The organism is Actinoplanes sp. SE50/110 (assembly GCF_900119315.1).
Lineage (GTDB): Bacteria > Actinomycetota > Actinomycetes > Mycobacteriales > Micromonosporaceae > Actinoplanes.
This window is the reverse complement of record NZ_LT827010.1, coordinates 3,148,571-3,375,946: the sequence shown is the minus strand read 5'-3', so window position 1 is coordinate 3,375,946 and position 227,376 is coordinate 3,148,571. Positions and strand designations below refer to the sequence as shown.

At 72.4% G+C, this 227,376-nt stretch carries 216 protein-coding genes and 3 pseudogenes (1 of these 219 running past the window's edge); 110 read left to right on the top strand and 109 right to left on the bottom strand.

Features of this window, described 5'->3' with window-relative positions; translation table 11 throughout:
- From ACSP50_RS15040 to rfbA, 6 genes are all read right to left on the bottom strand, one after another.
- On the bottom strand, positions 1-476 hold the 5' portion of the coding sequence (locus ACSP50_RS15040; protein WP_014690069.1) for a glycosyltransferase. The gene continues 448 nt to the left of window position 1, outside the view; 476 of the gene's 924 nt are visible here — the first part of the coding sequence; it begins with the start codon at positions 474-476; its stop codon lies off the left edge, out of view.
- Entirely contained in the window at positions 473-1,540 is a 1,068-nt protein-coding gene (locus ACSP50_RS15035) for a GNAT family N-acetyltransferase (protein ID WP_014690068.1), read from the bottom strand. Before ACSP50_RS15035 ends, ACSP50_RS15040 begins: the two co-directional genes overlap by 4 nt.
- A complete protein-coding gene (locus ACSP50_RS15030; protein WP_014690067.1) occupies positions 1,537-2,886 on the bottom strand; it encodes a UDP-glucose/GDP-mannose dehydrogenase family protein in 1,350 nt (449 codons plus the stop codon). Before ACSP50_RS15030 ends, ACSP50_RS15035 begins: the two co-directional genes overlap by 4 nt.
- Entirely contained in the window at positions 2,886-4,382 is a 1,497-nt protein-coding gene (locus tag ACSP50_RS15025; RefSeq protein WP_014690066.1) for a sugar transferase, read from the bottom strand. Before ACSP50_RS15025 ends, ACSP50_RS15030 begins: the two co-directional genes overlap by 1 nt.
- Positions 4,383-4,671: 289 nt before the next feature.
- Positions 4,672-5,283, bottom strand: a complete 612-nt coding sequence (locus ACSP50_RS15020) for a dTDP-4-dehydrorhamnose 3,5-epimerase family protein (RefSeq protein WP_014690065.1) — start codon at positions 5,281-5,283, stop codon at positions 4,672-4,674.
- Positions 5,280-6,152, bottom strand: a complete 873-nt coding sequence (gene rfbA, locus ACSP50_RS15015; RefSeq protein WP_014690064.1) for a glucose-1-phosphate thymidylyltransferase RfbA — start codon at positions 6,150-6,152, stop codon at positions 5,280-5,282. Before rfbA ends, ACSP50_RS15020 begins: the two co-directional genes overlap by 4 nt.
- 45 nt (positions 6,153-6,197) lie before the next feature.
- Here rfbA and rfbB point away from each other — a divergent pair, with 45 nt between their 5' ends.
- A complete protein-coding gene (rfbB, locus tag ACSP50_RS15010) occupies positions 6,198-7,175 on the top strand; it encodes a dTDP-glucose 4,6-dehydratase (RefSeq protein WP_014690063.1) in 978 nt (325 codons plus the stop codon).
- Entirely contained in the window at positions 7,175-8,005 is an 831-nt protein-coding gene (gene rfbD / locus ACSP50_RS15005) for a dTDP-4-dehydrorhamnose reductase (protein WP_014690062.1), read from the top strand. Before rfbB ends, rfbD begins: the two co-directional genes overlap by 1 nt.
- Positions 8,006-8,268: 263 nt before the next feature.
- Here the strand turns inward: rfbD and ACSP50_RS15000 are convergent, their stop codons facing one another.
- Both ACSP50_RS15000 and ACSP50_RS14990 read right to left on the bottom strand, forming a co-directional pair.
- On the bottom strand, positions 8,269-8,832 hold the full coding sequence (locus tag ACSP50_RS15000) for a hypothetical protein (protein WP_014690061.1): 564 nt from the start codon (positions 8,830-8,832) through the stop codon (positions 8,269-8,271).
- A 255-nt stretch (positions 8,833-9,087) separates the two neighbouring features.
- On the bottom strand, positions 9,088-9,831 hold the full coding sequence (locus tag ACSP50_RS14990; protein ID WP_014690060.1) for an SDR family oxidoreductase: 744 nt from the start codon (positions 9,829-9,831) through the stop codon (positions 9,088-9,090).
- Between the two features lie 604 nt (positions 9,832-10,435).
- On the opposite strand from ACSP50_RS14990, the gene ACSP50_RS14985 reads away from it, so the two are divergent.
- The 6 genes from ACSP50_RS14985 (at position 10,436) to ACSP50_RS14960 (ending at position 19,481) form a co-directional block, all read left to right on the top strand.
- A complete protein-coding gene (locus tag ACSP50_RS14985) occupies positions 10,436-10,993 on the top strand; it encodes a GNAT family N-acetyltransferase (RefSeq protein WP_014690059.1) in 558 nt (185 codons plus the stop codon).
- Between the two features lie 36 nt (positions 10,994-11,029).
- Positions 11,030-15,844, top strand: coding sequence for an AAA family ATPase (locus tag ACSP50_RS14980; RefSeq protein WP_043511464.1), 4,815 nt, complete (start codon positions 11,030-11,032; stop codon positions 15,842-15,844).
- Between the two features lie 351 nt (positions 15,845-16,195).
- Positions 16,196-16,528 carry a hypothetical protein gene (locus ACSP50_RS14975; RefSeq protein ID WP_014690057.1) on the top strand — a complete coding sequence of 111 codons (333 nt, stop codon included), beginning with the start codon at positions 16,196-16,198 and terminating at the stop codon, positions 16,526-16,528.
- A 52-nt stretch (positions 16,529-16,580) separates the two neighbouring features.
- A complete protein-coding gene (locus ACSP50_RS14970) occupies positions 16,581-16,778 on the top strand; it encodes a hypothetical protein (RefSeq protein WP_155123504.1) in 198 nt (65 codons plus the stop codon).
- Between the two features lie 61 nt (positions 16,779-16,839).
- Complete coding sequence (chvE, locus tag ACSP50_RS14965; protein ID WP_014690055.1) at positions 16,840-17,904, top strand: multiple monosaccharide ABC transporter substrate-binding protein; 1,065 nt, start codon at positions 16,840-16,842, stop codon at positions 17,902-17,904.
- 5 nt (positions 17,905-17,909) lie between these two features.
- The gene (locus tag ACSP50_RS14960; protein ID WP_014690054.1) at positions 17,910-19,481 is read left to right on the top strand and encodes a methyl-accepting chemotaxis protein; all 1,572 of its coding nucleotides are present in this window, start codon (positions 17,910-17,912) and stop codon (positions 19,479-19,481) included.
- A 4-nt stretch (positions 19,482-19,485) separates the two neighbouring features.
- Here the strand turns inward: ACSP50_RS14960 and ACSP50_RS14955 are convergent, their stop codons facing one another.
- From ACSP50_RS14955 to ACSP50_RS14940, 4 genes are all read right to left on the bottom strand, one after another.
- Positions 19,486-19,962 carry an HAD domain-containing protein gene (locus ACSP50_RS14955; protein ID WP_014690053.1) on the bottom strand — a complete coding sequence of 159 codons (477 nt, stop codon included), beginning with the start codon at positions 19,960-19,962 and terminating at the stop codon, positions 19,486-19,488.
- 116 nt (positions 19,963-20,078) lie between these two features.
- A complete protein-coding gene (locus ACSP50_RS14950; RefSeq protein ID WP_080127829.1) occupies positions 20,079-22,292 on the bottom strand; it encodes an Hsp70 family protein in 2,214 nt (737 codons plus the stop codon).
- A 44-nt stretch (positions 22,293-22,336) separates the two neighbouring features.
- Positions 22,337-22,666, bottom strand: coding sequence for a hypothetical protein (locus tag ACSP50_RS14945; RefSeq protein WP_014689557.1), 330 nt, complete (start codon positions 22,664-22,666; stop codon positions 22,337-22,339).
- A gap of 131 nt (positions 22,667-22,797) precedes the next feature.
- On the bottom strand, positions 22,798-23,679 hold the full coding sequence (locus ACSP50_RS14940; RefSeq protein ID WP_014689558.1) for a serine hydrolase: 882 nt from the start codon (positions 23,677-23,679) through the stop codon (positions 22,798-22,800).
- 167 nt (positions 23,680-23,846) lie between these two features.
- Here ACSP50_RS14940 and ACSP50_RS14935 point away from each other — a divergent pair, with 167 nt between their 5' ends.
- The 3 genes from ACSP50_RS14935 (at position 23,847) to ACSP50_RS14925 (ending at position 26,409) form a co-directional block, all read left to right on the top strand.
- Positions 23,847-24,641 carry an SAM-dependent methyltransferase gene (locus tag ACSP50_RS14935; RefSeq protein WP_014689559.1) on the top strand — a complete coding sequence of 265 codons (795 nt, stop codon included), beginning with the start codon at positions 23,847-23,849 and terminating at the stop codon, positions 24,639-24,641.
- Positions 24,642-24,943: 302 nt separating this feature from the next.
- Positions 24,944-25,150 (top strand): TM2 domain-containing protein, encoded by a 207-nt coding sequence (locus ACSP50_RS14930; protein WP_231956937.1) that lies wholly within the window; start codon positions 24,944-24,946, stop codon positions 25,148-25,150.
- Positions 25,151-25,533: 383 nt separating this feature from the next.
- Positions 25,534-26,409, top strand: a complete 876-nt coding sequence (locus ACSP50_RS14925) for a hypothetical protein (RefSeq protein ID WP_014689562.1) — start codon at positions 25,534-25,536, stop codon at positions 26,407-26,409.
- Here ACSP50_RS14925 and ACSP50_RS14920 read toward each other — a convergent pair.
- Positions 26,384-27,271: a LysR family transcriptional regulator gene (locus ACSP50_RS14920; protein ID WP_014689563.1), complete on the bottom strand. Its 888-nt coding sequence runs from the start codon at positions 27,269-27,271 to the stop codon at positions 26,384-26,386. The two genes, ACSP50_RS14925 and ACSP50_RS14920, sit on opposite strands and share 26 nt — an antisense overlap.
- An 87-nt stretch (positions 27,272-27,358) precedes the next feature.
- On the opposite strand from ACSP50_RS14920, the gene ACSP50_RS14915 reads away from it, so the two are divergent.
- Positions 27,359-28,321 carry a DMT family transporter gene (locus tag ACSP50_RS14915; protein ID WP_014689564.1) on the top strand — a complete coding sequence of 321 codons (963 nt, stop codon included), beginning with the start codon at positions 27,359-27,361 and terminating at the stop codon, positions 28,319-28,321.
- Here the strand turns inward: ACSP50_RS14915 and ACSP50_RS14910 are convergent.
- Positions 28,299-28,838: a hypothetical protein gene (locus ACSP50_RS14910; RefSeq protein ID WP_014689565.1), complete on the bottom strand. Its 540-nt coding sequence runs from the start codon at positions 28,836-28,838 to the stop codon at positions 28,299-28,301. The genes ACSP50_RS14915 and ACSP50_RS14910 overlap by 23 nt on opposite strands.
- Before the next feature lie 43 nt (positions 28,839-28,881).
- Complete coding sequence (gene fliQ / locus ACSP50_RS14905; RefSeq protein WP_014689566.1) at positions 28,882-29,151, bottom strand: flagellar biosynthesis protein FliQ; 270 nt, start codon at positions 29,149-29,151, stop codon at positions 28,882-28,884.
- A gap of 107 nt (positions 29,152-29,258) precedes the next feature.
- Between fliQ and ACSP50_RS14900 the strand changes: the two genes are divergently transcribed.
- The gene (locus ACSP50_RS14900; RefSeq protein WP_014689567.1) at positions 29,259-29,678 is read left to right on the top strand and encodes a nitroreductase family deazaflavin-dependent oxidoreductase; all 420 of its coding nucleotides are present in this window, start codon (positions 29,259-29,261) and stop codon (positions 29,676-29,678) included.
- A 40-nt stretch (positions 29,679-29,718) separates the two neighbouring features.
- On the top strand, positions 29,719-30,666 hold the full coding sequence (locus ACSP50_RS14895; protein ID WP_014689568.1) for a TIGR03557 family F420-dependent LLM class oxidoreductase: 948 nt from the start codon (positions 29,719-29,721) through the stop codon (positions 30,664-30,666).
- Here ACSP50_RS14895 and ACSP50_RS14890 read toward each other — a convergent pair.
- Positions 30,650-31,840 carry a cytochrome P450 gene (locus ACSP50_RS14890; protein WP_043511320.1) on the bottom strand — a complete coding sequence of 397 codons (1,191 nt, stop codon included), beginning with the start codon at positions 31,838-31,840 and terminating at the stop codon, positions 30,650-30,652. The two genes, ACSP50_RS14895 and ACSP50_RS14890, sit on opposite strands and share 17 nt — an antisense overlap.
- A 103-nt stretch (positions 31,841-31,943) precedes the next feature.
- Here ACSP50_RS14890 and ACSP50_RS14885 point away from each other — a divergent pair, with 103 nt between their 5' ends.
- Positions 31,944-33,110 carry an FIST signal transduction protein gene (locus ACSP50_RS14885; RefSeq protein ID WP_014689570.1) on the top strand — a complete coding sequence of 389 codons (1,167 nt, stop codon included), beginning with the start codon at positions 31,944-31,946 and terminating at the stop codon, positions 33,108-33,110.
- Positions 33,111-33,120: 10 nt separating this feature from the next.
- Positions 33,121-34,512: a GGDEF domain-containing protein gene (locus ACSP50_RS14880; RefSeq protein WP_014689571.1), complete on the top strand. Its 1,392-nt coding sequence runs from the start codon at positions 33,121-33,123 to the stop codon at positions 34,510-34,512.
- Between the two features lie 5 nt (positions 34,513-34,517).
- Here the strand turns inward: ACSP50_RS14880 and ACSP50_RS14875 are convergent, their stop codons facing one another.
- A complete protein-coding gene (locus ACSP50_RS14875; protein WP_014689572.1) occupies positions 34,518-34,784 on the bottom strand; it encodes a helix-turn-helix domain-containing protein in 267 nt (88 codons plus the stop codon).
- A gap of 43 nt (positions 34,785-34,827) precedes the next feature.
- On the opposite strand from ACSP50_RS14875, the gene map reads away from it, so the two are divergent.
- On the top strand, positions 34,828-35,598 hold the full coding sequence (map, locus tag ACSP50_RS14870; protein ID WP_014689573.1) for a type I methionyl aminopeptidase: 771 nt from the start codon (positions 34,828-34,830) through the stop codon (positions 35,596-35,598).
- 165 nt (positions 35,599-35,763) lie between these two features.
- Here the strand turns inward: map and ACSP50_RS14865 are convergent, their stop codons facing one another.
- A complete protein-coding gene (locus ACSP50_RS14865; protein ID WP_231956936.1) occupies positions 35,764-36,510 on the bottom strand; it encodes a class I SAM-dependent methyltransferase in 747 nt (248 codons plus the stop codon).
- Positions 36,511-36,598: 88 nt separating this feature from the next.
- On the opposite strand from ACSP50_RS14865, the gene ACSP50_RS14860 reads away from it, so the two are divergent.
- Complete coding sequence (locus ACSP50_RS14860) at positions 36,599-37,105, top strand: phospholipase (protein WP_014689575.1); 507 nt, start codon at positions 36,599-36,601, stop codon at positions 37,103-37,105.
- 189 nt (positions 37,106-37,294) lie between these two features.
- Entirely contained in the window at positions 37,295-37,726 is a 432-nt protein-coding gene (locus ACSP50_RS14855) for a hypothetical protein (RefSeq protein ID WP_014689576.1), read from the top strand.
- Here ACSP50_RS14855 and ACSP50_RS14850 read toward each other — a convergent pair whose 3' ends face one another.
- From ACSP50_RS14850 to ACSP50_RS14830, 5 genes are all read right to left on the bottom strand, one after another.
- Positions 37,727-39,625: a discoidin domain-containing protein gene (locus ACSP50_RS14850; protein ID WP_231956935.1), complete on the bottom strand. Its 1,899-nt coding sequence runs from the start codon at positions 39,623-39,625 to the stop codon at positions 37,727-37,729.
- A 118-nt stretch (positions 39,626-39,743) separates the two neighbouring features.
- Entirely contained in the window at positions 39,744-40,730 is a 987-nt protein-coding gene (locus tag ACSP50_RS14845; RefSeq protein WP_014689578.1) for an alpha/beta hydrolase family protein, read from the bottom strand.
- Complete coding sequence (locus ACSP50_RS14840) at positions 40,727-41,395, bottom strand: hypothetical protein (RefSeq protein ID WP_080127827.1); 669 nt, start codon at positions 41,393-41,395, stop codon at positions 40,727-40,729. Before ACSP50_RS14840 ends, ACSP50_RS14845 begins: the two co-directional genes overlap by 4 nt.
- Positions 41,392-43,356, bottom strand: a complete 1,965-nt coding sequence (locus ACSP50_RS14835; RefSeq protein WP_231956934.1) for a phosphatidylglycerol lysyltransferase domain-containing protein — start codon at positions 43,354-43,356, stop codon at positions 41,392-41,394. The genes ACSP50_RS14840 and ACSP50_RS14835 overlap by 4 nt, the downstream gene beginning before the upstream one ends.
- A gap of 90 nt (positions 43,357-43,446) precedes the next feature.
- Complete coding sequence (locus ACSP50_RS14830; protein ID WP_014689580.1) at positions 43,447-44,139, bottom strand: NUDIX domain-containing protein; 693 nt, start codon at positions 44,137-44,139, stop codon at positions 43,447-43,449.
- Between the two features lie 62 nt (positions 44,140-44,201).
- Between ACSP50_RS14830 and ACSP50_RS14825 the strand changes: the two genes are divergently transcribed.
- From ACSP50_RS14825 to ACSP50_RS14810, 4 genes are all read left to right on the top strand, one after another.
- Entirely contained in the window at positions 44,202-45,227 is a 1,026-nt protein-coding gene (locus tag ACSP50_RS14825; protein ID WP_014689581.1) for an SPFH domain-containing protein, read from the top strand.
- A 185-nt stretch (positions 45,228-45,412) separates the two neighbouring features.
- Positions 45,413-46,294, top strand: a complete 882-nt coding sequence (locus ACSP50_RS14820) for an inorganic polyphosphate/ATP-NAD kinase (RefSeq protein WP_014689582.1) — start codon at positions 45,413-45,415, stop codon at positions 46,292-46,294.
- Positions 46,295-46,932: 638 nt separating this feature from the next.
- Positions 46,933-47,310 (top strand): hypothetical protein, encoded by a 378-nt coding sequence (locus ACSP50_RS14815; protein ID WP_014689583.1) that lies wholly within the window; start codon positions 46,933-46,935, stop codon positions 47,308-47,310.
- Between the two features lie 637 nt (positions 47,311-47,947).
- Complete coding sequence (locus tag ACSP50_RS14810) at positions 47,948-49,426, top strand: D-alanyl-D-alanine carboxypeptidase family protein (RefSeq protein WP_052311565.1); 1,479 nt, start codon at positions 47,948-47,950, stop codon at positions 49,424-49,426.
- Between the two features lie 485 nt (positions 49,427-49,911).
- Here the strand turns inward: ACSP50_RS14810 and ACSP50_RS14805 are convergent, their stop codons facing one another.
- The gene (locus tag ACSP50_RS14805) at positions 49,912-50,370 is read right to left on the bottom strand and encodes a GNAT family N-acetyltransferase (protein ID WP_014689585.1); all 459 of its coding nucleotides are present in this window, start codon (positions 50,368-50,370) and stop codon (positions 49,912-49,914) included.
- A gap of 601 nt (positions 50,371-50,971) precedes the next feature.
- Between ACSP50_RS14805 and ACSP50_RS14800 the strand changes: the two genes are divergently transcribed.
- Positions 50,972-52,222, top strand: a complete 1,251-nt coding sequence (locus ACSP50_RS14800; protein WP_014689586.1) for a spermidine/putrescine ABC transporter substrate-binding protein — start codon at positions 50,972-50,974, stop codon at positions 52,220-52,222.
- A gap of 9 nt (positions 52,223-52,231) precedes the next feature.
- Here ACSP50_RS14800 and ACSP50_RS14795 read toward each other — a convergent pair whose 3' ends face one another.
- Positions 52,232-52,561, bottom strand: coding sequence for a YnfA family protein (locus ACSP50_RS14795; protein ID WP_014689587.1), 330 nt, complete (start codon positions 52,559-52,561; stop codon positions 52,232-52,234).
- Positions 52,562-52,678: 117 nt separating this feature from the next.
- Here ACSP50_RS14795 and ACSP50_RS14790 point away from each other — a divergent pair, with 117 nt between their 5' ends.
- The 3 genes from ACSP50_RS14790 to ACSP50_RS14785 all read left to right on the top strand — a co-directional run bounded on the left by ACSP50_RS14790 (position 52,679) and on the right by ACSP50_RS14785 (position 54,118).
- Positions 52,679-53,161: a phospholipase gene (locus ACSP50_RS14790; RefSeq protein ID WP_014689588.1), complete on the top strand. Its 483-nt coding sequence runs from the start codon at positions 52,679-52,681 to the stop codon at positions 53,159-53,161.
- Positions 53,162-53,516: 355 nt separating this feature from the next.
- The gene (locus ACSP50_RS41865; protein ID WP_014689589.1) at positions 53,517-53,675 is read left to right on the top strand and encodes a hypothetical protein; all 159 of its coding nucleotides are present in this window, start codon (positions 53,517-53,519) and stop codon (positions 53,673-53,675) included.
- A complete protein-coding gene (locus ACSP50_RS14785) occupies positions 53,672-54,118 on the top strand; it encodes a DUF6346 domain-containing protein (protein ID WP_014689590.1) in 447 nt (148 codons plus the stop codon). The genes ACSP50_RS41865 and ACSP50_RS14785 overlap by 4 nt, the downstream gene beginning before the upstream one ends.
- A 79-nt stretch (positions 54,119-54,197) precedes the next feature.
- Here the strand turns inward: ACSP50_RS14785 and ACSP50_RS14780 are convergent, their stop codons facing one another.
- Positions 54,198-54,446: a hypothetical protein gene (locus ACSP50_RS14780; protein ID WP_014689591.1), complete on the bottom strand. Its 249-nt coding sequence runs from the start codon at positions 54,444-54,446 to the stop codon at positions 54,198-54,200.
- A gap of 299 nt (positions 54,447-54,745) precedes the next feature.
- Positions 54,746-55,345, bottom strand: a complete 600-nt coding sequence (locus ACSP50_RS14775; RefSeq protein ID WP_014689593.1) for a hypothetical protein — start codon at positions 55,343-55,345, stop codon at positions 54,746-54,748.
- Positions 55,346-55,431: 86 nt separating this feature from the next.
- On the opposite strand from ACSP50_RS14775, the gene ACSP50_RS14770 reads away from it, so the two are divergent.
- Complete coding sequence (locus tag ACSP50_RS14770) at positions 55,432-59,436, top strand: tetratricopeptide repeat protein (RefSeq protein WP_043511332.1); 4,005 nt, start codon at positions 55,432-55,434, stop codon at positions 59,434-59,436.
- A 208-nt stretch (positions 59,437-59,644) separates the two neighbouring features.
- Here the strand turns inward: ACSP50_RS14770 and ACSP50_RS14765 are convergent, their stop codons facing one another.
- Complete coding sequence (locus ACSP50_RS14765; protein ID WP_014689595.1) at positions 59,645-61,066, bottom strand: Dyp-type peroxidase; 1,422 nt, start codon at positions 61,064-61,066, stop codon at positions 59,645-59,647.
- A 167-nt stretch (positions 61,067-61,233) separates the two neighbouring features.
- Here ACSP50_RS14765 and ACSP50_RS14760 point away from each other — a divergent pair, with 167 nt between their 5' ends.
- Both ACSP50_RS14760 and ACSP50_RS14755 read left to right on the top strand, forming a co-directional pair.
- Positions 61,234-61,875, top strand: coding sequence for a hypothetical protein (locus tag ACSP50_RS14760; RefSeq protein ID WP_014689596.1), 642 nt, complete (start codon positions 61,234-61,236; stop codon positions 61,873-61,875).
- A gap of 12 nt (positions 61,876-61,887) precedes the next feature.
- On the top strand, positions 61,888-62,148 hold the full coding sequence (locus ACSP50_RS14755; protein ID WP_014689597.1) for a hypothetical protein: 261 nt from the start codon (positions 61,888-61,890) through the stop codon (positions 62,146-62,148).
- A gap of 28 nt (positions 62,149-62,176) precedes the next feature.
- Here ACSP50_RS14755 and ACSP50_RS14750 read toward each other — a convergent pair whose 3' ends face one another.
- Positions 62,177-62,767 carry a TetR/AcrR family transcriptional regulator gene (locus ACSP50_RS14750; RefSeq protein ID WP_014689598.1) on the bottom strand — a complete coding sequence of 197 codons (591 nt, stop codon included), beginning with the start codon at positions 62,765-62,767 and terminating at the stop codon, positions 62,177-62,179.
- Between the two features lie 236 nt (positions 62,768-63,003).
- Here ACSP50_RS14750 and ACSP50_RS14745 point away from each other — a divergent pair, with 236 nt between their 5' ends.
- The 4 genes from ACSP50_RS14745 to ACSP50_RS14730 all read left to right on the top strand — a co-directional run bounded on the left by ACSP50_RS14745 (position 63,004) and on the right by ACSP50_RS14730 (position 66,577).
- On the top strand, positions 63,004-63,942 hold the full coding sequence (locus tag ACSP50_RS14745) for an LLM class F420-dependent oxidoreductase (protein WP_014689599.1): 939 nt from the start codon (positions 63,004-63,006) through the stop codon (positions 63,940-63,942).
- Positions 63,943-64,031: 89 nt separating this feature from the next.
- Entirely contained in the window at positions 64,032-64,700 is a 669-nt protein-coding gene (locus ACSP50_RS14740; protein WP_043511335.1) for an NAD(P)H-binding protein, read from the top strand.
- A gap of 57 nt (positions 64,701-64,757) precedes the next feature.
- Positions 64,758-64,955: a hypothetical protein gene (locus ACSP50_RS14735; RefSeq protein ID WP_014689601.1), complete on the top strand. Its 198-nt coding sequence runs from the start codon at positions 64,758-64,760 to the stop codon at positions 64,953-64,955.
- 365 nt (positions 64,956-65,320) lie between these two features.
- Positions 65,321-66,577, top strand: coding sequence for an MFS transporter (locus tag ACSP50_RS14730; protein ID WP_014689602.1), 1,257 nt, complete (start codon positions 65,321-65,323; stop codon positions 66,575-66,577).
- 27 nt (positions 66,578-66,604) lie between these two features.
- Here the strand turns inward: ACSP50_RS14730 and ACSP50_RS14725 are convergent, their stop codons facing one another.
- The gene (locus ACSP50_RS14725) at positions 66,605-67,087 is read right to left on the bottom strand and encodes a hypothetical protein (RefSeq protein ID WP_080127824.1); all 483 of its coding nucleotides are present in this window, start codon (positions 67,085-67,087) and stop codon (positions 66,605-66,607) included.
- 81 nt (positions 67,088-67,168) lie between these two features.
- On the opposite strand from ACSP50_RS14725, the gene ACSP50_RS14720 reads away from it, so the two are divergent.
- The gene (locus tag ACSP50_RS14720) at positions 67,169-67,822 is read left to right on the top strand and encodes a TetR/AcrR family transcriptional regulator C-terminal domain-containing protein (protein ID WP_014689604.1); all 654 of its coding nucleotides are present in this window, start codon (positions 67,169-67,171) and stop codon (positions 67,820-67,822) included.
- Between the two features lie 46 nt (positions 67,823-67,868).
- Positions 67,869-69,092 (top strand): AI-2E family transporter, encoded by a 1,224-nt coding sequence (locus tag ACSP50_RS14715; RefSeq protein ID WP_014689605.1) that lies wholly within the window; start codon positions 67,869-67,871, stop codon positions 69,090-69,092.
- Here the strand turns inward: ACSP50_RS14715 and ACSP50_RS14710 are convergent.
- The 3 genes from ACSP50_RS14710 to ACSP50_RS14700 all read right to left on the bottom strand — a co-directional run bounded on the left by ACSP50_RS14710 (position 69,042) and on the right by ACSP50_RS14700 (position 70,910).
- Positions 69,042-69,341, bottom strand: coding sequence for a protealysin inhibitor emfourin (locus tag ACSP50_RS14710; protein WP_014689606.1), 300 nt, complete (start codon positions 69,339-69,341; stop codon positions 69,042-69,044). The two genes, ACSP50_RS14715 and ACSP50_RS14710, sit on opposite strands and share 51 nt — an antisense overlap.
- Positions 69,342-70,415 carry a M4 family metallopeptidase gene (locus ACSP50_RS14705; RefSeq protein WP_014689607.1) on the bottom strand — a complete coding sequence of 358 codons (1,074 nt, stop codon included), beginning with the start codon at positions 70,413-70,415 and terminating at the stop codon, positions 69,342-69,344. It lies immediately after the preceding gene.
- Positions 70,416-70,484: 69 nt separating this feature from the next.
- Positions 70,485-70,910, bottom strand: a complete 426-nt coding sequence (locus ACSP50_RS14700) for a phosphoglycerate mutase family protein (RefSeq protein ID WP_014689608.1) — start codon at positions 70,908-70,910, stop codon at positions 70,485-70,487.
- A 147-nt stretch (positions 70,911-71,057) separates the two neighbouring features.
- Between ACSP50_RS14700 and ACSP50_RS14695 the strand changes: the two genes are divergently transcribed.
- Together ACSP50_RS14695 and ACSP50_RS14690 are read left to right on the top strand one after the other, a co-directional pair.
- Entirely contained in the window at positions 71,058-71,978 is a 921-nt protein-coding gene (locus ACSP50_RS14695; protein ID WP_014689609.1) for an STM4015 family protein, read from the top strand.
- Between the two features lie 64 nt (positions 71,979-72,042).
- Positions 72,043-73,356, top strand: a complete 1,314-nt coding sequence (locus tag ACSP50_RS14690) for an STM4014 family protein (protein WP_014689610.1) — start codon at positions 72,043-72,045, stop codon at positions 73,354-73,356.
- 128 nt (positions 73,357-73,484) lie between these two features.
- Here the strand turns inward: ACSP50_RS14690 and ACSP50_RS14685 are convergent, their stop codons facing one another.
- The 12 genes and pseudogenes from ACSP50_RS14685 to ACSP50_RS14635 all read right to left on the bottom strand — a co-directional run bounded on the left by ACSP50_RS14685 (position 73,485) and on the right by ACSP50_RS14635 (position 87,168).
- Positions 73,485-74,612, bottom strand: a complete 1,128-nt coding sequence (locus ACSP50_RS14685) for a DUF6745 domain-containing protein (protein WP_014689611.1) — start codon at positions 74,610-74,612, stop codon at positions 73,485-73,487.
- A 16-nt stretch (positions 74,613-74,628) separates the two neighbouring features.
- Positions 74,629-74,946, bottom strand: coding sequence for a hypothetical protein (locus ACSP50_RS14680; RefSeq protein WP_014689612.1), 318 nt, complete (start codon positions 74,944-74,946; stop codon positions 74,629-74,631).
- A gap of 34 nt (positions 74,947-74,980) precedes the next feature.
- Positions 74,981-76,783 (bottom strand): NAD-binding protein, encoded by a 1,803-nt coding sequence (locus tag ACSP50_RS14675; RefSeq protein WP_014689613.1) that lies wholly within the window; start codon positions 76,781-76,783, stop codon positions 74,981-74,983.
- Between the two features lie 151 nt (positions 76,784-76,934).
- Complete coding sequence (locus tag ACSP50_RS14670; RefSeq protein ID WP_014689614.1) at positions 76,935-77,864, bottom strand: glycosyltransferase family 9 protein; 930 nt, start codon at positions 77,862-77,864, stop codon at positions 76,935-76,937.
- Positions 77,861-78,544, bottom strand: coding sequence for an SDR family oxidoreductase (locus ACSP50_RS14665; protein WP_014689615.1), 684 nt, complete (start codon positions 78,542-78,544; stop codon positions 77,861-77,863). Before ACSP50_RS14665 ends, ACSP50_RS14670 begins: the two co-directional genes overlap by 4 nt.
- A gap of 7 nt (positions 78,545-78,551) precedes the next feature.
- Positions 78,552-79,964, bottom strand: a complete 1,413-nt coding sequence (locus tag ACSP50_RS14660; protein ID WP_043514043.1) for a PfkB family carbohydrate kinase — start codon at positions 79,962-79,964, stop codon at positions 78,552-78,554.
- A gap of 216 nt (positions 79,965-80,180) precedes the next feature.
- A pseudogene (locus ACSP50_RS43930) lies at positions 80,181-80,546 on the bottom strand (SIS domain-containing protein); the annotation flags it as partial.
- Positions 80,546-81,745: a glycosyltransferase gene (locus ACSP50_RS14655; RefSeq protein ID WP_014689617.1), complete on the bottom strand. Its 1,200-nt coding sequence runs from the start codon at positions 81,743-81,745 to the stop codon at positions 80,546-80,548. The gene ACSP50_RS14655 and the pseudogene ACSP50_RS43930, both read right to left, overlap by 1 nt.
- Positions 81,730-82,656 carry a glycosyltransferase gene (locus tag ACSP50_RS14650; protein ID WP_014689618.1) on the bottom strand — a complete coding sequence of 309 codons (927 nt, stop codon included), beginning with the start codon at positions 82,654-82,656 and terminating at the stop codon, positions 81,730-81,732. Before ACSP50_RS14650 ends, ACSP50_RS14655 begins: the two co-directional genes overlap by 16 nt.
- Positions 82,653-84,407, bottom strand: coding sequence for an HAD-IIIA family hydrolase (locus ACSP50_RS14645; protein ID WP_014689619.1), 1,755 nt, complete (start codon positions 84,405-84,407; stop codon positions 82,653-82,655). Before ACSP50_RS14645 ends, ACSP50_RS14650 begins: the two co-directional genes overlap by 4 nt.
- Positions 84,407-85,543, bottom strand: coding sequence for a glycosyltransferase family 2 protein (locus ACSP50_RS14640; protein ID WP_014689620.1), 1,137 nt, complete (start codon positions 85,541-85,543; stop codon positions 84,407-84,409). The genes ACSP50_RS14645 and ACSP50_RS14640 overlap by 1 nt, the downstream gene beginning before the upstream one ends.
- Positions 85,540-87,168 (bottom strand): carbamoyltransferase C-terminal domain-containing protein, encoded by a 1,629-nt coding sequence (locus ACSP50_RS14635; RefSeq protein WP_014689621.1) that lies wholly within the window; start codon positions 87,166-87,168, stop codon positions 85,540-85,542. The genes ACSP50_RS14640 and ACSP50_RS14635 overlap by 4 nt, the downstream gene beginning before the upstream one ends.
- 142 nt (positions 87,169-87,310) lie before the next feature.
- Here ACSP50_RS14635 and ACSP50_RS14630 point away from each other — a divergent pair, with 142 nt between their 5' ends.
- The gene (locus tag ACSP50_RS14630; protein WP_014689622.1) at positions 87,311-88,717 is read left to right on the top strand and encodes an aldehyde dehydrogenase; all 1,407 of its coding nucleotides are present in this window, start codon (positions 87,311-87,313) and stop codon (positions 88,715-88,717) included.
- A 63-nt stretch (positions 88,718-88,780) separates the two neighbouring features.
- Here the strand turns inward: ACSP50_RS14630 and ACSP50_RS14625 are convergent, their stop codons facing one another.
- Complete coding sequence (locus tag ACSP50_RS14625; RefSeq protein WP_014689623.1) at positions 88,781-89,611, bottom strand: glycosyltransferase family 2 protein; 831 nt, start codon at positions 89,609-89,611, stop codon at positions 88,781-88,783.
- Between the two features lie 70 nt (positions 89,612-89,681).
- The gene (locus ACSP50_RS14620) at positions 89,682-90,902 is read right to left on the bottom strand and encodes an MFS transporter (RefSeq protein WP_014689624.1); all 1,221 of its coding nucleotides are present in this window, start codon (positions 90,900-90,902) and stop codon (positions 89,682-89,684) included.
- Between the two features lie 207 nt (positions 90,903-91,109).
- On the opposite strand from ACSP50_RS14620, the gene ACSP50_RS14615 reads away from it, so the two are divergent.
- Positions 91,110-92,219, top strand: coding sequence for a sigma-70 family RNA polymerase sigma factor (locus tag ACSP50_RS14615; RefSeq protein WP_014689625.1), 1,110 nt, complete (start codon positions 91,110-91,112; stop codon positions 92,217-92,219).
- Between the two features lie 21 nt (positions 92,220-92,240).
- On the opposite strand, the gene ACSP50_RS14610 is transcribed toward ACSP50_RS14615, so the two are convergent.
- Together ACSP50_RS14610 and ACSP50_RS14605 are read right to left on the bottom strand one after the other, a co-directional pair.
- A complete protein-coding gene (locus ACSP50_RS14610; protein WP_014689626.1) occupies positions 92,241-92,636 on the bottom strand; it encodes a ChaB family protein in 396 nt (131 codons plus the stop codon).
- Between the two features lie 26 nt (positions 92,637-92,662).
- Positions 92,663-93,535, bottom strand: coding sequence for a Rieske 2Fe-2S domain-containing protein (locus ACSP50_RS14605; RefSeq protein WP_014689627.1), 873 nt, complete (start codon positions 93,533-93,535; stop codon positions 92,663-92,665).
- A gap of 120 nt (positions 93,536-93,655) precedes the next feature.
- Between ACSP50_RS14605 and ACSP50_RS14600 the strand changes: the two genes are divergently transcribed.
- From ACSP50_RS14600 to ACSP50_RS14575, 7 genes and pseudogenes are all read left to right on the top strand, one after another.
- Positions 93,656-94,000, top strand: a complete 345-nt coding sequence (locus tag ACSP50_RS14600) for an STAS domain-containing protein (RefSeq protein ID WP_014689628.1) — start codon at positions 93,656-93,658, stop codon at positions 93,998-94,000.
- A gap of 33 nt (positions 94,001-94,033) precedes the next feature.
- Positions 94,034-94,804, top strand: a complete 771-nt coding sequence (locus tag ACSP50_RS14595; RefSeq protein ID WP_014689629.1) for an alpha/beta fold hydrolase — start codon at positions 94,034-94,036, stop codon at positions 94,802-94,804.
- Positions 94,776-95,714, top strand: coding sequence for a TIGR03557 family F420-dependent LLM class oxidoreductase (locus tag ACSP50_RS14590; RefSeq protein ID WP_014689630.1), 939 nt, complete (start codon positions 94,776-94,778; stop codon positions 95,712-95,714). The genes ACSP50_RS14595 and ACSP50_RS14590 overlap by 29 nt, the downstream gene beginning before the upstream one ends.
- A gap of 55 nt (positions 95,715-95,769) precedes the next feature.
- Positions 95,770-95,940 carry a hypothetical protein gene (locus ACSP50_RS43385; protein ID WP_014689631.1) on the top strand — a complete coding sequence of 57 codons (171 nt, stop codon included), beginning with the start codon at positions 95,770-95,772 and terminating at the stop codon, positions 95,938-95,940.
- 72 nt (positions 95,941-96,012) lie between these two features.
- On the top strand, positions 96,013-96,522 hold the full coding sequence (locus ACSP50_RS14585; protein ID WP_043511340.1) for a hemerythrin domain-containing protein: 510 nt from the start codon (positions 96,013-96,015) through the stop codon (positions 96,520-96,522).
- A 70-nt stretch (positions 96,523-96,592) separates the two neighbouring features.
- Entirely contained in the window at positions 96,593-97,345 is a 753-nt protein-coding gene (locus ACSP50_RS14580) for a hypothetical protein (RefSeq protein ID WP_014689633.1), read from the top strand.
- 119 nt (positions 97,346-97,464) lie between these two features.
- A pseudogene (locus ACSP50_RS14575) lies at positions 97,465-98,099 on the top strand (IS5 family transposase); the annotation flags it as partial.
- Here ACSP50_RS14575 and ACSP50_RS14570 read toward each other — a convergent pair.
- Complete coding sequence (locus ACSP50_RS14570; RefSeq protein ID WP_014689635.1) at positions 98,095-99,093, bottom strand: IS481 family transposase; 999 nt, start codon at positions 99,091-99,093, stop codon at positions 98,095-98,097. The pseudogene ACSP50_RS14575 and the gene ACSP50_RS14570 overlap by 5 nt on opposite strands.
- A 98-nt stretch (positions 99,094-99,191) precedes the next feature.
- On the opposite strand from ACSP50_RS14570, the pseudogene ACSP50_RS14565 reads away from it, so the two are divergent.
- A pseudogene (locus tag ACSP50_RS14565) lies at positions 99,192-99,458 on the top strand (transposase); the annotation flags it as partial.
- A 146-nt stretch (positions 99,459-99,604) separates the two neighbouring features.
- On the opposite strand, the gene ACSP50_RS14560 reads toward ACSP50_RS14565, so the two are convergent.
- Together ACSP50_RS14560 and ACSP50_RS14550 are read right to left on the bottom strand one after the other, a co-directional pair.
- Complete coding sequence (locus tag ACSP50_RS14560; protein WP_014689637.1) at positions 99,605-100,405, bottom strand: hypothetical protein; 801 nt, start codon at positions 100,403-100,405, stop codon at positions 99,605-99,607.
- A gap of 80 nt (positions 100,406-100,485) precedes the next feature.
- Entirely contained in the window at positions 100,486-101,520 is a 1,035-nt protein-coding gene (locus ACSP50_RS14550; RefSeq protein ID WP_014689638.1) for an alpha/beta hydrolase fold domain-containing protein, read from the bottom strand.
- Between the two features lie 117 nt (positions 101,521-101,637).
- Here ACSP50_RS14550 and ACSP50_RS14545 point away from each other — a divergent pair, with 117 nt between their 5' ends.
- From ACSP50_RS14545 to ACSP50_RS14515, 7 genes are all read left to right on the top strand, one after another.
- The gene (locus tag ACSP50_RS14545; RefSeq protein WP_197688136.1) at positions 101,638-103,170 is read left to right on the top strand and encodes a YdiU family protein; all 1,533 of its coding nucleotides are present in this window, start codon (positions 101,638-101,640) and stop codon (positions 103,168-103,170) included.
- Between the two features lie 21 nt (positions 103,171-103,191).
- On the top strand, positions 103,192-103,557 hold the full coding sequence (locus tag ACSP50_RS14540; protein ID WP_014689640.1) for a DUF1304 domain-containing protein: 366 nt from the start codon (positions 103,192-103,194) through the stop codon (positions 103,555-103,557).
- Between the two features lie 397 nt (positions 103,558-103,954).
- Complete coding sequence (helR, locus tag ACSP50_RS14535; protein WP_014689641.1) at positions 103,955-106,021, top strand: RNA polymerase recycling motor ATPase HelR; 2,067 nt, start codon at positions 103,955-103,957, stop codon at positions 106,019-106,021.
- A 308-nt stretch (positions 106,022-106,329) separates the two neighbouring features.
- Positions 106,330-107,292, top strand: coding sequence for an arabinan endo-1,5-alpha-L-arabinosidase (locus tag ACSP50_RS14530; protein WP_014689642.1), 963 nt, complete (start codon positions 106,330-106,332; stop codon positions 107,290-107,292).
- A 134-nt stretch (positions 107,293-107,426) separates the two neighbouring features.
- The gene (locus ACSP50_RS14525; RefSeq protein ID WP_014689643.1) at positions 107,427-107,888 is read left to right on the top strand and encodes a carboxymuconolactone decarboxylase family protein; all 462 of its coding nucleotides are present in this window, start codon (positions 107,427-107,429) and stop codon (positions 107,886-107,888) included.
- 48 nt (positions 107,889-107,936) lie between these two features.
- On the top strand, positions 107,937-108,242 hold the full coding sequence (locus ACSP50_RS14520; protein ID WP_014689644.1) for a GlsB/YeaQ/YmgE family stress response membrane protein: 306 nt from the start codon (positions 107,937-107,939) through the stop codon (positions 108,240-108,242).
- A gap of 13 nt (positions 108,243-108,255) precedes the next feature.
- Entirely contained in the window at positions 108,256-108,717 is a 462-nt protein-coding gene (locus ACSP50_RS14515; RefSeq protein WP_014689645.1) for a YdeI/OmpD-associated family protein, read from the top strand.
- A gap of 12 nt (positions 108,718-108,729) precedes the next feature.
- Here the strand turns inward: ACSP50_RS14515 and ACSP50_RS14510 are convergent, their stop codons facing one another.
- From ACSP50_RS14510 to ACSP50_RS14485, 6 genes are all read right to left on the bottom strand, one after another.
- Positions 108,730-109,410 carry a GPP34 family phosphoprotein gene (locus tag ACSP50_RS14510; protein WP_014689646.1) on the bottom strand — a complete coding sequence of 227 codons (681 nt, stop codon included), beginning with the start codon at positions 109,408-109,410 and terminating at the stop codon, positions 108,730-108,732.
- A gap of 11 nt (positions 109,411-109,421) precedes the next feature.
- Positions 109,422-110,411, bottom strand: coding sequence for an acetamidase/formamidase family protein (locus ACSP50_RS14505; protein WP_014689647.1), 990 nt, complete (start codon positions 110,409-110,411; stop codon positions 109,422-109,424).
- Positions 110,404-111,810, bottom strand: a complete 1,407-nt coding sequence (locus ACSP50_RS14500) for an APC family permease (protein WP_014689648.1) — start codon at positions 111,808-111,810, stop codon at positions 110,404-110,406. Before ACSP50_RS14500 ends, ACSP50_RS14505 begins: the two co-directional genes overlap by 8 nt.
- A 237-nt stretch (positions 111,811-112,047) precedes the next feature.
- On the bottom strand, positions 112,048-112,386 hold the full coding sequence (locus ACSP50_RS14495) for a hypothetical protein (protein ID WP_043511343.1): 339 nt from the start codon (positions 112,384-112,386) through the stop codon (positions 112,048-112,050).
- Positions 112,387-112,393: 7 nt separating this feature from the next.
- The gene (locus ACSP50_RS14490) at positions 112,394-112,597 is read right to left on the bottom strand and encodes a hypothetical protein (RefSeq protein ID WP_043511345.1); all 204 of its coding nucleotides are present in this window, start codon (positions 112,595-112,597) and stop codon (positions 112,394-112,396) included.
- Positions 112,598-112,756: 159 nt separating this feature from the next.
- A complete protein-coding gene (locus ACSP50_RS14485; protein ID WP_014689651.1) occupies positions 112,757-114,979 on the bottom strand; it encodes a bifunctional diguanylate cyclase/phosphodiesterase in 2,223 nt (740 codons plus the stop codon).
- Between the two features lie 212 nt (positions 114,980-115,191).
- On the opposite strand from ACSP50_RS14485, the gene ACSP50_RS14480 reads away from it, so the two are divergent.
- A complete protein-coding gene (locus tag ACSP50_RS14480) occupies positions 115,192-115,530 on the top strand; it encodes a hypothetical protein (RefSeq protein WP_014689652.1) in 339 nt (112 codons plus the stop codon).
- Positions 115,502-118,012: a CHAT domain-containing protein gene (locus ACSP50_RS14475; protein WP_155123503.1), complete on the top strand. Its 2,511-nt coding sequence runs from the start codon at positions 115,502-115,504 to the stop codon at positions 118,010-118,012. Before ACSP50_RS14480 ends, ACSP50_RS14475 begins: the two co-directional genes overlap by 29 nt.
- 16 nt (positions 118,013-118,028) lie before the next feature.
- Here ACSP50_RS14475 and ACSP50_RS14470 read toward each other — a convergent pair whose 3' ends face one another.
- Both ACSP50_RS14470 and ACSP50_RS14465 read right to left on the bottom strand, forming a co-directional pair.
- Positions 118,029-118,568: a hypothetical protein gene (locus ACSP50_RS14470; RefSeq protein ID WP_014689654.1), complete on the bottom strand. Its 540-nt coding sequence runs from the start codon at positions 118,566-118,568 to the stop codon at positions 118,029-118,031.
- 19 nt (positions 118,569-118,587) lie between these two features.
- Complete coding sequence (locus ACSP50_RS14465; RefSeq protein ID WP_014689655.1) at positions 118,588-120,240, bottom strand: hypothetical protein; 1,653 nt, start codon at positions 120,238-120,240, stop codon at positions 118,588-118,590.
- A 208-nt stretch (positions 120,241-120,448) separates the two neighbouring features.
- On the opposite strand from ACSP50_RS14465, the gene ACSP50_RS14460 reads away from it, so the two are divergent.
- The 3 genes from ACSP50_RS14460 to ACSP50_RS14450 are packed head-to-tail and all read left to right on the top strand — an operon-like array spanning position 120,449 to position 124,487.
- Positions 120,449-121,480: a MoxR family ATPase gene (locus tag ACSP50_RS14460; RefSeq protein ID WP_014689656.1), complete on the top strand. Its 1,032-nt coding sequence runs from the start codon at positions 120,449-120,451 to the stop codon at positions 121,478-121,480.
- On the top strand, positions 121,477-122,472 hold the full coding sequence (locus tag ACSP50_RS14455; RefSeq protein ID WP_014689657.1) for a DUF58 domain-containing protein: 996 nt from the start codon (positions 121,477-121,479) through the stop codon (positions 122,470-122,472). The genes ACSP50_RS14460 and ACSP50_RS14455 overlap by 4 nt, the downstream gene beginning before the upstream one ends.
- Entirely contained in the window at positions 122,469-124,487 is a 2,019-nt protein-coding gene (locus ACSP50_RS14450; protein ID WP_014689658.1) for a transglutaminase domain-containing protein, read from the top strand. The genes ACSP50_RS14455 and ACSP50_RS14450 overlap by 4 nt, the downstream gene beginning before the upstream one ends.
- Positions 124,488-124,503: 16 nt before the next feature.
- Here ACSP50_RS14450 and ACSP50_RS14445 read toward each other — a convergent pair whose 3' ends face one another.
- A complete protein-coding gene (locus tag ACSP50_RS14445) occupies positions 124,504-126,258 on the bottom strand; it encodes a hypothetical protein (protein ID WP_014689659.1) in 1,755 nt (584 codons plus the stop codon).
- A gap of 106 nt (positions 126,259-126,364) precedes the next feature.
- Here ACSP50_RS14445 and ACSP50_RS14440 point away from each other — a divergent pair, with 106 nt between their 5' ends.
- Both ACSP50_RS14440 and ACSP50_RS14435 read left to right on the top strand, forming a co-directional pair.
- A complete protein-coding gene (locus tag ACSP50_RS14440; protein WP_014689660.1) occupies positions 126,365-128,125 on the top strand; it encodes a hypothetical protein in 1,761 nt (586 codons plus the stop codon).
- Positions 128,126-128,153: 28 nt separating this feature from the next.
- A complete protein-coding gene (locus tag ACSP50_RS14435; RefSeq protein WP_014689661.1) occupies positions 128,154-129,917 on the top strand; it encodes a thiamine pyrophosphate-dependent enzyme in 1,764 nt (587 codons plus the stop codon).
- An 80-nt stretch (positions 129,918-129,997) separates the two neighbouring features.
- Here the strand turns inward: ACSP50_RS14435 and ACSP50_RS14430 are convergent, their stop codons facing one another.
- Together ACSP50_RS14430 and ACSP50_RS14425 are read right to left on the bottom strand one after the other, a co-directional pair.
- Positions 129,998-130,456, bottom strand: coding sequence for a hypothetical protein (locus tag ACSP50_RS14430; protein WP_052311568.1), 459 nt, complete (start codon positions 130,454-130,456; stop codon positions 129,998-130,000).
- Positions 130,457-130,518: 62 nt separating this feature from the next.
- Complete coding sequence (locus ACSP50_RS14425) at positions 130,519-131,793, bottom strand: MFS transporter (protein WP_014689663.1); 1,275 nt, start codon at positions 131,791-131,793, stop codon at positions 130,519-130,521.
- Positions 131,794-131,866: 73 nt separating this feature from the next.
- Here ACSP50_RS14425 and ACSP50_RS14420 point away from each other — a divergent pair, with 73 nt between their 5' ends.
- From ACSP50_RS14420 to ACSP50_RS14410, 3 genes are all read left to right on the top strand, one after another.
- Positions 131,867-132,709: a LysR family transcriptional regulator gene (locus ACSP50_RS14420; RefSeq protein ID WP_014689664.1), complete on the top strand. Its 843-nt coding sequence runs from the start codon at positions 131,867-131,869 to the stop codon at positions 132,707-132,709.
- 64 nt (positions 132,710-132,773) lie between these two features.
- Positions 132,774-132,989, top strand: a complete 216-nt coding sequence (locus ACSP50_RS14415; protein ID WP_014689665.1) for a hypothetical protein — start codon at positions 132,774-132,776, stop codon at positions 132,987-132,989.
- 113 nt (positions 132,990-133,102) lie between these two features.
- Positions 133,103-133,678 carry a Dps family protein gene (locus ACSP50_RS14410; protein ID WP_014689666.1) on the top strand — a complete coding sequence of 192 codons (576 nt, stop codon included), beginning with the start codon at positions 133,103-133,105 and terminating at the stop codon, positions 133,676-133,678.
- A gap of 54 nt (positions 133,679-133,732) precedes the next feature.
- Here the strand turns inward: ACSP50_RS14410 and ACSP50_RS14405 are convergent, their stop codons facing one another.
- Positions 133,733-134,596 (bottom strand): SDR family oxidoreductase, encoded by an 864-nt coding sequence (locus ACSP50_RS14405; protein WP_014689667.1) that lies wholly within the window; start codon positions 134,594-134,596, stop codon positions 133,733-133,735.
- Between the two features lie 757 nt (positions 134,597-135,353).
- Between ACSP50_RS14405 and ACSP50_RS14400 the strand changes: the two genes are divergently transcribed.
- The gene (locus ACSP50_RS14400) at positions 135,354-136,862 is read left to right on the top strand and encodes a polysaccharide lyase family 1 protein (protein WP_014689668.1); all 1,509 of its coding nucleotides are present in this window, start codon (positions 135,354-135,356) and stop codon (positions 136,860-136,862) included.
- 3 nt (positions 136,863-136,865) lie between these two features.
- On the opposite strand, the gene ACSP50_RS14395 is transcribed toward ACSP50_RS14400, so the two are convergent.
- Positions 136,866-137,783 (bottom strand): cation diffusion facilitator family transporter, encoded by a 918-nt coding sequence (locus ACSP50_RS14395; protein WP_014689669.1) that lies wholly within the window; start codon positions 137,781-137,783, stop codon positions 136,866-136,868.
- 207 nt (positions 137,784-137,990) lie between these two features.
- Here ACSP50_RS14395 and def point away from each other — a divergent pair, with 207 nt between their 5' ends.
- The 6 genes from def (at position 137,991) to ACSP50_RS14365 (ending at position 141,923) form a co-directional block, all read left to right on the top strand.
- Entirely contained in the window at positions 137,991-138,536 is a 546-nt protein-coding gene (def, locus tag ACSP50_RS14390; protein ID WP_043511352.1) for a peptide deformylase, read from the top strand.
- Positions 138,537-138,659: 123 nt separating this feature from the next.
- A complete protein-coding gene (locus ACSP50_RS14385) occupies positions 138,660-139,031 on the top strand; it encodes a hypothetical protein (protein ID WP_014689671.1) in 372 nt (123 codons plus the stop codon).
- Between the two features lie 119 nt (positions 139,032-139,150).
- The gene (locus ACSP50_RS14380; RefSeq protein WP_014689672.1) at positions 139,151-139,672 is read left to right on the top strand and encodes a DUF3558 family protein; all 522 of its coding nucleotides are present in this window, start codon (positions 139,151-139,153) and stop codon (positions 139,670-139,672) included.
- Between the two features lie 39 nt (positions 139,673-139,711).
- On the top strand, positions 139,712-140,227 hold the full coding sequence (locus ACSP50_RS14375) for a flavin reductase family protein (protein WP_014689673.1): 516 nt from the start codon (positions 139,712-139,714) through the stop codon (positions 140,225-140,227).
- A gap of 19 nt (positions 140,228-140,246) precedes the next feature.
- Positions 140,247-141,470, top strand: coding sequence for a low temperature requirement protein A (locus ACSP50_RS14370; RefSeq protein WP_014689674.1), 1,224 nt, complete (start codon positions 140,247-140,249; stop codon positions 141,468-141,470).
- A 27-nt stretch (positions 141,471-141,497) separates the two neighbouring features.
- Positions 141,498-141,923 carry a hypothetical protein gene (locus tag ACSP50_RS14365; protein ID WP_155123502.1) on the top strand — a complete coding sequence of 142 codons (426 nt, stop codon included), beginning with the start codon at positions 141,498-141,500 and terminating at the stop codon, positions 141,921-141,923.
- A 127-nt stretch (positions 141,924-142,050) separates the two neighbouring features.
- Here the strand turns inward: ACSP50_RS14365 and ACSP50_RS14360 are convergent, their stop codons facing one another.
- Complete coding sequence (locus ACSP50_RS14360; protein ID WP_157432776.1) at positions 142,051-142,299, bottom strand: DUF3040 domain-containing protein; 249 nt, start codon at positions 142,297-142,299, stop codon at positions 142,051-142,053.
- Between the two features lie 90 nt (positions 142,300-142,389).
- Between ACSP50_RS14360 and ctaD the strand changes: the two genes are divergently transcribed.
- The gene (ctaD, locus tag ACSP50_RS14355) at positions 142,390-144,159 is read left to right on the top strand and encodes a cytochrome c oxidase subunit I (RefSeq protein ID WP_014689677.1); all 1,770 of its coding nucleotides are present in this window, start codon (positions 142,390-142,392) and stop codon (positions 144,157-144,159) included.
- A gap of 184 nt (positions 144,160-144,343) precedes the next feature.
- On the opposite strand, the gene ACSP50_RS14345 is transcribed toward ctaD, so the two are convergent.
- Together ACSP50_RS14345 and ACSP50_RS14340 are read right to left on the bottom strand one after the other, a co-directional pair.
- Positions 144,344-145,555, bottom strand: coding sequence for a peptidase C39 family protein (locus ACSP50_RS14345; RefSeq protein ID WP_231956933.1), 1,212 nt, complete (start codon positions 145,553-145,555; stop codon positions 144,344-144,346).
- A gap of 65 nt (positions 145,556-145,620) precedes the next feature.
- Positions 145,621-146,796 (bottom strand): pyridoxal phosphate-dependent aminotransferase, encoded by a 1,176-nt coding sequence (locus tag ACSP50_RS14340; RefSeq protein ID WP_014689680.1) that lies wholly within the window; start codon positions 146,794-146,796, stop codon positions 145,621-145,623.
- A gap of 100 nt (positions 146,797-146,896) precedes the next feature.
- Between ACSP50_RS14340 and ACSP50_RS14335 the strand changes: the two genes are divergently transcribed.
- The 3 genes from ACSP50_RS14335 to ACSP50_RS14325 all read left to right on the top strand — a co-directional run bounded on the left by ACSP50_RS14335 (position 146,897) and on the right by ACSP50_RS14325 (position 149,092).
- Positions 146,897-147,805, top strand: a complete 909-nt coding sequence (locus ACSP50_RS14335) for an MBL fold metallo-hydrolase (protein ID WP_014689681.1) — start codon at positions 146,897-146,899, stop codon at positions 147,803-147,805.
- Positions 147,802-148,155, top strand: coding sequence for a hypothetical protein (locus ACSP50_RS14330; protein WP_014689682.1), 354 nt, complete (start codon positions 147,802-147,804; stop codon positions 148,153-148,155). The genes ACSP50_RS14335 and ACSP50_RS14330 overlap by 4 nt, the downstream gene beginning before the upstream one ends.
- A gap of 112 nt (positions 148,156-148,267) precedes the next feature.
- Positions 148,268-149,092, top strand: coding sequence for a hypothetical protein (locus ACSP50_RS14325; RefSeq protein WP_014689683.1), 825 nt, complete (start codon positions 148,268-148,270; stop codon positions 149,090-149,092).
- Between the two features lie 53 nt (positions 149,093-149,145).
- Here ACSP50_RS14325 and ACSP50_RS14320 read toward each other — a convergent pair whose 3' ends face one another.
- The 4 genes from ACSP50_RS14320 to ACSP50_RS14305 form a co-directional block, all read right to left on the bottom strand.
- Complete coding sequence (locus tag ACSP50_RS14320) at positions 149,146-150,120, bottom strand: DNA topoisomerase IB (protein WP_043514065.1); 975 nt, start codon at positions 150,118-150,120, stop codon at positions 149,146-149,148.
- Positions 150,121-150,186: 66 nt separating this feature from the next.
- Positions 150,187-151,371 (bottom strand): zinc-dependent alcohol dehydrogenase, encoded by a 1,185-nt coding sequence (locus ACSP50_RS14315; RefSeq protein WP_014689685.1) that lies wholly within the window; start codon positions 151,369-151,371, stop codon positions 150,187-150,189.
- Positions 151,328-152,647, bottom strand: a complete 1,320-nt coding sequence (locus ACSP50_RS14310; RefSeq protein WP_014689686.1) for an EAL domain-containing protein — start codon at positions 152,645-152,647, stop codon at positions 151,328-151,330. Before ACSP50_RS14310 ends, ACSP50_RS14315 begins: the two co-directional genes overlap by 44 nt.
- Positions 152,648-152,673: 26 nt before the next feature.
- Positions 152,674-153,429: a SigB/SigF/SigG family RNA polymerase sigma factor gene (locus ACSP50_RS14305; protein ID WP_014689687.1), complete on the bottom strand. Its 756-nt coding sequence runs from the start codon at positions 153,427-153,429 to the stop codon at positions 152,674-152,676.
- Positions 153,430-153,690: 261 nt separating this feature from the next.
- On the opposite strand from ACSP50_RS14305, the gene ACSP50_RS14300 reads away from it, so the two are divergent.
- The 3 genes from ACSP50_RS14300 (at position 153,691) to ACSP50_RS14290 (ending at position 156,315) form a co-directional block, all read left to right on the top strand.
- The gene (locus tag ACSP50_RS14300; RefSeq protein WP_014689688.1) at positions 153,691-154,002 is read left to right on the top strand and encodes an STAS domain-containing protein; all 312 of its coding nucleotides are present in this window, start codon (positions 153,691-153,693) and stop codon (positions 154,000-154,002) included.
- 64 nt (positions 154,003-154,066) lie between these two features.
- Positions 154,067-155,227 (top strand): RtcB family protein, encoded by a 1,161-nt coding sequence (locus ACSP50_RS14295; protein WP_014689689.1) that lies wholly within the window; start codon positions 154,067-154,069, stop codon positions 155,225-155,227.
- Positions 155,228-155,253: 26 nt separating this feature from the next.
- Entirely contained in the window at positions 155,254-156,315 is a 1,062-nt protein-coding gene (locus ACSP50_RS14290) for a hypothetical protein (protein WP_014689690.1), read from the top strand.
- Here the strand turns inward: ACSP50_RS14290 and ACSP50_RS14285 are convergent.
- The 4 genes from ACSP50_RS14285 to ACSP50_RS14270 all read right to left on the bottom strand — a co-directional run bounded on the left by ACSP50_RS14285 (position 156,312) and on the right by ACSP50_RS14270 (position 161,037).
- Positions 156,312-157,034 carry a TIGR03943 family protein gene (locus tag ACSP50_RS14285; protein ID WP_043511363.1) on the bottom strand — a complete coding sequence of 241 codons (723 nt, stop codon included), beginning with the start codon at positions 157,032-157,034 and terminating at the stop codon, positions 156,312-156,314. The genes ACSP50_RS14290 and ACSP50_RS14285 overlap by 4 nt on opposite strands.
- Positions 157,031-158,038 (bottom strand): permease, encoded by a 1,008-nt coding sequence (locus ACSP50_RS14280; protein ID WP_014689692.1) that lies wholly within the window; start codon positions 158,036-158,038, stop codon positions 157,031-157,033. The genes ACSP50_RS14285 and ACSP50_RS14280 overlap by 4 nt, the downstream gene beginning before the upstream one ends.
- 79 nt (positions 158,039-158,117) lie before the next feature.
- Entirely contained in the window at positions 158,118-159,968 is a 1,851-nt protein-coding gene (locus ACSP50_RS14275) for a CheR family methyltransferase (RefSeq protein ID WP_014689693.1), read from the bottom strand.
- A gap of 76 nt (positions 159,969-160,044) precedes the next feature.
- Positions 160,045-161,037 carry a chemotaxis protein CheB gene (locus ACSP50_RS14270; RefSeq protein ID WP_014689694.1) on the bottom strand — a complete coding sequence of 331 codons (993 nt, stop codon included), beginning with the start codon at positions 161,035-161,037 and terminating at the stop codon, positions 160,045-160,047.
- Between the two features lie 93 nt (positions 161,038-161,130).
- Here ACSP50_RS14270 and ACSP50_RS14265 point away from each other — a divergent pair, with 93 nt between their 5' ends.
- Complete coding sequence (locus tag ACSP50_RS14265) at positions 161,131-161,865, top strand: STAS domain-containing protein (RefSeq protein ID WP_014689695.1); 735 nt, start codon at positions 161,131-161,133, stop codon at positions 161,863-161,865.
- Here the strand turns inward: ACSP50_RS14265 and ACSP50_RS14260 are convergent.
- The 3 genes from ACSP50_RS14260 to ACSP50_RS14250 form a co-directional block, all read right to left on the bottom strand.
- A complete protein-coding gene (locus tag ACSP50_RS14260; protein ID WP_014689696.1) occupies positions 161,799-162,212 on the bottom strand; it encodes an anti-sigma factor antagonist in 414 nt (137 codons plus the stop codon). The genes ACSP50_RS14265 and ACSP50_RS14260 overlap by 67 nt on opposite strands.
- Positions 162,213-162,274: 62 nt before the next feature.
- Positions 162,275-163,261 carry a chemotaxis protein CheB gene (locus tag ACSP50_RS14255; protein WP_014689697.1) on the bottom strand — a complete coding sequence of 329 codons (987 nt, stop codon included), beginning with the start codon at positions 163,259-163,261 and terminating at the stop codon, positions 162,275-162,277.
- 218 nt (positions 163,262-163,479) lie between these two features.
- Positions 163,480-164,049, bottom strand: a complete 570-nt coding sequence (locus tag ACSP50_RS14250) for a nitroreductase family protein (protein ID WP_014689698.1) — start codon at positions 164,047-164,049, stop codon at positions 163,480-163,482.
- A gap of 126 nt (positions 164,050-164,175) precedes the next feature.
- On the opposite strand from ACSP50_RS14250, the gene ACSP50_RS14245 reads away from it, so the two are divergent.
- Positions 164,176-167,739, top strand: a complete 3,564-nt coding sequence (locus ACSP50_RS14245; protein ID WP_014689699.1) for a family 78 glycoside hydrolase catalytic domain — start codon at positions 164,176-164,178, stop codon at positions 167,737-167,739.
- Here the strand turns inward: ACSP50_RS14245 and ACSP50_RS14240 are convergent.
- Positions 167,723-168,169, bottom strand: a complete 447-nt coding sequence (locus ACSP50_RS14240; protein WP_231957031.1) for a TetR-like C-terminal domain-containing protein — start codon at positions 168,167-168,169, stop codon at positions 167,723-167,725. The genes ACSP50_RS14245 and ACSP50_RS14240 overlap by 17 nt on opposite strands.
- A 169-nt stretch (positions 168,170-168,338) precedes the next feature.
- On the opposite strand from ACSP50_RS14240, the gene ACSP50_RS14235 reads away from it, so the two are divergent.
- Positions 168,339-169,217: a hydrolase gene (locus ACSP50_RS14235; RefSeq protein WP_014689701.1), complete on the top strand. Its 879-nt coding sequence runs from the start codon at positions 168,339-168,341 to the stop codon at positions 169,215-169,217.
- Here the strand turns inward: ACSP50_RS14235 and ACSP50_RS14230 are convergent.
- Positions 169,109-170,404, bottom strand: coding sequence for an MFS transporter (locus ACSP50_RS14230; RefSeq protein WP_014689702.1), 1,296 nt, complete (start codon positions 170,402-170,404; stop codon positions 169,109-169,111). The two genes, ACSP50_RS14235 and ACSP50_RS14230, sit on opposite strands and share 109 nt — an antisense overlap.
- Positions 170,405-170,488: 84 nt before the next feature.
- Between ACSP50_RS14230 and ACSP50_RS14225 the strand changes: the two genes are divergently transcribed.
- Together ACSP50_RS14225 and ACSP50_RS14220 are read left to right on the top strand one after the other, a co-directional pair.
- Positions 170,489-171,103, top strand: a complete 615-nt coding sequence (locus ACSP50_RS14225) for an allophanate hydrolase subunit 1 (protein ID WP_014689703.1) — start codon at positions 170,489-170,491, stop codon at positions 171,101-171,103.
- Positions 171,104-171,132: 29 nt separating this feature from the next.
- Complete coding sequence (locus tag ACSP50_RS14220) at positions 171,133-171,957, top strand: biotin-dependent carboxyltransferase family protein (RefSeq protein WP_099344072.1); 825 nt, start codon at positions 171,133-171,135, stop codon at positions 171,955-171,957.
- Between the two features lie 19 nt (positions 171,958-171,976).
- On the opposite strand, the gene ACSP50_RS14215 is transcribed toward ACSP50_RS14220, so the two are convergent.
- Complete coding sequence (locus tag ACSP50_RS14215) at positions 171,977-172,666, bottom strand: GntR family transcriptional regulator (protein WP_014689705.1); 690 nt, start codon at positions 172,664-172,666, stop codon at positions 171,977-171,979.
- 190 nt (positions 172,667-172,856) lie between these two features.
- Between ACSP50_RS14215 and ACSP50_RS14210 the strand changes: the two genes are divergently transcribed.
- Both ACSP50_RS14210 and ACSP50_RS14205 read left to right on the top strand, forming a co-directional pair.
- The gene (locus tag ACSP50_RS14210) at positions 172,857-174,686 is read left to right on the top strand and encodes an arabinofuranosidase catalytic domain-containing protein (RefSeq protein WP_014689706.1); all 1,830 of its coding nucleotides are present in this window, start codon (positions 172,857-172,859) and stop codon (positions 174,684-174,686) included.
- A 73-nt stretch (positions 174,687-174,759) separates the two neighbouring features.
- Complete coding sequence (locus ACSP50_RS14205) at positions 174,760-175,380, top strand: SGNH/GDSL hydrolase family protein (protein ID WP_014689707.1); 621 nt, start codon at positions 174,760-174,762, stop codon at positions 175,378-175,380.
- A 29-nt stretch (positions 175,381-175,409) separates the two neighbouring features.
- Here ACSP50_RS14205 and ACSP50_RS14200 read toward each other — a convergent pair whose 3' ends face one another.
- From ACSP50_RS14200 to ACSP50_RS14190, 3 genes are all read right to left on the bottom strand, one after another.
- Positions 175,410-176,042, bottom strand: a complete 633-nt coding sequence (locus ACSP50_RS14200) for an alpha/beta hydrolase (RefSeq protein ID WP_014689708.1) — start codon at positions 176,040-176,042, stop codon at positions 175,410-175,412.
- A complete protein-coding gene (locus ACSP50_RS14195) occupies positions 176,039-176,413 on the bottom strand; it encodes a DUF2306 domain-containing protein (RefSeq protein ID WP_014689709.1) in 375 nt (124 codons plus the stop codon). Before ACSP50_RS14195 ends, ACSP50_RS14200 begins: the two co-directional genes overlap by 4 nt.
- A gap of 78 nt (positions 176,414-176,491) precedes the next feature.
- Complete coding sequence (locus ACSP50_RS14190; RefSeq protein WP_043511372.1) at positions 176,492-177,439, bottom strand: GlxA family transcriptional regulator; 948 nt, start codon at positions 177,437-177,439, stop codon at positions 176,492-176,494.
- An 84-nt stretch (positions 177,440-177,523) separates the two neighbouring features.
- On the opposite strand from ACSP50_RS14190, the gene ACSP50_RS14185 reads away from it, so the two are divergent.
- Complete coding sequence (locus ACSP50_RS14185) at positions 177,524-178,738, top strand: MFS transporter (RefSeq protein ID WP_231956932.1); 1,215 nt, start codon at positions 177,524-177,526, stop codon at positions 178,736-178,738.
- Here ACSP50_RS14185 and ACSP50_RS14180 read toward each other — a convergent pair.
- Together ACSP50_RS14180 and ACSP50_RS14175 are read right to left on the bottom strand one after the other, a co-directional pair.
- Entirely contained in the window at positions 178,715-179,515 is an 801-nt protein-coding gene (locus ACSP50_RS14180; RefSeq protein WP_014689712.1) for an alpha/beta fold hydrolase, read from the bottom strand. The two genes, ACSP50_RS14185 and ACSP50_RS14180, sit on opposite strands and share 24 nt — an antisense overlap.
- Before the next feature lie 12 nt (positions 179,516-179,527).
- The gene (locus ACSP50_RS14175; RefSeq protein ID WP_014689713.1) at positions 179,528-180,295 is read right to left on the bottom strand and encodes a 3-hydroxybutyrate dehydrogenase; all 768 of its coding nucleotides are present in this window, start codon (positions 180,293-180,295) and stop codon (positions 179,528-179,530) included.
- Positions 180,296-180,454: 159 nt separating this feature from the next.
- Between ACSP50_RS14175 and ACSP50_RS14170 the strand changes: the two genes are divergently transcribed.
- From ACSP50_RS14170 to ACSP50_RS14150, 5 genes are read left to right on the top strand one after another with little or no spacing between them, the layout of a single operon-like run.
- Positions 180,455-181,645: a substrate-binding domain-containing protein gene (locus ACSP50_RS14170; RefSeq protein WP_014689714.1), complete on the top strand. Its 1,191-nt coding sequence runs from the start codon at positions 180,455-180,457 to the stop codon at positions 181,643-181,645.
- 8 nt (positions 181,646-181,653) lie between these two features.
- Positions 181,654-182,400, top strand: coding sequence for an ABC transporter ATP-binding protein (locus tag ACSP50_RS14165; protein WP_014689715.1), 747 nt, complete (start codon positions 181,654-181,656; stop codon positions 182,398-182,400).
- Complete coding sequence (locus ACSP50_RS14160; protein ID WP_014689716.1) at positions 182,397-183,110, top strand: ABC transporter ATP-binding protein; 714 nt, start codon at positions 182,397-182,399, stop codon at positions 183,108-183,110. The genes ACSP50_RS14165 and ACSP50_RS14160 overlap by 4 nt, the downstream gene beginning before the upstream one ends.
- A gap of 1 nt (position 183,111) precedes the next feature.
- On the top strand, positions 183,112-183,978 hold the full coding sequence (locus tag ACSP50_RS14155) for a branched-chain amino acid ABC transporter permease (protein ID WP_014689717.1): 867 nt from the start codon (positions 183,112-183,114) through the stop codon (positions 183,976-183,978).
- A complete protein-coding gene (locus tag ACSP50_RS14150) occupies positions 183,975-184,994 on the top strand; it encodes a branched-chain amino acid ABC transporter permease (RefSeq protein ID WP_014689718.1) in 1,020 nt (339 codons plus the stop codon). Before ACSP50_RS14155 ends, ACSP50_RS14150 begins: the two co-directional genes overlap by 4 nt.
- 304 nt (positions 184,995-185,298) lie before the next feature.
- On the opposite strand, the gene ACSP50_RS14145 is transcribed toward ACSP50_RS14150, so the two are convergent.
- The 4 genes from ACSP50_RS14145 to ACSP50_RS14130 are packed head-to-tail and all read right to left on the bottom strand — an operon-like array spanning position 185,299 to position 188,722.
- The gene (locus tag ACSP50_RS14145; protein WP_014689719.1) at positions 185,299-186,228 is read right to left on the bottom strand and encodes a TIGR03619 family F420-dependent LLM class oxidoreductase; all 930 of its coding nucleotides are present in this window, start codon (positions 186,226-186,228) and stop codon (positions 185,299-185,301) included.
- 21 nt (positions 186,229-186,249) lie between these two features.
- On the bottom strand, positions 186,250-186,894 hold the full coding sequence (locus tag ACSP50_RS14140) for a 3-oxoacid CoA-transferase subunit B (protein ID WP_014689720.1): 645 nt from the start codon (positions 186,892-186,894) through the stop codon (positions 186,250-186,252).
- Positions 186,891-187,550 carry a 3-oxoacid CoA-transferase subunit A gene (locus tag ACSP50_RS14135; protein WP_014689721.1) on the bottom strand — a complete coding sequence of 220 codons (660 nt, stop codon included), beginning with the start codon at positions 187,548-187,550 and terminating at the stop codon, positions 186,891-186,893. The genes ACSP50_RS14140 and ACSP50_RS14135 overlap by 4 nt, the downstream gene beginning before the upstream one ends.
- Positions 187,547-188,722, bottom strand: coding sequence for a thiolase family protein (locus ACSP50_RS14130; RefSeq protein WP_014689722.1), 1,176 nt, complete (start codon positions 188,720-188,722; stop codon positions 187,547-187,549). The genes ACSP50_RS14135 and ACSP50_RS14130 overlap by 4 nt, the downstream gene beginning before the upstream one ends.
- Positions 188,723-188,793: 71 nt before the next feature.
- On the opposite strand from ACSP50_RS14130, the gene ACSP50_RS14125 reads away from it, so the two are divergent.
- From ACSP50_RS14125 to ACSP50_RS14115, 3 genes are all read left to right on the top strand, one after another.
- Positions 188,794-189,741, top strand: coding sequence for a LysR substrate-binding domain-containing protein (locus ACSP50_RS14125; protein WP_014689723.1), 948 nt, complete (start codon positions 188,794-188,796; stop codon positions 189,739-189,741).
- Positions 189,742-189,751: 10 nt separating this feature from the next.
- Positions 189,752-190,015: a dioxygenase gene (locus tag ACSP50_RS14120; protein WP_014689724.1), complete on the top strand. Its 264-nt coding sequence runs from the start codon at positions 189,752-189,754 to the stop codon at positions 190,013-190,015.
- Positions 190,016-190,220: 205 nt separating this feature from the next.
- Positions 190,221-191,831, top strand: coding sequence for an ABC-F family ATP-binding cassette domain-containing protein (locus ACSP50_RS14115; RefSeq protein ID WP_014689725.1), 1,611 nt, complete (start codon positions 190,221-190,223; stop codon positions 191,829-191,831).
- On the opposite strand, the gene ACSP50_RS14110 is transcribed toward ACSP50_RS14115, so the two are convergent.
- A complete protein-coding gene (locus tag ACSP50_RS14110) occupies positions 191,826-192,248 on the bottom strand; it encodes an Hsp20/alpha crystallin family protein (RefSeq protein WP_231956931.1) in 423 nt (140 codons plus the stop codon). The genes ACSP50_RS14115 and ACSP50_RS14110 overlap by 6 nt on opposite strands.
- A gap of 163 nt (positions 192,249-192,411) precedes the next feature.
- On the opposite strand from ACSP50_RS14110, the gene ACSP50_RS14105 reads away from it, so the two are divergent.
- Together ACSP50_RS14105 and ACSP50_RS14100 are read left to right on the top strand one after the other, a co-directional pair.
- Positions 192,412-193,461, top strand: coding sequence for an alanine racemase (locus tag ACSP50_RS14105; protein ID WP_014689727.1), 1,050 nt, complete (start codon positions 192,412-192,414; stop codon positions 193,459-193,461).
- Positions 193,462-194,282: 821 nt separating this feature from the next.
- The gene (locus ACSP50_RS14100) at positions 194,283-195,788 is read left to right on the top strand and encodes a cellulase family glycosylhydrolase (protein ID WP_014689728.1); all 1,506 of its coding nucleotides are present in this window, start codon (positions 194,283-194,285) and stop codon (positions 195,786-195,788) included.
- On the opposite strand, the gene ACSP50_RS14095 is transcribed toward ACSP50_RS14100, so the two are convergent.
- Positions 195,769-196,263: a TspO/MBR family protein gene (locus tag ACSP50_RS14095; RefSeq protein ID WP_014689729.1), complete on the bottom strand. Its 495-nt coding sequence runs from the start codon at positions 196,261-196,263 to the stop codon at positions 195,769-195,771. The two genes, ACSP50_RS14100 and ACSP50_RS14095, sit on opposite strands and share 20 nt — an antisense overlap.
- Positions 196,264-196,305: 42 nt before the next feature.
- Between ACSP50_RS14095 and ACSP50_RS14090 the strand changes: the two genes are divergently transcribed.
- Complete coding sequence (locus ACSP50_RS14090) at positions 196,306-196,848, top strand: type 1 glutamine amidotransferase domain-containing protein (protein ID WP_014689730.1); 543 nt, start codon at positions 196,306-196,308, stop codon at positions 196,846-196,848.
- Here the strand turns inward: ACSP50_RS14090 and ACSP50_RS14085 are convergent.
- Positions 196,831-198,534: a methyl-accepting chemotaxis protein gene (locus tag ACSP50_RS14085; protein ID WP_014689731.1), complete on the bottom strand. Its 1,704-nt coding sequence runs from the start codon at positions 198,532-198,534 to the stop codon at positions 196,831-196,833. The two genes, ACSP50_RS14090 and ACSP50_RS14085, sit on opposite strands and share 18 nt — an antisense overlap.
- Positions 198,535-198,849: 315 nt before the next feature.
- Between ACSP50_RS14085 and ACSP50_RS14080 the strand changes: the two genes are divergently transcribed.
- Complete coding sequence (locus ACSP50_RS14080) at positions 198,850-199,560, top strand: (2Fe-2S)-binding protein (RefSeq protein WP_231956930.1); 711 nt, start codon at positions 198,850-198,852, stop codon at positions 199,558-199,560.
- Positions 199,561-199,771: 211 nt separating this feature from the next.
- On the opposite strand, the gene ACSP50_RS14075 is transcribed toward ACSP50_RS14080, so the two are convergent.
- From ACSP50_RS14075 to ACSP50_RS14065, 3 genes are all read right to left on the bottom strand, one after another.
- Positions 199,772-200,755: a Replicase polyprotein 1ab gene (locus tag ACSP50_RS14075; RefSeq protein WP_014689733.1), complete on the bottom strand. Its 984-nt coding sequence runs from the start codon at positions 200,753-200,755 to the stop codon at positions 199,772-199,774.
- Positions 200,756-201,041: 286 nt separating this feature from the next.
- Positions 201,042-201,623, bottom strand: coding sequence for a hypothetical protein (locus ACSP50_RS14070; RefSeq protein ID WP_014689734.1), 582 nt, complete (start codon positions 201,621-201,623; stop codon positions 201,042-201,044).
- Between the two features lie 133 nt (positions 201,624-201,756).
- Positions 201,757-202,446, bottom strand: a complete 690-nt coding sequence (locus tag ACSP50_RS14065) for a TetR/AcrR family transcriptional regulator (protein ID WP_014689735.1) — start codon at positions 202,444-202,446, stop codon at positions 201,757-201,759.
- 93 nt (positions 202,447-202,539) lie between these two features.
- On the opposite strand from ACSP50_RS14065, the gene ACSP50_RS14060 reads away from it, so the two are divergent.
- Positions 202,540-203,274, top strand: a complete 735-nt coding sequence (locus ACSP50_RS14060; RefSeq protein WP_014689736.1) for an SDR family oxidoreductase — start codon at positions 202,540-202,542, stop codon at positions 203,272-203,274.
- A 70-nt stretch (positions 203,275-203,344) separates the two neighbouring features.
- On the opposite strand, the gene ACSP50_RS14055 is transcribed toward ACSP50_RS14060, so the two are convergent.
- Together ACSP50_RS14055 and ACSP50_RS41850 are read right to left on the bottom strand one after the other, a co-directional pair.
- Positions 203,345-204,499, bottom strand: a complete 1,155-nt coding sequence (locus ACSP50_RS14055; protein WP_014689737.1) for an oxygenase MpaB family protein — start codon at positions 204,497-204,499, stop codon at positions 203,345-203,347.
- A 9-nt stretch (positions 204,500-204,508) separates the two neighbouring features.
- Positions 204,509-204,679: a hypothetical protein gene (locus ACSP50_RS41850; protein ID WP_155123501.1), complete on the bottom strand. Its 171-nt coding sequence runs from the start codon at positions 204,677-204,679 to the stop codon at positions 204,509-204,511.
- A gap of 345 nt (positions 204,680-205,024) precedes the next feature.
- On the opposite strand from ACSP50_RS41850, the gene ACSP50_RS14050 reads away from it, so the two are divergent.
- Complete coding sequence (locus ACSP50_RS14050; RefSeq protein WP_231956929.1) at positions 205,025-207,259, top strand: bifunctional diguanylate cyclase/phosphodiesterase; 2,235 nt, start codon at positions 205,025-205,027, stop codon at positions 207,257-207,259.
- Here the strand turns inward: ACSP50_RS14050 and ACSP50_RS14045 are convergent.
- From ACSP50_RS14045 to ACSP50_RS41845, 3 genes are all read right to left on the bottom strand, one after another.
- Complete coding sequence (locus ACSP50_RS14045) at positions 207,202-207,798, bottom strand: DivIVA domain-containing protein (RefSeq protein ID WP_014689739.1); 597 nt, start codon at positions 207,796-207,798, stop codon at positions 207,202-207,204. The two genes, ACSP50_RS14050 and ACSP50_RS14045, sit on opposite strands and share 58 nt — an antisense overlap.
- A 111-nt stretch (positions 207,799-207,909) precedes the next feature.
- Positions 207,910-209,730 (bottom strand): PAS domain-containing sensor histidine kinase, encoded by a 1,821-nt coding sequence (locus ACSP50_RS14040; protein ID WP_014689740.1) that lies wholly within the window; start codon positions 209,728-209,730, stop codon positions 207,910-207,912.
- Positions 209,731-210,466: 736 nt separating this feature from the next.
- Entirely contained in the window at positions 210,467-210,628 is a 162-nt protein-coding gene (locus ACSP50_RS41845; protein ID WP_155123500.1) for a hypothetical protein, read from the bottom strand.
- 77 nt (positions 210,629-210,705) lie between these two features.
- Between ACSP50_RS41845 and ACSP50_RS14035 the strand changes: the two genes are divergently transcribed.
- From ACSP50_RS14035 to ACSP50_RS14020, 4 genes are read left to right on the top strand one after another with little or no spacing between them, the layout of a single operon-like run.
- Positions 210,706-211,266: a 2Fe-2S iron-sulfur cluster-binding protein gene (locus ACSP50_RS14035; RefSeq protein WP_014689742.1), complete on the top strand. Its 561-nt coding sequence runs from the start codon at positions 210,706-210,708 to the stop codon at positions 211,264-211,266.
- Positions 211,263-212,237: a xanthine dehydrogenase family protein subunit M gene (locus ACSP50_RS14030; RefSeq protein ID WP_014689743.1), complete on the top strand. Its 975-nt coding sequence runs from the start codon at positions 211,263-211,265 to the stop codon at positions 212,235-212,237. The genes ACSP50_RS14035 and ACSP50_RS14030 overlap by 4 nt, the downstream gene beginning before the upstream one ends.
- Positions 212,234-214,015, top strand: a complete 1,782-nt coding sequence (locus ACSP50_RS14025; protein ID WP_014689744.1) for a xanthine dehydrogenase family protein molybdopterin-binding subunit — start codon at positions 212,234-212,236, stop codon at positions 214,013-214,015. The genes ACSP50_RS14030 and ACSP50_RS14025 overlap by 4 nt, the downstream gene beginning before the upstream one ends.
- Before the next feature lie 34 nt (positions 214,016-214,049).
- A complete protein-coding gene (locus ACSP50_RS14020) occupies positions 214,050-214,763 on the top strand; it encodes a SprT-like domain-containing protein (protein WP_014689745.1) in 714 nt (237 codons plus the stop codon).
- A 3-nt stretch (positions 214,764-214,766) separates the two neighbouring features.
- Here ACSP50_RS14020 and ACSP50_RS14015 read toward each other — a convergent pair whose 3' ends face one another.
- From ACSP50_RS14015 to mmsA, 3 genes are read right to left on the bottom strand one after another with little or no spacing between them, the layout of a single operon-like run.
- Complete coding sequence (locus tag ACSP50_RS14015; protein ID WP_014689746.1) at positions 214,767-215,870, bottom strand: sugar-binding protein; 1,104 nt, start codon at positions 215,868-215,870, stop codon at positions 214,767-214,769.
- Positions 215,871-215,885: 15 nt separating this feature from the next.
- On the bottom strand, positions 215,886-217,184 hold the full coding sequence (gene mmsB / locus ACSP50_RS14010; RefSeq protein WP_014689747.1) for a multiple monosaccharide ABC transporter permease: 1,299 nt from the start codon (positions 217,182-217,184) through the stop codon (positions 215,886-215,888).
- Positions 217,181-218,728 (bottom strand): multiple monosaccharide ABC transporter ATP-binding protein, encoded by a 1,548-nt coding sequence (mmsA, locus tag ACSP50_RS14005; RefSeq protein WP_014689748.1) that lies wholly within the window; start codon positions 218,726-218,728, stop codon positions 217,181-217,183. Before mmsA ends, mmsB begins: the two co-directional genes overlap by 4 nt.
- A gap of 191 nt (positions 218,729-218,919) precedes the next feature.
- Here mmsA and ACSP50_RS14000 point away from each other — a divergent pair, with 191 nt between their 5' ends.
- Positions 218,920-220,095: an ROK family transcriptional regulator gene (locus ACSP50_RS14000; RefSeq protein ID WP_014689749.1), complete on the top strand. Its 1,176-nt coding sequence runs from the start codon at positions 218,920-218,922 to the stop codon at positions 220,093-220,095.
- Between the two features lie 225 nt (positions 220,096-220,320).
- On the opposite strand, the gene ACSP50_RS13995 is transcribed toward ACSP50_RS14000, so the two are convergent.
- Positions 220,321-221,046, bottom strand: coding sequence for an ABC transporter ATP-binding protein (locus ACSP50_RS13995; RefSeq protein ID WP_014689750.1), 726 nt, complete (start codon positions 221,044-221,046; stop codon positions 220,321-220,323).
- Between the two features lie 136 nt (positions 221,047-221,182).
- Between ACSP50_RS13995 and ACSP50_RS13990 the strand changes: the two genes are divergently transcribed.
- Positions 221,183-222,796: a methyl-accepting chemotaxis protein gene (locus ACSP50_RS13990; protein WP_014689751.1), complete on the top strand. Its 1,614-nt coding sequence runs from the start codon at positions 221,183-221,185 to the stop codon at positions 222,794-222,796.
- Here the strand turns inward: ACSP50_RS13990 and ACSP50_RS13985 are convergent.
- Positions 222,786-223,850 (bottom strand): LLM class flavin-dependent oxidoreductase, encoded by a 1,065-nt coding sequence (locus tag ACSP50_RS13985; RefSeq protein WP_014689752.1) that lies wholly within the window; start codon positions 223,848-223,850, stop codon positions 222,786-222,788. The two genes, ACSP50_RS13990 and ACSP50_RS13985, sit on opposite strands and share 11 nt — an antisense overlap.
- Positions 223,851-223,904: 54 nt before the next feature.
- Here ACSP50_RS13985 and ACSP50_RS13980 point away from each other — a divergent pair, with 54 nt between their 5' ends.
- From ACSP50_RS13980 to ACSP50_RS13970, 3 genes are all read left to right on the top strand, one after another.
- Complete coding sequence (locus ACSP50_RS13980) at positions 223,905-224,708, top strand: NADPH-dependent oxidoreductase (RefSeq protein ID WP_231956928.1); 804 nt, start codon at positions 223,905-223,907, stop codon at positions 224,706-224,708.
- Between the two features lie 49 nt (positions 224,709-224,757).
- Positions 224,758-225,396, top strand: a complete 639-nt coding sequence (locus ACSP50_RS13975) for a DUF2461 domain-containing protein (protein ID WP_099344068.1) — start codon at positions 224,758-224,760, stop codon at positions 225,394-225,396.
- 211 nt (positions 225,397-225,607) lie between these two features.
- A complete protein-coding gene (locus ACSP50_RS13970) occupies positions 225,608-226,054 on the top strand; it encodes a VOC family protein (protein WP_014689755.1) in 447 nt (148 codons plus the stop codon).
- Between the two features lie 79 nt (positions 226,055-226,133).
- Here ACSP50_RS13970 and ACSP50_RS13965 read toward each other — a convergent pair whose 3' ends face one another.
- Together ACSP50_RS13965 and ACSP50_RS13960 are read right to left on the bottom strand one after the other, a co-directional pair.
- Positions 226,134-226,412: an ArsR/SmtB family transcription factor gene (locus ACSP50_RS13965; protein WP_369793952.1), complete on the bottom strand. Its 279-nt coding sequence runs from the start codon at positions 226,410-226,412 to the stop codon at positions 226,134-226,136.
- A gap of 56 nt (positions 226,413-226,468) precedes the next feature.
- Entirely contained in the window at positions 226,469-226,930 is a 462-nt protein-coding gene (locus ACSP50_RS13960; RefSeq protein ID WP_014689757.1) for an SRPBCC family protein, read from the bottom strand.
- Positions 226,931-227,376 lie beyond the last annotated feature (446 nt).

Below are 227,376 nucleotides of genomic sequence, written 5' to 3'. Positions count from 1 at the left end.
GTGATCACCTCACCCAGCAACCGGAAGCGGCCCGCCCGCCGTGCCCCGAGGACGGCGTCCCCGAGCGTGCGCAGCACGCTGGGCTCCCGGCGCAGGGTGTGGATCAGCGCGCCGGAGCCGTCGACAAGGTGCGGCACGGCGATCCCGGTACCGGGCACGCGCAGCGCTGCGAGCAGGCGCGGCACGCAGCCGGGGGTGAGCCGGACGTCGGGGTTGAGGACCAGGATCGCGTCGTACGCCGGCGAGGCGGCGACCGCCGCGTTGATCCCGGCCGCGTATCCGGCGTTGCGCCCCATCTCGACGACGGTCGCCTCGGGGGCCAGCTCGCGGAGCACCGCGACGCTGTCGTCCCGCGACGCGTTGTCGGCGACCGTGAGGTGCCATTTCATCCCGTCCAGGCCGGTGCGCAGCCCGGCGATCAGGTCCGGGAGCAGCCGGGCGCTGTTGTAGGAGACGACCGCCACCAGAATCGTCATCGCGACGCCAGCCTCGCCTTCAGTCCGCGCAGCACCCTGCCGGTGCGGCCGCTCTTGAGCTTCTCCCCCAGCGCGCCCTGCTTGACCGTGCGGGTCAGCGCCGTCTGCGCGCGCCGCGCGGTCGCGACCGCACCGCGACCGGCCCGGCCGGCGGCGACCGGGGTCTCGTCGTTCTTCAGCCGGGTCTTGTACAGCGCCTCGGACTTGCCGAGATCGATCAGCCGGATGCCGTCGGCCGCGCCGGCCTCGGCCATCCGCAGGCAGAGCAGAATGCCGGCCGAGTACTTCGACAGCTCCTGGTCGTAGGAGGGGAACCAGTAGGCGAGCACGTTCTCGCTGCGCAGGCCGAGGTGCGCGGCGACCGGGCGGTCCCCGGCGTACACCGTGGAGACCACCGCGCGGCAGCCGTCCGCGTCCGACGCCCGCAACTCGTCGAGGACGCCCTCGATCCAGGGGGTGGCGAAGCGGTCGTACTGCTGGGTGCGCCGGTACTGCGCCGACTTCCACTCGCGCAGCGCGGCCAGCGCCACCGGGTCGCGGTCGTCCCAGACGAACCGCTCGTCGCCGACCTCGCGGGCCATCTTCCGCTGCTTGCGCAGGGTCTGCTTGACCACGTCACCGGCCCGGTTGCGATCCTCCACATACGCCGCGTAGCCGTCGGTGAGGTTCATCAGCGGCGACCCGGCGACCGCCGTGTGGAACCGCCCGAACTGCCCGGCCATCAGGTGGTCATACTCCCAGACCGGCAGCTTGCACGCCCTGAGCAGGGCAGTCGGATCGAAGTCCCACCCCTGCCGGTGTACGACGCCCTGACAGTCCGTGATGCCGAACCCGACCGGGACGCCGATCACGCGGTTGCGTACCTCGTACGCGAAGAAGCCGGCGATCCCGTCGGAGTCCTCCAGCACCGCGACCCGGGCGGTGGGCCGCTGCCGTGCGACCGCGAGGGTGAACTCCGGGGCCAGGAAGGGGCTCTGCAGTCCGGGCTGGTCCTTCTGGAACTGGCGCCACGCGGCCAGCTCGCCGGGTCCGAGTTCATCCGGGCGTACCACGGAGACTTTCACGCGTTGCTCGTTCCTGCGAAGGTGGGGCGGCCGAGGGCACGGTATTCCCAGCCGGCGGCGGTCCAGTGGGCCGGGACCAGGGCGTGTCGGCCGTCGACGATGCGGCGGCCGCGGACCACGGCGGCCATCGCGGACGGTTCGATGTCGCGGAACTCGTTCCACTCGGTGAGCAGCACCACGACGTCGGCGTCGCGCGCGGCGTCCAGCGCGTTCGTGGCGTACGTCAGCTCCGGGTGCACCCGTTTCGCGTTGTCCATCGCAGCCGGGTCGTAGACGACCACGCCGGCGCCCATCCGGTGCAGGGTGGCCGCCACGTCGAGGGCCGGCGCGTCCCGGATGTCGTCGGAGTTGGGCTTGAAGGCGGCGCCGAGCGCGGCGACCCGCTTACCGGCGACGTGCCCGCCGCAGAGTTCCACGACCAGATCGACGGTACGGGCGCGGCGTCGGCGGTTGATCCCGTCGATCTCGCGCAGGAAGCCGACGGCCTGGCCGACGCCGAGCTCCTCGGCCCGGTGCGCGAACGCCCGGATGTCCTTGGGCAGGCAGCCGCCGCCGAAACCGAGGCCGGGGCGCAGGAACCGGCCGCCGATCCGCTCGTCGTAGGCGAGGGCCTCGGCGAGGTCGTGCACGTCGGCGCCGGTCGCCTCACACACCTCGGCCATCGCGTTGATGTAGGAGATCTTGGTGGCCAGAAACGAGTTCGCCGCAACCTTGACCAGCTCGGCGGTCTGCAGGTCGGTGACCTTGACCGGCACGTCCTGGGCGAGCACCGGCTGGAACGCCTCGCGCAGCCGGTCCTCGGCCCACGCGCTGGTGACACCGAAGACCAGCCGGTCGGGTCTCATCGTGTCGTCGACCGCGAAGCCCTCGCGGAGGAACTCCGGGTTCCAGGCGAGCTCCACCTGATCGCCGGCCGGGGCCAGCTCGCGCAGCGGACCGGCCAGCCGGGCGGCGGTGCCGACCGGGACGGTGGACTTGCCGACCACCAGGGTACGGCGGGTCAGGTGCGCGGCGAGCGCGGTCACCGCGGCGTCGACATGGGTCAGGTCGGCCGCCTCGGAACCCGCCTGCTGCGGGGTGCCGACGCAGACGAAGTGCACGTCACCGAAGGCGCCGGCCTCGGCGAAGTCGGTGGTGAACCGCAGCCGGCCGGACTCGAGGGCCTTGGTGAGCAGCTCCGGCAGACCGGGCTCGAAGAACGGGACCTCGCCGGCCGCCAGCCGCTCGATCTTGCGGGAGTCGACGTCGACGCCGAGCACCTCGAAGCCCATCACCGCCATGCAGATCGCGTGGGTGGCGCCGAGGTACCCGGTCCCGATGACGGTGAGACGGGGACGTGCGGTCATCAGTAGGCTCCCGAGCTGCGCACGACGGCGCTGACGGTGCGGAACAGAATGGCCAGGTCCATGGCGAGCGACCAGTTCTCCACATAGCTGAGGTCGAGCCGGATCGACTCCTCCCAGGACAGGTCGGAGCGGCCGGAGACCTGCCACAGGCCGGTCAGGCCGGGTTTGACGACGAGCCGGCGCAGCATGTCCGCCGGGTAGCCGGCCACCTCGGCGGCCAGCGGCGGGCGCGGTCCGACCAGCGACATGTCACCCTTCACCACGTTCAGCAGCTGGGGCAGTTCGTCCACCGAGAAGCGGCGCAGCCACTGGCCGATCGGGGTGACCCGCGGATCGTTGCGGATCTTGAAGAGTTCGCCGTCGTGCTCGTTGAGCTCCTTGAGCTCGGCCAGCCGCGCCTCGGCGTCGACCACCATGGTGCGGAACTTGTACAGCATGAAGGTGCGGCCGTCCTTGCCGACCCGCTCCTGTTTGAAGATCACCGGCCCGCGGCCGCCCCGGCCCCACCGGACCAGCGCGGAGACCACCAGGAGGATCGGCGAGAGCAGGCCGAGCAGCGCGATCGCGCCGACCCGGTCGAAGGTGGCCTTGAGGAACCGGGCGCTGCCCTTGAGCTTGGGGTGCTCGACGTGCAGCATCGGCAGGCCGTCCACCGGGCGGATGGTGGTCCGGTCGCCGGCCACGTCGACCAGGGTGCTGGCCACGATCAGGTCGATCTCGTCGCGTTCCAGCTGCCAGGCGAGCCGGCGCAGGGCCGGGCCGTCGATCTCCGGGCAGGCCAGCACGATGACGGTGTCCGCGTCGGCCCGGGTGACCGCCGAGTCGACCGCGTCGAAGGTGCCGTAGACCGGCGGCATGCCCTTGGCGAACGTCTTCGGGGTCGGGGTGGCCGGCAGCACCGCGCCGATCACGCCGAGCCCGTGGTACCGCTCGCGGCGCAACCGGCGGGTCATGTCGGAGACCGCCTTCTCGTGGCCGACCAGCAGCACCCGGTGCAGCCGGTTGCCGCGGCCCCAGGAGCGGTGCAGGCGCTGCCGGTACAGGTAGCGGGCGCCCAGGTCGACGACGATCGCCAGCGGCAGCGCGATGCTCACGTAGCCGCGGGCCAGCCGCAGGTCGAAGGCGAACGAGACGATGGCCAGCGCGGCGGTCAGGGCCAGCCCGGCCCGGAACACCCGGGCGTACTCGTCGGTGCCGACGAACAGGTGGCGCGGCTCGTACGCCCGGTTCGCCGACAGGCAGACGATCCAGGCGATCGGCAGCAGGGCCGTCAGCAGGACGTAGCCCTTCATGTTCGGCTCCGACCCGTCCGGGCCGAAGCGCAGGACGAGCGCCCAGCACGCGGCGCCCAGCCCGACGACATAGTCGATGAGGTACAGCATCCGGGCGTACCGGTTCTGCCAGCCCGCCCGCGTCTCGCCGGCCCGTTTACCCCGCCGGACCTGCGAAGCGCGTTCGCTCAGGTCGACGGTGGCCAGCGATTCGATTGTCTGCACGCCTCTGCCCCCATTGGCTGCGGTCAATCCATTATCGAAAGTTAAGTGGCAAACCGGACAATCCGGATGCTTCAGGCGCCGGAGCGTGGACCACGCTCAGCAGTGACCGGCGGGTCACACGTTGCAAACCCACCGGACACATGAGACAGACTTCCGAACCGTACCCGGTCCGCGCTACACCCTTCCGTCCGACGCGAATGGCGTTTCGGCTGAGGGCCAATGCGGACCTGTCCGGATTCCCGGATGCGGTTACTACGAGTATCGAAAAAGGTCAATCACACACGCCGGACTATTCACTGTCGTCATCGCGACGCATTGTTTCGACGTAGTCACGGCATGTGTCATACCGTGGCAGCAGCCCGGCCGCAAGGGCCTCGGACAGCGACGGCGCGGCCGCGTCCTTCGGCGACAGCAGCGGCGTCCCGGCCGGCCAGGCGATGCCCAGCTCGGGATCGAGCGGGTGGACGCCGTGCTCGTGCCCCGGCCGGTAGGTGGCCGAGCAGAGGTAGGCGACCACGGCGCCCTCGGTCAGCGCGCAGAACGCGTGCCCGAGACCCTCGGCCAGATAGACCGCGCGCCGGTCGGTGTCGTCCAGGGTCACCGCCTCCCACCGCCCGAAGGTCGGCGAGCCGGCCCGGACGTCCACCACCACATCGAGGACCGCGCCGGACACACACGTCACATACTTCGCCTGGCCCGGTGGCACGTCGGCGAAATGCACCCCGCGCACCACCCCCCGGGCCGAGGTGGACAGGTTCGCCTGGGCCAGGTCCAGCCGATGCCCGACCGCCGCGCTCAGATGGTCGAAGCGGTACCACTCCAGGAAGGTGCCGCGATCGTCGCCGAACCGGGCCGGCGTGACCTCCCAGGCACCCTCGATGCTCAACGGCCGGACCTTCACCGGACCACCCCTTCCAGCAGCCGCTCCAGGTAGACGCCGTACCCGCTCTTGAGCAGCGGCCGGGCCAGCTCCCGCAGCTCGTCGTCGGAGATGAACCCGAGGTGCCAGGCGGCCTCCTCGACACAGCCGATCTTCAGGCCCTGACGCTCCTCGATCACCCGCACGTACTCCGAGGCCTGCACCATCGACTGGAAGGTGCCGGTGTCCAGCCACACGGTGCCGCGGTCGAGCACGGTCACGTCGAGCCGGCCGCGGCGCCGGTACTCCTCGTTGACCGCGGTGATCTCCAGCTCGCCCCGGTCGCTGGGCTCCAGCCGGGCGGCGATCTCCACCACGTCGCTGTCGTAGAAGTAGAGGCCCGGAACGACGTACGTCGACTTCGGCTTCTCCGGCTTCTCCTCGATCGACAGCACCCGGCCGTCCTCGTCGAACTCGACGACGCCGTAGCGGTGCGGGTCGGCGACCGGGTAGGCGAAGATCCGCCCACCCGCCGGCCGGCCGAACCGGGCGAGCTGCCGGCCCAGGCCGACACCGTGGAAGATGTTGTCGCCGAGGATCAGCGCGACCGGCTCGTCGCCGATGAAGTCAGCGCCGATCCGGAACGCCTGGGCGATCCCGTCCGGTTTCGGTTGTTCCGCATAAGAAAGGGACAGACCGAAGCGATTACCGTCACCGAGGAGACGCTCGAAATGGGGCCGGTCCTCGGGTGTGGTGATGACCAGGATCTCCCGAATTCCGGCGGAGACCAGTGTGGTCAACGGGTAGTACACCATCGGTTTGTCAAAAATTGGCATCAGCTGTTTCGACATGGCCATGGTGATGGGCCACAACCGGGAGCCGGTGCCACCGGCCAGCAGGATTCCGCGCACCGACGAAGACTAAACACAGTGGAGGCGGTAGTACACTCGGCCGCTGTGCAGATTCTTGTGACCGGAGGCGCCGGTTTCATCGGTTCGGCCTATGTGCGAGCGGTACTAAAGGATGAATTCGCAGGTGCGGTCGGCGCCCGGGTGACCGTCCTGGACCTGTTGTCCTATTCGGGCAACCGCGCGAATCTACCGGTGACGGATTCCCGACTGACCTTCGTGCAGGGCGACATCACCGACGCCGATCTGCTGCGTGACCTGCTTCCCGGGCACGACGCGGTGGTCCACTTCGCCGCCGAGTCGCACGTGGACCGGTCGATCAGCGGCGCCGTGCCCTTCGTCACCACCAACGTCCTCGGGACCCAGATCCTGCTCGACGCCGCCCGATCGGCCGGGGTGGGACGGTTCCTGCACGTCTCGACGGACGAGGTGTACGGGTCGATCGACGACGGATCGTGGACCGAGACGTGGCCGCTGGCGCCGAACTCGCCGTACGCCGCCTCCAAGGCCTCCTCGGACCTGCTGGCCCTCGCCGCGCACCGGACCCACGGGATGGACGTGGTCGTCACCCGGTGCTCCAACAACTACGGAACACACCAGTTCCCGGAGAAGGTCATCCCGCTCTTCGTGACCAACCTGCTGGACGGCAAGCCGGTGCCGCTCTACGGCGACGGCGGGAACATCCGGGACTGGCTGCACGTCACCGATCATGTGCGGGGGATCCAGCTGGCCCTGGAGAAGGGGCGGGCCGGCGAGGTCTACAACATCGGCGGCGGGACCGAGCTGAGCAACCGGGAGCTGACCGGGATGCTGCTGGAGGCCTGCGGGGCCGGCTGGGAGCGGGTGACCCGGGTGGCGGACCGCAAGGGGCACGACCGTCGCTACTCGCTGGACATCACCAAGATCAAAGATGAACTGGGGTACGAACCGCAGGTCACCCTGCACGACGGACTCGCCGCGACGGTCGCCTGGTATCGGGAGAACCGTGCCTGGTGGGAGCCGCTGAAGGCGAAGGCCGGGCTCTGATGCGGTGGTTGATCACCGGGGCCGGGGGGATGCTCGGCCGGGACCTGCAGGCCGTGCTCGACGGCGCGGACGTCATCGCGGCCACCCGGGCCGACCTCGACATCACCTCGCCCGACCAGGTGCGCGACGCGGTGGCCGGGGTCGACGTGGTGATCAACGCGGCGGCCTGGACCGACGTGGACGGTGCGGAGACCGCTACCGAAGCGGCCACCGCGATCAACGGCCACGGCGCGGCCCACCTCGCCGCCGCTGCCGGCAGACGCCTCATCCACGTGTCGACCGACTACGTCTTCGACGGAACCGCCACCACGCCGATCCCGGAAGACGCGCCGCGATCCCCGATCAACGCCTACGGCCACGGCAAAGCCATCGGCGAGCAGGCGGTCCTCGCCGCCGGCGGATCCGTGGTCCGCACCGCCTGGCTGTACGGCCGGCACGGCCCCAACTTCGTCCGCACCATGCTGCGGCTCGCCGAGACCCGGGACACCGTGGACGTGGTCGACGATCAGGAAGGACCACCGACCTGGTCGTACGCCTTGGCCACCCAACTGGTCGCGCTGGCCCGCTCCGGCGCCACCCCCGGCATCTACCACGGCACGGCGGCCGGCTCGACAACGTGGTTCGGCCTGGCCCGGGCGGCCTTCACCGCAGCCGGGCTGGACCCGGCCCGGGTCCGCCCCACCACCAGCGCCCGGTTCGTCCGACCGGCCCGCCGCCCGGCCTACAGCGTGCTGGGCCACGCGGGCTGGTCCGGCACCGGCGTCGACCCGCTGCCGGACTGGCGCGACATGCTCACCACCGCCATGCCGGCCCTCCTCACCAGCCGCTGACCCGCCGCCCGGTCACCCCCTCGCTCCCTGAGTGCGTCGGGTAGCCGCGCGGCGCACCAGGTGGGGCGTCCCGTCCGGGAGCGGGATGTGACGCGCGACTCTGCGGTGTCCCGGGGCCTCTGCCGGAGCCGTTTCTGTCATACCTACCGCCGAAGATGGCGGCATGACACTCCTGTGCTGTTCGGTGTTCCTGGCCATCGTGGTCACCCGGCTGTCCGGCCTCCTGGTGACCACTCTTCTCGACAACGCGCGGCCACCCCGGGTCAGGTGTCCCGGGGTCCGGCTGAGACGCCGCGTTCCGGTCGCAGCAGCAGGGCGGACAGGGCCAGTGGGACCGACAGCGCCACCATGCTCGTCACCTGGTGCACCCGGGAGAAGGCGTCCAGGTGCAAGGCATGCCAGAGCAGGTGTTCGGCGCTGAAGACCAGCCACGCCCCACCCGCCACCCGCCGCAGCGTCGGCCGCCGCACCACGCCGACCGAAACGACGAGCAGCGCAAGGTAGAGCCCACCGACGTCCCTGACCAGGTGCTCGTTGTACGGCCCGAGCGCAGAGACCCAGTGCGCCCCCGCCCACGGAAAGTCCCGGTAGAAGGAGACCGGAAAACCGGCGGCCCAGACACCGACGAACGCCGCACTCATCGCCAGCATCCCCGCCACACCCCGATCCACCACCGCACCCCGTCCCGCCGCAGCACCCTGCTCCGCCACCGCCACACCCCGTCCCGCCGCCGCACCCTGCTCCGCCACCACCACACCCCGTCCCGCCGCCGCACCCTGCTCCGCCACCACCACACCCCGTCCCGCCGCCGCACCCTGCTCCGCCACCACCACACTCCGTCCCGCCGCCGCACCGCTGTTCACCGTTGAAGCCCGACGCTCCTGTCGCTGCTGACGCTCCGGCAGGCCATCGATCGCGGGCCGATGCTCGAATGCGGGACACCGCCGTCCCTCCGCGAACCCCCAACTTCAGGCCCACGGCCGGAGTCGGACGCTGCAGGCTGGCCGACACGCCCTCGGTCGCGGGCTGCCGGCCGGCCCCGGGGGTGTGCTGGGGACACGGACCGGGGCGAGGGTGGGTGATCAGGCACGGGATTCGGTGAGCCACTGGTCGAAGGTCTGGGTGCCGCGCAGGCCGGGGGTGGCCGGGAGGTTGCCGCCGGTGGCCATGGCCCTACCGGCCTTGCCGGGCATGGTGGCGGTCAGAACCCATTTGCGCGGGCCCCGGGTACGGGCGACCCTGCGGACCAGGTCGGCCATCTGCAGGGGTTCCGGGCCGGCGATCTCCGGGGCCAGGCCGGCCGGTTCGCCTTCGGCTAGGCGGACCAGTTCGACGGCGACCTCGCGGGCCGCGACCGGCTGGCTCAGCATGGCCGGCACCACCGCTACGGGCCCGCCGAAGCGGGTCAATGATTGCTCGGCGAACTCGTGGAACTGCGCCGCCCGCAACACCGTGGCGGGCACCGGGCCGTTCAGGGCGATCTGCTCCTGATGGAGTTTCGCCTGGTAGTAACCCCACTCGACCCGGTCCACCCCGATGATCGACACGAGGACGTGGTGCCGCACCCCGGCCCGCCGCTCGGCATTCAGCAGGTTCCGGGTCACCGTCTCGAAGAACTCGGTGGCCTTCCTGCCGCTGAGCGTCTGCACATTCGACACGTCGACCACCACGTCGACCCCGCGCAGCGCGTCCGTCAGCCCGTTTCCGCTGACCAGGTCCACCCCGCGCGATCGTGCGATGACCACGACCTCGTGCCCGGCCCGTTCCGCCTCCGCGACCACCAGTTTGCCCAGCCAGCCGGTCCCACCGGCCACCGCGATCCGCATCACGTCCACCTCTCTCCGCTGCGTTCACCAGGAGGACAGATCCGGGCGCCGAAACGTGACAGCTTCTGCTGTTACTCAGCTCACCACCCCGGAAAGCGGCAGCGGCGTACGTCGAAATCCCTACATGGCCGGCCGTCGCGGTGGTGCTGCGGCCGCGACCCACCCGGTGAGCCCGCCCAGCGTCGTTGCCGACACGCGGCGGCAGCCAGCTGATCAGGAACGCTCGCTGGATGCGGCTCGCAGAACCGGTCCACCCGAGACCCTCGCTCGGCGAAGCCGAAGCGAACGCGGCCCACCTGCGGCCATCAGGATCGACCGGCGGAGGCGCTGGTGGCTGACGGACCGGGGGCCGAAGGCGAGTCCGTACTGCCGGCGGCGAGGCCGGGAGCGGGGCCGTACTGCCGGGGGCGAGGCCGGGAGCGGGGCCGTACTGCCGGGGGCGAGGCCGGGAGCGGGGCCGTACTGCCGGGGGCGGGAGGTCCGGTGGGATGGAGGGCGGCGAGGGCGGCGACGGAGAGCAGGCCGGCCGCGCGGCGTGCCCATGTCGGGACGATCACGCCGGTCGCCGGGACGTGGAGGCCGGACCGGGTGCTTCGATAGCCGGGTGGAGATCACAACCTGGTACCTGGAGCAGACCGCACCCGGGCCGGCGACGGCGGCCGCGCCGGCCGTCCCGGTGCGGGTCGAGCGGGCCGAGATCCCGTCGCCGGAGCTGAGCCGGTTCCTGTACACCGCGGTCGGCGGTGACTGGAACTGGACCGACCGGCTGGCCTGGACCTGGCAGCAGTGGCACGACCATCTGGCGCGGCCGGGCGTGCAGACCTGGGTGGCGTCGGTGCGCGGCACCCCGTGCGGCTATTTCGAGCTGGACGGCACCCGGCCCGGCAGCGTGGAGATCGTCTATTTCGGGTTGCTGCCGAGCTTCACCGGGCAGCGGATCGGCGGTTTCCTGCTCGATGCGGCGCTGGCGCGGGCGTGGGCGCTGAATCCGTCGGTGGCCCGGGTATGGGTGCACACCTGCAGCCTGGACGGCCCGGCCGCGCTGCCGAACTATCAGGCGCGCGGGATGAGCCTCTACCGCACCGAGACGACGACCGTGCCGGTGCCGGCGGAGCCGCCCGGGCCGTGGCCGGGCGCCCACCGCGAAACCGCAGCGAAATAGCAGAAAAATCCCTGTACGCGGAGCAGTATCCGTTATGTGAGTGAGGAGGTGGTGTACCGGAGTGACCGGACCAGGGTCGTCCGGCGGCACTCCCCCGCGCTGATCGCCAAGCAGGCCACCGGCCCGGGCGCGCACCGCCGCACCGAACACGAGCGCGCCGTGCTGACCCGACTCGCCGGCCTGCCCGGGGTCCCCCGGCTCGCCGCCGGGCAGCAGCGCCAGACCCTGATGCTGATCGACGACGGCGGCGCCCCGCCCCCGCCCGGCCCGATGCCGGTCCCCGAGCTGGTCGACATCGCGATCGCGCTGGCCGGCACGCTCGCCGCGGTGCACCGGGCCGGCGTCCTGCACCGTGACATCACCCCGGCCAACGTGATGCTGACCCGCGGCCGGCCGGTGCTGATCGACTACGACCTGGCGCTGACCGGCCCGCCGGAGCCGGACGAGGCCCCGGTCGGCACACTCGGCTTCCTGCCTCCGGAGCAGACCGGCCGGACCGCGCTGCCGATCGACCGACGGGCCGATCTCTACGGTCTGGGCGCCACCCTGTACACCCTGGCGACCGGCGCCCCGCCGTTCCCGACCGGCGATCCGCTCGCCCTGATCCACGACACCCTGATCCGGATCCCGGGGCCGCCCGGGCTCCCCGGCCGGCTGGACGCGATCCTGCTGCGGCTGCTGGCCAAGGACCCGGACGACCGGTACCAGAGCGCCGAGGGGCTGGCCCACGACCTGGCCCGGTTCCGCGACGACCCAAACGGTCGGTGGGTGCTCGGCGACCGCGACTTCCCGGCGGTGCTGTGCGCCCCGGAGGCGCCGCTGGGCCGGGCCGCGGAGATCGGCGAGCTGGCCGCCGCGCTGGACCGGTCGAGCGCCGAACCGACACCGGCGGTGCTGATCAGCGGCCCCGCCGGGATCGGCAAGAGCGCGCTGATCCACACCCTGCGCCCGCTGATCACCGCGCGCGGCGGCTGGTTCGTGTCGGGTCGCTACGAGCAGTCGCGGACCGGCACGGACACCGGCGGCATCGCCCGGATGGTGCGCAGTCTGGGCCGGATGCTGCTGGCCGAGCCGGAGTGGGAGCTGACCGAGGACCGCCGGCGGATCCTGGCCGCGCTCGGCCCGAACGCCTCCGCGCTGGCCGCGGTGGTCCCGGAGATGGCGGCGTTGCTGCGCGTCGATGGGCTGCCGTACCAGGGTGATCCGCTCACCACGGCGGCCCGGCTGGCCACCACGATCGCCGGCCTGCTGCGTGCGGTCGCGGTCCGCCGCCGGCTGGTGGTGCTGATCGACGATCTGCAGTGGGCGTCTGCCTCGTCGCTGCGGATCCTGGACGGGGTCCTCGCCGACGGGCCGGTCGCCGGGCTGCTGATGGTCGCCGCCTACCGCGACGAGCAGGCGGGCGATGACGATCCGCTGGGCGTGATGGTGACGCGCTGGCAGCGGGACGGGCTGGCCGGGGCGCCGCTGCGGCTGGACGGGCTGGACCGGGCCGGTCGGGCGGCGCTGACCGGGACGTTGCTGCGGCTGCCGCCGGACGACGCGACCGAGCTGGCGGAGCTGCTGGCCGGGGCGGGGGGCGGCAACCCGTACGCGATCGTCGAATTGCTCAACGCGCTGCGCGCGGAGAATCTGCTGACGCCGGCCGCGGCCGGCTGGCACTACGACCCGGCCGAGGTCCGCTCGTTCGTCGCGCGCCATCGGCTGCCGCAATTGTTGGCGGTACGCCTGCGTCAGCAGCCCGAGTCCACCCGCCTGCTGCTGACCGCGCTCACCTGCCTGGGCGCCGACGTCACCGCGGACCTGCTGGCCACGGCCACCGGCATCCCGCCGGAGAGTCTGCCGGCCCGCCTCGCCCCGGCCGCGGCGGACGGGCTGATCGACGCCGATGACCCGATCCGGTTCCGCCACGACCTGCTCCTGCAGACCGCCCGGGAGCTGCTGCCGCCGGCCGCGCGGGAGCAGCTGCAGCTGGCCATGGCGCGCCGGCTGGCCGGCCGGGCGGAGTTCACCCGGCAGGCCGCCGAGCAGTATCTGGCGGTGGCCGGCGCGATCACCGGTGACGACGAGCGCCGGTCGGCGGCCGCACTGCTGCACCGGGCCGGGCGGCGCACCGCCCGGATCGCCAACCACCTGGTGGCCGAGGAGCTGTTCGCGGCCGCGGACCGGCTGCTCGCACCGCTGTCCGGGCGGGGCGACCGGGCGGCCCGGGACGCGCTCGCGATCGACCGGCACGCGGCGCTGTACTACCTGGGGCGGCACGCCGAGGCGGACGTGTTCTACCGGGAGCTGACCGTCCGCTGCCGGGATCCGCTGCCGCTGGCCGGGGCGACCGCCGTGCAGATCAACGCGCTGACCCAGCGCGGCGAGTGCCGGGCCGCCCTCGCCCTCGGCCTGGACGCACTGCGGCGCTTCGGCCTGGTGCCGCCCGCCGACCTGGTCGCCGACAACCGGCGCGCGATCACCGAGCTGCGCGACCGGATCGCGGCGCACGGCCCGGACTACCCGGACACCGAGGTGACCGACCCGCGGACCGTGGCGATCGCCGGGATCGTGGAGCGGATGCTCCTCCCGGCGTTCCTGATCGACCCGGACCGGCACGCGTGGCTGGTGCTGCAGGTGCACACCCTGTGGCAGGAGAACGGGGTGTGCGCCGCACTGGCCGGGGCGGCCGGCTCGGTGAGCTGCCTGACGATCGCCATGCTCGACGACTACCGGACCGGCTTCGTGCTGACCGAGCACGCCCTCAACGTCGCCCGGAAACACCAGTATCAGCAGGAAAGCGCGATCGCGGCGCATCTGCACCTGATGATCTCGGCGCACTGGTTCCTGCCGCTGGAGGAGCTGGTCGCGCCGGCCCGGCAGACCCGCCTGGATCTGCTGGCGGCCGGCGACGTGCAGATGGCCGGCGTGCAATGGGCGCGGTTGCTCAGCCTGCTGTTCGAGACCGAGGAGTCACTGGACGCCTCGGGCGACGAGGCGGAGGCGGTGCTGGCCTTCGCCGACCGCACCGGCAACCGGTTCGCCCGGCTGATCGCGATCGGTCACCGGCAGATGGTCCGGGATCTGCGCGGCGACCCGCCGGGGGACGACGCGGACTACCTCGCGGAGATCGCCGCGTTCCCGACCGCGATGGCCACCCACCACCAGCGGCGGGCGCTCACCGCTCTGCTCAACGGCGATCCGGCGGCCGTGGACGAGCACTCGGCGGTGGCACTGGCGGGAGCCGACACGATCCGCGGTCTGTACTCCTGCGCCCTGATCCGGCTGTGCCGCTGTCTGAGTGACCCGGCGGCCACCTCGGACCGGGACTGGCTGGCCCGGCGGGCCGCCGACGCGCCGTTCAACTTCCGGCCGCTGCTGCTGCTCGCCGACGCGGAACGGGCCCGGGCCGCGGGCGATCCGGGCACCGCGATCCGGCTGTTCGACGAGGCGCTGCTCAGCGTCGGCGGCCGGCCGTGGCAGCACGCGCTGCTCGCCGAGCGGTCCGCCCGGATCCACCTGGAGCAGGGCCTGACGCACACCGGGCGCCGGCTGCTCGCCGAGGCGTGCGACGCCTACCGGACGTGGGGCGCCGGCGGGCCGGTCGCCCGCCTGGAGGCCGAACACCCGTTCCTACGCGGGACCCGTTCCGACGGTTCCAGCAGCGGTACCGGCGCCGACCGGATCGATCTGATGGCGATCCTGCGCGCCTCCCGGGCGCTGAGCTCGCAGACCACGGTGACCGGGCTGGCCGCCGAGGTCGCCGGGGTGCTCAGCGCGATGACCGGGGCCACCGACGTGCGCCTGTCGCTGCGCGACCGGACCCTGTCCGGGACGGCCGACACCGATCTGCCGCTGTCCGCGGTCCGCTACGTGCGGCGCACCCGGCAGCCGCTGCTGGTCGCCGACGCCACCCGCGACGACCGGTTCGCCGGCGACGCATACCTGACCGGCTTGACCGCGTGCAGCCTGCTGGTGCTGCCGGTCAGCTGCCACCGCGCCGAGGACGCGGTGCTGGTGCTGGCCAACCGACGCCAGCGCGGGGTGTTCGCCACCGGCCGCCTGGAGACGGTCGAGCTGATCGCCGGGCAGCTCGCCGTCTCGCTGGACAACGCACTGGTGCACGACTCGCTGGAGAGCGAGGTGCGGGCGCGAACCGCCGAGCTCGCCGACCGCAACCGTGACCTGGAAGCGGCCAACCAGCTCAAGGCCGACCTGATCGGGATGCTCGGCCACGAGATCAACAATCCGCTCGCCACCATCCTCGGCTATCTCGATCTGGTGCTCACCGGGGACGACCCGCTGCCCGACCCGGTGGTCGGCCTGCTCACCCGCACGCACGCCACCACCCGGCGGCTGACCGGCATCGTCGAGGAGGTGCTGGCGCTGGTCAGCATCGACGCCGGGCGGCTCACCGCGGTACCCCGCCCGGTCCGGGTGGCGCCGCACATCCAGGCCGCGCTCGGCGTCGCGCCGGCGAGCGTGGACTGCCCGGCGGATCTGACGGCGGCGGCCCAGCCCGGGCACCTCGACCAGATCCTCACCAATCTGGTCAGCAACGCGACCAAGTACGGCGGCGGGGTGACCGGGATCGTCGCCCGGGGCGGCCGCGACGAGGTCACCATCGAGGTCCGCGACCAGGGTCCGGGTGTCCCGCCGGAGTTCCGGGACCGGCTGTTCGCCCGGTTCGCCCGCGCCGACCGGACCGCGGGCCAGGTCGCCGGGACCGGGTTGGGCCTCTACATCGTCCGCGAGCTGGCCCGCGCCAACGGCGGCGACGTCCGCTACCGCCCCGGCAGGGTCGGCGGCTCGCGCTTCATCGTCACCCTCCCGCCGGCCACGCGGGAGGCGCAGCCGGACATGAGGTGACCGTCACCCGCGGCGGGCAGTTCCGTCAGCGGTTCGCGGTCGCCTTCCGCGGCGTTCCGGCCAGGCCGGGCAGCAGATCGAAACAGCCGGCGGCGCGCCGAAACCGACCGGTGGAGGGTCGGAACCGACGGTGAGCGGGCCGAGAACCGACCGCTGGACGGGTCGAAACCGGCCGGTGACGCCGACCGCGACTCCGCCGATCCCGAAGTCCCGACGACAGACTCTTCCCGCCACCGCGGGCCTCGTTCGACGCCGCCTTCAGCAGCAAGGGCATTGCCGGCGAGGGGGGTGGTCGTTGAGGAGGGCAACACCGCGTTTACCTGGTGGCTATATGCCCGCTAGTATCCCGTTATGTCAGGGTACATCCTTCGCGGCGTCGCGTTTCCGTTCCCGGGTGGGCGCTTTCCCGAGCGGCTCGGCGCCGTCGTTCAGCGCACCGTTCTCACCGGTGAGGAGCCGGCCCGCGTCGTGATCCACGACGAGGAGAACGACTGGCTGGTCGGCGACGGGGTCAACGATCCGGATCTGCCCGGCGCCAGCGTGATCGCCTGCATCGCCACCATCGCCGACACCGATCCGGGCCTCGCCGAGCTGGCCACCCTGCCGGTGGGCCGGATCGCCCGCCGGGACGAGGCCGGCAAGCCGTGGACCGTCGATCCGCACACCTGGCCCGACGATCTCTGAGAACCGGTTCGCCCCCGGGCGGCTCCTCATCCGGCCGACCGGGGTGCCGACCGTGCTGGGCGTGGAACTCGCCGCGTACACCTCCGCCTGGTACGTCCGCCATCCGGACGGCGCCCTGAGCGCGAAGCGATCGGACGCCCCCGCCCCCGCACCGGCCGAGCCGGCGGAATCCGTCGCGGGCAGGGCCGCCGCGGCTGCGGCCCCCGAGCGGGCCGGCGGCAGGAAGGTGCTGGTCGCAGGGCCGGAATAGTCTTCGCATTCCTCCCCGGATTCCGCTCCAGGGACCGATCATGGGGTGGAGGGGGTGCGCCATGCGCTGGTACGTCGTCGCGGTGATGGTGCTCGCCACGGCCTCCGGCTGCAGCAGTGCGGACGAGACGACCGTCGAGCAGAAGGATCGGGGCACCATCGGGATCGCCATGCCGACCACCAAGTCGATCCGCTGGGTCGGGGACGGCAAGAACATCGCCCAGCAGTTCCAGGTGCTCGGCTACAAGACCGACCTGCAGTACGCCGAGGATGACATCGACAAACAGATCAGCCAGATCAAGGCGATGCTCGCCGCCGGGGAGAAGGCCCTGGTGGTCGGTGCGATCGACGGCACCGCGCTGAAGGACGTGCTGGCCGCCGCGGCGACCGCGAAGGTTCCGGTGATCTCCTACGACCGGCTGATCCGGGACACCCCGAACATCACCTACTACGCCACCTTCGACAACTTCCGGGTCGGCATCCTGCAGGGGACGACGATCGTGAAGGCACTCCACCTGGCGGGTTCGGGCGGCAGCCACACCATCGAGCTGTTCGCCGGGTCGGCGGACGACAACAACGCCACGTTCTTCTTCAACGGGGCGATGAGCGTGCTCCAGCCGTACCTAAAGTCCGGCCGGCTGCGGGTGGTCTCCGGTGAGACCTCGTTCCAGCAGGTCGCGACCCAGCGCTGGGACAACGCGGTGGCCAAGAAGCGGATGCAGCGGCTGCTCGCCGGCCCGCTGCGCGGCACCCGGGTGGACGCGGTGCTCGCCCCGAACGACGGCCTGGCCCGGGGCATCCTCGAAGCCGTCCAGGAGGCCGGGTACGCCAAACCACCGGTGGTCACGGGGCAGGACGCGGAACTCGACTCGGTCAAACTGATCGCCGCCGGCAAACAGACCGAGACCGTCTACAAGGACACCCGGGAGTTGGCCAAGGTGGCCGTGCAGATGACCAACTCGCTGCTGCTGGGCGGAGTGCCCGTGGTCAACGACGAGAAACAGTACGACAACGGTGTCAAGGTGGTCCCGACGTTCCTGCTGCAGCCGGTGAACGTGGACCGCTCCAACTACAAGCGGGTGCTGGTCGACGGCGGGTACTACACCGCCGACCAGCTGGCGGGGTGAGCTCGATGATCCAGCGCTTCCTCGACCTGTCGGTCCGGACCAAATTGACCATCCTGGTCGCCGCCAGCATCCTGGCCCTGGCCGTCTGCCTGGTGGTGACCACGATCAACGGTCGTACCGCCGACAGCACCGCCCGCGACCTGGAGAACCTGAACACGGCCAGCGCGATGGTGCTGCAGCTCGACCGGGAGGCCAGCGAGCTGCGCGCCAACGGCATCCAGTCGATCGTCCGCAGCGACCCGGCCAAGCAGAGCGAGCTGCTGAAGGCCCGGATCTCCGAGGTCGACGACCTGCTGACCAGGCTGCAGGCGATCGACCTGCCCAGCGGGCTGGACGCGGCGGTCGGCCGGATCAAGGCGGTCACCGACGACTACACCATCACGCTGAAGCGCTTCGTCGACGCGGCCGCCGTCGACCAGGCCGGCGCCCGGCTCGCCTGGGAGCAGGTCGACGTCGACAACTACCTGATCAGCGCGGTGCTGGCGAACGAGCGGGCGCTGTTCCTGGACACCGTGGCCCGGGCCAACCAGAACGCCGCGCAGAGCCGGGCCACCGCCAACCACATCCTGTGGCTGGCCGTCGCGATCGCCGCGATCCTGGTCTGCGTGCTGGCCCGGCTGGTCGTCCTGTCGATCACCCGGCCGCTGCAGCGGGTCCGCGGCGCGCTGCAGGCGATGGCCGACGGCGACCTGACCGTCGCCGCCGAGGTCCGCGGCCAGGACGAGGTCGGCCAGATGGCCCGCGCCCTGGACGAGGCGCAGGCCAACACCCGGCGGGTGGTGTCCTCGGTGGCCGGCTCGGCGCAGGCCGTCGCGGCCGCCGCCGAGCAGCTCACCGCGACCGCGAGCACCATGTCCCGGTCCGCCGACCAGGCCGCCTCGCAGGCACAGACCGCGTCGCAGGCCGCCGAGGGCGTCAACGACAACGTCAGCAGCGTCGCGCAGGGCACCCACCAGATGGGCGACTCGATCCGGGACATCGCGCACAACGCGACCGAGGCCGCCCGGGTGGCCGAGCAGGCGGTGGCGGTCGCCGACGCGACCACCACCCAGGTCGGCAAGCTGGGCGAGTCGTCCCGCGAGATCGCCGAGGTGATCAAAGTGATCACCAGCATCGCCGAGCAGACCAACCTGCTCGCGCTGAACGCCACCATCGAGGCGGCCCGGGCCGGCGAACTCGGCAAGGGTTTCGCCGTGGTCGCCGGCGAGGTGAAGGAACTCGCCCAGGAGACCGCCCGGGCCACCGACGACATCTCCCGCCGGGTCCAGGCCATCCAGGCCGACACGGCCGGAGCGGTCACCGCGATCGGCGAGATCACCTCGGTCATCGCCAGCATCAACGACTACCAGGCCACGATCGCCGCGGCGGTCGCCCAGCAGACCGCCACCACCGAGCAGATGAGCCACAACGTGGCCCTGGCCGCTTCCGGTGCCGGCGACATCGCCGCCAACATCACCGGCCTGGCGACCGCCACCCAGGTCAGCACCGAGGGCATCGCGCAGTCCCAGCAGGCGGTGACCGAGCTCAGCCAGATGGCCAACAACCTGCAGACCCTGGTCAGCCACTTCCGCTACTGACGCCTCACCCGTGGATCATCAGCCAGGCGCCGACGGTGAAGAAGTCGGCGTCGGTGAGGCCGCGGTTGCCGTCCACCCGGTGCAGCAGGGCCCGGCCCGGATGGTGCGCGGCCACCCAGCGGCGATCGTTGTCGGTCAGCTCGTCGTCGATCCAGACGAAGCTGCGGCCGGCCGCCCAGGTCACCAGGAACGCCGTCTTCCAGTGCAGGCCGGGCAGCGGCGCCTCGTCCGGCCAGTCGACGACCGGGAGCGGGGGCAGGCCGAGCCGCGGGGCGACCACCTCGTTCGCCTCGTCCATCCAGGTGGTGGCCCAGACCAGGTCGGCCGGGAGTTTCCGCAGCCGCCGCCCGTCCTCCGGGTCGATCCGGTGCAGCAGCGGATTGCCGCCGTCCGGAGCCGGTGGGGCGGCGCCGACGGTCCGGGCGCGGAACGGGATCAGCGGCCCGTCCACGTCGAGAAACACCAGCGGTCGGCCCAGCACCGCCGCACCCTACCTGGCCGCTGCGGTTCGCGGTCAATGATCGGCGGTACGCCGGTGCCGGACCCGTCTCGTCCCGTCGCCGCGCCGCGCGCCGGGTCCGGCGCCCGCCGGTGCGGTCAGGGGCGGACCAGGGTGAGCAGGCGCTGGCCCCACCAGACGGCGACCGCGATGCCGATGCCGACGCCGAAGACGCCGACCGCGCGGGGATCCGCGATGAAGAAGCCGAAGACGCCGAGGACGACCGCGGTGATGCCGCGCAGCACCGTGATCCGGAACAGCAGCAGCGCGACGCCGACGCCGATCAGCGCGCCGCCGGTGCGGGTGGCGGCCGTACCCCACAGTGCGGCCGCGGGCGGGAAGCCGGCCCGGACCGTCAGCGCGTACAGCAGGCTGCCGATGCTCAGGATGATGGTCGCGACCAGCGGGGATTCGACGATCACCGGCGGGATCAACCGCCGCCGGACGATCACTGCGACGGCCGCGGCCAGCAGGGCGGCGGGCAGCACCGGCAGCAAAGACCACTGCAGCGGCTCGCCGAACGGCGCCACCAGGTAGAGGCCGGCCGCCACCGCGTACAGTGCGGCGACGGTCACCCCGAACGCGTCCGCGGTGAGCAGCCCGGCGGAGATCTGCCCGGCGGCGTCCCAGCGCCCGCGCAGTCCGGCGTCGCGGGCCAGCGCCGCGCCGATCCACGGGCCGGCGGCCAGGCACAGCATCAGCGCGAGCACCCCGGCGATGGCCAGCTCACCCCAGCTCGAGGCGGTCCGCCCCCGGGCGGTGAACACGAAATGGCTGAACAGCGCCACCGAAGCCGCCCCGGGCAGGATCAGGCCCAGCACCCGGAGCACGGTCAGCCGGGGGACCTCGGGGGCCGGTTCGCCGGCCGGCGCCGCGGCGCCCTCGGCTTCGGCGACACCGAGCACCACCGCCGCCCCGGGCAGGGCGGCGACCCGGACCGGCCGGCCCAGCTCGCGTTCCAGCACCCGCGGCAGGGCGGGCATCGCGGCGGCGGCACCCACCGCGTACACCTCCGCGATGTCGTTCCTGCCCAGCTCGGCGGCGCGCAACGCCTCCGCGGCCAGCTCGGGGAGACGCCGCAGGACCGGTTCGGCGGCCCGTTCCACCAGGGTCGTGCTGAGCACGACGGCCGCTCCGGGCGCGGGCAGCGGCACGGTCACGGCCGGCTGCTGCGAGACAGCCTCCTTGCCGGTACGCAACACCGCCACCGTGGCGGCCGCCCCGTCCCGCAACACCGCTGCCACATCCACCGCACTCCCCCAGCCCGCACCGGCCGGCGGCTCGGCGCCGGGCGGGCCCGCGCCCGCCGCGCCTTCGCGGTCGGCGGCGGGTGAGCCGGCACCGGCCGCGGGCCGGGCTTCCGCAGCGACGGCGGGCCCGGTGGCGACGGTGGCCGCATCGGCGGCTCGGCCGGTGGTGTCCGGGTCGGGGACCCGGCGGGTCGTGTCCAGGTCGGGGACCCGGCGGGTCGTGTCCAGGTCGGGGACCCGGCGGGTCGTGTCCAGGTCGGGGACCCGGCGGGTCGTGGTGGATCCGACCGGGGTCGTGGCGGGCGACGGGCGGGTGGGTGCGGCGGTGGCTTCGCGGTGCAGGAGCATGCTGACGAGGCGGTCGTCGATGGCGCGGCCACCGGCGTCGACGCCGGTCACCGTGGACATCACCTCGGCGCCGGACAGGTCGGCGCGCAGCACGCTGACCTCGGCGGTCGCGCCGACATCGCAGACCAGCACGAACCGGCTGGGGGCGGTCGTGGCGGCATACGTCGTACCGCCGCCGGACGGCCGGGACGACGGCGGTCCGGCGGCGGACGGCGGATCCAGAACGGGGATCGGCCGTGCGGTGCAGCGGGTGGCGACCAGCGCCGCGACCGGCGCCTCGACGAGCTGCGGACGGTTGAGCCCGGCCTGGTGGGCGGCCTGCCGCAGCCAGGTGCGGCGGGCCGGGTCCCAGCCGGCGGGAACGCTCATCCGGACGTCGGCGGGCAGCACGCCGGCCATCCGCACCGCCTCGGCCGCGATCAGGCGCAGGGTGGCGGCGACGAGGCCGGCGATCTCCACGTTGCGGCCGCGGACCCGGACCGTCCCGACCCCGGCGGCCAGCGGCGACTCCACGAAACCGGCCGGGTCGTCGGCGGCGAGCCGCCAGGCCGCGGCGCCCGCGGTGAGGGCGCCGTCCGCACCGACGTGGACCGCGCTGGACGGCTCCGCGGTGCCCTCGACGAGCAGCGGCTGCCAGGGGCGGTCGGGCCAGGCCAGCACCGCGCGGGTGCACGCGGAACCGTAGTCGATCGCCAGTCGCGGCGCGCTCTGCATGCGACCCAGTCAAACAGAAGATCACCAATGCGTCACTGTCCGGTTCAGACGGTGCGACGAGGGGCCGGCCCGGGGAAGCCCGGCTGGAAGCCGGGCGCGGGCTCGCCGGGCTCCGCCCACCACCGGCCGCCGCTGATCTCGACGCCGGGCACGCCGGCGAGCAGCGCCGCCGGGTCCACCAGCGAGGAGAGGGCCTGCGGCAGGTCGGTGCGCATCTCCGCCTCCGCCTCGGCGAGGGTGTCGGCCTCGGCGGACCAGTCGATGTCGGCCTCGCGCAGCCGGCGGACGGCCACCTCGGTCATCGCGGCCGGGTCGTCGACGACGACCTTCACCCGGCAGTACACCTGCATCACGATCGGCTCGCGTTCGGTCACGCCGGCAGCCTGACACGCCCGGTGCGCACCCGGCCATCGGTTTCCGGACTCGACCCGTCCCGCGGGCCACCGGCAGCGGCGGGGCACCGGCCACGACGGGGCGACGACGGAGCGGCCCGGCCGCCGGCTGATCAGTACTTCAGATACTGCCGGGTCAGCTTGGCGACCTTCTCCACCAGGGCCTGACCGGCCGGCTGGGACCGGTTGTTGTGCGAGAGGACGGCCACCGACACGTCCACCCGGCCCCCGGTGACCCGGCCGATCGTGTTGATCGCCCACAGGCCGCCGTCGGCCGAGCGGGTGTCCCAGCCGTTCTTGACGGTGGTCGTCTCGCCGCTGCGCGCGATCGACGGCACTCCCCAGGTCTGCCCCTTGCTGACGGTGTTCATCAGCTTGAACGCGGTCTTGCGGGAATCCGCGTCCAGCGGACCCTTCACGTCGACGAACTTGGCGAGCAGCTTGACCTGGTCGTTGGCGGTGGTCCGGGTGAAACCCCAGGACGAGGCGACCTCGGTCGCGGTCAGGCCGAGACGCTTGTTGCATCTGCCGACCGCCGCCTTGCCGCCGATCCGGCCGAACAGCGAGGTGGTCGCATTGTTGTCGCTGAACTGGATCATCGGCTTGGCCAGGGCCATCTCGGCCGAACTCGGATCGCGCCCGGCGTCCTGGTCCTTGAGCAGCATGCAGGCGAGAATCTGCGCCTTGACGATGCTGGCCGTGTCATAGTGCTCGTCGCCCCGGAAGGCGAAGGACTCACCGGTCGTCTTGTCCAGCACGGCGACCGAGAACTCCGGCGAGGCCGCGGAAAGCTTCGTCAGCGCGGCGGTCAGCGCCTTGGCCTGCTGCGCCCGCGCGGCCCGGGCCAGCTCCTCGGGGCTCGGGCCGGTCGGCGACGGGGATGCGCCCTTGGTCGAGGTGTCCGACCCGTCCAGGCTCAGGGCGCTGGACACGACTCCACCGCCGGACCCGCCGTCGAGGCCCGCGTAGATCAGGCCGCCACCGCCGAGGACCACGACCGTCGCGACAGCCAGGATGCCAACTCGGTAACGCTGCACCCGTGCATACTGCCCCGTCCGGAGCCTCGCGACAAATCGCCACACTCTAGGCGGTCAACTGAACACGGTGAGTGATCATCATCCGCCTCTACCAGGGCATACGTCATCCTATTAGGATCCGTCCGGTGACGATCGACAAGCTCGACACCGGGGTGCCGCACCCGGCCCGCCGCTACAACTACTGGCTGGGCGGCAAGGACAACTTCGCCGCCGACCGGGAGTCCGGCGACCTGCTGGCCCGGTCCTACCCCGCGGCCCGGATCGCCGCCCGCGCCAACCGCGCCTTCCTGCGCCGCGCCGTCGGCCACCTGGCCGGCGAGGCCGGCATCCGCCAGTTCCTGGACATCGGCACCGGCCTGCCCACCGCCGACAACACCCACCAGGTCGCCCAGCGGGTCGCCCCGGACAGCCGGATCGTCTACGTCGACAACGACCCGATGGTCATGGTCCACGCCCGAGCCCTGCTCACCAGCACCCCCGAAGGCCGCACCCGCTACCTGGAGCAGGACCTGCGCCGGCCCGAGGAGATCCTGGCCGCCCTCGACATCCTCGACCTGACCCGGCCGGTCGCGCTGATCCTGGTCGCCGTCATCCACTTCCTCCCCGACCACGCCCGCGCCACCGAGATCGTCCACACCCTCGTCGACGCCCTCCCGGCCGGCAGCTACCTGACGATGACCAGCGCCACCACCGACTTCCTCACCCCGGAACTGAAGGCGAACTGGGACGAGTCGCTGCGCACCGGCCGCTCCGACGTCCACCCGCGCACCCGCGCCGCGTTCGAGGACTATTTCGCCGGCCTCGACCCGATCGCGCCCGGCATCACGGCGATCGGCGACTGGCGCCCCGACCCCGCCGACCCGGAACACCCCACCCCGGTCGACGCCTCCCTCTTCGGCGCCGTCGCCCGGAAGCCCTGACCGTGCCCGCGCCCCACTCCGAACCCACGGAGCCTCCCCCGGGCAGAGCCCCGGGCACCGGTTTCCCGCCTGCCGCGCATCCGGTTCCGGACAGCCGACCGCCGCGGCCGACTCACGGCTCATCCCTCCCGGAGATCCGCCCACCCGGCGCGCGGCCCGCTCCGGGCTCATCCTTGCCGGAGACCCACCCACCCGGCCCGCGGCCCACCTCCGGGGTGCCCCTTCCGGAGTGGGAGCGCTTGCGGCTTCTCCGCGCCGAGGCGGAATATGCATCAGTCCGGAAAAATCCGCTTATCGCGTACGTGCTGTGGTGCGTCTGTGGCATCTTCGGCGGTCACCGCTTCTACCTCGGAGACACCGCCCGCTCGATCGTCATGCTGTTCACCCTCGGCGGCGTGGGCGTGTGGACACTGCTCGACGTCTTCTTCATCGCCCGCCGGGTCCGCACCGTCAACCAGGAACGCCGCGCCGCCATCCTCGCCCGTTACGGCATCCTCGACGCCCCCTGACCGCCGCTCCGCTCGCCGCAGGGCCGCACCGCCGCGCCCTACCGCTCCCGTCTCACCTCGCCGCGCGGGTGGGAACGGCACCTGTCCGTGAGACTTTCTCGGTAAAGGGCGGAGCCCCGCCATGCGGGCCCGGCACGCTCAACGGGAGCGGGTCAGGTGGCGCAGGGAACGGCACCGGTCACGCCCGGGACGACCGTCGCCAGGCCGCCGATCATGGCGAGAACGGACATGAAGGTCAGGAGCGAAGGACCGGTCGAGCCCGCCTCCGCCGCCAGAACATGGGTGAGCCCCATTGCGCGGGAACCCACCAAGTCGACAACCGGCGGCCACAGCGGACCCGGCGGTGTGCGAGCATCTTCTGGCCTGGGGTTTTGGGAGGGGACATGCGGACCGTGACGCGACGGGTGACGCTGTGGCGAGCGGACCTGGAGGGGTTGGTCTGCCCGGTCGCGGAGGAGATCGCCGAGGCGCTGATCGGCCGGGATCCGGTGATGGTGGTGCTGGAGCACCGGGTCAAGGGGATCACCGCGGTCCGTGAGGTGTTCGAGACCGCCGTGGAGCGCGAGCCCACCTGGCGGTTCAGCGGCATCGGATGGCCGGCCGACGTCCAGACCGGGACGGTCGTGACCGTCACCTGGCAGGCCGGGCGGGACGCGGTGGTGGTGCGGACCCGGGTGCTCGACGACCCGATGCGGATCGACGGCGTCAACTACTACCACGAATACGACCCGCTGGTGGTGACCCGGGATTTCGATCCCCGGCCGTCGAACCGCGGGCAGGTGCTCAAGGTGATCCGCGGGCTGGGCCGGGTGTTCGAGGACGGCAGCGCGGTGTTCCCGGAGGACTCGCTGGCCGGGCAGGCCGGGCTGGGCCGCGGGCAGAAGGGCACGTTCCTGCTGAAAAACGCGGTGGACCAGCTGATCCGGGAGGGTTACGTGACCCGGGTGACCGGCAGCACCGACGCGGACGGGCTGGCCTGCTACCCCGCGGTCGACGGACAGGACCCGGTGGACCTGCTGTTCTACGCCCCGCTGGTGGAGCCCGCGCCGCATCCGCACGAGGACGACGACGAGGACGACGAGCACCACGACCGGCGCGAGCACTGGGTGAAGGGGTTCATCCGGAAACTTCCGCCCGGGGCGCAGCCGTCCGAGAGGCAGATGGCCGCCTACCAGTGGGCGGTGGAGAACGAACTGATCGACGAGGACGCGATGGGGCCCGGTTACACGTACGTCAAGAAGCACCACCGGAACGGCTGATCTCGCGCAGCGCGCCGAGCACGGCCCGGACCGATGCCCGGTGCAGCGTCTCCGGGCGGGTCAGCACGTCGATGTGCCGCCCGGCGGGCAGGTCGGCGAGCGGCCGCAGCACCACCCGCGGATCCGGCACGGTGGTGAGCGCCGGCATGATCGCCAGCCCGGCACCGGCCGCGACCATCGCCGCCGTGACGGTGAACTCGTTGACCCGGTGCACGATGTCGAGGGGTCGCCCGGCCGCCGCGGCGATCGCGGTGAGCACCCCGCCGACCGGGAACCCCTCGTGCACGCTGATCCACGGCTGGCCGGCGACGTCGGCCGCGGTCAGCCGCTGCCTGTCGGCCAGTGGGGAGCCGACCGGCATCGCCACATGGATCGGCTCGTAGATCAGCGGCAGCACGGTCACCCGGTCGGCCGGCCACGGCGGGCTGTGCGCCACCCGGTGCGCGATCACCAGGTCGTAGTCGCCGGCCAGACCGGGGAAGTCGGCGCGGGCCACGTCCTCGTCGGCGCAGCGGACCTGCGGGGCCCGCCGGATCAGCTCCGGGAACCAGGTCAGCGCGGCGCTGTGGAAGGCCGCGACGGTGACCGGGGACAGCGGGTCGTCGAGGTGGGCGCCGACCGCCCGGTCGGCCCGGTCCAGCGCGGTCAGCACGTCGACCGCGGCCGCGGCCAGGGCCCGCCCGGCCGCGGTGAGCACCAGCCGCCGCCCGGCCCGCTCGGTCAGCGGCACCCGCGCCGAGCGCTGCAGCGTGTTCAGCTGCTGGGACACCGCGGACGGCGTGATGTGCAGCGCACGGGCCACGGCGGCGACACTGCCCCGGTCCCTGAGCTCACGCAACAGTCGCAGGTGGTGCGGATCCACAAGGCTCCACTACATCGTCGATTCAGAGGTTGCCCTCTTGTCTACCGGATCGCCGCCGCCGACGCTCACCGTGTGTCGACTTCTCGCGTGGGCGATCTTCTCCTGCTGGCCGTCGCCGTGGTCTGGGGCAGCAGCTACCTGACGGCGAAGACCCTGGTCGCGGCGGGCGGCGTGCTGGTGCTGCTGGCGCTGCGCTTCCTGATCTCGGCGGTGGCGCTGCTGCCGGCCCTGGCGGTGCGCCGGTCCCGCGGCCGTTTCGACCGCCGGGAGCTCCTGGTCGGCGTCGGGCTCGGCGTCACCCAGACGTCGGTGCTGATCCTGGAAACCTTCGGGTTGTCGATGACCAGCGCCACCAACGCCGGCGTGTTGATCAGCCTGACCATCCTGATGACCCCGATCCTGGAGGGCTTCACCCGGCGGCGATGGCTGCCGCCGGCATTCTTCGGGGGCGCGGCCGCTGCCACGCTCGGCGTGGTCTTCCTGGTCGCCGGACCAGGCCTGCGTACGCCGTCAGCAGGCGACGCCCTGATGCTGGCCGCCGCCGTGGTCCGCGCCGCGCACGTGACCCTGTCGGCCCACCTGACCCGGGGCCGGTCGCACGACACCGCGACGCTGGCCGCCCTGCAGACCCTGACCGGGGCGGTCGTGTGCTCGACCGTGGCCGCCCGGGCCCTGCCCGCGGCGGTCGCCGCCTACGGCCCGGCGCAGTGGGCGGCGGTCACCTACCTGGCGCTGGGCTGCAGCGTCTTCGCTTTCGTCGTGCAGCTGTGGGCGATCCGGCGCACCTCCGCCTCCCGCGCCAGTCTGCTGCTCGGCACCGAGCCGGTCTGGGCGGTGCTGTTCGGCGTCGCCCTGGCCGGCGACCGTCTCACGCCGGCCGCCCTGCTCGGCATCGCACTGGTGCTCGCCGGCACCTACTACGGCCAGCGGCTGGAGGGTCGCTCCCGCGCCGAACGCTCGCCCACGTACGCCCGGGGGAACGACATCGTCCGCCGAACGCCGCGACCCCGCGTCGGCGCCCGGTCGGTCAGGCGAAGTCGCGGTATTTGAGTTTGGCGCGACGGCCGTCCGGGTGATGCCAGACCAGGCCCTCGTACCGGGGATGGGCCAGAATCCACTCGCGGAGGCCGGCCAGGTCGCGGGGAACGTCGAAGCGTTCGGCGTCGGCGTGGGCGACGAGTTCGTGGCCGGGCACCCGCTCCGGGTTGCCGTTGATCTTCGGGCCGATCAGTTCGTACGTGCCGGGCCGCCAGGACGTGCCGCGGGCGACCGCCTCGAGGTGGCAGGCGGCGTAGGAGGACTGGGCGATCGGCTCCCAGCCGACGGTCCGGCCGGTGTTCTCGTCGGTCATCACCGGGCGGTAGCCGGGCGGCCGGGTGCGGGCCGGGCGGACCTCGCGCCGGGCCCACCAGGTGCCGTCCTCGTCGAGGAGCACGCAGGTCCCGTCGTATTTCCTGGTGGCGACGCCCTCGCCGGCCAGCACCCAGGCGCAGTCGGGGTGGGCTTCGGGCAGCACCCGTCTGCGGTCCTCGGGATCACGCTGGAACACCGTCGGAATCTTGCGCATGCCCGCATCCTCGCACCGCGGTCCAGCGATTAACGCCGGCGGTTCAGCGGAGCAGCTCGGGAACCTTGTCGAAGAGCTGGGTGGTGTACGTCATCATCTGGTGCAGCATCCAGTTGCCGGTGAACAGCAGCACCGCGCCGATCGCGACCGCCTTCGGGACGAACGACAGGGTGGCCTCCTGGATCTGGGTCACCGACTGGAACAGCGAGATGGCGAACCCGATCGCGAGCGCGGTCAGCAGGATCGGCGCGGACAACTTCGCCGCGATCGTCATGGCCTGCAGGCCCAGCTCCACCACCATCGTGTCGGTCATGTCCTTCCGTTCGGGCGGACGGTGCCCGGTTGGAGTGCAGACCGGTTGCGATTCGGTTGACCGGCACAGAATCCTTAAGTGATCGCCGCGTGGGTACGGTGGGGCGCATGACCTCTGCGATGGAGTTGCACGGTGATCCGCATGTGGCGCGTTATCTGGAGACCGACGGCGAGGACGGTTTCCACTGGCGTAACGGCACCGAGATCCTGATCCTGTTCACCAAGGGCCGTAAGTCGGGTGAGCAGCGCTCGCACGCCCTGATCTTCCGCGAGCACCGGGGCGCCTACCTGGTGGTGGCCTCCAAGGGGGGCGCCGCGGCCCCGCCGGCCTGGTTCGTGAACCTCGAGGCCGAGCCGCGGGTCGAGGTGCAGATCCGCGGTGACCGGTTCCCGGCACGGGCCCGGGTCGCCACGGCGCAGGAGAAGCCGGAGATGTGGGCGAAGATGGCCGAGGTCTGGCCGGATTACGACGAGTATCAGAAGAAGACCGACCGGGAGATTCCGGTGGTGGTGCTGGAACGCGTCTGAGAAAACGTTTACCCGGCATGCCCCAGGGAAGCCCGAGGGCATGCGTATCGGATACAAGCTGATGGCCGAGGGCTTCGGCCCCCAGGAGCTGATCCGTCAGGCGATCCGCGCCGAGCAGGCCGGTTTCGACTTCGTCGAGATGAGCGACCACTACCACCCGTGGCTGGAGGAGCAGGGCCATTCGCCGTTCGCCTGGAATGTGCTGAGCGCGATCGCGGCCCGCACCGACCGGCTCGGCCTGGCCACCGGCGTGACCTGTCCGACGGTGCGGTATCACCCGGCGATCATCGCGCAGGCGGCCGCGACGCTGGCGCTGATCTCGGACGGCCGGTTCACGCTGGGCATCGGCTCCGGGGAACGGCTCAACGAGCACGTGGTGGGCCGGGGTTTCCCCGGGGTCGCGGTCCGGCAGGAGATGCTGGCCGAGGCCCTCGACATCATCAACCTGCTCTGGCAGGGCGGCTACCGGTCGTATCAGGGCAGGCATCTGCAGCTGGAGGACGCCCGGGTGTTCGACCTGCCGGACGAGCTGCCGGTGATCGCGGTGGCGGCGGGCGGGAAGCAGGCCGCCGAGCTGGCCGCCACGCACGGCTCCGGCCTGTTCGCCACCGAACCCCGGGCCGACCTCGTCACGACATTTCAGGAAAAAGGCGGAACGGGGCCTAGGTACGCGGAGATCGCGACGGCCTGGGCGCCCACCGTGGACGCCGCGGTCGCCGAGGCGCACCGCACCTCCCGCTGGTCGGTCACCGGCTGGAAGGTGATGTCGGAGCTGCCGAACCCGGTCAACTTCGACGCCGCGTCCCAGACGGTGCGCCCCGAAGACGTACAGCGGCAATTCGTCTGCGGCCCGGACCCGCAGGCCTACCGGGACGCGGTGAAGACCTACAGCGAGGCCGGTTTCGATCATCTGGTGCTGATGAACGCCGGCCCCGACCCGGACGGGTTCCTGGACTTCTTCGAGAGTGAGCTCAGCGGCCGGTGGTGACCGGCAGGGCGGCGTATCCGCGCAGCACGAGACGGTCGCGGCGGACCGGCGCGCCGGCCGCCGCGAGCCCGGGCAGGCGGCTGAGCAGCAGCGGGAAGGCCACCTGCGCCTCCAGTCGGGCCAGCGGCGCGCCCAGACAGTAGTGTGCACCGCCGCCGAACGACACCGGCTGGATGTTCGGCCGGTCCGGGTCGAAGCGGTGCGGGTCGGGGTAGCGCTGCGGATCACGGTTCGCCGAGCCCAGCAGCATGGTCAGCATCGGGCCGGCGGGCACCCGCACCCCGTCGAGGTCGAGTGGCTCGGTCGGGAAGCGGGAGGTCAGCTGGACCGGCGAGTCGTACCGCAGGATCTCCTCGACGAAAGCGGGCGCGAGCCCCGCGTCGGACCGCAACCGATCAGCCTGATCGGGATGCTCGAGCAGGATCTTCAGCCCGGTGCCGAGCAGGTTGGTGGTGGTCTCGAAGCCGGCGACCAGCAGCAGAATCAGGTTGGCCAGCAGTTCCTCGCCGGTCAGGTCGGTCTCCGCGGCGGCGACCAGCGCGCTGGTCAGATCCTCGCGCGGGGTGTGCCGGCGGTCGGCGATCAGCCCGGTGAAGTACGCCTCGATCTCCCGGCCGGCCTTGTCGGCGCGGGCCATCTCCTCCGGTGTGCTGATCGGCTCCAGGACCACGGTCAGGTCGGCGGCCCGCTGCCGGAACCAGCGGCGCTCGCCGTCCGGGATGCCGAGCAGCGCGCAGATCACCGCGATCGGCAGCGGATAGGCGAAGGCGCCGATGAAGTCGGCCTCGGCCGGCATCTCGTCGATCAGGTCGCCGACCTGCCGGGTGATCACGTCGCGCAGGCCGGCGACGCGGCGCGCGGTGAAGGTGGCCGCGGCGGCCCGGCGCACCCGGGAGTGGTCCGGCGGATTGGTCTGCAGCATGGACAGCACCACCGAGGCGACGCCGCGGTTGTCCCGCCAGTCCGGCCAGTGCCGGTCGTAGTCGCTGCGGTCGGCCACCCGCAGCCCGGGATCCCGCAGCAGCCGGCTGACCAGCGCGTGCGAGGTCACGAACCATTGGTCGTCGCCGACCGGGAAGATCGGCGCGTGGGCGCGGATCACGTCGTACGCCGGGTAGGGATCTTCTCGCCCCTCGGCCTGGAACAGCGAGCCCACCGCGGTTTCGTAATCCATGCGCCCCATCATGCCCGGTTCCGCTCAGATCGACGGGGCGGCCGCCGATGCAGGAATCCCGGGAGGCCTGCCACCGCGGGCCCCGGCGGCGAGGGAGCGGGACATGGACGCAGAGCGTTGGTTCGGGGTCGGGCGCAGCCTGCTGGCCGACCCGGCCGAGGCCGGAAGCCAGGCCTGCCGCGAGGCGCTCGGCGGCCGGCGCGCCAGCCTGGTGATCGTCTTCGCCTCGCTGACCCACGCCACACCGGAGATGGCCGCCGCGGTGCACGCCGCGGCCGGCGGTGACGTGCTGATGATCGGCTGCTCGACGTCCGGGGAGTACACGTCGGACGGTGGCGGCGCCGGCGTGGTGGTCAACGCGCTCGGCGGCTACACCGCGGCGGTGCGCGCGGTGCCGCACGACAGCGTCGACCTGTACACCGCCGGCGAGACGGTGGCCTCGGCGCTCGACGACGTGGACGCCGAGCACCGGGTGCTGCTGATGCTCGGCGACGGGCGCAGCGGCGACCAGCAGGAGGTGGTCCGCGGTGCCTACGCGGTCAGCGGCGCCCAGGTGCCGCTGATCGGTGGCTGCGCGGGCGACAACGTGACGCAGACCGGCACGTTCGCGTTCTTCAGCGACGGCGGTCCGGTGCAGGTGCTGCCGAACGCGGTGCTCGGCGCGGCGCTCGGCGCGCCGTCGCCGTTCGGGATCGGGATGGCGCACGGCTGGCACCGGCTCGACGAGCCGATGGTGGTGACCCGCAGCGAGGGCGGCAAGATCTACGAGCTGGACGGGGAGCCGGCGCTCGACGTCTACCTGCGCCGCACCGGGGCGCCGGAGGGGCTGTCCGCCGACCCGTCGGCGTTCCTGCAGTTCGCCACGATCCGGCCGCTCGGGCTGGCCCGGCGCACCGGCGAGGACATCCGGATCATCTTCGCGTGCGACGCCGCGGAGCGCTCCATCTCCGGCCTGGCCGACACGCCCGAGGGCGCGATGGTCTGGTTCATGGCCGGCGAGACCGACGAGGTGGTCGGCGCGGCGGCGGCCGCGGGCCGCGCCGCGATGGAGTCGCTGTCCGGCGCGGCACCGCTCGGGGTCCTGGTCTTCGATTGCTGTGTACGTCCGATCGCGCTGGGCGAGGACAGCACCGAGCTGGCCACCGAGCGCCTGCGGGACGCCCTGAAGCCGGTGCCGTTCGGCGGGTTCTACTCCAACGGCGAGATCATCCGGCAGGCCGGGGCGAAGGGGATGCATCACCTGACCGTGGCCGCCCTCGCGCTGAGCTGATCGGGTCGCCATGACCACCTGGTCGATGCTGCAGATCAGCGAATACTTCACCGCCGTCACCCGGGCCGGCGACGAGGCCAGCGTCGCCCGGGTCGCGGTGCAGCGGGCCACCGAGGCCACCGACGCGGAACTGGGCGCGGTGGTCTGCGGCGACACCCTGACCGCGTCGGTCGGGCTGGGCCGCTCCCCCGACCCGGCGCTGTTCCTCGGGTTGCGCTCGGAGACCGCGGCCTTCCCGGGCGTCGGCGAGGCGTACGTGAGCATGCACGCGCTGGCCGGCGACAACACCGAACGGCTGGTGGTGGCCCGGACCGACGAGCCGTTCACCGCCGAGGAACGCCAGATGCTGCAGGGCATGGCGAAGGTGCTCGGGCTGGCCCTGCGCAGCCTGCGCACCCTCGCCGCCGAGCAGCAGCTGCGCCGGGAACGCGAGCGGGAGGCCGAGGACCGGCTGGTCCTGGTGCGGGCGCTGGAACGCCGGGAACGGCTGCTGGAGACGCTGCTGCGGATCCAGCGGGCGGCCGGCCAGGGCACCCCGCTGCACGAGCAGCTCGACACGATCACCGGGGAGGCCCGGCGGCTGCTACCGGACGCGGCGGTCGTCCTGGTGCTCTCCGACGCCGACGACCCGGCGTCGGCCGCCGGACCCTACGACCGGTCGTCGGTGCTGCTGCTCGCCGAGCGGACGATGGCCGCCGGCGAGCCGGTCGTCGACGGCGACCTGACCGGGGCGCCGGTCTACCGGGGTGACCGGCTCGCCGGCGCACTGGTGTTCGCCGGGCACGGCGGTGACGTGCGCGAGTCGGAGCGGCGTGACGTGCTGGCCGCCTTCAGCGAGCAGGCCAGCCTGGCCCTGACCGGCGCGCACACCGCGGCCGCGGTGCACGAGGCGCACCACGACCCGCTGACCCGGCTGCCGAATCGTGCGCTGTTCCTGCGCCGGCTGGAGAAGTCCCTGGCGGAGAACGCCTCGGCCGCCCTGCTCTACCTCGACCTGGACCTGTTCAAACAGGTCAACGACACGCTCGGGCACGCCGCCGGCGACGAGCTGCTGCGCGGGGTGGCGGACCGGCTGGTCGGCGCGGTTCGGGACACCGACATGGCGGCCCGCTTCGGCGGTGACGAGTTCGCGGTGCTGCTCGAACCGATCACCGGCGAGGCGCAGGCGTGGGAGATCGCGCAGCGGGTGGTCGACGCGATCGCGCGGCCGTTCGACATCGCCGGGCGGGCGGTGCTGACCCGGGCCAGCGTGGGGATCGCCTACACCGGGCCGGGGCGCAGCGCGGCGCACGTCCTGGAGGACGCGGACCTGGCGATGTACCGGGCGAAGAAGACGATGCCGGGCACCTGCCGGGCCTTCGACCCGCGGATGCGCTCGGAGGAGCTGCGCCCGGCCTGCTGAGTGGGTCAGGACGCGCGGCTGACCGCGGTGTCGGCGAGCCAGACGTCGGCCAGGTCACCCAGCGGGACGTCGAGGGCCCGGCTCAGGCAGACCACCGTGCCGAACGCGGGCGCCGGCAGCCGGCCCGCCTCGATCTTGCGCAGCGTCTCCGGTGAGATGCCGGCCGCCAGTGCCACCTCGACGAGGCCGCGACCGGCCCGGGCGGCCCGCAGCGCGGCCCCGAGACGCCGGCCCGCGGCGATCTGCTCGGGGGTCAGTGGTTGGCGCACCATGCCAGCAGGATAACCCCTGCCGGACGCGTGGTATAAAAATACCGTGATAGAACTCAAGTCCACCGGCGAGATCGCCCGGATGGCGGTGACCGGCCAGTTCGTCGGCGAGTTGCTCGCCGAGCTGAGCGGGACCGCCGCCGTCGGCGTCAACCTGATGGATCTCGAACACCACGCCCGCCGCCGGATCGAGCAGCGCGGCGCCGAGTCCTGCTACTGGGACTACGCCCCGTCGTTCGGCCGCGGCCCGTTCCGCAACGTGCTCTGCCTGTCGGTCAACGACGCGGTCCTGCACGGCCTACCGCACGACTACGTCCTGCGCGACGGCGACCTGCTCAGCATCGACATGGCGGTCGGCATCGACGGCTGGGTCGCCGACTCGGCGGTCTCGGTGATCGTCGGCGAGCCCGACCCCGACGACCTGGCACTGATCGAGTCCACCGAGGTCGCCCTGGAAGCCGGCATCGCCGCGGCCCAGCCCGGCGGTCGCCTCGGCGACATCTCCGCGGCGATCGGCGAGGTCGCCCACGCGTACGGCCTCGCGGTGAATCTGGAATTCGGCGGGCACGGGCTCGGCCGCACCATGCACGAGGCCCCGCACATCCCGAACAACGGCCGCGCCCGCCGCGGCATGCGCCTCGACCCGGGCCTGACCATCGCCATCGAGCCCTGGTTCTGCCGCGGCACCGACAAGATCAAGTTCGATGCGGACGGCTGGACCATCCGGTCTGCCGACGGCTCGCGCACCGCCCACTCGGAACACACCGTCGCCATCACCGAATCGGGACCACAGGTCCTGACCCGGCGCCCGGCCTGACTCCCGGCTCCCCTTCTCCGTACTCCCGGCTCTCCTCCTCCGTACTCCGGGCTCTCCTTCTCTGTACTCCCGGCTCTCCTCCTCCGCGCTCCAGGGTCCCCTTCTCCGTACTCCCGGCTCTCCTCCTCCGCGCTCCCGGGTCTCCTTCTCCGCGCGCCGGCGGGATCAGCGGGTCGCGCGGGTGCAGCGGGTGACGTAGGGCAGCACGATGTCGTCGTGGTCGGCGAGATCGGGGTGCGAGGCGAGGAGTTCGGTGACGTTGCCGAGCAGTTCGGCGCGTTCCGGCTCGGGCAGCACGATCACGTAGCTGCGGGAGGCGATCATGTCCAGCACCGCGTCCCGGGTCAGGGTGTGCCGCCAGGAGAACTCGGCGCGTTCGGCGGCGGCGAACGGGGCGGGCAGTTCCGGCGCGGTGTCGAGGTCCTGACGGCTGTGGTGGTGCAGCAGGTCGTCGAGCTCGGCGACCCACGGCTCGCGGCTGTCCCGGATGTTCCAGACCAGACCGAGGGTGCCGCCGGGGCGCAGCACCCGGGCGATCTCCGGGACCGCGAGTTCGGGGTCGACCCAGTGCCAGGCCTGGGCCATCAGCACCGCGTCGGCGGACGCGTCCGGTAGCGGGATCCGTTCGGCGGTGCCACCGTGCACGGTGGCGGCGGGCACCGCGTCGGCCAGCTGCTCGCGCATCCCGGCGGACGGCTCGACGGCGATCACCTCACGGCCGGGGGCGACCAGCAGCTCGGTGAACTTGCCGGTGCCGGCGCCCAGATCCACGACGGTGGCGGCGCCGGTCGGGAGCAGCCAGTCGACGGCCTCCCGCGGGTAGGGCGGCCGGCCGCGCCGGTACTCGCGGGCGGCGGCTCCGAACGACGTGGCGTGCTGCCGGCGTTGTCTGTCGTTGATCGATGCGCTCACGATGATCAACCCTACCTCCGGTAGATATAGATGATCGCAAGAGCATTTCGGTTCCCTCAGTGGCAGCCCGACCGACTGAGGAGCCTGGATGCCCACCGCCGTTCGTTCCCTGTTCGCCGCCGCCGTGACCGCCACCGCCGTGGTCGCCGTCGCCACCCCGGCCGCCGCGGCCCCCGCCGACAAGCTCAGCGTCCTGTCCGGCTTCACCCAGACCAGCGCGGGCAGTTACACCAGCTGGCTCGCCGCCCGCAACAACCAGGGCGCCTGGTCGGACTACGGGTTCGACTGGAGCACCGACTACTGCACGACCAGCCCGGACAACCCGCTCGGCTTCGACTTCAAGCTGTCCTGCGCGCGGCACGACTTCGGGTACCGCAACTACAAGGCGGTCGGCACGTTCGACGCCAACAAGGACCGTCTGGACTCGATGCTCTACGCCGACCTCAAGCGCAAGTGCGCCACCTATTCGACGCTGTCACAGGCGGCCTGCAACTCGGTGGCCTGGACGTATTACCAGGCGGTGCACAACTTCGGTTCGCTGGCGGCGGTCGATCAGGCCGACATCCGCTCCGCCGCGGCGCTCGAGAAGTCCTGATCCGGTGATCCGGGAGGTGGCCCGCCTGCGGCCACCTTCCGTCCGGTTCCCCTCAGCCGGTTCACCGCAGCCGATTCACCCCACCGGTTCACTTCAGCCGGTTCACCGCAGCCGATTCACCCCACCGGTTCACTTCAGCCGGTTCACCTCAGGTGGGAACCGGACGTCCGCTGGGCATGTCATACCGGTATGACGCGACTCCTCGCCCCCGTGCTCCTGCTGACCCTCGTCGCCGCCTGCGCCGCCGCCCCCGCCGGCGGCTCGACGCCGCAGGTCAGCGGCGCGCCCGACCGGGTCTTCCCGCTGGACTTCAGCCGCAGCGGCGGATTCGCCGGCCGCAGCGACCGCCTGCACATCGACGCCGACGGCCGGATGACGGTCACCCGGCAGGGTGCCGGCAGCAGCGGCCCGGTCGCCGTCGACCGGACCGTCCTCGACGCACTCCGGCAGGTCCTCGCCACCGCCGACCCGATCCCGTCCGCATCGTCCGGAATCTGCGCCGACGGCTACCGCTACCGGATCAGCACGCCGTCCTGGTCGGTGAGCACCGACGACTGCGCCGAGCACCACGAGAGCCTGGACCGGGCGCTCGAACTGCTGGTGCCGCTGCTGCGGCCCTGATCAGCGGTACAGGCGCAGGTCGGCCACGCTCCACCAACTGCCGCTGCCGCCGGTCGAGGTGATGCGCAGGTAGCGGGCCCGGGTCGGCCGCAGCGCCACCTCGGTCAGCTGACCGGTCCCGGCGCCGGCGGCCACCGTGGTCCAGGTGGCCCCGTCCCGGCTGACCGACAGCTGCCAGCCGCGGGCGTAATCGCCGAGGTTGTCCCCACTGTCGACGGCCACCCGGCGGAACACCCGGTCGGCGCCGAGATCGACCTGCAGATACTGCCCGGGCGCCTGGGCCGCCCCGCTGGACCACCGGGTCGACGCGTCGCCGTCGACGGCCAGCGGCGCGCCCTCGCCCGGCGGGACGGCGACCGCGGTCGCCCCGGTCAGCGGGATCTCGCCGGGGCGGGCGCCTACCGAGCGCGGCCAGACGAAAGTGGCCAGCGCCCCGCCGGGCAGCGTGTACTCGAAGGTGCGGGCGCCGACCGCGACCGCGAAACTGCGCGGCTCGTCGTTCTCGTTGTGCACCACCAACGCGGTGGAGCCGTCCGGATTGCGGAACGCGACGTCCATGATCTGGCCGTTCCAGCCGGTGGTGCCGAACGAGGTGCTGGCGATCCGCACCGCGCCGGGCCGGACGAACTTCGACAGGTGCCCGATGGTGAAGAACTCCGCGTCCCGGCGCACCGTCCCGTCCGGCAGCAGGGTCAGCAGCCCGGTGCAGGTGCCGCAGCCACCCAGGTGCGGGCCGCCGCCGCTGTCCAGCGCGATGTTCCAGTTGACCACCGACTTCGCCCAGTTCCGCGGCACCCCGATGGCCAGCGTGCGGGCGTGCCAGGTGAGGGTGCCGCGGAAGATCTGCTCGTCGGTGTCGCCGGCGCCGTGCGAACCGGAACACTCGGTGAACCAGATGCCCTTGTCCGGGTGCGCCTCGTGCAGGGCGGTCTGCGCACCCGGATCGCCGGAATAGCAGTGGTAGGCCGTTCCGGCCAGCCACTTCCCGGCCGGGGAGTCCAGCAGCCGGTACGGGTAGTCGGTCTCCGGGTCCTCGCCGGGCGGGGTGGACCCGACATCACCCGGGTGGGTCTGCCAGTTGTGGTCGTATCCCAGGATCCGGGTGCGCGGGCTGACCTGACGCAGCAGCGGGCCGAGCCGCTCGATCACCGCCGCCTCCTGGCGCACCGGCATGTCGGTGCCCGGATAGCCGCCGGGCAGCCGGTTCTGCGGCTCGTTCTGCACGGTCAGGTAGTCGACCGGGACACCCGCGGCGGCATAGGCCTGGACGAATCTCACCAGATACCGCGCGTACGCGTCGTAGATCCGCGGGTCGTCCCTGAGTCGCCCACCGATCAGCGAGCCGCCGGTCTTCATCCAGGCCGGCGGGCTCCACGGCGTGGCGAGCACGGTCAGCCGCGGATTCAGCCGGCGCGCCGCGCGCAGCAGCGGCAGGATCTGCGCCCGATCGTGCTCCACGCTGAAATGCCGCAACCCGAAATCGGTTTGCCCGGCCGGCACGTCGTCATAGGTGTAATGCGCGGCCGCGGCGGTGAAGTCGGACGAGCCGATCGGCTGCCGCAGGAAGCTGACCCCGATCCCCTTTTCAGGATCGAACAATTGTTGTACGGCGTCGGCACGGTCCGCCGCGCTCAGCCGGTAGAGCACGCTCGCCGCGGCATCGGTGAGCGCCGCCCCGAAGCCGTCCATCCGCTGGAAGGTCCGCTCCGGGTTCACCGTGATCGTGGTCAGTGCGCTGCTCCCCCGGCGGAAGCCGACCGGTGACCGCTCGTGCAGCAACTCCGAGCGGTCCACCGTGGTGACCCACACCCGCGCCCGGGGTTCCCCGCCACCGGGCCGCCCCACGGCCGCCACCGCCGGGCCCGGAATGAGCAGGATCGCTGGAACAAGTGCCGCCACACCGCGCCGCATCATGCGCCCAGAATTGTTTCCGCTTTACACCCGCGTCAATACATTCCGGTTCCGGAACCGTCATGGCATCGACATGGTCGAGGGCCGTACTCGATCAGTCTGGCCCCTATTCGGCGCGGGCCAGATGGGCGGAGAGCCAGTCGAAAGCCGGGCCCTCCATCTGCTGCCAGGCCGCATGGCTGTGGCCGCCGTGCGGCACCACCGCGGTGACCACGGTGACCGGCGCCTTCGCGGCCTGCACCACCTCCCGGGAGCCGCTGCGCGCCAGGTGGTCGTCGGCGGCCCAGCCGATCCACATCGCCACCCGCGGCCGGGGCAGGTGTTCCAGGCGCCACGCGACGTTGTTCGTGGTCGCCTCGCTGTGGTCGCCCACCTTGATCCCCGGATCGGCGAAACCGGACAGGCTGGCCGCCGCCGCGTACCGGTCCGGGTGCCGCAGCAGCAGGTTCATCGCGCAGAAGCCGCCCGCCGAATACCCGGTCAGGCCCCACGCCGCCCGGTCCGCCCGGACCCGCAGGTGCGCCATCGTCCACTCGGGCACGTCACGGGTCAGATAGGTCTCCGTCTGCGGGCCGCCGACCAGGTTGGTGCACTCGGTGTCCAACAGCCGCCGCGGCGTCAGATAGGGCAGCAGCACCACGGCCGGCGCCATCCGACCCGACGCGATCTCCTGATCCAGATGCCGCACGATGTCGAGCCGGCGTACCCAGGTCGACGGCGTGCCGGGAAACCCGTGCAGCGCCTCGATCACCGGGAACCGGCGCCGCGGATCCGCCCGGTAGGCGGCCGGGAAATACACGGTCATGGTCATGTCGAGGCCGCTGGCCGGGCCCCGCACCGGATAGCTGACCAGCCGTTCGCCGATGTGCATCTCCGGACTCGGCAGACCGGCGAGGGTGCCCCAGGTCGGATAGGTCTCGGTCATCCGGTTGAGCTGCAGCCCGGCCGACCCGGTCACCAGCACGAGCACCAGAGCGGCCAGCCCGATCCGGGTGAGCAGCCGGGCCCGCCTCCAGAGCAGGCCCAGCGACACCGTCGCGAGCAGGGTGAAGGCCACGGTGACCAGGACCGTGGCGGGCGCGTCGATCCTCACGGCCGCACCTCGTGCGCCAGCCGCGGCGGCGGCAGGTACAGCGGCGCCGCCAGCGGCTCCGGAAGGTCACGCACGGCCGCGTCCAGATCGGCCGGATCCGGGTCGTGCAGGGTGATCACGTCGGTTCCGGCACGGGCGTCGCGGCGCAGGCTGCTGGGCAGGCTCGCCAGCGCGCTGCCGGAGGTCGCGCGGGTCGGCACCAGGATGACGGTCAGCACCCGGTCCGCCCGGCTGGCCCACTGTTGCACCCGCGGTACGCCGGCGGCCCCGCACAGCACCACGACGACCGGGAACAGGCGGTCGGGGGCCCGGGTGTACTCCGGGGAGGCCACCAGGACCGGCGCGGCGGCCAGGTGCCAGCCGGCCGCCTCGGGCGGTGACCAGGCGATCGGGCCGCCGGCGGCCAGCCGCGCGTCGAGCCGGCCGGCGCCGGTGCTGGCCGCCACCGCCACCGGCGGGACGTGGCCGGCGAGCGCCTGCCAGGTCGGATAGAAGTTCTGGCTGCGGTTGGCGATCAGGCCCGCACCGGCCACCACCAGCACCTCGGCCAGGATCAGGCCGGTGATCCGGACCGCCGCCGAGCGCCACCAGCGCGCGGTGGCGGCGGCGACGACGATCAGCAGGAGGGCGGTGAGCAGCAGCAGCGGCAGGCCGGTCAGTCTCACGAGCCGTCCCCGGCGGGGCCGCCGGGGACAGGTCCGGGTGCGGGCCCGGGTGGGGTGGCCGCTCCCCCCGCGGGGTCGGCGGGCGGTGTGGCCGATCCGTCGACCGAGCCCTCAGCGACCTGCACCTTCTGCGTCGCCGAGCCCTCAGCGACCTGCACCTTCTGCGTCGCCGAGCCCTCAGCGACCTGCGCCTTCTGCGTCGCCGAGCCCTCGGCGACCTGGGCCGGCGGTGTGGCGGGGCAGGCTGCGATCGAGGAGGGGCCGCCGGTGGGGAGGAACGACTCGGCACGCAGGGCGGCGATCGCGATCCGGGGCAGGTCGCGGGCCGAGGGGAAGCAGAGGAAGCGGGGCTGCCAGTCCGGCTGATACTTGGCGTTGGCCCGGTACAGCGACTCGATCTGCCACAGCCGCGACGCCGCCCTGAGCACCCGGCTCCACAGCCGGATCACCGGCCCGGCGCCCAGCTCCTCGGCCCGGGCGAACACCGAGCGCAGCACCGCGAAATTCAGCGAGATGCGGGCCACCCCGAACCCGGGCGCCGCCTCGATCGCCGAGACGATCATCAGTTCGGTCAGCCCGTTCGGCGCCGTCCGGTCACCGCGCATCAGGTCCAGCGACAGCCCCCGCCGTCCCCACGGCACCAGCTGCAGCAGCCCGCGCAGCGTGCCCTCCTCGTCGCGGCAGAGGACCAGCACGCAGTCGCCGTCGCCCGGATCGCCGAGCCGGGACAGGGCCATCGAGAAGCCGCGCTCCACCTTGCCGTCGCGCAGCGCGTTGGCGCACGCCACCGCCTCGGCCAGCGTCTCCGCCGGCAGATCGCGCTGGCGCAGCACGGCGCAGGTGTAGCCGGCCCGGCGGATCCGGGCGACCGCCTGCCGCACCCCCCGCATCGGCCGCCCGTCCAGCGAGAACCCGGCCACGTCGACGATCGCCTCGTCACCCAGCTCGATGACGTCGAGCCCGGTCTTCTGATACGCCCGGCCACCGGCGGTGCCGCAGGCCAGCACGGCCGGGGTCCAGCCGTGCCGGGCGCAGTCGGCCAGCCACTGCCCGATCGCCTGCGGCCACTCCGACGGCAGCCCGAGCGGGTCACCGGAGGCCAGGCTCACCCCGTTGACCACCCGGTAGGCCACCGCGGCCCGGCCGGACGGCGCCCAGACCAGCTGCTTGTCGCTGCGCAGCGCGAAATAGCCGAGCGAGTCGCCGTCGCCGTGCCGGTCGAGCACGGCGCGCAGCCGCGCCGGGTCGTCACCGGGCGACGCGGCCGCCCCGGTGCTGGGCCGCAGCAGCAGGAGCGCGGCCGAGGCGAACGCCAGCAGCCCGAACGCCCCGGTGGTCACCGTCACCGTGAGATCGGCCAGCGGCGAGACGAAGTGGACCGGGCCGGTGATCCCGACCAGTCCGAGCAGCGCGTGGGCCGCCCAGCTGAGCACGCCGGGGCGGCCGGTGAGGTGATCGACGCGTACGGCGATCTCGGCGAAACCGAGGGCGAAGCCCGCGGAGAGGAACGTGGCACAGGCGCGCGCCGCCCGCCACCGATTGCGCGGATCGCCCTCGGCGGTGAACTCGTGGCGGCGCGACAGCAGCAGTGCCACGATCCCGCCGGCCACCGCCATCGGGATCAGCCCGCCCTTGACCAGGTGCAGGCCGATCGCGATCAGCGACAGGGTGAGCGCGACCTGCCAGGCCCGGCGCTTGCCGCGGCGCAGCCCGGAACCGAGATAGACCAGCAGCACGCCGACCACCCCGGAGGCCACCCGCGCGGTGAGCAGCCCGGTCGTCGGGATCATGCCGGCCAGCAGCGCCACCTGGTGGTGCCGTGGGGGCAGCACCGAGGACACCGCGCTGACCGCGCCGACGAACTGCACGACCCGTGCCACCACACGACGCGACGACGGCGGGCGCACCCACCGCTGCGGCAGCGGCCGCACCTCAGCCGTCCGTTCCATCACCATCGTCATCCATGCCTCCCCCGAGCCGTGCACATCGCAGCATGCCGTGCCTGTGCAACAGCTGTGCATCTGCCGGATGGTGAGGAGGCGGCATCACCCCTACGACTTTTGGCCGAGACTGCCCGGGCGCAGCAGCGGCGGGTGCAGCAGCGGCGCGTGGCCGCGGCGGAACAGCTGGGCCGGGCGACCGCGCTCGCGGGTCACGCTGTGGCCGGTCGGCTCGATGAAATCCTCCGCGGTGGTCACCTTGCGATGGAAGTTGCGTGGGTCGAACTGCACCTGCCAGACCGACTCGTAAACCACCCGCAGATCGGCCACGGTGAACTCGGGCGGGCAGAACGCCGTGGCGAGCGGTGTGTACTCCAGCTTGGCACGGGCCCGCTCGACGCCGTCGGCCAGGATCCGGTCGTGGTCGAAGGCGAGGTCGCCGGCCTCGTCGACCGGCCGCCAGGCGGCCCCGGCGGCGTCGCTGCCGGCGACCGGGGCCGGCAGGTCGGGGAGCATCGCGAGATAGGCCACCGTCACCACCCGCCCGCGCGGGTCGCGGCCGGGCCGCCCATAGGTCCCGAGCTGCTCCAGGTGACCGGCGACCGCGTCGACCCCGGTCTCCTCGCGCAGCTCGCGGCGGGCGGCGTCGTCGAGGTCCTCGTCGTCGAGGACGAACCCGCCGGGCAGCGCCCAGCCGCCCCGGAAGGGCTCGATACCGCGGCGGACCAGCAGCACCTGCAGCCGCTGCTGCCGGATGGTGAGCAGGACCAGGTCGACCGTGACCGCCATCGCATTAAGGGTCATGTTGACGATAATAGCTCGCAGGCTTTATCGTCATCGTGACGAAAACGAGGAAGGACCCCCCGATGGCCGACATCAAGCGCCGCCTGCACCTGCGCCACCTGCGCTCCGCCCCGACCAGCTGGGTCAGCTACACCGTGCGGGGCCGGGCCAAGCGCGCCGGCACCGGGCTCGCCTTCTGGTATCGGCCGCTCACCGCGGTCCTCTCCGAGGTGCCGGTCGACGACCGCGAGCTGCCCCTGCTGTTCCACGCCCGCACCGAGGACTTCGCCGACGTGACCGTGCAGGCCACGGTGACCTACCGGTTCAGCGACCCGGCCGCCGCAGCGTCCCGGCTCGACTTCTCCATCGACCCCTACCGGGGACAGTGGCACGGTCAGCCCCTCGACCAGGTCGCCACACTGCTCGCCGAGCTGGCCCAGCAGCCCGCGCTCGACCTGATCGCCCGGCTGCCGCTCGCCGAGACGCTGACCACCGGCATCGCCCCGGTCCGCCAGGGCGTCGCCGACGCGCTGGCCACCGACCCGCGGCTGGCCGAGACCGGGGTGACCGTGGTCAGCGCCCGGGTGGTGGCGATCCGTCCCGAGCCCGACCTGGAGCGCGCGCTGCAGACCCCCACCCGGGAAAAGGTGCAGCAGGACGCCGACCGGGCCACCTACGCCCGGCGGGCGCACGCCGTCCAGCAGGAACGCTCCATCGCGGAGAACGAGCTGCAGAGCAAGATCGAGCTCGCCCGGCAGGAGCAGCACCTGGTCGAGCAGCACGGCGCCAACGCCCGCCGTGGCGCCGAGCTGGACGCCGAGTCGCAGCTGGTGGCAGCCCAGGGCGAGGCCGAGCGGGCGCGGCTCGCGGCGAGCGCCGAGGCCGACGCCGAGCGGCTGCGCGACGAGGCCCGGGCGGCCGGCGCCCGGGTCGTCGGCCTCGCCGAGGCGGAGGCCGAGGCGGCCCGCCTCGCGGCCTACCGGGACCTGCCGCCCGAGGTGCTGCAGGCGCTGGCCCTGCGCGAGCTGGCCCAGCACCTCCCGGCGATCGGCGAGCTCACCGTCACCCCGGACATGCTCACCAGGCTCCTCGGCCGCATCGGCTCCTGACCACCCTCAGCGGGCTGATCAAATGGACCACCGCGCAGGCAACCCCGGCACGCTGATCAGCCTGCGCGGGCGGCCTGCCGCCTGAGCAGTCCCGGCGCGCCGGCCGGACTGCTCGGGCCCGATCCGCGGCCGGCGGCCGGCTCGCCGCGGGCCCATGGTGACGAGCGGTATTGGAGGATCTTCTGGTGAGCACCTTGACCCCCCGCGTGGTGATCGTGTCGCGGCGCAGCGAGCTCGATGAGCTGCTCGCCCGGCACGGCACCCGCGGCGCCGCGGCCTACTTCCTGAAACAGCGCGGCCGAGACCTCGACGAGGTGTCCACCCGGCACGAGGCGCTGCGGGAGGCACTGACCCAGGTCGGGGCCGCCATCCCGGCCGACTGGCGGCGCGGCCACGTCGAGCGCGCCGACCTGCCGCGCTTCCTGTTCGCCCCGGAGGACGTGGTCATCGCCGTCGGGCAGGACGGTCTGGTCGCCAACGTCGCGAAATATCTCGACGGCCAGCCGGTGATCGGCGTCGACCCGGAGCCCGGCCGCAACCCCGGTGTCCTGGTCCGCCACCCCGCGACGGCGGTCGGCCGGCTGCTCCGCGGCAGCCTGCCCCGCCAGCAGCGCACCATGGTGGTCGCCCGGCTCGACGACGGACAGGAGCTGGCCGGCCTCAACGAGATCTACATCGGTCACGCCGGCCATCAGTCCGCCCGATACGTGATCACCACCCCGGACGGCACCCGCGAGCGCCAGTCCTCCTCCGGCCTGATCGTCGGCACCGGCACCGGCGCCACCGGCTGGTGCGCCTCGATCGCCCGCGACCGCGCCACCGCCCCTCCCCTGCCAGCCCCGGCCGACCCGGCCCTGTGCTGGTTCGTCCGCGAGGCGTGGCCCTCCCCGGTCACCGGCGTCAGTTGCGTCTCCGGCCTTCTCACCACCGGTCAGGAGCTGGAGCTGACCAGCGAAAGCGAACGCCTGGTCGTCTTCGCCGACGGCCTGGAGTCCGACGCCCTGGAGCTCTCCTGGGGCCAGCGCGTCCGAGTCAGCCTCGCCCCGCGCCACCTCTCGCTGGTCTGACAAACCATCGTGCCCACGGCCAACGCCCCGCACCCCGCGGCTCCCTGGCCCGACAGAGCGCCCCGCCCACGCCCCACGCCTCACCGACCTCCGCTGCCTGACCCGCCAAACCAGCGCGCCCACGGCCAACGCCCACACGACCTACCTGACACCACCGCTCCCACGCCCAACGCCCACACGACCCACCGATCCCTGACCCGACACACCACCGCGATCACGCCTAACGCTCATCAGCCCCACCCCTCCCTCACCCGCCAAACCACCGCGCCCCTCCGAACGCGCCGCCACCCCACCCCACCCCACCCGATAGACCACCATGTGCACGCCCAGAGCCCCACCCACCGGGCGATTCCCGCCCCTGCTGCGCAGGGGCGGCTTGGCCTCGTCGACGCCACGAGGGCTCCGGCCTACTTACGCCCTTGCCTCTTCACCCTTGCCGCTCCATCGCGGCTTCCGGAGACCAACGCCGTCGCCTTGAAGCCGGCCGATTCCACCGGCCCGCGGGCACTGACGGCCTCCTCTCTCGATCCCCGGGGCGCGGACGGAAAGCTCGGCGTTTGACCAGCTCGGCCACCGAAGTCCGTAAGTGATCAGCGCTCGAGTAGCGGGCTGGGATCGCTCCCATTACGCTCTCCGCCATGGCGTTCCTGCTCGATCTCTGCAACATCCTCGGCGGCCTGCTGCTGGCGATCCCCCTGTTGCGCCGCCTGCCGAACGTGGGCGACAACTTGGAGCGCTTCACCGACCGGGTCGCCCGCTGGGCCTGGCTGATCGGCATCGTGGCGCTGATCGCGGCGGGCTACTTCCTGATCGTGCACCTCTTCGAGGGGCACATCTGGCACTTCGAGGTGGTCGGAATCGCCGTGGGGCTGCTACTGACCTGGGAAAAGTTCACCGGGCGCCGAATTCTGGAGGCTCCGGGACCGGCCGAACCCGCAGGCCGGGCACTGGTCATCGCGATCTTCGGCGTGATCGCCATCATCGTCGGCATCGAAGGCCTCTTCACCCCCAACTAAAACGCGTCTGCCGGCGCCGCTCGGCCCGCTCGGCTCGCAGGGCCCACTCCGCTCGCACGGCCGACTCGGCCTACACGGCCCGCACGGCCCACTCGGCCTGCACGGCCCACTCGGCCTGCACGGCCCACTCGGCCTGCACGGCCCACTCGGCCGCTCGGCGAGCCTCATAGAACACCAGTCGGCAAACCGCACCGGAGCGCAAGCCGGCTGCCAACGCAAGGCGCACCGGGCGGCGCAGCCCGGGACGGGCCCGGGCACGGCGCGGGCCGGACTGCACCGCTCGGCGCCGCTGGGATGGGACGGAGTCGACTGGCGCGACATACTCGGCCGGCGGGGCGAAGCCGGCAAGCGGGATAAAGCCGGCAAGCGGACACCTGGCTGGCGGAACGAAGCCGGCCGGCGTGACCAAGCCGGCAAGCGGGTCACACCCGGCTGGCGGGTCACACCCGGCTGGCGGGTCACACTCGGCGGGCGGGACGAAGGCGGCAGGCGGGGACGGAGCCGGCCGGCGGATGGTAGTCGGCCGGCGGGACGGCGGGTGGTGGTCGGGTCGGGCTGCAAGGGGTGCGGATTCTTGCAACCTTTTCGGTCCTGATCGGGACCGGAGGTCGAACCCGGCGGCTTTCACAGTCTTCGGGTGACGACACGACAGCGAACTCTCCGGAAGTCCGCCGCCGCGGCGATCATCGCGCTGACGGCCGCCGGTTCGGCGATCGGCATGCCGGCACCGGCTCAGGCCGCGGTGCCGAAGGTGGCGGCCAGCTGGTCGAGCCTGATGTACCGCAGCCTCACCCACGACACGCAGCTTGCGGCGATGCGCACCTCGCTGGCCGGCCAGCAGGCCGCGGTCCGCACCTGGAACGCCGAGGCAGCGGCCGCGAACCGGGCGGACCGGACGGCACTGGCCACGGTGGCGACCGCCACCACCGCGGACACCAGGGCCCGCGCCGATCTCAGCGCCGCCCGCACCGCCCTGACCGGCGCCCAGCAGAACCTGGTGACCGCCAGGCAGACCCTGACCACCGCGAAGCAGACCCTGGCCGCCGCCGGCATCACCGTGACCGCCGCGAAGCGCGGCCTCACCACCGCCGACCGGAACCTGACCGCCGCCCGGCAGCGCCTGGTCGCCGCCAAGCGGAATCTGACCACCGCCAAGCAGAACCTGGCTTCCGCCAAGCAGAACCTGACCCTCGCCAAGCGGAACCTGGCCGCGGCCGACCGGCGGAATCCGCGCAACGCCGTCGCGGTGAAGCGGGCGACCACCGCGGTCACCCGGGCGGCCACCGCGCTGAACCACGCGACCGCCACCGTTCCGCGGGCGACCACCGCGGTCACCTCGGCGACCACCGCGGTCGCCCAGGCCGGCACCGCGGTCACCCAGGCCGGCGCCGGTGTCACCCAGGCCACGGCCGGGGCGGACCGGGCCATCACCCGCGTCACCCGCGCCACCACCGGGGTCATCCGTGCGACCACCGCGGTCACCGCGGCCACCAAGACGGTCGGCGTTCGCAAGGCGCAGACCCAGACGACCGCCGCCGACCTGGCCGCCGCCGCCAAGGCCGAGCGTGCCGCTCGCGCCCGGATCGCCGAGGCCACCGCCGGCGCGGCGACCGGGGCGACCGCTGTCACCCGCACCCAGCAGGCGATCACCGCGCTGCCCACCGCCGCGTCGCTGGCCGGTCAGGCCGCCGCCCTCAGTAGGGACGTGGTCACCCAGGTCCGGGCCAACTTCAAGATCGAGGACACCACCCAGGTGTACGGCGTGACCGTGCACCGCAGTGTCGCCTTCGCCTTCCAGCACATGATCGACGCGGCGAAGGCGGACGGCGTCCAGCTTTCCGGGGGCGGTTTCCGCACCACCCAGCGCCAGATCGAGCTGCGCACCATCAACGGCTGCCCCGACGTCTGGACGGCGCCGTCGTCGTCGTGCCGGGTGCCGACCGCGATCCCGGGGCGCTCCCTGCACGAGCTGGGCCTGGCCGTCGACATCACGTCGGGAGGCAGGACCATCTCGTCGAAGACGGCCGCGTTCAAGTGGCTGACGGCACACGCCAAGACGTACGGCTTCGTCAACTTCCCGGTCGAGGCCTGGCACTGGTCCATTTCCGGCAACTGACCCGGCACCGATCAGCCGCGGGGCGCTCTCGACAGTCCGAGGGCGTCCCGCGGCTGCTTTCGTGCCCCACCCGCCGCATGCTGTCGCCGGTGAGGCAGCGCCCGGAAGCAGGCCGTCGCACCGCCCGGGCCGGACCGGTGCGACGGGCCAGACGCCGTGCCCTCCGCACCGGGGGCCGACTCAGCGATCGGGTGCCATGAATACCGATGACCCGCTCAGCGGTCAGGCCTCCACGTTTCCCACACGGGGCCGGCCCGGCGGTCAGGCGTCCGCGGCTCCCGCACGGGGCCGGCCCTGCGGTCAGGGGGTCTACCGATCGCGCGGGATCGGCTCGGCGGTCAAGGGTCCACCGACCGCGCGGAATCGGCTCGGCGGTCAAGGGTCCACCGACCGCGCGGAATCGGCTCGGCGGTCAAGGGTCCACCGACCGCGCGAGATCGGCTCGGCGGTCAGACGTCCCTCCCCGCGCCGAGGCGGCTGGGCGGTCAGGCGCCGATGCGGCGAAGGTAGTGGCGGACCGGGAAGCCGGTGCGGTAGCCCTCGGACTCGTACAGCGCCTGGGCCGTGCTGTTCGATTCGTCGGTGGACAGTTCGATGCGGACGACGCCGTTCTGTTCGGCGAGGTCGGCGGCGGTGCGCAGCAGGGTGCGGCCGACGCCTCTGCCGCGGAACGCCGGGTCGACGAACAGGTCGTTGAGCACCCAGATCGGCGCCCGGCGGACCGAGCTGAATGACGGGTAGAGCTGCGTGAAACCGGCCGCCTGGGCACCGATCCGGGCGAGCAGGACGGTGGATTCGCCGCGGGTCATGCGGTCGCTGAGGAATTGACGCGCCTCGGCCCGGTCCGCGGGCGCCTCGTAGAAATCGAGATAGCCCAGGAACAGCGTGGTCACGGTGTCCAGGTCGACTGGGCCGGCCTGCGCCACGCGTACGTCCGGATGCATGGGATCTGCCTTTCCGCGAGCGTCGTCGACGCGCATGGAAACGAAAGCTAGCACGCCTACGCGACCCCATTGTGCGGGCCGCCGCGAATGGTGCGCCGCGGGAACGGCCCCTCGGGCCGCGTGCAAAGGAACCGACCCGGACGGCAGCTCGACGCGAAACGGAACAGGCCCGGACGGCGCAAGGACCGACGCGAAACAGGACCGGTACGGACGACAGGGACCAGCCCGAAACGGAGCCGGCCCGGACGATCGGAGCAGGAACCCAGAGCCGGCCCGGACGACCGGAGCGGAGGAACCCGGAGCCGGCGCGGACGGAAGGGACGGCGCGGACGGAAGGGACGGCGCGGCGGAACGCCGGCGGGGCGAGGCGGGCGGTGGCACGGCGTACACCGCAATCGGGATCTTGATCTTGGCGGAGCGGACGAGGGCGGACGGCCGTCCCGGAGGAGGCCGGGCCGCAAACGGACGACGGCTCGCGACCGAAAAGATGATCTTGACAGGCCGTCGGGATCGTTACGGTTTGCCGACGATCGGACCAGTGTGTCGCCGTGCGGCGGCCCGCGACAGAGCCGCCGAAATCCCCGCCCGTGATCGGAGTCTGATGTTTCCGCGCAGCACCCCCGCCCCGTCCCTCCTGCGCGGCGCGACCGGGCGACGACTCGGCCGGCGTGACGCGCTGCGGCTCGGCGGGCTGTCCGCGCTCGGCGCTGCGCTGGCCGCGTGCGGGGTGCCGGGCCGAGGCACGCCCGCGGCCGTTGTGGACGCCGACGCCCTGGCCACATTCTGGCAGGGTAAAGCGAAGAACGGCAGACTCGATTTCGCGAATTGGCCGCTCTACATGGACCCGAAGCACCCCGAGCTGACCCGTTTCACCGCGGAGACCGGCATCAAGGTGAACTATCAGGAGGTCATCCAGGAGATGGGCCCCTGGTTCGCCAAGGTGCAGCCGCAGCTCTCGGCGAAACAGTCGATCGGTTACGACCTGATGGTGATCACCAACGGCATCCAGTTCGGCCAGTTCCGGGCGGCCGGTTTCCTGGCGCCGTTGGACCATTCCCGGCTGCCGAACTTCACCGCGAACGCCGGCCCGAAATACGCCACCGAGACGTTCGACCCGGGCAATGTCTTCAGTGTGCCGTGGGCCTCCGGGATCACCGGCATCGCGTACGACCCGAAGAAGACCGGCCGGGAGATCACCAGCTTGGCCGATCTGTGGGATCCGAAGTTCAAGGGCAAGGTCGGCATGATGTCCGACAGCACCGAACTGGCCAATTTCGGCCTGCTCGCCGCCGGTGTCAAGCCGGGCGAGTCGAACGAGGCGGATTGGAGGAAGGCGGCGGCGAAACTCAAGCAGCAGCGCGACGCCGGCATCGTCCGGAAGTATTACGAGCAGGATTACGTCGACGCGCTCGGCAAAGGCGAGGTGTGGCTGACCCAGGCCTGGTCCGGCGACGTCTTCCAGAAGAACCTGTCCGACGGCACGAACCTCAAGTTCGTGATCCCGCAGGAGGGCGGCACGATCTGGACGGACAATTTCGCCATTCCGGTGACCGCCGCCAACCCGGTCGACGCCCTCATGATGATTAACTTCTTTTACCGGGTGGAGAACGCGGCGTCGCTGGCGGAATACATCAACTACGCCTGCCCGGTGCCGGCGGCGCAGGCGCAGATCCTCAAGGACGCGGCCAAGCTGTCCGGAACCGATCGCAGCGACATGGAGCTGGTCGCGAAGAGCGACCTGGTCTTCCCGAGCGAGACCGACTACGCGAAGCTGCACTATTACGTGAACTTCGGCACCGCCGAGGAGCAGCAGCGATTCTCCTCGATCTTCGAGCCGATCGTGCTGGGCTGACCCCGCCGGTCACCGCGGCGCATACATGATCACGGTGACGCCGATCAGGCAGATGACGGCGCCGGCCAGATCCCAGCGGTCCGGCCGGAAGCCGTCGACCAGCACACCCCAGGCGAGCGAGCCGGCCACGAAGACGCCGCCGTACGCGGCGAGAATCCGGCCGAAGCCGGCGTCGGGCTGCAGGGTCGCGACGAAACCGTACGCCCCGAGCGCGAGCACCCCGGCCACCACCCACCACGGGCCGCGGTGCTCCCGCCGGCCCTGCCAGATCAGCCACGCCCCGCCGATCTCGGTGAGAGCCGCGAGCAGGAACAACAGCAGCGAGCGAACGACGATCATGCTGGCAAAGTACCGGAAGTGCCGCTTTGCACACCGATCAGAAACAACGACGACAACCGATTGACGCGTACGGCGTGCGGACCAGACTGAGCGACCCGTCCCCCTCTGGAGGCCCGGATGTCGCCCACCCTGACCGCCCTGATCACCGCCGCGGTAGCCACCATGGGCATGACCGTTCCCGATCGTGAGGCCGTGCTGGCGTCCTACACCCAGCCGGACGCGTCCAGTTTCGCGGCCTGGAACACCGCCCGGCAGGCGCCCGACGAATACCATTTCGACTGGGGCACCGACTACTGTTCGGCCAGCCCCGACCGGCCACTCGGATTCGACTTCCGCCTCCCCTGCTGGCGACACGACTTCGGCTATCGCAACTACAAGAAGGCCGGCGAATTGAGCGCCAACAAGAATCGTCTGGATGCCGCTTTCCATGCCGACCTCCGACGCACCTGCGCCACATACCGCCGGCCGGTCCGGCCGGCCTGCTACACGCTGGCGTGGGTGTATTACCAGGGTGCCGCGATCTTCGGCTCGCTGACCCGGATCGACCCGGCGAAGGTGGTGGGTGAACCGGCCGACGACTCCCGGCGTTCCCTCGCATGAAGGGGACCCGCGGGGAGGGCAGCCATGGAGCACCACGACCACACCGTCGCGCTGAACGTCCACACAGAACGCGGCGAGCCCGATCTTCGAGCTGCCGGGCGACCCGCGTCCGGAATTCGCCGGGGCGAAGACGGCCAGTGACTCCCTGACCCTGTGGAGCGGCCGGGCCGCCCGAGAGTTCAAGACCAGACACCTGGACCGTCCCGCTGACCACGGTCGCGGCGATCGCCACCATCGCGGCGTTTCCGGTCGGCACGGCCGCGCTGCCGCTGGCCTTCGTGGACGCGAGCGACGCTCCGCCCCGGTCACGGGAGGCACCTCACCCGATGGCCGGATCACGATCACCGTTCAGGGCATGTCCACGTGGCGGATCACCATCGCCGAAGGCACATTGCGTACCCTCGATGAGGCGTCGTTCTGCCATGCGGCCGGCATCGCCGCCGGCCGGATGATCGAGGATCAGGCCATGCGGATCCTCCAACTCAAAGCCCAGGTGTACGGAGAGCCGAAGTGAAACAGTTTCTGGTATCACTCGCGCTGGTGGTGGCGAGTGTCGTGCTCGGGCTTATGGTGCCGACCGTCGCCCGGCACAGCCAGGCCGATTTCGACGATGCGCAGCGGGTCGGCACCGGGACCGTGTACCTGTGTACCGAATACGGACCTCTGACGTTCGCCGGATTCGGCTACACGAGCAAGTGCCGGGTGGACGTGGTCTGGCGGGACGGCAGCAAGGAGATGGTGAACCCGAACCGGTACGGTTTCGCCGACGCGTCCGAGCTGGGCCGGACGATCACCATCGGGGATCTGGGCAACGGCAAGTACGCCCGCCCCGACCGCCCGTTCCGCCCGCTGATCGTGGTCACCGCCTGGCTGATCGCCCTGGTCGCGGTCGCCGCCCTGCTCCTCGGTCTGGCCGGCCTGCGCCGGGCGCTCCGGGAACGGGTCTCGTTCCGCTGACGTCGACGGCCCAGATCCGGGCGGCCTGCGCCGTCCGGGCAGGGATCCTGCTCGGGGCGCGGCGGGCCCCCGACCCCGTTCAGGCTTCCTCCCCCGGCACGGACATCGGATGCCGCTGCTCGTCGCGCGCCGCGATCCCCTCGACGGCCCGCCGATACTGCGCCGCGCTGATCTCCGCCCGCACGAGCTGCGCCACCAGTACCCCTTCGAGACTGCCGGGCTCGGGCCGGGGCGGCGCGACGGCCGCAACCTTCTTCTCCTTGGCCGGCCACACCGCCCAGACCCCGGTGGCGAGCGCGGCCAGCCACAACATCACCACGATGATCATCGCCACCTCCTCGGGCCTCAATGTCATCCTGAACCCACAACCCCACCCCTGTACATATCTGCGCGCGGCGTCCTGCGCACGTCCAGGCCGCTTTTTCCGCACGGTCCGATGGCGGCGTACGGGGTGATCACCGCGTACGCCGCAATGATCGGCACCCGGAGGGGCCTGTCGGTCCGGTGCCGGGACAGTGATGGGGTGCGATCACCGTCGGCGCGGGGCGACGCCGGGGCCGACGCCGACCGCAGAGACAGAGCGGCCGCCCGGCTGGTGCCGAGCGGCCGCTCCCCCGTTCTGTCTTGTCAGGTCGGGCAGTTGTCGTCACACTCGCCCAGCGGAATCAGCAGGTCGGCGCTGTCCCGCTCGGGCGGCCAGAAGCCCTCGAAGCTCACCGCGATCCAGTCCCCGGCCGGCGGCCGCTCGAACTCGAACCGGTACGTCCCGTGGTAGGCGACGTCCCTGGTCACCGCCGGCTCCCCCGGCGGGACAGGGTTCCAGTACTGAACGGACAGGAGATACTGCCCGAAATCTCGGCCCGGGAAAGCAATCGTGCTGCTGCGACGCGGAACGCTGAACCATCGATCCAGTACGATGCTGGACGGATCCGGCAGATCGAGCGAAGGAATGCCATCCTCAAGTCGCACCTCACCCAGCCGGTCGGTGGGCAGGTCAGCCTGGAACGGCTTGTCGTCCAGAGTGAGGCCGGTGTGCCACGGCTCGGCACCACGGTCCGGCGGCGGCGACGCCACCTGCACCCGCCGGAACAACGCCGGCGGCGGAGTGGTCGTCGAGATGCCGGCCGCGGCATACGGATAGTCGAGAGGAGCGGCGAGGGCAAACCGAAGCGCATGAGCGCACGCGCCGACCAGTTCGAAGGCAGCGTCGCTTACTGCAATAGGCATGTCCCGGTTACCCCCTGGCCAACACAACGCACTGAGCGATGACTATGCAACGTACCGATAAGATCCGGAAGGCGGATACACCAGGAGTGACTGACGACTCCAGTCCCACGTCACAGATCGCGGCTGAACTCGCCGCTACCTGGCGCTCCTACCTGCCTGATCATGCCATCGGTCTACTCAGGACCGGCGAAAGTGTCGGCAATCTGCCCCTTTCCGAGCGGACCGACGCGGTCATCCTCTTCGCCGACGTGGCCGGCTTCACCGCCATGGCCGAAAGCCTGGCCGGCTCGGGCAGCTATGGCACCGAGCGCCTCACCTCCGTGATCAATCGCTGGTTCGCGGTGACCGCGGAGGCCATCGTCACCGCGGGCGGCAGCGTGGTCGACTTCGCCGGGGACGCGCTGATCGGGTTGTTCCGCTACACCCCGGACACCGCGTTGACGGTGGCGCGTCGAGCGGTGCGATGTGCCGAGATCATCCGCATGGCCACCGCGTCCGTCGACCCGGTGCCGACCCCCGAAGGTCAACGCTCCCTGGCGATCCGGGTCGGGATGGCTTCGGGCCCGGTACTGGTCATGGTCCTCGGCGACCCCGGCATCCGCCTGCAACACCTGGTCGCCGGCCCGGCGCTGGATCAGGCGGTCAGCGCGCTGCACCGTGCGGAGCGGGGGGAGATCGTCGTGGACCCCGGTCTGCTGGACACGGCCGGACCCGAACTGGACGTACCCGTCCCGCCGGCAACCGCCGTCTCGCCGATCGCCGATCTCGAAGGTCTTCTGACCCCCTTTCTGCACCCCGCCATCCGCGACCGGCTCCGGTCGGGCCGACACGAACTCGTGAACGAGCACCGGAAGGTGACCACCGCGTTCGTCCGGTTGCCGGACCTGTCGGTGGACGATCCGCAGACCGTCCGGACGTTGCAGCGATTCCTGCGAGCCGGCGTCGCCATCATCGATCAGTACGGTGGCCATCTGCGCCATCTGATGGCGGATGACAAGGGCACCGTGCTGGTCGCGGTGTTCGGCACCCCGGTCAGCTACGAGGACGACGAGGAGCGCGCCCTGCGCTGTTGTCTCGAATTGCTGGCACTCCCGGGCGGTCCCTACCGCGGAGGCGTCACCACCGGGCGGGTCTACTGCGGTGAGGTCGGCTCAGACATCCGCCGGGAGTACGCCGTGGTGGGCGACGCCGTCAACCTGGCCGCCCGGCTGATGCAGGCGGCACCCGCCGGCCACCTGCTCATCGATCAGGTCACGCACGACCGCGTCGGCGACATCGCGCTCAATGCGCGGCAGGCCGCGGTGTCCGCGAAGGGCAAAGCCGAGCCTGTTCCGGTCTGGATCGTCCGCGAAGCACAGGAAGCGGGGCCGCCGGCCGCCAGATCGAAGGCGGCGCCCGGCTCACTGGTGGGCCGAGCCTCGGAACTGGGCCTTCTGGACGCCTTCGCCAAGCAGGTGGAGAAGGGCCACGGGCACCTGGTCTGGCTGCACGGCGAAGCCGGCATCGGCAAGACCCGGGTCGCTGATGAAGCCCTCCGGGCGGCCCGAGCGCTCGGCTTCGCCGAATACGCGGGGGGAAGCCGATCGCACGGAAAGCGGACCAGCTACCTGGTCTGGCGCTCCATTTTCCGCAAGCTCCTCGACATAGATCCCGCACTGTCCATCTCGATGCAGCAGACGGTGCTGACCGAACGGGTCTCCCGCTACGACACGTCCGGTCTGCGCGCACCGCTGCTGGCCACGGTGATCAACCTGCCGATGGAGGACACCGACCTCACCACGCAGCTGGAACCGGCCGGACGCGACGAGTTGCTGCGGGCGACCCTGCTGGCCTGCATCCGGGACCGGGCCGAGGAGGGCCCGATCGTTCTGCTGCTGGAGGACTGTCACTGGATCGATCCGGCGTCCCTGGCCCTTCTCGAATATCTGGTCCCGCACATCGCCGACCTGCCGGTCCTCATGATCGCGACCTCGCGCGAGGCGATACCGGAACGGCTGATCGGTCCGGCCCACGTCGCTGACCTGCACCTGGGACAGATGACCAGGGGTGACGCCGAACAACTGGCCACCCTTCGACTTCGTGAACGCCACGGAGTGGTGGCCGACATCGCCCCTGAGGTACTCCGGCAGATCTCCGAGCAGGCGGGCGGCAACGCCTTCTACATCGAGGAGATGGTCAGCTACCTGCACGGCCGCGGTGTCGACACGGGGAATCCCCGCGCTCTCGCCGGCGTGCCCGTACCGGAGAATCTGCAGCGCCTCGTGATGGCCCGCATCGATCAACTCAGTGACGACGAGAAGGCGACCATCAAGGTGGCCAGCGTGATCGGCCGACGCTTCCAGCCGCCCTGGATAGCGTCGATCTACCCGGCCGCCGGCAGCGCACCCGAGGTGGCGGATCACTTGAATCGCCTGCACGCCCTGGACCTCACGCCGCGCATCGCGCCGGGACCCGAACCGGAATACGAATTCAAGCATCCGGTCACGCAGGAGGCGGCCTACCAGAGCATCACCTACGACACCCGAGCGGCGCTGCACGAACGGATCGGCCGGTTCATCGAGGAGGAGTACGCCGATCGGCTCTCCCAGTACGTGGATGTGCTGGCTCATCACTACGCCCGCACCGAACGGGTCGACAAGCAACGCGCATGGTTCCGCAAGGCCGGGGATCGGGCCAGGGAGATCTTCGCGAACGAGACCGCGACCTACTACTACGGCCTCCTGCTGCCCCTGCTCGCCGATCCGGACCGCGCCCAACTGCACGTCGAGATCGGCAGCGTCCATCAGCACACCGGCCAGTGGGCGGAGGCCGAGGACCATTATCTGCAGGCGATGCGGCTGGCCCGGGTGACCGGACGACGTGACGTCCTCGCCGCCGCCCAGCGCCAGCTCGGCGATCTGCTGACCTACACCCGAACCGACGACGAGCCGGTCACCTGGCTGTCACGCGCTCTCGCGGAGTTCGAGCACCTGGGCGATGCCACCGGGCAGTGCCGGACGTTGGACAGGATCACCTTCGCCCTCTACCGCGTAGGCGCCTACAACGAGGCCCTCAGCATGGCCCAACGACACCTGGAACTGGCCACCGAGATCGGCGACCTGGCCGCGGTGAGCGCCGCGCTCGAGCACACCGGATTGGTCTACCTGCACACCGGGCGACCGGAGGCCGCCTTCGATCATCTGCAGCGGTCCCTCACCACCGCCGAGCAGTCCGGCGACCGGCAGCGCATGCTCAACGCCGCCTGCAACCTCGGCTTCGCGTCGGTCCTGGGATCCAACCACGTCCAGGCCATCGCCTCCTTCATGAACGCGCTTCAGGTGGCACAGGACATCGGAGCAGGCCAGACCGCCAACATAGTGGTCGGGAACATCGGCGAGATCTACCGGGACGAAGGCGAGTACCGGCATGCCCGGATCTGCGCCATGCGCTCGCTGCGCGTCGCACTCGAACTCGGCGATTCGTTGGCGGTGGCCGTGCAGGTGGCCAACCTGGGCGCCGTCGCCGCCGCCGAAGGCGACACCGACGTGGCACAGGACCTGCTGGAGCGGGCCATCGAGCTGATCCGGCCGCACAGTGCGCCGTTCTATCTCTGCGACTGGCTGCACCGGCTGGCCCGGCTGCATCTCGCGGCGGAACGGCTGGCGGAAGCGGAGCAGCTCAATGCCGAGGCGCTGCGGATCGCCGAGGAGCACGACGAGCGGGACGCCCGGGTGAGTGCCTACATCCTGTCGATCCGGCTGCGGGTGCGGGCCGGCCGCCTGGAGTCCGGGGATGCCACCGACATGCTGCGGAAGGCGACCGACGAGTGGAACGAGCCGCACGAGGTGGCCGCGCTGCTCGACGCGGTGCGTCAGCTCGATCCGCATGACGAACAGGCCCGGACGACGGCCGCCGACATCTACCGCACCTTGTACGAGCGGGCGCCGAGCGTCGAATACCGGCGCGCCTACCGCCGGCTCACCGGCGTGCTGCTGCCGCCCGGCCCGCCGCTGCCGGAACTGCCGGGCTGGATCGCCGCCGAGGACGGCGCCGACCTGGATGAGCTGCTGCAACGCATCGACCGCTCAGCCCGCGAGCCCCGGCCCGCCTGACCCACCATCGGCCGGCCGCCGATCCCCGCCCGAACCCGCGCGCCGCCACCGGAGGCGACCGCCCGCCCGGCACCGCCGCCGGTCGGTGCGGCGGCCGCTGTCGGTCGGTGCGGCGGCCGCTGTCGGTCGGTGCGGCGGCCGCTGTCGGCTCGGGCCGGCTGCGGTCGCCGAGCAACAGCGCTCGGCGACCGGGCGCGGACGCCGGTGGTCAGGCGGTGGCCAGGGCGTCCAGTGGGGCGTCGCCGGCCAGCTGGCGCAGGGCGCGCAGGGACGGGGTGAAGGCGTACACCGCGCCGCTGGTGGTGACGAAGCCGCCGAAGGCGGCGGCCGGGATGCCGCGGACCACCTCCGGGGCGAGGGTCTCGCCGGCCTGCCGGGCGTTGCCGCCGAGGACCGGGTCGAGACCGTCGACGGCCGGGCCGTCGGTGGCGCCCGCGCGGCCGTAGCGGGCCAGGGTCGAGGACGGGAAGCCGGGGTCGGTGGCCCACCGGCGCTGCACGTACTCGAACTGGTCGTCGATGCTGGCCATGTACGCGTTGAAGAGCATGCCGCGCTCCTCACCGTTGTCCGGCTGGTGGCGGTGCAGCCGCGGGCCGAACGGGATGCCGCGGCGCAGCATCTTGTGGCCACGGTCGCGGAAGACGGCGTCCTCGCGCGGGTTGACCTTGCGGATGTGCGCGTAGCGCGGTGTCCGGGCGCCGTCGTCGTCACCGTGGTAGGTGAAGTCGTTGACCCGGTCGGGCGCGGCGAGCGGCCGGCCGTCGAGGTGCCGGCCGAGCGCCCGTGCGGCGGCGTCCTCCGGGGATCCGCCGTCGGCGGCGCTGAGCGCGTTCATGTGCTCCCACCAGCCGGCCACGTCCTGCCGCAGGCGGCGGAACACCTGGAAGGACCCGTTCCGCATCCACGCTGCCGGGGTCGGCCGCGGCGTCCAGGACGGCGGGCGACGTTCGCCGGGGTGGCCGAGGAGGAACTCGCCGGCGGCGATGACCGGCGCGCCGGACTTCTGGGTGTCGGCGAAGCCGCGGACGCCGGGCTGGGAGATGCCGTCGGCGAAACCGAAGTGCTCGATGCGCTTGCCGTGCTCGTTGCGGAGCACACCGCCCCACTGCACGGACAGGATGGCCAGCGCGTGCCGTTCCGCCTCGAGGAGTTCCCGCTCGACGGCGACGGCGAGGTCGTCGTACTCGTCGGCGGCGACGGTCAGCAGTGCGTCGACCGGCCGGCCCGGTCCGCCGACCACCCACTGCGAGGGGTCGCCGGGGCCGAGGTCGCCGAGCAGGGCCGGCGCGGTGGTGAGCAGACCGGCGTCGTCGAGGCGGGTGCCGAGCGGCCCCTGCCAGAAGGCGGTGTGACCGGCCAGGTCGCCGGCGGTCTCCGGGTGCAGCAGGGTGAGCCCGGTGCCGGTGAGGCCCACGTTCAGCAGGGCCCGCGCCGGGGTGCCGTCCGGCGCGGGTCGGCTCTGCGGAACTTCGTCGTTGCCGGTGGTGCGGCCGGCCGCACCGGTCAGCCAGGCCCGCGCGCCGGGCCGGTCGCTGCGGAAGGACAGGAAGACAAAGGCCTGGTGGTCGCCGCGGAACGGCCGCAGGATGTTGCCCTGGATCTGCGATGAGTCGGACAGCGGGGAAGCCATCGTCGGAACGTCTCCTGCTTCGGTTCGGTGGGATAGGCATTGGACGATTCCGAACGCGGGACGATCCGGCACCCCTCCTGTCAGGAATCCGATCAAGACAGTCACCGGGTCGGGACACGACCCGGGCGCCGACACGACCCGAGCAGGGGACTGCCTAGGCTGTGCGCGTGGGATACACGGGCGTCATCGTGGTGGGTCGTTCGGCGCGGCTGTTGGTTCACGAGGAGGGCATGGACGACTTCGGGTACCAGCATCGTTATGTACGGCCGCTCGGCGATGGGTGGCAGTTGGTGGAGACCGGCGGCCACCTCGAGACGCTGGAGCTTCGGGAACCGTGCCGTCGACTGGCGATGTCGACGGGGCGGCCGGTGCTGGCCGCCCAGGTGTTCGACAGTGATCGGGCGCTGCTGTGTACCGCTGTCGGGCACACCACCGGGCTGGTGACGTGTCGGTACGACGTCCTGGCGGCATGCGGTGACGAGGACGGGGCCCGGACGCCGCCCGGTGCGACCGGTCGCCCGGTGGGGGACGTGGTGAGCGGGCTGCTGGCCTGGAGCGCGGCGGCCGGCCTGCCCGCCGACCCGGCGGCGGTGCGCACGGTGGTGACCGGGGATCAGCTGGCCGACGATGCCGTCTTCGCTCTCGTGGGTGCCCTCGGCGTGGCCGGGATCGGCCGGACGCTACCGCGCGCTTTTCCGGTGGAGAGCTGGCCTTTCTCGCCGCTCTCCACGTTGGCGTACCTGGCACGGATGTCGGCTCTCGGCCGGGCGAGGGCCGGCGAGGCCGAGCCGATGGCGTCCTGGGAGTAGGCAGCGGTCACGGTGGACAGGGAACTGTGGGCTGCGGCCTACCGGCCGCCGGTCGACGTCGCGTCGTTCGCCCGGCGGGCGATCGACGTGTTCGCTGCCCGCGATGTGGCGCTCGGCAGGACCGGCGAGAGGCAGAAGGACCTCGAACTGTTGACCGCCCTGCTGGCCGAGGGACGCCTGAACCCCGAGGCGGAGATCGCGAACGATCATGACCGGCGATGGGCCGACCGTCGGGCTACCGACTCTCCGAACCCGCGCGCCCCATCCGCCTGACCCGGGGCGCCCGGAGCGGCGGTGGCGATCAGGCGTGGATCAGGGCGCGGGCGGCGTCGGTGGCCCGGGTGGCGGTGGTGTCGACGGAGCGGGCGCCTCGGGTGAAGAATCCGTCGGCGTACAGCGACGTGTAGCCGTGGGCGACCGCGATGACCGCTTCCACCAGGCTCACCGCCTGCTGGTAGGTGGGGACGTCGGTGGCGGCGGCCAGGTCGATCAGCGTGTCCATCAGGGCGCGGGTGTGGTCGCGGCGGGGGGTGTCCGGGATCGCGTACAGCTCGGGGGCGTAGATGACGTGGAAACCGGCGCCGGTGCGGACCACGTACCGGAAATAGGCCCCCGCGACCGCGGCCAACCGGGCGGACGGGTCGGCGCCGGCTTCGTCGGCGGCCGTGAGGATCGCGGACCGCAGGTCGTGGGCGGCGGCCGCGGAGACCGCGGAGAGCAGGTGGTCACGGTCGGGGAAATGACGGTACGGCGCGGCGGAGCTGACGCCGAGCCGCCGGGCGACCGCGGCGACCGAGAACCGGCGCAGACCGGCCTCGGCGAGCTGTTCGAAGCTGGCGGTGATCAGGGCAGCCCGCAGGTCACCGTGGTGGTAGGCCCGCTCCCGTGACACCGCGACACCGCCTCTCCTGGAAATCCCGGTCGACCGAACCGGCCAGCCGGTCGGACCCGCCCCGCCGAACCACCCTCCCCTACGACACCCGCGAACGGCGGACCGGACCACCACCGGCCGGGAGGCGGCTGCGCGAACGGGAGGCGACGGAGAGAGGGACAGTACGCCGAACCGGGCGGAGATGGCGCCGGGGCGGGTGTAAGTTAGCTCTTACATTATCAAGTCGTGGAGGCATCGTGAGCATCCGGCTCGGTTATCAGATTCCGAATTTCACCTACCCCGGAGTCCCCGACGAGAACCTGTTCGACACGGTCGTGGCGCAGGCCAGGGAGGCTGAGGCGGTCGGGTTCGACACCGTTCTGGTGATGGACCACTTCTACCAGCTGCCGGGTATCGGCGCGCCCGAGGCGAACATGCTCGAGGCCTACACGACGCTGGGCGCGCTCGCCACGGCGACGTCGACGGTGCAGCTGTCCACGCTGGTCACCGGGAACACGTACCGTAATCCCACCCTGCTGGCGAAAACGGTCACCACCCTGGACGTGGTGTCGAAGGGGCGGGCCATCCTCGGGATCGGCGCCGGCTGGTTCGAGCGGGAGCATCACGATCTGGGCTTCGAGTTCGGCACCTTCACCCAGCGTTTCGAGCGGCTGGAGGAGGCGCTGACCATCATCGCCCCGATGCTCAAGGGTGAGCCGGCGACTTTTGAGGGCAAATGGTATGTGGCGCGCGGGGCGATGAACAACCCGCGGGTCCGGCCGCACATCCCGATCATGCTGGGCGGCTCCGGTGAGCAGAAGACGTTCCGGCTGGCGGCCCGGTTCGCCGACCACATGAACATCATCTGCGATGTCGACGACGTGGGCCGCAAGGTGTCCGTGCTGCGGGAGCGGTGCGAGGAGATCGGGCGGGACCCGGCCACGCTGGCCACCAGCTACCTGGCCATGGGCCTGGTCGGGGAGAACGAGCAGGAGGTCAAGGAGTTCAGCGCGCTGGTCCCGGAGGACCGCCGGAACCGGGCGTTCCTGGGCACCGCCGAGCAGGTCGCCGAGCAGCTGCACGAGAAGGTGCTCGGCGCGGGGATCGGCGGGATCACCATCAACCTCATCAAGAACGGCCACCGACCCGGTGTCGTGACCGCCGTCGGTGAGGCCTTGAAGCCGCTGGTCAAGTGACGGGTGGTGCGCCCGGGCCCGGAGCGGCCCGGGCGTACCGTTCGGGTACGCCGCCGCCACCCGCGCACAATCCGGGTAGCGTGACCGGAATGGACAATGCACGCGTTCTTGTCGTCGGTGGGCACGGGAAGGTGGCGCGGCTGCTGCTGCCGCTGCTGGTCGGGGCCGGGCACGAGGTGACCGCGGCGTTCCGGGATCCCGGGCACGAGGGCGACGTGGCCGCGACCGGTGCCCGGCCGGTGGTCGCCGACGTGGAGACGCTGGACGCCGACGGGTTCGCCGAGCTGATCGCCGGGCACGACGCGGTGGTCTGGTCGGCCGGTGCCGGCGGCGGCGATCCGGGGCGCACGTACGCGGTCGACCGGGACGCGGCGATCCGGTCGATGGACGCGGCGCTGCACATCGGCGTACGCCGCTATCTGATGGTGTCGTACTTCGGTGCGCGGATCGACCACGGCGTGCCCTCCGACAGCGGTTTCTTCCCGTATGCGGAGGCGAAGGCGGCGGCGGACGCGCACCTCGCGTCGAGTGATCTGGACTGGACGATCCTGGCCCCGAGCCGGCTGACCGACGACGCGGCGACCGGCCGGATCGAGACGGCCAGCCAGGGTGCGACGGCCGGGTCGGTCAGCCGCGCCGATGTGGCCGCGGTCGTCGCGCACGCCCTGGGTGAGCCGGCGACCATCCACCGGATCGTCCGGTTCAACGCCGGCGCCACCCCGATCGCCGACGCCCTGAGCGAGGACGACCTCGTTTGACCTCGTCACGCGTCGGGTAAGCGGATCTTGACAGGCCCCGAGCGAGGGAGGGACCCGATGCCGATCCACCATCAGCAGTCCGATCCGGACCGCTACCCGCCGCTGGACCCGGGCGCACCGATTCCCGACGATCCGGGCGAACTGGATCCGACCAATCCGGACCTGCCGCCGGCGCCCGCGGAACCGATGCCGCCGATCTCGCCGGTCCCGGCCCGGCCCGAGCCGGCCACCCAGCCGGAACCCGAGCCCGCCTGAGAAAAGGCGGCCGGAGCCGGTTCGACCGGGCCGCGAAGGGCAAGCAGAAATCGTACGACGGACTCACTGTGCGACTTCGGGAACATCATTTCGGACCGGGCAGTATCCGGAAAGCGCGACCCTGAGTAGTTGACCTTTCCGGTCCTGACCTGCGGTAAGCGGTCGCCGGCCGGCACCGGCGACCGCACCCGGACCGCTGATACCGGCTATCGTGTCATCGACGCGCGACTACCTGCCGTGGCCGTCGGCATCTACGGTGCGAGGAATACCGCCCCCGCCTTTTGCCGAAGGATGTCGATGGCGCCCTTGTTCAACCGTGTGGCCGGCCCGGTGATGCCCGGGTGAGATGGCGTGGATTGACCGGTGTGCTGAGTTCGCAGGCCTGCACGCTGTCGGCGAACCGGCTGCTCACCGTCGCGGTGCCGTGGCTGGTGCTGGAGCGCACCGGCAGCGCCGCGCAGACCGGCCTGGTGGTGGCCTGTCAGGTGTTGCCGTACGCGTTCACCCAGTGGCTGGCCGGGCCGCTGCTGGACCGGATCGACCCGCGGCGGATCAGCGCGGCCGGGGACGTCGTCTCGGCCGGCGTGCTGATCGTCCCGGCCCTGTCCGGCGCTCCGCCGATCTGGCTGCTCACCGTGATGCTGCTGCTGGTGGGGTGCGCGGACGGGCCGGCGAGCGCCGCGAAGCGGCTGCTGGTGCCGTTCGCCGCGGCGGATGCCGGCCAGTCGACGGTGCGCGGCGTGGGTCTGGCCACCGCGGTCGAGCGCACCGCCACCGCGGTCGGGACCGCGCTGGCCGGTTGGCTGGTCGCCACGATCGGCGGGGACCGGGCGCTGTTCGCGGCGGCCGCGATGCTGGGCGTGGCCACGCTCATCGTGACGCTGACGGTGACCGATCCGGTGCGTGACCGCGGCCGGGACGACGAGACCTATCTGGATCGGCTGCGCACCGGCACCGCGTTCCTGCGCGGGAGTGCGCCGCTGCGCGCGGTGACCGCGATGTTCGTGGTGACCAATCTGCTGGATCAGGCGCTGATGGCGGTGCTGCTGCCGGTGTGGGCGCGGGCCGGCGGGCACGACGCGACGGTGGTCGGGCTGGCGCTGAGCACGGTGGGGCTCGCGTCGATCGCCTCGGCGCTCGCGTCGGCCGGTTTCGGCGCGCGGCTGCCGCGGCGGGCGACGTACCTGATCGGGGTGTTGACCAGCGGGCCGACCCGCATCGTCGTCCTCGCGCTGGGCCTGCCGCCGGAGGCGGTCATCGCCGTCTATGCACTGGCCGGGATCGGCTCGGGCCTGTTCAATCCGCTGCTGGAGACGCTGCAGGTGGAGCTGATCCCGGCGGCGCTGCGCGGGCGGGTGCAGACGCTGATCAACGCGTGGGCGTGGGCCGGCATCCCGGTCGGCGGCCTGTTCGGCGCGGTGCTGCTGAGCACCGGCGGCCTGCGCACCGCGCTGTGGATCTGCGGCACCGGCTATCTCGCGGCGGTGCTCTGGCCGGTCTGGCGGGTCGACTGGTCGCTTACGGTCAGCACGTCGGAGCGGCACCGGAATCCGCTCACCGTGCGCATTCCGGTGCCGCGGCGCCGGGTCGCGGCACCGGTCCCGGTCCGCGAACATTCATGACCGACGATTGCGGCGTACGCCGTCAGCTCACCCGTGCCGGCCCGAAGCCGCCGCCAGGGTGGTGATCGCGGCGCTCAACATCAGCGAGTGCAGCAGGATGTGCTCCAGATTGGGGCGGGGCCGCCCACCGATCCGGGGCAGCACCATGATGGTGCGGGCGTAGGTGCGGGCGTGCAGGTCGGCCCAGCTGACGCCGGTGCCGGCGGTGGCCCACGGCATGGTCACCCCGGCCAGGTAGGGCGACCACCACAGCAGCAGCCCGCCGAGCACCGCGAGCAGCTCGACGACGCCGCCGAGACAGCCGAGGATCGGCAGGCCGGATGCCGAGCCGAGGGCGAGCAGCACCGCGGGCAGCGCCATCACCGGTGCGTTCGTCGCGACCTCCCGGACCCGCTCGGCGCGTTTCGCGTCGCGGACGTTGTTGAACGGGAACAGATCGACCAGCGTCATCACCGCGTGATAGCCGACGGCGAGCAGGATCAGGGTCAACGCCAGGGCGGTCATCGCCACCTCCCAAAGATGTTTACGGCGTAAGCATCGCCGTCTCCGGTAGCATGGCTTACGCCGTAAGCGTCGTCAAGAGGAGTTTCGATGCCAGACCGCCGATCGGGCGAGAAAGCCGGCCTGAGCAGGGCCAAGGTGCTGGACGCCGCGCTCGACTACATCGACGCGCACGGGCTGCCGGCGCTGTCCATGCGCAAACTCGGCGCCCGGCTCGGGGTCGAGGCGATGTCGCTGTACCGGCACGTGCCGAACAAGGACGCCCTGCTCGACGGCCTGGTCGACCGGGTGCTGGAGACCGCGTTCGGCAGCCTCGGCGAACCCACCTCCGGCGACTGGCCGGACTGGCTGCGGGAGTTCGCGCACGCCCTGCGGAAGACCCTGATCGCCCACCCCGGCGTGCTGCCGCTGGCCGCCACCCGCCCGGTCAACTCGCCCGACGCGCTGCGCTGGTCGGAGTCGTGGCTGGCGGCGATGCGGGCGGCCGGGGTGCCGCTGGGCCGGGCGATGGACATGGTGAACGTGCTGGCCACGTTCACCATCGGGCACACCCTGGCCGAGGTCGGGCAGACGCCGGGGCACGAGGGCGCCGGACCCGACCTGGACCAGCGCTCGGACGAACTGGACCCGGCCGAGTTCCCGAACCTGGTGGAGGTGATCCGGACCCGGGCCGGGCTGGACTTCGACTCCCGCTTCACCGAGGCGGTCGACATCCTGATCGCCGGGTACGCCGCCGCGCAATGACCACCGCTACTTGTTTGCAGTGGTCAACGGCGGGTAGCTGTCCGTCATGGAAGAAACGGGCTATGGCGTGCTGGCACGCCGCACGCTGGTCGTGCTGGGCGTGACGCTGTCCACGCTGGCGGTGCTGTATCTGGCCCATGAGGTGCGCCGGGTCCTGACCTGGATCCTGATCGCGGCCTTCTTCGCGGTGGCACTGCATCCGGCGGTGAACTGGATGACCCGCCGGGTGACATTCTGCAGGCGTTGGCTCGCGACCCTGCTGGTCTTCGTCGCGGCGCTGGCGCTGCTGGCCGGTCTGGTCACGGTGTTCGTGGCGCCGCTGGCCCGGGAGGGCAGCCAGGTCATGGCGAACCTGCCCGGCCTGCTCGACGACGCCCGGCACGGCCGGGGCCCGGCCGGACCGCTGCTCGAACGCTTCCACGTGGTCGAGTACGCCCGGGCCAACGCCGGGCGGTTCCGCGAGTACGCCAGCGGGCTGGGCGCCCCGACCCTGGCGTTCCTGCGCTCGGTCGCCACCGGCATCGCCGGCACCGTGACCATCTTCGTGCTGTCCTACCTGATGGTGCTGGAGGCCCCGAAGATCGTGGACGGGTTCCTGGCCCTGTTCGCGCCGCGCCGGGCCGAACGGATCCGCCGGGTCGGCCACGACTGCGCCAAGACGATCACCGGGTACATCACCGGCAACCTGCTGATCAGCGCGATCTGCGGCGCGCTGACCTTCGCCGTCCTCACGGTCCTGCACGTCCCGTACGCCGGATTGATCGCTCTGTTCGTCGGTATCGCCGACCTCGTGCCGCTGGTCGGCGCCACGCTCGGCGCCGTGGCCGCCACCATCGCGGCATTCGTCCAGTCGACCACCGCCGGAATCGTGGTGATCGTCTTCTTCGTCCTCTACCAGCAGTTGGAGAACCACCTGCTGCAACCGCTGATCTTCGCCCGGACGGTGCAGCTCAACCCGCTCACCGTGCTCGTCGCGATCCTGATCGCGGTCGAGCTGGCCGGCATCCTCGGCGCACTGCTGGCCATCCCGGTCGCCGGCATCGTGCAGATCATCCTGCGCGACGTGTGGGACAGCCGGCACGGTCGCCCCAAAGCCGAGCCGACCGTCGGCGAGAATCGCGTCCCGGTCTCGGCCGTGCACGACGAGGCACGGGGCCGCGACGCCGGGACCGCTGACGTGCACGGCGCGTACGCCGGACAGCTCACCGACCGGGCCGCGTCAACCGATCCGCTGGTCGAGCCACGCGACCAGCTCGCCGAAGGCCGCTGACATCGTCGTGTCGGAGGCGGTCAGCGTGGTCGAACGCGGGCCGTCGTCGATCGTGACCGTGTACGTCATGGCGTCGCGGGCGCGCGGGGACGGAGCTGCGCCACCCGGATCCGCGGTGGCGGCCGCGACCAGGCGGCGCAGCTCCTGGGCCGCGTCCCGCGGCAGGCGATCGGCGTCCAGCACCCGGGGTGGCAGCCGCGAGGTGATCGCGGCCGCCATCCCGCCGTGCGACGCCAGGGACACCCGCATCTAGCGCGCGAGCGTCGGTGTCGTGGTCACCTGGATACCCACCCCGTCCCAGGCCGCCTTGACGGCCTGCTGCTCCCTGCTGTCCGTTCCGTAGAGCTGCTCCGCCTTGCGATACGTGGTGTCGGCGAAGTCCTGGAACTGGGCCTTGGACGTCGACGCCTTGAGCGACTCGTACCAGATGTGCCCCGGGGCCTCCCAGCTCTTCCCCCCGATCCCGATGGCGACCAGGTAGAACGCCTTGTTCGGGATGCCCGAGTTGGTGTGCACACCACCCCAGTCACCCTCGTCGGTGTCCGGCGCGTCGACGTAGCGCGACATGTGGTCGGGCTGCGGGTCCTTGCCGAACAGCTTGTTGTCGAACGCGGTGCCGGGCGCCTTCATCGAGCGCAGCGCGTCGGCGTCGATGTGCGGGGTGAACACCTCCGGGCCGATCAGCCAGTCCGCCTGGTCCGCGGTCTGGCCCAGCGACCACTGCTTGACCATCGAACCGAACGCATCGGAGATCGACTCGTTCAGCGCGCCGGACTGGCCGTGGTACTCCAGGCCCGCGGTGTGCTCGGTGACCCCGTGCGTGAGCTCGTGGGCGATCACGTCCAGCGACCCGGTGAAGTCGGTGAAGACCTGGCCGTCCCCGTCGCCGAAGACCATCTCCTGGCCGTCCCAGAACGCGTTGTTGTACCGGCGACCCCGGTGCACGTATCCCTCGAGCCGCATGCCGCGGTCGTCGATAGAGTTGCGCTGGAACACCTCGGCGTAGAACGAGCGGGTCGCGCCGAAACCGTCGAAGGCCCGGTTCGCCGAGGCGTCCGAGACGGCGGCGTCGTCCTCCGAGCGGACCAGCGTGGCGAACGGCAGGAACGTGCTGTGCCGGCAGTCGTAGACACTGCGCCGGCCGTCCGACGGCGAGGCCAGCGCGCCGGCGATCAGGCCGCGGACGCTGCGCTCGCCGCGCAGGTGCGCGGTCGACACCAGAGTGGACAGGGCCGCCTGGCGGATGTCGACGTTGTCGCTGTCCAGGAGCCTGGTCAGAATGAAGGGTGGGGTGATGCAGCTGATCCGGTGGGCGTACGTCATGGTCAACCTCGAATCCGATCGTGGCGCTTCTGGTGGAACAGATGCGAGCCGGGCGGCGCCAGATACAACTCAGGAGAGGGAAATCCCGTATTTCAGCCTCAGCAGGCCGGGCTCGGCATCGTCCGCGGTCGTCACCACGAAGAGGTTGTCGAAATCGGTCTCGCCGATGGCCGGGGGCGGGGCGCCGAGGGCGGCAATCACCTCGGGCACCGTGTTGCTGTGGCCGGCGATCAACACGACGGCGCCGTATCTGCCGGCGCGCGCCTCATGAGCCACGGTAGCCGCGCTCGGCATCTCCCGCGACGCCATTTTGAGCGGTTCGACGGTCTCCCGCGTACGCCGGAACGCCGACGTGAACACCGTGCTGACGCCGGCCGCGCCGAGCAGGTGCGCCAGGGCCTCGGCGCGGCGGCGGCCCGCCTCGTTCAACGGTGGATCGGCCGAGACCGGCGGCAGGTCGATGTCCGCGTGCCGCACCAGCAGGATGGTGATCACGAGCCCTCCTCGTCATCACGGGAAGTCGGCTCGCACATACTGACAGTGATCAACTCGCTGGTCGAGGGACGAGTCCCTGATCAGACAGTGTCGGCGGGGGTTGGTAGCTTTCCGGCACTGATCCGGTACGACGGACGAGGGAGTCCCGTGACCATCAACGAACACCTGACCACCTTCGCGGGTCTGCCGATCGTCGATGTGGCGGACGAGCAGGGCCCCGTCGACCCGGCGGCCGTGGCGTGGCGGATCGACCTGGAGGACTACGAGGCCGAGCTGTCCGAGTTCGAGGCCGCCCTCGACCGGGTGCTGGAGCGGGCCGGGCCGGGCGGTCCCACCGCTCTGGTCGTCGGCAACTGGGGGTCCGCCTTCGACACCGCGTTCCCGGCCGAGCTGCTGATCGGCCGCGTGGCCCGGCTCAGCCGGCTGCGGGCGCTGTTCCTCGGCGAGATGACCTACGAGCAGTGCGAGATCTCCTGGATCAACCAGGGCGACGTGACACCGCTGCTGGAGGCGTTCCCGGCGCTGGAGGTGCTGTGGGTGCGCGGCTCGGAGGGTCTCGGCCTCGAACCCGGCCGGTATCCGGCGCTGCGCGAGCTGGTGATCCAGTCCGGCGGCCTGCCCGCCCCGGTCATCCGCACGGTCGGCGCGTGCGAGCTGCCCGCCCTCACCCACCTCGAACTGTGGCTGGGCGTGGCGAACTACGGCGGCGACGCCCGCGCCGAGGACCTCGCGCCGATCCTGGCCGGTCGCTCCCTGCCCGCGCTCACCCACCTGGGCCTGTGCAACGCCGAGATCGCCGACGAGTTGGCCGCCGCGGTCGCCGCGGCGCCGGTGGTGGCCCGCCTGACCCGGCTCGACCTGTCCCTGGGCACCCTCGGCGACACCGGCGCCGAGTCGCTGCTGACCGGGCAGCCGCTGACCCACCTGACCACCCTCGACCTGCACCACCACTTCATGTCGCCGGAGACCGCGCAGCGGGTCGCCGACGAGCTGCCCGGCGTCACCGTCGACGTGTCCGAGCGCCAGGAGGAGGAGCGCTGGGGCCGCTACACGGTCTGCGCCGAGTGAGCCGCTTCGCCGTCGTCGGCAACCCGGAGAACCGCCGGGTCGCCCGATTCGTCACGGCCGCCGAGTGAGCCGCCTCGCCGTCGTCGGCAACCCGGAGAACCGCCGGGTCGGCCGATTCGTCACGGCCGCCGACCGCGCCGGCCTGCCCACGCCGGAGATCTTCCCGTGGCGCGAGGTCCTGCTCACCGGCCGGGTCCCCGGCCCCGACACCCTGACCCGGATCGATTCGCCGGGCGAGAACGCCGAGGTCGACGCCCTGCTCCGCGCCCTGGGCACCACCGCACCGCCGCCGCTGGACCCCGGACACCGGCCGCGCCACCACTCGGGCCGGGACGGCGGACACCGCCCGGACCCGCCCTTGGAGCACGACGGGGCGGCGACCTTCGCCGGGCCGACAGCGGAGCACGGCGAGGCCACTGTCTCCGCCGGACCGACAGCGGAGCACGGCGAGGCCGCTGTCTCCGCCGGACCGACAGCGGAGCACGACCAGGCCGCTGTCTCCGCCGGACCGACAGCGGAGCACGGCGAGATCGTCGGTGGGGCGGCGGCCTTCGCCGGGTTGGCAGTGGCCCTGCACCGGATCGAGGCCGGTGGCGGCATCCTGCTGAACCGGCCGGCGGACATTCTGACGATGACCGCCAAGCCCCGCTGCCACGCCGTCCTGTCCGCCGCCGGAGTCCCCGTGCCGCCCGCGCTGGAGATCGCGGTCACCGGGTATGCCGCGCTGCGATCCGCGCTGGACACGGCGGGATGGAGCCGGGTCTTCGTCAAGGCGGCCTACGGCTCGTCGGCGTCCGGCGTCCTGGCCCTCGCGCTCGGCGGCCGGCGACCGGGCGGCCACCGCCCGATCATGGCGGTCACCTCGGTGGAGCTGGCCGACGGAAAGATCTTCAACAACCTGCGGGTACGCCGTTACGACGACGAGGCCTCGATCGCCGCGATCATCGACCGGCTGGCACCGGACGGCCTGCACGTCGAACGCTGGTTCCCCAAGGCGGCCCTCGCCGGCAGAGTCCTGGATCTGCGGGTGGTCGTGATCGCCGGTCGGGCGCGGCACGTCGTCGCCCGCACGAGCCGTTCCCCGATGACGAATCTCCACCTGGGCAACGCCCGCGGTGACGTCGCCGCCGTCCGCGCGGCGGCCGGCGGCGCGGCGTGGGCCGCGGCGATGCGGACCTGCGAGCGGGCCGCCGCCTGTTTCCCCGGCACGCTGCACGCCGGCGTGGACCTGATGTTCCACGCGAACTGGCGCTCGCACGCCGTCGCCGAGGTGAACGCCTTCGGCGATCTGCTGCCCGGCATCCTGTCCGACGACGGCCTCGACACCTACGAAGCCCAGATCGCCGCCCTCCAGAACGGCTGGCTCCCCACCCCCTGACGATCCACCCCGGCTGCCGGCCCGCGCAAGGCCGCGGGACAGCGCAAAACCGCGAGACAGCGCAAAACCGCGAGACAGCGCAAGACCGCGGGACAGCAACGGACCGGCCCGAAACCGCGGGACCGCGGTCAGGTCTGGATCAACGGCTGATATTCGTCCGCGGTCAGCCCGAACGTCCAGGCCACCCCCTCCCGAGCGGTCCGGGTCTGCGGCGGCACCCGCAACCAGTACACCCGGCTGCTCCCGTCCGGCTCGGGCGTCGCGTTGACCACCTCGACCATCGCCAGCGGCTCGTCCCCCGGCAGGTCCAGCCACCACAGCACCCCGGTCTCGTCCGCATCCCGCTTACGGGCGCCGGCCTCCCGCAGATACCGCTCGTAGCCGAAGTGTTCCAGCATCACCCGCCGGATCTCGGCATTGGACTCGCCCCGGATCCGGTCCACGCTGAGCCGGGGCAGCTCAGCGGCGAGCCCGGCCGGGATCGGCATACCGCGCCAGGCCCACAATCCGTAGCCGTCGGCGAACTCCAGGGCGGGCCCGTCGCCCCGGTGCAGCCGCCCCACGTTGTCGCGGGTCAGCGCCACCGGACGCTCGGTGAGCACGGCGACCCGCTCGTGCGCCCACCACCAGCCGGCGTTCCCCGCGACCTGCGCGAGCCCGGCCAGCCCGCCCATCAGCCCGGCCCCGGGCAGCAGCCGGTCCCCCGCGTCGAAGGTGCTCAGCCACGCGCCGTCGTGCTGCCCGTAGATCGCGTCGAGCACCGGCCGCTGGAACTCCCGCCCGAGGGCGGCCACATCCTCGCCGAGCCGCTGCCGCAGCCGCCCGGCCACCATGTCCATCACGAGCGCCCACGACCGCCGCCCGGCCGCCCCGCTCAGCTGCGCCCAGCCCTGCGCCCCGAACGCCGCCAGGGCGGCCTTGCGCGCCGCCGCCCACGGCTCGGTGCGCACCCGCCGTCGCACGGACGCCCCGGCCGGCTCCCCCGGTGACCAGCCCTGTCGCCGCAGGCCGGCCGCCGCCTCCGCCAGCCAGGCCGGCCCCTCGGCGCCGGGGTCGGCCCCGCCGAGCAGCAGAGCCGCCCGCGGCGACCCCACCCAGTAGATCCGCTCCGGTGGGGCCAGCCCGGCCGACCGATACGCCGCCCGCACCCCGGCCTCGGCCGCGGCCCGGTCCCCCGGCCCGGTCGCCACCGCGGCGGCCAGCCACCGGTCCTCGACGGCGGCCGCCAGCGCCTCCTGCTCATGCGTGAGTCGCACGATCCGCTCCCCCGTCTCAGTCCGCGACCGGACGGAACGCGCCCGGAACATATTCCCGCTGCCGGATCACCCGGTAGACCCCGGAGGGCAGCGCGATCGGCCCGTGCTCCTCGTGGGACACCCGCCCGTGCGCCGGCACCTCGACGAACATCCGCTCCGGGTCGTCGAGGTCGGCGACCAGCCGCACCCCGGGCCCGCCGACCACGTGGGCGTGCCCGGTGGCCTCACCGCGCGCCAGCACCATCCGCCCGCGCGGGTCCCGGGGCACCGGCGCGCACGCCGGCACCCCGGCCGGCGGAACCGGAACGATCAGCACATCACCCTGCCGGTACATCGGGACCCTCCCCACCAACGACGAGGCCCACAACCTAACGACCGGGTACGACATTTTCCGACGGCGTGAGTTCCGAGGTCGACAGCGCGTCCCGGCGCAGCACCTGGAGCAGCTCCTCGTACGGCCCGATCAGGTGCGCCTGGTCGCCGGCCGCGAACCGGGTGTCGCGCCGCGGCGGGTGTTCCAGCTCGCCGTGCCCGCTGGCCCGGCGGATCGCCACCACCCGGGTGCGCGCCGACAGGTCCTGCATGGCCAGCCCGTCGAGCCCGCCGCCGGCGGCCACGGTGAGCCGCCCGACCAGCATGAGCTGCGACCCGACGTAGAACGTGGCGAGCACGTCCAGCCCCAGCGCCGCCCCGACGAACCACGGCGCGGCCAGGGCCGCCGTGGAGCGGGCCAGACCCAGCCCGAAGGTGTGCTCGACGGTCGCGGCCAGCGTCCGGTCGAAGAGCCGCAGCACCACCGGCACCGATCCCCAGCGCTCGCCGAGCCGGTCCCGGACCGCCAGCCCGGTCTCCAGGTTGACCAGGTCGTCGCTGGTCAGCACGGCGACCGCGCGGGCCGACCCGAGCTGCACCCGGTCCAGGGTGCGGGGCAGCGTGGCGTCGCCGATCAGCACCGGCACGCCGCTGTCGCGGACCTGGTCGATGTACCGGTTGTCCTCGTCCGACTCGATCACCACCACCCGGGTGCCGCTGGCCCGCAGGCCCTCGACGACCCGGGTGCCGACCGAGCCGATCCCGATCACCACGACGTGGTCGGTGAGCCGGTCGAGCAGCCGGTTCCCGAGCGCTTCCTGGATCTTGATGGAGACCAGCACGTTGGTGAGCAGCGCGATGAACGTCGCGGCGAAGCACGCGCCGAGGATCATCAGGCCGATCGCGAAGCAGCGCAGCCAGGGTTGCTGGTGGCGGAAGTTGTAGTCGCCGTAGCCGACGGTGGCGATCGACTCGACCGAGAAGTAGACCGCGTCGAGCAGCGTCATCCGGGTGCCGTCCGGCTCCCGGTAGCCCAGTTGCAGCACCACGATGGAGAGGTTGAGCAGCAGCATCAGGGCGATCGACGCGTACGCTATCCGCCTGTCCAGCGCCCGCAGCACGGACCCGGCCAGGTGCAGCGACCGCGCCCACCGTCCGGGTCCGGCGTGCGCCGGACCGCGCGCCTTGTCCAGCAGCCGCGCCGCCGCCAGTTCCTCCGGCGTGCCCAGCAGGGTCACCAGGTCCCCGGGCCGCACCGGATGGTCCCGACCGGGACAGATCACCACGTCGTCGTCCGAGGCGGCCGCCGCCGGCATCACCGCGAGCGGCGCCAACGACCCGTACCGCGTCCGCAATGTCCCGGACTGCTCGGCGACCACCTGCGCCGCCACGAACGGCTGCCCGTCCAGATCCAGCTCGTGCGTCCCGCTGCGCAGGCAGGCCTCGACCATCGACGGCGCCGACAGCCCGGCCACGTCCAGCACGCTGACCTGCATCGCCGACAGCGCCCGCCCGACCGCCGGATTCCGCAGCTGCACCACCACCCGCACGTCCGGGCGCAGCTCGCGCATCAACAGCGCGGCCTCCAGGGTGTGCAGGTCGTCGGCGAGCACACAGATCACCGCGACCGCGCCGGGCAGCCCGGCCTCGTCCAGCGTCTCCTGCAGCCGCGGGCTGCCGACCACGACCGGAACGCCCCAGCCACGCACCACCCGGACCAGCCGCGGATCCGCGATGTCCTCCACCACGACGACCCGGACGCCGGCGTGATAGAGCTGCTCCACGGTCCGCAGCCCGACGTCGTCCAGCCCGCACACGATGATGTGCCCACGCCACCGGGCGCAACCGTCAGGGGGCATGCCGCTACGTTAACCAGGCGTCCGCGCGGACATCCGGCGGTTACGGCGAAAAAGGGCACCCGGGGAAGGATCCAAGGCGGCGAACACCAAGATCACATTCGTCCCGTCGGGCGCCGCGGCCGACAACTGATCGTCGCTCCTCGATGGAGCGTCACGGTGCCGCGAGCGCGTGGTCCGCCGCGGCCAGGGCTTCGTCGACGGTGACGGCGAGCAGCGCCGGGTGCACGTCCGGGCCGGGCCGGTCGCCGCGCTCGCTGCTCGTGCCGTGCCAGATCACCCGGTGCCGCGCCCGTCCCGGCGGCGGCCCCCAGTAGGCCGGCGACATCGGCCCGAACAATGTCACCGACGGCGTCCCGAACCCGGTGGCCAGGTGCGACACCCCGGTGTCCCCGCTGATCAGCAGCCGGGCGCCGGCGATCAGCGCGGCCAGCGACCCGATGTCGGTGTCCGGCAGCGCCTCCGGCCCGAGGCCCGCGTCCGCCGCCACTTTCGCGGTCAGGTCCCGTTCCGCCCCGCTCCCGGTGATCACCACGCGGTGTCCCCGCCCGGCCAGCTCGCGCGCCACCGCCGCGTACCGCTCGGGCGGCCACCGCCGGGACGCCGACTTGGCCCCCGGGTGCACCACGGTGACCGAAGCCGACCCCACCAACGGCTTCATCAGCGACAAATCCGATTCGTCCGCGGCGACGCCGTAGTACCGCAGCATCCGGCACCAGCGATGCACCTCATGCTCGTCCCGCACCCACTCCGGCCCGTCGAGATGCTCCGCCGCGGCACACCGGAACCCCCACAACCGCCCGGCTCCGCGCAGCATCCGATGCGACTCCGGCCCGCTGCCGTGCAGGTTCACCGCGAGCTCCGCCCCGGAAACCGCCTCCGGGAGACCGGGTGCGCCCACCCCGTCGAGTCCGTCGACCGGCAGCACCCGGTCCACTCCGCCGATCAGGTCCACCAGCGGCGTCAACCACCTCGGCGCCGCCAGCACGAGTTCCCGCCCCGGGAAGGCGGACCGGAGCGCCCGCAGCGCGGGCACCCCGGTCGCCAGGTCGCCCACTCCGAGGGCGCGCAACACCAGGATCACGGGTAGGACGTCTCCGTCTCCGCCGCGATCACCAGTTCCCGCACCGCGCATCCGGCCGGCTGCTGCAGCGCGAACAGGATCGCGTCCGCCACGTTGCACGGATCGTTGAGCAGCGCGTCCGGCCCGGGCTTGTACCTGTCGTCACGCTCGTCGAAGAATCTGGTCCGCATCCCGCCGGGGATCACCAGGGTCACCCCGACCTCGCCGGCCAGTTCCGCCGCGAGCGCCCGGGTGAATCCCACCACCCCGAACTTCGCCGCGCAGTACGCCGTGGCGTCCGACACCGCCTTGATCCCCAGGGTCGACGCCACCGTCACGACGGTCCCGTGGGATTCCTTGAGCGCGGGCAGCGCCGCGCGGACCACCGCCGCGGTGGCCAGCAGGTCCACCGCCACGATCCGGTCCCAGGTCTCCCCCGGCACGTCGAGCAGCGTTCCCGGCACGTCGAAGCCGGCGGCGGTGACCACCCCGCTGACCGTCGCGTCGACGGCGGCGATCGCCTCCCGGGTCGCCCGTTCCGCGGCCCGCGTGTCGGCGAGATCGCACTCGATCCACGGGACGCCCTCCCGGGCGGGCGCCTGCCGGTCGATCACCACCGGCTGTCCGCCGGCCTTGATCACGGCGTCGACGACGGCGGCGCCGAGCCCGCTCGATCCGCCGGTCACGATCACTGCGTCCATGCTGCTGTTACCTCCTGCTGTCGGCGGCCGCGGTCAGGGACCGGGCCGCGTCGATGGTCCGGGTGGTCGAGCGCCCGTCGAGGTAGGGCACGATCACGGTCTGGCCGTCCCAGCGTTTGACCAGGTCCGCTTCGGGCAGGCTGGCGTAGTCGCCGCCCTTGACCCAGACGTCGGGCCGCAGCCAGCTGAGCACCGCCTCGGGCGTCGGCTCGTCGAAGATGACCACGGCGTCCACGCAGTCCAGGGCGGCGAGCAGCCGGGCCCGGTCGGCCTGCGCGTTGATCGGCCGGTCCGGTCCTTTCAGCCCGCGCACCGACTCGTCGCTGTTGAGGCAGACGATCAGGCAGTCGCCGAGCCCGCGGGCGGCGCGCAGGGTGGCCAGGTGCCCGGTGTGCAGCAGGTCGAAGCAGCCGCCGGTGGCGACCACGACCCCGCCCCGGTCGCGGACCTCGGCGGCGAGCCGCCCGGCCGCGTCGGCGCCGATGCGTTCCGGGGCGGGAACGGCCGGGGTGGCGGCGGCCGGGGACAGGGCCGCGGTCACCCCACCGTTCAGCACATAGGTGGTGGCCGCCGCCACCGCGTCCTGCACCGCCTCGGAGACCAGTGCCCCGCCGGCCAGCGCGAGAGCGGCGGCCGCCGCGAACCGGTCGCCGGCCCCGCAGGTGTCGCGGTCCCCGGCGTCCGCCCCGGCCGGGATGACCAGCGGGGTCGGGCCGGCCTGGCTGAGCACCGCCCCGCCGGCCCCGCAGGTCACCGCCACGGCCCGGGCCCGCCAGTGGTCGAGGAGGTGGTGCCCGGTCCGCTGCGCGGTGGTCAGCATGGTGCCCTTCCCGGCGTCGCCGGAGAACCCTTTCGCTTCGGCCAGGTTCGGGGTGGCCAGCGCGACTCCCGGCACCGGGGTGGCGCCGTTGGGGTGCGGATCCCAGACGATCGGCGCGCTCGCCGCCGCCAGCGCGGCCCGCACCGCCGGGTGCCCGGCCACCCCGCGCCCGTAGTCGCTGACCAGGATCGCGGATGCCTCGTTCAGCACGTCGAGAAGCCCGTCCGGCGCCTCACCGGGCATCCGCGCGTCCCCGCCCCGGTCCAGGCGCAGCAGCACCTGACCCGCGGCGCGCATCCGGATCTTCTGCGGGGTCGACCCGGGCAGCGGCAAGGCGTACACCGCAATCCCGGCGGCGGTGAGAAGCTCGCTCAACCGTGCGCCGGCGGCGTCGCCCGCCAGGGCGGTGACCAGCGCGACGTCGTAGTCCTCGCGGCCGGCCGCGAGCAGCGCGGCCAAGCCAGCGCCGCCCGGACGCTCGCTGACCTCCGTTTCGTCGAGGACCGGCGCCGGGGCGTCCGGCGCGATCCGGCGCACCGTGCCCTCGACGTCCCGGTCCAGCAGGGTGTCCCCGACCACGACCAGCAGTGGCTTCTTCACGCGGGTGCCTCCAGCCGTCGGCTGCGAAAGATTGAGGTCGATGTGTTCGCACATGATGTGCACCGCGACCAGGTGCAGTTCCTGGACCACCTGTGAGTCGGGGGACGGGCAGTGCAGCACCTCGTCGCAGGCGTCGCCGACCGGGCTGGACCCGGCGCCGACCATCGCCCAGGTGCGCATCCCGCAGTCCCGGGCGGCCCGCACCGCGGCGACCAGGTTGGGGCTGCGGCCGCTGGTGGAGAGCACCAGCAGCACGTCACCGGGCCGCCCGTGGGCCCGCACCTGCCGGGCGAAGACCTCGTCGAAGCCGTAGTCGTTGCCGATCGCGGTGACCGCCGAGGAGTCCGGGGTGAGCGCGATCGCGGACAGCGGCATGCGGTCCTCGCGGAGTTTGCCGACCAGCTCGGCGGCCAGGTGCTGTGCCTCGGCGGCGCTGCCGCCGTTGCCGGCGACCAGCAGCCGGCCGCCGCCGCCGAGGTGTGCGGCCAGGTCGGCACCCCAGTCGGCGAGGCGGGCCCCGACGGTCCGGAACGGGGCGAGCGACGCGGCCAGGGCGGCGAGGTGCTTGTCCAGGGGGTCCATCAGGCGACCGCCGCCGACAGCGAGGCGACCCGGGCGTAGACCGCGCTCATCCGGGCGGCGATGTGCGGCCAGGCGTAGGCGTGCACGGCCCGGTCGACCGCGGCGGCCGCGTAGCTGAGCCGCCGGCTCTGGTCGGTGACCAGCCGGCGCAGCGCCAGCCCGAGCCCGTGCGGGTCGTGGGCGGGCACCAGGTCGCCGGTGACCCCGTCGACGACGGTGTCGGTGAGGCCGCCGACGGCGGTCGCGACTACCGGGACACCGCAGGCCATGGCTTCGAGCGGAGTCAGGCCGAACGGCTCGTACCAGGGGGTGGCCGCGACCACGTCGGCCGAGCGGTACCAGGCCGGCATCCGGGCGGCCGGCACCGCGCCGAGCAGCTCCACCCGGTCCTCGACGTGGCACTCCTTGGCCAGGTGCAGCAGCCGCTGGGCGTACGGGTCCTGGCCGAGCGCCGCGGCCGGCGGCCCACCGGCGATCACCAACTCCGCGCCGGGCACCTCGGGCAGCGCCCGGATCAGGTCCTCGAAACCCTTGCGGGGGACGAGCCGGCCGACCGACAGGATCCGCGGCCGGCTGTCGCGCGGGGCGACCGGCCCGTCCTTGCGGAACCGTTCGACGTTGACCCCGGAGGGCACCAGCGTGGTGCGGGCCCGGGGCACCCCGAGCAGCAGCAGTTCGTCGAGCTCGTCCTGACACTGCACGATCACCCGGTCGACGACCCGGCCGAGCTGCCGCTCGTAGGCGACGCGGTGCGCCGGGCTGGTGTCGTCGGTCCCCTGGTGGCGGCGTTTCACCGAGCCGAGGGCGTGGAAGGTCTGCACCACCGGCACGTCGCAGCGGCGGGCCGCGGTGACCGCGGCCAGGCCGCTCATCCAGAAGTGCGCGTGCGCGACGTCCGGCGGCCAGGCCAGCCAGTCCCGCGCCATCCAGGTGGCGAAGTCGCCCATGAACGGCAGCAGGTCGTCCTTGGGCAGCGTCCGCTCCGGCCCGGCCGGGACGTGCACCACCTCGAAGCCGGCCTCGACCGGCACCGTCGCGGGCAGGTCGGGGCTGTCGCGCCGGGTGTACACGCGCACCTCGTGGCCGTCCGCGACCAGCGCCGAGGCCAGGTCGGCCACGTGCGTGTTCTGCCCGCCGGCGTCCACCCCGCCGAGCGCCGCGAGCGGGCTGGCGTGTTCCGAGATCATCGCGATCCGCATGTGTGTCCCTCCAGAAGGTGGTCCCAGTCGGCGAGGAAGCGGTCCAGCCCGTACCGGGCGAGCGCCGCGCGGCGCGCCCGTTCGCCCATCCGGCGGGCCTCGTCGGGTTCCTCGATGAGCCAGTGGGCGGCCTCGACGAGCGTGTCGACCCGGGTGGAGAGCACTCCGGCGCCGTCCGGCACGGCGGCGATCGCCTCGGTGGTGGCCAGCGCGATCACCGGCATGCCGATCTGCATGGCCTCGATCAGGCTGAGGCCGAGCGAGGTCCATCGGCACAGATGCAGGTAGGCACGGCGCTGGGCGAGCAGGTCGTGCATGGCGTGCTGCGGCGGGTCCTCGTGCGGGGTGATCCGGTCGCCGGGCAGATCGGCGACGCCCATCCCGAACACGTCGATCGGGGCCGCCGCGGTGAACCGCTCGAACAGGTCGGTTCCGGTCACCCGGCCGCGGCGTACCGGCTCGTTGGTGACGATCGCGAGACGGTCGAGCTCGCCGGTCCAGCGGGCCTTCGGCTCCACGATGCCGTGCTCGATCACCGTGGTCCGGGTGCCGCCGCAGTCCCAGAACAGGTCGTTGAAGTGGGTGACGTGGGCGATGATCAGGTCGTCCCGGTCGGCCATCGGGTGCCGGGTGTTCGGCACGTCGCCCTTCGGGGTGTTGTGCTCCACGTAGATCACCGGCAGGCTGGGTGGCACCAGGTCGATCTCCTCGGGCCGCTGGACGATCGCCACGTCCGCGTCGCGGATCTGGTCCAGCGGCAGCTCCTCGACGCTGTCCGGCCAGTCGAAGGTGCGGGCCCGGCCGCGGCCCCACGCGTCGCGGGCGTCGTTGACCGGGATCAGGTAGCGATGCTTGCCCTGGACGAACGACGTGGTCCAGGAGCCGTGCACGTGCCAGAGCAGGATGTTCACGCGACGTCCTCAAGGCTGGCGGCGCCGAGCCGCTCGACGGCGTCGAGCACCTGGGCCGGTTCGACGGTGGACAGGCAGGGATGGCCGGGCACCGGGCAGCGGGTGGCCCGGGTGTCACGGCAGGCGGCGCCGGCCCGGCCGAGCCGGACCGCCGGCACCCGGTAGGGACCCCACTGGGCGTACGGGACGGTCGGCGCGTACAGGCTGATCACCGGGGTGCCGACGGCGGCGGCCAGATGCGCCGGGCCGGTGTTGCCGACCACCAGGCAGGAGGCGGCCGCCACCAGGTGGGCGAGATCGGTCAGGGTGGGCGGCGCCACCAGGTCCGCCACGGCATCGGCGACGTACGCCGCCAGGTTCTCCTCGCCCGGCCCCGCGGTGACCGTGACGCGGTGCCCGGCCGCGGTGAGTTCGCGCACGATGCGCCGCAGGTTGTCCGGCGGGCAGGAGCGCGCCTCGACGCTGGCCCCGGGGTGCACCACCACGTGCCCGCCACCCGCGACCTGTCGCGGGACACCCGCCCGCGGGCCGCCGCTCTCCCGCACCCGCGGATCCTCGCCGTCACGTAGTCGCGGGTCCTCGCCGTCACGTACTCGCGGGTCCTCGCCGTCACGTACTCGCGGGTCCTCGCCGTCACGCAGTCGTGGGCCCTTACCGTCACGTACTCGCGGGCCGCCGCCGGCGCGGGCCGGGAAGCCGTCGTCGCCGCGTACCCGCAGGCCGCCGTCGTCGCCCGGGGGCAGTCCGAACCCGGCCGCCGCGGCCACGCTGCGGGCCCGTTCCGGCTCCGGCACCCCGGGCGGTACCCGGTGCCGCACGTCCAGCAGGGAGCCCGGATAGTCCTCGCTGATCGCGGTGATCCGCTGCACCCCGGCGGTGCGCAGCAGCAGCGCGAGCGGCAGCGCCGACTGGTGGTACGAGGTGAACACCACCGCCTCGTCCACCCCGGCCGCCCGGATCCGCTCGGTCAGCCCGCCGAGATCGGCCGCCGCCACCGGATCGGGTTCCGGGTCGATCCACGGCAGCTTCCACGAGATCAGTTCGTCGACGCCGGGCAGCAGCTCGGCCGCCGCCCGGCCGCGGGGCCCGCAGAGCAGCACCACCCGCTCACTGCCGTGCGCGACCGCCCGGATCGCCGGCCCGGTGACCAGCACGTCGCCGGCCGAGTCGGAGCGCACCACCAGCACCGTGCCGGCCGGGTGGGGCCGCGGCGCCGGGGTGACCAGGGCTTCGCGGTGCAGGATCAGCTCGGCGGCCGCGGTCAGGTCGGGCACCACGGCCGGGGCGGCGTCGACCTCGTCGGGCAGCGTGACCGGGGTCGGCACCAGGATGCCGGCGGCCCCGGCGGCCAGGGCCGCGGCCATGTCCCGCCCGATGTCGCCGACCACCACGCAGCGCTGCGGGGTGGTGCCCAGCGCCCGCGCGGCCTCGACGATCATTCCCGGTCGCGGTTTGCGGCAGTCGCAGCCGGCGGTGTCGTCGTGCGGGCAGATCTGCCAGGTGTCGAACGGGCCGAGCAGCTCCTCGACCCGGTGGTGGACGGAGGCGAGCTGCCCGGGGGTGAAGTTGCCGCGGGCCAGCCCGGACTGGTTGGTGACGACGCCGAGGCGCAGGCCGGCGGCGCGCAGGCGGTCGAGGGCGGCCCGGGCGCCGGGCATCGGCCGGACCCGGTCCGGGTCACCGTTGTAGGGGACGTCGGCGATCAGCGTGCCGTCCCGGTCGAACAGGACGGCGTCGTAGAGCCGCGACATCACCCGGCCGCCGGTCTCGGTGCCGCCGCCGCTGCCTCCGGGGCCGTTACGTGCCGCCCTGCCGCCTCGGGTGCCGCCGCTGCGTTGGATGCCGCTGCTGTCAACGCCGCCGCTGCTTCGGGGGCCGCTGCTGTCAATGCCGCCGCTGCTTCGGGGGCCGCTGCTGTCAATGCCGCCGCTGCTTTGGGTGCCGCTGATCGCCAGCGCCACCAGCCGCGCAGCCAGTGGGCGACCGCCACCGGCGGAATGGCGACGCTGGTGACGACCATCGTCGCGACCTCCCGCCGGTCGCGCGGCCCGGGCGCGATCCGGGCGGTGGCGAACTCGGCGGTGCCGGCCACCCAGCCGGTGGCCGCGGCCGCCGCGGCGACCGTCCAGCCGCGGCGCCGGGTGACCGCCGCGGCCGCCCCGGCGATCAGCGCGGCGGCGAGCAGCCCGGTGATCCCCGCGTGCCGGGACCGGCGGCCGGGCGGGATCTCCAGGCGCCGCCGCCAGTCCGGACCGTGGATCCGGCGCAGCAGGGCGTCGTCGGCGTTGCCCCGCTGGGTGCGCAGGCTGACCCAGGGGCTCTCCGGGCGGACCGGGTGCAGTGTCGTGCGCTCCCCCGTCGTCAGCCGCCAGCCGGCCGCGCGCACCCGGTAGGCCAGGTCCGCGTCCTCGCGGAAGGCGCGCGGCAGCCGCTCGTCGAAGCCGTCGACCGCTTCGAGGGCCGCCCGGCGGTAGGCCATGTCGGCGGTCAGCCAGGACCCGTCGGCCAGGCCGGCGGTGACCCGCTCCCAGTCGGTCGGCCGGCGGTGCCCGGGCAGCGGCACCCGCAGCCGGCCCTGCACGCCGCCGACGTCCGGTTTCGCGTCGGCCAGATCGTCGGCGAGCCGCCCCGCCCAGTCCGGGCCAGGCAGCACGTCGTCGTCGAGGAAGACCACCCACTCGGCGCGGGTGGCCCGCCAGCCGGCGTTGCGCGCCGCGGCCGGCCCGCAGGCCGGCCCCGGGATCACCGTGACGTGGTCCGGAACGGTCAGCGGATCGGGCGGGAACGGGCGGTCGTCGACCACCAGGATGTCCAGGTCGCGGGGTAGCGCGGCGAGCAGCGCGCCCAGGCTGGGACGGCCGAGGGTCGGCACCACGACGGTGATCACGCGCGGAACGCCCCGGCCCGGTGGACCGCGAACGGGCCGATCGCGAGCAGATCGACCGGCGCCGATCCGAACAGTTCCATCGCCTCGCGGGGCGTGTCGACCATCGGGCGCCCGGCGGTGTTCAGCGAGGTGTTGACCACCACCGGCAGGCCGGTCCGCTTCTCGAACTCGGCGAGCATCTCGGCGACCACCGGCTCGGTGTCGGCGTGCACGGTCTGCACCCGGGCGGTGCCGTCGACGTGCACGACGGCCGGGATCCGATCCCGCCAGTCCGGCTTGACCCGGTGCACGAACAGCATGTGCTCGCTCGGGTAGACGCCTTCGAAGATGTCGTGGAACCGTTCGGCGCGGACCATCGGGGCGATCGGGCGGAACTGCTCGCGGCCCTTCACGTCGTTCATCCGGCGCTGGGTGTCCTTGTCGCCGGGGTGGGCGAGCAGCGAGCGGTGCCCGAGCGCGCGCGGGCCGTACTCGCTGCGCCCCTGGTACCAGGCGACGATGCCGTTGCGGGCGAGCACCTCGGCGGCTTCGGCGGCGATCGACGCGGGCCGGGTGTAGGGCAGTGCGGCCCGCTTCAGGTCGGCTTCCAGCTCCTCGTCGGACCAGCCGCGGCCGAGCGCGGCGGTGGTGAACGGGATGCTCTGCCCGTGTACCGCGAGGGCCGCGCCGAGCGCGGTGCCGGAGTCGCCGGCCGCCGGCTGCACCCAGACCCGGTCGAACGGGCCCTCGGCGGCCAGCCGGCCGTTGGCCACGCAGTTGAGCGCGGTGCCGCCGGCCATGGTGAGAGTGGGCAGGCCACCGGACGCCTCGTAGGTCCACCGGGCCAGGTCGAGGATCACCTCTTCCAGGCGTTTCTGCACGCTGGCGGCGAGGTCGGCGTGCACGTCCGAGAGTTCCGCGCCGGGCGCGCACGGCTTGGCCAGCGCGCCCCAGTCGATGCGCTCGACGGTGAACCCGCCGTCGCCGGTGCTGCGGACCAGCTCCCGGAGAAGATCGAGGAACTTCGGCTTGCCGTACGACGCGAGCGCCATCACCTTGTACTCGTCGCTGGAGTGCAGGAAGCCGAGGTGGCGGGTCAGGTCCTCGTAGAGCAGCCCGAGCGAGTGCGGCAGTTCCTGGGTGCGCAGCACGCTCAGCTCGCCGTCGCGGTAGGCGCCGGCCAGGTGCCCGGCGACCTCGCCGCGCCCGTCGAGGACCAGCACCGCGTTGTCGTCCGGCACGGACAGCCCGGCCGAGGCCGCGTGCGCGACGTGGTGCGGCACGAAGCGGACCTGTTCCGGGTCGAGGCCGGGCAGCGCGGCGGCGAGGAACTGCGGGGCCCGCCGGGCATAGTCGACGCGCAGGTGGTCCCAGGGGTCGTCGAGGCCCAGGTCGGCGGCGTCCCGGGTGATCCCGGGGTCGAACGAGTAGGCGACCGCGTCCAGGTCACCGGGGGTCAGCCCGGCCTCCTGCAGACACCACGCGGCGGAGAGTTCGGGCAGCTCCCAGGCGGCGAACGGGACCGGGCGCTTGCCGTGCTTGCGGCGGCTGAACCGCTCCTCCTCGGCGGCGGCCACCACCTGACCGTCCACGATCAGAGCAGCCGCCGGATCGTGGAAGATCGCGTTGATTCCCAGGACTCGCATGCTGCGGCGGATACCCCGGCGCCGCCGACTTACGCCCAAGATCACCGACTTCTCGAAAAAAACTTGTCGGCCTTCCTGAACAGCGGAAACATTCGCTCGCAGGGCTGGTTTGCCGTCATTTCCACGGGGCATCCGCTCGGGTATGCGTGAGGTCACCCAGCTCATCGGCGGCGCGTGGCGCCCGGGCGGCTCCGGCCGCGAACTGACCGTTTCGAACCCGGCCGACGACAGTCTCGTCACCCGGACCGTGGCCTCCGACGAGGGGGACGTGGTGGCCGCGGTGGGCGCGGCCCGCGACGCCGCGCCGGGCTGGGCCGCGACCGCTCCGGCGGCCCGCGGGGCGGCGCTGCACGCGGTGGCGAACGCGGTGGAGGCGGACGCCGACGAGCTCGCCGCCCTGATGTCGGCGGAGATGGGCAAGCCGGTCGCCGACGCCCGCGACTCGGTGCTGGCCGGGGTCGGCACGCTGCGGCAGTACGCCGAACTCGGCCCGGTGCACCGCGGGCGGACGCTGGCCGGCAACGACGACGCGATCGACCTGATGGCGTACGGGCCGCGCGGGGTGGTCGCGGTGATCACGCCGTGGAACGACCCGGTGGCGGTGGCCTGCGGGCTGCTCGGGGCGGCGCTGGTGACCGGCAACACGGTGGTGCACAAGCCGAGCGAGCGGACGCCGGGGACCGGGCACCGGCTGATCGAGCTGTTCGCCCTGCACTTCCCGGCCGGCGTGCTGAACATGGTCGCCGGGGACGGCGCGGTGGGTGCGGTGCTGGCGGCGGCCCGGGTCGACGTGGTGGCGCACGTGGGGTCGACGGCGACCGGGCGGTCGATCGCCGCGGCGTGCGCGCGGACCGGGGCGAAGGCGCTGCTGGAGAACGGCGGCAAGGATCCGCTGCTGGTCGATGCCGGGGTGGATCCGGGATGGGCGGCCGGGCAGGCGGCGCTGGGCGCGTTCGCCAACTCGGGGCAGATCTGCGTCGCGGTGGAACGCATCTACGTGCACCGGGCGGTGGCCGGGGAGTTCCTGGCGGCGCTGGAGTCCGAGGCGGAGGCCTGGGGGTCGCGGATCGGGCCACTGGTGGACCGGCGGTTGCGGGCGGCGGTGGACGACCAGGTGCAGCGGGCCGTGAAGGACGGTGCGGTGGCGCTGCGCGGCGGGGCGGTACCGGCCGGGCCGGGGGCGTTCTATCCGCCCACCGTGCTCTCCGACTGCACCGACGACATGGCGGTGATGCGCGACGAGACGTTCGGCCCGGTGGCGCCGGTGATGGTGGTGGACTCGTTCGCCGACGGCCTGCGCCGGTCCGGTGCCTCCGACTACGGTCTCGCGGCCACCGTCCTGACGCCGTCGATGAGCAACGCCCAGGCGGCATGGCGTGCCCTGCCGGCCGGGACCGTGAAGATCAACGCGGTGTTCGGCGGGGCGCCGGGGGGCGCGGCTCAGCCCCGGGGGTTCTCCGGGAGCGGGTTCGGCTACGGGCCGGAGTTGCTCGACGAGATGACCTGCACGAAGGTGGTGCACCTGGCCGCGCCGGCCGGCGGATGGTAGCGGTCGCTCCGGAGTGGGCGGGGGCACCCTGCGCCAGGGTCCTCCCCGCCCGGAACCGGGCGGTCAGCTTTCCAGGCGGCGCAGGGCCGCCTCCACCTCGCCGGGGAGCGGACGCCGATGGGTGAGCGCCCACGGCAGGTCCCGGGTGACGTCCAGCAGGGCTGCCGGCTCGGTGCGGGCGACCTCGGCCAGGGTCGTCGCGACCACTCGTGGCGGGCGGCGCAGCAGCGCGGTCAGGGCCCGGTTGCGGGCTTCGCGGCGCAGGCGGGCCCGGGGGTCACGGCCGGCCGGCTCCGGGAAGTGGCGGACGGTCAGCGCCTGCACGTAGGCGAGATGATGGCCCGCGGCGGCGAGGTCCATCGCGAGCAGGGCTTCCTCGCCGTACACGAAGAGCCTGGGGTGAAAGCCGTTGACCCCAAGGAACGCGTCGCGTCGGACGATCGTGGCGCAGGACAGGAAGCCGAGGACCGCGGGGCCGGGGGCGTCCGGCGCGGTGCCGAGCGGAGCCCGGGCCATCTCGTCCGAGATCGGGTCGACGCGGGCTTCGGGACCGATCAGCACCCGGGCCGTCAGCAGGGCCGTCCGGGGGTGGGCACGGAAGATCTTGGCGGCCTGGGCCAGGGAGTCCGGCTGCCAGTACGAGTCGTCGTCGGCGAACGCGACGTACGGGGTGGTGGCCAGCTCGACGCCGATGTTGCGGGCGGCGGCCCCGAGATTCTCCGGAAGCCGGACCACGCCGGGGAAGTCCAGGGGCTGGTCCGAGGCGTTGTCGACGATGATCGTCGGCGCTCGGTGATGCGGGACGGTGTCGCGGAGCCGGTCGGCGCGGTTGCGGGTGGCGACCACCACGGTGACCTCGTCGGTTTCGACGTCCTGGGCGTTGATCACGGACATGGGGCGGGGCATACCCGGGTCGCGACGAAACAGTCCCCGCTCACCCGAGCGGGGACTGTCACCGTGCGGATCAGGCCATCTGCTCCGCCGGGGTGAAGGGCTCCGGCAGGTGCAGCCCACGGCCGGTGGCGCGGGCGACGGCCGCCGCGCCGGCCAGCGCGGCGGCGGTGGTGATCGCGCCACCGAGCAGCAGCGCGCCGCGGGGGCCGGCGGTGTCGCAGAGCCAGCCGACCGCCGGGGCGCCGAACATCCCGGACAGGGAGGAGACGATGCCGACCGCGGCCAGCACCCGGCCGCGCATGTCCTCGCGGGTGTCCAGCTGGATCCGGGTGGAGACGACGGTGTCGAAGACGACCGCGCCGGCGGCGATCGGGAGGATCAGGGCGGCGAACGAGGTGAGATTCGGGGCCAGGCCGGCGCCGAGCTGCAGCAGGCTGATGGTGAGGCCGGTGCCGAGCAGCACCCGCAGGGTGGAGCGGCCGGAGCCGGCCAGCAGCAGGCCGCCGAGGACCGCGCCGACCGCGAAGACGGTGGACAGCAGGCCGTAGGCGCCGGAACCGGCGTGCAGCGGACCGGCCGTCATGGCGGCCATGCTGACCTGGTAGTTGCGGCCCAGCGAGCCGAGGACGAAGGACAGCGCCAGCACGATCAGGACGATCGGCTGACCGGCGATGTAGCGCAGGCCGGAGCGGATGCCGCGCTCGCCGGGAGCGGCGGTGGGCAGGTCGCGCAGCTCGCCGGTGCGCATCGCGGACAGGGCGCCGATCACCGCCAGGTACGAGACCGCGTTGATCACGAACAGGGCGGCCGGGCCGGTGACGCCGACCAGGATGCCGCCCAGGGCCATGCCCCCGATCCGGCCGGCCGAACTGAGCACCGAGCCGAGGGCCAGCGCCGAGCCGAGCGCGGACGGCGGGACCAGGGCGGAGCCGAACCGGCCCAGGGCCGGGCCCTCGAACGAGCTGATCACCCCGGAGGCGAGCGCCACCGCGTAGATCAGCGGGTGGCCGCCGTGCGCGACCAGGGCCAGGGCGAGCAGCGCGCGGACCGCCTGCGAGGCGATCAGCAGCGGGCGGGCCGGCAGCCGGTCGGCGAGCGCCCCGCCCCAGGTGCCCAGGATCAGGACCGGCAGGGCCTGCAGCATGACGACCAGGCCCATGGTGGCGGCCGAGCCGGTGTCCGAGAGGATCAGCCAGTTCAGGCCGAGGACCTGCATCCACGTGCCGGCGGTGGACACCAGGTCGGCGGTGGCCCAGAGGCGGTAGTTGCGCTCCCGGAGCGGTGCGAACATCGGTGCCAAAGCGGCGATACCCCCTGAAAGGTGACGACGCCGGACCTCGGCGCCGTCAGACTCTTCGGGCATCGGGCCGGGATCGCTTCGGCCCTGAACGCACGCACTACCAGAAGGCAACCCGGACGGTTGCCGGGTTTCGGGGCATCCTCCTGGGGCACAGTGGGTAGGTCGGACCCGTGCGGGGTCTCAACGAAGGGTTGTCCCATGCGGGACCTGGACCGGCTGGAACCACTTGAAGACCTGGACCTGATGGCCGACAGGTACGCCCACGCATGCGAACGCGCCGACTGCCGGGAACAGCGGCGACTGAGAGAACGCTTCGTCCGGGAGGCGCTGCCGTTCGCCGGACGGCTGGCCCGCCGCTACCGCGGACGCGGCGAGCCCACCGACGACCTGGTGCAGGTGGCGCGGCTGGGGCTGATCAAGACGGTGGACCGGTTCGACCCACAGCGGGGATCGTTCACCGCGTACGCGATCCTGACCATCACCGGGGAGATCAAACGGCACTTCCGGGACCACACCTGGGGGGTGCACGTGCCGCGCGGACAGCAGGACCGGGTGCTCGAATTCGTGCACGCCCGCGCCGAGCTGACCAGCGAACTGGCCCGCACACCGACGTTGGCCGAGTTGGCCGAACGCCTCGGCCTGGACGAGACGCAGGTGCGCGGCGCGCAGACGTCCGCGGCCGCGCACAACACCGAATCGCTGAACGTGCCGCTCGGCGACACCGGCTCCGAGGCCGGCGACCTGATCGGCGACGTGGACGGCGACCTGTCCCTGGTCGACGACCGGACCACCGTCGAAAGCCTGCTCTGCGAGCTGCCGGCCCGCGAGCGGCGGCTACTGGCGCTGCGGTTCTGGGGCAACCTGAGCCAGGTCGAGATCGCCGACGAACTGGGCATCTCGCAGATGCACGTGTCCCGGCTGCTCAGCCGCACCCTGTCCTGGCTGCGCGAGGCGATGCTGACCGACGTGACGCCGCCCTGGGCCGGCGCCGGCGCCCCGGAACACCTGGTGCTGGCCACCGCCGTGCCGGACGGGGTGCGGGCCGACGTGCGCGGCGAGATCGACCGGGACAACGCCAACCAGGTGCGCCGCGATCTGATGACCGCGGCCGGCACCTGCGGGCGGGGCCGCCGGCTGACCGTCGACCTGTCCGGGGTCCCGCTGCTGAGCGCGGCCGGGATCGGGATGCTGACCGCGGTGTACGAGGTGGCCCGGCAGCGCGAGGTGCGGATGCTGATCACCGGGGTGCAGCCGTACGTGGCCCGGGTGCTGGCCATCTCCGGCCTGGGCGAGCTGCTGGTCCCCTGACCGGCAGCCCGCCGAGGCTGGTCAGGAGCGGGCCTTGCGGGTGCTCCGGTCGTTCGCCTTCTGGATCGCGTCGACCAGCTCGGCCTTGGTCATCCGGGACCGGCCGGTGACGTCGAGCCGCTTCGCGAGGTCGAGCAGGTGCTCCTTGCTGGCGTTGGCATCCACCCCACCGGCCGTCTCGGCCCGGGTGTCCCGGCCACCGGCGGCCTTCGCGTCGCTCGGGCCCTTCTTCGCCTTCGGCTCCCAGTGGTCGCCGACCTTCTCGAACGAGTGCTTGACCGCGGAGAACGCGGTGCGGTGCGCGCGTTCCCCCTCACCGTACTGATCGACCGCGGAGTCGTGGGCCGCGACGTACGTGTCCTGCGCCTTCTTCGGGGAACGCCGCAGCGTCGACGGCATCTCGTCGCGGGTGGGCATGGATTCTCCTCCTTCGCCTCGGGGGCTCACGGCCGGCGGATCTCGACCCGGCCGTCCTGGACGCGGACCGGGATCACCGGCTGGTTGTTGGCGGCCGGCCCGTGCACCACGGCGCCGTCGGCGAGCCGGAACGTGCTGCCGTGCCACGGGCACACCACGCACGCGTCCCAGCCGGCACCGGTCACGTCGCCCTCGCCCAGCGGACCGGTCTCGTGGCCGCACCGCTCGACCAGCGCCGACACCCGGTCGCCGATCCGGTACAGCAGCACCGGCACGTCGCCGGCCAGCCGCACCACGGTCCGCCGCTCCGGCACCGAGGCCAGCGAGCAGACCTCGGTCCACTCCTCGGGCAGGCGCGCCAGGTCCGGCGCCGCCTGATTGGTTCCGGCACTCTGCGCGTACGCGAGATGCCCGCCCAGATACGCCCCGAACCCCGCCGCGCTCAGCCCGGCCAGGCTCAGTGCCTTGCCCCGGGCCGTCCGGCCGCGCAACCGGGCCACCAGCGAGGCGGCGTACAGGCCGATCGCGACCGCGTTGGAGCCGGCGTGCACCAGGCCCACCCGGCGGCGGTCCCGGGTCATCTGCGACCAGTCCGTCCAGCCGGCCACCGCGGCCGGGACCGCGGTCGCCACACCGACGGCCAGCAGGGTCTGCTGCGCCCGCCGCACGCCGGGCAGCAGGTCGAGGATCGCGGTCGAGACGAACGCCCCGACCGGCACCTGCACCATCACCGGGTGCAGCGGATGACCCAGCCAGGTGCCGTGCAGCAGGTCACGCAGCCGTTGCGGGCGGACCGCGGCGCTGACCGCGGACTGCAGCTTGTCGCTCACGCCGTCGAGCCGGCGGGCTTCTTCCAGGCGGTTGAGGATCGGCATGCTGACCGGTTTCCCCGTCGTCATCGGCCGAAACGCCTAATCCGAGCGGAACCGCCGCACCGCGATTAGGGTGACAAGTCCGCCCCGGTGGTCCCCGGTCGGTCATCATCGGCGCCAAACACTTCTCTCGGACGGTTACAGGGAATGACAGCAACGTTCGCGGTCAGCAAGCACGACGAGGGTGGCGGCGTCATCCGGCTCGCGGTACGCGGCGAAATCGACCACGACGTCAGCGACGCGCTCGCCGCCATCGTGGCGAACGCCGCCGCCCAGCCCGGCGTCAGCAGCCTGGTCGTGGACCTGGAACGGGTCCCGTTCCTGGCCGCCGCCGGCATCCGCGCCCTGGTCGAGGGCCGGGCCGCGGCCCTGCAGCAGCACTGCGGCTACCAGGTGGTCAACGCCCGCGGCGTGGTGCACGGCGTGCTGGCCACCACCGGGCTGCTCGGCCTGTTCGACACGAGGGTGCGCCGCTCCCCCGCGCACCGCTGATTCGCGGCCACCGCCGGGGGTATTGCGCCCGGCATGGTGGCGATCCGGAGCAGGACCGAGGGGCAGCACCGGCCGGGCGTGCCCGAGGTCGTCGTGGTGCACGGGCTGGGCGTGTGCGACTACCTGGAGCCGGCCACCCGCGCCCTGGCCGGGTGGACCCGGGCACACCTGATCGACCTGCCCGGCTGCGGCGGCAGCGACGACCCGCCGCACGAGCTCGACGTGCCGGAGTACGCCGACCTCGTGGCGGCCTGGCTGGACGAGCACCGGACCGGGCCGGTCCTGCTGGCCGGCCAGTCCTCCGGCGCCCAGGTGGCCGCCGAGGCGGCGCTGCGCAGCCCCTCGGTGGTCGCGGTGGCGCTGGTCTGCCCGTTCCCGGACCCGGCCGCACGAAGTCTGCCGAGGCTGCTGCGCCGCTGCTGGTCCGACCTGTGGCGGGAGTCGCCGAGCCTGGCCCGGGTGCACCTGCGCGACGTCCGACGGACCGGCCCGCGCCGCTACCGGCATCTGCTGCGCGTGCACCTGCGGCACGTGCTGGGCCGGCCGGTGCGCCGCCTGACGGTCCCGGTCCTGGTCCTCGGCGCGAGCCTGGACCCGATCAGCCCGCCCGCCTGGGGCCGCCACCTGGCCGCACTGGCACCGCGCGGCTCCTACGCCGAGGTGCCCGGCCCGCACACGTTCTGCTGGTCCGACCCGCGGGCCTGGTCGGAGCCGCTGCGGGCACTGGCCCGGGCGGCCGACGATTCGGCGGGCGGCGCCGGGGTATCCGGACGGCATGCGTATCGGATATTTCCTGTCCAGTGAGGAATACACGCCGGCCCAGCTCATCGAGCAGGCGGAGCTGGCGCAGGACGCCGGATTCCAGGGGCTGTGGATCTCGGACCACTACCATCCGTGGAACGACGCCCAGGGACAGAGCTCGTTCGTCTGGTCGGTGATCGGGGCGCTCAGCCAGGTGGCGACGGTGCCGATCACCACCGCGGTGACCTGCCCGATCCAGCGGATCCACCCGGCGATCATCGCGCAGGCGGCGGCGACCAGCGCGGTCATGCACGAAGGCCGGTTCATCCTCGGCGTGGGCACCGGGGAGGCGCTCAACGAGCACGTCACCGGCATGCGGTGGCCGATGACGAGCGAGCGGCTGGAGATGCTCGAGGAGGCCGTCGCGGTGATGCGCGAGCTGTGGACCGGCGAGTTCGTCACCCACCGGGGCCGGCACTACGAGGTGGACCAGGCGCGGATCTACACCCGGCCGGCGCAACCGCCGAAGGTGTACGTGTCGGCGTTCGGCCCGAAGGCGATCGACGTGGCCGCCCGGATCGGCGACGGCTACATCTCGGTGATGCCCGACGGCGACCTGGTCACCAGGTTCCGCGAGGCGGGCGGCGGCGACAAACCCGTGCAGGGCGGCTTCAAGGGCTGCTGGGCACCGACCGAGGAGCAGGGCGTCGAGATCGCGCACCGGCTGTGGGCGAACGCCGGCGTACCCGGCGAACTGTCCCAGGTGCTGCCCTCCCCGCGGCACTTCGAACAGGCCAGCGAGCTGGTCACGCCGGAGATGACCCGCAAGTCGATCGTCTGCGGTCCGGACCCGGCCGGGCACGCGGCGCAGCTCAAGGCGTACGAGGAGGCGGGCTTCGACGAGGTGTACGTGGCGAACATCGGACCGAACTACCGCGAGCTGATCGACATGTACCGCAGCGAATTCCTCTGACGGTCGGCCGGCCGACAGTCCGGCCGGCCGCCATCGACCATCGTCACCGGTACTGGTGAACGCCCAGGCCACAGACACCGTGCGGACCTCGCCCTTCGGCCCGGAGACGCCGGAGTTCAACCCGATGCGGGTGCTGCGCAACCGGGTGGTCGCGGAATTCCCGCAGGTGATCGCCGACATCACCGGACAGGCCACCGAGCTGATCAAGCGGTACGCGGGCGCCTGACCGGTCTCCTGCCGGGTCGGGGTTGTCCACAGGGTCGAGCGGAGCGTCGTGATCGGTCGTACTGTCGTGCGCATGGACGACATCACGGCGCTGATCATGGAAGATCACCACAGGTTCCGGCTCGGATTCGCGCGGCTCGACGACGCCTCCGGTGAGGCGGAGCTGCGGGCGGTGTGGGAGCCGCTCGCGCTGCATCTCGACATTCACGCCGAGGCCGAGGAGGAGATCCTCTACCCGCACCTGCTCACCGACAGCGGCGGTGACGACGCGGAGGAGGAGACCGACGACGCGATCCGCGACCACAACAAGATCCGCGACGGGATCGCCGAGGCGGCCCGGCACCCGGTCGGATCCGACGAGTGGTGGGGCGGGGTGTGGCAGGCGCGCACGGAGAACAGCGAGCACCTCGCCGAGGAGGAGGACGAGGTGCTGCCCGACTTCCGCAGACACGCGAGCCGGGAGCTCCGGCTGGAACTGGGGGCGCGATGGTTGCGGTTCTTCGCCGAGCACCCGCAGGGCAAGGGGCTGGACTTCCACAACAAGGACCCGGAAAAATACATCGCCGCGGTCGAGGAGTCCTGAGCGGCTCCCCCGGGGTGCCTTGCCGGTCGGCGCTAAGGCGCCTTGCCGGTCGGGGCTAAAGTGCCGAGCCGTGGATGTCGCCCGCACCTTTCTCGCGGAAGTCGATGCTCGCCAGCCCGGTGCGCTCGCCGGGCTGTTCCTGCACGGTTCGCTCTGCTGGGGCGAGTTCTTCGCCGGCAGCGATGTGGACTTCGTCGGCGTCTGGGCCCGGCCACCCGACCATGACGCCCTCGCCGCGGCTCACCACGCGACCAGGGCGCGACACCCCGACGCGACGTTCGACGGTTTCCACTGCTCGCCGGAGGACCTGGCCGTCTCGGCGTTGACGGTGGGGCGTCGGCCGGCCTTCTTCGACGGCGCATTCGACCCGCTGGGCAAGGGTGACATCAACCCGGTCACCTGGCACGAGCTGGCCGAACGCGCTGTCGTGATCCGCGGCGAGCTGCCGCCCGTCCACACCGACCCCGCGGTGCTGCACGACTTCACCCGCGACAACCTGGACACGTACTGGCGTGCCGCCATCCCGCAGATCGAACAGGCGGGATTCGAGGCGGTCGGCGGACACGAACCGTCCGTCGCGTGGGTGGTGCTCGGTGTCGCCCGACTGCATCACCTGCTCGCCAAGGGCTCGCTGACCTCGAAGAGTGGCGCCGGCCGCTACGTCGTCGGGGAGTTGGACGCACGATGGCACCGGCTCGGTCTCGACGCTCTGCGCATCCGGGAACGCCCGCAGGCGCCCGCGCTCTACGACGATCCGGCCGAGCGCGGCCGGGCGACGTACGACTTCCTGCGCTGGGCGATCGAGGACGGGATGGGCCGTTAGAGCGTGTATCGAAGTCGGTCGGTGGCGGTGGAAGTCACGCGCGTCGTTGATCGATAGAAGACGAGGTCTCCGGTAGGTGGTTTAGCGACCAAGCAAAACCGGAGACCACCGGAGACCTCGTGGACACCTTAGCGGTGACGCGGCGGCACGACCTGACCGAGGCGCAGTGGGCGGTGCTGGAGCCGTTGCTGCCTGCCGGTCGCAGGCCTGGCCGGCCGTCGCAGTGGACGAAACGGCAGCTCATTGATGGGATTCGGTGGCGGATCCGGGTCGGTGCCCCGTGGCGGGACATACCGTCGGTGTACGGATCCTGGTCGGCGGCGTACGCGTTGTTCCGGCGCTGGCAGCGAGAGAGGACTTGGGCGCGGCTGCTGACCGCGCTGCAATCGCTAGCCGACGAGGCGGGCCGGATCGTCTGGGACGTGTCGGTGGACTCCACCGTCGCTCGCGCGCATCAGCATGCCGCTGGTGCGCGTAAAAGGGGGATCTGCAGGGTGAACCGCCGGGTGGGATCGGCGCCGAGCCGGCCGATCATGCGTTGGGGCGGTCTCGGGGTGGGCTGACCACGAAGCTGCATCTGGGGTGTGAGCAGGGCCAGAAACCGCTGTCGATTGTGCTGACCGCTGGTCAGCGTGGCGACAGTCCGCAGTTCATCGCGGTCTTGGAAGGCGTCCGGGTGCCGCGGCCGGTTGGCCGGCCGCGGTCACGGCCCGACCGGGTGCTGGCCGACAAGGCTTACACCTCTCGGGCTAACTGTACTGACCCGAGAGGTTGGGGACGCGGCTGGCGGGTGGTAGGCCGTTGAGTGCGGTGTGTCCGCGGTGGTGATTGTAGGTGTGTAGCCAGGCGGGCAGGGCTTCGCGGCGTTCGGTTTCGGTGCGGTAGGCCCGGGCGTAGGCCCATTCGTCGAGCATGGTGCGGTTGAAGCGTTCGACTTTTCCGTTGGTCTGGGGCCGGTAGGGGCGGGTGCGTTTGTGGGTGATGCCGGCGGCGGCGAGTGCGTCATGCCATAGGTGGGAGCGGTAGCAGGAGCCGTTGTCGGTCAGTACCCGTTTGACGGTGATGCCCCGGCTGGTGAACCAGGCGTGGGCGCGTTGCCAGAAGGCTGTGGCTGTCTCGCGGGTCTCGTCGGGCAGGATTTCGGTGTAGGCCAGCCGGGAGTGGTCGTCAACAGCGTTGTGCAGGTAGTGGTAGCCGAGGTTGGGCCGGCCGTGGTGGGTGCGGGGACGGGCCGGGTCCCGGTGGGCCGAGCTGTGGCGGTTGCCGTCGGCCCGGCCGTGGACGCGGTGGCCGCCGCCGTCGGGGATGTTGCCGAGTTTCTTGATGTCGACATGGACCAGATCGCCTGGTGTGTCGTGTTCGTAGCGGCGGATCGGCCGGCTGGTGGCCCGGTCCAGGTGGGTGAGCCTGGCGAGCCGGTAGCGGGTCAGGACCCGGTGCACGGTGGCCGGGTTCAGGCTCAGGAAGTAGGCGATCCGGGCGGGTCCCCAACGGCGCAGGATGCGGACCTTGATGATTCGCCGCTCAGTGCGGGTCGGAGTCTGTGACGGGCTGTGGTGTGGTCGCGAGGAACGGTCGGTCATACCCGCCGGCCCGTCGGTGCGGTAGCGGTCGGCCCACCGTTTCGCTGTGGTCGTGCTGACCTGGAAACGTTCGGCGGCTCGCCGTAGCGGCCATCGGTCATCGACCACGCAGCGCGCCAGGCGCAGCCTGCCGGTCTCGGACAAGGGTGCATTACGGTGGGGCATGAGGGCCTCCGCAGGTTCGGGGTAGGACGTCGCAATCCACACCGAACCCGAAGGCCCTCACCTATTTCAAGATCTCCCCGTCACCAACGTCCGTGGTCAGTACAGCTAACCGCCGCTACCTGCGCCGGCGCGGGATCAAGGCGACCATCCCGAGCAAGGCCGACCAGGACGCCAACCGGCGCAAGCTCGGTTCCAAGGGCGGCCGGCCACCCGCGTTCGACCCCGAGTTGTACAAGCAGCGGCACGCTGTCGAGTGCGGCATCAACCGACTCAAACGCAACCGTGCCGTCGCCACCCGGTACGACAAACTCGCCGTCCGCTACGAGACCACCGTGACAATCGCCGCGATCAACGAATGGCTTTAACGCACTTCGATACAGACCCTAGGACGCGCTGCGGCCGGGTCGGCCGGTTCTGCGGCCCGGCCGGTCGGCTCTGCGGCAGGGCCGGCCGGCTCTGCGGCAGGGTGGTAAGTCCTACGACAGGGGCGGCCGGCTCTGCGGCAGGGCGGTCAGTTCTGCGAGGCCGCGAAGATCAGCAAGGCGATCAGGGCGAACGGGATCAGCAGGCCCAGCCAGGTCATCGGGCGCTCCAGCAGGCGCGGGCCCGGGTCCATCGGTGGGCGGCTGGGGCCGTGAGGGTTCGGCTGCGGGGCTGGCAGGTTGGCGACCGTGTTGCGGCGGAACAGGTTGACCAGCACGGTGATCGGGGTGATCACGAAGGAGCCGTAGCTGTACCAGCCCTGCACGAGGGTGCGGGAGGTCATCTGGCGGAAGACACCGAGGCCGCAGTCCCGGCAGAACGGGCCGGTCGTGTGCAGAAACCGCATGATCACCAGCAGGCCCTGGTGACCGCGGAACTTGACCTGGGCGGCCGGGACCGAACCGCAGAAACGGCAGGCGAGCATGCCCTGCGGCGCCAGACCGGGCTGGGCCGCCGGGTAGCCCGGGTGCTGACCGGAGTACGGGGCGGGGATGTGCTGGCCCGGCTGCGGGGCCGGGTAGGCGGCGGGCTGCGCACCGGGGTAGGCGCCCGGCTGGCCGGCGTACGGGGCCGGGATGGTCTGCACGGGCTGCGCGGCCGGGTAGGCGCCCGGTGCGGCGTAGGCGCCCGGTGCGGGCTGACCTGGGGCCGGGAAGCCGACCGGCGCGCCCGTGGTGGGGTCGGTCGCGAACAGCGCACCGGGGGCGGCGAAGCCACCCGGGTACGCGGGGGCTGCCGAGGCCGGGGCGGCCGCGGGGGCTGCCGAGGCCGGGGCGGCCGCGGGAGTGGCGGGGGCCCCGGAGGGGTCGGCGGGGCTGGGGTGGGACATGGTCACCTCGTTGCTGGAACAAACCTGTGAGCCCGGCACGTTACTAGTCGATCAGGCCCGGCGTCTGTCCCGGCCCGGGGCTATTTCGGAACGAGCCAGCCGGCGATGAGGTCGGCGGTGCGGACACCGGCGTCGCTGAACGGATCGTTGAGGGTGCCGTGCGGGGCGTCCGGCAGCAGGTGGGACGTCACTGCGACACCGGCGGCGCGGAGCTGCTCGGTATAGAGCTCGCCGGAGCGGCGCAGGGTGTCGGCGCCGCAGTTGACGATCAGGGTGGGCGGGGTGCCGGTCAGGTCGCCGAGGCCGGGGAACGCGTACGGGTCGGTGAGCCGGTCCGGACCGGCGTAGTGGGCGCTCAGGTCGCGGATCCAGCCCGGCGAGAAGTACACCGCGGAGTGGTTGTCGCGGATCGCGGCCAGGCCCGGCTCGTCCCAGCCGGTGAGCTCCGGGTGGACGGCGGGATAGGCGAGCACGACCGTGGCCGGTGGGCGGCCCTCGCCGTCGCGGAGACGCTTGGCGACACCGGCGGCCAGGCTCGCGCCGGCGCTGGCGCCGCCGAGGTGCATCTTCGCCGCCGGCACCCCGATCAGCGACGGGTGGTTGACCGCCCACGACCAGCCGGTGAGGACATCGTCGGAGGGGGCCGGGAAGCGGACGCCGTGCAGCGCCTTGCGGTAGTCCAGGGACAGCACCGGGATGCCACGGGCGGCGAGGGTCAGGCCGGTCCAGTGCGCCTCCGGCATCGCCAGGTCGCCGCGGACGAACGCGCCGCCATGCACCCAGATCAGCGCCGCTTCGGCGGGGTGGCCGGGAAGCCGGTAGAGGCGGGCGGGGACGCCGTCGACGGCCGGGTCGGTCACCTCGACGGCGGCCAGGGCCGGGAAGCGGGCGAGCAGTTCGGCGTGGGTGGGGCCGGTCTCCGGCAGGTCACCGGCGATCTCCAGCATCCGCACGAAGTCGGCGACCGGGGGCAGCTCACCCGCGGCGGCACCGTTCAGGACCGCCCGCTGAACCGGGCGGGGCAGGCTGCGCAGGGCCTTCATGGCGTACCCGAGGAAGGTGGCCCTGGCCCGCGCCTGGCGTGGAACCGCACCGCTGACCTGGATTTCCGTCATGCCGCCATTGTTCCCCGCCGCCTGGCGGCTGCCGCGCAGCGGCGTGTCGGCACGGTGTGAGATTGGCCGCCCCGCGGGCCCGCGATGAGGCGGGACCGGCGCGGCTACTTTCGAAAGGTGGACGTCAAACCTGCCGACCGGAAACCTGCCGACCGGATCGTGCCGCTGGGACATCGGTTCGCCGACGAGCTGCCGGAGATGGCGGTCGCCTGGCGGGCCGCGGAGGCGCCGGAGCCGCGGCTGCTCGTGCTCGACGAGGAACTGGCCGGTGAGCTGGGCCTGGACCCGGACTGGTTGCGCGGCGAGGCCGGTCTGGGACTGCTGACCGGCACCGTGCCGCCGGCCGGGGCGAAACCGGTCGCGCAGGCCTATGCCGGTCATCAGTTCGGCGGGTACTCGCCGCGCCTGGGTGACGGGCGGGCCCTGCTGCTCGGTGAGCTCGGCGACCGTGACCTGCATCTGAAGGGGTCCGGGCGGACGCCGTTCGCGCGGGGCGGGGACGGGTTCGCGGCGGTCGGGCCGATGCTGCGGGAATTCATCGTGAGCCGGGCCATGCACGCGCTCGGCATTCCGACCACCCGGTCGCTGGCGGTGGTCGCGACCGGCCGGACCATTCTGCGGGAGCAGCCGCAGCCCGGGGCGGTGCTGGCCCGGGTCGCGGCCAGCCACCTGCGGGTGGGCAGTTTCCAGTTCGCCCGGGCGAGCGGGGATCCGGGGCTGCTGCGGCGGCTCGCCGACCACGCGATCGCCCGGCACCATCCGGCGGCCGCGGGTGACTATCCGGCGTTCTTCGACGCGGTGGTGGCGGCGCAGGCGTCGCTGGTGGCGCAGTGGATGCTGGTCGGGTTCGTGCACGGGGTGATGAACACCGACAACATGACGATCTCCGGGGAGACGATCGACTACGGGCCGTGCGCGTTCATGGAGGCGGTGGACCCGGCCGCGGTGTTCAGTTCGATCGACACCGCCGGGCGGTACGCGTACGGCAACCAGCCCGGGATCGCCCAGTGGAATCTGGCCCGGTTCGCCGAGTCGCTGCTGCCGCTGCTGCACGACGACGAGGAGCAGGCGATCGAGATGGCAGTGGCCGCGCTGCGCGGGTTCGGGCCGGCCTTCGACGCGGCGTGGTCGGCCGGGATGCATGCCAAGCTGGGGTTGTCCGGGGGCGCGGACGCGCTGGTGGCCGATGTTGCGGCGCTGCTGCGGGCGGGCCGGGTCGACTACACGGGCTTCTTCCGGACGCTGGCCGGCGCGGCCCGCGGGGAGACGGACCCGGTGCTGGCCGGCGCGGCCCGCGGGGGGACGAACCCGGTGCTGGCCGGCACGGCCCGCGGGGGGACGAACCCGGTGCTGGGCGGCGCGGCCCATGGGGAGGCGGAGCCGGCGCCGGCCGGTTTCGAGTCGTGGCTGGAGCGCTGGCGGGCGGCCGGCCCCGACCCGGATCTGATGGACCGGGTCAATCCGCTCTACATCCCGCGTAATCACCTGGTCGAGGAGGCGCTGGCCGCCGCTGCCGACGGCGATCTGACCCCGGTGCACCGGCTGGTCGAGGCGGTCTCTGATCCGTTCCGGTCACGGCCGGGCCTGGAACGATACGCGGAGCCGGCGCCCGACGACTTCGGACCGTACCGGACCTTCTGCGGCACCTGACCGGCCGGTAACCTCACCGCCATGATCATCGTGGGGAACGTCCTGACCGGGCTCGTGGCGCTGATCCACATGTACATCGTCGTGCTGGAAACGGTCCTGTGGACGAAACCGCAGGGCCGCAAGGCGTTCGGCCTGACTCCCGAGTTCGCCGAGCAGACCCGGGTGCTCGGCCTCAACCAGGGTCTCTACAACGGCTTCCTGGCGGCCGGCCTGATCGCCGGCCTGATCGCCGGCGGCCACACGGGCTTCGCCGCGAAGATCTTCTTCCTGGTGTGCGTCGCCGTCGCCGGCATCGTCGGCGCGACCACCGCGAGCCGGAGGATCCTGTACGTACAGACCGTCCCCGCCGCACTGGCCCTGCTGTTCGTCCTGCTGGGCGGCTACTGAACGGGTGCCGCGCACGCCTTCTGGAAGTCCCGCTCGTCCGGCTCGCGGTCCAGTTCGATCAGTGTCACCACGCGCTCCCCAGGTCAGGAGCCCGCCAGTATGTCAGCCCGATGCGAGTGGCAAACGCGCTCGTCGATCTCGGGCAGGGCGGGTCGGGGCGGCAGCATGGTTGTCCGCGTCCGCGAGGGAAGGCGAGGTGAGGCCGAGCGGGCGAGGCGAGGCGAGGCGAGGCGAGGGGAGGCGAGGATCCGGGCGATGTCCGGAGAAGCCAAGGGGAGAACACACTCCCTCCCACTTCTAACCTATAGCAGACCCTGGGGCTTGCGGCAAGACCCCGGCGCCCCGGCAGAATCGCTGAAGTCAACGCGGCGAGCGGGGAAAACGGGGGAACTCGCAGGTGCATGTTTTCGATCTCCGTAGGCATCCGGCGAAGGACGACCCGGATCTGATCGGTGCGGACGAGAAGCATTTCGCCGCGATCGCCGGGAGTCTCGGCGCGTCGATCGCCGATCTGCAGCAGCGGCTGGACGCCGAGCGCAAGGCTCCGGCCGGCAAGGGGCGTCAGGCCGTGGACCGGGACGACGCGGTGCGGCGGATGGCGTCGCGGTTGCGGGCGCTGCGCCGGTTCAGCCTGGATCTGTGCCTGGGCCGGATGGTGCACGAGTCGGGTGAGGTGGTCTACATCGGCCGGCTCGGGCTGACCGACGGGGAGGGCGGCCGACTGCTGGTCGACTGGCGTTCGCCGGCCGCCGAGCCGTTCTTCGGCGCCACGCACGGCAATCCGATGGGTCTGGTCAGCCGCCGGCGGTATCGCTGGCGGGAGGGCCGGATCATCGACTTCTGGGACGAGATCTACCGGGCGGACGCCCTGGACGGCGCGGTGGCCCTGGACGATCAGTCGGCGTTCATCGCGAGTCTGGGCACCAGCCGTTCGCCGCGGATGCGCGACGTGCTCGGCACCATCCAGGCGGACCAGGATGCGATCATCCGGGCCGGGTCGCGCGGTGCGCTGGTCGTGGACGGCGGGCCGGGCACCGGCAAGACGGTGGTGGCCCTGCACCGTACCGCGTACCTGCTGTACACCGATCCGCGGATGAGTGCGCGCCGCGGCGGGGTGCTGTTCGTCGGCCCGCACGAGCCCTACCTGGCGTACGTGTCGGACGTGCTGCCCAGCCTGGGCGAGGACGATGTGCAGACGTGCACGGTGCGGGACCTGGTGCCGGAGGGCGCCGCCGCGGCCGAGGAGTCCGATCCGGAGGTGGCCCGGTTGAAGGCCGGCCTGGTCGGGGCGATGGAGGCGGCGGTCGCGTTCTACGAGGAGCCGCCGGCCCGGCCCACGGTGGGGAGCCGCGCGGATTGGGCGGCCGCGTTCGACGCCCCGGATCCGGGCACCCCGCACAACGAGGCCCGGGAGCCGATCTGGGCGGAGTTGCTGGCCGTCCTGGACGAGCCGGACACCGAGACGCGCCGGGAGCTGCGCACGGCGCTGAACCGGGCGTGGCCGCTGCTGGACGCCGCCGATCTGGTCGCCGACCTGTGGTCGGTACCGGCGTATCTACGCAGGTGCGCTCCCTGGCTGGGCGCCGAGGACGTCCGGCGGCTGCAGCGGGCCGACCCGCGGGGGTGGACGGTGGCCGACCTGCCGCTGCTCGACGCGGCGCGGCAGCGGCTCGGTGACGCCTCGGCCGACGAGCGGGCGCGCCGGCAGAAGGCCGCCCTGGCCGCCGGGCGCCGCGACATGGACCGGGTGGTCGAGGATCTGATCGCGTCGAACGAGTACGACGACGGCGAGGGCCTGATGACCATGCTGCGTCAGCAGGATCTGCGGGAGGTGCTCGACGAGGGCGGCACGCTGCCGCCGGCCGATCCGGATCTGCTGGCCGGACCGTTCGCGCACATCGTGGTCGACGAGGCGCAGGAGCTGACCGACGCGGAGTGGCAGATGCTGCTGCTGCGCTGCCCGTCGCGGAGTTTCACCGTGGTGGGTGACCGGGCGCAGGCCCGGCACGGCTTCACCGAGTCGTGGGAGGAGCGGCTGCGCCGGGTCGGTTTCGACCGGATCGGCCTGGCCTCGCTGACCATCAACTACCGGACCCCGGCCGAGGTGATGGCGGAGGCGGAGCCGGTGATCCGGGCGGCCCTGCCGGACGCCAATGTGCCCACCTCCATCCGGGAGAGCGGTGTGCCCGTCGTCCACGGACACACCGCCGAGCTGGACGGCATTCTGACGCAGTGGCTGGCGGCGAACGACGAGGGCGTCGCCTGTGTGATCGGCCCGTCCGGATTCCCCGGGCAGCGGCGCGACCGGGTCCGCTCACTGACCCCGGCCCTGGCCAAGGGTCTGGAGTTCGACCTGGTCATCCTGATCGATCCGGATGATTTCGGGAGCGGCGTCGAGGGTGCCGTCGATCGCTACGTCGCGATGACCCGGGCCACTCAGCGGCTGGTCGTGCTGACCAGCTGACGCGGCTCGGTCAGCATCAGGCCGAGCAGCAGGGCCGGGTCCGGGGACCACCAGACAGCGGTCACGCGGCGCCGCACAGCCGGCTTGACCGACGACGCCGGGTCGAGGTCGGCGCGGCACCGGTGGATGCAGTCGACGTAGCGCTGCCGGGCGCCCGGTGACGTTCTTCCGGGAGCCTCTTGCGGAGGCGCCGGGTGTGAGCGTTAACATGCTCGCAATCGAATCGACATCGATGAACGCCACCGTCCCCCGGCGGCCCCGATTCCCCGATCGGGGCCGCCACCCCAGACCGGAAGGCGAATCCCCCCATGTCTCGCTTCCGCACCCTGATGCTGTCCGCGCTCCTCGCGACCACCGTCGGTGTCCCGCCGGCCACCGCCGCCTCCTACCCCGATCCGGGCGTGGTCACCGGCTCGACGGCCGCCCACGATCCATCCATGGTGAAGACGCCGAACGGGGGCTACCTGCTGGCCACCACCGGCGACGGGATCACCTTGAAGACCTCCTCGGACCGCACCAGGTTCGTGGCCGCCGGCAGGGCCTTCCCGACCGGGACGCCGTGGGCGAACGACTACACCGGCGGCAGCGCCACACTCTGGGCGCCCGATATTTCGTACCATAGCGGTAGGTATTTGATGTACTACGCCGCCTCCACGTTCGGCTCGAGCCGGTCGGCGATCTTCCTGGCCGCCAGCCCGACCGGTGCAGCCGGCACCTGGACCGACCATGGCAAGGTGATCGAGTCCACGGCCGGCGGGAACTGGAACGCCATCGACCCCGATCTGACCGTCACCCCGTCCGGCGAGTGGTGGCTCACCCTCGGTTCGTTCTGGTCCGGGATCAAGAGGGTGAGGCTGGACCCGGCCACCGGCAAGCGCGCCGACAGCACGATGGACGCCGTCGCCGAGCGCTTCGTGAACAGCAAGTCGGTGGAGGCGCCGTTCGTCTTCCGGCACGGCGGCTACTACTACCTCTTCCTGGCGTTCGACTTCTGCTGCCGGGGTGCGTCCAGCACGTACCGGATCATGGTGGCCCGGTCCACGTCGATCACCGGACCGTACCGGGATCGGGCCGGCACGCTGACCACGGCCGGCGGCGGCACCGAGATCCTCGCCTCGCACGGCGCGATCCACGGGCCCGGGCATCCCGCCGTCCTCACCGACAGCGACTCCGACGTGCTGCTCTACCACTACTACACGTCGGCCGGCGACGCCCGGCTCGGCATCAACCTGCTGGGCTGGGACTCGTCCGCCTGGCCGTACGTCCACTGAGCCGCGCAGCGCCCGGCGGTGAACGCCACCACGGCCGGGTGGCATCGATCACAGTGGTGGGCTGTCACATCCGGAGCGGCTGTCCAGTCCTGTCCGTGTAACCGCACAGCCCACAAGGTAGGGAGCACGGCATCATGAACGCACGTCTGGACCACCGTGGCAGCCACGTCAGCGGCCAGGTCGCCAAGCACCTGTTCGCGGCATCCCGCGCGATCGCCGAGTCGCCGCTGCCGGAAACCGTGCGGCACCTGGTGGAGATCCGGGCCAGCCAGATCAACGGCTGCGCCTTCTGCATCGACATGCACACCAAGGACGCCACCAAGGCCGGCGAGTCGCCGGTGCGCCTGCACCTGGTCGCCGGCTGGCGGGAGGCGACCGTCTTCACCGACGCCGAGCGGGCCGCCCTGGAGCTGGCCGAGGAGGGCACCCGGATCGCCGACGCGGCCGGTGGGGTGGGCGACGAGGTGTGGGCGGCCGCCGCCGAGCACTTCGACGCCGAGCAACTGGCGGCGCTGACCGCACAGATCGCGGTGATCAACGCGTGGAATCGGCTGAACGTCATCACCCGGCAGCCGGGCGGTGACTACCAGGCTTGACGCGGCCGTCACCATGGGCATCGACGCGATGTCCTTGGGAGGAAGTCAGTGAACACTCAGAACCTGATCGCCGCGATCGTCTTCGGCGCGATCATCGGGGTGGTGGCGCGGATCGTGCTGCCCGGCCGGCAGAACATCGGGCTGATCGCGACGGTGCTGGTCGGGATGGGTGCCGCGGTCGCCGGGACCTGGGTGTCCAAGCGGTACGACCTGCACAGCACGCACTTCTTCACGGTGTCCGGCCGGACCTTCGACTGGGCCGTGGTCGGTGTGCAGGTCGGCATCGCGGTGCTCGGCGTGGGAATCGCCGCGATGCTGGCGCGGGCGTTCTCCACGGATCACCACCACGACTGACTACCGTGTCAGCATGGCGGAGATCCTGACACTCACCCTGACCCTGGAGAAACGTGGCCCGGCGGGCGCGTTCCTGCTCTCCGACGAGCAGGTCGCGGCCGTCGGCGACGGGAGGAAGGCGTTCCCGGTGCGGCTCACGGTGAACGGGGTGACGCTGCCGCTGCGGCTGGCCCGGATGGGCGGCGAGAACATGATCGGCCTGGCCAAGGCGGCGCGGGCGCAGGCCGGGGTGGAGATCGGCACGGCGTACGAGGTGACGGTGGCCGCCGACGCCGGCGAACGCACCGTGGAGGTCCCGGCGGAGCTGGCCGCCGCGCTGGCCGCGGACGGGGCCGCGCAGACCGCGTACGACCGACTGGCCTTTTCGCATCGCAAAGAGTTCGCGCGCTGGATCGGTGAGGCGAAACGGGAGGCGACCCGCGCGCAGCGGGTCGCCGAGACCGTCGAGATGCTCAAGGCCGGCCGGCACCGCTGACCCGCACGTGTCTCACATCGCCGAGGTGGCCAGATCCTGGACGAGGGCGAGCACGGCCGCGGCGACCGCCGGGGCGCCGCCGATCGGGTGCCGGGTGGGGCGGGCACGGTCCGGCAGGTCACGGCTGATCCGCTGCATCAGCGGTTCGAGCTCGGCCCGGGTGCCGCGCAGCAGCGCCGCGTGCAGGCCGAGCGCCGAGACCAGGGTGCACAGGCAGTCGGCGTCCGGGGAGGGGCCGTCCCGGCCGTCGAGCCGGTAACCCACCTTCGCCCGGACCCGGACCGAGATGCCCTCCTCGGCGATCTCATACTCCTTCTTGCGCCAGCGCCGCGCCGGGGACTCCAGCAGGACACCCTTGTGGATCAGGGCGGCGGCGGTGCGCTCGTACATGCTGGGTGCGATCGCGCGGATCAGGCCGGGCAGCGCCGGGCCGGGCGCCTTCTGCATGATCAGCGCGAGCACGTCGTCGGTGACCGGGTCGAACGTGGTCTCCCGCTGATACCAGTCGGGTTGCACCGTCCCGGACTCGATCATCACCCGCTGGGCGATCAGCAGGTCCATCACCGTCGCGCCGGCCAGGCCGGCCGACAGGGCCGGCACGTGCAGGCGCGGCCGCATGTGCCTGGTCTCGTCGTGCGCCAGGATGAACAGCTGCTCGCGGACGAGGGTGGGGTCGAGTCCGGGGCGTCGCATGATTACTTCTGTCAGCCGTTCCGCAGTCGCTCGTGGATCCCGCTGTACGCGGTGACCCCGGGCAGGTACTTCTTGTCGATGCCGGCGCTCATCACGTACTGCGGGTCGACGACGTTGCCCGCGCGGGCGCTCGTCGTCTGCGACACCAGCTGGTACGCATCGAGCAGGTCCAGTCCGGTCAGGGCGGCCACGTGCCGGACCAGGTCGTCCTGGCTGATCCGGAACGCGTCCTCCAGCGGCCGGGCGGCGCCCAGCGACACCAGCTGGGCGTCGGTCTCCAGACGCGGGGTGCCGGTCGGCACGCCGGAGATCACGTCGACCCGGATGGTGACGTCCATGGCCACCTCGACCGCGACGCCGCAGACCTCGCCGTCACCCTGCCGGGCGTGGCCGTCGCCGAGCGCGAGCAGCGCACCGGGCACGTTCACGCCGAGGTAGAGGGTGGCGCCCGGGCCGAGCAGCGGGGTGTCCAGGTTGCCGCCGTGCACGTCCGGCACGATGGTCTGACGCACCTCGTGGGCGGCCGGCGCGACGCCGACCGTGCCCAGCATCGGGGCGAGCTCCAGGTCGACCGTGAAGTCGCTGCGGCTCGCCCGGTACCGCACGGTCTGCGCGGCCAGGTCGATGTCGTACAACCAGACCCGCTCCTCGAGCGGCGCCTGCAGCGTACGCGTGTATCCGGTCGACGTGAGTGCCCCGAAGTGCGGGAACGTCGACGAGATGCCGACCGGCGAGGCCGGGGTCAGCGACACCACGTGCACCGCGAGGGTGTCCCCCGGCTGGGCGCCCTCGACGTGGAGCGGGCCGGTGACCGGGTTGAGGTAGGGGAACTCGCAGACCTGGCTGGGCAGGTCGGTGACCGAGCGGACCTTGCCGCCGAAGCAGTCCAGGGTGCGCAGGGTGACCGTGTCGCCCGGCTTGATCGAGGCGATCGCCTCGCGGCCGCCGAACGTGTACCCGTACTGGCCGGGATCGGCCGGGATGTGCAGCGCGTCAGACATTCTCGACCGCTTTCGGGGCGACCAGCGGCTCGTCGTCGCCGGGCACCTCGGGCAGGCTGGGCTTGCGCCCGGTGGCCAGCAGCACGATCAGCACGACCACGCCGACGCCGAGCCAGGCCAGGCCGACCTTCTGGGCGAGGATGTTGCCGTTCCAGATCACCGCGATCAGGACCGCCGCGCCGAGCAGCGGGACCAGGACGTTGCGCAGCACGCTGCCCCGCCGGCCGTTCTTCGCCCACTCCCAGATCACGCAGACGTGCAGGACCACGAAGGCGATCAGGGCGCCGAAGTTGACCAGGGCGCTCATCAGCGTGATGCCGTCGTCGCGGTTGGCCATCCAGAGGCCGATGCCGAGCGAGATGATCGCGGTGGTGACGATCGCGTTGGTCGGCACCGAGCGGGTCGGCGAGACGCGCGACAGGAAGCGCGGCAGCTGGCCGTCGCGCGACATCGCCATCAGCAGGCGGCTGGTGGCCACCTGGGCGACCATGTTGTTCGCGATACCCCAGGCCAGGGCGGTGGCCAGCGCGGTCAGCTTGCCGAGCCAGTGGCCACCGGCGACCTCGGCGGCGTCGTAGAACGCGGAGCCGGCCGGGTCACCGTTGGCGATCAGACCGGCCGGGTCCGGCACGAGCAGGGCGGCGACCCAGGTCTGCGCGACGAACAGGGCGGCGACCACGACGAGCGAGAGGTACATGGCGCGGCGCACCGTGCGGGCGCCGTCCGCGGCGTCCTCGGCGAGCAGGCCCAGGGCGTCGAAGCCGAGGTAGGACAGCATGCCGATGGAGACGCCGCCGAGCACCAGCGACCAGGTGAAGCTGGTGCCGTTGTAGAACGGGTCGAAGCTGAAGCCGTGGCCCTTGCCGTCGGCCAGCGCCTTCAGGCCGAAGATCAGGAAGATCACCAGGATGACCAGCTCGGCCGCGAGGAACAGCCAGTTGAGCAGCTTGGTGGTCTTGATGCCGAGCACGTTCGTGACCGTGTTGACCAGCACGAAGATGATGACCCAGGCCCAGACCGGGACGCTGGTCACGATCGAGTTCATGGCGGCGCCGGCGACCAGCGACAGCAGCAGCGGGATGCAGACGTAGTCGAGCAGGATGGCCCAGCCGGTGAGGAAGCCGACCGCGGGGGCGATGGCCCGGCCCGCGTAGCCGTAGACCGAGCCGGCGACCGGGTACTTCTCCACCATCACGCCGTACGACGACGCGGTGAGGATCATCGCGGCGGCACCGACCACATAGGCCAGGGCGATCATGCCGCCACTGGCCTGGAACACGCCGCCGAAGATGCCGAACGGCGCGATCACCACCATGAAGACCAGACCGTATGCGATCAGGTCGCGGATACGCAGTTCCCGCCGCAACTGCTGCTGGTATCCGAACTTGTCGATGGACATGCTGCTGCATCACCCCTTCCACTGTCGGCTCACAGCCCCGTGAGCTGCGGGCATGAAGAATGACCGCGCAGGGCGACCCTGAGCGGAACGTTGCGTTGGTCAATGGGATCCGGACCGGCATCCCCGAAGCGACGCCAGTAAATACCTAGATGACCTTGGCTGGCAAGTCCAACGAGGACGCGGGAACCGATTTCATCAACTTGAAACGTTCCCTTAGAGAATGGGTGAAACGGCTGATCACAAGCGGCGGCGCCGCCACGGCCAGCGGGCCGGGCGACGGTACAGCTCGGCGAGCCGGTCGTCGACCACGGTGCGCACCCCGGCGAGCGCGATCACCACCATCTCGCGCAGCCCCGCACAGGTGCGGCAGGCCTCCACCGTGCACTGCTGGCGGTGCTCCATCGCGGTCATCACCAGGCGCTGGGCCAGCATTCCCGAGACGTGGGCCCGCTGCGCCCAGGCCGGACGGTCCTCGATGTCGGCCCGCCAGCGGTCGACGTCCTGGTCGGTGACGCCGTAGAGCTCCGCGGCCTTACTGATCTGTGTCAGCGAACTCTGCACATCAGCTTCGGCCACGCGCGCATCATAGCGCCGCGGGGATGATCCGCCAGCGCGGATGGGCGAGCCCCGGGTCGGGCCACCGGCCCCGCGGCGACTGCGCGCCGTTCGCGGTCGACATGTCGTTGATCGCCGGCGCCTGCTGCGAATGCGTCACCCGCAGCTTGACATTCCCGTCCGGAATCGGCTGCCAGTGGTGATCGGCGGTCCCATTGTCACTGAACTGCACCGCATTCGCGGAGTCCGCGGACGCCCGAAGGCCGTTCCTCAGGGAGTGCATTCGCCTACACGCGTCCGGCGGGTCGGCGAGGGGCGGGAAGTCCCGCGGACCGTGGTCGGCGGCTTCCTCGTCCGGCCTGCCGGACGGTCGTCACCGGGTGGAGCACCGTCACGGCGCCGGCGTCGCGGACAGCGGAACAGCTGTCACCGGCCGGCTGAGCAGGTCCGGTTCCGCCTCGGGCCGGCCGTAGAAGTAGCCCTGCAGCAGGTGGTAGCCCAGCTCACGCAGGGCCTCGGCCTGCTCCGCGGTCTCCACGCCCTCGGCGACCGCGGTCAGCCCGAGCCCGTCGCTGACCTGGATCAGCGCGCGGGCGATCACCGAGTGCCGGCCGGGCTCGGTGACCCGGTCGACGAACGACTTGTCCACCTTGATCACGTCGACCGGCACGGTCTGCAGCAGCCCGAGCGACGAGTGCCCGGTGCCGAAGTCGTCCAGCGCGATCCGCACGCCGATCTCGCGCAGCCGGTGCAGCGCGGTCACCGCCTGCCCGCCGCCGAACACCGCGGTCTCGGTCACCTCGACGGTCAGGCAGCCGGCCGGCAGTCCGGTGAGGGCGAGGATCCCGGCGACGGTGTCCGGGAACTCCGGTCGGGCCAGCTGGCGCGCCGACACGTTCACGCTGATCCGGTCGGGCGCGTCCGGCCCGAGTTCGGCGCGCCAGCGGACCAGCCGCTCGCACGCGGTGCGCAGCACCCACGCGCCCAGTTCGACGATCAGGCCGGTCTGCTCGGCGACCGGGATGAACCGGTCCGGCCGGACCATGCCCTGCACCGGGTGCTCCCAGCGGACCAGCGCCTCCAGCGCGGTCACCCGGCCCTCCGGCACCCGCACGATCGGCTGGTAGAACACCCGGAACTGGTCGCCCTGCAGGGCCGCGCGCAGCTCCGCGCCGAGCCGCGCTGCCTCGCCGGCCCGCTCGTCGAGCGCCGGCGACCAGTGCCGGAACGGCTCCCCGGTGCTCTTCGCCGCGTGCATCGCGGCCTCCGCCCGGCGCAGCGCCTCGACCGGCTCACCGGCCTCGGCCAGGCCCAGGTTCGCACCGGCCAGCAGCTCGTGCCCGCCGGCCGGGACCGGGGCGGCGAGCGCCGCGACGATCCGCCGGGCGATCTCCTCGACCGGCACGTCCGCCGGCGCGAGCAGCGCGAACTCGTCCCCGCCGAGCCGGCTCAGCAGGGCCCCGGCGGGGCTGGCGGCGGCGATCCGGCCGGCCACGACGGTCAGCACCCGGTCCCCGACCGGACGGCCGAACTCGTCGTTGACACTCTTGAACCCGGTCAGGCCCAGGAAGATCACCCGGAGTGTCCCGGTCCGCGCCGCGTGGTGCAGCGCCTGCTCGAACCGGCGCCGGTTGGGCAGCCCGGTCAGATCGTCGTGCAGGGCTTGCTGGCGCAGCTCGGCGGCCTGCCCGCGCACCCGGCGCATCAGCATGGCGACCTGCGCCGCGGCCAGCACGGTCAGCGCCGCCGAGCCGCCGCCGAGCACGACCCGGTCCAGCCGATTGCCGCCCACCCAAGGCAGGAACAGCATCGCCGGGGGCAGCAGCGCACACACGGTGGGCAGCACGTACTGGACGCTGCCGGCGCGCGGGGGGCGTGCGGCGGCGGGTTGCGGCGCGGCGGCCATCGACGGGTGCAGCGCGGCGGCACCCCAGAAGAGGTACGCGATCGCCCACCCGGAGGAGAAGAGCGCGCCTTCCGGGTAGCCGTGCATGGTCGCCACCGCGTCCGCACCGTCGGTCACCAGCAGCAGCGACGCGGCGGCGGCCAGCAGCCGCACGGCGGCCGTGCCACCGGCCCGGCTGGTGACCAGCCCGGCCACCATGACCAGCAGCAGCAGGTCGCCGGCCGGGTACGCGGTGGCGATCACCCCGGCCAGCCCGGACCCGGCGTTGTCGGCGGCGATCGGGTGCACCACCAGGATCCAGTAGACCAGCCCCAGCCCGAGCCCGGCGATCAGCGCGTTGACCACCCCACCGGCGCGGGACCGGCCGCGGAACAGCAGCCACAGCCCGGCCGCCAGCATCGGATAGGCGGACAGGTAGAAGACGTCGGCGACGGACGGGAACGGGTCCTGGTGCGCGATGTACTGGAAATACTCCCAGAGCAGGTCACCGGTGACGGTGGCGGCCTGCCCGGCGCTGAGCCAGTACCAGGCGCGGGCCCGCTCCGGCCGGTGCAGCCGGACGCCGGCCAGCACGGCCAGGGCGGCGAGCAGGCCGATCGCGTTGTAGCCGAGGTTGGCGGCCAGCCCGCTGCTGGGCAGCAGCGCGCATCCGCCGGTGACGGACACCCCCGCCACCAGCCACCACCGCCACACCACCGATCGCCGCACCCCGTTCCTTTCGGCCGGACCTTTGCCGTCTTGAGGCTCCACCGCCCAGGTCACACCCGGCGGTGCGGGTCGGGCGCCGCTGCCGGGCCGGCCCGGCAGCGGCGAAGGGTACCGCGGACGGCACTCCCGGGTCGGTCGATCGTCGGGACGGGTGATGCGTGAGCCACCCCACGGTGGGCACTATGGACGGAACGGCCCACCAAGGAGGCAGCGTGCCGCAAGCGACCATCGTGTTCACGCCCGGATTCCCGATCGATCCCGCCGTGGTGGCCGAGGCCTGGTCCGCCGACGCCGAGGCCCGGGAGCTGCTCGCCGAGGGCGAGAAACCCTATGCCGCCGACGTGCGCCCCACCGGCTACCACCTCGATCCGCTGCAGGCCGTGGTCATCCCGCTGACCGTCAACGTCGCCGCCGACCTGCTGGTGCTGCTCATCACCCGGCTCCTGGACCGGCTGCTGCCCGAGGGCGGCGCACACCGGCCGAAGGTGGACGTCCTGCCGGCCGAAGGTGAGGATCGGATCATTGCCGTCACCGACAAGGCCGGCGAGTAGCGCGCCCGACTCGATCATCGAGATCGCGGAGCGGCAGGTGCTCGGCGACGGGTCGTTCCGGGCGACGGTGCGGTTCAGCGGCTACGACGGCGTCTCCTCCATCACCGTGACCGACCGGCGGGGCGCCGCCCTGGAGGAGGCGCTCGACTGGTACTTCGAGTCCTACCAGACCATGCCGGTCGACTCCGGCGGGCGCCGGGAACGCACCGAACGGGCCCTCGTCGACTACGGTGTCGACCTCTTCGAGCAGACGTTGTCCAGCCGGGTCAACGACGGCGAGATCTTCCGCCGGTACGCCGAGCACCGCGACAACCGGTTCGCCGGCTGTCGCCTGCGGATCTCCGGGACGGAGGCCTTCCATCGCCTGCGCTGGGAAGCCCTGCGGGAGTCACCGGACGACGAGCCGCTCTCGGTACAGATGCCCGTCGAGCGGTACGCCCAGGAGATGAAGCCGCCGTTCCGGTTGCCCAGTCCCGGGCCGATCCTCAACGTACTGCTGGTCGCGGCGCGGCCGGACGGCGCGGCGGACCTCAGCTACCAGCGGATGTCCCGCCGGCTGCTGGAGTTCTCCTGGACCGCCGGCATCCCGGTGCGCGTCGGGCTGGCCCGGTCCGGCACCTGGCGCGGCCTGGTCCGGCATCTCGACGATCCCGCGGTCCTGGACCGGCAGCGCGGCTACCAGGTCATGCAGCTCGACATGCACGGCCGGATGCTCAGCGACGAGCAGCTGCGGGAGGGCATGGCCACCGGCCGGCTCCGCCCGCACGAGCCGATCGCGCCGTTCACCGGGCGGGGCGCCTTCCTGCTCTTCGAGACCGGCACCACCGGGGTCGCCGACCCCGTTCCCGCCAGCAAGGTCGCTCAGCTGCTGGAACGTCACCGCGTCGCGGTCGCGGTGATCAACGCCTGCCAGTCGGCGCAGGGCTCCGACAACGAGGCCGGGCTGGCGCAGCGTCTCGCCCAGGCCGGCGTGCCGGCAGCGGTCGGCATGGCGTACTCGATCTCCGCCGAGGCGGCCGAGCAGGCGGTGACGACGATCTACCGCGGGCTCGCCGCCGGCATGCGACCCGACCAGGCGGTCCAGGCGGCCCGCAAGCAGATGTACAACGACAACGCACGCACCGCGCTGCACCAGTCGTTCGCGTTGCAGGACTGGCTGCTGCCGGTGCTGTTCCAGCAGCGTGAGGTGAACCTCGAGCTCGAGGAGATGACCGACGAGCAGGCACAGTCCTGGTTCGCGTCACTGACCCACGCGGGTGAGGAGCCCGACGTCCTCGGGCGCGACGTCGACGTGGTCACCGTGGAACGGCTGCTCCTCGACGCCGGCGCGCCGAACAGCCTGCTGCTGCACGGCGCGGCCGGGGTGGGCAAGACGGCGTTCGCCGGGCTGCTCGCCTGGTGGTGGGTGCGCACCGACCTGGCCCGCCGCGCCTTCACGTACTCGTTCCGGAAACGCCGGTGGTCGGCCCGGGACATCGTGCACGACATCGGGCGCAAGCTGTACCCGGAGGCCGACTTCGAGCGATTCTCCGCCGCACCGTGGGACACCTGGCTCGGCCGGGTGTCCAACCGGCTCCGTGCCGAGCGTTTCGTGCTGATCCTGGACGCCGGTGACGACCCGATCGACGCGGACGCGGACCTGTCCGGCCTGCTCGCGCTCCTGAAACAGGGCGCGACGCTGGTGGTGATCGTCTCCCGGTTCGAGGAGCCGGAGCTGACCGCGCGCCTGAGGTCCGCGCGGTACGAACTGCGGCCGATCCAGCCGGCCGGCATCATCGTCGCCGCGCGCCGTCCGTCCGCGCCGCCGGACTCGCCACCGGCGGACCCGCCGTCGCCGGGCGTGCCGAAGCCGGCACCGCCGGCTGTCGAGAGGCCGGCGCGGCCGGGAACTCCCGTCTCGCGAATGCGGCCGCTTCTGGCATCGGTCGCGGCCGTCGCCGTCGTGGCCGGGGTGGTCGCGGCCATCTCGCTCTGGCCGCACGACGACAGCGGAGCGCAGCCGCCGCCCGGCACGACGACGACGGCCGCGACCGCGGGCACCACCTCCCCCGCCGTGGCCGCCACCGGTGACCCGGACTGGGTCACCGGCCCGCTCACCGGCGCCGCGACGGTCGCCGCGCCGAAACCCGGAACGCCGATCGGCCAGTGCGTCACGCTGACCGGGACCTCGTCGCTGCCCGCGGACCGGACCGTCCTGGTCGCGGTCCGGCGTGCCGACCGGTATGCGGGCGAGCTCTTCACCTATTTCCGGATCGCCGACTGGGACCAGCCGCACGCCGCGGACCGGTGGAGCGCGCTCGTGCCGCTCGGCAACAGCGGCGGACAGCTGTACACCCTGGTCGTGCTGACCGCCGACCTGGAATCGGTCCGCAAGGTGTGGGCCGCGGCCAAGCGCGACCCGACCAGCGCGACCCCGGTGGCGGGACTGCAGCGGGCCGCGCAGATCCAGATCCGGCAGACCCGCGCCGATCAACTCTGCTGACCGGCGCGGCCGCGCGTCACGAGCACTCGGCGGGACCGGGCCCGGCCACCCGGGCCAGGGTGATGTGCGCCGCGATCGTGCTGCCGGCCGGGTTGTCCGGCGCGTGCCAGCCCTCCGTCTTCGCGTTCCGCAGCGCCTTGGTGGCCAGCCCCAGGTCGACGATGAGCAGCTCCACCCGGAAGTGCTGACCCACCGAGCTGTCCTTGGACCCGAAGTACTGGGCGCCCGTCCACGCTTTCAGGTCGCCGGGGTACTCCCAGTTCTTCACCGCCTCGAAGTAGCGCTCGGCGTTCCCGTTGTCGGTGTTGCGCACGCCCAGCACCAGTGTCTTGTCGCCCGGCAGGTTCGCCTGTCCGGTGAAGATGGCGCACTGGTTGACCTGCGCCCCGTCCGCCGGGCTGAGCAGTTTGGCCGTGCCGGTCGGTAGCTCGGTGGTGGCCGGGCCGGCCGGTGGCCGGGCCTGCCGGTCGTCCCCCTCGGTTTTGTCGTCGCAGGCGGTGACGGCGACCAGCAGGGCCGCACCGGTCACGATGGCGAGGATCCGGCGATGCGTCATGGCGCTCTCCTTCGGGGGCTCAGGATGTGCTCTCGCACGGTGCGGAGATCTTGTCCACGCCGCTGGGCAGCTCATCACGGGGATAGTCGGCGTTCTGGATGTCCGCATCCCGGTTCGCGGCCAGGGCCTGCCGCGCCTCCGGGGAGCGGGCCGCGACCACGGAGAACTGCCGGTGCTGGCCGGGGGTTCCGGAGCCGTGCAGCAGGTGCACGACGTAGGACTGCCGGCCCACCGCGCCACTGACCGGACGCTTCGCGTACCACTTACCCTCGCTGCGGGTGACGATCCAGTACTGGTCGCCACCGGCCTTGACGCAGACCCGGACGGTCACGCGCGGGTCCGGCCCGGTCCGATCCGCATCGTCGACGGTGATCGAGGCGTCGTGGCCACCACACTTCGCCCGCGGGTCGGGGGTCTGCGTGCTCGGGTGGGTGGCCGGTGACGTGCTGGGCCGGCTCGGCGTGGCGGGCCGGCGGGAGGGGTGCGTCGATGCCGAGGGCTTCGGGTCGTGGCGGGACCGCGACGGACGCGGCGGATCCGGGGAGCGCGGCGGCTTCGTCGGCGGCGTCGTGGTCGGCGGGGGTGCGGTGGTGGCCGCCGCCGACCGGCTGGTGGGTGGCGCCGAGGGCGTCACATACTTGACGATCTGCCGGGCGTGACCCTCCCGGATGACGTAGGCCTCCGGCCCGCGCACGTCGTCGAGCCACAGGAATCCGTCGCGCCGGTGCACGTCCAGCTCCATCCGGCCCGGCGCGTGGAAGTCGAGCACGTCCTGCTCCGGCAGGCCGGCCGACAGGCCGAGCACGTGCACCCGGCCGGCCGCCGGATCGGCCAGGTACAGCCGGCCGTCGGCGAGCGCGCCGGTTCCGGGGGTGAAGGCGAGCGGCGCGCTCCACGGCCGGCCGGCGGCCCACACCCGCACCTCGCGGCCGGCGACGACCGCGAACGCCCGGCCGTCCGGCGCGGCGGCGAAGGTGGTGGCCGGCCCGGGGGTGAGTGTCCCGGCGGTCGCGGCCGACCGGCCGCGCACCACGGTGATCCCGCCGCGTTCCGGGTGGTAGACGGCGACACCGTCGGCGACGCCGTCCATCAGGACCGGGCCGCCGGCGTGCTCATCCGCGACGGGGGACACGCCGGTGGCGTCGACCCGGGAGAGCCCGGCGGAGGTCGCCACGTACGCCGCGTCCGGCCCGGCGGCCACGGCGACCGTCCGGCCCAGCGTCCAGCTGCCGGTGGGGCGCAGCGTGGCCGGATCGAGCCGGGTGACGGTGTCCGCGCCGACCTGATAGACGTCGGGCCCGGCGGCGATCACCGGGTCACCGGCGACCCGCTCGGCGCGCCCGGCCCGGACGTCCACCCGGGACACCTGTCCCGCGGTCGTGGCGAAGACCGCGCCGGGGACCTCTGCGGACAGGTGGACGCCGTGCGCCGCCGGGGCGTACGGCACGGTGTCGATGATCTGCTCGGCCGGCCGGGACACCAGGCCGTTGGCCCGGACCAGCGCACCCCGGGCGGACGCGAGCCACATGGTCGCCGATTCGGTCACCGGCACCGGGCGTGCGGCCGGCCCGTGCACGAACACCGCCGCGCCCAGAACGACCGGGAGCGCGGCGATCAGCGCGGCCGGCGTGACCTGGGCACGGCGGAACGGGCGACGGTCCTGATGGGTCATTTCGGTCACCTCACCGGGACCACTGTACGGTCAGCCGACGCTCCGTACCCGTCCACTGACGAGTGGAATCGGCGGCCCATGTGGACGATCGCGGTGGCCGGAACGGTCGATCTCCGGCGTGCGATCGGATGACAATCCGCCATCGGATCTTCACTGGAAGCTACCGTGGGGGCCCGATCGGCCACCGGGCCGGCGGTAGGGAGGCACGATGCACCTCGACGGGCAGACGCCGGCCATCGCCGATGACTTCTCCCCGCGATTCGCCGCGTTGACCGCCGAGGTGCGCAGAACGGTGTACGGCAAGGCCGAGGTCGTCGAGAAGGCGGTGATCTGCCTGCTCGCCGGCGGCCACCTGCTGCTCGACGACCGCCCCGGGGTCGGCAAGACCACCCTGGCGAAGGCCCTCGCCGGGCTGCTCGCGGGCGGCACGGTCAACCGGATCCAGGGCACCCCGGACCTGCTGCCCAGTGACATCATCGGCACCTCGGTGTACGAGCGCGGCCGGGACGACTTCACCTTCCGGGCCGGCCCGGTGATCGCGAACATCGTCCTCTTCGACGAGATCAACCGATGTTCGCCGCGCACCCAGTCCGCGTTGCTGGAGGCCATGCAGGAGCGACGGGTCACCGCCTTCCGGCACGAGCAGGACCTGCCGGAGTTCTTCATGGTGATCGGCACCCAGAACCCGCTGGAGAGCCTGGGCACCTATCCGCTGCCCGAGGCGCAGCTGGACCGGTTCCTGATGAGACTCAGCCTCGGCTACCCGGATCGGCAGGCCGCGCGGGCCCTGCTCAAGACCCACGGCCGGCCCGATGCCGCGCCGCCCGACCGGCCGGAGGACGCGGCGTCGGCCTGGCCGGTGTCGGTCTTCCGGGAGATGGCCCGGCAGGCCGCCGCGCTGCCGGTCAGCGACGCCGTCTACGACTACCTGCTCGCCGTCGTCGAGGCGACCCGCACGCACCCCGCGGTGGTGCTCGGCGCCAGCCCCCGCGCCAGCGTGGACCTCCTCCGCGCGGCCCGCGTCTCGGCGCTGGTCCGGCGGCCCGCGGGCACCCCGGAGCAGCCCGCGCACCTGCGCCCGGAAGACGTCCGCGACGTCGCGGCCGACGTGCTGGCGCACCGGCTGATGCTGACCGGCCCCGGCGGCGCGCCGGAGCAGCGGGCGATCGTGGAGAGCATCCTCGGCACCGTCCCGACCGGCCAGGTCCCGGTCACCCGACCGCGGAACGCCCGGCGATGACCCCGAACGGTGTGCTGGTCGCCGTGGGCGGCGCCGCCGGGACGGCCGGCTGGCTCCTGCTCGGCTACCCCGCCGCCCTCGTCGTCGCCCTGCTCGCCGCGGTCCTGCTCGCGGCCGGTGTGCTGCTCCGACTGACCGCCGGCGGGGGCGCCCGGGTGGAGCTGGGCTGCGCGGTGACACGGGCCGAGCGCGGCGACCGGATCATCGTCTCGGTCGCCGCCGACCGGCGCGCGCTCGTCCGGCTGCGCATCGACCCCCCGGGCGAGCGGGTGGATCTGCCGATCGGCCGCTCCCCGCGGCAATGGACCAGTCCGCCGCTGCCCCGGGGCCGTCTCCTCATCGTCGCCGAGGCGGTCACCGTGCACGATCCGTTCGCGTTGTGGCGGCGGCAGCTGCCGTTCACCAGCGAGGCGGTCCACGTCACCGTGATGCCTCGGCTGCTGCCACTGGAGGCCGCGCCGCCCTTCGTCGACCGGCAGGAGGACGGCCGGGCCGCGAGCCTGTGGGGTCCCGGCGTCGCGTTCGCCGGCCTGCGGGAATACGAACCCGGGGACGACGTCCGGCACATCGACTGGGCCGCGTCGGCCCGCGCCGGCGACGACCGGCTCTATTCCCGCCAGTTCGCGCCCACGCTGACCGACAGCCTGGTCGTCGTCCTCGACCACCACGCGCCGGCCGGGCAGGCCGGCGGTTTCGAGGATGCCGTCGACCTCGCCTTCTCGTTCTGCCGCGCGGGCGCGAGCCTCGCCCTGTCCACCTCCGGACGCGTCTGGCCGGCCGGTGCCGAGGCCGACGCACAGCTGCTGGCCGTCCAGCCGACCACCGACGCCCGGGTGCTGCGCCCGGCGGCCCGGGCCGGGACGACCGTCGTCGTCACGCCGGACCCGGGGCGCCGAGCCGCCCTGCAGCCGCTGTTCGCGCAGGACGACCTGATCCTCGTGGCGGCCGACGGCCGGGCGCCGCTGCAGTGGCGCCGATGGCTGCGCCGATGACCACCCGTGAGCGGATCGGGGCGCTGGTGGACCGGCTCGCCGCCGGTGCCGCGGCGACCGCCGCCGGGCTCACCTTCGCCCCGGCGTTCGCCGGCGGGCACGTCCCGTCCGCCGTCACCGCGGCCGCCGTACTCACCGGACTGCTCACACCGTACGGCCGGCCCCGCCGGGCGGCGCTCCGGGCGCCGGTGGCGATCCTGCTGGCGCTCGGCTGCGGGATGCTCGCCGCCGTGGCGGCCGGTGCGGCGCCGCGCCGCACGCGGGCGCTCGGCGACGTGCTGGCCGGCGGCCTGAGCGAAACGCTCCGGGTCACGCTGCCGCTGCCCGAGCGGTACGCGGTCGTGCCCACCGTGCTGGCCGCCGCAGCCGCGGCGGCCGGTGCCACCCTCGCCCGCCGCCGCACCGGCGGGCTGGAGGCACTGATCCCGGCGCTGGCGGTAGCCGGGTGCGGCATCGTCGCCGCGGGGATCTCGACCCGGCAGACCGTCCCGTTGGCGATCGGCATCGTGGCGGTGCTCGTGCTGCTCCTGCGGCCGGCCGCGGCCCGGACGCTGCCGGCCGCGGCCGTGGTGCTCCTCATCGCGGCCGCCGCCCTGGTCCGGCTGCCCGCGACGCCGGACGCCGGCACGGCCGATCCGCGGCGGTACTTCGTCGCGCCGCAGCGGGCCAACCGGAGCGCCGACCTGCTGGACCAGGTGGCCGGCTGGCTGTCCACACCGACGCTTCCGCTGTTCACCGCCACCGGCGATCCGGTGTCCCGGTGGCGGCTGGCGGTGCTGGACACCTACGACGGTGTGAGCTGGTCGTCCGGGGCCGCCTTCGTACCGGCGGGCCTGGGCGTGCCGCCCTATCCGGCGGGCGGCCCGGAGCCGGGCGTCCGGCAGCACGTGGTGCTGGGCGCGCTGACCGGACCGTACCTGCCGGCCGCGGACCGGCCGGCCCGGGTGACCGAGCCGGTCACCGCGGTCGACCCGGTCGACGGCGTGCTGCTCACCGACCGCCGGCCGGCCACCGGCGCCGCCTACGACATCGGCTCGGTGCCGCACACCGCACCCGCCGAGCCGATCGTCGCCCCGGCCGCGGCCGGCGACGCCGCGGAGACGGCGGTGCCCGCCGAGATCCGCACCGCCCTGCGGACCTTCCTGCGGTCCGTCCCGCTCCAGCCGGGCATGACGGCGGCGGCGCGGGCCCGCACGGTCGAGTGGTATCTGAGCACCCATCGCCGCAATGTCACCGGCGCCGCCGCGACCGCCGGCACCGGCTCGGTGGTCCGGCTGCTCGGGCCGCGCGGCATCGGCACCACGGTCCAGTTCGCCACCGCGTTCGCCCTGCTCATGCGGGAACTCGGCATTCCCTCGCGGCTGGTGGTCGGCTTCCAGCCGCACACCCCCGGGGCCGTGTACGGGGCGGACGCCCTGGTCTGGGCCCAGCTCCGCTACGCCGGGCCCGGCTGGGTCGACTACCAGCCCACCCCGCCCGCCGTCCGGCCCGGTGACACGGTGCCGCCACCGGCGGGCGCCCCACCGGACGAGGTCACCCGGGACGTCCCGACGCAGACCCCGCCGCCGGTGGCCGAGCCGGCTCCCGCACCGGCCCGGCGGACCGTGACCCTGCTGCTGGCCGCGGCGGTGACGGTCGGCGGATACCTCGCCGTCACCCTCGTGCTGCCGGTGCTGCGCCGGGCCTGGCGGCGCCGCGGCGGACCGCCCGCCGACCGGATCGCCCGGGCCTGGCACGACGTGCTGGACGAGGCGGCCCACGGCGCGCTCGCGCCGGCCCGGATCCGCACGATGACACCGTTCGACGTCAGTGCCGCGCTCGCCGCCGCCGGCGGCCGGGACAACCGGGCGCTGGCCACCCTGGCCGCGCTGGCCGACAAGGCGTTGTACGGCACCCAGCCGTGCACCGCGGCCGAGGCGGCCCAGGCCTGGCGGTGCGCCCGGCCGGCCCGTTTCCGGCTCCGCCGCTGGCGCACCCTGGTGTATCCGAGCCGCCTGCGCACCCGCGCGCGGTGAGCCGCCCGGCCCCGGATCAGCGGCGCCAGGCTTCCCGGATGTTGACCAGCAGGACCAGCAGGGCGGCCGCGAAGAACGCGAAGTTCACCAGGTAACGGCCGTCCAGCCAGAGCAGGGCCAGCAGCAGCAACGCGACGAAGGCCAGCAGCAGGCGCAGCAGCACCGCCCAGAACTTCTGCCGGACCAGGCCCTCGACGGTGAGCAGGGTGAGCAGCAGGATCAGCGCGGTCTGTTTGCCGGCGATCGGCAGCGGCGAGACCACCGCGCCCAGCGCCCACAGGATCAGCGGCGTGCTCAGCACCGCCCACCAGGAGCGGGCCCGGCCCAGCAGTCCGGTGGCGGTCTCCATCGGCAGGCGGCGGTGCAGCAGGTGCGCGTGCGGGTCCTCGACGACCGGCCAGACGGTCGCCATCCGGCTCTGCTCGTCGGCCAGCCGGGTGCGTTCCATCCGCAGGGCGAGCAGCCGCTGCTCGTCGGCGGCGAGGGCGCGGACCTCGGGAGCGCCGGCCGGCAGGCCCGCCGCGGACACCGCGAGGTCGTGCCGCAGCGCGTCGATCTCCCGGTCCAGGGTGTCCAGGCGCTCGTCGTTGCGCCGGGCGCGGATCTCGGCCAGCTGCCGCTCCGCGGCCTGGTTCGGGACGACCTTGGACAGGCCGGCCCAGCCGACCGGATCGGCCCACGCCTGCCGCACGGTGCCGTCGCGGGAATAGCGCGGGCCGGCCGGGCCGCGTTCGCCGCCGAGCCGGTCCCGGGTGTCGCGGCCCCACAGGCCGCGGAAGTCACGCACCCACGGGGTGTCGTCGCCGATCAGGACCGGGTGCCAGCCCTCGTCGTGCCCGGGTCCGATCGCCCGGCCGTCGCCGCGGGCATAGTCGACGTACGGGATGCCGAGCGTCTGCCGGTCCTCCCCGGACCACGGCGCGAGCAGCCGCGCCGACCAGCGCAGCGCCCGGACCAGGCCGCGCAGCTTCGGCGGGCGGACCGTGATCAGGTAATCGCCGGGCAGGTAGGCGCCGGAGTGCGAGCCGGCCCCGCTGAACACCACCGGGTGCCGGTCCTCGGCGACGGCCAGGTCCGGGTCGTCCCAGCGCCGGCGCAGGTCGTCGCCGACCTCGTCGTGCGCGGAGAACACCACCCAGCGGGCCGGCGGCAGACCGTCCTGGTCGATCACCCCGGTGCCGTCGAGATAGACGGTGACCTGCTCCCAGTCGCCCTCGTGCTCGTTGACCCCGCCGAACGCCGAGCGCCAGTTGTTGAACGAGTAGAAGAACCAGTACTGCAGGACGATCCACGGCTCCTCGCGGAACACCCGGCCGTAGTAGGTGGGGCGGTGCGGCTCCAGGTGGTCGCGCTGCAGCAGGAACGAGTGCGCGGCGCTGCCGCCCGGGACGCTGCCGCGGAACAGCAGCGAGAACCGGTTCATCGCGTCGACCAGCCGGGCGGTCAGGCCGACCTGGGCGAGCCGGCTGGCCCGGGCCAGGTGCGGCGGGCGTTCCCGCAGCGGGATGTGCGCGTGGTGGGTGGTGTCCCCGCCGATCCCGGACAGCGAATACCGCAGGCCCTGCTCGGCGCCGCCGGCCGTGGCCAGCCGGTCCAGGGTGAGCTCGCCGGGCCGGGCCACCTGCACCGGACTGGCGCCGGGCTCGGCCCGCCACAGGCCGGCGCGGCTCACGTACCTGTCGACCGAGACCGGGAAGAACCACTCCCCCTCGGTGAACCGGACCACCGGCTCGTAGGCTCGCAGCAGGAACAGATCGTCCTCGATGCCCAACTCAGCTGGTCCCTTCCGCGGCGCCCCGCCCAGCGTATAAGGCCTCCCGCGCGACCGGGATTCGCGTTCTGGTACTCCTTTCCCAGCACCCCAGGGGAGGACACTGATGACCCACGGACCCGAACAGGCGATGTCGGCACCGGCCCGGCGGCCGGCCGCCTTCACGCCGCAGGAGCTCGGCTTCACCCCGGCGAAACCGGTCGCCTGGCTGTCCCCCGTGCAGTTGGCCGGCACCGGGCTGCGGGTGGCACTGGCCGGCATCCAGGGCGGCTACCTGGACAAGCGGGAGCTGCAGGCGTCGTTCCCGAACGACGTGCACCGCGAGGCCGGGCCGGACGGCGAGGCGTGGATCGACTTCGTGGCCGACCTCGGCGACGGCTTCCACGCCACCTACTCGATCGCGTACCTGCTGGCCCAGCCCAGCCTCAAGGTCGGCGAGCACGACCTGCCGCGTGGGCGGGCGCTGATCCTCGGCGGTGACGAGGTGTATCCGACCCCGAGCGCGCAGGGGTACGAGGACCGTCTGGTCGGGCCGTACCACGCGGCGATGCCCGGCACCCCGCCCGGCGACGGCGCCGGTCCGGCCATGTACGCGCTGCCCGGCAACCACGACTGGTACGACGGGCTGACCGCGTTCCTGCGGCTGTTCACCGGCACCCGGCGGACCGGGATCGGCGGGTGGCGGCTGCCGCAGCACCGGTCGTACTTCGCCGTCCAGCTGCCCGGCGACTGGTGGCTGCTGGCCCTGGACGACCAGGACTCCACCTACATCGACGACCCGCAGCTCGCCTACTTCAGCCGGGTCGCCGCGAACTTCGGCCCGCAGACCCGGGTGATCGTGGCGACCGCCAGCCCGACCTGGGTGCAGGGCGACGACGTGCCCGAGGTGTACGCGTCGCTGGACTACTTCGTGCGGGCGGTGATCGAGCCGACCGGGGCGAAGATCCGGCTGATGGTCTCCGGCGACTGGCACCACTACGCGCGGTACTCCGGCGCGGAGCGGGAGCTGATCACCTGCGGGGGTGGCGGCGCCTACCTGTACCCCACCCACCAGCTGCCGGAGACGATCGAGGTGCCGCCGGCCGACCTGCCCTCGCCGTCGCCGCGCGTGAAGTACAGCCTCCGCTCGCGTTTCCCGGGGAAGTTGCGGTCACAGGCGTACGCGGCAAGCATTTTCGGTCGTCTGCCCAAGGACAACCCGAGCTTCATCGGCATGATCGGCGCCGTGCACACCATGATGCTGCTCGCCGCGAGCGGGGTCCTCAAGAGCGGTTTCGGCAGCCCGTTGCAGAAGTTCGCGCTGGCCCCGCTGGTCGTGCTGATGGCCCTGGTGGTGGCCGGGTCGTACGCGTTCGCGCACCTGAGCAGGTCGGTCCGCGGCGGGTTCCGGCGCCGGGTGCTGGGCCTGCTGCACGGCGCCGCGCACCTGGCGCTGGCCGCGCTGGGCACCTGGGCGTGGTGGGAGCTGCCGCTGCACGACTGGCCGTGGCCGTGGTCACTGATCGCCGAGATCGTCATCTACGGCGTGGTGTCCGGGCTGGCCGGCACCGAACTGGTCGCGGTCTATCTGCTGATCGCCGCCCGCTTCGACGTGAATGTGAACGAGCTGTTCTCGGCACAGGGGATCGTGGACTCGAAGTCGTTCCTGCGGTTCCACGTGGCCGCCGACGGCACCCTGACCATCTATCCGATCGGGGTGCGCAAGGTGTCCCGGCGCTGGCGCGCGGTGCCGGACGGCGCTCCGCACGAGTCGTGGCTGGCTCCCGACGACCGGCTGCGCCCGCACCTGATCGAGGCGCCGATCGTGCTGACCCCGGACCCGCAGGCGTCGTCCACCGCGCCGGCGGCTTTCCCCGCCGCGGAATGAAGCGGCCCCATCCGGGTAGCACCACTGAGTGGCTGAGATAACTTCCGAGGTTCTGATCGAGCGACTGGCCGCCTGGGGTGTCGACACCGTGTACGGCATCCCGGGCGACGGCATCAACGGGATCATGGAGGGCCTGCGCCGGCACGCCGACAAGGTCCGGTTCGTACTGGTGCACCACGAGGAGGCGGCCGCGTTCATGGCGGTCGCGCACGCCAAGGCGACCGGGCGGATCGGCGTGTGCCTGGCCACCTCCGGACCGGGCGGCATCCACCTGGCGAACGGGCTGTACGACGCGAAGCTGGACCACGTGCCGGTGCTGGCCATCACCGGGCTGCAGGAGAGCAGCGTGCTGGGCACCGGCTACCAGCAGGAGGTGGCGCTGGACCGGCTGTACGAGGACGTGGCCGAGTACAACCAGGTGGTGATGAACCCGGCGCAGCTGCCGACGGTCGTCGACGTGGCGATCCGGACCGCGTACGCGCGCCGCGGGGTCGCCCACCTGACCGTGCCGAACGACGTGCAGATCGCGCCGGCGCACCAGGACCCGTACCAGTCGGTGGCACCGGTCCGGCCGCCGTCGACGTCGCCGATCTACCTCGCCCCCGCGGTCCGGCCGGCCGACGAGGACCTGCGCCGAGCCGCCGAGATCCTGAACGCCGGCGAGAAGGTGGCGATCCTGGCCGGGATCGGCGCCCGGGGTGCCGGCGCGCTGGTCGAGGAGGCCGCCGCCGCGCTGGACGCGCCGATCGTCAAGTCGCTGATGGGCAAGATGGTGGTTCCGGACGACTCGCCGTACACGATCGGCGGCCTCGGCCTGCTCGGCACCAGACCGGCCGAGGAGCTGATGGAGGAGGCCGACACCCTGCTGATGCTCGGCACCAACTTCCCGTACACCAAGTTCCTGCCCGAGCCGGGCAGGGCGAGGGTGGTCCAGGTCGACATCGAGCCGGCCCGGGCCGGCACCCGGATCCCCACCGAGGTACCGCTGGTCGGCGACGTCGGGGCCACCCTGCGGGCGCTGCTGCCGCTGCTGACCCGCAAGACCGGCACACATCTGAGCGGCTACCGGGAGAGGTACGCGGACTGGCAGCACGCGATGGCGGCCCTGGAGGCGCCCGACCGCGACCCGATCGCCCCGCAGTACCTGGCCCACCTGCTGGACCGGCACGCGGCCGACGACGCGGTGCTGACCTGCGACTCGGGCACCGTCGCCACGTGGGCGGCCCGGCACTGGCAGATCCGCGGCAACCGGGAGTTCTACCTGTCCGGAACGCTCGCGACGATGGCGCCGGGGCTGCCGTACGCGATCGGGATCCAGCACGCGTTCCCCGGCCGGCAGGTGATCGCGTACGTCGGTGACGGCGGGTTCGCGATGCTGATGGCCGAGTTCCACACCGCGGTCCGGTACCGGTTGCCGGTCAAAGTGGTGATCAACAACAACAACGCGCTGGGCCAGATCCTCTGGGAGCAGATGGTGCTCGGCTACCCCGAGCACGGCGTCCGCTTCGGCGAACCGCTGCCGGACTTCGCCGGGTGGGCGTCGGGCAGCGGCGGTCACGGCGTGCGCGTCACCAAGCCCGGCGACCTTCCGGGCGCGCTGCGGGAGGCCCTGGCGTATCCCGGCCCGGCGCTGCTCGACGTGGCGGTCAACCCGGACGAGCCGCCGCTGCCCGGGAAAGTCACCTACGACCAGGCCAAGAAGTTCGCCACCGCGTGGCTCAAGGGCCAGCCGCACAAGTCGTCGATCGCGACGACCCTGTTCAAGGACAAGATCCAGCAGCTGAAGGGCTGAGCCTGTCCGCGCCCGGCACGGCCTCACCCTCGAGGAGCCGGACGCGGCGCCCCACCGCGTGGCGTGCGGCGGGCCGATCGTCAGCGGAGGCGGGCGCGCTCGTCGATGGTGTGCGGCGGGGCGCCGAGGAAGGTGTCCGGGGCGGTGGGGCCGAAGGCGATGCTGACCGTGGTCTGGCTGTAATACCAGCCGGTCTGCTCGGCGTGCCGGTTGTTCAGGTGCCAGCGCAGCCAGTCGCCGCGGCGCAGGGTCAGCACCGGGCGCGGGGCGCGTGCCGGAGCGCCGTGGCCGTTCGGCAGCTGGACGCGCAGGGCGTTGCCGACCAGGCGCAGACCGAACGCGGCGGCCGGGGGCTGCGGGAGGATCGCCTCGCGGGGGACGAAATCCTCGTCCTCGGCGACGGTGATGTCATGGAAGAGCGGCGCGCCGGCCGCCGGCAGCGGGAACGCCTCGGGGACGGCGCTGCGCAGCGCCGCGCCCGGGTTGCCGCGGGACTGCTTGCTCCAGGTGGTCCGGACTCGCTGCACGATGACATCCACAGCCTTCATTTTCGGCCGCCGGACCACGGGGTGAAACCGGTATCCCACGACCCGGGCGACCCCTACGCGGGACCGGTAACCGGCGGCGGGCAGCCGCGGCCGGTCACCTCGCGGCGCGCGGTGAGCAGGACCGGTAGCGCGACGGCGATCTGCAGCAGGCCGGCGGCCAGCAGGGTGGGGCGGGGGCCGGCCAGGGCGATCAGCGGGCCGCCCAGCAGCATGCCGAGCGTGGCCGAGCCGTCGTGCAGGATGCTCTCCGCGGCGAACGCGGCCCGGCGTTCGGCACCCGCGGTGCGGGTGCTGATCAGGGTGTTGGCGGCGGCGATGCCGAAGGGGACGACGGCGCCGCCGATCGCCGCGCAGCCGGCGATGAGTGGGACGGAGCCGGCGGCCGCGGCGATCGCGATGAAGGCCAGACCCAGGATGATCCAGCCGGCGGCGGCGGTGGGCAGGGCCGGGAGCCGGGTGGTGAGCAGCGGGGCGAGCAGGGCACCGGCGATCGATCCGGCCCCGTAACCGGTCATGCCGGCGGCGATCAGCACGCCGGGGCGGCCCGAGCCGGCACCCAGGACGGTCAGGCCGAGGGTGAAGGCGAACCAGACCAGGCCGGCGGCCGCGCTCATCACCAGGACGCGGCGCAGGTCCGGATGACGGCGCCAGACCGCGCGCAGGGACGCCGCCGGTTCCGGTGCGGGCACGGGGGCGGGAACAGAGGCGGCCGCGGGGACGCGGACTCGGGCAGGGGTCGCGGCGCGGGCGGGGGCCGGGTCACCGCGTACGGCCGACAGCAGCGCGGAAGCGACGGCGATGCCGGCGCTTTCGGACCACAGCAAGGCGTTGGTGTGTCCGGCGGCGACCGCCGCGGCGGCCAGCGGCGGGGCGATCACCATGCTGGCCCGGTGCGCCAGGTCCTGCCAGGCCAGGGCCCGGGCCGCGGTGCCGGGGCCGATCCGGTCGGCGAGGTCCGCGGTCAGGGCCTGGCGGGCGGGGCCGGCCACGGCGGCGGCCACTCCGGCGAAGAGGCCTCCGGCGATCAGCGGTACGACGGTGACCCGCCCCAGGAGCGCGGCCACCGGGACGATCAGCAGGCCGGCCGCCTGCGCGGCGAGGGTGACGCTCAGCGATCGCCCGGTGGTGACCCGGCGGCGCAGCGGGCCGGCCCACCAGCCGGCGGTGACCAGCGGCAGGCCGGCCGCGCCGGCGACCAGGCCGGTGCTGCCCGCGGATCCCGTGGCGGCCAGCGCGACCAGTGGCAACGCGACCGCGGTCAGGCGCTGCCCGAACCAGCTGACGAAGGTGGTGAGCAGCAGCGCGGCCAGGTCGCGGTAGTCCCTCATGCCCTCGAGGCTGCCGCCCTCCGGTGACCGTGGGTAGCCGGCAGGGAGTGCCCGGCAGCCATAGGGTGTGCCTATGGGTTCATTGCCGGAGGTGGACGATCTACGCCTGGTGACCGCGATCGCGCGGCTCGGGTCGGTCGGTGCGGCGGCGCGCGAGCTGCTGGTCAGTCAGCCGTCGGCGAGTCAGCGGCTGGCCGCGCTGGAGCGGCGGGTCGGTGAGCGGCTCTTCGACCGGGATCCGACCGGGGCGCGCCCGACCGGGGCGGGGCGAGAGATGGCCGAGCGGGCGGCGCACATCCTGCAGCACCTGGCGACGTTGGTGGAGCAGACCCGGGCGGCGGCGCGCGAGCGACCACTGTCGGTCGGCACGTTCTCCAGCCTGGCGCCGCTGCTGTTCCCGGCGCTGGACCCGCCGGTCACCCAGGTGGCCGACCACGGGGACCGGCTGATCGCCTGGGTGGCCGAGGGGTCGCTGGACGCGGCGGTGGTCGCGATCGCCGAGCAGGTGGTGCTGCCGCCGGGCGTGGTGGCGACCCCGATCGGACGCGACGGGCACGCGATGCTGTTCCCGGCCGGGGTGGCGGGGCCGGGGCGGGGACGGCGGCCGTACCGGGACCGGCAGGTGGTGGTGTACACGTTCGACATGTCCGCCGAGGTGCTGCGGGCGCGGCTGACCACGCTGGGCGCGGCACCGCGGGCCGCGGCGACGGCGGAGACCGCGGTGCGGCTGGCCCGGACGTACCGTCTCCCGGTGTTGCTCCCGGGGTGCCTGGCCCGCATCCACGCGCGCCCGGAGGAGACGGTGACCGCCGCGCCGGTGCGCCACCTGCTGCGGCTCACCCTGGTGACGCCGGGGCCGCCGCCGGCCGCCCTGGACGTCGCGTCGCTCGCCGGGCGACTCGGAATCGGCACATGAACACGTTTCCATTCGCCTCCGTCGGGCAAGAGAAATGACAAGCGACGAAGGAGGATGACGCGACATGGCCGGCAAGGAACACGATGTGAACCGCAGCGCGCGCAGTGGGCGCTTCGTCAAGCAGTCCACCGCGGAGCGCGAACCGCGCACCACGACCACCGAGCGGGTCGGCAAGAACAGCGGCGAGCGTGAGGTGCACCGCAGTACCAGCACCGGCCGCTTCGTCCGGAAGACGACGGCGGAATTGCATCCGTCGACCACCGAGACGCAGCACGTCTGATCGGCGGAAGGGGCGGGAATGTGGGCTCGATCCCACCTTCCCGCCCCTTTCGTTTGCCGGTGATCCCACCGGGGAAATGCCACGGCGTAACCGCACGAAGGAGTGAGACGCGCATGCCCCCACGCAAGCGAACGGTCAGCAACACGAGCCCGAGCTACACCGTGCCGGGCCTCAAGCCCGACGTGGCCGGCGAGATCATCGCGGTGCTGCAGGACCGGTTGAACGCGCTCAACGACCTGGCGCTGACCCTCAAGCACGTGCACTGGAACGTGGTCGGCCCGCACTTCATCGCCGTGCACCAGATGCTCGACCCGCAGGTCGACGCGGTCCGGGTGATGGTGGACGACGTGGCCGAGCGGATCGCCACGCTGGGCGGCTCGCCGGTCGGCACGCCGGGGGCGCTGGTCGCGCAGCGCACCTGGGACGACTACTCGATCGGGCGCGCCGACACGAACTCGCACCTGGCCGCGCTCGACATCGTCTACAGCGGGGTGCTGGAGGCACACCGGGAGGCGATCGAGAAGACCGACGAGCCGGACCCGGTCACCCAGGATCTGCTGATCGCGCAGGCCGGGCAGCTGGAGCAGTTCCACTGGTTCGTCCGGGCGCATCTGGAATCGGCGGACGGGACGCTGGTGACCAGCGGGGTCCGCGACGAGAAGACCGCCGCGAAACGCGCCAAGCGCTGATTGCCGGGCACGAAAGGGCCGCCGAACCGGCGGCCCTTTCGCATTCCCGGGTGATCACAGGATAGGTTTTCCGCCGGTCACCGGAATGATCGCGCCGGAGATGAAGCTGGCCTCGTCCGAGGCGAGCAGCACATAGACCGGCGCCACCTCGGCCGGCTCCCCGGCCCGGCCCAGCGGCGTATTCTTGCCGAATTCCGCGACCTGCTCGGGCGGCATCGTCGACGGGATCAGCGGCGTCCAGATCGGTCCGGGGGCGACCGCGTTCACCCGGATCCCGCGGCTGCCGAGCATCTGCGCCAGCCCCGCGGTGAAGTTGGCTATCGCGCCCTTCGTCGTCGCGTACGGCAGCAGTGTCGGTTTCGGCATGTCGTAGTTCACCGAGCTGGTGTTGATGATCGACGCGCCCTTGCCGAGATGCGGAAGCGCCGCCTTGACCAGCCGGAACATCGCGGTGATATTGGTGTCGAAGGTGTGCTGCCACTCCTCGTCGGTGACCTCCTCGACGCTCTCGTGGGTCATCTGGAACGCCGCGTTGTTGACCAGCACGTCGATCCCGCCGAGGTCGCGCACCGCCTGCTCGACGATCTTCGCGCCCTGCGCCGGGTCGGTGAGGTCGCCGGGCGCCAGCGCCACCCGGCGGCCCGCCGCCTCCACCTGCGCCGCGGTCTCCCGCGCGTCGTCCTGCTCCTGCGGCAGGTAGGAGATCAGCACATCGGCGCCCTCCCGGGCGAACGCGATCGCCACCGCCCGCCCGATACCGCTGTCACCCCCGGTGATCACCGCCTTCTTCCCGATGAGCCGACCCGACCCGCGGTAGGAATCCTCCCCGTGATCCGGCTTGCGGTTCATCAGCCCGGTGTGCCCGGGCGGCTGCTGCTGCCGCTCCTCCGCCTGCCGATCTTCCTTGGTCGTCGTCATGCGCGCCGCATTCCCCGCACCACCCGACCAAAACCACCTCACCGGGAAGCCGCCACCTGCGCAGCAAGCGCCACCGGTCCCCCGCAGCGCGCCCTCACTCCCGCCACGGTGCGCCACCGCAAAGGCCGCCAGGAAAACCATCACCCACCACCATCCGCGCCACCAACCGCGGATCCCACCGCCTCCACCTGGGACGCGACCACCACCATCACACCGCTCGCCGGGCGGCTGCCATGACGGTCCGATATGGCGTAACGGCACACCATCCTCTGCGCGGGGCTTGGCGCGCGAGGCGGTGCGTGCGAGGCGAGGCGAGGCGCGCCGTGCTGCGCGCGAGGCGAGGCGCGGCATGCTGCGCGAGGCGAGGCGCGCCATGCTGCGCGAGGCGAGGCGCGCCATGCTGCGCGAGGCGAGGCGCGCCATGCTGCGCGAGGCGAGGCGAGGCGCGCCGTGGTGTCCACGGGACCAGGCGCGCCGATGTCGGCGAGGCCAAGCGCGCCGGTGTCCGCAGAGCCAAGCGCACGCCGTGATGTCCGCAGCGCTCAGCGCGCGGGTGTGCACGGAGCCCAGCGCGCGGGTGTGCGCGGAGCCCAGCGGGACGGCGGCAACGGCCCGGAAGAGCGGTTCGGCGCGCTGTCAAATGCAACAAAATGCAAACGGGCGTGTTTCTTGTTTGTTAATCGCTGGGCTTCTATGCTCGGTCACACCAGCATAGGAAAGCGCTTTCCTGCATCCCATCCCCAAGGAGCGCCGCATCGTGAAGAGAAACCGCATCATCGCGGCGGCCGGGACCGCCGTCACCGCCGGGGTCATCGCCGTCGCCCTGCCACTCCCCCAGGCGAACGCCGCGACGGCCGGCGCCACCGGTTACGCCGGCCAGAACGGGGGGACCACCGGCGGCGCCGGCGGGGCGGTCGTGCATGCCACCACCGGCACGCAGATCCATCAGGCGCTGTGCAGCCGGGCCACCAGCAGCACCCCGATCGTCATCCAGGTCGAGGGCACCATCAACCACGGCAACACGACCAAGGTCTCCGGCGCCGGCTGCAACACCGCGGCCGACAAGATCGAACTGAAGCAGGTCAGCAACGTGACCATCGTCGGGGTCGGCGCCGGGGCGGTCTTCGACCAGCTGGGCATCCACATCCGGGACTCCAGCAACATCATCATCCAGAACGTGCAGATCCAGAACGTGAAGAAGTCCGGTTCGCCGACCTCGAACGGCGGGGACGCGATCGGGATGGAGAGCACCGTCCGCAACGTCTGGGTGGACCACGTGAACCTGCTGGCCTCCGGCGGTGAGGCCCAGGGGTACGACAGCCTGATCGACATGAAGGACAACACGCAGTACGTGACGCTGTCCTACAGCACCCTGCGGAACTCGGGCCGCGGCGGGCTGGTGGGCTCCAGCGAGAGCGACCTCGGCAACGGCTACATCACGTACCACCATAATCTGTATGAAAATATCGACTCCCGTACGCCGCTGCTGCGGGGCGGCATCGCGCACATCTACAACAACTATTACGTGCGCCTGAACAAGTCCGGGATCAACTCGCGGGCCGGGGCGAAGGCGCGGGTGGACAACAACTACTTCCAGGACTCGCAGAACGTGCTGGGCACCTTCTACACCGACGCGGCCGGATACTGGCAGGTCAGCGGGAACATCTTCGACAATGTGACGTGGACGGCACCGGACGGCGAGACCAACCCGGCCGGCCCGGACCCGGTCTCCAACACCAGCGTGAGCATCCCGTACGCGTACACGCTGGACGCCGCCTCCTGCGTGCCGGCGATCGTGCGGCAGACCGCCGGCGCGAACACCGGGCTGAAGGTGTCCGACGGCAGATGCTCGACCACCTCCCCGAGCGCGACCGGCAGCCCGACGCCGTCCGCCACCACGCCGCCGAGCGGGACGAACCTGAGCCTGGGCGCCGGGGCGGACGGGTCCAGCAAGGCGGGCGGCACCAGTTACGGCAACGTCAAGGACGGCGATGCGGGCACCTACTGGTCGCCGAGCGGGTCGACCGGGGACATCTCGATCAAGTGGGGCTCGGCGACCACGGTTTCCCGGGTGAACGTCCGGGAGATCGGCAGCGCGGTCACGACGTACCGGATCCTCAACGGCGCGACCGGCGCGGTCCTCGCGTCGGGCAGCGGATCCGGTGTGATCACCTTCCCCGCCGTGTCGCTCACCAGGATCACTTTCAAGATCATCACGGCTTCCGGTACGCCGCGGATCGCCGAGTTCGAGACCTACGCGTCCTGAGCGTCAGGCTTCGAGGGTCACGGTGACCAGTGCGATCACGTCGTCGTCCTGCAGGTCCCGGCGCAACCGGGTGACCCGTTCGACCAGCTCGTCGGAGTCGGTCGGGGTCACCCGGACGTTGACCAGCAGCTGGGACGGGCCGACCCAGACCGCGTGCAGGTCACCGACCCGGGCCACCCAGTCCTGCCGGTCCACCCGCTCCCGGATCGGGTCCAGCACGTCGGCCGGGGCGGACTCGTCCAGCAGCAGTGCCTTCGACCGGCGGGCCAGCAGGAACGCGACCACGATCAGCAGCAGGCCGATGGTGATGCTGCCGACCGCGTCCCAGCCGGCCCAGCCGGTCGTCTCGTGCAGGACCAGCGCGGTCAGCGCCACGGCCAGGCCGATCAGGGCGGCGGTGTCCTCCAGGAAGACCGTGGTGGCGCTCGGGTCGGAGGCGTGCCGCAGGTGGTGGCGCATCGACCGGTCCCGCTCGTCGGCCTCCCGGCGCAGCTGCTTGTGCGCGGTGTACCAGGAGTAGCTCTCGAAACCGGCGGCGACGACCAGCACGCCGACGCCCACCCAGAACGAGTCGACCGGCTCCGGGGCCAGCAGGCTGCGCACGCCCTCGCCGATCGACAGCACGCCGCCGATCAGGAAGATGCCGAGCGCGGCCAGGAACGTCCAGAAGTAGCGTTCCTGGCCGTAGCCGAACGGGTGCCGGGCGTCCGGCCCCTTCTGCGACTTGCGCAGCCCGATCAGCAGCAGCACCTCGTTGCCGGTGTCGGCGACCGAGTGCAGGGCCTCCGCCCAGAGGGAGGCCGAACCGGTCAGCAGCGCCGCCACGATCTTCGCGATCGCGATCGCCAGGTTGGCGGCGACCGCCACGATCACGGTCCAGGTGCTGTCGCCCTTCTCCGGGCCCTTGCGCTCATCGTCCACGTCCGACGCGATACCCCCACCGGACGCCGGGCACACCCGGCGATCAGACCCGTTCCACGTGCACGCCGCCGACCAGGCTGAACTTGGTGATCCGACAGGGCGCCGATGACACTATGGACGTTCCCGGCCGGGTACCGCCCCCGATCGTCACGGTTCGACGGTGACGGATGTCAGTGTCGCGGGCCGCCCGGGGAGTACGGTTCCCCTGTGACCGTGGTTGACATTCGCAAAGTGGGTGACCCCGTGCTGCGGCGGGTCGCCGAGCCGGTGACCGACTTCGACGCCGAGCTGGACCGGCTCGTGCGCGACCTGACCGAGACGCTCCTGCGGTCCCACGGGGCCGGGCTCGCCGCCCCGCAGATCGGCGTGAGCCTGCGGGTCTTCGCGATCAATCCCGACCTGCCGGGCAACGACCTGCGGCTCGACCATCTGGTCAACCCGGTGCTGGAGTTCCCCGACGACGAGGAGCAGGACGGGCCGGAGGGCTGCCTGTCGATTCCCGGCATCTACCTGGACACCCGGCGCCGGATGAACGTCAGCGCCCGCGGGTTCACCAAGCAGGGCGACCCGGTGCAGGTGGTCGGCGACGGCATCCTGGCCCGCTGCATGCAGCACGAGACCGACCACCTGGACGGCATCCTGTTCCTCGACCGGCAGGACGAGGCGGGTCGGCAGCGGCTGCTCGCCACGCTGCGCGAGGCGGCCTGGTTCGAGGGCCTGGCGGCGCCCGAGGTGCGGGTCAGCCCGCACTGACCCCAGGCCATTATCCGCGCCCGGTCCCGGACCCGGGCGCAAAGCTAGGACAACGCCCGTGTCCCGGCGCGGCTCTGCTCTACTCGGGGCGCATGCGACTCCCGAACAGAGAGGCTGAAAGGGATGAACAAGGCGAAAGGGCTGCTCATGGCGGCCGCCGGCGTTGTCTCCGGATTCGCCGTGGGTGCCGCGCCGGCCCAGGCCGCGGGGAACCCGCCGCCGGGATTCAACGTCGATGTCGCCGGATACTTCGGCCAGCTGGGCGACTGCCAGTGGACCGGCCAGGCCGGCAAGCTGGTCGGACGCTGGCTGAACTACACCTGTGACCGGGGCGACGGCGTCTACCGTGGGCTGTGGCAGCTGGTGGTGCGCCGGGGCGGCAGCGGTCCGTCGACCGCGGGCCGGCCGGCGTATCCCGGCGCGACCGGGCATCCCGGCGGCCCGGACCTGCCGGGCTGGCCGCACCACGCGGGCGGGCCCGGTCCGCGCGGATGAACGACGGGGGCCGCGGTGCGTGTCCACCGCGGCCCTCCTACCACCTACCGGGTGACTGACCTGGGCTTTTGGCGGCCTCCTGTGATGCGCTGTTCGCACACCGCGTTAAGGAGACCCTGTTGAAGCACCGCCGCACCGCTCTCGTCCCGGTCGTCCTGCTGGCGAGCGCGGGCTGCGGCGTGATCAACAACGCGGACGCCGCGCCGGCGCCGACCGTCGCGCCGACCCCCGCGGTCTCCGCGGCCTCCGTCTCGCCGACCTCCATCAAGGACAACGGCGACATTCCGGATCCTTGTACGCTGTTGTCCAGGGCCGAGGTGACCAGCCTCACCGGTCGCCGGATCACCCAGGTCGACCGGGACGGCGCCGCACCCGGTGACGTCTCCCGCTTCTGCCAATGGCAGCAGGACAGCGGCCAGCTCGCCCTCTTCCTGAGCCGCACCACCGCCGACGACTTCAAGGTCACCGTCGCCGAGGCGCACGACGTCGACGGCGTCGGCCAGGCCGCCTTCACCGCCAACGGCCACCTGTACGTCCTGTACGGCACCGTGCAGGTCGACGTCTACTCCCGCGGCGGCAGCGACGAGCAGAACCTGGGCGACGCCAAGAAGGTCGCCAAGGTTGTGATCCCGCGCATCTGAGGTTGACCTGAATTCGGGTTGAGGTTCTACGGTCCCCGGGTGGATCTGGACACCGAGCCCCGCCTGGACGTCGCCGACCGCATGCGGGGCGCCTTCCGCCGCTACCCGACCGGGGTCGCGGTGATCACCGCGGCCGGCCCGGACGGCCCCGCCGGACTGACCGCGTCGAGCGTCGCCTCGGTCGCGGTCGACCCGCCGGCCCTGTCGTTCTCGGTCCTGGGCACCCGGTCGGCGCGCGCCCTGCTCGACTCCCCCAGCCTGGTGGTGCACCTGCTCGGCGCGCGGCACGCCGGCCTGGCCCGGGAGTTCGCCCATACGGCCGGCGACCGGTTCACCCCGGCGCAGGGCTGGCGCACCCTGCCGACCGGCGAGCCGATCCTGCCCGACGCGGTCGCCGCGCTGCGCTGCGCGCCGATGCACCGGCTCCCGGTCGGCGGCTCCACCCTGGTGGTCGCCACCGTCCTGGAGGTCTTCCACGGACCGGACGACGACCCGCTGATCCACCACGCCCGGGAATTCACGACGCTCGCCCGCGACACGCGGGGCGTACGGTGACTGCGATAAATTTCCGCACATGTCGCACGCCACCACTGAGGAACGGCACGCCACCTGGCTGGAGCTCTTCTTCGACCTGGTCATCGTGGCCGCTGTCGCCCAGCTGGCCCACCTGCTGCACACCGGGCCGGACGGCCGGCAGCTGCTGATCTTCGCGGTGCTGTACTACGCGATGTGGAGCGTGTGGACCGGCTTCACGCTGTACGCCAACGTGGCGGCCACCGGCACCCATCTGCTCACCATGCTGTCCGCGATGTTCGGGATCGCGGTGATGGCCGCGTCGGTGCCGCAGCTGGCCGAGCACGACCGGCCGCAGCCGTTCATCATCGCCTACGTCGCCTGCCGGATGCTCGCCGTCGCCTCATGGAAGCGGTCGAACGAGGTGATGACCGAGTGGCCCGGCGTGCACCAGGCGATCGGCCTGGTCCCGTGGGTCGCCTCGCTCGGCTTCGAGGAACCGGCCCGGTACTGGCTGTGGGTGCTCGGCATCGTCGTCGACCTGGGCTTCACCCTGCGCGCCTCCGGCTCCCCCGACCGGGTGCTGGCCGAACAGATCAGCGACTACGAGCGGGACCAGCGCCGCTGGACGACCCGGCTGGTCCGCCGGATCGCGCCCTGGCACGAGGCCGACCCGGTGCCGTCGGCGGCCGCCGCCGACCGGCCGCACCTGGGCGAACGGCTCGGCCTGTTCGTGATCATCGTGCTCGGCGAGGCGGTCGCGCAGCTGGTCAATGAGGCGGCCGGGACCGAGCAATGGTCGTACGAGATGTGGATCCTGGTGTTGGTCGGTTTCGGTCTCCTCGTCGCGCTGTGGTGGCTCACCCTGCAGTACGGCTCGGCCGCCGCCCCGGTCGCCGGCGCCTGGTCCCGCGCCCTGCGGCTGACCATGCCGGTGCACTACCTGACCACCGCGGCGATCGTGGCGATCGCGGCCGGGCTCGGCGGGATGGCCGCGGCCGGCGACGGTGCGCACGGCGGGTCCGCCGGCCGCTGGCTGCTGTGCGGCGGTGCGGCCGTCTATTTCCTGGTCGGCGGGCCGCTCGGGGTGACCCGCGCGGCCGGCCGCTGGACCGCCGGTTGGGCGCTGCCGTCGGCGGCCGGCGCCGCCCTGCTCGGCGTTCTCGGGGCGCACCTGCCGGCCTGGTCGCTGGTGGCGGGGCTGTTGCTGCTGGCTTTGTGGCAGATCGGCTACCGCCGGCTGACGACCCCGGTCACCCCGGTCGCGACCGAGGCGGCGCCCTAGGTGGCAACGATCGTCTACTATGCGCCGATGACTGCTGCTGCGGTGAACGGGGTGCCGGCTCTGTCCCGCCGGCGGACCGGGGTGTGGGTGCTGTCCGGCGCGCAGTATGCGTTGGCGGCGCTGACCGCCCTGTGTGCCTGCTCGGCGCTGGCGCGGGCCGCGGACTTCGCCGGGCACTGGTACGTGCCCTCCCCCGACGACCGGTACACCGCGAACGCCGACGTGCTGACCGGTTGGACGGGCGGCTATTTCGTGACGTTCTTCCTGCCGGTGGCGCCACTGCTGGCCGGGCTGGGCCTGGCCGTCTCGGTGGCGCTGTTCCTGCAGGGGCACACCGCCGGGCGCCGCGGGCTGACCGCGACGCTGGCCGGGAGCGCGGTGGCCATGCTGCTGGTGCTGGTGGCCGCCGTGTCCCCGGCCGGCATGTCGCTGATCACCTGGCTGATCGACTGACGCCCGTCGGCACTCCGGCTTTCCGCCGGAGAGCCGGCGACGAGCAGGCCGAGGAGATCCGGCCGGCCAGGATCGACACGACACGACGACCAGCATGATCGCCATGGCGCCGGCCGGCCGGCCGGGCTCACCGGGACGCGACGACCAGCATGATCACCGCGATCGCGATGTTGACGACAACCAGGACCGCGGCCGGGCCGAACAGCAGCGCGGTGAACGGCATGGCCAGGAATGCCAGCACGCACGACGCCGCCACGGCGGGCAGCTCGCCGTCTCCGCGCCGCATCCGGCGGGCGAACCCCGGATCGGCGACCGTCAACTCATTCTCGATCTCCGCGAGCGCGCGACGATCCTTCTCTTCCAGCACACCGGCCACCCGATAGACCCGATCCGGCACGAAATATCGTTTGATAAGCCTATAACAGAGGGTGAGCACTGGATCCTCAATCGCAGCCGAGGAGGCTGGATGACCACCGTCGCCGCGAGGCCCACCCCCACACGGCCCCATCCGATCCGCCGGCAGGTGCGAGGATCCGCCCTGGCCCGCATCGTGCGGACCACCGACGCGAAGCAGATCGGGATCATGTACATGATCACGTCGATCATCTTCTACGTGATCGGTGGGATCATGGCGCTGCTGATGCGCGCCGAACTGGCCCGGCCCGGCATGCAGATTCTCTCGCCGGAGCAGTACAACCAGCTGTTCACCATGCACGGCACGGCGATGCTGCTGTTCTTCGCCACCCCGATCGTGTTCGCGTTCGGCAATTTCGTGGTGCCGATCCAAATCGGCGCCCCGGACGTGGCGTTCCCCCGGCTCAACGCGTTCGCGTACTGGCTGTACCTGTTCGGCACGCTGATCGCGATCAGCGGCTTCATCACCCCCGGCGGGGCGGCCGACTTCGGGTGGTTCGCCTACACCCCGCTGAGCGACTCGCTGCACTCCCCCGGGATCGGCGGGAACTGCTGGGTGGTCGGCCTGGCCATCTCCGGTCTGGGCACGATCCTCGGCTCGGTCAACCTGATCACCACGATCCTGACCCTGCGGGCACCCGGCATGACCATGTTCCGGATGCCGATCATGACCTGGAACATGCTGGTCACCGCACTGCTGGCGATCATGGTGTTCCCGTTCCTGGCGGCCGCGCTGTTCGCCCTGGCCGCCGACCGCGTCCTCGGCGCGCACGTCTTCGACGTGGCCACCGGCGGCCCGATGCTCTGGCAGCACCTGTTCTGGTTCTTCGGCCACCCCGAGGTGTACATCATCGCCCTGCCGTTCTTCGGCATCATCACCGAGGTCATCCCGGTGTTCAGCCGCAAGCCGCTGTTCGGCTACAAGGGCCTGGTCGCCGCCACCATCGCGATCGCCGCCCTGTCGATGAGCGTCTGGGCACACCACATGTACGCCACCGGCCAGGTGCTGCTGCCGTTCTTCAGCTTCCTCACCTTCATGATCGGCGTGCCGACCGGGATGAAGTTCTTCACCTGGATCGGCACCATGTGGCGTGGCCAGATCAGTTTCGAGACGCCGATGCTGTTCGCGGTCGGCTTCCTGGTCACCTTCCTGTTCGGCGGCCTGTCCGGGATCATCCTGGCCTCCCCGCCGATGGACTTCCACGTCTCCGACTCGTACTTCGTGGTGGCGCACTTCCACTACGTGCTGTTCGGCACGATCGTGTTCGCCGTGTTCTCCGGCATCTACTTCTGGTTCCCGAAGATGTTCGGCCGGATGCTCGACGAGCGCCTCGGCAAGGTGCACTTCTGGCTCACCATGATCGGTTTCCACACCACGTTCCTGGTCCAGCACTGGCTCGGCACCCGCGGCATGCCGCGCCGCTACGCCGACTTTCTGCCCACCGACGGCTTCACCGGCCTGAACACGATCTCCTCGATCGGCTCGTTCATCCTGGGCGCCGCCACCCTGCCGTTCCTCTACAACGTGTGGCGCTCGTACAAGGTCGGCAAGGTCGTCACCGAGGACGACCCGTGGGGCCACGGCAACTCCCTCGAATGGGCCACCAGCAGCCCGCCGCCGCTGCGCAACTTCGACCGGATGCCCCGGATCCGCTCCGAACGGCCCGCCTTCGACCTGAAATACCCGCACCTCGCGGCCGGCGAGCAGTCGCTGGCCGGTCCGCCGGAGGGCGGGGCACGCCCGCTGACCCGGGAATCGGACGGCGGCGCGACCTACGCCGAGGACATCGCCGCCGACCGGGACCGCAAGCGGAAACGCTGACCGCTGTCGCTGACGACCGCTGCCCACGCCGACTTCCGGCGTGGGCAGCGGTCGTCAGCGGAGCCGGCCAAGGCCGCACCGGTGATCGCCGTCAAGGGGAACACCCGCTCCGAGTCCTCGGTGAACGCCACCGGCTCGCCGGTCGACTCCCGATACAGCCGCGTAGTGGTCTCCGGCGAACGGGTCACCAGTTCGTGGCGCCAGGCACCCGCGGCCACGGCGTCGTCCACGGTTTGATCAGGTAGGCGATGCCGCCGCTGCCGTTGGTCACGGTCCCGTCCGCGCGGTGCCGCCGGGTCCGCTGCCAGATCCGCTCGAACTGCTCCCGCCGGTAGACATGGCGCACCCGTTCGTCCGAAGCGGACGCCGGGTCGTTGACGATCACGTCGCCGGTGGTGGTGAAGCCGATGATCACCATGAGGTGCCCGGCGGTGCCGTAACCCGCCCCGTCCAGCTCCGCCGGCAGGAACGACTGGGAGGTGATCACCGGGATCCCGGCCGCGATGAAATGCTCGGCGTCGTCGAGGGAGTGCAGCCGGGTGACGATCGCCTCCAGGTCGAAACCGGCGGCGTAGGCGGTGTTGAACGGCCAGTTGCCGGTGCCGTCGTAGGCGACGTCGTAGGTGTGCCGGGCCGCGTTGTCGACCTGCGGATCGGCGTAGGACGGATCGACCCAGGCCAGGTCCGCCCGGCTCGGCCCACGATGCCAGTATTCCACCACCATCGCCGTCGAGGTGGGCGAGCACCACGCCTCCCCGCCCCCGTTGTACTGCGGATACTGCCCGGCATGGATCTTCTGTGAGCGGCGCGGCACCGCCAGTTCCCGCCCCCACGCGAGGTGGCCGTCGCTGCGCCGCACCTCGAATCGCGGCGGTACGTCGGAGACCATCGCCCCCACCTCCCGGACCTCCGGCAGCACCGCGGAGCCCGGGGCGGTGAAAGCGGTGAGCCGCAGCTGGTAGTCGGCGAGCAGCACCCCGCGGGCCGGGTCGGTGATCGTGAAGGTGTCGGTGTCGATCGACGAGTACGGATCGTGCTGCCCGCGCACCGAGGTACGCCTGATCGCCTCCTCACCCGACGCCCAGCGGCCCATCACGTACCAGGGCGTCTTCTGCCCGTTGGTGTAGGTCCCCCGCATGTCGACCTGCAACCAGGTACCGGCCGGAGTCCGCGCGTCCCACGAGGCGACCAGCTGGGAGGCGCCGAAACCGATCCGGTGCACCGGCCCGGTCCAGCTCGCCGACTCCCAGGCCCGGCCGGCGTAGGTGGTGCGCCCGGCCGGTCGCGGCCAGGCCGGCAGCGCCGTCCACCGGGTGTAGGCGATCTTCTCATCGTGCGCGGGCGCCGCCGGGGACAGGGCCAGGGCGGCGCCGAGCATCGCCGTCAGGATCTTCACAGGTGAACGCTGACCAGCCGGCCCGGCACGCACCGGGTTTTCGGCCGGGGTGCACCCGAACGAAGTCAGAGGAGCTTGGCGATCCGGGTGACGCCCTCGACCAGGTCGTCGTCGCCCAGCGCGTACGAGAACCGGAAGTAGCCGGGCATGCCGAACGCCTCCCCCGGCACGACCGCCACCTCCGCCTCCTCCAGGATGAGCGTGGCCAGCTCGGCGGAGGTCTGCGGGCGGCGGCCGCGCAGCTCCCGCCCGAGCAGGCCGCGGACCGACGGGAAGACGTAGAACGCGCCCTGCGGCTCGGGGCAGACCACGCCGGGGATGTCGTTGAGCATCCCGACGATGGTGCGCCGGCGCCGGTCGAACGCCGAGCGCATCCGCTCGGCCGCGTCCAGGCCGCCGGTGAGCGCGGCCAGCGCGGCGGCCTGCGCGACGTTGCCCACATGCGACGTGAGGTGCGACTGCAGATTGGCGGCGGCGTCGATCAGGTCACGCGGGCCGGTCATCCAGCCGACCCGCCAGCCGGTCATCGCGAACGTCTTCGACACGCCGCTGAGCACCAGCGTCCGGTCGGCGAGCGCGGGCACCAGCGCCGGCAGCGAATGGAATTGCGCGTCACCGTAGACCAGGTGCTGATAGATCTCGTCGGTGACGACGAAGAGATTGTTCTGTACGGCCCACTGCCCGATCTCCGCCAGTTGTTGCCGGGAATGGACGGCGCCGGTCGGATTGGACGGGGAGCAGACCAGCAACACCCGGGTGCGCGGGGTGCGGGCCGCCGCCAACTTATCGACGGTGACCAGGTAACCGGTGGACTCGTCGGCCGGCACATCGACCGGCACGCCGCCGGCCAGCCGGATCGCCTCCGGGTAGGTGGTCCAGTAGGGTGCCGGCACCAGCACCTCGTCACCCGGGTCGAGAATCGTGGCGAACGCCTGGTAGACAGCCTGCTTGCCGCCGTTGGTGACGAGCACCCGGTCGGCGGTCAGCGGCAACGGGGAAGCTTGCGCGATCGCCTCGCGCAGCGCGGGCTGCCCGGCGGTCGGACTGTAGCGGTGCGACTCCGGGCGCCGGCACGCCCGGGCGGCGGCCTCGACGATGTGCTCCGAGGTGGGGAAATCGGGCTCGCCGGCACCGAACCCGATGACCGGGCGACCGGCGGCCCGCAACGCCTTCGCCCTGGCGTCGACGGCCAGGGTGGCGGATTCGGCAATGGCGGAAACTCGCTGAGAAATGCGGCGCATGACAGAATCCTTTCAGCGCCGCGGATCCTCGTACAACCGATATGATTTGCCGCCGGCGTCCTTTCCCGCCGCAAATCTTCCCGGCCGGTAATCTCACGGCATGGGCGAGCTGATCGAGGTACGGCCGGGGATTCACGCCTGGCTGCAGGCCGACGGGTCGTGGTGGCTGAACAACGCGGGCGCGGTCAGCACCGCGGACGGGCAGCTCGTGGTCGACACGTGCGCGACCGAGACGCGGGCGCGGCGGTTCCTGGAGACACTGCGGGCGGCGACCGGGCAGGCGCCGAAACTCGCGGTCAACACCCACCAGCACGGCGATCACACGTACGGCAACTGCCTGCTGCCCGCCGCAACCGTGCTGATCGGGCAGGAGAACATGCGCGAAGGGCTGCGGGTCGATCCGATCATCGACGGCTGCCCGCCGTTCTGGTCGCCGGTGCCGGACTGGGGTGACGTCACCCGGCGGCTGCCCGACCTGACCGTCACCGGCGCGATGACCGTGCACCTCGGCGACCGGCGGATCGAGCTGCGGCACCCGGGCGGGCCCGCGCACACCACCGGCGACCTGATCGCCTGGGTGCCCGACGCCCGCGTGCTGTTCACCGGCGACCTGGTCTTCGCCGGGCTGACCCCGCTCGTCTTCATGGGCTCGGTGACCGGCGCGCTGGCCGCCGTCGACTGGCTGGCCGGCCTCGCACCGGAAGTGATCGTCCCCGGGCACGGGCCGATCCTGGAGGGTGCCGACATCGCCCGGGTCCTCGACGAACACCGTCGCTACTACCACCTCGTCCTGGACGCCGGCGCGGCCGGCATCGCCGACGGCCGGCCGCCGCTGGACGCGGCCCGCGCCGTCGACCTGGGAGAATTCGCCGGCTGGGCGGACGCCGAACGGCTGGTGCTCAACCTGCACCGGTACTACGCCGACCACCACGGGACCGACCTCGACCTGATCGCCGCGTTCAGCGACGCGGTCGCCTACCACGGCGGGCCGCTGCCCACCCGGGTATGAGGGCGCTCAGCTTCGGCCCGGCCGCGGCCGCCTACGAACGCTACCGCCCCGGCTATCCGGGCGAGCTGTCCGACGTGATCGCCGCCTGTGCGGATGGTCCGATCCGGACGGCACTGGAGATCGACGCGGGCACCGGCAAAGCCACCCGCCTGGTCGCCGGGCGGGGTGGTGGCGAACTTCGGCAGCCCCCTCCGGCCGGCCGACCCGGGCGTGCAGGAGGCGGTGCGAGCGGCGCGGGCGCCGTCCGTGGCGACGCACGAGATCCCGTCGCCGACGGCACCGGGGTCGAGGTCGCCCGACCTTCGCTGCTTCACCCTGCCTCCGGGTGGTTGAGGATTTACGCGGTGTGATGTTCGCCCGATTGACGTCATGACATCTACGCTTAATTCTGGACAAGTCCGATCCCCCGGAATGCCTTGCCGCGCCGCTCTCCTCCGGCGCCAGGGCGAAGGAGTCCGCCTGATGTCCTACGCGCTCGACGACGCCACCATGCACGCTCTCTGCGCTGTGGCGCTGCGCCAGCACCCCTCCGCCAACCGCTTCGTCGCCCTCGCGCTCAGCCACGATGACCCGCTGGCCGACGTGGCGCGGACCGTGGAGCGGGTGGTCTTCGAGGAGTCGTTCCAGCTCGGCGAGACCGCGATGGTCGCCGAGTACACCGCATACGAGGAGCAGAGCTACTTCTTCCTGGTGCTCGACCGGGAGACCGGCATGCCGGCCGGCGCCGCGCGGGCGATCGAGGGTGGCGGGAAGACGCTGGATGACGCGCCCGACCTGATCGGCAAGCCGCTGTCCGAGATCGTCGACGTGCACGGCATGCACGACGGCGGCAAGATCTGGGACTACGCGACGCTCGCGGTGCTGCCCCGGTACCGCTCGGACCGCAGCGGGCTGACCGTCAGCGTGATGCTCTACCGCGCGTTCATCAACGCCGGGCACCGCTGGCAGGTGCGGCACGTGGTCTGCATGCTCGACCAGGCCGCGTTCCGCAACCTGGACATGCTGGGCTGCCGGTTCATCCCGATGGCCGGGTCCGAGCCGTTCGAATACCTGGGTTCGGCCGCCAACCGGGCGCTGTACATCCCGTTCGACGAGATCGCCCGGTCGATGGGCGACAAGGCGGAGCTGCTGCTCAGCGAGCTGAACGCGCCCGACGAGAACGGCCGGCGGCGGCCCGGAGCGCGGCGGATCACCGCCCGCCTGGCCGGGCAGGTGTCCTCCGGGGAGGACCTCGACCCGCACATCGAGCTGCCGGGCTTCGAGCGGCGCCGTCAGCCGCGGCGCTGAGCGGTGCGTGGCCGGCCGGGACGTGATCCCGGCCGGCCGGCAGCCGGAGCCGGTCACCGGAGCAGGCGGCGCACCTCCGGCTCGTCGCCGCGCTTCGGGCCTTCGCCGTTCTCGTACTTCTCCAGCAGGCGCGGGTCGACGTACGACGCGCGGGCCACCGCCGGGGTGTTGCCGAGCTGATCGGCGACCTCGCGCATCGCCCGGGCCACCACCTTGCGGCGTTTCGCCTCGGTCGGCTGCGGCCCGGCCGCGGCGAGCTCGGCAGCCGCGGTCACGGTGCCGTGCCAGGTGCGGAAGTCCTTGGCGGTCATCTCGGCGCCGCTGATCTCGCGCAGGTAGTCGTTGATCATGTCGGCTTTGACGTCCTGCCAGCGCCGGGCGGACGGATCCCAGTAGCCGAACAGCCGCGGCATGTCCCGGCGGCGCCGTTTCAGCGCGGTCAGGACCGCCGCCACCTCGCCGTCCTCGACGGTACGGCGGTGCTCGACCCCGGACTTGCCGGCGAACTCCAGCCGGGTCTCGCCGCCGCGCGAGCGCACGTGCTCGGGCCGCAGCGTGGACAACCCGTACGACGGGTCCTGCTCCCGGGCCGCGTACTGATCCCCGCCGACCCGGAACATGCCCAGGTCGAGCAGGCGCACCACGGCCGCCAGCACCCGTTCCCGGGTCAGGCCGCGCCCGGTGGTCAGGTCGGCGCAGAGCCGGTCGCGGATCCGCGGCAGCCGGCCGGCCACCTCGCGGACCCGCTCGAACTTCTTCTCGTCGCGCGCGGTCCGCCAGGCGTCGTGGTAGCGGTACTGCTTGCGCCCGGCCGCGTCGGTTCCGGTCGCCTGGATGTGCCCGCGCGGTTCCGGGCAGATCCACACGTCCCGCCAGGCGGGCGGGATCACCAGACTCCTGATCCGGTCCAGGGTCTGCGGGTCGGTGATCGCCGCCCCGTCCGGGCCGAGATACCGGAAGCCCTTGCCGGCCCGTCGCCGGCTGATCCCCGGCCCGGTCAACACGCTGCGTCGTAACCGCTCACCCACGGACCCGGTGATGCCCCGATCGGCACCCGGCAAACGGGGGTGGGGCCGGCACCACCTTCGATTCTCCTAGGGCTGCAGGACCACCTTGATGCAGCCGTCCTGCTTGTTCTTGAAGATGTCGTACGCGTGCGGCGCCTCCTCGAGCGGCATCCGGTGGGTGACCAGGTCGCCGACGCCGAGCGGGTCGCCGTCGCCGGTGAGCAGCGGCATGATGTCGTCGACCCACCGCTTCACGTGCGCCTGCCCCATCCGCAGCGTCACACCCTTGTCGAACAGGTCCATCATCGGCATCGGGTCGGCGTTGCCGCCGTACACCCCGATGATCGAGATGGTGCCGGCCCGCCGCACCGATCCGAACGCCGTCCGCAGCGCCGCCATCCGGTCGATGCCGACCGTCTCGGTGGCCTTGCGGGCGAGTGCGTCGGGCAGCATCCCGGCCGCCTTCATCGCCGCGGACTGCAGCGGCGAGCCGTGCGCCTCCATGCCGACCGCCTCGATCACCCCGTCCGCGCCGCGCCCGCCGGTCAGCTCGTGGACGGCCGCCGGGACGTCGTCGACGCTGCCCGAGTTGAGCACCTCGATGCCGTTGCGCGCGGCCATGGCGAGGCGCTCCGGCACCTCGTCGACCGCGATCACCCGCTCCGCGCCCAGGTGCCGGGCGATCCGCGCACACATCTGCCCGATCGGGCCCAGGCCGGTGACCAGCACCGTGTCGCCGGGCCGCACATCGGCGTACCTGGCCGCCTGCCAGGAGGTGGTGAGCACGTCGGACAGGAACAGGAACCGCTCGTCCGGGCCCTCGGCGGGCACCTTGATCGGGCCGAACTGGGCCTGCGGCACCCGCAGATACTCGGCCTGCGCGCCCGGCACCTGACCGTAGAGCTTGGTGTAGCCGAACAGCGCGGCGCCCTTGCCCTGGTCCTTGACCTGGGTGGTCTCGCACTGCGCGAAGTATCCGCGGGAACACATCCAGCAGTGTCCGCAGGAGATGTTGAACGGGATCACCACCCGGTCGCCGGGCTTGATGTGGGTGACCTCGGAGCCGACCGCCTCGACGATGCCCATCGGCTCGTGGCCGAGGATGTCGCCGCGGTCGAGGTACATGCCGAGCACGTCGTACAGATGCAGGTCCGAACCGCAGATCGCGGTGGAGGTCATCCGGACGATCGCGTCGGTGGGCTCGTGGATCGTCGGATCGGGAACCGTCTCAACGGACACCTTGCCGGTGCCCTGCCAGGTCAACGCTCGCATGACCGGAGAGGTGCCCCGGCGACGTCGGATTATTCCGGGTCGATGCGGGCCCGGTGATCGGGGTGAGCCGGCCCAGCAGCGTGCGGGCCGCCGCGACGACCAGATCACGGTCGTGGGTGAGCGCGAAGTCGAACCGCCGTTCCGGCTCCGGGGCCAGGTCACCGAGATCCCGGGCGACCAGCGCGGCGGCCCGGTGCGGACCGATCACCAGCACGCTCCATTCGCCGCGCAGCGGGTCCCCGGGGCCCAGATGCGCGCCCCGCACGCCCGGCGCCGGCGTCGCCGGCAGCCCCGCGCCGAGCGCGGCGACCAGCGGGCTGTGCGCCGCGATCCGGGTGAACCGCCGCACGGTCGCCGCGGTGAAGTTGCGGGCGTCCTGGAAACAGGCCAGCAGCACCGGCGGCTCCGGTCCGTCGCCGGCCAGGGCCTCCAGGTGCCGGCTCATCGGCATCAACTGCGCTTTGGTGGTCCGGGTGAGCCGCCGCTGCCGCGCGACGACCTCGAACGGCGTGCGGGTCTCCGGCCGGGCACGGCCCAGCGTCGGCAGGGCGGCGCCGATCGGCAGCACGCCGGGCAGCGGGCCGGGCCGCCCCAGGTGCCAGCCCTGTCCGAGGGTGGCACCCATGGTCCGGGCGACCTCCATCTGCTCGGCGGTCTCCACTCCCTCGGCCAGCACGATCGCGCCGCTGGCCTCGGCGTACGCGGCGACCGCGGCGACCACCCGGGCGGTGGCCGGGTGGTCCGGCGCGCGCAGCAGCCCCATGTCCAGTTTGACCACGTCGGGGTGGACGAACGGCATCAGCGCCAACGACATCGGGTCGGCGCCCACGTCGTCGAGCGCGACACCCCAGCCGTTCTCCCGGCAGTTGCCGGTCGCCGCGAGCAGGGCCGCCGGGTCGTCCGCGATCACCCGCTCGGTCATCTCGGTGACCACCCGCAGCCGGTCCCGGGCCTGCTCGACGACCGGGACCAGGTCGGCCGGGCAGTCGACCCGCCACGCGGTGGGCTCCATGTTGACGAACAGGTTGAGTTCAGCGCCGAACCCGGCCCGCAGCGCCGCGCGGTAGGCGGCGGCCCGGCAGATCCAGTCCAGTTCCGGCTCGCGGCCGGCCGCGCGGGCCGCCGCGAACAGCGCCATGGGCGCCTCCCACGGGGTCCCCGCCGGGCCCCGGCTCAGCGCCTCGTAACCGATGATCAGGCCGGAGGTCAGGTCGGCCAGCGGCTGGAAGACCGGGGTGACGGCCCGCTGGTCGAGCACTGCGTGGATGTCGAGCACATCGACAAGATCGGTGCGATCGACCGTTAGCTGAGGTGAGTGCGCAGCTTGTCCAGGGCCTGCGCCAGCAGCCGGGAGACGTGCATCTGGGAGACGCCGACCTGTTCGCCGATCTGGCTCTGGGTCAGGTTGCCGTAGAAGCGCAGCGTCACGATCCGCTGCTCGCGCTCGGTCAGGCAGGCCATCGCCGGGCCCAGGGTCAGGTGCAGCTCGGTCTGCTCGAAACCGGGGTCGCGGGCGCCGAGGGTGTCGCCGAGCTCGGTCTCACCGTCCGCGGCGATCGGGGCGGACAGCGAGGCGGGACGGTACGCGTACGCGCCCTCCAGCCCCTCCAGCACCTCCTCCTCGCCGACGCCGAGGTGCCCGGCGATGTCGGTCACGGTCGGCACCCGGCCCAGCGTCTGGATCAGCTCGCCGCGCGCCCGGTTGATCGCCATGTTGAGTTCCTGCAGCCGGCGCGGCACCCGCAGGTTCCACATCCGGTCCCGGAAGTGCCGGCGCAGCTCGCCGAGGATGGTGGGGATCGCGTAGCCGGTGAAGTCGGCGCCGCGGTCCGGCTCGAAGCCGTCGATCGCCTTGATCAGACCGACCGTCGCGACCTGGTTCAGGTCGTCGAGATCGGCGCCGCGGCTGGCGTAGCGGCGGGCCAGGCGCCGGGCCATCGGCAGCCACGCGGTGATCGCGTCCTGGCGGACCACCGGCCAGGACGGGTCGTCCCGCGGGGTCTCGACCAGCGCCACGGCGTGGTCGGTCTCGGCTGCGTCGGCAACGGCGAAGCGCATGATTCTCCCTGTCCGGGCCGGGGATCATGCGCGCCAGAGACGCACCCCGATGCCCTTCGCGATCTGGATGGAATCTCGGCACACTGTTTGACCGATGGGGGAACCATAGCCGTACAGCCGATATAAAGCCAACCGAAAGTACTAATCGGCGCAGGTGGCACGCGTTTACCACCGGATAGTGTGACGCGGACCGCGTTTGCCGCTCTGCCACCCGGGGAAAGCCCGCGACCCAGAGTGTTCCCCGGCTCGCGAGGAGAAAACATGGACTTCGGCTGCACGATCGAACGGCACGGCGATCGGGTCGTCATCGTGCCCGAGGGTGACATCGACGCGGAGAGCGCCGCGGCGCTGCGCCAGGTGCTGCGCCAGGCCGTGGAGACCGACGGGTTCGCCCACGTCGAGGTCGACCTGCACCGGGTCAGCTTCCTCGACTCGATCGGGCTGGGCGTCTTTGTGGCGGCACGCAAGGCCGCGCACGCGCGCGGGCTGACCTTCCGGCTGCGCGACTTCGGGCCGATGGTGAAGATGCTGCTGCAGGTCACCAACCTGGAGGAGACGCTCGCGACGGCGTAATTCCCGGCTGTCCGCGGCCGCTGCCTGGCAGAATCACGGCGATCTCACCAAAGGGAGCGCCGTCGTGCCTCAGATCGTCAATGAACGCCTGCTCAACTGGGCCAGCCTGATCGAGCCGGAGACCCTGCAGCAGGCCGAGAAGGCGTCCCGGCTGCCGTTCATCCACCCGCACATCGCCCTGATGCCCGACGCGCACCTCGGCAAGGGTGCCACCGTCGGCTCGGTGATCCCGACCCGCGGCGCGCTCATCCCGGCCGCGGTGGGTGTCGACATCGGCTGCGGCATGGCCGCCGTGCGCACCCAGTACCGGGTCGAGGACCTGCGCCCGGACCGCGCCGCGCTGCGCACCGCCATCGAGGCCGCGGTGCCCCTGTCGGCCGGCTCCTACAACTCCCGGGTGACCGCCTCCGCCCAGCACCGCATCGACCGGCTGACCGCCGAGGCGTCGTTCGACCCGGCCCGCTACGCGAAGAACTGGCAGCTGCAGCTCGGCTCGCTGGGCAGCGGCAACCACTTCATCGAGGTGTGCCGTGACGAGTCCGGCCGGGTCTGGCTGTTCCTGCACTCCGGGTCGCGCGGCGTCGGTAACAAGATCGCCTCGCACCACATCCAGGTGGCCCGCGACCTGATGGACCGGCGCGGCATCGACCTGCCCGACCGCGACCTGGCCTACCTGGAGGAGGGCACCGACGAGTTCGACGCCTACCTGACCGAGCTGCGCTGGGCACAGAACTTCGCCCTGGCCAACCGGGACGAGATGATGGACCGGGTGATCGAGTGCTTCGCCGATTTCGCCGGCGGGCCGGTCGAGCAGCGCGACCGGGTGCAGTGCCACCACAACTACACCGAGCAGGAGAGCCACTACGGCGAGACGGTGTGGCTGTCCCGCAAGGGCGCGATCAACGCGGCCAAGGGCGTGCCCGGCCTGATCCCCGGCTCGATGGGCGATGCCTCCTACGTGGTGACCGGCCGGGGCAACGCCGAGGCGCTGAACTCGTCCCCGCACGGGGCCGGCCGGGCGTACTCCCGCTCCAAAGCCCGCAGAACCTTCACCCGGGAGCAGCTGCGCACCGCCATGAAGGGCATCGAATACCGGGACACCGACGCCTTCCTGGACGAGATCCCGCAGGCCTACAAGCCGATCGACACGGTCATGCGGGACGCCGCCGACCTGGTCACCATCCGGCACACGCTGCGTCAGCTGGTCAACGTCAAGGGCGACTGACCCGGGCCGGCGGCTACCATCGCGCCATGCTCATCCGTAACCTGCTGGGACTCGGGGTGGCCTTGGCCGCGGGCGGCGCGCTGCTGTTCGGCGCACCGGTACAGACCGGTGCGCCGCAGCCGGTGGCGCTCGCCGCCGCCTGGCCGGCCGCGCAGCGCGGCAGCGTCCCGTCGAAACTGGCCGACGGCAGCGAGTACACGCCCGGCCTGTTCCTCGACGCGAAGACCTCGGCCGGGACCGTGCAGAGCGCCGACACCAGGCAGTTGCGGCTGGTCATCCGGGACGGCGACGGCGCTCTGACCGAGCTGCGCCGGGTGCCGGCCCAGCACCGCACCCCGTTCACCGCGCTGACCGCCGCCGGCGACACCCTGGTCTGGGTGGAGGGCCCGCAGGACAAGCCGCAGCTGTGGTCCGCCGACCGGCGGCATCCGGCGAGCGCCCGGATGCTGACCGCCGACCTCGGCGCCATCCAGTTCTTCGACTCGCAGAACGACCTGATCGTCGAGGACGGCAGGGTGCACTGGGCGGCGAGCGCGGCCGGGAACCGGACCGAGTTCCGCAGCGTGCCGCTGGCCGGCGGCCCGGTCACCGTGCAGCGGGAGAACGGCGCCTGGGGCCTGACCGGCTGGCCGTGGGCGGTCGACGGCCACGTCGCCGCCCGGGGCGCCACCACCCTGCGCAACCTGACGACCGGCCAGAGCATCGCCGTCCCGACGGCGGCCCGCACGGTCACCGCCTGCAGCCCGGCCTGGTGCCGGATGGTCTCGATCAACCAGGACGGCTGGGCCCGGATCGACCTGTCCCACCCGGACGGCTCGGCCCGCCGCAAGGTGCTGGACGGCAACGTGGCCACCGCGATCACCGACGTCGCGGTGCTCGACCGCTTCGAGGTCCTGGCCCAGGTGACCGCCCAGTCCGAGTTGAGCGGCAACCAGCAGCTGCTGATCTACGACCTGAGCAACCGGCATCTGGTGATGGTCAGCCCGGACGCCGGCAACATCTCCTACCGGGCCGGCGTCCTCTGGTGGTCGACCGGCGACCAGTCCTCCTTCGTCCGCAACAGCCTCGACCTGCGCACCGTCGGCTAGGTGTACGGCTGCTTCGGCTGGTCGATCTCCTGCCAGGTCTTGACCTCCAGGTAGGCGACCGGCGCCCGGTTCACCGGGTCGGTGCCGACCTGGCTGCTGTACACGCCGACCACCTGCACCCAGGCGTCCGGCGGCGCGTCGATCGCGACCCCGGTCAGGCCGACCTTGATCGGGCGGCCGTCGGCGGCGCAGCAGGTCAGCACGATGCGGGCGATCATCGGTCGGCCGTCCGGGCCGGGGGTGATGAAACCGGTCAGCTTGATGGTGCGGCCGGCCAGGCTCCGCCCGCTGTCGAAGATCGCCCGCGAGGCGTAGTCGAGCAGGTTCACCTCGATCGGGTCACCGGCGGCCAGCGGCGGATAGTCGGACGCGGCGGCCGGCCCGACACTGCCGGTCTGCCCGGCCGCGAAGGAACCCAGCGCCGGCGGCGAGACCAGCAGCAGGCCGAGCACCGGGAGCAGCAGCAGCCAGCCCACCGTCGGCTCGTGGTGGCCGTGCCCCTGCCCGTGCCCGTCGTCGTGAGGCTCGCCGGCGGGCGGGGCGGCACGCAGCTCGTACCACATGGTCATCACCGCGGCCACGATCAGCAGGACGCCGGCGATCAGCAGGTAGGGCCGCAGGCCCTCCTTCACATACCGCAGGAAGGTGTCGGTGACCGTGGCCTTCACCACCGCGCCGCCGAGCAACAGCATGATCACCGCCTGCGCCATCCGGCTCACAGCAGCACCAGCCCGAAGACCGAGCCGAGCAGGATCGCCGCGACGAAGGTGGCCGGGGCGAACCGCATCGCGAAGCGCCGGCCGAAGACACCGGTCTGCATCGAGATCAGCTTCAGGTCGACCATCGGGCCGACCACCAGGAACACCAGCCGGGACGTCAGCGAGAACTGGGTCAGCGACGCGGCCACGAACGCGTCGGCCTCGCTGCAGATCGAGAGCAGCACGGCGAGGGTCGCCAGGGCCAGGATCGACAGCAGCGGGTACGCCGCGAGGCTCTGCAACCACCGGTCGGGGACCACCACGTTGATCGTGGCGGCCGCGGCGGCGCCGAGCACCAGGAAACCGCCGGCGTGCATGATGTCGTGCCGGCAGGCCGCCCAGAACGCCCGCGCCTTCGACTCGTCGTCCAGGTCGGGGCGGTGCGGCAGGCGGATCCACTCCGGCTTGCCGACCCGCAGCCACAACCAGCCCATCGCCACCGCGACGACCAGGCTGGCGATCCCGCGGGCGACCGCCATCATCGGCTGGCCGGGAAAGGCGATCACGGTGGCGGTCAGCACGATCGGATTGATCGCCGGAGCGGCGAGCAGGAAGGCGAGCGCGGCGGCCGGGGTCACACCGCGGCGGATCAGCGACCCGGCGATCGGCACGCTGCCGCACTCGCAGCCGGGCAGGATCACGCCGGCCACCCCGGCCGCCGGAACCGCCAGCGCCGGGTGGCTGGGCAGCGCCCGGGCCCAGAAGCCGCGCGGCACGAAGACCGCGATCACCGCGGACAACACGACGCCGAAGACCAGGAACGGCACCGCCTGCATCAGCACCGAGACGAACACCGTCGCCCAGGTCTGCAGCCCGGCGCCGGAGAGCAGCCCGGCGATCCGCCCGCGGGCCGGCACCAGCAGCACGAGCAGCAGGGCGAGCACTTCCAGGGAGCCGATCCCGCCGCCCTGATCGGTGCCTTTCGGCGGGCTCGTCGTCTGCGTGCTCGTCGTCGACGCGGTCACCGGCGCTCCTGTCTCGTAGCCCGGGCACCACTCCCGGCCCGGGCCCGGGCGCCAAAGCTACCCGCCCGGCGCAGTGACCCTAGGCAGAGGGGGCGACCGCGTCCATCACGATGATGCTGCCGGTCGGCACGCTCGCCACGTCCAGCAGCGGACTGCAGGCGACCCGCACGGTGATCGACCGGCCGCGCCGGTTGACCGCCTCCAACCGGATCTCGTTGTCGGTGGTCTCCCCGCTGAGCGAGGCCCGGATCAGCGGCCGGATCTGGTCGACCGGGAGCCCGATGTCCAGGTTCAGCAGGTGCTTGTCGATCGCCTCGCCGGACCGCAGCCCCCACAGCTCCTCGGCCTGCCGGTTCCAGACCAGGACCCGCAGATCCCGGTCGACCACCGCGATGCCGGCGCGCAGCCCGGACAGGATGGCGTCCAGGAACGCGTTCGCCCCGTCCAGGTCGGCGCTGCTGTTGTGCAGCTGCTCGTTGATGCTCTGGAGCTCGTCGTTGGTCGACTGGAGCTCCTCGTTCATCGTCTCCAGCTCCTCGTTGGTGGACTGGAGCTCCTCGTTGGTGGTCTCCAGCTCCTCCACGGTCGACTGGAGCTCCTCGTTGGTGGTCTCCAGCTCCTCGTTGGTCGACTGGAGCTCCTCGTACGCCGCCTCCAGCTCCCGGTTGGCCCGTTCCAGGTCGACCCGCAGCTGCTTGGCGGCGCTCACGTCGTGGAAGATCAGCGAGACGCCCAGCAGGCCGGCGTCCCCGTCGACCAGGGGGGTGACCTGGATGTCCAGGTAGCGCGTCTCGCCGGGGCCGCGGGTCCACTCGACGTCCGGCACGTGCAGCGCGCGCCGTTCCACCTGGACCTGCTCCAGATAGCGGCGCAGCTCCACCGGCCGGTAGGAGACGTCCAGGTCGCGAAACGGCCGGCCGACGTCGCGCGGCGACACCCCGAACAGCGACTCCGCCTGGTGGTTGGTGAGCGCGACCAGCCCGTCCACGGTCACCACGATCTGCGCCGCCGGTGCGGCCATCAGCGCGGCGTTGCGCAGCTGGTCGAGCCCGACCAGCGGCGTCGGCGCCGGGGCGGCGAGCTGATCGGCCCGGGCGATGCCGGTGGTCATCATCGGCCGGGTCGGCACCTTGCGGAAGATCCGCCGCTTCAGATCGATCGGGAGGAACAGGCTGCTGTGGCTCAACAGCATCTCGGCCTTGCCCAGGAACAGGGCGCCGCCCTCGGCCAGCGCGAAATGGAACCGGTTGAGGATCCGCGCCTGCGTCTCGGCGTTGAAGTACATCAGCGTGTTGCGGCAGGTCAGCAGGTCGACCCGGGAGATCGGGGCGTCCTGCACCAGATCGTTGCGGCCGAAGATCACCGAGCGGCGCATGTCCTTGCGGAACACGTACCGGTTGCCGATCACCTCGAAGTAGCGCTCCAGCAGCCCGGGCGGGACACTCTCCACGTCCCGCGCACTGTAGCTGGCGTGCCGCGCCTCGTTGAGCTGCTCCTCGTCCACGTCGGTGGCGTAGATCTTGACCCGCTCATGGAACTGCTCCGGGCCGAGGATCTCGCCCAGCAGCATGGCCAGCGTGCAGGCTTCCTGCCCGGAGGCGCAGCCGGCGCTCCAGATCCGGATCGGGCTGCCCTCCGGCTTGGCGGCGAGCATCGGGAGCAACACGTCCGAGCGCAGGAAGTCCCAGGCCTCGGCGTCGCGGAAGAACGCGGTCACGTTGATCAGGATGGTGTTGAACAGCGCGGTGAACTCGTCCGGGTGGACCTGCAGGTAATCCAGGTAGTCGCCGTACCCGGTGACCGGGATGGTGGACATCCGCCGGTGCACCCGGCGGCTCAGGCTGGACCGCTTGTAGCCGGTGAAGTCGAAGCCCCGCGACTCCTTCAGATAGGTCAGGAGCGCCTCGAACTCGCTATCCAGCTCATCCATGCCCGGCATACCCTCCTGATCGCGCCCGCGCGTCACGCTATCCCAACGCCGGGCGCCGGGCGCGGCGCGCCACCGGTCACTCCTGCTGCGTGGCGCTGCTGCCGGCCAACCGGTCGAGCAGGCCCCGGATCAGCGCGCCGGCCTCCGTCGCGTCCACGGCCATCTGTTCGAAGCGGAGCTGGTAGCTCCGGCCGCCCGCGGCCCCGGCCATCCGCCGGCCGAGCTCCGCTTTCTCCTCCAGCGCGCGCAGCGCCTGCCAGAGCGCGCCCTCGGTGGCCACCGCCTGCTCGTCGAGCAGGCTCTCGGGCGACCAGGCGTGGCCGACCCGGCAGCGGAACCTCGGCACCGGCGAATCCGAGAAGGTGAACAGGGCGCCGCCGCAGCTCGGGCAGCCGAAACCGGACGGCTCGCCGGGCAGCAGATCCGTCGTCGGCTCGCCGAACGCGTCGATCGCCACCTCGCCGGCCAGCAGCGGGTCGTCCGGCCCGGGCAGACCGGGCACCTTCTCCCGGCTGAGCTCGGCGAGCAGCACGCCCAGCTCGGCCGCGACCGCCACCCGCGCCCGCGGCACCCGGGTCAGCACGGCCCGCGGCATCGTCGGGTGCAACGCGTCCTCCGGAGCCTGCACCACCACCGCGCCACCCGCGGCGGCCACTGCGGCGGCACCGACCGCCCCGTCGTCGCCGCTGCCGGAGAGGACCACGGCGATCACCCGGTCGGCCAGGGCCCGGGCGGCCGAGCGGAACAGCGGGTCGACGGCCGGGCGGTGACCGTTCTCGGCGGGGCCGTGGCTGAGCCGGATCCGGCCGTCGAGGACGAGCAGATGCCGGTCGGCCGGGGCGACGTAGATCCGGCCCGGGGCCGGCTCCTCGCCGTCGGTTGCGATCGCCGCCGGCAGCGGCCCCGACCGGGTCAGGATCTGCGGCAGCGCGCTCGGGGCGCTGCGCGGCAGATGCAGCACCACCAACACGGCCGCCGGCAGGTCGGCGGGCAGGCCCGCGACCAGGGCGCGCAGCGCCTCCACCCCGCCGGCCGAGGCGCCGACGGCGATGAGGTCACGGTTGGTCACGGCCGAACCCTACTATCCGGCGGCATCGGGTGCGTACGCGGGCGGGACCGCCACACGCTGGGCAGTTCGGTGAAAAAGAGGGAGAATGACAGGGTGCCCGAACTTCACTGCGACGTGGACCGGCTCGGCACGCGCCTGGTCGTCCGCGTGGCCGGCGAGCTGTCGGTGCCGACCGCGTCCACCCTGCGCACCACGCTGATGAAATGCCTGGTCGACCAGCCCGACGCGATCGTCGTTGACCTGACCGACACCACCGTCGCCGGGTCGGCCGCCCTGTCGGTGTTCACCGCCGTGGCCCGGCAGGCCGCGTTCTGGCCGGACACCCCGTTGCTGGTCGCCGCGCCCGACGCCGGCCTCGCCGAGTCGCTGGCCAACGGGCACAGCCGGCTGACCGTCTTCCGGTCCCTGGCGCGGGCGCTGGCGGCCGAGCCGCGCCGGCACACCCGGTCCATCGGCGACGTGCTGCTGCCCACCCTCGGAGCCGCCCGCCGCGGCCGGGACCTGGCCACCGAGGCCTGCACCCGGTGGGCCCTGCCCGCCCTGGCCGGCCCGGCCGGCCTGGTCGCCGGCGAGCTGGTCACCAATGCGGTCGACCACGCCCGGACGATGGCCGACCTCCGCTTCACCCTGAGCCGTCGCTACCTGATGATCGCCGTCCGGGACGGTTCGGCGGAGCCGCCACGATGCGATCCCGGGACGACCACCGACCCCGCCGCGCCACGCGGACTGATGCTGGTCGAGGCGGTGTCACACCGCTGGGGTCACCTGCCGACCGACGGTGGCAAAGTGGTCTGGGCGGCCCTGTCGCTGCCTCGCGCCGCGGGCTGACGGACGACCGTCCCCGCGCCGACGCCGAGGATCGGCAGCAGCCCGGTGATCTGCAGGATCTGGTACACGATCGGGGACACGGCGACGATCGACAGCTCGACCCCGGCCTCGGCGGCCCGGCGGCGGGCGGCCAGCAGCGACCGGATGCCGGACGAATCGAGGAAGATCAGGTCACCGGCGTCGACGTGCACCGCCCGGGTGGCCGGGTGGCGCAGGGTCCGGCTGACCGCGTCGTGCAGGCCGACGGTCTCCTCGCCGTCCAGCTCACCGACGATGACGAGGCGCGCGTCACCGGGCTCATCCGGCAGGTGAACCTCGGTGCGCAGCGAGTGGTCAGGAAGATTCATCGGCTCCGGCAAATCCGTGAGAGGGCGCGTCCAACTCTTTCTCCGACCGTACACCGCAGCGGTCAGCGCGCCGCCGTCCTCCTCGACCCGGCCGCCTGCTCCTGCAGCAGGGCGGCCGCGGCGCTCGTCCGGTCCGCCTCCGCCCGGTAGCCACGCGCCACCTCGGCCTCACCGGCCTTCTCGGCCTGGTCGATCAGCTCCCGCAGGATCATCACCTTCTCCTGCAGGACGCTGACCGCGGTCCACAGCGCCTCCTCCAGCCCGTTGTCCCGGGCGGCCAGCAGGGTCTGCGGTGAATAGGAGTGACCGACGTGACAGACGTAGTGCGCCGCCCGGCCGGTCCGCACGACGTACATCCCGCCGTGGCACTCGGGGCAGCCCAGCGCGACCGGCTCGCCCCGGTCCCGGGCGTCGGAGGAACCGTCGGCGATCATGTCCGTCTCCCACCTCAACGCTTCCTGCGGCCCCTCCCCCGCACCGGTCGGCTGCCCGGCCGACCCGGCCACCAGATCGCCCAGATCGAGCGCCGAGGCCGTCACCGCCTGCGGCACCACCCGCAGCGCCGCCCGCGGCATGCCGGGGAACCGGGCCTCGGCCGGATCCTGGACCAGGGCGAGGCCGCCGCCGGCGACGATCGCGGCCAGGCCGGCGGCCCCGTCGTCCAGGCTGCCGGAGAGCACCACGCCGATCGCCCGGGGTCCGCACCAGCGGGCGACGGCCCGGAACAGCGCGTCCACCGCGGGGCGCACCCGGTTCTGCCGGGGACCGTCGCTGAGCCGCAGCACGTCGCCGTCGACGACCAGATGCCGGTCGGCGGCACCGACATACACCTGACCGGTCCTGATCGGCTCCCCGTCGGCCGCGGTGCGCACCGGCAGCGCGCAGGCCGAGCCCAGCATCTCGGCCAGCGTGCTGCGGGCGCCGGGCGCCAGATGCAGGACGACCAGCACGGCCGCCGGCAGATCGGCGGGTAGCCGGGACAGCAGCTGGGTCAGAGGCTTGTGCGCGCCCGCCGACCCGCCGATCACGACCACGTCGCGACGCGTCATCGCAGACCGCCTCTCCACCAGTGTCCGGCACGCCGGCCGCTGATCGGCCGTCGCGCCGTGAACGTCCCGCATTCCCGGGACGCCGCCGGATAAACCGGCCGGCCGGTCAGCCCCGACCCGGAGCCGGCGGACCCGTCCAGCGCAGCCCACCGGCCCACCGTCAGCCGCGATTCAGCACCCCTCCAATCTCAGCCCACCGGCCCACCGTCAGCCGGGGTTCAGCGGCCCGTCCAGCGCAGCTCGCCGGCCGGGCGGCGGTCCCGGGACGCCACCGGGGCCGGGCCGGCCGGCCCCGCCGCCCCGCCCGGAACCCGGCCGATCGCCGCCATGGTGGTGACCTCCCAGTGCTCCGGCACCCCGAACTCGGCCGCGAGCCCGCCCCGGTCGAAGGCCCGGAACTGCCGCACGAACAGCCCGAGCGCCTGTGCCTGGAAGGTCATGTGGGCGACCGCCTGGCCGAGGTCGTAGAGGGCGAACTCGGAATACTCCCAGTCGGTGTCGGCGACGAACCGGTGCGCCAGGTTGGCGACCAGCAGACTGGCCGACGGCGCCCAGCGGCCGGTGCTGGCGGCCAGGTGCCGGGTGAGCCGCCGATGCGTCTCGTCGCCGCGGCGGCCCACGATGAACGCCCAGGGCTGCGAGTTCCCGGCGGACGGCGCCCACCGGGCCGCCTCCACGAGCAGATCGGCCTGGGCGGTGTCCACCTCGAACACCGGGTCGAACGTGGTGGGGCTCCACCGGGCGGCGAGCAGCGGATGCAGCCCGGGCGCGCTCAGTTCGTCGTGCATCCGGCCAGCGTGTCACAGCCGGCATCGGCCGGAGCCGCCGCCGTCGGAAGGCTTGTCTGGCGTGTGAGGTCCGTCATAGGATCGATGAATGTCAGTATGAAACGTTTCATATACCCGGGAGTTCGCATGAAGGGTTCCTTCGCGGTGCTGGCGGCCGCGCTTCTCCTGATGCCGGTTTCGGCGCCCACCGCGGCGGCCGAGCCGGCAGTCACCCTCGACGGGGCACATTGGATCTGGTATCCGGAGGGCGATCCGGCCACCAGCGCACCGGCGGCCACCCGCTACCTACGCCGCGCCTTCACCGTCGCGGCGAGCGACATCGCGACCGCGCAGCTGGTCGTCACCGGCGACGACACGATCGACGTCTGGGTGAACGGCGTCCGGCTGGCCGGCTCGCCGCGCGCCGCCGACTCCTGGAAGCGGGCGGTCCGCGTCGATCTGGCCGGGTCGCTGCACCCCGGGTCCAACACGGTGGCGCTGGCCGCGCGCAACACCGGTGGGCCGGCCGGGGTGCTCGGCCGGTTGCACGCCGGCTCGGTGGACCTGGTCACCGACGGCTCCTGGCGGGCGGCCACCGGCGTACCGGAGAACTGGGCGGATCCGGCGTTCTCGGATGTCGCCTGGACCACCGCGAAGGATCTCGGCGCCTATGGCGGCGGCCCGTGGGGCGCCGGGGTGGCATTGCCCGACCCGGCCGCCGCGTCGCCGGTGAGCGTCACCGATCTGACGGTGAACCGGCAGGCCGACCCGGTCGGGGTGGACACTCCGCGATTCGGCTGGCGGCTCGCCGCCGGCACCGGGGGCCAGATGCAGGGGCGCTATCAGCTCACGGTGGGCAGCACCGCGGGTGCGGCCGACGTCTGGGACAGCGGCATCGTCGCCTCCACCGCATCACGGGACATCGGATACTCCGGTCCGGCGCTGGGCGCGAACCGGACCTACTTCTGGCGCGTCCGCGTCTGGGACGCACAGGGACGCCCGAGCGCCTGGAGTGCGGGCGCCCGCTTCGACACCGGCATCGCACTCACCGCGGCCTTCGTCGGCGCACCACCGGCCGGTGATCTGAGCGGCGCCGACTGGATCTGGTATCCGGAGGGCGACCCGGCGACGAGCGCCCCGGCCGCGACCCGGTACTTCCGCCGGACGGTGACGCTGGCGACCAGCACCACGCTGGTGGTCGCCGGCGACGACACCGCCGACGTCTGGGTCGACGGCACGCAAATCTCGGCCAGCCCGCGGGTGACCGACTCGTGGAAGACCGCGGCCACGGTGACCGTGCCGGCCGGGACCAGAACGATCGCGATCGCGGCGAGCAACACGACGGTGGGCCCGGCCGGGGTGATCGCCAAGCTGGGCGGGATCGTCACGGACGGCTCCTGGAGATCCGCGACCGCGGCACCGGGCGGCTGGCAGCAGCCGGGCTTCGACGACTCCGGGTGGCTGGCCGCGAAGGTGCTGGCCGCCTACGGCAGCGGTCCCTGGGGAGGTCAGGTGCTGGTGCCGGCGGCCGCGCCGTACCTCCGCAAAGGTTTTGCGGTGACCAGACCGGTGGCGCGGGCGCGGCTGTTCGCCACCGCGCTCGGGCTGCACGACACGTATCTGAACGGCGCCCGGGTGGGGACCGAGCGGCTGGCTCCGGGCTGGACCGACTACACCAAGCGGGTGCAGTACCGGGGTTACGACGTGACCGCGGCGCTCCGGCTGGGCGACAACGCCCTGGCCGCGCAGATCGGGCACGGCTGGTATTCCGGGAACATCGGTTTCGCCGGGAGTCGGCGATACGGGACGCAGCCCTGGTACGCGGCCCAGCTGATCATCGAGTACACCGACGGCACGTCGGCGACCGTGCAGACCGACGGCAGCTGGCGGACCGCGCCGGGCAACATCCTGGGCGACGACCTCTACGCCGGCGAGACGCAGGACGCGCGGCTGATCAGGAGCGGGTGGAACACCGCGGGCTTCGACGACAGCGACTGGGTCCCGGTGACCGTGCAGAACGGCGCCCGGCCGACGCTGGTCCCGCAGGTCGATCCCGGGGTGACCGTACAGCAGGAGCTGCGGCCGGTCGCCGTCACCCAGCCGAAGCCCGGGGTGTTCATCGCCGACCTGGGGCAGAACTTCACCGGCTGGGACCGGTTGCGGGTCAGTGGCCCGGCCGGGACCACGGTCACCCTGCGGCACGGCGAGATTCTGAACGCGGACGGCACCCTCTACACCGCGAACCTGCGGGCTGCCCAGGCCACCGACCGGTTCACCCTGGCCGGAACCGGCACCGAGACGTTCGAGCCGCGGTTCACCGTGCACGGCTACCGGTACGTGGAGATCACCGGCTTCCCCGGCACACCGGACGCGGACAGCCTGACCGGACTGGCGGCGTGGACCGGCGGCGCCGCGACCGGCATGTTCACCAGCTCGGACAGCACCCTGAACCAGGTGCAGCGGGCGATCCTGTGGGGTGCCCGGTCGAACCTGCTGTCCATCCCGACCGACTGCCCGCAGCGGGACGAACGGCTCGGCTGGACCGGGGACATCGCGGCGTTCGTGGCGACCTCGACGTTCAACTTCGACACCTACGGCCTGCTGGCCAAGTTCGCCACCGACCTGACCGACGCCCAGCACAGCGACGGGGCGTTCACCGACGTGGCACCGGATGTGCTCGGCGGGGCCGGCAAGGCGGGGTGGGGCGACGCGGGGGTGATCGTGCCGTACACCGTCTGGCAGAGATTCGGCGATCTGGCGCCCGCGGACCGCAACTTCGCGGCGATGGCCCGGTGGGTGGACTATCTGCGCTCGACCGCGGGCGCCGACCTGATCCGCAACCAGGACACCTACGGCGACTGGCTGAATGTGGACGACGGCACCGGCAACGATCTGACCAGCACGGCGTTCTTCGGCTGGTCGGCGCGGCTGGTGTCGCGGATGGCGGCGGCGACCGGGCGGACCGCGCAGGCGGCGACCTACGGGACCCTCGCCGACCAGATCGCGGCCGCGTTCACCGGCCGGTTCGTGCACGCCGACAACACTGTCGGCACGGGCAGCGAGACGGGGTACGTGCTGGCCCTCGCGTTCGGTCTGGTGCCGGGCGACCGGGTGCAGGCGGTGGCGGACCGGCTGGCGGCGAAGGTCGCGTCCCGCAACGGTCACCTGTCGGTCGGCTTCATGGGCGTGGAGAACCTGCTGCCGGTGCTCGCCGACCACGGGCACGCCGACGTCGCGTACCGGATCCTGCAGCAGCCGGACTATCCCGGGTGGGGCTACATGATCGCGCGGGGCGCCACCACGATCTGGGAGCGCTGGGACGGGATCCGCCCGGACGGCAGCCTGCAGGACCCGGGGATGAACTCGTTCAACCACTACGGGCTCGGGTCGGTCGGCGACTGGCTCTACCGTGAGGTGGGCGGGGTGGCACCGGCGGCGCCCGGTTACGCCCAGGTGCTGCTCGCGCCGAAGCCGGGCGGGTCGCTGACCTCCGCGTCGGCCGAGTTGACCACGACCTTCGGCCGGGTCCGCAGCGCCTGGAGCCGGTCCGGGTCCGCGGTGACGCTGCAGGTGGTGGTCGCCACAGGCACGACCGCCACGGTACGCGTCCCCGGCACCGCGGTGACCTCCGCGCCCGCCGAGGCGGTGCCGGTGGGCGGCACGTCCTACGTGGTGGGGGCCGGCTCCTACACCTTCACCTCGACCCTCTGACCGCGATCGCCGCATAGCGCTCGGCGAGGTCGCCGGGCTCGGGCTCGCGCATCAGCGCCAGCTCGTGGAAGACCGGCGCGCAGGCGGCGACCAGCACGTCCCGCGGGTCGCCGGGCACGCCCGCCCGGGTCACCACGACGGTGGCCCGGGCGTACCGGTCGGCCCAGAAGTCGCGCAGCGCCCGGGCCGCGGCCGGCGACCGGAACGAGGCGGCGATCAGCGCCTGGGCGATCGACGGCCGGGCGGTCAGCGCGGCGACCACCTCCCGGTTGATCGCGGTCAGGTCGCCGAGCAGCGAGCCGGTGTCCGGCGGCTCCCAGGGCAGCTCGCGCGCGGCATCGACGGTGTCGGCGAGCAGGCCGCCGGGGTCACGCCAGCGGCGGTAGACCGTCGCCCGGTGCACGCCGGAACGCTCGGCGACGGCGTCCATGGTGAGGCCGTCGAAGCCGTGCTCCAGCAGGATCGCCGCGACCGCGTCGAGGACCTGTCGCCGGGTGCGGGCGGTGCGGCCGCCGGGTCGGGCCGCGCCGGGGATCTGGGTAGCGTCCGCCATGCACTAATGCTACAACTGTCGTGTTAGTTCCGGGAGAGGAGCCGAGATGCCCGCACTTCCCTCAGGCTGGACGCCGTACGCGGTGACCGGCGACGCCGACGGCACCGTCTGGACCACGCTGCTGAAGCCCGCCGGCCTGGTCCGGGTCGCCGGCGACCCGGAGCTCGAGCCCCTCGACGGGCGCCCGATGCTGCTCGCCGCCGACCGGAACACGCTCTGGTACACGCGCTCCGACGACCGGATCGGCCGCCGCGATCCGTCCGGCACGCACACCACGTTCGCGACGCCGGCCGGCTCGTCCCCCTACGGCATCGCGGTCGCGCCGGACGGCACGGTGTGGTTCACCGCGGCCGGCAGCGACCGGATCGGCCGCCTCCGCGGCGGCACGATCACCATGATCGACCTACCGCTGTCCGGCGCCCGGCCCGCAATGATCACGACGGACCGCGGGGGTACGCCGTGGGCCGCCCTCAACGGCGCCGAGGCGCTCGCCGTGGTCCGTCCGGGCGACACCGTGGAGCTGGTGCGGCTCCCCGAGGGCAGCGCCCCGGTCGGTATCACCGCCGCCCCGGACGGCGTCTGGTTCGCCGACATCGCCCGCGGCCTGGCCGGTCGGGTCGCCCCGTCGGGAGCGATCGACGAGTTCCGGTTCCCGGATCCGGCCTGCCGCCCGCACGCGATCGCCCCCGACCCGGCCGGCGGCTGCTGGGTCACCCTGTGGGGGTCGACCGAGCTGGCCCGGGTGACCGCGTCCGGCGAGATCACCCGCCACCGCCTGCCCGGCGCGGAGCCACACGGTCTCTGGGTCTGCTCCGATCAGGTGTGGGTGGCGATGGAGAGCGGCGCGCTGGTCCCGGTGTCCCGGGACGTCTCCGGCGCGAACGCCAGCGCCACCAGCGTGAGCAGCAACGCCCCCGCGACGTAGGCGCTGACCGCGAGCGCGCCGCCGGTCGACGCGACCAGCTTGATCGCGATGATCGGGGCGAGCGCGCCGCCCAGGATGCCGGCGATCTGATAGCCCATCGACGCGCCGGAGTAGCGCAACCGGGTGGCGAACAGCTCGGCCACGAACGCCGCCTGCGGGCCGTACATGGCGGCGTGCGCGGCCAGCGCGACCACCACCGCCAGCACGATGACCACGGTGTTCCCGGTGTCCAGCAGCGGGAAGAAGGCGAACGCCCAGATCCCGGCGGCGACCGCCCCGGCGGCGTAGACGGGGCGGCGGCCGAGCCGGTCGGAGAGCCCGCCGAAGAACGGGATCAGCCCCAGCTGCAGACCGGAGGCGACCAGCACGCCGGTCAGCGCGACCGTGCGCGGGCGGCCCACGGTGCCGGTCACATAGGTCAGCACGTACAGCGAGAAGGTGTAGAACGCGACGTCGGTGCCGATCCGCGCGGCCATCGCGACCAGCAGGCCGCGCGGGTGACGGCGCAGCACCTCGATCAGCGGGAGTCGCGCCCGGCCACCCTCCGCAGCGAGTTCCGCAAACGCCGGCGACTCCGTGACCGTGCCCCGGATCCATAGGCCCACCAGCACAAGCACGCCAGAAAGAAGAAATGGGACACGCCACCCCCAGCTGAGAAAGGCCGCCTCCGACAGGGTCGCGGACAGCACCCACAGGACGCCCGCGGCGAGCAGGTTGCCGGCCGGGACGCCGACCTGCGGCCACGACGCGGACAACCCGCGGCGCCGCGGGTCGCCGTGTTCCAGGGACATCACCACCGCGCCGGCCCACTCGCCGCCCAGCCCGAGCCCCTGCAGGAATCGCAGGGTGACCAGCAGGATCGGGGCGGCCGCGCCGATCGTGGCGTGCGTCGGCAGCGCGCCGATCAGGAAGGTGGCGCCGCCCATCAGCAGCAGCGTGGCGACCAGCACGCCCTTGCGGCCGGTGCGGTCGCCGAAATGTCCGAACAGGATCCCGCCGAGCGGGCGGGCCACGAAGCCGACCGCGTAGGTGGCGAACGCCAGCAGGGTGCCGGTGAGCGGCTCGAATCCGGGAAAGAACAATCTGCCGAAGACGAGGGCGGCGGCCGAGGCGTACAGGAAGAAGTCGTACCACTCGAGGGAGGTGCCGATCAGGCTGGCGAGGATGACACGTCGACTGGCGATCATGGCGAGCTCCTGTCCGTTGTCGTGTGGCACACTCTAGGAATCGTTGAACAATCCGGCAATACTTCAATGTGAGGCATTGGCACCATGCGCATATTCCGGGCCGGGCCCTCGGCCGTGCTCATCGAGTGGGCCGACGGGTCCGGGGTCGCCGCCGCCTACCGGCTGCTCGACGCCGCCCGGAAACAGGGGCGGCTGCGGGCCACGGAGATCGTCCCGGCGGCCCGGACCGTGCTCGTCGACGGCGTCGCCGGCACTGATCAGATCAGGACACTGCTGACCGAGGCCACCACCGCGCCGCCGCCCGCCACCGGCCCGTCGCGGGTCATCGAGATTCCGACCGTGTACGACGGAGCCGACCTCGACGACGTCGCGCAGTGGTGGGGCACCGACCGGGCGGGGGTGGTGGCCGTGCACACCGGCACCGCGTTCCGCGTGGCGTTCTGCGGCTTCGCGCCCGGCTTCGCCTACCTCACCGGGCTCGGGCCCGAGCACCACGTGCCCCGGCGGGCGACACCGCGGACCCGGGTGCCGGCCGGCACGGTCGCGCTCGCGGGGGCGTACAGCGGGGTGTATCCGGGGGCTTCGCCCGGCGGGTGGCAGTGCATCGGGCGTACCGCCGCCGTCCTGTTCGATCTGGAGAATGAGCCGCCGGCGCTGCTCACGCCCGGGGCGACCGTCCGATTCGTGGTGGCCGCGTGACCGGGGCACTGGAGGTGGTCCGGGCGGGGATGCGCACGACGATCCAGGATCTGGGCAGGCCGGGGTATGCGCATCTCGGGGTGCCGCGCTCGGGGGCGGTCGACGGCGGAGCGCTGCGGCTGGCCAACCGGCTCGTCGGCAATCCGGCCGGGGCGGCCGGGTTGGAGATCCTGCTGGGCGGCGTGCGGCTGCGGGCGACGCGGGCGACGACGGTGGCGGTGACCGGGGCGCCGTGCGCGGTGCGGGCCGGTGAGCGCGCGGCGGATCCCGGGCTGCCGATCGCGGTGCCGGCTGGAGCTGTGATCAGCATCGGACAACCGTGGGCGGGGTTGCGGGTCTATCTGGCGGTCGGCGGGGGGATCGCGGTGCCGCCCGTGCTGGGGAGCCGGTCGACCGACACCCTGTCCGGGCTGGGACCGGAGCAGATCCGGGACGGCGACGTGCTGCCGCTCGGGGAGACCCGGGGCATGCCGCCCGGCGTGGATGTGGCGCCCTATCCCCCGCCGCCCGTTGAGCTGCGACTGCGGGTGTGGCCGGGACCGCGGGACGACTGGTTCACCCCGGCCGCGGTCCGGACGCTGGGCTCGGCGGAATATCGGGTGGCGGCCGACAGCGATCGGGTGGGGGTGCGGTTGGCCGGCCCCGGGCTGGCGCGGGCCGTCCGCGGCGAACTGCCCAGCGAGGGCCTGGTCCTCGGCGCGATCCAGGTGCCGGCGAACGGGCAGCCACTGGTCTTCCTGGCCGACCATCCGACCACCGGCGGCTATCCGGTGATCGGCGTGGTCGACCCGGCCGACGTCGACCTGCTCGGTCAGGCCCGCCCGGGCACCGCGGTCCGGTTCCGGCCGGCCTGACCGGCCCCGGTCGCGCCGCTCAGTTGGCGGCCTCGTAGGCGGCCAGCAGCTGCCCCTCCGCCTCGTCGAAGTAGCGCTGCAACGCCTCCTCGGCGGCACGCGCGTCACCGGCGGCGAGCAGTTCGTACAGCGCGCGGTTGCCCACCAGGTACGGTTCGTGCAGCTGCCGCGGGTCGGCGACCACCAGGAAGACCAACCGCAACTCGGCCAGCAGCCCGCGGACCGCCTCGGCCACCCGCCGGCTGCCGGCCAGGTCGGCGATCGCCTGGTGAAAGCGCATGTTCGCGGTGCCGACCGCACCCCACTCCCCGCGCTCGGCGGCCGCCTCGGCCGCCTCGATCGCGTCCCGCGCCGCGGCCACCGCCTCCGGCGGCACCGCACCCAGGTTGCGCAGCGCCCCGCACTCCAGAATCCGGCGGATCGCGTAGAGGTCCCGGATGTCGCCGGTGCTCAGCAGCCGCACGAACACCCCGCGGTTGAGTTGGTGCTCCAGCAGCCCCTCGTGGGCCAGCAGCCGGAACGCCTCGCGCAGCGTGTTCCGTGAGATGCCGAGCGCCTCGCGCAGGCTCTCCTCGCTGAGCCGGGTGCCGGGCAGGAAGACGCCCTCGGTGATCCGCTGCCGCAGGATGTCGGCGACCCGCTCCGCCGTGCTCCCCCGATCGAGCAGGGCCCGATCCCCGGCCAGCCGCACACCCCACTCGTCGGTCACGCCACGATCGTAGAACAATCGGGAAGATCGGGCGACGCGGGCATCTGTACCGGGATGATCGAACAGGATCGCACATTTGTTACCGCATATTGACTCGTTCGACCAGCGCGCGTAATTTTCGACACATCGATGAATCGACCACGGTCGACGCGCATCGCTCCCGTCCTCCTTCCCCTAGGAGCACTTCACCATGCGCAGAAAACGCTCTCTCGGACTGCTCGTCGCCGCCGCGGTCAGCCTCGTCGCCGGACTTCTCGCGGCGCCCGGCCCGGCCATCGCGGCAGCCTCGCTGCCGTGCGACCTCTATGCCGCCGCGGGCACGCCGTGCGTCGCCGCGCACAGCGTCACCCGCGCCCTGTTCGGCGCCTACAGCGGCCGGCTCTACCAGGTGACCCGGGCCTCCGACGGCGCCACCCACGACATCGGGACGCTCGCCGCCGGCGGCTACGCCGACGCCGCCGACCAGGACGCCTTCTGCAACGGCACGACCTGCCGGGTCACCCACATCTGGGACCAGACCAGCCGGCACAACGACCTGCAGATCGCGCCGGACGGCGGGGCCGGCAGCGGCGACCGGGGCGCCGACGCGAGCGAGATCGCGGTGACCGCGGGCGGCCACAAGGTGTACGGCATCTGGGTCTCCCCCGGCGTGGGCTACCGCTACAACGGCGTCGCGTCCGGGGTGGCCGTCAACGGTCAGCCCGAGGGCGTGTACATGGTGGCCAGCGGCACCCACGTGGGCTCCGACTGCTGCTTCGACTACGGCAACGCGGAGTCCACCCCGTACGACACCGGCAACGGACACATGGACGCGGTCAGCATCGCCACCACCTGCTACTTCGCGCCGTGCCAGGGTTCCGGTCCGTGGATCGAGGCGGACATGGAGAACGGCATGTTCCAGGGCGGGAACGGGGCCAACCCGAACCCGGGCAACAACTCGGCCTTCGTCACCGCGGTGCTGAAGAACAACGGCCAGACGACGTACGCGCTGAAGGGCGGGAACTCCCAGTCCGGAGGCCTGACCACCTGGTTCAACGGCGGGCTGCCGACCGACAAGCAGGGTTACCGCCCGATGCACCAGGAGGGCGGGATCATCCTGGGCATCGGCGGCGACAACAGCAACCGCAACCGGGGCACCTGGTTCGAGGGCGCGATGGTCGCCGGTTACCCGACCGACGCGGCCGAGAACGCGGTGCAGGCCAACGTGGTCGGCGTCGGCTACGCCGGGCAGACCACCATCCCGAACGGCCCGGCCGGCACCGTCACCGGCCCCGGCGGCAAGTGCACCGACGTGTCGGCCGACGACACCGGCGCCAACGGCGCCGCGGTCCAGATCTGGGACTGCCAGTCCTTCTCGGAGGATCAGCGCTGGACGCACTTCGCCGACAACTCGCTGCGCACCCTGAACCGCTGCCTGGACGCCACCGGCAACGGCACCGCCAACGGCACGCCGCTGCAACTCTGGGACTGCAACGGCGGCGGCGCGCAGAAGTTCGTCCAGCAGGCCGACGGCTCGCTGCGCAACCCGCAGTCCGGCCGCTGCGTCGACTCGCCGAACGGCACCACCGCCAACGGCACCCGCCTGCAACTGTGGGACTGCAACGGCGCGGCCGCACAGAAGTTCGCGGTCAACGCCGGCGGCGTGGTCGGCACCCCGGGCGGCAAGTGCACCGACGTCGGCGGCGACGACACCGGCGGCAACGGCACCGCGGTCCAGATCTGGGACTGCCAGTCGTACGCCGTCGACCAGCACTGGTTCCACCAGTCGAACGGCGCCCTGCGCACCCTGGGCCGCTGCCTGGACATCAACGGCAACGGCACCGCCAACGGCACCCCGGTCGAACTCTGGGACTGCAACGGCGTCGGCGGCCAGGTCTGGCAGCAGCAGGCCGACGGCTCCCTGCGCAACCCGCAGTCGGGCCGCTGCCTGGACGCCCCGAACGGCACCACCGCGAACGGCACCCGCCTGCAGATCTGGGACTGCAACGGCAGCGCGGCGCAGAAGTTCACCCTGAGCTGACGGGTCACCCGCGGGGCCGGCACGCGGGTGCCGGCCCCCGGTCCCGGGACCACCCGCATCGATACCATCGGGCGTGGCCACTTCCCCGCACGCGCTGAACCATCCCACCGTCGTCTTCTACGGCGACTCGATCGTCACCGGCTGGCGCGGCACCACACACCCGCGCGCCCGGTGGTCCAGCCTGGTCAGCGACGAGCTCGGCTGGCGCGAGGTGAACCTGTCGATCGACGGCATGGGCTACTTCCGCCGCCGCGGCCCGCGCGGCGGCGACGACCGGTACCTGCCGTCGGCCACCGACACGACGCTCCTCGACGCCGCCATCCGTCTCGACCCGGACGCCGTCATCGTGTGCCTGGCCGCCAACGACATCCGCATGCTCCCCGAGCACGCCGACGAGGTCCGCGCCGCCATCGACCGCGACCTGACCCGGCTGCGCGACGAGCTTCCCGGCCGGCCGATCCTCGTCGTCGTGTACTACACGGGTCTCGACCTTTCCGAGCGCGCCATCCTGATCAACAGCTGGATCGCCGACACCGCGAAGCGTCTCGGTCTGCCCTACTTCGACACCTTCCCGCAGGCCATCGACTACAACTACGACCTGCTCTGCGACGACCGCTCGCATCCCAACGACGACGGACACCGAGCGCTCGCCGACGCGATCCTGCCGACCTGCCGTTCCCTGCTGCCGGGCTGATCGGCGACGGCCCGGGGACGCTCTCGGCATCAGCTCCGCGCGGCTCCCGAAAGGTTGCCGAACTCGACGACGGTGTGGACGAAGCGGCCGGCGTGGGCGGGGAAGGCCGGGTGGGGTGGTTCCGGGCAGCCGGGCAGTTCGACTGCCGTCGGCAGGATGACCATCAGGGCGTCGACCGTGCGGCGCTGGTGGAACGGATTGGCGGGGATCGACGCCAGCACGCCGACCGGCGCGGTGACGGCCGCGAGCTCGTCGTCGGTGACGCCGCGGAGGGTCTGACCGGTCAGCATGCTGTCGATGACGGCCGGGTCCGTGCCGCGGTCGGTGAGGCCGCGGCGGTCATGGTGGTCGACCCGGGGGTCACCGGCCGTCGCGGGCCAGGCCAGCAGGAGCCGTGCGACGCGGCCCGGGGCGGCGAGGGCGAGGCGGACGGCGGCGGAGCAGCCGTTGGAGCCGGCGACGACGGTGACCGGGTGGCCGGGCAGCAGGGTGGTCAGGTGGTCGGCCTCGGCGGTCCAGTCGGTCGGCCGGCGGAGGCGGTCGGGGGCGACGACGTCGACGCCGTGGCGTCGCAGGGCGGTGACGACGCCGGGCCGGTGCCAGAAGCGGTCGGCGTTCATGTCCTCGCCGAGGCCGCCGTGGATGAGGAGAACCGTGGTCATCGGGGACTTCCCGTCCTGGGCGTCGGGGTGCGGCGGATCAGGATCGCCGCGGTGACCAGGCTGACCCGGGTGAGCGGGCGGCCGAACCAGAGCGCGACCGGGATCGCGGTGACCGCGGCCGGCAGCACCCCGGCGAGCAGATAGATCCGGCCGAGCGTCCGGTGCGCCCGGATCCGCCGGGCGAACTGCAGCGGGCCGATCACGAGCGCGACCGTGGCGGTGAGGATGTGCGCCACCAGGACCGCGTACGGCAGGTCGCCGGGGACCGGGATCCGGCTGCGGGCCGGGTCCAGGCTCAGGTACGGCAACGCGAGCACGAGACCGAAGATGATCGCGGCCGGCAACAGCAGGGTGGTGCGCCGGTGGGGCATGACCCCGATCTTCCGCCGGGCGGGCCGGTGCGGCGTCCGCCCCGGGGCGTATCCCGTGCCGCGGAAACATCCGGGGTGTCACACCCGGGTCCGGAACATGCGGCGGTACGCCGCCGGGGTGGTCGCCAGGGCGTTCCGGAAGCGCCGGCGCAGGTTCACCGCCGAGGAGAGGCCGACCCGGGTGGCGATCGTCTCGACCGGCAGGTCGGTCTCCTCCAGCAGCGCCCGGGTCGAGGCGATCCGCTGGTCGAGCAGCCACCGCCCGGGCGGGACGCCGAGCTGCTCCAGGAAGTGCCGGGTCACCGTGCGCTCGGACATCCCGGAGCGGGCCGCCATGTCCCGGACGGTGAGCGGCCGGTCGAGGTTGGCCACCACCCAGTCGAGCAGCGGGGCCAGCGAATCCGGCGCCGGGCCGGGCGACGCCGGGGCGGGGCCCTGACGCTGGCAGCCGGTGCGCGGCGGGCCGGCGGAGAGCTGCCGGGCGATCCGGATCGCCAGGCCCGCGCCGTGCTCCCGGCCGACCTGGGCGAGGCACAGGTCGACGGTGGCCGCGGTCGCTCCGGCCGTGGCGACGTCACCGTGGTCGGTGTAGAGGATCGACCCGTCCGCGAACAGCTGCGGGTAGCGCCGGGCCAGGTCGTCGGTGCACTCCCAGTGGACCGAGGCGCGCCGGCCGTCGAGCAGGCCGAGCCGGGCCGGGATGTAGACGGCGCAGCTCACCGCGACGATCCGGGCGCCGCGGGCGTGCGCGGCCAGCACCGCGTCGCCCAGCTCGGCGGAGAAGTGCGGGCCCGGGGTCCAGCCGGCGATCAGCACGGTGCCGGCGTCGTCCAGCGCCGCCAACCCGTCCGGGACGACGATCTCGGTGCCCAGCGTGGTGGGGATCGGGCCGGGCCGCTCGGCGCACATCCGGAACGAGTAGTGCCGCGGGAGGTCGGGCCCGTGGTCGCCGAACACCGCGGCGGCGGCGGTCACCGGGAACAGCTCCAGCACCGGCCCCACCAAGGCAACGACACGATGCGGCATGGCGTGAATGTACTCAATGTTGGCGGGCCCGGCCCCTGCGCCGCCCCACCCCCGCCGACCAGGATCCTGATCATGGATTTGTGCGTGACCAGCGCTCCGCCGGCGCTGTGGACCAGGGACTTCCGGCTGTACTTCACCGCGCGGGCGGTGTCGCTGCTCGGTGACGCGATGATGCCGGTGGCGGCCGCGCTCGCGGTCGGCGCGCTGTACGGGGTGGCCGGTGTCGGCTATGTGCTGGCCGTCTTCACCGCGCCGTTCGTGCTGTTCATCGTGGTCGGCGGGGTGTTCGCCGACCGGATCGGCGCACGGACCATGATGATCGGCGCGGACGCGGTGCGCGCGGTCAGCCAGGGCGTGGTCGCGGTCGCCTTCCTGACCGGGACGCCGCCGCTGTGGCTGCTGCTGGCCGCGTCCGCGGTGTCCGGGGTGTCGGCGGCCATGTTCCAGCCCGGGGTCAACGGCATGGTGCCGCTGATCGCCCGGGATCCGCAGCGGGCCAATGCCACCCTGAAGGTCGCCGACGCCGCCACCCAGCTGGGCGGCCCGGTGCTGGCCGGCATCCTGACCGCGGTCGCCGGGGCGGCCCCGGTCTACGCGGTGGACGCCGCCACCTTCGTGATCAGCGGGCTCTGCCTGGCCCTGATCCGGATCTCCCCGGTGGCCGCCCGCGGGTCCGCCACCCTGCTGCGCGACCTGCGGCACGGCTGGACCGAGTTCCGGTCCCGCATCTGGATGTGGTCGGTGATCCTGATCTGGATGCTGTTCGGGCTGCTCGTCTTCGGCCCGTACATCCCGCTCGCCGCGCAGCTGGTCGGCGGGCGGCTGGGCGACGCGGCGTACGGCACGACGATGGCCGCCCTGGGCGCCGGCACCGTGCTGGGCGGTCTCGCCGCGATCCGGCTGCGTCCGCGCCGGCCGCTCGCCGCCGGGGCGGTCGCGCTGATCGGATTCGCCGCGATCCCGTTCTCGGTGGCGCTGACCCCGCCGCTGCCGGTCCTGGCCGCCGGGCACCTGATCGGCGGCGCGGCCTGGGCGTTCTGGTCGGTGATGTGGTCGACCAGTGTGCAGACCCGGGTGCCCGGGGAGGTGCTGAACCGGGTCACCGCGTACGAGATGGCCGGGTCGGTGTCCGGGGTGGCGGTCGGGCAGGCGCTGGCCGGCCCGCTCACCACCGTGGTGCCACCCCGGGACCTGATGCTGCTCGCCACGCTGGTCACGCTGGTGGTGGTGGCGCTGCTGCTGGCGATCCGCCCGATCCGCGGCCTGCGTCGTGGGTCAGAGCAGGGCGAGCAGGCGTGAGGCGACATGGCCGGCGCCGGCGGTGAGGATCGTGTAGTGGTTGACGTCCGGGACGGGTTCGGCGTCGACGCCGGTGAGCTGGTCGGCGCGGTAGAGGCCGGTGTCCTCGTCGGCCAGTCCGCGCGGGGCCCAGAGCAGGGGGAACGGGGCCGGGCGCGGGTTGCGGAGCATGTCGGCGGCGTCGCCGCGGACCGCCGCGAGGTTGCAGGTGGAGCCGGTGCCGGTGAAGTCGCGCAGAATGTACGCTTCCAGGTCCGCGCTCCAGTAGCGACCCAATGCCGGATTTGCCCGGAAATAAGCGACGTAAGAATCTTCAGAGTCGAAATTCATGGAAAGTCGTCGCATAGCCGGGCCGATCACCGCCTCCAGGGCCACGTCGACGTCGATGGCGGCCGGCACACCCAGAGCAATCCCACCATCCACGAGCAGCACCGGACCCACCCGCTCGGGATGTTTCCCGGCAGTCGCGGCGACCACGAACCCGCCCATCGAATGCCCGACCAGCGGCACCCGAGAAATCCCGAAATAGTCGGCGATCGCCACGAGGTCGTCGGCATGGGTATCCATCCCGTACGGCCCGGGCAGCTGCGCGCTGAACCCCCGGCCTCGCAGATCGGGCGCCACCAGGTGCACCTTGCCCCCCAGGGCACGGGCGACCGCCGCCCAGGACAGCGCGTTGGCGGTGATCCCGTGCGCCGCGATCACCAGCGGCCCGTCGCCCGGCCAGCTCACCGCCCGCAGGGCGCCGCCGGCTACCGGGATGTCGACCTCGTCCATGAGTCTCCCTGATCAGTGCGCGGTCCAGCCGCCGTCGATGATGATCGACGACCCGGTGATGAAGGCGGCCGGGGGACTGCACAGATACGCCAGCACCTCGGCCACCTGGTCCGGCTCGATCAGCTTCTTGATCGCCGCCCGGTCCAGCATGATCTTCTCGACCACGTCCGCCTCCGGGATGCCGTTGGCCAGCGCCTGGTCGGCGATCTGCCGGTCGACCAGCGGGGTGCGGACGAAGGCCGGGTTCACGCAGTTCGAGGTGACCCCGTGCGCGGCGCCCTCCAGCGCGGTCACCTTCGACAGCCCCTCGAGACCGTGCTTGGCGGTCACGTAGGCGGCCTTGTACGGCGACGCCACCAGCCCGTGCACCGAGGAGATGTTGACGATCCGCCCCCAGCCGCGGTCGTACATGTGCGGAAGCACCAGCCTGATGAGCCGGAACGGGGCCTCCACCATGACCCGCTGGATCAACGTGAACTTGTCCGGCGGGAACTCCGGCAGCGGTGCCACCACCTGCAGGCCCGCGTTGTTGACCAGCACGTCCACCGCGCCCGGCAGCGTGTCGACGGCGTCCGGGTCGGACAGGTCGGCGGCCAGTGCCCGCCCGCCGGTCGACGTCGCGGTCTCCTTGGCCGCACGCTCGTCGATGTCCACCGCAAGCACCTCGGCCCCGGCCGCGGCCAGCCGTTCGGCACAGGCCCGCCCGATGCCGCTGCCCGCGCCGGTGACCAGCGCGGTCCGTCCTGTCAGGTCGAGGTCGACCACACGTGCCGTCGTCATGCCGGTGACCGTACGGATCAGCGACGACCGCGAATATGTGGACGAGCCACACAAGGACCGCGACACCCATGTGATGGCGCACGGTGACCCAGGCCACCCACCAGCTCTTAGCGTGTGCCCCACACGAAACAGCCTCTTGACGGAAGGCATCTGATTCCGATGCGGTCTTTGTCGACATCCCGGCGTGCCGTGCTCGGCGCCGCCGTGCTGTCCGCCGTCGTGGTCACCACGAGCGCGTGCGGCAGCCCGAAAGACGCGGCCGGCAACGGCTCCTCGATCAACGTGGGCGTGGTCTACTCCCAGTCCGGGCCGCTGGCCAGCTACGGCGCGCAGTATGTGGAGGGTTTCAAGGCGGGTCTCGCGTACGCCACCGACAACACCGGCAAGGTCGGTGACAAGACGATCACCGTGACCTACACCGACGACGCGGGCGACCCGGTCAAGGCGGTGTCGGCGGCCAAGGACCTGATCGGCAAGGGGTACCGGGTGCTGGCCGGGTCCACCTCCTCCGGGGTGGCGCTGCAGGTCGCCCCGATCGCCGCCGAGAACAGGGTGCTGTTCGTCTCCGGTCCGGCCGCCTCGGACGGCGTGACCGGCGCGAACAGGTACACCTTCCGGTCCGGCCGGCAGTCGTACCAGGACGTGCTGACCGCCAGGGCGTACCTCGGCGACGGCAGGAAGGTGCTGGTCTTCGCACCCGACACGGCGTTCGGCAAGTCGAACGTGGACGCGGTCACCAGGGTGCTCGGCGGGGCCGGCGCGACCGTCTCCACCATCGCCGTCCCGGCCGGCGCCACCGACTTCACCCCGTTCGCCAGCCAGATCAAGGCCGCCGAGCCCGACCTGGTCTTCGTGGCCTGGGCCGGTACCACGGCGGGCGCCATGTGGCAGGCGCTCGACCAGCAGGGCGTGCTCGCTTCCACCAAGGTGGTCACCGGCCTGGACCTCCGGGCCGGCTGGGCCGGTTTCGGGGCCGGCGCGAGCAAGCTGAACCTGCTGGCGCACTACTTCGACGGGGCCACCGACAACCCCGCCTACCAGGCACTCAAGGCCGCGGTGCCGGGCGGCCGGACCGACCTGTTCCACCCGGACGGCTTCGCCGCCGCGCAGATGATCGTGCACGCGCTGCAGGCCAGCCCGGACGACACCGCCAAGATGATCGGCGCGCTGGAGGGCTACAGCTTCGACTCGGTGAAGGGCAGGCTGACCGTCCGCGCCGCGGACCACGCGCTGCTGCAGCCGATGTTCCAGGCCCGGCTGACCGGCGCCGGGGACGCGGCCACCGCGACGCTGACCGGCACCGTCTCCGCCGCGGACACCGCCCCGCCGGCGGCCGCGATGAAGGGCTGAGACCGACGATGACGGCCCTCACCGTCGAGGACGTGTCGTGGCGGATCGGCGCCGTGCCGATCGTCGACGACGTGTCCCTGCACCTGGCGCCGGACGAGTTCGTCGCCCTGATCGGCCCGAACGGCGCCGGCAAGACGTCGCTGTTCAACCTGATCAGCGGCCTGCGCCGGCCCAGCTCCGGCCGGATCCTGCTCGGCAGCCGCGACCTGACCGCGCTGGCTGCGCACGGCCGGGCCCGGCTCGGCCTGGGCCGCACCTTCCAGACCTCGGCCGTCTTCGGAACGCTGTCGGTCACCGAGAACGTCGCGCTCGCGGTGCAGGCGCGGCGCGGTGGCGCGATGCGGGCCTGGCGTCACCGCGCCGACCGCGACATCGCGGTCCGCGCTGCCGAGATAATGGCGGAGGTACGTCTTGAGCACCGCGCCGATCGCATCGCCGGCTCCCTGGCGCACGGCGAGAAACGCAAGCTGGAGATCGCTCTGCTGCTCGCCGGCGACCCGGCCGTGCTGCTGCTCGACGAGCCGATGGCCGGGGTCAGCACCGAGGACGTACCGACCCTGGTCGAGGTGATCCGCGGGCTGACCGCCGGCACCGGCCGCAGCGTGCTCATGGTGGAACACCACATGGACGTGGTGCTCGACCTGGCGGACCGGGTGGCCGTGCTGCACCACGGCGCGCTGCTGGCCTGCGACACCCCGGCCGCGGTGATGGCCGACCCGTTCGTCCAGCGGGCATATCTCGGGGAGGGCCGGTGAGCACGCCGATCCTGCGGGTCGCCGACCTGTCGGTACGCCTCGGCGGCTCGCACATCCTGCAGGGCGTCACCTTCGACGTGGCGCCGACCGGGGTGACCGCCCTGCTCGGGCGCAACGGGGTGGGCAAGACCACCACGCTGCGCGCGATCCTGGGCGAGGTGCCGGCCGAGGGTGCGGTCGCGGTCGACGGCAAGCCGATCCTGGGCCGGGCCACCCACCGGCTGGTCCGGGACGGGCTCGGCTACATCCCGGAGGACCGCTGTGTCTTCGCCGGGCTGACCGTGGCGGAGAACCTGCGACTCGCCGAGCGCACCCCGGAGCCGGACTACCCTCTGGTCCACGACCTGTTCCCGGAGCTGGAACAGCGGGCCGCGCAGCGTGCCGGCACGCTCTCCGGCGGCCAGCAGCAGATGGTGGCGATCGCCCGGGTGCTGCTGAACCCGAACCGGCTGCTGCTGGTCGACGAACCCACCAAGGGTCTGGCCCCGGCGGTGGTCACCGCGGTGGCGACCGTGCTGGCACGGGTGGCCGAACGCGTACCGGTGCTGCTCGTCGAACAGAACCTCGCCGTGGTCCGCAGGCTGGCCGGCGACGCCGTGGTGCTCGAAGCCGGCCGGGTCGCCTGGCGCGGGCCGGCCACCGACCTGCTCGGCGACGCCGCGGCGACGAAGTCGCTGCTGGGCGTCGGCACCACCGCGGGGAGTCGCTGACATGTCCACCGTGGTCCTGCTGACCCTGACCGGGCTCGGTCTCGCGGCCCTGTACTTCCTGATCGCCTCCGGTCTGTCCCTGGTCTTCGGCCTGGCCGGGGTCCTGAACTTCGCGCACGGCCTGTTCCTGTCGGCCGGCGCGTACGCCACCTGGTGGGCCGCCCCGCACTGGGGGCTGCCGGCCGCGGTGGTCTTCGGCATCGCCGTGGCCGCCGCCACCGGGGCCCTGGTCGAGCTGCTGATGATCCGGCCGCTCTACACCCGGCACACCGAGCAGGTGCTGGTCACCGCCGGCCTGTCGCTGGCCGGGGTGGCGCTGTTGCAGTCGGTGTGGGGCGCCGACGCCCGGGTGTTCCCCCGCCCGGCGTGGGCCGCGCACGTCACCGGGGTGCTCGGCGCGACCGTGCCGAACGACCGGTTCCTGCTGATCGGCGCGGCCGTGCTGGTCGTGATCGCGCTCACCATGTTCCTCCGGTACACCCGGTACGGGCTGATCATCCGGGCCGGCGTCGAGAACCGGGCCATGGTCCGGGCCCTCGGCATCGACGTGCGCATCGCGTTCACCCTGGTCTTCGCGATCGGCGGGGCGCTCGCCGGGCTGGCCGGGATCCTCGGCGGGATGTACTTCACCGCGGTCTCCCCCGGCCAGGGCGCCTCGCTGCTGATCTTCGCGTTCATCGTGGTGGTGATCGGCGGCCTCGGCTCGATCAACGGTTCGGCGGTCGCCGCGGTCGGGGTCGGCCTGCTCCAGCAGTTCGTGAACTACTACGGCGCGGCCGGGGCCGGCGACGTCAGCGTGGTGGCCCTGCTCGCCATCGTGTTGCTGATCCGCCCGGCCGGGATCGCCGGGACGGCGGTGGCCGCGTGAAGAGATACGTTCCGCTCGTCCTGCTACTGCTCGCCGCGGCACTGCCGTACTCGGCGATCTCGCTGCCCGGCCTCTTCGAGGGGCCGCTCAACTCCCCCGGCACGCTGCAGCTGCTCGCCGTCTGCCTGGTCTTCGGCGGGCTGGCGCTCGGCTACGACCTGCTGTTCGGCCGGGCCGGGCTGCTGTCGTTCGGCCACGCCCTCTTCATCGCGGCCGGCGCGTACGGCGTCGACATCCTGATCGGCCACTACGGCTGGTCGCTGTGGGGCGCGGCGGCGGTGACCGTGGCGGCCGCGGCGGTGCTCGCCGGGCTGCTCGGCTCGGTGGCGCTGCGTACCTCCGGCATCGCCTTCTCCATGGTGACGCTGGCCTTCGCCGAGGTGGGCCACATCCTGGTCAACCGGGATCCGGGTGGGCTGACCGGCGGCGAGGAGGGTCTGCCGATGCGGACGGCGGGACTGCCGGACCGGCTGGTCGGGGTGAGCAACACGGTCAACCTGTACTGGCTGGCGCTGGCGTCCCTGATCGTGGTCGTCCTGGTGGTGCACGCCATCGATCGGGCACCGCTGGGACGGACGCTGACCGGGCTGCGCGACGACGAGCGCCGGATCGCGGTGGTCGGGCTCGACCCGTACCGGGTCAAGCTTGTCGCCTTCGTTGTCGCGGGTGCACTGGCGGGCCTGGGCGGGGTGGTGTACGCCCTGGTCACGGCGGGTGCGTCGCCACACGTGGCGTCCTGCGACCTCACCCTGACGCTGATCGTGATGGCGGTGCTCGGCGGAGCGGGGACGAGATGGGGCGCGCTCGCCGGCGGCATCCTGTACGCGTACCTCGACCAGCGTCTGGCCCGGCTGGGCGGGCGGCTGCCCGGGCCACTCGGTGAGCCGCTGTTCGTGCTCGGCATCCTGTTCATCCTGGCCGTCTACTTCGTGCCGGGCGGGCTGGCCGGGTTGCGCGCCCGCCTGGAACCGCTGCGGCGGGCGGTCCGCCGCCGGGAGGCGCTCCCCACCCCCTGAGGCCGAGGCGTTCCACGGAAGCGGGCCAGGCCCCCGGGGGGACCAGTGATCCTCCCGGGTCTGCCCGGGGGGACCAGTGATCCTCCCGGGTCCGCCCGGGGCGCTCTCCCGGAGAAACTGCCGGAGAAGCGGGAACGATCCCACCGCCTACCGCAGGAGCCGATCATGTCCGAGCCGATCGTCGTCCCGGTCCACGGCGCCTTCGCCGGATCGGCCAGCGGGAACGCCGTCATCGGACACCTCTCCGCCGCCGGCGTGACCGCGACCGCGAACCCGCTGAGCCGCGGCGGATGGGCCGGCGTGGTCAGAGGCCGGCGGCGCGCGCCTCGCGGTGCAGGGTCTCGGCGAGGGCGATCAGTTCCTTGAGGTCACCGGCGACCGAAGCCAGCGTCACCAAGACATGATCCACTCCGGCCTCCTCCAGGGCCGCGATGTCCGTGACGATCTGGCGCAGGCTGCCCGTGTACGGCTGGCGCCCCTCGTCCGGCGCCTCGGCGAGCCCGCGCACCCCGAGCTGGAAGATGCAGGTCAGCGACTCCGGATCACGCCCACCGGCCGCCGCCTCGGCCCGCAGTTCACCCAGGATCCGCCCGACCTGCTGTGGCGGCACCCCGGTGGGCAGCCACCCGTCGCCGCGGCGGGCGATCCGGCTGAGGGCGGTCCGGTTGCCGCCGGCCAGGTAGATCGGCACCCGCCGCGCCGGTTTCGGGTTGACCCGGCTCGGCGCGAGCCGGTACCGGTCGGTCGCGTACGACACCGGGTCGGGCCCCCACACCGCGGCCGCGATGTCGAGGAATTCGTCGAGCGCCGCCCCGCGCTCCTCGATCGGCCGGGGTGCGGTAGCCGCGAACTCGTCGATCGACCAGCCGCTGCCGAGCCCGGCGATGACCCGTCCGCCGGATGCCGTGTCGAGCGCGGCGATGCTGCGGGCCAGCCGGAACGGCAGGTGCAACCCGGGCACGAGCACGCTGGTGCCGAGCTCGACCCGGCTGGTCACGGCGGCCGCGAGACTCAAGGTGACCAGTGCGTCGGTGGTGTGCGAGTAGCTCGGCGGCCACGGCAGGTCGGGCACCCCGTAGAGCCCGTGCGGCCCGCTGGTGTCGACCGGGGCGAGGATCCGCTCATACGCCCACAGGCTGTCGTAGCCGATCTCCTCCGCGGCCCGGGCGAACACGGTCACGTCCCGCGCCAGGTCGTACCGGTCGGTCTGTGGAAGGTTCACGCCCAGCCGCATGATCAGCAGCGTAACCGGAGCTCACTCCGATGAGGACATCCTGAGCAACGGAATCGTCAGCCGACCGGCCAGCTCGTCGAAGGTGATCCCGAAGGTCTCCCGGACGACCACACCGGCCGGGGTGATCGCGAAGGTGGCCAGATCGGTGTAGACCCGGTCGACACAGGCCAGCCCGGTCAACGGGTACGTGCAGTCGGGCACCAGTTTCGGGCTTGCGTCCTTGGCGAACAGCGTCATCATCACGTAGACGCTTTTCGCCCCGACCGCGAGATCCATCGCCCCGCCGACCGCCGGGATCGCGTCGGCCTCGCCGGTGTGCCAGTTCGCCAGGTCGCCGCGGGCCGACACTTGGAACGCGCCGAGCACGCAGACGTCGAGGTGCCCGCCGCGCATCATCGCGAACGAGTCCGCGTGGTGGAAATACGCCGAGCCGGGCAGCTCGGTCACCGGTACCTTGCCGGCGTTGGTGAGCTCCGGGTCGATCCGGTCGCCGGTGGCGGCCGGGCCCATGTTGAGCATCCCGTTCTCGGTGTGCAGCACCACGCCCGCCTCGGGGGGCAGGTGGTCGGCGACCAGGGTGGGCTGCCCGATACCCAGGTTGACGAACGAGCCGGGCTCGATGTCGCGGGCGACCAGGGCGGCCATCTCGTGCTTGTCGAGACTCATACCGCCACCACCCGGTCGACGTAGATGCTCGGGGTCACGATCACTTCCGGGTCGAGCCGCCCGGTGTCGACCACCTCGCGGACCTGGGCGATGACCAGTGTCGCCGCGGTCGCCATCACCGGCCCGAAGTTGCGGGCGGTCTTGCGGTACACCAGGTTGCCCATCCGGTCGGAGCGGTACGCCCCGATCAGCGCGACATCCCCCTTGATCGGGAACTCCAGGACGTGGGTCCGGCCGTCGATCTCCCGGGTCTCCTTGCCCTCGGCGAGCGGGGTACCGACCCCGGTCGGGCAGTAGAACGCCCCGATCCCGGCGCCGGCCGCCCGCATCCGCTCGGCGAGGTTGCCCTGCGGCACCACCTCGAGCTCGATTCTGCCGGCCCGGTAGAGCCCGTCGAACACCCACGAGTCGGACTGCCGCGGGAACGAGCAGATCATCTTGCGGACCCGGCCCTTGGCCAGCAGCGCGGCCAGCCCGGTGTCGCCGTTGCCGGCGTTGTTGGAGACCACGGTGAGGTCGGTGGCGCCCTGCTCGATCAGCGCGTCGATCAGGTGCACCGGCATGCCGGCCATCCCGAACCCGCCGATCAGCACGGTGGAGCCGTCCGCGATGCCGGCGACCGCTTCGGCGGCGGTCGCGACGATCCGGGCGGTCACGCGACGTTCTCCAGGACGACGGCGAGGGCCTGGCCGACGCCGATGCAGATGGCCGCCACGCCGTAGCGGCCGCCGGACTCGCGCAGGCGGGCGGCGAGCGTACCCAGGATCCGGCCGCCGGAGGCGCCGAGCGGGTGACCGATGGCGATCGCACCGCCCTTGGCGTTGACGATCTCTGGGTCGACACCCCAGGCGTCGACGCAGGCCAGCGACTGCACCGCGAACGCCTCGTTGAGCTCGACCGCGGTGACGTCGGCCCAGGTGATGCCGGCCCGGGCGAGCGCCCGGTCGGCCGCCTCGACCGGGGCGAAGCCGAACAGGGTCGGCTCGATCGCGGAGACGCCGCGGCCGGCGATCCGGGCGATCGGGGCGACGCCGATCCGGTCGGCCGCGGACCGGGAGCCGAGCAGCACGGCCGAGGCGCCGTCGTTGAGCGGCGACGCGTTGCCCGCGGTGATCGTGCCGTCCGGCCGGAACGACGGCTTGAGCCCGGCGAGGGTGGCCGCCGACGAGCCGGGCCGGATGCCCTCGTCGCGGGTGAGAGCGGGGTGCGGGACGACCAGGTCGTCGTAGAAGCCGGCGGCCCAGGCGGCGTCGGCCAGGCGGTGCGAGCGGGCCGCGAACTCGTCCTGCCGCTCGCGGGAGATGCCGAACTTGTCGCCCAGCTGCTCGTTGCACTCGCCCAGCGAGATGGTCCACTCCTGGGGCATCCGCTCGTTGATCAGCCGCCAGCCGAGCGTGGTGGACACCGCGGTCACGTTGCCCGCCGGGAACGCTCTGGACGGTTTGGGCAGCACCCAGGGGGCCCGGGTCATCGATTCGGCGCCGCCGGCCACCACGACGTCGGCGTCGCCGGACTCGATGGTCCGGGAGGCGATGATCGCGGCGTCCAGCGAGGAGCCGCACAGCCGGTTGACCGTGGTGGCCGGCACCGAGACGGGCAGGCCGGCGAGGAGCACGGCCATCCGGCCGACGTTACGGTTGTCCTCGCCGGCCTGGTTCGCACAACCCCACACCACGTCGCCGATCCCGGCCGGGTCCAGGCCGGGGGCCTTGGCCAGCACGCCGCTCAGGGCGGCCGCGGCGAGATCGTCGGGACGGGCGTCGGCGAGGGCGCCGCCGAACCGGCCGAACGGGGTCCGGGCCGCGGCGTACAGGTAGGCGGAGTTCATGCCTCTCAACCTAGGCCGCCCGCACCGATTGAGGCCAATACTGAATCACGCACGATTGATAACCTGAATGCATGGAACTCCGGCACCTGCGCTCCTTCGCCGCGCTCGCCGAGGAGCGGCACTTCGGCCGGGCCGCCGAGCGCCTGCACATCGCCCAGCCGGCCCTGTCCCAGCAGGTCAAGCAGCTGGAGCGGGAGTTCGGGGTGGAGCTGGTCAGCCGCACCACCCGGCGGGTCGAGCTGACCGAGGCCGGGCTGCGCTTCGCCGAGCACGCCCGGACCGTGCTGGGGTCGGTCGACCGGGCCGCCACCGACATGGCGATGGTCGCCTCCGGCCAGGCCGGACGGGTGTCGGTCGGCTTCATCGGCACCGCGACGTACGAGCTGCTGCCGCTGGCCGCCCGGGAGGTCCGCCGTCTGCTCCCGGAGGTCCGCCTGGAGCTGCACGGCGAGCTGCTCAGCCCGGCACTGCTCGACGGTCTGCTGGACGGCACCTACGACCTCATCGTCCTGCGCCCGGACAGCCTGACCACGCCGCGCACGGAAACGCGCCCGGACAACCCGACCACGCCGCGCACGGAATCCCCGGGCGCCGACATCCGGGTGCTGCGCACCGAACGGCTGGTCGCCGTCCTCCCCGACTGGCACGACCTTGCCGACCAGCCCCGCATCCACCTGTCCGACCTCGCCCCCGACCCCTTCGTCATGCACTTCTCCGGCCACCGCTCGTCCATGCACGAGCACGTCCTCACCGCCTGCGCCGCCGCCGGCTTCCGCCCGTCCTCGATCATGGAGGTCGGCGAGACCGCCACCCTGGTCGTCTTCGTCGCGGCGGGCCTCGGCGTCGCCCTCGTCCCGGAGGCGGTCCGCAGCCTGGCCCTGGAGGGCGTCGTCTACCTTCCGCTGGATCAGGCGCCGACCATCGACCTGGCCCTGGCCACCCGTTCCGGGGAGACCTCCCCCGCGGTGCGGCAGGTCGCCGAGATCGTGACCCGGTGCACCGGGATCGGATGGCGTTAAGGTCCGGGGTATGGACGCCGAGCAGGAGTTGACCGACCGGGTGGTGGCGTCCTTCGCGGACACTCCCGACCCGCGGCTGCGCGAGGTGATGCGGTCGCTCACCCGGCACCTGCACGCCTTCGTCCGCGACGTGCGGCTGACCGAGGACGAGTGGCGCGCCGCGATCGCCTTCCGGACGGCCGCGACCTCGGTGATCGCCCGTGGAGCCGGGTCCGCTTCGACATCGTGCTGGCTCCGGCCGCCGACCCTCCGCTTCGATGATCGAGAAGCATGAGGACCACGGCGATCATGTGGGTACGCCGTGCCGCGACCGCCGCCCGCGGACATTATGCGGATGAGGCCGCGGTCGGGGCGAGCTAAGCTCGGTGCCGGTCGAGGAACGGAGCAGTCGTGTCAGCGGATGACGACATCTCGGGGTGACACCCCGCTCCCCCATGTCGTGATCAGCGTGACCCCTTCGTACCCCCTGAGGTCCTTTCATGTCCTTGACGTGCACCAATCTGTCCTTTTCCTGGCCGGATGACACCCCGGTCTTCGACGATCTGACCCTCGCGGTGCCGCCCGGGCGCACCGGTCTGGTGGCGGCGAACGGATCCGGCAAGAGCACCCTGTTGCGGCTGATCAGCGGCGAGCTGCGACCGACCGGCGGCAGCGTCGTGGTCGACGGCGTGCTCGGCTATCTGCCGCAGCATCTGCCGTTCGCCGCGGAGCGGAGCGTCGCCGAGGTGCTCGGGGTCGACCGGATCCTGGCCGCGCTGCACGCCATCGAGGCCGGCGATGCCGCCGAGGAGCATTTCACCACCGTCGGTACCGACTGGGACATCGAGGAGCGCACCCGCGCCGAGCTGGACCGGCTCGGGCTCGGCGGGATCGGGCTGGGCCGGCGGCTGGCCACCCTCAGCGGCGGCCAGGTGGTCTCCCTCGGGCTCGCCGCCCAGCTGCTGAAACGGCCCGACGTGCTGCTGCTCGACGAGCCGACCAACAATCTGGACGGCCCGGCCCGGGACCGCCTCACCGCGGTGCTGCGCGGCTGGTCCGGCACGCTGCTGGTGGTCAGTCACGACCGGGCGCTGCTCGACGGGATGGACCGGATCGCGGCCCTCGACCACGGTGAGATCCGGTGGTATGGCGGGGACTTCACCGCGTACTCCGCGGCCGTCCGATCCGAACGGGAGGTCGCCGAGCGCCAGGTCCGCACTGCCGAGCAGGACCTCAAACGGCAGAAACGCGAGATGCAGCAGGCCCGGGAGCGGGCCGCGCGGCGCGCGTCGACCGCGGCGCGCACCCTGGGCGACGCCGGGCTGGCCCGGATCGTGGCCGGTGGCCTGAAACGGGATGCGCAGGTGTCGGCGGCGAAGGCGAACGAGACGCACGCGAACCGGGTCGGCGACGCCAGGGCCCGTCTCGACCAGGCGTCGCGCGCGGCGAAGCAGGACGACAGGATCGTCGTGGAGTTGCCGGACACCACCGTCCCGGCCGGGCGCACCGTCTTCCACGGCGAAAATCTGCAGGTGGCGTACGACGGGGTGCCGGTGTTCGCCGCGCCCGGCGTCGATCTGGACATCCGCGGCCCGGAACGGATCGCGCTGATCGGCCCGAACGGCGCCGGCAAGTCCACCCTGATGCGTGTCCTCACCGGTGATCAGCGGCCGGATGCCGGCGAGCTGACCCGGGCCGACGGCCGGGTGGCGTATCTGTCGCAGCGCCTGGACCTGCTCGATCAGGATCGCACCGTCGCGGAGAACCTGGCCGCGTGGGCCCCGGCGCTGCCCGACGCCGACCGGATGAACCTGCTGGCCCGCTTCCTGTTCCGGGGTGCCCGGGCGCACCTGCCGGTCCGGGCGCTGAGCGGCGGCGAGCGGCTGCGGGCCACGCTTGCGTGCGTGCTCTTCGCCGAACCGGCGCCGCAGCTGCTCCTGCTCGACGAGCCGACCAACAATCTCGACCTGGACAGCGTCGGGCAGCTGGAGGCCGCGCTCAGTGCCTATCGGGGAGCGTTCGTCGTGGTCAGCCACGACGAACGCTTCCTCGACGAGATCGGCATCACCCGCCGGTTGCGACTCGACGGCGGGCGGCTCGCGGAACTATGACTCGGTCAGGGCCGGTGCCGGCGACTCGTGCCGGTCGCCGGTGCTGATCGGGATGCGGCGCGGCTTGGCCGCCTCGGCGACCGGGATGGTCAGCGTGAGCACGCCGTCCTGCCAGGTCGCGCTGATCTGGTCGAGGGCCAGGCCGTCACCGAGGGTGATCCGTCGCTCGAAGGTGCCGGTCGGGCGCTCCCGGCGCACCCACTGCACGTCGTCGTCGGTGCGCGCGGACCGCTCGGCGCGGATGGTCAGCACCCGCCGGTCGACGTCCACCTGGACCGAGCCCGGGTCGATGCCGGCCAGGTCGCAGTGCAGGATGAAGTGGTCACCGGAGCGGTACAGGTCGATCGGCATCGCCAGACCGGCGGCACCGGCGCCCATCATCCGGTCGAACTCCCGGAAGGGATCGAAAGTCAGCACCACGACACCTCCTCTTGACTGCCCGCCGGACTCTCCGGCGGACACGTGGCGCTCGGCTGTAGATCGGATCTGCCGAGGTCGCTGACCAGCAGCGACAGATAATTTTTTAGCACTGCCACGGAGAGAGTGCCAACCCCTTCGCCACATTTTTTTGGAGGTCGTCTTGCCCGCCGATCCACCCACCCCGTACGTCGCCGTCGACGCCGAGATCCTCGACCGCAACCTGCGCGCGATGGCCGGTCGCGGGCTGCCGCTGCGCCCGCACGCCAAGACCCACAAGTGTGTCGAGATCGCCCGCCGCCAGCTCGAGCTCGGCGCCGACGGCCTCACCGTGGCCACCGTCAGCGAGGCCGAGATCTTCGCCGACGGCGGGGCGGACGACCTGTTCATCGCTTATCCGATCTGGCCATCCGGGCAGCGCGCCGACCGGCTGCGCGCGCTCGCCGCCCGGGTGGCGCTGCGGATCGGCGTCGACTCGGCGGAGAGCGCGGCGGCCCTCGGCCGCGCGGTGCCCGGGCTGGAAGTCCTGGTGGAGGTCGACAGCGGGCATCACCGCAGCGGTGTCGCACCCGGCTCGGCCGGGGAGATCGCGGCGGCCGCCGACCGGGCCGGGCTGACGGTCCGCGGAGTGTTCACCTTCCCCGGGCACGCCTACGGGCCGGGCCGGATGGCGGCGGCCGTGTGGGACGAGGCGGACGCGCTGACCGAGGCGGCCGCCGCGGTGGCGGCCGCCGGGCTGGACGCCGGCGTCCGCAGCGGCGGCTCCACCCCGACCGCGGCGCTGACCGGCGCCGGACCGCTCACCGAGATGCGCCCCGGGGTGTACGTGTTCGGTGACGCCCAGCAGGTCGAACTCGGCACCTGCGGCTGGGACGAAGTGGCCCTGACCGTGGAATCCACCGTGGTCAGTCGCTCCGGGCGCCGGATCATCCTGGACGCCGGCAGCAAGGTGCTCGGCGCCGACCAGCAGGCCTGGGCCACCGGCGGCGGCCGGCTCCTCGGCCACCCGCAGGCCCGGATCACCGCCCTCTCCGAGCACCACGCCACGGTGCTCTTCCCCGGCGACTCCCCGCTTCCCGGACTCGGCGACCGGCTCTGGGTCGTCCCGAACCACGTCTGCGCCACGGTCAACCTGGCCGACGAGCTGGTCGTGACGTCCGGCGGCGAGCTGATCGACCGGTGGCGGGTGGCCGCCCGGGGCGCCAACACCTGATCCCGTACTCGGGGCCGGGGTCGGACCGGTGTCCGTCCCCTGCTCCCGGGGTCGCCCCACTTCGGCGGCGGCCCCGGCCGGCAGCCGGGCGACGCCCTCGGCGCCGGGTCGACCGGGTGGAGAAGGGCAACACCCCCGACCACTGTCGACCACGGCCCCGGGTTCTCCGGGGCCGCTGGGGGCCTGACGGTGCACCGGCTGGTCCAAGCGGTCATTCGGGAGGCATCCACGTCGGACGGCACCGCGGAACGGGCCGTCGAGGCCGCACTCGGGATCCTGCTCTCCGCCGCACTGCCTATCGACGCTGGCCATCACATATGCCCACCTCGGCCGCATCGACGAGTCCATCGAAATTCTGGAACGCGTGAACAAGCACTTCGAGCGGACGCGGGGGATCGACGACACGATGACCAGGGAATCGGCTCAACTGTTGGCGAGCTTCAAAGGGGCGAAGCACCGCCCGGCGCCTCGCCCATCGCCGTCAGATTGATTGTCGACGAAGTCGGAGATGGTCGAGGCGAACAGCGCCGGCACCTTCAGGTGACCCCTGGCGCCGCTGTTCTGCGGGATCTGCGTGGACCCGGGGTCACGGTATGAGTCCCGCAGCGCGGCTGTGAGCTCGGCGTCCGTGGTGATCGCCGCCGGGGCCGCACCGGGCGACTACCACTGGTCGGCCCGGGCGGGGGCTTCACGGCGTACCGCCGCAATCGTCTTGTGAACCTGATTGACGCCGGACGGCAACCGCTCTGAACTCGGCGTACCGGCGTCCCGGTCGAAACGGACATCGCACTACCGATGACGTGAAAGGACGCCGTCCCCCCATGAGCAGTGACCGCATTCGCGCACTCGCCCTGTCCTGCCTCCTGACCGTCGGCGCCTTGGTTCCAGCGGCGCCGGCGCTGGCCGACGCCGGTCAGGACGGCAACCCGGGAGCATCCGTGACCGATCCTGATATGCCGACGCTGGGAAGCCGGCTGGACGCGGTGCGCACCGCGAAAACGATGAACTACTATCCGTCCGCGGCCGGCTGGACCGCGATGTGGACCCGTTTCGACCCGATTCAGGTGGACAGTGACCTGGAGCGGATCGCGGCACTGGGCGGGACCACCGTGCGGCTCGTGGTGTTCCCGAAGGTGTTCGGCTTCCCGCAGCCGGACCCCGACTACCTGGCCGAGCTCAGCGACATCATCAACCTGGCCGGCCTCCACCGCCTCACCGTGAAGTTGACGCTGTTCGATTGGTGGTCCCGGTACAGCAGTGTCAATGGCAGCGTTACCTGGGCGAACGCGGTCCTGGCGCCGTATGTGGACGACCCGCGGGTGATCGCGGTCGAGGTGAAGAACGAGATGTCACCGGATGACGCGGAGGCGATCGGCTGGGCACGGCGGGTGATCCCGGCGATCCGCGAGTTCGCGCCGTCGATGCCGCTGACCGTGTCGGTCGACGGGCACGCCGGCCCGTCCGGGCTGGCCCGGCTCAAGGACGTGCTCGGCGACGACATGCTGAACTACTGGGACTTCCACTACTACGGGCCGTCTGAGCAGGCGCTGACCGAGATCCGGCGGGCACAGGAGATGGTCGCGCCGGATCCGATGGTGATCGGCGAGACCGGGCTGAGCACCGCCGGCAGCAGCCAGGGTGCGCAGGCCGTCTATCTGGCCCGGGTGTTCCGGGCCGCCGCCGAGGCCGGCGTGGGTTCGGTGGCACCGTGGACGCTGACCGATTTCGCCCCGGGGGCGATACCGGCCGGCTCACAGGTTTCCGCACAGCCGGCGCAGTACCGGTTCGGCCTGTTCCGGGCCGACGGCACGGCAAAGCCGGCGGCCGCGGTGGTGCGCGACGCGTGGAGCGGCACGACGCCCGGCGACGACCTGCTGGACATGAGCTTCGAACGCGACAGCGACGACTCGCCGTGGCAGGACAACCTGCCGGGCGCCGGGGTGGCGACGCAGACCGACGAGACGGCGCACGACGGGATCTACTCGGTGCGGTTCTCCGGCACCGGGCGGGACCCGCGCGGGCTGCCCTCGCTGCGGATCTCACCGCTCACCCCGGTGCACGGCGGGCAGACCTGGTCGGCCTCGGCCTGGGCCAAGGGGCTCGACCTGACCGGCACCACCGAGATCGCCCTGAGCTGGTTCGACGCCCAGGGCCGGTGGATCAGCCAGGACCGCTCGCTGCGGCTGCCGCCGGGCACCACCGACTGGACCCGGCTGAGCGTCGGCGCGATCGCCCCGCCGGACGCCGCCGCGCTGCAGCTGCACCTCAAGTCCGGGGACAACGCCGGCGCGGCCTGGTTCGACGACGTCAACCTGACCGTGTCCTGACACCGGAGCCGTTTCCGTTCAGCCGTACGATCGCCGTGTTCAGGGCGGTCGCGAACATCGTCCAGACCACGTAGGGGGCCAGGGCGGCACCGGCCAGCCGGTCCGCCCGGGCCGCCCGACGCAGCAGTACGACGTTGGACACGTTCAGGGCGAGGATCTCGGCGAGCGCCGCCTTCGGCCGCTTCGCGCCGAAGAACAAGCCGCTCCAGGCCGCGTTGAGCCCCAGATTGACGGCGTACGCCCGGACCAGATCCGCCTGCTCCGACCCTTCCGCCCGGTCGATCGCGCGGGCCCCGGCCACGGCGATCAGCGCGTACAGCGGGGTCCACACGGCCGGGAACGCCGCCGGGGGCGGCTGCCAGGAAGGTTTGCGCAGCCTCCGGTACCACCGCGAATCCGGATCGGTGGCCAGTACTCCGGCGCCGGCCGCGGCCACCACCCCGGCCGCCGTCTTCACCCAAGTCGGAACAGTCATGAGCCTGGTTTACCCGAAGCGGGCTCGGGCACACGAACCATCATGGCTATCGACATTCACGGCAAACGCATCGCCTTCCTCGCCACCGACGGTGTGGAGGAGGTCGAGTACACCGAGCCGCGCAAGGCGGTGGAGAACGCCGGCGGCACCGCCGAACTCATCTCGATCAAGGACGGTGCGATCCAGGCGGTCAACCACCTGGACAAGGCCGGGACGTACGCGGTGGACCGGCTGGCCAAGGACGCCGCCGTCACCGACTACGACGCCCTGGTGCTGCCCGGCGGGGTGGCGAACCCCGACTTCCTGCGCGCCGACCCGGACGCGGTCCGCTTCGTCCGCGACTTCGCGGCGACCGGCAAGCCGGTCGCCGCGATCTGCCACGGGCCGTGGACGCTGGTCGAGGCGGGTGTCGTCGAGGGCCGGACGCTGACCAGCTGGCCCAGCTTGCGGACCGATGTCACCAACGCCGGAGCGACCTGGGTGGACGCGGAGGTCCACGTCGACGGGGCGCTGGTGACCAGCCGCAAGCCGGATGATCTGCCGGCCTTCTGCGAGCAGCTGCTCCGCTCAGTCAGCAACCGCTAGGTCGTCCAGCTTCCTGATCGCCGCGGACACCTGTCCGGTCAGCGCGGTCAGCGTGGTCGCCTGCTCGGCCGTCATCGACTGGGCGCGGGCTGTGGTCGCGTCGATGTCGGTGATCGCGGCGCTCATCCCGGACATGATCTCCACGACCGCGGCGACGTGCTCGTTCAGCTCGTCGAGCGTGGTGGAGATCGTCCGGGTGGACTCGGCCGTGGTCAGTGCCAGCGACTTCACCTCGTCGGCCACCACCCCGAAACCCTTGCCCGCCGCACCGGCCCGGGCCGCCTCGATCGTGGCGTTCAATGCCAGCAGATTCGTCTGCTTGGCGATCCCGCCGATGAACCGGGCCACCTCGTCCACCTGGGCCAGGCTCGCGTGCAGGGTGCCGATCGCACCCGTCGCCTCGGCGTTCCCGGTCAGCAGCCGGCCGGCGACCTCCCGGACATCCGCCACCTGACCCTCGATCCGGGCGGCCGCGGCACTCACCGAACCGGCCCGCTCCGAGACGTCCGCCAGCTGCGCGCTGACCACCGTCGACGTGCCGGAGACCAGCTCCCGGGCGGCCCGCTGCGCCGCCGACTGGGCGGCGGTCTGCTCGTCGTGCGCCCGCTGCAACTCCTGCTGCCGCTGCTCCTGCTCGGTGCGCAGCAACTCCTCGTTCGCACTGATCCGGTCCAGCATGCCGTCGACCGTCCGGCCCAGCGCGGCCAGATCGTCCGACCCGGACGCATTGATCCGCAACGTGTGATCACCCGACGCGATGATCTGCTCCGTCGTCTCCCGCAACGGCCGCACCCGCACCCGCAACGCGCGGCGCGTCGACCAGCGCATGAACAGCACCAGCAGCAGGGTGGCGACGACCATCAGGGCGAAAAGCCGCCAGGCGGTACGCGTCGCCGCCTGATAGATCGGTCGAGGCTGGACCGCCTCCATGGTGAGGCTGCCACCGTCGACCGTGGCGACGCTCGCGTCGACCGCCATCTGGTCGGTGCCCAGCACCGCGGTGTGCACCTGCACGGCGCCCATCCGGCTGGACAGCGCCGGCTGCGCGACCGCGCCCGGCCGGACGCCGCCGACCAGGCCGATGCTCAGGCTCAGCTCCTTGCCGAGGCCGGCCAGCCGGGCGGCGTCCAGCCGTTTCAGCATGATGAAACCGCCCGACGGGGCGCCCTCGCCGGAGCTGCGGAACGCGCCCAGCCCACAGAAGAGGTAGCCGCCGCCGGCCGCGAGCACCCCACAGGTCGGGGTGCCGGCCCGGGCGTTCGGGTCGTACAGCCGCTTGAGCAGCGCCGGGTCGTTCAGGTCGGCGGGCAGTGCGGTAAACCTGTCACCACCGTCGGTGAGACCGCCGACCAGCAGCTTCCCGGCCGCCGAAACACCGAGAACGCCGTCCAGGCCGTTGTCGTCATGCTGGCTGGCCGGCGGATAGTCGACATCGAAAGCGGCCTCGTCGCCCCGGGCGATGGTGAAGTAGGCCTCGTCCCAGATGCTGTTCGTGACCCCGAAAGCGGTCAGCAGCTGAGCCTGGTTGTCCAGGCCGATCCGGATCCGGTCGGCGTCCTGGGCCACCTGCCGCGCTTCCAGACCATCGAAGGCGCTGGTCGCGACCTGGCGCAGGAGCAGAAAGCCGAGGACGCACGCGGTCAATGCGGCGAAGATCGGCCACAGCCGTCGTACCTCCAGTTTCATGACTGTGTTATCGACCTGGGGTGGAAAGGTCTGAGCAACCGGGCGGACGCCGCGGGCGTGCCCTCGCTCACAGCCACATCAGCCCGGTGTAGCTCACCTTTCTCCCTCGCGTCTCCCTCGCGCCTCCCCCGTCTCCCTCGCGCCTTCCCCCGTTTCCGTCGCGTCTTCCTCGCGCGGGAGACCTGCTGGCGGGTGTCTCACGTCGCACCGCTGGAGCCTTGTGGAGGCGCGACCCCTATCGTGAGACGCATGGTGGACGGCGCGGATGTTTTGGAGGTCGCTGGACGATTGGGGCCCTATTTCCGTTGGGAGCCGGTGAACGACGCCGCGGACTGGCGGCCATTCCGCGACCTGCTGGACCACAACGTTGCGGCCGAGCGGGTAGCCATCGCGCGGAGCACCCTGGTACGGATGTCAGGCCTCACCCCGGACGCCATCGGCGAACGCGAAACCGCCTCGATCACCTTTCTGGGGCTGGCCTCCCGCCTGCTGTCCCCGCTGCTCGGCGCCGCATCGATCGCCGGCGCCCTGCCGCTGCCTGAGCCCGACCGCCTGTGGTGGCGGCCGGTGCCCGGCGGTCCTGTGCCGGTCGCCTACCGCGCCGTCGACGCCGTGCCCTGCACGACCGAACCCGCGACGGTCATCGCCGCCCGCTTCACCGAGACCGCATTGGCCCGGCTGACCGGCCCGCTGCTCGAAACGTTCCGAACGCGGTTCTCCCTGTCCCCGCAGGTGCTGTGGGGAAATGTGGCCTCGGCTCTCGGCGGGGCCGCCGGGATGATCGCCGACCAGTCCCCGCCACACGCGTCCCGGGCCGCCGAGATCCTCGAAGCCCTCCTGCTCCGCGCACCCCTGAGGGCCACCGCCGACCTGGTCCGACCCGACCCGGCTCGCGACCGCCGCTTCCTGGTACGCCGCAACTGCTGCCTGTATTACCGCATCCCCGGCGGCGGCACCTGCGGCGACTGCATCCTGACCCCACCCACCGACCGCGAGAACCACTGGCGCGCAGTCCTCCACCGCTGACCGCCGCCCATCACCGCGACAACCACCGGCCCGCAGCCTTCCACCGCTGACCGCCGCCCATCACCGCGACAACCACTGGCGCGCAGCCCTCCACCGCTGACCGCCGCCCATCACCGCGACAACCACCGGCCCGCAGCCCTCCACCGCTGACCGCCGCCCATCACCGCGGCTCGCCAGCCCTCCGGCATTGAGCCGGGCGCTCGGCTCCTTCTCAGCTTCGCCGGCGCGTGGCTCTCGGAGGGAGGCGGACGCCGCCCATGGTGTGCATCGCGGCCGAGCCTCGCGGCCTGATCCGCGGATCGCGCCCGACGATCCGTCGTGCCGGTGATGTGACATCGACCGACTCGGCCTCAGCCACCTCTGAATCCGACTCGCCGCCCGCCGCGTCGACGTCCGCCAGCCCGGCGTCGATCGTCCCGCTGAATGCCGCCAAGCCGGTCTGCGACTCGGTGCGGGTCGTCTCGCCGGCCCCGGTCTTCTCGTCCCGGCGCTCGCCGGCGGCCGATTCGGTGTCCGCCGATGCGGTCGCGGATGCCTCCGTGTCCGCCGATACGATCGCGGGCGCCTCCGTGTCCCCCGATACGATCGCGGGCGCCTCCGTGTCCCCCGATACGATCGCGGGCGCCTCCGTGTCCCCCGATACGATCGCGGGCGCCTCCGTGTCCCCCGATGCGATCGCGGGCGCCGGGCGGACCTGGATCTCGACGGTCTCCCGGGTGCGGAACTCGGCCTCCGCGAGCGGAGCCGCGAGCAGGAACGTGTTCGGCAGCGCCGGCGGACCGGCCTCCACCGGCTCCGGGCCGAGAAGCATCTTCACCGCGCCGACGTTCGCCGCCGCGAACAGCGCACTGACCATCGCCAGGACCGGCGAGGACTCGATCGCGCCCACCACCAGCGCGCCGGTCGCCACCGCGGTGGTCAGCGCGATCGAGGCGCCGATCTGCCGGATGCCCCGGGTGCCCCGATCGCCGATCAGGTAGGCCACCGCCGCGGACCCGGCACCCAGCACCGCGGACACACCCCACACGGTCGCGTAGGGCCACAGCGGCCCGGCACCCTCGTCGTCCGCCATGAAGAACAGCAGCAGCGGCGCGCCCACCAGAGCGGTCATCAGGAAGATGACGGCATCGACGGTCAGCACGATCGCACCACCGGTGATCGCGTCCATCCTGCGTACCCAACCGATGTCGACCATGCGCGTCGCCTCCCCCAGGAACTCTGACCGAGCACCGTACCGCATAGCTCCGGCAACGAATCGACGAAGCCCAGCGCCTCGCCCACCCGGGGTCTCGACGCCGGATCCGTCTGCCCTCCTTCGTACCGTGGGGCTGTGACATTCTTGCTCGCGGACCCACCGCCGCTGACCGCCCTGTCCGGCTCCCATAACGTGTTGATCGCCGGAGCAGGGGGCGGTTTCGACGTCTACGCGGTCGCGCGGAACCTGGCCGGCTCGGTCGGGAATGCGGCACCCGCGGACCCGGTCAGACGATGGAAGCCGCGCGCCGCTGAGCGTACCGAAGGCCGGCCGCGACGGCGCCGTACAGCGCGAAGCCCGAGCCGACACCCGCAATCAGGGCGACAGTGCCGGCCGAGGCGCCCGCGGCATACGCCAGGAGACCACCGAGACCGAGTGCGGCCATGAGGGCGGCCAGCCAGTAGTAGAACGGCATCCGCCAGGCCCACGCCAGCGGGGCGAAGTGCACCCCGACCACCAGTGCCACCCAGGCGACCGCGACGTCCGGCTTGTCCAGCACCTGATTGATCACATACAGCCCGCCGAAGAGCGCGATCACCTCGCCGACGACCGCATACCAGTATGCGCGGTGGGCGAACCCCTGCACGTCGTCGCTCCCGGCCGCCGACCCGGCCGACCGGACCACCCGGAACATCCAGAACAGCAGAGCGGCGGCGGTCACCACGGCGGCCGCCCGGATCACCGTCGGCCAGGGATCGGGCAGATCGCCACTGTTCACCATCACGAAGACCGTGCCGAAACTGAGCCCGATCAGCGAACCGGTGACCAAACCGGACGGTCGGCGTACGTCGTTGTCTCTCCCCGTCATCCCGCCATAGTGCCGTCCGGGGCATCGATCGCGCAGCCCCGTCATCCTTGCCGGCCATCGACCATCCCTCCCCCTGGTTCCAGCTCCGCCACCCGGACCCGCCGGCCCGCACCGGCACGACCGCCGGGCCCCGTCACGTGCTGAGACGCTCCAGCCAGCGGTCGAGCAGGGCGGCCTCGGCGGGCTCCAGAACACGCGTACCGGAGACTGTCAATTGCGACCGCAACCTCAACGCCGCGGCCGGAACCGGATCCGCCTCCTCGCCGTGCGTGGCCGGCTCGGTCAGGACCGCGCCGAGGACGGCCTCGCGCATGCGGATGGACAGGCTCGGATCGTCGAAGAGCTCGGGCTGGGCGATCAGGCTCAGGGCGAGACCGACGTTGGCCGGCAGGATCATCTGCGCCGCCAGGCCCGGAGCGACCCGGAGCGCGCCGATCGCCGAGCACCGGGTCAGGGTGGCCTGTAGAAGGTCCATGATCTTCTGCCGGGCGCGGGCGTGCGAGCGGGGTCGCGGGGAGAACATCAACTGGTAGATCGCCGGGTTCTCGTGCGCGAAGGTCATGTGGTCGTCCCACCCGGCGCGCAGGTCGGCGACCGGATCGCCGGTCGGCTCCAGTGACTGTTTGCGCTGCGCGTAGCGCCGCAGGCCATCGTCGGCGACCGCATCGAGCAGGCCTTTCTTGTCACCGAAGATGCGGTAGAGCACCGGCTGGGTGACGCCGACCCAGTCGCAGACCGCCCGGGTGGCGATGTCGTGGTCGGGCGAGTCGGCCAGCAGCCGCTCGGTGGCGGCGATGAGCGCGGCGCGGACGTCGGAGGTCATGGAAGCGATGGTACGCCGTCGCCGTATCGGTGATACAGTCTTTTTATCGCCGCTACGGGGAAGCGATAGCGGCGCTATCAAAGGAGTGCGCACATGTCTCAGCAGCGAGTGGCGATCGTGACCGGCGCGTCGCGCGGTATCGGCCGGGCGGTCGCGCAGCGGCTCGCCGCCGACGGCGCCGCGGTGGTCGTCGGCTACAGCGGCAACGCCGCGGCCGCCGCCGCGGTGGCCGACGAGATCACCGCGGCCGGTGGCCGGGCGATCGCCGCCGGTGCCGACGTCGCCGACGAAACCGCGGTCGCCGCCATGTTCGACTTGGCCGAGCAGGCGTTCGGCGGCATCGACGTGGTGGTCAACTCGGCCGGCATCATGCACCTGTCCCCCATCGCCGAGCTGGACCTCGACGACCTCGACCGGATGCACCGCACCAACATCCGCGGCGCCTTCGTGATCGCCCGCGAGTCCGCCCGTCGTCTCCGCGCCGGTGGCGCCCTCGTGATGATCTCCACGTCCGTGCTCGGCCTGCAGTTCCCCACCTATGGCGGCTACGCGGCCAGCAAGGGCGCCGTCGAGGCGATGACCATGATTCTCGCCCGCGAGCTGCGCGGCCGTGACATCACGGTCAACGCGGTCGCGCCCGGCCCCACCGCCACCGACCTCTTCCTGGAGGGCAAGGACCAGGCCACCATCGACCGTCTGGCCCAGCAGCCGCCCCTGGAGCGCCTCGGCACACCGGCGGACATCGCGGCCGCGGTCGCCTTCCTGGCCGGCCCGGCCGGCCACTGGATCAACGGTCAGACGCTGCGCGCGAACGGAGGCATCATCTGACACCGGTCGGGCGGGCGGCCGCGACAACCGAACGACCTCGCCCGACAGGCTCACGGCAGAGCAGGAGCTGTCAGGCGGGCAGCTCGGCGCCCCAGCGGGCGAACTGAGCCTGGGCCTGGCGTTCGGCGCGGGTCAGGAGACGGGTGCGGCCGCCGGGCAGCCGCGCCAGGACGTGCGTGATCAGGAGGTTGGCGGCGACGCGCGTCAGGGCGTACCAGGGCGGGCGGTAAGGCAGGCCCAGGTCGCGCAGGGCGTGGCGGCCCAGAAGCCAGGAGCTGACCGAGAGGGCTCGTTCACGTTCGAAGGTCCGGCGCCAGCCGTGGGTGACGTCGTCGGTCATCGCGATCAGGGCCCGGGCCAGGGCGACGCTGTTCGCGTCCGGGGGCGGGTCGTGGGAGAGGAAGTGGTAGAGCTGGCGGCGGCCCTGGCGTTCGGTGTGCGGAAGCCACTGCTCGTCGACGCCGAGCAGCCAGCCGACATAACACCACAGGTGCATCACGGCCCGGGCGTCGGCGCGGGTCACACGGACACCGAGGAGGCGAAGGTGGAGCAGGAAGCTGGTGGAGAAGACGCCGAGTGTGCTCGCCTGATCGTACTGGTTGATCGGCAGACCACGGCCGGCGTGATCCCAGGTCGGGTCGTTCTCCAGGCGGGCGTTGACCAGGGCGTGCAAGACGCGTACGTGCAGGGTCGCCTTGAGACCGGCGCCGTCCGGGGCAAGGCCGCCCGGTGCGGTGACCGACCGCCACCAGAGCGACGTCTCCTTGATCCGCCGCAGCGTCTCGCCGCCGGTCAGGCGCCCGGTCCGGACCAGGGGTTCGAGCGCCGCGCCGGTCCGGTATCCGCCGAGCAGCGACCCGTAGGCGAGCACCAGCCCGGCGTCCATCCCGAACGCCCGGCAGGCCTGCGCCCCGCGCTCCAGCAGGCCGTCGTCGACCCAGTCGGGCCGCCGCGCGACCGTCGCGAAGAAGCCGGCGAACGGCTCCGGCAGGTCCTCGGCGGGCCCCGCCGCGACGATCCGGTGCAGGTCGCCGATGGTCAGCACCGGGGACTCCCGCACCGCCCGGACCAGGGCGGCCGCCGGCTCGTCCCGACGCGTCAGGCCGGCCCGCAGCGCGGCGAGTTCCGCATTGCTCGGCCGCGCGCCGTTGCCGGCCAGGATCCGCAGCGGCCGCGCGGCTCGCTCGCCCCACGCCCGATCCGCCCCGAACCTCGCCGGTACCATCCTCCGACCCTAGAGCGGCCGCTCGCCACCCACCACTCCCCGCCGGGCCGCCCCGCCCCGGGCACGAAAACCTACGCCCGCGGCCACCAGGGGCAGCAGACCGAGCACCGCGGCTGGCGGCACGAAGGGCAGCAAACCGAGCACCCCGGCTGACGGCACGGAGAGGAGCAGACCGAGCACCGCGGATAGTGGTTCGAAGGGCGCCGGACCGGGCGCCGATTACCGCGGACCGGGCACGGAGACCAGGCACGGAGACCAGGCAGGGAGACCGGGCACGGAGACCGGGCACGGAGACCAGGCACGGAGACCAGGCAGGGAGACCGGGCACGGAGACCGGGCACGGAGACCGGGCACGGAGACCGGGAATAGGCGGCGGAACCTGACCGGAGGGCAGACAACCCGGAGAGCGCGTAGCCCGGACGGGTACAGGCGCCCCAGCGACGGGCGGGCTCGTCAGTCGATTCCTCAGGTGCCGGGCTGATCGGGCGATGGTCAGACCATTGACGGTTCGACGAAAGGTTTCCCGTGATCAGGCGTATGCCTCGCACGGTGCTGGCGTCGACCGCGTTGGCGCTGAGCGCCATCGTCGTCTTCGCCGCCATCCTGGCCGGCTGGCATGTCCCGCCGGTGCTGCTCTGGCTGCCCGCGGCACCGTCCTGCATGATCCCGATGGTGATCGCGGCGCGGATCACCCGGATCAGCGGGTTTCCGCGCCCTACCCGGATGTTCTGGGGGCATCTGGCCGCCTGCACCGTGCTGTCCGCGGTCGGCAGTGTCTGCAACGCGGTCGACGCGCTCGGGCACGGTGCGCCAACCCAGGAGATGTCGCCGTGGACGGTGGCGGCGTACGGCGGATGTGTGGTGGCCCTGATGGCCGGCATGTTCCGACTGCCGATGGGCTCGACGGGGTCCGGCGACCGGCTGCGGATCGGGCTGGACGCCGGGACCGTGCTGCTCGCCGCGTCGATCTTCATGTGGCAGTTCCAGCGGACCGGATCGCCGGTGGTGATCGGGTTCACCATGGTGCTGCAGCTGGTCACCATCTTCGCGATCGCCAAGGTGGCACTGGCCGGGCATCACTACATCGCCCGCAACGCGCTGCGGCTGTTCGCCCTCGGACTCTTCGGCGGGGTGCTGATCGGCGCGTCGCAGCGGTTCATCGCGGACCGGCCGGAGCTCAACATGGGCCCGCTCGGCGTACCGCTGATCATGGTGTTGGCGACCGCGGCCGCCGAGGTGCAGCGGAACAGCTGCCCCTCCCGGGCCGGGCTGCGGGTCGGTGGCCGCCGGCCGTTCAGCGTGCTGCCCTACCTCGCGGTCGTCGCGATCGACGGCCTGCTCGTCGCCACCTGCTGGCCGCATCCGCGGGAGCGGCTGGTGGTGCTGGGCGCGGTGGCGCTGACCGCGGTGGTGATGTGGCGGCAGATCACCGCGATGCGGGAGAACACCGGTCTGGTCGCCCGTCTCGACCACAATTCGACCCACGACGCGCTCACCGGCCTGCCGAACCGGGCGCTGTTCAACGCCCGGCTGGCCGGCGGCGAGGCCGGGCAGCCGGTCAGTGTGGCGCTGATCGACCTGGACGACTTCAAGACGGTCAACGACACGCTCGGGCACGGCGCCGGGGACGCACTGCTCACCACGACGGCGCGCCGGCTGCGGGCCAGTGTGCGGGAGGTGGACACGGTGGCCCGGCTCGGCGGCGACGAGTTCGTGGTGCTGATGCCCGGGCTGACCGCGGCCGAGGCGGAACCGGTGGCCCGCCGGATGATCGGGTCGCTGGCCGAGCCGGTCCTCGCCGAGGGGCACGATCTGCTGGTGCGGGCCAGCATCGGGATCGCCGACGGCCCGGGTGACGAGCCCGGTGAGCTGCTGCGCCGGGCCGACATCGCGATGTACGCGGCGAAGCACGAGGGCGGCGGCACGGTGCGTGTCTACACCGCCGGGATGGCCGGCGCGGTGGCCGACACCGCGGCGCTCGGCGCGCAGCTGCGCCAGGCGATCGCCGGTGGCCAGCTGCGCCTGGAGTATCAGCCGATCGTGGCGCTCGACGGCAGCCACCTGACCGGCGTGGAGGCACTGGTCCGCTGGCAGCATCCGCAGCGCGGGATGATCCCGCCCGGCGAGTTCATTCCGGTCGCCGAACGCACCGGGCTGATCGTGCCGCTCGGCGAGTGGGTGCTGCGCACCGCCTGCGAGCAGCACGCCGCGTGGCGGACCGAGCTGGGTCCGGACGCACCGGCCCGGATGAACGTCAACGTGTCGGCGCGGCAACTGTCGGAAGGGGACTTCCTGGAGCGGGTGGTGCACATCCTGGCGGTCACCGGCATGCCGGCCGAACTGCTCACCCTGGAGATCACCGAGAGCACCGCGGTGGCGCTCGGCGAGGAGTCGACCGGCAAGCTGGAGGCGTTGCGGCGGACCGGGATCCGGATCGCGCTGGACGACTTCGGCACCGGGCAGTCGTCGCTGACCCTACTGCACGAGCTGCCGGTCGACCAGTTGAAGCTGGACCGCTCGTTCGTCGAGGCGACCCAGGGCCGCCGGCTGAACATGCCGGCCGCGGTGTTTGCCCTGGCCGGCGCGGCCGGGCTGGACATCGTGGCGGAAGGGGTGGAGACGCCGGAGCAGGCGGACCGGCTGGCCGCGCTCGGCTACCGGGCCGCGCAGGGCTTCCACTTCGCTCGGCCGATGCCGGCCGATCAGCTGGTGAACTCCTGCAGGCGGCCGGAGATGTCGTCGGCGGTCGCCGCCCGCTGACGGCCGGCGAGCGCGATCAGCTCGCTGATCTCGTCGAGGGTGGCGGCCCGCTGGGCTTCGATGCCGGCGATCGCTTCGCTGTGGGCGTGCCGGGCGTCGGCGACGATCGTCGACGCCCGCAGCTGCGCGTCGCTGAGCAGTTGGGCGGCCTTGGTGGTGGCCTGCTCCACGAGCAGCTCGGCTTCGGCCCGGGCCTGGTCGACGCAGGCATCCGCGGTCCGCTGAGCGACCTCCAACATGCCCGACTTATCCGCATTGACCGGAGTGAAGGACGCTTCTCGCGCCGCGGTCAGCGCCTCGCGCAGGGCACGGGCCCGCTCCTGCGCCTCCAGACACTCCAGCTCCGCCCGGCGCACCCGCTCGGCCAGGTCGTCGTGCCCCAGCCGGGAGCTGAGCGCCCGGTTCTCCGCCTCGAGGCGGCGCATCTCCCCGGCCACGTCCTCCAGGAACGCGTCCACCTGCTCCTCGTGATAGCCCGACGCACCGGGCCGCGGCCGCCGGAAGGCGATGCCGTTGATCTCGGCCGGGGTGATCGCCACAACGGCACCTGCCTTCCCGAGCTGTGCACGTTCCCCGATGGGAGATAGTCAGGACAACGTCGTCACGCAGTACACCCGCCCCCGGACACCAATGTCAACATCGTGTGCCGGTCAAGCCCCGTTTGCGTGAGCCGCGGCCAGCGCCTCGCCCACCCCGGCGAGCAGTTCGACGGCGGTGAACGGCTTCTGCACGATCCGTGCCTCCGGTTCGATGCGATGCTCCCGGCGCACATCGGCGTCGCTGTACCCGGAAATGAACAGCACCCGCAGGTCGGGCCGCCGGGCGCGCAGCCGGGCGGCGAGCGCCGGACCGGACCGGCCGGGCTGCACCACATCGGTGATCACCAGTGCCACGTCGTGCAGGTCCAGCGCGGCCAGCGGCCCGTCGCCCAGCGCCGTCGCCCGGTAGCCGTTGTCCCGCAGGATCCGGATCACCAGGTCCCGTACGAACTCGTCGTCCTCGACGACCAGCACCAGCTCGCCGTGCCCGTGCGCGAGTTCCGCCTGGCTGGGGCCGGGAGACGCGCCGGCCGGCACGGCGGCCGACGGCAGCAGGATGCGGAACGTGGTACCGACCCCGGGCGCCGACTCGACGCCGATCGTGCCACCCGCGTCGCCGACGATGCCGTACACCGTGGCCAGACCCAACCCCGTACCGCGATCGGGTGGTTTGGTGGTGAAGAACGGCTCGAAGAGCCGGTCGCGAACCTCGGCCGTCATCCCGCAGCCGGTGTCGCTGACGGTGAGCCGGGCATACCGCCCAGGCGGCAGCGGCGCGGCCGGCCCCTCTCCCACCTCGACCAGGTCGGTCTCGACCACGACCACCCCGCCGTCCGGCATCGCGTCCCTGGCATTGATCACCAGGTTGAGCAGGATCTGGTCGAGCCGGGCCCGGTTGGCACGGACCGGCATCGGCGCGGCCGACGGCCGGTTGACCAGGCGCACGTTCTCGCCGATGGTCCGGCTGAGCAGCTCGCCGGCCTCGGTCACCACCTGGTTCAGGTCGATGACCTCCACCTGGGTCGGCTCCCGCTTGGCGAACACAAGGAGCTGCCCGGTCAGCTCCTTGGCCCGGTCGGCGGCGTTGCGGATCCGCCGCAGATCCTCGGCGGCCTCACCGGACACCTCCCCATCGAGGAAATCCGCATAATTGAGGATGATCGCCAGCAGGTTGTTGAAGTCGTGCGCGATCCCGCCGGCCAGCTGACCGAGGCTCTCCAGCCGATCGGCGCGCGCCGACCGTTCCCGGGCCAGTTTCTCCTCGGTGATGTCCCGCTCGGTGGCCGCCGCCGCGACCACCACACCGTTCTCGTCCCGGATGGGCCAGACATCCGCGCAGATCAGGAGCGGCGTTCCGTCCCGGCGCACCCGGCGCGACTCGTCCAGATGAAGCCGCCGCCCGGCTGCCAGCTCACCCAGCGCCCGCTGCAGTTCGTCGCCCCGGTCGTCCGGCAGGATCTCGGCCAGCGAACGCCCGATCACCTCCGCGGCCGGCCAGCCGTACATCCGGGTCGCTCCCCCGTTCCACGCGACGATCGTGCCGTCCAGGCTCGTCGAGATGATCGCGTCCCCGGACTGCTCGGCCACCGCGGCCAGCACCTGCCGCTCCCGCGCCGCCCCGGACGCCGACCGCTGCGCCCGCCGCTGGAACACCGCGAGCCCCCACGACACCGCGGTCGCCCACGCGATGAACGCCAGCCGCAACCACTGATCCGCCGTCCCGAACAGACCCTCAGCTGTCGAAACGGCCAGTGCGGCGGCGAACGCATAGCCGCCGACCAGCAGGACGACCGAGGGAAGGGCGGCGGCCGCGGCCAGGGCCGGACCGATCGCCACGGTGCCGAACAGCAACATCCGGGTGGGCATCAACGCGGACCACACCGCCAAGGCGGTCACCGTGACCACCGAGAACAGCACCGCCGACAACCGCACGAAAACAGCGTATTCCCGAGATATGCGGCGGCTCCGGCCTTCAAAGATCAAGCCCGTAGTGAATTCTTATGAAGATCAAAGTCGAGATGGAAGATCAACTTCAAATTCCGGATGTCGTGCGCTCCGGCCGATAACCGATCGCTGCTCCCGCCGCACCGGGCGCGTCGATCTGGCCGCTGGCGCGTCCATGACGATCGCCACCCCCTTCCACATCCGCTGTCGGGCGCGGTCACCCCGCAAGATCAAACCCGCGACGGAGGCGCCTCGACCTCGGACGCGGCCACTGATCCACGGCGAGCTCGGCCCAGGCCACACGCTCCCGTTCGGCTCGGCCGAATCAGCGCCGGTCACAGCCGGCTCGGACGGTGAAAGGTGGGCGGCGGGAGGCGGGAGGCGGGAGGTGGGAGGCGGCTTGGCGGATCGGCGGATCGGCTGTGACACCGCGTTTGGCGGGGTCGCGGGCTCGCGGTGGGGAGAGGCCCGGGCGCGGCGCTGGGGTCGTCGCGCCCGGACACTCTCTTCAACGGATCTCGGGCGGAAAAGTTCAACATGGTGACGTCGAGTCGTCCACTCACGATCGGTGTGCCGGGGCGCCCGTCGATGGAACGCCACCGATCGAAGCAATGTTCTGGTCCCCTCCGCTGCGGGACGCTGATCGCCCGGCCGGCACAGCGGGTCGGCCGCGCGTACCGCGACCTGCGTCTTCGGCAGGGAACCCACAGGAAACCGGTCTGTTTCACTCCTCCCTCGGAGCGGGCGGCACGGTGGAATCCGGCACGATCCGGGAGTCGTCCGTCTCCCGGGTGCCGTCCGCCGCGACGTCCGGATGCACGTCGCGGCGGTGTTCCTCGATCTGCTCATCGGGCACGTCACGGTGGCAGAGGTTGCAGGTCGCCATCCGCATACCCAACCAGACGTTCGGAGCGGCCGCCGGGGAACGCGGTTGAGCTGGGCTTTCGGGGGTAACGGCGGGGAATGCGCATCAGCGTCAACGGTGTTCAGCACCACCTGGTGGGCCTGGATCCGCGGACCACGCTGCTCGACCTGCTGCGGGAGCGGCTGCGGCTGACCGGAGCGAAGCGCGGTTGCGATCACGGGCAGTGCGGGGCCTGCACGGTGCTGCTGGACGGGCGGCGGGTCGCCAGCTGTCTGATTCTGGCCATCAGTCAGCAGGACGCCGAGGTGACCACGGTCGAGGGCCTGGGACATGCCGCCGATCCGCACCCGGTGCAGCGGGCCTTCCTGGCCCATGACGGATTCGGGTGCGGGTTCTGCACGCCGGGGCAGATCTGCTCGGCGGTCGGCATGCTCGACGAGGTGGCGCGGGGCTGGTCGAGCGCGGTCACCGGCGCGGCCGGTCCGCCGAGCGACCCGCAGGCCGCCCGGCACGGCGACGCGGAGGCCGGCCCCCACAGCGACCCGCAGGGCGATCCGCTCAGTGATGCGGAGATCCGGGAGCGGATGAGCGGGAACCTCTGCCGGTGCGGGGCGTACCCGGCGATGGTCCCGGCCATCCGGCAGGCGGCGGGCCGATGAAGACCTTCGATTACCGTACGGCGTCGGGGCTCGCCGACGGCCTCGAACCGGGTGCGGTGTTTCTGGCCGGCGGCACGAACCTGGTCGATCTGATGAAGCTCGGCGTGGCCGCCCCGGACGTGCTGGTCGACGTGACCCGGCTGCCGCTGCACGACATCACCACGCTGGCCGACGGGACGATCCGGATCGGTTCCGGCGTCCGCAACAGTGATCTCGCCGCGGATCGCCGGGTGCGGACCGGCTTTCCGCTGGTGAGCCAGGCCCTGCTCGCCGGCGCGCCGGGCCAGCTGCGCAACATGGCGACCACCGGCGGCAACCTGCTGCAACGCACCCGCTGCCGATATTTCCTGGCGGCCGGCCTGCCGTGCAACAAGCACCTGCCCGGCTCGGGGTGCCCGGCCCGCACCGGCGACCATCGTGACCTGGCGATCCTGGGTGGTTCGGCAGGCTGCATCGCCACCCATCCGTCGGATCTGGCGGTGGCCCTCGCCGCCGTCGGCGCGGTGATCCGGGTGGACGGTCCGGCCGGCGCCCGGGAGATCCCGGTGACCGATCTGTATCGCCTGCCCGGGGACGAACCGGAGCGCGACACCGTCCTGGAACACGGCGAGTTGATCACCGCGGTCGACCTGCCGCCGCTGTCGGCCGCGGCTCGGTCGGCCTACCGGAAGGCCCGTGACCGCGCCTCCTCGGCGTTCGCGGCGGGCTCGGTCGCGGCCGCGCTGCGGACCGGGGACGGCCTGGTCCGCGAGGTGCGGCTGGCGTTCGGCGCGGTGGCCCCGAAACCGTGGCGGGCGCTGGCCGCGGAGGAGGCGCTGCGCGGTGGGCCGGCCACCCGGGAGCGGTTCCTCGCGGCGGCGGACGCCGAACTGGCGGCGGCGCGCCCGTTGCGGGACAACGCGTACAAGATTCCCCTGATCCGTAACCTGACCGCCGCCGTGCTGGAGTCGCTGACCGAGGACGCCCGATGACGACCATGCTCGGCCGCACCGCCGAAGTGTCCGGCGCCGCCCGCCTCAGCGCGGACGGCTCAGCCGAAGTGTCCGGCGCCGCCCGCCTCAGCGCGGACGGCTCAGCCGAGGTGTCCGGCGCCGCCCGCTTCGCGGCCGACCATCCGTGGGACGGCCTGGCGTACGGCTGGATCGTCGCCTCCCCGGTCGCTCGCGGCCGGCTGAACGCGGTGTTCACCGACCCGGCCGAGGACGACGACGTACTGGTCGTCCTCTGGCACGGCAACGTCCCGCACCTGCCCGGAGCCGGGTCCCCGGAGGCAACGGCCGGGGCGGGCGCGCCATCACCGTCCACCCCGGCGAGCGTCCCGGGCCCGCCCGGATTCGACGGTCCGGAGCCCCCGCCGCTGCAGTCGGACCGGATCGCCCATCGCGGACAGCCGGTCGCCCTGGTCGTCGCCGACACCCTGGAGGGCGCCCGCCGCGCCGCCCGGCTGGTTCGGTGGGACATCACCGAGGAGCGGCACGACGTCGTGCTCCGCGCCATCGATCCCGGACCGCCCACCGACATCGGCCTGACGCCGGACACCACCCACCCCGGACCGCCCGCCGCAGGCACCGACATCGGCCTGACGCCGGACACGACCCACCCCGGACCGACCACCCCGGGCACCGGCATCGACGCCATGTCGGGTGCCGCAAACCCCGGCGTCGACGTCGTCTACACGACGCCGGCCGCGCCCGACGGTCCGCTGGAGCCGCCCGCCACGATCGCCCGCTGGGACGGTCAGCGGCTGGAGTTGTCCGCTTCCGGCCAGGACCCGGACACCGTCGCGGAGCTCTTCGGCCTGCCCACCGGACACGTCCGCGTGATCCCCGGGCCCGGCGGCGGCAGCGGTCCGGTTCGCCCGGACGCCGTGCTGGCCGCCCTGGGCGCGTGGGTGACCGGACGGCCGGTCCAGGTGACGTCGCCGCACCCGGCCGGCTTCCGGGCCCCGACCGTCCAGCGGCTGCGGATCAGCGCCACCCCGGACGGCCGGCTGACCGCCATCGACCACACGGTGCGGACCGCGACCAGCCGCTTCCGCGATCCGGGGGTGGTCCCCCACGGCGGATACGACGTCCCGGACCTGACGCTGCGGCACCGGGCCGTCCCGCTGGACGTACCGCCGTCCCGCTCGGCGCGGACGCCCGGGACGGTCGCGCTGGAGTGCGCGCTGGACGAGCTGGCCCTGTCGATCGGCATGGATCCGCTGACCTTCCGGGAGCGGAATCTCCGCGGCGACTGCTTGCGGCGCCTGCGTGCGGGCGCCGCCCGTTTCGGCTGGCCGGATCGCCCGCACGGGCGCGCCGGTGAGTGGCTGATCGGCACCGGCCTCGCGGGCGGGGCGCACTTCGCGGAGGTACGGGTGAGCACCGTCACCGGCGAGGTCGGGGTCACCCGCCTGTTCGGCGTGTACACCGCCCGGGACGCCGCCGACGCGCGAGCCACCCGGTCCCGGTTCCTCGGCGACATGGTCGCGGGCGTGAGCATGGCCCTGCACGAGGCGCCGGCCCCCGACCCCGAGGGGGGCACCTGGACCGATTCCGCCCCGGGCGGATCCCGCATCCCCGCGTACCCCGACATCGCCTGGATCGACGCCGCCTGGGTGGACGGCTTGGAGCCGTCCCGGTCCGACATCGGCAGCCCCGCCGCCGCCATCCTGAACGCGGTCGCCGACGCCACCGGCACCCGGATCCGCACCCTCCCCGCCCGCCTGCCCGACCTGCTCGCCGGTGGGACCGCTGCGCCCGCTTGAGGGATCATGGTGGGGAGCGGGGAGGAGTTCCGGGTTGGATCTGAGCGATGCACGGGAGCTGGCGCTGCGGTTGATGGCCGAGCACCGGCTGTCCCGCTGGCGGCTGACCTTCGACGACGCGAAGACGCGGGCCGGGGTGTGCCGGCCGGGGCGCCGGGAGATCGGCCTGTCCCGGCCGCTGATCAGCCTGTATTCGCCGGAGCAGGTGACCGAGACGGTCTTACACGAGATCGCGCACGCGCTGGCCGGGGCCCGGCACGGGCACGACGAGGTGTGGCGGGCGATCGCGGTGCGGATCGGATGTTCGGGCCGGCGCTGCGTGCCCGAGGAGGCGCCCCGGGTCGACGGGGCGTGGGAGGGGTTCTGCCGGCAGGGGCACCGGACCACGGCGCACCGCCGGCCGGTGCGGGTGCGGTCGTGCCGGAACTGTTCGCCGGGGTTCAACCGGTCGGCGCTGTTCGCCTGGACCTACCGTGGCCATCCGGTGCCGCTGCACCCGGACTACGTCGCGGAGCTGGTCCGGTTGCACGGTGCCGCCCCCGTCGCCCTCGCGGTCGGTGACCGGGTGCGCCTGCGGGGCGGCGGCAAGTACGGCGGCGTGCTCGGCACCATCGTCAAGCAGGGTCGCAGCCGCTACCAGATCCAGACGCCGCGAGGCCTGCTCAACGCCTCCTTCTCGATGGTCGAACGGATCCCGCCGAACAGCACCAGGACGTCCCCGGATCGGGAACGCCCTGGCCGGTGCTGACGGTCAGCTCTTGGTGAGCGGCTCCAGCTTCGGGTCGTTCGCGTACGCCTCGGCCGCGTTGGCCTTGGTGACGATGACCGGCGGCAGCAGGAAGGACGGGACCACCTTGACCCCGTTGTTGTACGACTTGGTGTCGTTGACCTGCGGCTCGTTGCCGGCCTGCAGCGCCTTGACCATGGTGATCGTCTCGGCCACCAGCTTGCGGGTGTCCTTGTTGATCGTCGAGTACTGCTCACCCTTCATGATCGACTTGACCGACTCCACCTCGGAGTCCTGGCCGGTGACCACCGGGACGGGCTTGCCGGCACCCTTGATCGAGGTGATGATCGCACGGGCCAGGGTGTCGTTCGGGGACAGCACGCCGTCCAGCGTCTTGCCGCCGGTGTAGGTGGAGTTGAGCAGCGCGTCCATCCGGCTCTGCGCGTTCTCCGCCTTCCAGCCCTGGGTCGCGGTCTGCTTCACGTCGGTCTGCTTCGAACCGACGATCACGGTGCCGCTGGCGATCTCCGGCTTGAGCACGTCCATCGCGCCGTTGAAGAACACCCCGGAGTTGTTGTCGTCCGGCGAGCCGGAGAACAGCTCGATGGTGTACGGGCCCTTCGGCTTCTTCGCCTTCATGCCGTCCAGCAGCGCCTGGCCCTGCAGCTGGCCGACCTTGAAGTTGTCGAACGCGATGTAGTAGTCCACGTCCGGGGTGTTGGTGATCAGCCGGTCGTAGGCGACGACCTTGGCGCCGGCCTGGTGCGCCGCCGCCACCTGGTTGGTCAGCTGACCGGCGTCGGTGGCACCGATGACGATCACCTTGGCGCCCTTGTTCACCATCGCGGTGATCTGCGCCTGCTGGTCGGCGACCGTGGTGGAGGCGCCGGCGTACTGCACGTCGGACTGGAAGCCGGCATCCTTGAGCCCGTTGGTGAACAGGTCACCGGCGAGCACCCAGTTCTCCGAGGTCTTCGACGGCAGGGCGACGCCGATCAGGCCGTCCTTGGCGAAGCCCTTGGTGTTGCCGGTGTCGCCACCGGACTTGGTGCGGTCGTTGGAGCAGGCGGACAGGGCGAGCACCACGGCCGTGCCGACCGCAAGACTCTTGATCATGAAGGAGCGCATTGACTCAACCCTTTTCTAGATGCGGGTTGCAGGGGTCTTCTCGCGGTCCTCTGCGAGGGTTTCGGCGGCCGCCACCTCATGCCGTGGACGGAACTGCCGGGTGAGTGAACCGATGATCGAGAAGCGGCCCTGCTTCTTGTTGTAGACATCCAGGGCGACGGCGCCGAGCAGGAACAGACCACGGATGATCTGGTCCATGTCGGAGCCGGTGCCGGTGAGGAGCAGACCGTTCTTCAGCACGGCCATCACGAGACCGCCGACGATCGAGCCGCCGACCGTCCCGAGACCGCCCGAGACCGCCGCACCCCCGATGAAGACCGCGGCGATCGCGTCGAGTTCCCAGCCGAGCCCGTCCTGCGGGCCGGAGGCCGTGGACCGGGCCACGAAGATCATCCCGGCCAGCGCGGCCAGGACCGACATGTTCATGATGACCAGGAAGTTCACCCGGCGCAGTTGCACGCCGGACAGCTCGGCGGCCCGGGCGTTGCCGCCGACCGCGTAGATGTGTCGGCCGCCCGCGGTGTTGCGCGTGTAGAACGAATACGCGATCACCAGGACGGCGAGGATGATGCCGGAGATCGGGAAACTGGTACCGACCCGGCCACCGGCGAAGCGCAGCGTGGCGAAGATGATGACGGCGATCATCACCGCCATCCGGATCACCGAGACCCACATCGGGGCCGGCTCGGCGCCCTCCATCTGCTTGCGGACCTGCCGGGACCGCAGTTCCCGCCAGACCACCGCGACGCAGGCCAGCAGGCCGAGCAGCAGGGTCAGGTTGTTGTAGCCGGTGTCCGGGCCCACCTCGGGCAGATAGCCGGCGCCGATCTGCCGGAAGCCCGGCGGCACCGGCACCGTGTCGGCGTTGCCGATGTACTGGTTGCCGCCGCGGAACAGCAGCATGCCGGCGAGCGTGACGATGAAGGCGGGAATGCCGACGTACGCCACCCAGAAGCCCTGCCACGCGCCGATCGCCGCGCCGACGACCAGGCCCAGCACGATGGCCAGCGGCCAGGGGACGTGGTGCACGCTGATCGCCTTGGCGACCACGATGCCCACGAACGCCGCGACCGAGCCGACCGACAGGTCGATGTGCCCGGCCACGATCACCATCAGCATGCCGATCGACAGCACCGAGATGTACGCGTACTGCTGGGTCAGCGCGATCAGGTTGCCCGGCTGCAGGGTCAGCCCGCCGGTGCGGATCTGGAAGAACACGATGATCGCCACCAGCGTGAAGATCATCCCGAACTGGCGGGCGTTCGACGTCGTACCGCCGAAGAGGTTTTTCTGGAGATCTTTTATCCGACTCATGGGGTGGCCAGCTTCTTCGTCGAGGTCATCTGCTTCATCAGGACTTCCGGGTCGGCGTCGCGGCGGGCGATCTCGCCGGTGATCGTGCCCTCGAAGACCGTGTAGATCCGGTCGCAGAGCCCGATCAGCTCGGGCAGCTCGGAGGAGATCACGATGACGCCGCGGCCCTCGGCGGCCAGGCGCTGGATGATCCCGTAGATCTCGTATTTCGCACCGACGTCGATGCCCCGGGTGGGCTCGTCGAGGATCAGCAGATCCGGGTCGGTGAACATCCACTTGGCCAGGACGACCTTCTGCTGGTTGCCGCCGGAGAGCTTGGTGACGCCCTCGTCCACGCTCGGCGTCTTGATCCGCAGGCTGCGCCGGTACGCCTCGGCCTCGTGGTACTCCGCGGCCTCGTCGAGCACCCCGTTCTTGGTGATCTTGGAGAGTTTCGCGGCGACCACCGAGGTCTTGATGTCGTCGAGCAGGTTCAGACCGATCGCCTTGCGGTCCTCGCTGACGTACGCCAGGCCGTGCCCGATCGCCTCGGCCACCGAGCGCAACTGGATCTCCTGACCGTCCTTGAACACCTGGCCGCTCAGGTAGATCCCGTAGCTGCGACCGAAAAGGCTCATCGCGAGCTCGGTCCGGCCGGCGCCCATCAGCCCGGCGAACCCGACGATCTCCCCGCGCCGCACGGTGAAGCCGGAGTTCTTGCAGACCAGCCGCTCGGCCGAGATCGGATGCCGGACCGTCCAGTCGCGCACCTCGAAGAACACCTCGCCGATGTGCGGCTCGTGCTCCGGGAAACGGCTGCCCAGATCCCGGCCGACCATGCCGCGCACGATCCGGTCCTCGTCGGCCCCCTCCGCCGCGACATCGATCGTCTCGATCGTCCGCCCGTCGCGCAGAATGGTGATCGAGTCGGCGATCGCCTCGATCTCGTTCAGCTTGTGCGAGATCATGATCGAGGTGATCCCGCGTTTCCGGAACCCGCGCAGCAGATCGAGCAGGTGCCGGGAGTCGGTCTCGTTCAGCGCCGCGGTCGGTTCGTCCAGGATCAATAGTTGTACGTCCTTGGCGAATGCCTTGGCGATCTCGACCAGCTGTTGTTTGCCCACCCCGATGTCCTTGACCAGGGTGTCCGGATCCTCGTTCAGCCCGACCATGGCGAGCAGTTCGAGCACCCGGCGGTTGGCCGCCTTCCAGTCGATCCGGCCGAACCGGGTCGGCTCGTTGCCCAGGAAGATGTTCTCGGTGATCGACATGCCGGGGACCAGGGCCAGCTCCTGGTGGATGATCACGATCCCGGCGTGCTCGCTGGCCCGGATGTCGGCGAACCGGGCCTCGGCCCCGCGATAGACGATCGAGCCGTTGTACGACCCGAACGGGTGGACGCCGCTGAGCACCTTCATCAGGGTCGACTTCCCGGCCCCGTTCTCCCCGCAGATCGCGTGGATCTCCCCGTCGCGGACCGTCAGGTTCACATCGGACAGTGCGGTGACACCGGGGAACGTCTTGGTGATGGAGCGCATTTCGAGCAGCGGCGCAGCAGCGCTCATGGCGCCTCCCAACAGGCGTTACGCAAAGATCGACTTCGATGACGTCGGCGTTTCCAGACTGTAAATCTTATTTATTTACTAAGTCAACGGGTCGATGGCATCATGGTCGGCATCAATCTCGCAACGTTCCTTCCTGGTTCCGTAACCGCGTCGTCCGAACGGATGATGGGGTCGGGAGAGGCGGTATTCCGGTGCGGCGTACAGGAACCAACCTGCCGAAAGTCGGCCAGTACAACCGGGCCGTCGTCCTCGATCAGATCCAGCTCGCCGACGGCATCAGCCGGGTCGAGATCGCCGAGCTGACCGGTCTCACCCCGCAGACCGTCTCCGGCATCGTCCGGCGGCTGATCGGCGAAGGCATCGTCCGCGAGGACGGCGCCACCGTCTCCAACGGCGGCAAACCCCGCACCCTGCTGCGGGTCAACGCCGCCGCGGGGCTGGCCGTCGGCGTCCACTTCGACCCGTCCCAGCTGTCCTGCGTGGTCGCCGACCTGCTCGGCCGCCCCCTGGTCCAACGGCAGCAGCCGATCCGCCCCGGCGCCGGCCCCACCGAGGTCGTCGCCGCGGTCGCCGGCCTGGTCACCGACGTGCTCGCGGCCGCCGGCGTGCCCCGCGACCGGGTCCTCGGCCTCGGCCTGGCCACCCCCGGCCCGATCGACCAGAGCCTCGGCGCCCTGGTCGGGCCGCCGCAGCTGCTCGGCTGGACCCGGGTGCCGCTCAAGGACATGCTGGCCGCCGCCACCGGCCTGCCGGTCACCCTGGACAACGACGCGACCGCCGCCGCCATCGGCGAATGCTGGGCCGGCGCCGGCCGCGGCGTCGCCGACTTCGCCTACTTCTTCTTCGGCGCCGGCGTCGGCGGCGGACTCATCCTGGGCCAGCAGGTCTATCGCGGCGGCTCGATGAACGCCGCCGAATTCGGCCACCAGACGGTGCTGCCCGGCGGGCCGCCCTGCTATTGCGGCAACCGCGGCTGCCTGGAGAGCCTGATCAGCCCGGGAGCTCTCGTCGCCCGGTCCGGCCTGACCGATTACGACACCCTGCGCCAGGCCGCGCTCGACGGCGACCGCGCCGCCGTCGACGTCGTCGAGGCCGCGGCCGAACATCTGGCCACCGCCGTCGTCAACGTCGCCAACATCCTCGACGTCGACCTGTTCGTCCTCGGCGGGCACGGCCTGCGCCACCTGGAATCCCGCTTCCGCGACGCGGCCGCCAAAGCTTTGGAGACCCGCCCCCTGGCCCGCAGCATCCGCACCGTCCGTGTCGAGGTCTCCCCGCTCGGCGCCGACGCGGCGGTCGTCGGCGCGGCGGCCCTGGTCCTGCACACGACATACGCCCCGCAGGTCTCGGAGCTGCTCTCCCTCTGACCCCGCGGGGCCGTGGAGACGGTCGGCTCTGCTCGTGTGCGACGACGGCGCCCCGGGACGGGAACGCAAGCAGGTCGGGGTGGACGGTGACCGGCCGAGGTGGCGAGTGACCGGCCGGGGTGGCGAGTGACCGGCCGGGGTGGGCGGTGGTCAGTGGAGGGCGGCGATGGCCGGGATGGCAGTCGCGCGGCGAGTGGTGCCGAGCACGGCCGCGGCGGCGGGAGGTCAGGCCGGCACCCCGGTCAGGTGGGCGAGGCGGTCGGCGACGGCGTCCGGGGCGGGTGCGGCGAGCGAGCCGGCCAGGCGGCCGTCGGCCAGGAAGAGGACGGAGTCGGCGTACGCGGCGGCCATCGGGTCGTGGGTGACCATGACGACGGTGCGACCGTGGTCGCGGACCACCTGGCGGAGCAGGGTGAGGACCTCCCGGGCGCCGCGCAGGTCGAGGGCACCGGTCGGTTCGTCGGCGAAGATCACCGCGGGTTCGGTGAGCAGGGCGCGGGCGACGGCGACGCGCTGGCACTGGCCGCCGGAGAGTTCGGCGGGCAGCTGGGTGAGCCGGTCGCCGAGGCCGAGCTGGTCCAGGATGGCCCGACCGCGCCTGCGGTCGGCGCGGCGACCGGCCAGGCGCAGCGGCAGTTGCACGTTCTGTTCGACGGTGAGCGCGGGCAGCAGGTTGTAGTCCTGGAAGACGAAGCCGACCCGGGCCCGGCGGAAGCGGGTGAGTTCGGTGTCGGTGGTCGCGGTCAGTTCGGCGCCGCCGAGGAAGACCCGGCCGCTGCTGGGCCGGTCGAGGCCGGCCGCGCAGTGCAGCAGGGTGCTCTTGCCGGAGCCGGACGGGCCCATCACGGCGGTGAACGTGCCGTCGGCGAAGGCGGCCGTGACCCCGTCGAGCGCGGTCACGGCGTTGTCGTAGGTCTTGACGAGGGCTTCGAGACGTACCGCGTCGGTCATGGGTAACACCGTACGAACGCACTGGACCGGTGACAGTGGTGCTGACTCCCCGGTTCCACCGGGCACTACCCCACCGTCGACGATCTTACGTGGCGGCTACCCTCAGACGGATAGGATTCGCGCCGATCACAGGTGCATGCGCATCCGTGACATCGGCGTCGGCACTCGGCTGGGCGCCTCCTACCTGGTCCTCACCACGCTGATCGTCACCTCGGCCGGTGTCGGCTGGTCCGGGCTGCGCCAGCAGGCCGCCGCCGAGAAGGAACTGGCCGCCCTGGAACGGGTGCGCGACGACATCCAGACCGCCAAGTACAACGCCGCCGACGTGACCGGCTGGCAGGGCCTGGTCATCGCGGACATCGGCGCGTTCGGCTACGCGTTCGCGACCGGGCCGAAAGGCTACAACCGGCAGGGCGAGATGAAGTCCAAGGCCGCCATCTACGCTCAGCTGGCCAGCGCCGACACGGCTGACATGTCGCCGGCCGAGCGGGCCGAGTTCGCCAAGCTCAAGACCGCCTGGGACGAGTTCTTCACCTGGGACACGACCGTCATGCGGTGGCTGTCGGCGGACACCCAGGCCAGCCGCGCGAAGGCGATGGACAGCATCAACGGCGGTGATGCGGCCGCCGCCTACGGCAAGGTCCTGGACATCACCGCTGGACTGGACAAGTCGGTCACCGACCGCACCGCGGCGCTGCGCGCCCACGTGCAGCGGGTGCGCACCGACGCGATGCGGGGGCTGGCCATCGCCCTCGCCCTGGCCGTGATCCTCGCCGTGCTGATGGGCACCTGGGTCACCCGCTCGGTGATCCGCCCGCTGGCCACCGTGGTCGCGGCGCTCAAACGTCTGGCCGCGCACGACCTCACCGTCCGGGTCAGCCTGGACCGCCGCGACGAGCTGGGAACGCTCGGCGACGCGGTGAACTCGACCGCCGAGTCGCTGAGCCACACGGTCGCGGCGATCGCCGGGCACGCCGGCACCGTCTCGGCCGCCTCCCAGGACCTCTCCGACGTCTCCACGCAGATCGCCGCGGCCAGCAGCGAGATGGACACCCAGGCCACCGCGGTCGCCACCTCGGCCGACCACGTCTCCGGCAACGTGCAGACGCTGCAGGCCGGCAGCACCGAGATGACCCTGGCGATCGACGAGATCGCCCGCAACGCCGGCGAGGCCGCCCAGGTCGCCGGCGAGGCGGTCGGCGTGGTCGCCCGCACCAACCAGACCGTCGGCAAGCTCGGCGAGTCGTCCGCCGAGATCGGCAAGGTGATCGCCATGATCACCGCGATCGCCGAGCAGACCAACCTGCTCGCTCTCAACGCCACCATCGAAGCCGCCCGCGCCGGCGAGCTCGGCAAGGGCTTCGCCGTCGTGGCCGGCGAGGTCAAGGAGCTGTCCCAGGAGACCGCGAAAGCCACCGAGGAGATCAGCCGGCTCGTCGACGCGATCCAGGCGGACTCCACCGAGGCGGTCGGCGCGATCGGCAAGATCGGCGACGTGGTGGCCCGGATCAGCGACTTCCAGACCCTGATCGCGGCCGCCGTCGAGGAGCAGACCGCGACCACCAGCGAGATGGGACGCAACGTCGCCGAGGTGGCCGACAGCAGCACCGCGATCGCGACCAGCATCGCCGGGGTGGCGACCGCGGTGGGCACCACCACCGAGGTGGTCAACCAGGCTCAGTCGAACGCCGCCAACCTGGCGCGGACCAGCAGCGAGCTGCGCGAACTGGTGGCCGGCTTCACGCTCTGAGCGCGGTCTCCGCCAGCAGGGGCAGCAACTGCCCGCCCTGCCTCGCGATCTCCGGGAGGTAGGGCGTGTCGGACAGCACGAAGTGGCTGATCCCCAGATTCTGATACTTGCGCAGCGACCTCGCCACCTCCGCGGCCGAGCCGACCAGCCAGGTCGTCCCCGCGCCGCCCCCGCCGACCCGGGCCGGCGCGGTGTACAGATTGTCGTCCAGCACGTCACCGCGGGCGGCCAGGTCGAGCAGCCGGCGCTGCCCGGTCGCCGCCGCCCACAGCGGGTCGATCGCCGGGCCGCCGGCCATCGCGGCCACCCGGGCCTCGGCATCCGCCCAGGCCTGCGCGCCGGTCTCGCGGACCACCGTGGTGATCCGCAGACCGAACTCCAGCGGCGGGAGGTCCCGGCCCACCTCCCGGCTCAGGGCCGTCAGGCGCTCGATTCTTTCCCGTACGCCGTCCAGCGGCTCGCCCCAGAACAGTTGCACGTCGGCAGCCGCGGCGGCGACCCGCTCGGCCGCGGCCGAGGCACCCCCGAAATACAGCCGCGGGGGCGTGGCCAGGCGCGGGACCACGGTCGAGTCGTCGACCGCGAAATGCCCACCCCGGTGCGTGACGTGCTCCTCGGCCCACAACCGGCGGACCAGGTGCAGGAACTCGCGGGTACGACCGTACCGGGAAGCCTGGTCCTGCTCCTCGTCGCCGTAGGCGGCGAGACGATCCTTACCGGACACGATGTTGATCAGCACCCGGCCGCCGCTGAGGTGCTGCAGGGTGGCCGCGGCGGACGCGAACTGCGCCGGACGCCAGTAGCCGGGGCGGACCGCGATCAGCGGCCGGAACGTGGTGGTGCGGGCGGCGAGCGCGGTGGCCACCGTGAAGGTGTCCGGACGGCCCCAGCCGGTGCCGATCAGCGCGCCGCTCCAGCCGTGCCGCTCGCAGGCCAGGGCCTGCGCGGTGAGCGCCGCCAGGCTGTTGTGGCCGTCGACCACGTCGTCGCCGCGGTGCCCGGGGCGGTCCTCGTTCGGGATGTACCAGAGGAACTCGCTCGCTTTTCCTATCACCTCTATAGCTAATATATGGATGCCGCCGACTTTTCAAGCTTCCGGGAGACGCCCGTGTCCGAACTGCTCGCCGCCCGGTACGGGACCGCCGCCGCGCCGCTCGACACCCTCACCGACACCATCCGCCTGCAACTGCGCCGCCGCTCGGTGCGCCGATTCCTGCCCGGCGAGGTGACCGACGACCAGCTGACCGCGCTGACCGCCGCCGCACAATCCGCCGCCACCTCCTCCAACCTGCAGGTGTGGAGCGTGATCGCGGTCCGCGACCCGGGCCGCCGGCAGCGGCTCGCCACCCTCGCCGGCAACCAGTCCTTCATCGCGCAGGCCCCGCTGTTCCTGGTCTGGATCGCCGACCTGTCCCGCGCCCGCCGCCTCGCCGACCGGGCCGGCTCCTCCCTCACCGGAGCGGACTACCTGGAAAGCACCCTGATCACCTTCGTCGACGCGGCCCTCGCCGCCCAGAACACGGTGATCGCCGCCGAATCCCTCGGCCTCGGCTCCGTCTTCGTCGGCGCCGTCCGCAACCGACCCGAGGAGATCGCCGCCGAACTCAAGCTGCCGCCCCACGCGGTCGCCGCCTTCGGCCTGGCCGTCGGCACGCCCGACCCGGCGGAGGCGGCCGCGGTCAAACCCCGGCTGCCGCAGGCGGCGGTGCTGCACCATGAGCAGTACGACGCGGACGCCGCCGACGCGCACATCCCGGTCTACGACGAACGGCTGGCCGCCTACAACCGGCGGTTCGGGCTCAGCGGCGGCTGGAGTGAGCGGGTGCTGAGCCGGCTGGGTGGGGCGGAAGCGCTGGGTGGGCGGCATCGGTTGCGAGAGACTCTGGAGCGGCTCGGGCTGCCGTCCCGCTGACCACGCGTCCCGGCGGCTCCTCGTCTTGCCGATGGCGCAGAATCGGTGGGTGACGTTCCGCGGATGGCCGGTCGAGGCACTCGAGTTCTACGAGGGGCTCGGCGCCGACAACTCGAAGACGTACTGGACCAGGCACCTGGCATTCTACGAGGAGCAGGTGCGGGGGCCGATGCTGGAACTGCTCGCCGCCCTGGAACCGGAATTCGGGCCGGGGAAAGTGTTCCGGCCCTACCGGGATGTGCGCTTCAGCAAGGACAAGACCCCGTACAAGACGCATCTGGGCGCCTGGCTCGAATCCGGCGGATACCTGCAGCTGAGCGCGGACGGGCTGGCCGCCGGATCCGGCTACTACCGGATGGATCCGGGCCAGCTCGACCGGTTCCGGCGGGCGATCGCCAACGACGTGACCGGCATCCAGCTGACCACCCTCATCACCGACATCGAGAGAACCGGAATCTCGGTGGTCGGCAGAGACACCCTGAAAACCGCGCCGCGCGGCTACCCGAAAGATCATCCCCGGATCGATCTGCTGCGGCACAAGGGGCTGATCACCTGGCGGGAATGGGAGCCGGCCGCCTGGCTGGGGACGGCGGCCGCGCAGAAGCGGGTGGTGGAGTTCCTGCGAGCCGGCCTTCCGCTGCGGCACTGGCTCGACGACCACGTCGGTCCGCCGCTCGCCGGCGCCTGACGCCCCGGTCTCCCGGCCCCGCCATTCAGGCCGCTCACCGGCGCGGGCAGGGCTGGCCGTTTCAGGACCGGCGGGAGCCCTGGCCGTTTCAGGACCGGCGGGAGCCCTGGCCGTTTCAGGACCGGCGGGAGCGCTGACCGTTTCAGGACCGGCGGGAGCGCTGACCGTTTCAGGACACCGGGTGACCGCAATGTGCGGCAGGCTGGACCGCATGTCTCTTGAGATCGCACGCGAGCTTCAGATCACCTTCGACGCCGCCGACCCGGCCGCGCTGTCCGCGTTCTGGGCGGAGGCGATCGGCTACCGGCTGCAGCCCCCGCCCGCGGGCTTCTCCTCATGGGAGCAGGCCCTCGAGGCGTGGGGTGTGCCGCCCGAGCGTCGCAACGACGCCTCCGCGCTGATCGACCCGAAGGGCGCCGGGCCGCGGCTGTTCTTCCAGAAGGTGCCCGAGGGCAAGACGGCGAAGAACCGGGTGCACCTGGACGTCCGCGCAGCTCCCGGCCTCACCGGCGACGAGCGGATGGCAGCCCTCGAAGCCGAGGCGGCGCGACTGGTGGGCCTGGGCGCCACCCGGGTGCAACGCCATGAGCCGGTGCCGCCGAACGCCGGACACATCGTCATGGCCGACCCGGGCGGCAACGAATTCTGCCTCGACTGACGGACCCGGCGCGTGGAGTTGCGGCGGCGAAGATGGCGCGCCGCATCCCGGTGGGGACGCGGCGTCGCGGGCGTACGGCTCAATCGGTCGTGGTTTGCTGGATCGCCTCGGCGATGGTCCTGATGCGGCGCAGGCGGGCGTCCCAGGCCGCGCCGACCGAGGCCAGCTGGCCGATGGCGCGGGCCAGCTGGGCGTCGTCGACGCGGTAACGCTTCCCCCGGCCGGCGGGGGTGCCGCGGACCAGGCCGACCCGGTCGAGGACGGTGAGATGCTTGGCGACGGCCTGCCGGGTCACCGGCATCTGCTGACTGAGCGTGGTCGCGGTGCCCTCACCGTGGGCGAGGAGCAGGTCGAGCATTCGTCGTCGGGTCGGGTCGCCGACCGCCGACCACAGATCGTCGTCGACGGCCGTGCTCACGGCTGGACCTGGAGCGTGGCGACATACGGCGCGAGTCGCGGCAGGAAGATGCCCCAGCCGTGCACATGCTCCCGGTACTCCTGCTCGGCGATCGCCTGCGACCAGCCCCGCTCCCGGAAACCGGTCTCCGTCATCCGCAGCAGCGTGCCACCGCCGGACGGAGTCAGCTCGAACGTGACCAGCAGGGAGTTGCCGGCCGTCGGCGGCTCACCGGCGGGGTGCGTCCAGCGGAACGAGAATGTTCGCGGCGGACGGGCATCGACGACGGCGAACTGGACGACCTTGCCTCCGGCGCTGCAGTCACCGAAGGTGATGGTTCCCTCCGATCCCGGCCGCGCTTCGTAGTCGGCATCGTCGGGCCACCAGCCCTTGAGGTGTTCGGGGCTGCTGACCACCTCGAAGACGACCTCGGGCGTCGCCTCGATGAAGATTTCGCGCTCGATGATTCCCTGCTCCATGACGTCCTCCTGCAACCTTTGGTTGCAGGTAACGGTAGCCCACCATCGGCTCTTGAGCAACCGAAGGTTGCACATCGGAAAGTGTCGTACCCCCGAGGGAGGCTCTTCACATGCAGATCGCGTCGAGCGTCCCGTCATGGCGGAGCCTCACCGGGTCGGCGATGCCGCCCGGGCCCGGGCGGGTCCGGGACGGCATCGTTCACGCCGGGCGCGCCGGGTCGAGTGAGCGTGCTCGCCCTCGCCTCGGCCGCATCGTTGAGGCCGGACACTCAGTCGACTGAGCGGGTCGACTCTCACCGCCTCGGCCCTGACCGCATCGTTCGTGCCGAATGCGCGGCCGCATGGGGGTGCCCGGTGCTCGCCGGCCCGGATGGAGCGGCCGGCTGCCCCGTTCGGACTGAGCGGGCGGTCGGGTGTCGACGCCCGCTGTTTCCGGGGCCGGACCG

Coding starts and splice junctions, on each gene's coding strand:
- ACSP50_RS15030 (WP_014690067.1), bottom strand. CDS start 2,886: ATGACCGCACGTCCCCGTCTCACCGTCATCGGGACCGGGTACCTCGGC.
- rfbD (WP_014690062.1), top strand. CDS start 7,175: ATGCGGTGGTTGATCACCGGGGCCGGGGGGATGCTCGGCCGGGACCTG.
- ACSP50_RS14990 (WP_014690060.1), bottom strand. CDS start 9,831: ATGCGGATCGCGGTGGCCGGTGGGACCGGCTGGCTGGGCAAACTGGTG.
- ACSP50_RS14975 (WP_014690057.1), top strand. CDS start 16,196: ATGTCAGGGTACATCCTTCGCGGCGTCGCGTTTCCGTTCCCGGGTGGG.
- chvE (WP_014690055.1), top strand. CDS start 16,840: ATGCGCTGGTACGTCGTCGCGGTGATGGTGCTCGCCACGGCCTCCGGC.
- ACSP50_RS14960 (WP_014690054.1), top strand. CDS start 17,910: ATGATCCAGCGCTTCCTCGACCTGTCGGTCCGGACCAAATTGACCATC.
- ACSP50_RS14950 (WP_080127829.1), bottom strand. CDS start 22,292: ATGCAGAGCGCGCCGCGACTGGCGATCGACTACGGTTCCGCGTGCACC.
- ACSP50_RS14925 (WP_014689562.1), top strand. CDS start 25,534: ATGCGGACCGTGACGCGACGGGTGACGCTGTGGCGAGCGGACCTGGAG.
- ACSP50_RS14910 (WP_014689565.1), bottom strand. CDS start 28,838: ATGCGCAAGATTCCGACGGTGTTCCAGCGTGATCCCGAGGACCGCAGA.
- fliQ (WP_014689566.1), bottom strand. CDS start 29,151: ATGACCGACACGATGGTGGTGGAGCTGGGCCTGCAGGCCATGACGATC.
- ACSP50_RS14900 (WP_014689567.1), top strand. CDS start 29,259: ATGACCTCTGCGATGGAGTTGCACGGTGATCCGCATGTGGCGCGTTAT.
- ACSP50_RS14895 (WP_014689568.1), top strand. CDS start 29,719: ATGCGTATCGGATACAAGCTGATGGCCGAGGGCTTCGGCCCCCAGGAG.
- ACSP50_RS14890 (WP_043511320.1), bottom strand. CDS start 31,840: ATGGATTACGAAACCGCGGTGGGCTCGCTGTTCCAGGCCGAGGGGCGA.
- ACSP50_RS14885 (WP_014689570.1), top strand. CDS start 31,944: ATGGACGCAGAGCGTTGGTTCGGGGTCGGGCGCAGCCTGCTGGCCGAC.
- ACSP50_RS14880 (WP_014689571.1), top strand. CDS start 33,121: ATGACCACCTGGTCGATGCTGCAGATCAGCGAATACTTCACCGCCGTC.
- ACSP50_RS14875 (WP_014689572.1), bottom strand. CDS start 34,784: ATGGTGCGCCAACCACTGACCCCCGAGCAGATCGCCGCGGGCCGGCGT.
- ACSP50_RS14860 (WP_014689575.1), top strand. CDS start 36,599: ATGCCCACCGCCGTTCGTTCCCTGTTCGCCGCCGCCGTGACCGCCACC.
- ACSP50_RS14855 (WP_014689576.1), top strand. CDS start 37,295: ATGACGCGACTCCTCGCCCCCGTGCTCCTGCTGACCCTCGTCGCCGCC.
- ACSP50_RS14835 (WP_231956934.1), bottom strand. CDS start 43,356: ATGACGATGGTGATGGAACGGACGGCTGAGGTGCGGCCGCTGCCGCAG.
- ACSP50_RS14830 (WP_014689580.1), bottom strand. CDS start 44,139: ATGACCCTTAATGCGATGGCGGTCACGGTCGACCTGGTCCTGCTCACC.
- ACSP50_RS14825 (WP_014689581.1), top strand. CDS start 44,202: ATGGCCGACATCAAGCGCCGCCTGCACCTGCGCCACCTGCGCTCCGCC.
- ACSP50_RS14815 (WP_014689583.1), top strand. CDS start 46,933: ATGGCGTTCCTGCTCGATCTCTGCAACATCCTCGGCGGCCTGCTGCTG.
- ACSP50_RS14805 (WP_014689585.1), bottom strand. CDS start 50,370: ATGCATCCGGACGTACGCGTGGCGCAGGCCGGCCCAGTCGACCTGGAC.
- ACSP50_RS14800 (WP_014689586.1), top strand. CDS start 50,972: ATGTTTCCGCGCAGCACCCCCGCCCCGTCCCTCCTGCGCGGCGCGACC.
- ACSP50_RS14795 (WP_014689587.1), bottom strand. CDS start 52,561: ATGATCGTCGTTCGCTCGCTGCTGTTGTTCCTGCTCGCGGCTCTCACC.
- ACSP50_RS14790 (WP_014689588.1), top strand. CDS start 52,679: ATGTCGCCCACCCTGACCGCCCTGATCACCGCCGCGGTAGCCACCATG.
- ACSP50_RS41865 (WP_014689589.1), top strand. CDS start 53,517: ATGTCCACGTGGCGGATCACCATCGCCGAAGGCACATTGCGTACCCTC.
- ACSP50_RS14780 (WP_014689591.1), bottom strand. CDS start 54,446: ATGATCATCGTGGTGATGTTGTGGCTGGCCGCGCTCGCCACCGGGGTC.
- ACSP50_RS14775 (WP_014689593.1), bottom strand. CDS start 55,345: ATGCCTATTGCAGTAAGCGACGCTGCCTTCGAACTGGTCGGCGCGTGC.
- ACSP50_RS14765 (WP_014689595.1), bottom strand. CDS start 61,066: ATGGCTTCCCCGCTGTCCGACTCATCGCAGATCCAGGGCAACATCCTG.
- ACSP50_RS14740 (WP_043511335.1), top strand. CDS start 64,032: ATGGACAATGCACGCGTTCTTGTCGTCGGTGGGCACGGGAAGGTGGCG.
- ACSP50_RS14735 (WP_014689601.1), top strand. CDS start 64,758: ATGCCGATCCACCATCAGCAGTCCGATCCGGACCGCTACCCGCCGCTG.
- ACSP50_RS14720 (WP_014689604.1), top strand. CDS start 67,169: ATGCCAGACCGCCGATCGGGCGAGAAAGCCGGCCTGAGCAGGGCCAAG.
- ACSP50_RS14715 (WP_014689605.1), top strand. CDS start 67,869: ATGGAAGAAACGGGCTATGGCGTGCTGGCACGCCGCACGCTGGTCGTG.
- ACSP50_RS14710 (WP_014689606.1), bottom strand. CDS start 69,341: ATGCGGGTGTCCCTGGCGTCGCACGGCGGGATGGCGGCCGCGATCACC.
- ACSP50_RS14705 (WP_014689607.1), bottom strand. CDS start 70,415: ATGACGTACGCCCACCGGATCAGCTGCATCACCCCACCCTTCATTCTG.
- ACSP50_RS14680 (WP_014689612.1), bottom strand. CDS start 74,946: ATGTACCGGCAGGGTGATGTGCTGATCGTTCCGGTTCCGCCGGCCGGG.
- ACSP50_RS14675 (WP_014689613.1), bottom strand. CDS start 76,783: ATGCCCCCTGACGGTTGCGCCCGGTGGCGTGGGCACATCATCGTGTGC.
- ACSP50_RS14665 (WP_014689615.1), bottom strand. CDS start 78,544: ATGGACGCAGTGATCGTGACCGGCGGATCGAGCGGGCTCGGCGCCGCC.
- ACSP50_RS14655 (WP_014689617.1), bottom strand. CDS start 81,745: ATGCGGATCGCGATGATCTCGGAACACGCCAGCCCGCTCGCGGCGCTC.
- ACSP50_RS14645 (WP_014689619.1), bottom strand. CDS start 84,407: ATGTCGCGGCTCTACGACGCCGTCCTGTTCGACCGGGACGGCACGCTG.
- ACSP50_RS14635 (WP_014689621.1), bottom strand. CDS start 87,168: ATGCGAGTCCTGGGAATCAACGCGATCTTCCACGATCCGGCGGCTGCT.
- ACSP50_RS14630 (WP_014689622.1), top strand. CDS start 87,311: ATGCGTGAGGTCACCCAGCTCATCGGCGGCGCGTGGCGCCCGGGCGGC.
- ACSP50_RS14625 (WP_014689623.1), bottom strand. CDS start 89,611: ATGTCCGTGATCAACGCCCAGGACGTCGAAACCGACGAGGTCACCGTG.
- ACSP50_RS14620 (WP_014689624.1), bottom strand. CDS start 90,902: ATGTTCGCACCGCTCCGGGAGCGCAACTACCGCCTCTGGGCCACCGCC.
- ACSP50_RS14615 (WP_014689625.1), top strand. CDS start 91,110: ATGCGGGACCTGGACCGGCTGGAACCACTTGAAGACCTGGACCTGATG.
- ACSP50_RS14610 (WP_014689626.1), bottom strand. CDS start 92,636: ATGCCCACCCGCGACGAGATGCCGTCGACGCTGCGGCGTTCCCCGAAG.
- ACSP50_RS14605 (WP_014689627.1), bottom strand. CDS start 93,535: ATGACGACGGGGAAACCGGTCAGCATGCCGATCCTCAACCGCCTGGAA.
- ACSP50_RS14600 (WP_014689628.1), top strand. CDS start 93,656: ATGACAGCAACGTTCGCGGTCAGCAAGCACGACGAGGGTGGCGGCGTC.
- ACSP50_RS14595 (WP_014689629.1), top strand. CDS start 94,034: ATGGTGGCGATCCGGAGCAGGACCGAGGGGCAGCACCGGCCGGGCGTG.
- ACSP50_RS14590 (WP_014689630.1), top strand. CDS start 94,776: ATGCGTATCGGATATTTCCTGTCCAGTGAGGAATACACGCCGGCCCAG.
- ACSP50_RS14585 (WP_043511340.1), top strand. CDS start 96,013: ATGGACGACATCACGGCGCTGATCATGGAAGATCACCACAGGTTCCGG.
- ACSP50_RS14570 (WP_014689635.1), bottom strand. CDS start 99,093: ATGCCCCACCGTAATGCACCCTTGTCCGAGACCGGCAGGCTGCGCCTG.
- ACSP50_RS14560 (WP_014689637.1), bottom strand. CDS start 100,405: ATGTCCCACCCCAGCCCCGCCGACCCCTCCGGGGCCCCCGCCACTCCC.
- ACSP50_RS14550 (WP_014689638.1), bottom strand. CDS start 101,520: ATGACGGAAATCCAGGTCAGCGGTGCGGTTCCACGCCAGGCGCGGGCC.
- ACSP50_RS14540 (WP_014689640.1), top strand. CDS start 103,192: ATGATCATCGTGGGGAACGTCCTGACCGGGCTCGTGGCGCTGATCCAC.
- ACSP50_RS14530 (WP_014689642.1), top strand. CDS start 106,330: ATGTCTCGCTTCCGCACCCTGATGCTGTCCGCGCTCCTCGCGACCACC.
- ACSP50_RS14525 (WP_014689643.1), top strand. CDS start 107,427: ATGAACGCACGTCTGGACCACCGTGGCAGCCACGTCAGCGGCCAGGTC.
- ACSP50_RS14515 (WP_014689645.1), top strand. CDS start 108,256: ATGGCGGAGATCCTGACACTCACCCTGACCCTGGAGAAACGTGGCCCG.
- ACSP50_RS14510 (WP_014689646.1), bottom strand. CDS start 109,410: ATGCGACGCCCCGGACTCGACCCCACCCTCGTCCGCGAGCAGCTGTTC.
- ACSP50_RS14505 (WP_014689647.1), bottom strand. CDS start 110,411: ATGTCTGACGCGCTGCACATCCCGGCCGATCCCGGCCAGTACGGGTAC.
- ACSP50_RS14500 (WP_014689648.1), bottom strand. CDS start 111,810: ATGTCCATCGACAAGTTCGGATACCAGCAGCAGTTGCGGCGGGAACTG.
- ACSP50_RS14470 (WP_014689654.1), bottom strand. CDS start 118,568: ATGACGCATCGCCGGATCCTCGCCATCGTGACCGGTGCGGCCCTGCTG.
- ACSP50_RS14465 (WP_014689655.1), bottom strand. CDS start 120,240: ATGACCCATCAGGACCGTCGCCCGTTCCGCCGTGCCCAGGTCACGCCG.
- ACSP50_RS14460 (WP_014689656.1), top strand. CDS start 120,449: ATGCACCTCGACGGGCAGACGCCGGCCATCGCCGATGACTTCTCCCCG.
- ACSP50_RS14455 (WP_014689657.1), top strand. CDS start 121,477: ATGACCCCGAACGGTGTGCTGGTCGCCGTGGGCGGCGCCGCCGGGACG.
- ACSP50_RS14450 (WP_014689658.1), top strand. CDS start 122,469: ATGACCACCCGTGAGCGGATCGGGGCGCTGGTGGACCGGCTCGCCGCC.
- ACSP50_RS14440 (WP_014689660.1), top strand. CDS start 126,365: ATGACCCACGGACCCGAACAGGCGATGTCGGCACCGGCCCGGCGGCCG.
- ACSP50_RS14425 (WP_014689663.1), bottom strand. CDS start 131,793: ATGAGGGACTACCGCGACCTGGCCGCGCTGCTGCTCACCACCTTCGTC.
- ACSP50_RS14420 (WP_014689664.1), top strand. CDS start 131,867: ATGGGTTCATTGCCGGAGGTGGACGATCTACGCCTGGTGACCGCGATC.
- ACSP50_RS14415 (WP_014689665.1), top strand. CDS start 132,774: ATGGCCGGCAAGGAACACGATGTGAACCGCAGCGCGCGCAGTGGGCGC.
- ACSP50_RS14410 (WP_014689666.1), top strand. CDS start 133,103: ATGCCCCCACGCAAGCGAACGGTCAGCAACACGAGCCCGAGCTACACC.
- ACSP50_RS14405 (WP_014689667.1), bottom strand. CDS start 134,596: ATGACGACGACCAAGGAAGATCGGCAGGCGGAGGAGCGGCAGCAGCAG.
- ACSP50_RS14385 (WP_014689671.1), top strand. CDS start 138,660: ATGAACAAGGCGAAAGGGCTGCTCATGGCGGCCGCCGGCGTTGTCTCC.
- ACSP50_RS14370 (WP_014689674.1), top strand. CDS start 140,247: ATGTCGCACGCCACCACTGAGGAACGGCACGCCACCTGGCTGGAGCTC.
- ACSP50_RS14365 (WP_155123502.1), top strand. CDS start 141,498: ATGACTGCTGCTGCGGTGAACGGGGTGCCGGCTCTGTCCCGCCGGCGG.
- ctaD (WP_014689677.1), top strand. CDS start 142,390: ATGACCACCGTCGCCGCGAGGCCCACCCCCACACGGCCCCATCCGATC.
- ACSP50_RS14340 (WP_014689680.1), bottom strand. CDS start 146,796: ATGCGCCGCATTTCTCAGCGAGTTTCCGCCATTGCCGAATCCGCCACC.
- ACSP50_RS14335 (WP_014689681.1), top strand. CDS start 146,897: ATGGGCGAGCTGATCGAGGTACGGCCGGGGATTCACGCCTGGCTGCAG.
- ACSP50_RS14330 (WP_014689682.1), top strand. CDS start 147,802: ATGAGGGCGCTCAGCTTCGGCCCGGCCGCGGCCGCCTACGAACGCTAC.
- ACSP50_RS14325 (WP_014689683.1), top strand. CDS start 148,268: ATGTCCTACGCGCTCGACGACGCCACCATGCACGCTCTCTGCGCTGTG.
- ACSP50_RS14315 (WP_014689685.1), bottom strand. CDS start 151,371: ATGCGAGCGTTGACCTGGCAGGGCACCGGCAAGGTGTCCGTTGAGACG.
- ACSP50_RS14305 (WP_014689687.1), bottom strand. CDS start 153,429: ATGCGCTTCGCCGTTGCCGACGCAGCCGAGACCGACCACGCCGTGGCG.
- ACSP50_RS14300 (WP_014689688.1), top strand. CDS start 153,691: ATGGACTTCGGCTGCACGATCGAACGGCACGGCGATCGGGTCGTCATC.
- ACSP50_RS14290 (WP_014689690.1), top strand. CDS start 155,254: ATGCTCATCCGTAACCTGCTGGGACTCGGGGTGGCCTTGGCCGCGGGC.
- ACSP50_RS14275 (WP_014689693.1), bottom strand. CDS start 159,968: ATGGATGAGCTGGATAGCGAGTTCGAGGCGCTCCTGACCTATCTGAAG.
- ACSP50_RS14260 (WP_014689696.1), bottom strand. CDS start 162,212: ATGAATCTTCCTGACCACTCGCTGCGCACCGAGGTTCACCTGCCGGAT.
- ACSP50_RS14255 (WP_014689697.1), bottom strand. CDS start 163,261: ATGACGCGTCGCGACGTGGTCGTGATCGGCGGGTCGGCGGGCGCGCAC.
- ACSP50_RS14250 (WP_014689698.1), bottom strand. CDS start 164,049: ATGCACGACGAACTGAGCGCGCCCGGGCTGCATCCGCTGCTCGCCGCC.
- ACSP50_RS14245 (WP_014689699.1), top strand. CDS start 164,176: ATGAAGGGTTCCTTCGCGGTGCTGGCGGCCGCGCTTCTCCTGATGCCG.
- ACSP50_RS14240 (WP_231957031.1), bottom strand. CDS start 168,169: ATGGACGCCGTCGCCGAGCGTTCCGGCGTGCACCGGGCGACGGTCTAC.
- ACSP50_RS14235 (WP_014689701.1), top strand. CDS start 168,339: ATGCCCGCACTTCCCTCAGGCTGGACGCCGTACGCGGTGACCGGCGAC.
- ACSP50_RS14230 (WP_014689702.1), bottom strand. CDS start 170,404: ATGATCGCCAGTCGACGTGTCATCCTCGCCAGCCTGATCGGCACCTCC.
- ACSP50_RS14225 (WP_014689703.1), top strand. CDS start 170,489: ATGCGCATATTCCGGGCCGGGCCCTCGGCCGTGCTCATCGAGTGGGCC.
- ACSP50_RS14220 (WP_099344072.1), top strand. CDS start 171,133: ATGCGCACGACGATCCAGGATCTGGGCAGGCCGGGGTATGCGCATCTC.
- ACSP50_RS14210 (WP_014689706.1), top strand. CDS start 172,857: ATGCGCAGAAAACGCTCTCTCGGACTGCTCGTCGCCGCCGCGGTCAGC.
- ACSP50_RS14200 (WP_014689708.1), bottom strand. CDS start 176,042: ATGACCACGGTTCTCCTCATCCACGGCGGCCTCGGCGAGGACATGAAC.
- ACSP50_RS14195 (WP_014689709.1), bottom strand. CDS start 176,413: ATGCCCCACCGGCGCACCACCCTGCTGTTGCCGGCCGCGATCATCTTC.
- ACSP50_RS14190 (WP_043511372.1), bottom strand. CDS start 177,439: ATGCCGCATCGTGTCGTTGCCTTGGTGGGGCCGGTGCTGGAGCTGTTC.
- ACSP50_RS14180 (WP_014689712.1), bottom strand. CDS start 179,515: ATGGACGAGGTCGACATCCCGGTAGCCGGCGGCGCCCTGCGGGCGGTG.
- ACSP50_RS14175 (WP_014689713.1), bottom strand. CDS start 180,295: ATGACGACGGCACGTGTGGTCGACCTCGACCTGACAGGACGGACCGCG.
- ACSP50_RS14170 (WP_014689714.1), top strand. CDS start 180,455: ATGCGGTCTTTGTCGACATCCCGGCGTGCCGTGCTCGGCGCCGCCGTG.
- ACSP50_RS14165 (WP_014689715.1), top strand. CDS start 181,654: ATGACGGCCCTCACCGTCGAGGACGTGTCGTGGCGGATCGGCGCCGTG.
- ACSP50_RS14155 (WP_014689717.1), top strand. CDS start 183,112: ATGTCCACCGTGGTCCTGCTGACCCTGACCGGGCTCGGTCTCGCGGCC.
- ACSP50_RS14145 (WP_014689719.1), bottom strand. CDS start 186,228: ATGCGGCTGGGCGTGAACCTTCCACAGACCGACCGGTACGACCTGGCG.
- ACSP50_RS14140 (WP_014689720.1), bottom strand. CDS start 186,894: ATGAGTCTCGACAAGCACGAGATGGCCGCCCTGGTCGCCCGCGACATC.
- ACSP50_RS14130 (WP_014689722.1), bottom strand. CDS start 188,722: ATGAACTCCGCCTACCTGTACGCCGCGGCCCGGACCCCGTTCGGCCGG.
- ACSP50_RS14125 (WP_014689723.1), top strand. CDS start 188,794: ATGGAACTCCGGCACCTGCGCTCCTTCGCCGCGCTCGCCGAGGAGCGG.
- ACSP50_RS14120 (WP_014689724.1), top strand. CDS start 189,752: ATGGACGCCGAGCAGGAGTTGACCGACCGGGTGGTGGCGTCCTTCGCG.
- ACSP50_RS14115 (WP_014689725.1), top strand. CDS start 190,221: ATGTCCTTGACGTGCACCAATCTGTCCTTTTCCTGGCCGGATGACACC.
- ACSP50_RS14100 (WP_014689728.1), top strand. CDS start 194,283: ATGAGCAGTGACCGCATTCGCGCACTCGCCCTGTCCTGCCTCCTGACC.
- ACSP50_RS14095 (WP_014689729.1), bottom strand. CDS start 196,263: ATGACTGTTCCGACTTGGGTGAAGACGGCGGCCGGGGTGGTGGCCGCG.
- ACSP50_RS14090 (WP_014689730.1), top strand. CDS start 196,306: ATGGCTATCGACATTCACGGCAAACGCATCGCCTTCCTCGCCACCGAC.
- ACSP50_RS14085 (WP_014689731.1), bottom strand. CDS start 198,534: ATGAAACTGGAGGTACGACGGCTGTGGCCGATCTTCGCCGCATTGACC.
- ACSP50_RS14075 (WP_014689733.1), bottom strand. CDS start 200,755: ATGGTCGACATCGGTTGGGTACGCAGGATGGACGCGATCACCGGTGGT.
- ACSP50_RS14070 (WP_014689734.1), bottom strand. CDS start 201,623: ATGACGGGGAGAGACAACGACGTACGCCGACCGTCCGGTTTGGTCACC.
- ACSP50_RS14065 (WP_014689735.1), bottom strand. CDS start 202,446: ATGACCTCCGACGTCCGCGCCGCGCTCATCGCCGCCACCGAGCGGCTG.
- ACSP50_RS14060 (WP_014689736.1), top strand. CDS start 202,540: ATGTCTCAGCAGCGAGTGGCGATCGTGACCGGCGCGTCGCGCGGTATC.
- ACSP50_RS14055 (WP_014689737.1), bottom strand. CDS start 204,499: ATGGTACCGGCGAGGTTCGGGGCGGATCGGGCGTGGGGCGAGCGAGCC.
- ACSP50_RS41845 (WP_155123500.1), bottom strand. CDS start 210,628: ATGGCGACCTGCAACCTCTGCCACCGTGACGTGCCCGATGAGCAGATC.
- ACSP50_RS14035 (WP_014689742.1), top strand. CDS start 210,706: ATGCGCATCAGCGTCAACGGTGTTCAGCACCACCTGGTGGGCCTGGAT.
- ACSP50_RS14030 (WP_014689743.1), top strand. CDS start 211,263: ATGAAGACCTTCGATTACCGTACGGCGTCGGGGCTCGCCGACGGCCTC.
- ACSP50_RS14025 (WP_014689744.1), top strand. CDS start 212,234: ATGACGACCATGCTCGGCCGCACCGCCGAAGTGTCCGGCGCCGCCCGC.
- ACSP50_RS14015 (WP_014689746.1), bottom strand. CDS start 215,870: ATGCGCTCCTTCATGATCAAGAGTCTTGCGGTCGGCACGGCCGTGGTG.
- mmsB (WP_014689747.1), bottom strand. CDS start 217,184: ATGAGTCGGATAAAAGATCTCCAGAAAAACCTCTTCGGCGGTACGACG.
- mmsA (WP_014689748.1), bottom strand. CDS start 218,728: ATGAGCGCTGCTGCGCCGCTGCTCGAAATGCGCTCCATCACCAAGACG.
- ACSP50_RS13995 (WP_014689750.1), bottom strand. CDS start 221,046: ATGACCGACGCGGTACGTCTCGAAGCCCTCGTCAAGACCTACGACAAC.
- ACSP50_RS13990 (WP_014689751.1), top strand. CDS start 221,183: ATGCGCATCCGTGACATCGGCGTCGGCACTCGGCTGGGCGCCTCCTAC.
- ACSP50_RS13970 (WP_014689755.1), top strand. CDS start 225,608: ATGTCTCTTGAGATCGCACGCGAGCTTCAGATCACCTTCGACGCCGCC.
- ACSP50_RS13965 (WP_369793952.1), bottom strand. CDS start 226,412: ATGCTCGACCTGCTCCTCGCCCACGGTGAGGGCACCGCGACCACGCTC.
- ACSP50_RS13960 (WP_014689757.1), bottom strand. CDS start 226,930: ATGGAGCAGGGAATCATCGAGCGCGAAATCTTCATCGAGGCGACGCCC.